The following is a 230,686-nucleotide window of genomic DNA, read 5'->3' on the forward strand; positions in this document are numbered from 1 at the left end:
GCGTTGGTGTAGCCCACCAGTGAGACGGTCATCTGATCATCCCGTGCGGAGACCATGCGTGCCCGGCGTTTTTCGACGACTTTCAGCTTGCGCTTCAATTCCGAAACCCGTTTGTCGATCAACCGGCGGTCGGTTTCGAGTTGCTGTTCACCCGGCCCCTTGCTACCAATCCCCCCTTCGATCCGCGACAAGTGAGTCCACATCCGCTTCAGTCGGGTCCGCTGATACAGCAATTGCGCCAACTCGACTTGCAGTTTGGCTTCGTAGGTCCGCGCGTGCGTATTGAAGATGTCGAGAATCAGTTCGCTACGATCCACGATGACCACATCAAGCGCGGATTCCAGATTGCGTCCCTGCGCCGGGGTGAGATTGTTGTCGAAGATCACCAACTCGGCATCTTGCATTTTGACGAGCATTTCCAGCTCCTCAACTTTGCCTTTGCCGAGATAGGTCTTCAGGTCGGGACGCTTGCGATGCTGCGTCAGCGTGCCCACGACCTCGACACCTGCGGTTTTCACCAACCCCTTCAGCTCGTCCAGTGGATGAAGTTCGCTCGCTTCTTGCTCGGGAAGCACCACGGCGACCAGCACCGCTCGCCGTTGCTGGACGCTCAATTCCTCGCGTTTAGGATCTGCCAAGTGAAGTTGCCGCCTTTCAATTTGAAATACGTGGTCAAGATTCGTCGCTGACGAGAATCCATTTCAAAACCTGATTGCATTTGTTTCGCAAATTGGCACTCCCGTGACAGCGGGACGCGTCAGAAGGTTTCGAATTGTCTTGCAGTGGTATTTTAGGTCGCCGCCTGTGTGCAATCAAGAAGGGAATCTTCTCTTCACTGTCAGGACACCTGCTGCGCGAAGTGGTTCGCCGCGCAGAATCAAGCGGTGACTGAGAGAAAATTCGGCGAGGGCAGCCAGAATTGCAGGCCAATCGGAGAGTGAGTGGCCACAAAGAAAGGCGAGAGGCCGAAAGGAGGCGGGGGGTCCTTTCGGCCTGTGGGGGACGTGATCGGGGGGTGTGATGTGGGGTGTGATAAGCCCGACTCCTCGGGCTGGTGTGACAATAATTTGCCGATTTTTCATTTTCCGAGCTGAGCTGTTACGGTTTTTAAACGACATTGTTCGCCGGGGCGGACAAACGTCGGTGATCAAGGGATGATCGGGCCTAGCGTAACGGCCTGCACTCGTTAACTCTCTCCACCGCTCAAAATGATAGAAACCAGCTTATAGACTCTGTGTGAACACTTGAGAGTGTTTCCCGTCGTGTTCTGAAGGGGACTAATGCAGTTGCCGTGCCGGTTTGCCGAGAACATTCCTGGCAGCTGCGTTTGAGATATTTGGAGATCGGACCAGGACAGCACTTACGTCAATTCATTTTTTTTGAATCGCTTTCTCAAGTTGTGTTGCCAGCGACAATCCATGTAAGAATTTCACCGCGATGGTAAATTTCTCCCTGCCCGATGATGACTCTCTGGGGTGAAAATCGGGAACTTGGGTGGTGCGAAGGCATCGAACGGGAAATAATAGAAGTGAGGCCTGTTCAGAGGGCATAATGGACGTTGTAAATTGAGAGGGGCGTGAGATGTCACAAGCTTTTGAGACCGGCGCGGATGCGACTGCCGAATTGCGCGCGCGGATCGAGGAGCTTGAAAAAGAGACCGCGCAACTCAAGCAAAGTCGCGATGCTATCGCTGAACGAGAACAGCGATATGAATCGATCGTCAACAACCAAACCGAGATCATTTGCCGCATCGACGAGTCGTTGTCACTGACATTCGTCAATCGCATGTTCTGCGAATACTTCAACGAATCCGAGGAACAGTTGCTGGGCCGCGACTATGTGGTGTTTCTCGAGCCGGCGCTGCGGGACAGGGCCCGCGCTAAGATGAAATCCTTGTTCCAGAAACCGGAAGTCACGTCGCACGTTTGCGAGGTTGTGCGGACGGAGGGGCAATCGGGATGGCAGCACGGCTTTGTGACACCCGTCATGAATGCCGACGATTCGGTGTACGAACTGCAAGTCGTCGCCCGGGTCCGTTCCAGCCGCGAACAGGCCGAATACGAGATAAAAAATACGGAGATCGTCAACGGCCAACTGGCCAAGATCATGAAGGATGGACTGATCGTCGTCGATCCTCAAGGAATTGTCCGTTCGGTGAATGAGCAGCTCTGCCAAATCGGCGGCACTAAGATGGACGAAGTGATTGGCCGGTCGATGTGGGATATTGTGGGAGCGGAAAACCATGAGATTCTTGCCGAACAGTTCGCCAAACGTAGCATCGGCGGAGCCTCCCAATATGAGATGACCTGGACCAGCGGGACAGGCCGGCATGTCTCGGCAATCTTTTCCCCCACGCCGCTGTTTGACGCACAAGGCAGGTTCGACGGTTCGCTGTCGGTGGTGACCGACATCACTGCACGGCGGGAAACGGAAATTCAGCTTCGCGAAAGCGAAAGGTTGTTGGCCGCTTCGCAAAAGATCGCCCGTGTGGGAAGTTTTGAATGGAAACGGGGTGAAAAAACCGTAACCTGGTCGGCAGAGCTGTATCGCATGCATGGTCGGTCACCGGAAACATTCGTGCCGACCAAGGAATCGTTTCTAGAAACCGTGCATCCCGATGACCGTGTTGCCGTACGAGATCGACTGCGACAAATTTTCCGAGGGGTGCCTAGTACTCCGCACGAATATCGGATCATTCGCGCCGACGGTGAAGTGCGGTGGTTGGAATCGACCCGCTGGCTGCTCAAGGACGACAAAGGCAAGGCGCGGGGCATGATCGGCACGTCACGCGACATCACTTCGCAAAAACGCGCGAAGATGATTCTGGAGGAACGGGAATCGATCCTTCGCAGCTTCTATGAGAGCGGATTGATGTTGATGGGAGTCGTCGAGTTGGACGGCGACGACATTCGTTGGATCTCCGAAAACGAGGCCACGGCCCAGCACCTGGGAACTACTCCCGAGGCAATGAGAAACAAAACCGCTCGCGAAATTGGCATCAGTCCGGCCGAGAGCGCGCTGTGGGTCTCCAAGTATCAAGAAGCAGAGCAGACCGGCGAGACAGTCCGTTTCGAATATATGCGGCCGGATGACCCCAGCCAGCGTTGGTTGTCGGGAACGGTCAAAATGATCGGTAAGTCGCCGGAAAAACGGCCCCGGTTTTCTTACATTTATGATGACATCACAGACCGCAAACGGGTCGAAGCCAAAATCCAAGCCGCGCACGACGCGCTAGAACAACGCGTGCAAGAACGGACGGCCGAACTGGTCGACGCGAACCGGCAGTTACGTTTTCACGCTCAATTGCTCGATAGCGTACGCGAGTCGGTCGTAGCAACCGATCTGGACGGCCGGATTGTCTATTGGGGCAAGGGAGCGGAAAACCTTTACGGTTATCAATCCGATGAAGTGGTGGGCAAGCCGATTACGCAAGTTGCCCGATCGGATGGTTCGCAAGGGGAACTTCGGCGAATGGCGCAGGTTCGCGAAATGGGATCCTGGCATGGCGAGTTTCGCCAGCATCGTACCGACGACACCAAGTTCTGGGCCGAAACGGTGATTTCCCTCGTCAATGACCCCAACGGGAACCCGACTGGTTTTATTGCCATCGATCGCGACATCACGGTGCGGCGCCGCGCTGAAGAACGAACGCGGCAACTGCACGCCGATTTGGCGCATGTGCTTCGGCTGGGGACGATGGGCGAGATGGCTTCAGGTCTGGCACACGAAATCAATCAACCGCTGGGGACGATTGCCAACAACGCGCATGCGGTCGCCCGCAGTCTACGCAACGGAACGCTGCCCAACGACGAAGTGTTGGAGATCATCGAGGAGATTGCCGCCGAAGCCATGCGTGCCGGAGAGATCCTGCACAGTCTGCACCGGTTTGCCTCTAAAGCCGAACCCAATCGGACAGCCGTCGACCTGCGCGACCTCGTCCACGAAGTCACCCGCTTGTTCGATTCCGACATCCGGCGGCATGGAATTGTCTTACGGCTCGATTTGGAAGAGAATTTGCCGGAAGTGTATGTCGAACGCATTCAGATTCAGCAGGTCGTCGTCAACTTGGTTCGCAACGCCTTTGATGCGTTGTTGGAAGATCGCCGCAGTGAACGGGAAGTGATCGTGCGTGCCCGTGCGGTGGAAACCGGTGTTCTTGTGAGCATCGCTGACAACGGCAAGAATTTGTCTCCCGACCTATACGCGAAGATCTTTTCGCCTTATTTTACAACCAAAAAAAACGGCATGGGGATGGGATTGAGTATTTGTCGTTCGATCGTCGGTTCACACGGCAGCCAATTACGCGCGTCGCCCAATGTGGATTGCGGTCTGACATTTACATTCACCCTGCCTTACAACGCCACAGAATCGGCTCCGGACAAATCGGGGGTATAGCATGTCGACCAAATTCAATCCGGCATGTTGTTCACTTCCAATCGAGGAAATATCTTGAATACTACCAGCATCAAGCCGACCGTGTTTGTCGTCGATGACGAACCAGGCATGCGCAAATCGCTGGACCGACTCCTGCGGTCCGCCGGTCTTCAGGCAGAATGTTTCGGCAACGCAGAAACGTTCTTACGCGAATACGACCCCGGCCGTCCAGGTTGCTTGATTCTCGATGTCTGCATGGATCACATGACGGGACTGGAACTGCAGAAAGAACTCAACGCGCGGCGTATCTTGCTGCCGACCATCGTAATTTCTGGATACGCCGATGTTCCCAATGTGGTCAAGGCGGTCAAAGGGGGCGCGGTCGATTTCCTGGAAAAGCCGTTCAACGACGAGTTGTTGCTGGAACGCGTGCAACAAGCAATTCGGCTGGATCAGCGGCAACGCATGGAGGCAGTCCGCGCGTCAGCGACCGAAGCACGGTTGCGATCGTTGACGCCGCGAGAAACTCAGGTGATGGAGCTACTCGTCGCTGGCCGCCGCACAAAACAAATCGCGTACGACCTCAACATCAGCCCCAAAACGGCCGACATTCACCGCGCGCATGTGCTGGAAAAAATGAAGGTCGATACTGTCGTCGATCTCGTGCGACTGGTGCACGATCTACCCGATTGATACGCAACCGCCGCATCAGCCCACCACGCGTTGAAACCGTTCGACTGCCTGTTCGATGTTTTCGCGGCTGTTAAACGCGCTGAGGCGGAAGTAGCCTTCGCCGGCGGCACCAAATCCGCTGCCGGGCGTGCCAACCAGATGTCCTTTGGACAGCAGTTGGTCGAAGAAGTCCCAGCTTCCCGCCCCGCCGGGAGTCTTCAGCCAGACGTAAGGCGCATTCACCCCACCGTACACCGTGATCCCCGCGGACTCCAGACCTTCACGAATCAACCCAGCATTGGTGAGGTAAAACTGAATCAGCTCATTGATCTGTTGTTGGCCTTCCGGCGTAAAGACCGCTTCGGCCGCGCGCTGAATCGGATAGGAAACCCCGTTGAACTTGGTGCAGTGTCGGCGATTCCACAACGGATGAATCGGCTGGTCTTCGCCGGTGGATGTTTTTCCGGTCAGTTCCTTGGGAATGACCGTGTACGCACAGCGCGTCCCCGTAAATCCGGCGTTCTTACTGAAGCTACGAAACTCGATGGCCACGTCGCGAGCCCCTTCGATCTCATAGATCGAATGCGGAATCTCCGGATCGGTGATGTAGGCTTCGTAGGCAGCATCAAAAAAGATGATCGCATCGTGCGCGCGGGCATAATCGACCCATTGCTTGAGCGTCTCTCGCGAAGCGACCGTCCCTGTGGGATTGTTGGGATAACACAGGTAGATCAAATCCACCGGCTCATCCGGTAGACTCGGCACGAAATCGTTCTCCGCGGTAACGGGCACGTACACCAATCCCTCATAACGGCCATCCTTGCCAGCGGCGCCGGTCCGCCCCGCCATCACATTGGTGTCGACATACACCGGATAGACCGGATCCATCACGGCGACGGTGTTGTCCGCGCCAAAGATGTCCAGGATATTTCCGGTATCACATTTAGAACCGTCGGAAATGAAGACTTCATCAGCGGCGATTTCCACACCGCGCGGTTTGAATGCGTGTTCAACGATCGCCGTGCGGAGGAACTCATAACCCTGCTCCGGCCCATACCCGCGGAACGAATCCCGCACCGACATATCATCGACCGCCTTATGCATCGCCGCCACACATGCCGCCGGCAGCGGTTCGGTCACATCACCAATGCCCAGACGAATCACATTGGCATCGGGATTCTCCTGCGTGAATGCCGAGACGCGACGTCCAATTTCAGGAAAGAGGTATCCAGCAGCGAGCTTGGAATAATTTTCGTTAATCGTAGCCATGGAATCTGATGTTTCAATATGAGTCGAATAGTGGATGTTATAAATAAAAACGTGACCGGAAGGGCGAGGCTCCAACCAAGCCGTGCCGAATAGAAAGTTGCATCGCGACGCATCCTACAGGTCTTTGCCCATCAACTGTGCGACTTCGTAGACGTCCTTGTCGCCGCGACCCGAGAGGCAGACGACGACAACGTCATCCGGCTTGCGCGCACCGGCTGTTTTGATGACCTGCGCGATGGCATGCGAGCTTTCCAGCGCCGGGAGAATGCCCTCCAAGCGGGCCAACGTGCCGAAGGCGTCCAGAGCTTCATCGTCACTGACAGGGCCGTATTGTACGCGCCCTGTGTCTTTCCAATAACTATGCTCGGGACCGACGCCGGGATAATCCAGTCCGGCGGAAATGGAATGCACGTCGTCGGTTTGTCCATCCGCATCTTGCAACACATAGCTGTAACTGCCGTGCAACACCCCTTTTTCACCGTAGCTGAGTGTCGAGGCATGATCGCCGGGATTGGGTCCGCGACCTCCCGGTTCCACGCCGGTGAGTTTTACGTCACGATCTTCTACAAACGGATAAAACATGCCCGCCGAGTTGGAACCGCCTCCCACGCAGGCGATCACCTCATCAGGCAGTCGGCCGATTTGTTCGAGGCATTGCTGTTTGGTTTCGCGACCAATGACCGATTGAAAATCGCGGACCATGCGGGGAAACGGGTGCGGACCGACAACCGAACCTAAGATGTAATGCGTGTCCGCCACACTAGCCATCCAGTCCCGCATCGCTTCGTTAATGGCATCGCGGAGTGTGCGCGATCCGCTGCACACCGGACGGACCTCGGTCCCCATCGTTTGCATATTGAACACGTTCAATTTTTGTCGCCGCACATCCTCCTCGCCCATGTAGACCACGCAAGGCAGACCGAACAGCGCACACGCTGTGGCGGTGGCGACACCATGTTGGCCGGCGCCGGTTTCGGCAATCACCCGCGTCTTGCCCATCCGCTTTGTGAGCAACACCTGGCCGAGCGTATTGTTGATTTTGTGAGCACCGGTGTGATTCAAATCCTCGCGTTTGAGGAAAATCCGCGCGCCGCCGCAATGCTCGGTCAACCGCCGAGCAAAATACAGCGGATTGGGCCGTCCGACGAAGTGCCGCAACAGGTCATCCAATTCGGCCTTGAAGGACGCATCACTGATGGCCGATTCGTATTCCTGTTCGAGCTGCTCCAGAGCCTGCATCAACGTTTCTGGGACAAATCGCCGGCCAAATTCGCCAAATCGCCCCTGGGCATCGGGAACATTAGCGGTGGCAGGTGTTGACGTGGTCATTGAATTGCTTTCGAGAGTTCGTCACAACGGGGAGAGCGGGATCGTAACGCCGCTCGTACATGTGATCGTAGAAGATGACTCCAATTTAGCAAACCGGTTCGCCAACTGCCAGATTGCCGATCGCAATCATTGGACCATGCGACTCTTTGGAAAAATCAACAGTCAAGGCATTTGAGGAAATCCACAGCTTTCTCGAAGTCACGAACTCAGAACGGTCGCCACGTGTCATAAATCAGAGAACCACCCAGATAGTTCCCGCCACTGCTGGCTGGTTTGGCTGGCCATTGATTGATAAAATTTCGCCTGTTGGCCGTAATGCTCACGCAAGAACCGGCCCATTTCCGGCGTCCCAACACAACGACGCCCAATTCCGCACCCGTAGCTCAGCTGGATAGAGCGACGGTTTCCTAAACCGTAGGCCGTGGGTTCGAGTCCCGCCGGGTGTACTTTGTTGATCGGGGCAGGCTTTGCGCTGTCGATCAACTCTAGCAAAGGGCGGTTTCTGGGTGCGTTGGTGGTGCGGCCGCTTGCTTTGCGGCTGCTTGTGGAATCGCTGGGGCATTTTCTTGTCTCGTCTGATGAGTTGACCAGCGTTCTTATCCCAAATCATAACCGCTCACCGCGCGTATGGTCCGGGTTATTTTGCCTGGATAAACCTTAACGCTTCTGTCGATACTACCGAGGGACTTACGGCAGTAGTTGCCGGGGTCATTGCGCTAATGCTTGAACGACGGTTGGCGGTTGCTCAAACGTGCAGATTGAACGCACCGCGCTGGTCATGGCGATTCGAGATTGCAGGGTTGCCAACGAATTTATCAGGGTGGCGGGTGATATGAGCACGCAGCACAAGCCGAAAAAGATGCCGCGGAATCGTCACCCGGACCTTCCCTCGCTGACTACTGATAAAGTTCAGAAATCGGGCAAGCGCGTCCACGTCGGCCGGACCTTGCGATTGGCGTTGCTCTGCCTGTGCTGCGGTTGTACTCCCTTGGGAGAATACATCAGCAATGGTTTTGAGGTGGGACCGGACTACAAGCGGCCGCCGGCACCGGTTGCCACGCATTGGATCGACGCCCATGATGAGCGCGTCAGCAGCGACGCCACAGACGATAGCGCCTGGTGGACAGTGTTCAACGATCCGGTCCTCAATGGGCTGATCCAGACCGCTTACGAGCAGAACTTGACCGTCCGCGAGGCGGGTTTTCGAGTGCTTCGTTCACGGGCTCGCCTGGGAATCGCGATCGGGGAATTCTTCCCGCAAACGCAGGTGATGGAGGGGAGCTATCAACGCGAGGGGGTCAGCCTGGGTGTCGCTAACCGCTTCGCAACACCCGAGCGTTGGTTCAGCCAATGGAATTACGGTTTCGGGTTGGCGTGGGAACTCGATTTCTGGGGCCGTTTTCGCCGAGCGATCGAAGCCTCTGAAAGTGTGCTCGATGCCTCCGTGGAACATTACGATGCGGCAATCGTGACCTTAGTCGGCGATGTGGCAACCAGCTACGTGCAGATTCGCACGATTCAAGAACAAATCGCCCTGGCTGAGCAATCATTGAAATTGCAAAAACAGAGTTTGGAAATCGCCACCGCCAAATACGAAGGGGGCGAGACGACCGAAGTTGACGTCTATCAGGGGCAAAGCGACGTCTCAAGCACCGAAGCATTAATCGAACAGTTGCAGATCGACCTGCGTCAAGCGACCAACCAGTTGTGTATACTGATGGGCATGCCGCCGACCGATCTCTCTGAGATGCTGGGTGAAGGTCCCATCCCAACCGCGCCCGAACAAGTCGTGGTGGGAATCCCCGCCGACTTGATCCATCGTCGCCCGGACGTCCGTCGTGCCGAGCGATTGACAGCGGCACAATCCGAAGAGATCGGGATTGCCGAAACCGACTTCTATCCGCAAATCAGCCTCAACGGCACATTGGGCTGGTCCGCAGAGCATGTCGGGGATGCCTTGGACCGCGAGGCGTTTTTAGGATCGATCGGACCATCGTTCCAATGGGCCATCCTTAATTATGGTCGCATCGCAAACAATGTCCGCGTCCAAGATGCCCGCTTCCAGGAATTGATTGCCAACTACCAAAATACGGTTCTCAATGCCGGTGTCGAAGTCGAGAATGGTCTGGTTTCGTTTCTCCGCTCAAAGAATCAGGCCGAAGATGCGGCTCGGGCCGTCAGAGCCGAAACCGCCGCCTTTCATGAAGCATTCGCACAGTACAAAGGTGGCTTAACGGATTATAACCGCGTCGTTGTAATCCAAGAGAGACTGGTCACTCGGCAACAATCGTTGGCCGATGCGCAAGGCGCAATCGCTCAGGGCCTGATCCAGGTTTATCGTTCGCTGGGTGGGGGATGGCAGATTCGATTGCAATCGGAAGCTGAGTTTATGATGCCGATTGAAACGGCCGTCCCGGCAGTCCCCCCTGCCCCAGCCCCCGTCGACGATGACGTAACAGGGGACGAACTCCCGTCACTTGAAGAACCTGGACTGGTTGTGATTCCGCAAAGTGAATAACCCTCCGCTCTGCTTAGAACCAGTTTCAAAACCCGGTTGCGCTTGTTCCAGACGCTTACATTTTAGTGTCGGTGAGATGCGTCAGAGGGTTTTGAAACTACTGATAGGAGTCGTCCCATGGGACGTTGGATCCGGATATCCTCGGTGACCCTCAGCTTGATGCTGATCGCCACGGCGTGCGCTGACGCCGGTCGTTGGTTTCACTTCGACATCAGCCATGCGTCGCGCCGACCCACCTGCCAACCTTGCCAGAGCGCGATGGGCGGCTGTTGTGACGACTATTGCTCCAAGCCACTCCCCTGCATTTCGCCAAATTGCCGCGGTTGTGTCGACGACTATTGCGGCAAGCCGCTGCCTTGTATCTCCTGCACCAGACCGGGCTGCGTGGACGACTACTGCCCCAAACCTTGCCCACGATTCATACGTCCCTTGTGTCTGCCGTGGTATCAATGCGGTCCGGGGGAGCGTTGTTATGGCGGTCAAGGCATCGTGCCCGGTTGTGACGCGAACTCGCTTAAGTGACTGAATCCGACGCGGGAGGCGGACTGTCCGGTTGAGCATCGTTCTCGGCGGATTTCGTGGGCGGCGGGGATTTTCGTTCGGCAAACCAACTGATGACGTAATAAAACACCGGCGTTAAAAAGACACCGAAGAACGTCACGCCGATCATGCCGCTGAAGACCGCCGTCCCCAGGGACCGCCGCATTTCCCACCCGGCACCCGTCGCGATCATCAAAGGCAGCACGCCGAACACGAAGGCGAACGACGTCATCAGAATCGGACGCAGTCGCAATTTGCAGGCTAGCAATGTCGCTTCACGTCGACCGAGTCCTTCGGCGCGTTGATCGACGGCGTACTCCACGATCAGAATCGCATTCTTAGCGGCCATCGCAATTAAGACGATGAAACCGATCTGGGCAAAAATGTCGACCGGTTTGTGCGCAATCCACACTAATCCAGCCACCGAACTGAGCAAGCACATCGGCACGACAAGCACGATCCCCACCGGCAACGACCAACTTTCATAAAGTGCCACCAGCACCAAAAACACCAACACCAGCGAGAGCGCAAAGATCAGGCTTCCAGTATTCGAAGCGGTGACGGATTGGTAGGCGATTCCCGTCCATGCATAGCCAAAGCCTCCCGGCAAATTGTCGGGCGCGCAAATTTGCTCCATCTTGGCCATCGCTTGGCCGGCGCTCTCACCAGGTCCGGGTCCGAAAATTAAGGAGGACGAATTGACGTCGTTATAGCGCATCACGAACGTCGGCCCATTGACATAGTGGACGTTGATCAATGCGCCCAACGGAACCATGTCCCCTTGCGAATTGCGGACCTGTAGCAGTTTGAGGTTCTCAGGATTCGTGCGAAACTTTCCCTCAGCTTCGACATTCACCTGCCAAATGCGGCCGAAGCGGTTGAATTGGTTGACGTACATCGAGCCCATGTTGGCGCTGAGCGTCTCATTCACATCTTGCAGTTTCACGCCCATTTGCATGACGGCTTCGCGGTCGATGTCGACAGCCAATTGCGGGGAGTCGGCTTTAAACGTCGAGAGCATCATGCCGATTTCGGGCTGCGCATGGGCTTGTGAGACGATCGATTCGGTGACATCTTGCAGCTCCTGCAAACCTTGTCCCGTCCGGTCTTCAATTTGAATCTGCAGCCCGCCCGCTCCGCCCAATCCCGGGACCGGCGGAGCGCCCAGAACCCTTGCCTGACAATTGATGACCTCTTTGTGATACCGCTCGTTCAAGGCCTTAATGATTCCCATGGCCTGCGTGTCGGGCGTGGTGCGATCTTTGAACTCGTCGAGAATCACAAAAATGGTGCCCCAGTTCGAGGCATCGCACGCCAGGACGACGGAAAATCCCGAGACTGACATCGCTGATTCGACGCCAGGAGTGTCCAGCGCAATTTCTTCCAGCTTTTTCATCGCGGCTTCTGTCCGCTGCACCGAAGCCGAATCGGGCAGCACGACATTCACCAGCACGTATCCTTGATCCTGCGCCGGGATAAAGCCTTTCGGAGCGGTCTTCAGCCCATAACCGGTCAGCCCCAACAACCCCGCATAGATGATGAGCACGATGATGCACAGCCGCAACGACAATCCCACGAGACGCGTGTAGCCATTCGTGAATAGGTCAAAGACTTTATTAAACGCCCCAAAAATGACCGCCAAAATGCGATTCAACAATGGGCCGATCAACCAGCCGACCACGGCTCCGGGTAAAAACAGAGCGGCGGACACTGCCCAGCGCATGTATTCGTCGTCGGTCGGCGGCACGAAATCAGCAGCCCAGTTTTGCAGGAGATAGTAACTCAACACGCCGAACAAGACAGCAATGCCGGCGCGCGGCAAGGCTTCTCGTTCGACTGCGTTTTCCCCACCATGCGGTTTGATCCAAGCGACAGCGCGAGCCGGAGCCATCGTGAGCGCGTTGGTCGCCGAGAAGAGCGCAGCGGTAGCGATTGTCAACGCGAATTGCCGATAAAACTCGCCGACGAGTCCGGGGACAAAGGCGGTCGGAATGAAAACCGAGGCCAAGACCAAACTGATGCCGAACACTGGGCCGGTGATTTCAGCCATCGCCTTCAGCGTCGCTTCCCGCGCCGGCAGACCTTCTCCCATCCACCGTTCGATATTTTCGACGACGACAATCGAGTCGTCCACCACAATCCCCACGGCCAACACCAACCCGAACAGCGAGAGATTGTTCAACGAGAAGCCAAGCATTTTCATGACCATGAAGGTGCCGATCAACGCGACAACAATATCGATCATCGGCAGCAGCATGGCCCGCCAATCTTGCAGAAACACCAAGATCACCACGATCACCAGCCCGGCAGCGATATAAATCGTGTTGATCACGTCATTGACCGAATCACGAATAAAGGGGGTCGTGTCATAGGCGATGACGTAATCGACGCCTTGTGGGAATTGCGCCTTCAATTCCTCCATCTTGGCTTTGACGGCATCGCCGGTGGCCAATGCGTTGGCTGTGGGAGTCGTGTAGACCCCCAAGGCGACCGACGGGTACTGCACCAGTTTTTCATCTTTCCGAACGGTCAGCGTGCAACTGAGGTCCGAATTTTGTGAACCCAATTCCACGCGGGCGACATCCCTCAAATAGACCAACTTTCCGCCGGTGCCGACTTTGACGACGATCTTTTCAAACTGCTCCACGGTGCTCAAGCGGCCCACAGTGTTGAGCACCAATTGAAATTCCTGCCCGGGCGGAACCGGTTCCTGGCCGATATTTCCCGCCGCAACATCGACGTTTTGTTGGCGGATTGCATCGACCACATCGCCGGCAGTCATATCGAGTGCGGCAAGTTTTTGCGGTTCGAGCCAGGCCCGCATGCTATAGGAGCGTTCCCCCAAAAACTTCGCCATCCCGACACCCGGCACGCGGGAGATCGGGTCAAAGACATTGATCTGCGCGTAGTTGCTGAGATAGAGCGAATCGTAGCGGTCGTCCGGTGAAATCAGATTGATCGCCAATAGCATATTGGCCGATTTCAACTTGACGCTCACCCCCTGCTCTTGCACGCTGACCGGCAGTTGCGCCAGCGCCAACTGGACGCGCGTCTGCACCAGCATCAGCGCCGTATTGACGTCGGTTCCGACCTCGAAGCTGACAATCAGGTTGTATTGTCCGTTGTTGGTGGAGGTGGAGGACATATAGATCATGCCTTCCACGCCGTTCACCTGCGCTTCGATCGGTTCGGCGACCGAATCGGCAACGGTCTGCGCATTTCCGCCGGGATAAACCGCTATCACCTGAATGGTGGGAGGCACAATCGGCGGGTACTGCGCCGTGGGCAATGTCTGATAGCAGACCCCACCGGCAATCACGATGATAATCGAGAGCACCCAGGCGAAGTTGGGACGATCAATAAAAAAACGGGACATATTTATTTAAACCCCGGCAAAGCGGCAGGGACGCAGTTTGTGGAGATTCGAGTGCCGGCGGCACGTTTGCGTGGTTCTGTTGTAGGCGTCCCCGTTCTTTGTACGCGGGCACGAACGCCGCTAAAACCCGCTATTGCTCAAATTGCATTCGATTGCCGTTGGCCGTTATTTGTCGCTCGACTGTGTCTTCGCCGCTTGGGGAACCGATTGGGGAGTGCGTAAGAGGGTCAACATATCGACGGTTTGTGGATCCACTTTGATACCCGGCTTGGCGCGGAGCAAACCTTCGACAATGACTTGATCCGTGGGTTTGAGAACCTCCACTTGCTTCTGGACGACTTGACCATCAGGACCAGTATCGGAGACGGTCCGATAAGGTTTGATCGCCCGCAATCCGTTGTGCATTTGCCCAACATCAACAATGCGGTATTCCACTTCCTGCTTTTCATTCACCACGAGCACGTAGCGTTGCCCCTGATTCGTGCCGATGGCCGCATCGGTCACAAGCAACGCTTCATGAGGCGGCGACGTAGGAATGCGGATCCGTGTGAACAACCCGGAAACGAGTCGCTCATCCTCATTCTTAAAAACGGCGCGTAACTGAATCGATCCGGTACTGGCGTCGAGTTGATTGCCGATAAAATCGACGAAGCCATCGAGTGAAAATTCGGTATCTGCCCCGACGGCCATCTGCACGGGAATTTTTCCGGAGCGGGCTGATTTCAGTTTGCCATCGGTAACCAACTGCTCGTAGCGTTCCGCCGTGTTTTGATCGACGTTGAAATAGGCCCAAATCGGCTTGACCGAAACCACGTTGACCAACGTAGTGACGTTTTCCGTGACCAGATTCCCCTCGTCAACCATGTGCCGCCCCAACCGCCCATCAATGGGAGAGGTGACCTTGCACCAATCAAAATAGAGTTGTGCCAAGGCAAGATTGGCTTTGGATTTGTCGACCGACGCTTGCGATTCATCACGAGCGCCGAGCCGGCGGGTCAGTTCCTGTTCGCTGATCGCCCCTTTATTTTTCTTTTGGACGGACAGACCAATGTCGTATTCCGCCTGACTTTCAATCAGGCTGGCCTTGGAAAACTCTAGGCTGGCTTTCGCTTGTGCGAGCTGTGCCGCATAGGTCCGGTCGTCGATCTCAAACAGGACGTCCCCCTTTTTAACGACGTCGCCATCCTTGAAATTGATCTTTGTCAGATAACCGGAAACGCGGGGATTGATGTCGACCGACTGCACGGCTGCCGTGCGCGCGGTGAATATCTCGTAGTCGGTCACTTGTCGCTCAAGTGGCGAGCTCACCCGCACCACAGGCGGCGCTGCAGGTTTAACCTCAGGCTTTGTTGGAGAACATCCACCCAGCGCAAGAAAAAGAGACAGGGGTACATGCAAGCGTAGTTGACGACCGGTCCCCAGTAGTCTCATCGCATCGCCTTTTCGAGCCAAAAAGAATCCAGACGTTTCGCAGTTTGAGATCACCCCACAATTGGTTGGTGATAGTAAAAGACGTTGTAACAAACTTATTCTACTCACGCGACAATTGCTGCTGAGATTTTTGTGAATAAACCCTGGAACAGACGACGGGTTGCCACTTTCGATAGTTGTAGGCTGCGAATGCGAGCATGCCGCTGCAGCAGAGCGCCCGAATAAGCTTAGTATTCCTTCTATTTTGACTCGCGGACACATGATGCTTTCAGGTTGTCGCGTTGAACCAAGTCTGTCGACCAGACTCGTTTTATGTACGAGCTTTGTTCGTTGAAATAGGCAGAACGACTTAGTGTACAAACCCATTGACACACATATCCCGCCAGCAATTTGGTTTTGACACTCCCGCAGGACTTCTCTATATTTGCTTGCAGAAGCAGTTTCGTTTTCCGTCCGGGAAACGGTTGGAAAAATGAAAATACGTGAGGATTAGGTTTCGATGCTAGGCAGTGCGGGAAACACGACTCGGCTACCATTGCCGCGGTTTCTGACCGTCTGGGTCTGTCTGGGCGTATTCACATTTTTGCCTTTTTCGCAGCTATTCACCGTTCCGTTTTTCCAGCTATTTTCGGCGACAAACGCGGAATCGGCTGAAAGGGAATGCCCCTGTCAAAGCGATGGGGAAGCGGCTGCTGAAGAATTGCTCGCTTATTCTGCAACAAGGCGCCGCGCAGACAACCGCTACTGTCATGCCGTCGGTCGCCCGCCTCAGACCTCAAAACGGCTCTGCTTGGCGGCCTCACATGCAGGACGACGTCCAGGAATTAATGGCCATCAGCTTTCCAATGGCTGTAGTGCGCCGTTACGGATTTAGGCAGCGCGCTTACAACACGCACAACGTTGATGTCTTCTTGCGCGCCAACCGACTCGACAATACAGCCTCCAGTGATTCGCTCAGCACGGCAAAAATTGTGTTGTAATCCCAGCAAAAATTGCACCTGCGCTTCGCGGCTTGCAATATGAGCCAAACTCATCAGACGCTAACATCAACCCTGGACCGTCACCATTTCGTCCCGACCCGTGGACGAAATTCGGCTGCCTGGAATGGGTTCTTGATAGGCTTATCGATGATTGCCGCATTCTTCACCGAGATTCTTGGAACATACGACTCATGACGGAACAACTCTCTAAAAAATCCGGAACGCTTGTGAACGACCTCACCGCGAGTGTGGTCGTGTTTATCGTCGCCTTACCATTGTGCCTGGGAATCGCGCTGGCCTCCGAGGCTCCGCTTTTTTCCGGCGTTCTCTCCGGAATCATCGGCGGAATCGTCGTTGGTTTTCTGAGTCGCTCGCATACCAGCGTCAGCGGTCCCGCAGCCGGCCTGACGGCAATTGTCGCAGCCCAAATCGCAGTGCTGGGATCCTTCGAAGCATTCCTGTTGGCTGTGATGATTGCCGGAGCGATGCAAGTTGCGGCCGGTCTGGCGCGCGCTGGCTCCATTGCCATGTTTGTACCAAACAGCGTGATTAAAGGCCTGCTCACAGCCATCGGCATCATCTTGATCCTCAAACAGTTTCCACACGTCTTGGGCCACGACGATGATGTCGAAGGAGAAATGTCCTTCACACAACCGGACCAAGAGAATACGTTTACCGAGCTGTTGTCGGTGTTCCAAGGCCAGTGGCATCTTGGTGCGGCATCGATCGGGATACTCTCCGTCGCCATATTGGTTGCCTGGAGCCGGATCAAATTCCTCAAAAACTCGCCCGTGCCGGCCCCGTTGATCGTCGTGCTGGTCGGTCTTGGACTCGGACAACTGTTCCGGGGTTGGGGAGCAGGTTGGCTGATTGGCAGTACGCATCTGGTACAGGTCCCCGTGGCTGAAAGCTTGAGCGAATTTAGTAGCTTCCTGACACATCCAGATTTCTCTGCCTGGTCAAATCCGCAGATCTATATCGCGGCGGTGACTATCGCGATCGTCGCCTCGCTGGAAACCGTCCTCAATCTCGAAGCCACCGATCGTCTCGATCCCCAACAGAGACAATCCCCGCCCAGTCGAGAATTGATCGCCCAAGGTGTGGGCAATATGACGACCGGCTTGATCGGGGGAATTCCCATGACCTCGGTCATCGTCCGCAGCTCGGTGAATATCAACTCCGGTGGAAAAACCAAACTCTCGGCGATTATCCACGGCTGTCTGCTGCTGGCTAGTGTGAGTCTGGCGCCTCAGGTCTTGAACCAAATTCCACTGTCTTGCCTGGCGGCCATCCTACTCGTGACAGGTTTCAAATTGGCAAGCCCGGAGCTATTCCGGCAAATGTACAAGGAAGGCAAATATCAGTTCACGCCGTTTTTAATTACAGTGCTGGCCATCGTATTCACAGACTTGCTCGTGGGAATTCTCATCGGCTTAGGAGTCAGCCTGAGTTTCATCCTCTACAGCAACGTCAAACGTCCCTTGCGCCGCGTTGTTGAAAATCATGTCGGCGGCGAGGTGCTGCGGATTGAGCTCTCAAATCAAGTCAGTTTCTTAAACCGGGCCTCACTGGTTCAGGCGCTCGACGGAATTCCGCAAGGAGGCAGCGTACTGATCGATGCCCGCAATTCGAGTTACATCGATCCGGATGTATTGGGATTGCTGCACGATTTTAAAAATACGTCCGCACCTGCGCGAGGGATCAGTGTCAGCCTGTTAGGATTTCGGAATCGATACTTTCTCGAGGATGAGATTCAATACATTGACTACTCCACGCACGAACTCCAGGAACGCCTGACCGCCGATCAGGTCTTGGAAATGCTGATTGCCGGGAACGAGCGGTTCCGGTCCGGAAACACCTTAACGCGGCATACGATTCGCCAGATCAATGCAACGGCGACCGCTCAGCACCCATTGGCGGTCGTCGTGAGTTGCATGGATTCTCGTGCACCGGTGGAGATGATTTTCGACGTTGGCGTGGGTGATGTGTTTGTCGTGCGCGTGGCCGGCAACGTCATCAGCCCCGAAGTCTTGGCGAGCATTGAATACGGGTGTGTCATCGCGCGTGCTCCGTTGGTGTTAGTGATGGGCCACACCAACTGCGGCGCGGTTACTGCGACGGTGGATGCCATCTGCGGCCTCTCATTCAATGACGCTGGCTGTAGTCATCTCAAGTATATTGTCGACGAGGTATCGCCTTCCATCGACGGCCTGTCCCACTTCAATGCCGAACAAGCGTCCGAAGAAGACAAGATCGCGTTCGTCAATCAAGTCAGTGAGCGGAATGTGCAACACTCGGTAGATGCGATCTTACAGCGTAGTCCGGCCATCAGCGAACAAGTCCGCAACGGTCAGGCAGCAGTGGTCGGTGCAATGTACGATGTCAACACCGGCCAACTGCACTGCCAAGACGTTAACGAAACGGCCAAGGCATAACTGCTGATTGGTGAAACACAACGTCCAGGGCACCCTCGTTGATGCGCGAGACGAGGGTTGCCTGCCTGGAGGTTGACCGGGTAAGATCGGCGTCGAAATACGTCGTTCCCTCTATCTATTGGCCGCCAGAAAGTCATCCCCGTGGGCATTCCGATCTTGATCGCCGGAGGTGGATTGATCACGCTGGGGCTGATATTGATCCGTCACCATGGCGTGGTGTGGATCCGCCAGCAATCAGAACCGAACATTTCGGATAAGGATTTGGAGTTTTTTCGCAGGCAACATCGCCGACGCATACAAACTTCAGGGATTTTGACGTTAATTGGGCTGGTCATGCTGGTCGGCGACATTGTGGTCGCTAATCGAAAAGATCTCCTCACATTCGTGATTTGGCTCACCCTCCTCTTGCTGTTGGTTATTTGGGTCCTGTTATTGGCTATGGGAGATTGGTGGGCCATTCGCACGCACACTCAATCTGCCCTCGCCGAGGTACAAGTCCAGCAACTGGCCCTGGAACGCAAGGCGGAGCATTTGCGCAAGGAGTTTCGCGGCGAAGAGAACGGGCACAGCGACTCGACTGGCTGACGGTGGCGAAATCGGGAGCTAATCACGGTTTGGGGGTATTCTGCCGTGCATTTGGGGGTTCTGCCGTGCAATGGATAAGCGCGCGAGAATCGCATAGAATGCCGATTCGGCTCTCTCACCCGCGCATTTTCTTTCGCACCACCCGGTCGGTTATTTTGTCCATGGAATACGTACGACGGTTTGACAATCTCCTCAAGGCCTTTGACCTCAAGTCGACAGGAAAATGGTTCTTTCTCTCGGGTTTGATTGGCATTGTCGCCGGTTTGGGAGCGATTGCCTTTCAGTTCCTCAGCCAGTTGGTGCTCTCCCTGGCGCTCAACGGCGTTGCCGGATACATGCCGTTAGAACCGGTCGGTGAGTACACTTTTTTGCCACATACCCACACGGAGTTTTCACCTTGGCATCTGCTACTGGTAATGGCTGGAGGGGGACTTGTCTCCGGTTGGCTGGTCTTCAAATTTGCTCCAGAGGCTGCCGGCCACGGGACCGATGGGGTCATTGAGGCGTTCCACGAAAAACGAGGGGTTATTCGAACCCGCGTCCCTTTCATCAAAACCGTCGCATCAGCCGTCACGTTGGGGACCGGTGGATCAGGCGGTCGAGAAGGGCCGATTGCCCAAATCGGTGCAGGCTTTGGATCGTATTTGGCCACGCGGTTAAAACTTTCTGATCGTGACCGGCGAATCATGGTAGCGGCGGGCATGGGAGCCGGCGTCGGTGCGATCTTTCGCGCTCCGTTGGCCGGCGCTTTGTTCGCTGGAGAAATCCTCTATAAAGATGCCGAAATCGAATCGGACGTTATCGTTCCGGCGGCCATCTCTTCCATCATCGGCTACAGCGTCTACAGCCTGTCGCTGCCGCCTGATTATCGCTTCACGCCGTTATTTGGACGAGACTTACAGTTTGAAGTTGGTTCCACGCTGGAACTCATTCCCTATGCGCTGTTGGCGATCATTCTGTCCTTTGTCGCGGTTTTATATATCAAGGTGTTTTACGGCACCCATAAAATTTTCGATCGCCTTCCAATCCCAGTCATGCTGCGCCCTGCGCTGGGAGCTTTGCTGGCCGGCCTGATCGGATTAGGAATCTTCTACGGATTCGACGGCGATGTGCGGGCGCTCGCCGTGCTCTCCACAGGTTACGGTGCGATTCAACACGCGGTTGCGTCCCAGACGACAATGGCCATCCCACTCCTATTAGCAATTGCCTTCGGGAAAATCGTGACCACCTCCTGCACGATCAGTTCCGGTGGATCGGGGGGTGTCTTTGGTCCCTCGATGGTCATCGGCGGCTCGATTGGATCGGCAGTCGGACAATTCTTTCATGAATACTCACCCGACATTGTTCACCACCCGCAGGCGTATACGATCGTCGGCATGGCCGGGTTCTTTGCCGGAGCTGCGCATGCGCCGATCTCCACAATCATTATGGTCTCGGAGATGACCGGCAATTATCAATTGCTGTTGCCGGCCATGTGGGTCTCTACGCTCTGCTTTCTGTTTTGCCGCCGCTGGACCTTGTATCAAAAACAGGCCCCCAGCCGGATGGAATCCCCCGCGCACCGCGGCGATTTTATTGTCGACGTGCTCGAAGGCATTCACGTCAGTGATGTGTTTGTCCCAGGTCGCCCGGTGACCTGTGTCCCTGAATCGATGACCCTCGACCAAATCGTGCACCTGTTGGCTGAAACGCACGAATCGTATTTTCCCGTCGTCAATGAGCAAGACCGGGTCGTAGGTATCTTCTCCGCCCGCGATGTGCGGACGTATCTCTACGACGAGACCATCTGGAACCTGGCAATCGCCGAGGACATCATGACGACCAAAATCGTCAGCGTGAAACCGAACGACGATCTGAACACCGCCTTGCAGCGATTTACTTCGGTAAATCTCGACGAACTCCCGGTCTTCGACGCCGAAGAGCCGGGTAAACTGCTGGGGATGTTGCGCCGCAAGGAAACCATCGCGTTCTATAACCGGCAGTTGCTCCGAAGAAAACAAGGGGAAGTGGCTTAAAATCGCTGTGCCCCACCTTACGTAAGTCTTTCACAGTAGGAGCGAAACCATGGCCCACAATTCCCTCAACCGTCGCCGTTTCCTGCAACATACCTCCGCCTGGGCGGGCATCGCCGTCTGGACGGGGCTGGCCGGCCGCGCATCAGGTTTTGAAAGCGCAAACGCGCGTCCGCGAATCGCCGCTGTCGGCACCGGGAGCCGTTGGGACCATCGCGCGACCGGATTGGACGGCACGTACGGTTCGGGCAAACAGTTCCCCAAGTATGGCGACATTGTCGCCGTCTGCGATGCCGACACCGACCGCCGCGAACGCGCAGCAGGTCTCGTTAAGGAGTGGAACGGAGCCGCGCCGGATGTCGTCGCCGATTACCGGGCGATTATTGATCGCGACGATATCGACATTGTCCATATCTCCACGCCCGACCACTGGCATGCAAAAATCGCTATCGAAGCGATGCTCTCCGGCAAGGACGTCTATTGCGAAAAGCCGATGACACTGACCATCGACGAAGGCCGGCAAATGTGCGACGTCTGCCGCCGCACGGGCCAAATTGTGCAAGTCGGCACACAACAACGCAGCGACGAAAAGTTCCTCAAAGCCATCGCCATCATTCGTGATGGACGGATCGGAGAACTCAAACAGGTCACCTGCAGCATCGGCGGCGGCCCCACGAGCCCAGAAATTCCCGCAGTCGATGCACCAAAACAGCTCGACTGGAATCAATGGCTCGGCCCCGCTCCTGAGGTCGCCTACCGTAGCTTAGCCGGTCCCAATGGCGAAACCCAAAGCTGGTCGCGGTCCCATTACGAATTTCGTTGGTGGTACGAGTACTCCGGCGGCAAGCTGACCGACTGGGGCGCGCACCACGTCGACATCGCCACCTGGGCCATGGACAAAACCAAGACGGGTCCCATCTCCATTGATCCGGTGATGGTCAAACATCCCGTGCCGTTCAAGGATGGATATCCGACCGCCGACAATCAGTACAACACCGCCACGGAGTTTTTGATCAAAGCCGCTTACGCCGACGGCATGGAGTTGACCATCCGGCACGATTTGGACAACGGCATCTTATTCGAAGGAACCGAAGGCCGTATTTTCATCAATCGCGGCCGACTGGCCGGCAAACCGGTCGAAGACCTCGCCACCAACCCACTGCCCGAAGGGGCACTGGAACAGGTCTACAAAGGCCGCCCGCTGACCGACCACTTCCGCAACTTCTTCGAAGCAGTCGCCGATCGTAAACAACCCGTCTCCGACGTCTTCAGCCATCACCGCGGCCTAACAACCTGCCATCTCGCGGGAATCGCCGCCCGACTGGGACGCAAAATCCAATGGGACCCGCGAGCCGAAAAAGTCCTCAACGACAAACAAGCACAAAGTTTCGTCAGCCGCGACAAACGCCCCGGCTTTGAGATTGAAACATAGCAGCCACGGCCGACGCTGGGTCAGTCCCGTTCACGGGACTTGTCACGCGGATGCGTGTCATAGCCCCGTCGTTTACGACGGGGTGTAGGTTCATGACGCCCACGAATTTGACCCCCGTTTTACGGGGGTTCTCGCCGTCAAGGCTTTAGCCATCACTCGCCAGGCTCAAGCCGACCAACGAGAAGCCTCGTAAACAAGGCTCAAGCTCCAAACAAATTTCCCCCTACGACCCCGCCGTAAACGACGGGGCTAATACCGCTACGCGGGGCGCCCGGTGAACCGGGCTTTGCGCTTCCCGCAGTGCCATTGCAATCATCGAGTCTGTGGTGTGCAAATTAGCCGTCGAGTTATGCGAGAGTCTCCCAACTGAGATGCACGCGGGTCTCCCGCCGAGTTGCACTCGGGTCTCCCGATTGAGTTGCACTCGGGTCTCCCGATTGAGTTGTGCGCGGGTCTCCCGACCCCGCACTTGGCCTGACCGCAGGTCTCCCACCGCAGGCTCAAAGAGTTACAGACCAGTCGCGCTCGCCCCCCCCGGCAGAGCCAAAGCTTGAGAACCGTAAAGTCATTCGTCATCCCCCTCAACAACCGCAGCCGGCGGTTTTTCGCCGAACATCTCGAACAAAAATCGCGACGGTAATGTCGTCCGGGGTTTGCCCCATTTGGTGCGGCGGGCGGCGCGGCTGAGGGTGAGGTGATCGCAGGCGCGGGTGATGCCCACGTATGCCAAACGCCGCTCTTCTTCGATGTTGGCTTCGGTCCCCTCCACCGACCGTTTGTGCGGTAAAATCCCTTCTTCTAATCCGACCAGATACACGCGGGGAAACTCCAATCCCTTGGCACTGTGCAACGTCATCAGCTTGACGGCGTCTTTGGAAACTTGCGACTCTTTGTCACTCTCCACATCGCGGCCATTGAGCGCTGTCTCTTCCAGAAACTCCTGCAGCGAGGGCTTGTCCGCTTGTCCTTCATACTGCTCGACTGCTTCGACCAACTCCTCAAGCATGGCCATCCGCATCGAGCGTTGCGTCGGTTCTTTATACAGCCGTTCGATTTCGCGTTCGTAGTCGATATCATCGATCAGTTGCCGCACGCATTCTCCCAGACCGTGCGAGTTGGACTGGAAGCGGCGACGGTTGCGATCCATCAATCCTCGAAACGCATCAATGGCCTGCGCCGCCTTGTGCGGTAACTCTCCCGCTGAATCGGCGGCGGGAAGCACATCCCACAGGCTACTGCCTGCCTTCACGGCGCGGGCGACTAATTTTTCGACGGTCCCGGCGCCGATGCCCCGCGTCGGTGTGTTGATGATCCGCCGCAATGAAATTTCGTCGGTCGGTTGCGAAAGGACTTTTAAGTAGGACAACAAATCACGAATCTCGCGACGATCAAAAAACGATTGCGTCCCCAACAGCAAATAAGGCATTTGTCGTCGTCGCAATTCTGTTTCGAACAGTCGCGGTTGTTCGTTGGTGCGGAACAGGATCGCAAAGTCCCCTGCCGGGACGTTCATCTCGTTGATGATGTATTGAATCTCCTGGACCGTCTGTTCAGCTTCACCCACCTCGGAATCATATTTTTGAAATCGCACCGGATGCGGCGATTGCTTGTGTGCCACGAGCGTTTTTTTGTGTCGTCCGCGATTGTGCTGAACCAACTCATTGGCCAGCGCGATGATCTTGTCCGTACAACGATAGTTGTCTTCCAGCCGAATCACCTTGGCGCCGGGAAACGTGTGGTGAAAACCGAGGATATGTTTGACCTCGGCTCCCCGCCAACCATAAATGGATTGATCGTCGTCCCCCACCACGCACAGATTGCGATGTTCGCGGACCAGTGCTTCGACCAAATCGAATTGGATGCCGTTCGTGTCTTGATACTCGTCGATCTGCACATGCGTAAACCGCTCGCGCTGCCGCTTTAAGGTCTCCGGGTGTTCGCGAAACAGTTGACGCGTTAACAGCAGCAGGTCATCGAAATCCACCCCGCCGGCGGCGCGGAGATTTTGCTGATAGCGGCGAAAAGCCATCGCTGCCAAGAATTCCTTGTCGTTTTCCGCAACCTCGCCGGCATCATCGGCGGCCACCCCGGCCGATTTCCATTGGCTGATTTGTGATATCAAATCGCCCGGTTTGAGCGCTTGATCGCCCACGCGAATATGCCGCAGCGCCGAACGCGCCGCCGATTCCTGATCGCTGCGATCAAAAATGGTAAACGTCTTGGGATAGCCCAGCGCTTCAATTTCTTCGCGGAGTATCCGTACGCACAGCGAGTGAAATGTGGAGATCACCGGTTTCTGCCGGACCTTGCCGCCCAGCAAAATTTTGGTCCGCGCCAGCATTTCCCGCGCGGCTTTGTTGGTGAACGTCACCGAAAGAATTTGTTTGGGCGGCGTCCCTTTACGAATCAACTGCACCATGCGGTGCGTGATGACGCGGGTTTTTCCGGTTCCGGCGCCGGCCAGCACAAGGAGCGGACCAGAAAGCGTGGTCACTGCTTCCCGCTGGGCGGGATTCAAGTTCGCGAGAGAATGCATAAGAAGACAGGGGGGAGAGACAATCCGTTGACGTTGGGAAGTTCCAGTCGGCGACTTTATTGGTTTGGGGGCGCCGGCACCACAATCAAGACTCAGCCGGCGTTACTCGTATTCGTACTCCCATTCCCCATCGTCGTCATCTTCATACTCGTACTCATATTCGTCGTCATCGCCTACCGCTTCGTCATCGACGTATTCATACTCGGACTCGGGTTCCAAGCGTTCCTGGGCTCCGCGCAGTCGGTGCAACATCGCTCCCACCGAATCCCAACGATCTTCCGGTTTTGCCGCGAGTCCCGTCATGATTGTCGAGGCCACTTGGTCGTCGATGTCGGGCACCAGTTCACGGATGTCGATCGGTGCTTGATTGATGTGCTGCACAATCATATCCAGCGTCAATGTCGGATCCACACCATGCGGCAACTGTTTGGTATACATTTCATAGCAGGTCACGGCATACGAATAGACATCGATCCGCTGGTCAGTCGGCATCCGCTTGATCAATTCCGGCGCCATATAACTAGCGGTACCGGTGCGATTGCCGGGAGCGCGAAATGGCGGTGTGTTGGGAACCACCAGGCCAAAGTCGATCAGTTTGATGGAATTCTGCCGGTCGACCAGTATGTTGCGGGGACACAAATCGCGGTGGATCCAACCTTGTTTGTGAAAATAGTCCAACCCTTCCCCGATTTGAACGATGAATGTCAAACGGTGCGATTGCATCAATTCGTTCTGCAGAGCAACAGGCAACGTCAGGCTCACACCGTTGACGTATTCCATCACCAAATACTGTTCGTTGTTGGTGGTGATGCCGTGCTCTAAAGTGCGAACGATGTGCGGGTGTCGCAATTTCATAGCGACTTCCCCTTCGCAGGGCTTGGCCAACCCTTCAAACCGCGCTTCGAGTCGCGCCGTTTTTTCTAAGTCCAAGATTTTCAACGCCACCACGCGGCCGCTCAATTTGTCCTTAGCCCGCCAAACTTCCGACATGCTCCCTTGTCCCAGCTTACGCTCCTTGATGAAGCGTGCGTCAATATTGACCTTCTTCAATCGCGCCCGTTTGATTAGCGGAACAAGGATTTTTTTGATGAGCAGCATGTTGCGTGGCTCGTTTCAACAAAGGCAACGACCGGGGATGTTTGCAAAGCCGTGATGTGTGGAATCCGGACTCTCCAGTATACCGCTGCCTAGAGGGCGCGGCTACCTCGGATCGTGAGACTTAGAAACGACACCCAGGACCAGGAAAGCAATACGCCCCTCAAGCCTGATGCCGCAAAGCCGCCAGCCTCATTTCCCGCAATAGTCAATGACGCGGGTGATTTCACTGCGCAAATCCGCACGGGCCACGATACGGTCAACAAAACCATGTTCCAACATGAACTCGCTGGTTTGAAATCCCGGGGGCAGCGGGACTTTGACAGTGGCCTCCACGACCCGGGGCCCGGCGAAACCGATCAATGCTTTTGGTTCGGCAAAATTGACATCCCCCAACGATGCGAAACTGGCCGCCACGCCCCCCATCGTGGGATTGGTCATCACCGAAATAAACAGTCCCCCCGCTTCGTGAAATCGCGCCAACGCAGCTGAGACTTTGCCCATTTGCATCAACGATAAGATTCCCTCATGCATCCGCGCGCCGCCGCCAGAGCCGCTGACAATGACCAGTGACAGTTCACGCTCGGTCGCCAGTTCGATGGTCCGGGTCAATTTCTCACCAACCACAGAGCCCATGCTTCCCATGATGAACGCCGAATCGGTGATACCCAACGCCAGCGGTCGGCCACGCATGTAACCCCGCCCGACAACACAGGCTTCCGATAAGCCGGTCCGGGCTTGCTCGGCCTTTAGTCGTTCCGCATACGGTTTGCGGTCCGCAAAACCCAGCGGGTCCATGGGTCGCAATTCCGCGAACCATTCTTCAAAGCTGCCTTCGTCCAACAGTTGACGAATCCGCTCTGCGGTCGGCACGTAAAAATGATAGTCGCATTCCGGGCAGACGCCCATCCGGCTATCGACCGTTTTGCGATACACGGTGGCGCTGCAACCTTCGCATTGCAACCACAGCCCTTCGGGCACTCCCCGCTTTGGGCGGTGGGAATGTCCGTTCCGGCCGGTTTCATCCGGTTCGGGGACGGAACTCATCGGTTTGCGTTTCCTAGCTGCGACGATGTTTGTTTGATCGTCGTTCATGTGATCCATGCTCTATTCAAAACGGACAATTCCGCCCCTCTATGAATACTTAACAGAGGGCTGGTCCAACTATCAATTGCTTGTCTTCGCACGCGCAGGCTTGGCCGGTGTTCCTTGGCCATTCTCGAGCGGTGCTTCCGATTTTCCGTTTGTCTCCAAAATCTCCCAATGGCAATCATCCCGACAACTGTCACTGGGCTCGACAGTATGAAGTTTGCCTCCGCACACATGCCAGCGAATCATCGATGCCAACGGTTCCGGGGCAATGATAGCAAAATTGACGTCGCGCTTCAGAATCTTGTCAATCGCCTTACCCACGCGGACCATGGCATCGGTAAACTCCTCGCCCTCGGGCGGACAGATCGTCTCGGGGGATTCCTGCCATTGCTTAAAGACTTTGGGATGCTTGCGGCGAATATCGTCGACGACCATGCCCTGCCACAAGCCTTGATTCAAATTCGCGAGGCTGTCCAGTTCCTTAACCGGCACACCCAAATCTGCGCTGAGGCTCTCGGCCGTTTCGCGCGCAGGTTCACACGGCGCAGAATAAATCCGCTTTAGCGGGATATCGCGCAAGTCCTCGGCAAGCCGGCTCACTTGAACTTGCCCTTGTTGATTGAGGGGAATATTCAAGGTGCCTTGAATACGGTTTTGCTGGTCGAAATCAGTACAGCCGGGACGAATCAGCACGGCTTGGGATTTTGACATGGAACGAACGTTTCACTCCTCAAAGGGACGCTGATGCGGCTTGTGACGCAGCATCAAAAAGTTGAGTCGCGGCTTCGCGATAATCACTGGCATCAAAAATCGAACTTCCTGCAACAAAGAGTTTGGCCCCCGCCTGGGCGGTCGATCCAATCGTATCCGGGCCAATTCCTCCATCCACCGACAACAACGTCTCGGTAGAAATCATCGATGACAGTTCCCGCAATTTGTCCAGTGCCGACGGCATGAATTTCTGGCCGCCAAACCCCGGTTCCACGCTCATCACCAGCACCAAGTCACAGGACTCCAGAGCGGGTGCGATTTTTTCAACAGGCGTACCCGGATTCAGCGCCAAACCGGCAGCGACGCCCGCATCCCGAATCCGCTGCAACAACGCAACCGGTTCCGGAACCGCTTCAATATGAATCGTGATGGAGTCGCAACCGGCAGCAATATAGTCATCCAAATACCGCTCCGGGTCGGAAATCATTAAATGGGCATCGAATGGCAACTCAGTCAATTCGCGCAGCCGCTTTATGACCATCGGGCCATAAGACAGGTTGGGAACGAAATGCCCATCCATTACATCCAAATGCAACAATGGGACATTCGCCGACTCCAACAGCTCCACCTCGCGGTGCAGGTTGCCAAAGTCACATTTCAACATCGACGGCGCAATCAGCGGGGCGCTTTTGAGCAAGTTGAGAAAGGTAGTTCTGCGAGTCATATCAATCAATTATTCGATCAATCCGTGGGATCATCAAGCTCTGCGTCAAGCAATCGGGTCAGAGCGAATTCTGGGGCAATTACGCGGTCGGGCACAGACGGTGCAAACCGGTCCTCATCAACAGGAGGTTTCGAGTTGGATGCGACTCAAGTCATTGGCCGCCGCATGGACACCCAGAAGTTCCCGTTTTGTCGGCATCTTCTCGCAACGTGTCTACGGCGTGACGGATAGTGTCTCTCCTAGCCAGAAACTTGAAATCCAGGAGAGAGTCTGCCTCCAGATATGTAATGAAAATGCTGTCGCGATTTTCCGCCACTTGAACGCGGACCAACCGCACCGACCAGCAGGACTTCAGAATCGGGTATTCTGACTGTTGTTACGCCTGACGTCCAGCGAAATCGCCAATCCGCACCCGCCGACCAACGAAAAACCCGCGTAACCGACTCATATAAAAAGACTTGCGACACGAAGGAGTTTTGCATCTCATCCTCCGTGCCGCAAGAAATTCGGCGAAACCCGCGGCAAATCGCAGCCGCGGACGTTTCGACTACAGTTTCGCAATCTTGGCAATCAGGTCCGAAGTCCGGCAAGAGTAGCCAGTCTCGTTGTCGTACCAGGACAGCACCTTGACCATGTTTCCGCCCAATTCGGTCGTCCAGCTTGCATCAAAAATGCTGCTGTGACGGTTGCCGACGATGTCGCTGGAGACGATGGGATCGGTGTTGTATTCCATGATCCCTTTCAGCGGGCCTTCGGCAGCAGCTTTCATGGCCGCGTTGATGTCCTCTTTAGAGGCTTTTTTGTCCAACGTGGCAACCAAGTCGGTCACACTTCCGGCCGGCACAGGCACCCGCAGGCTCAGGCCGGTCAATTTGCCCTTCATCGCCGGCAGCACAATGCCGACTGCTTTGGCGGCACCGGTGGTCGTGGGAATGATATTGATCGCCGCCGCACGTGCCCGCAACGGGTCGGCGTGCAACTGATCCGAAACGCGTTGGTCGTTGGTATAAGCGTGCACGGTCGTCATCAGACCTTCGGAAACGCCGAAGTTTTCGTGCAGCACCTTGACCATCGGGGCCAAGCAGTTCGTCGTGCAACTGGCGTTCGAGACGCAGTCATGTTCCGACGAAAGTTGATCGTCGTTCACACCAAGCACGCAGGTCAAATCCGGCGCGTCTTTGCACGGCGCGGAAATGATCACCTTGCGGGCACCAGCTTCCAGATGGCTATCGAAACCTGGTTTTTCAGCCGTTTGGCGATTGGTGAAAAATCCGGTCGATTCCAAGGCGACTTCGACACCTTCTTTTTTCCACGGCAAATTCCGCGGATCCCGTTCGCTGCAAATCAGCACTTTGTTGCCGTTGACGATCAGCGACTGCCCGTCGCACTCAACCGTGCCGGGGAATCGGCCTTGCACGCTGTCGTATTTCAGCAACCAGGCCAATTTTTGCGGATCGCCCAGATCGTTGATCGCGACGACATCGAATTCCTCGGGCCGTGAAGCCAACTCACGAAACACAATCCGCCCGATCCGACCAAAACCGTTAATTCCAACTTTTACTGCAGCCACGACGGCCTCTCTTTCTGATAGAACTCTATTTCCGTTAAATTGCTGAAACCAACCGGCGCGTCATGCGCGAATTTGCGATGTCTCACCGATGCCGCAGCGGTCAGTCCGCCCGGCGACGAGCCTCGCTGAGGGTCCCGGCCATTCTCATGGACCAGTACCCGCACAGCTGAGTCTCAGCGTAAAAAATTCAAGACACTTCCATTTCATTATTCTCCCCCATCCCAGAGGGAGATTTTGCGCGCTCGCCCCCTTGCACGCTTTGCACAAGGACCGAGAAGTCATCATTGGGGAAGATCGCTGGCCGTCCGGCCCTCGTCTTATTCCGAGAATCGCGGGCGCTTTTCATTGATCCGCGACTTCACCGCAGTCACGGCGTTTCCGAATTGTCGCACACCCAGGGCGATCATCACCGCAGCTGTGCAAAATCGGTGCCCGTAATCCGCCGTCTCAGGGTTCCGGCGGCAGGGTGAGATTATACTGGTGCCGGAAATCATCGACAAGGAAGCGGCGTGACTGGCCGGCGATATCCCGCGACTCGCATGCAACGACCCGAAACCGCGGTACGTAACCCCTTACCAGAATAACCGTTACGTCTCTCCCGGCCCGTTAAGCCTGGGCTCTTTTCGCGCACAAAATGCCTCTGAACGCCCTCGACACCAGACTCGACAGCGATCTTTGGCAATGGCGGCGATTGATCCACCACCACGTCTATGCCATGACTTTGGTGTCTACTTGTTTAGCAATTGCCTCTTTGGAGTTGCCAAAACGGTTTCGTGATCGCGTAGGAGAACACAGCTACCGTTCATTTCCCGGCCCCGTTTGCCGCAGCTGTGGGCACGTCTTCCGGGGCCTCGCCGGTTGTTACCGGGATCTGCACGGCTGGGGCGCGGTTGCCTGCTTCATCAACCAAACTCGCTTTGGGATTCTGGCCAAAAGCGTAGATCAGCCGCGCCGGCAATCGCACGACGCGCTCGGGGATGAGCGTGACGGTCGTCTTACCCGGCGTCGCCATCGTGCAACGCACCGTCCCCTCTTCGTCGATCAACGCAAAGTCCGCTGCGTCGCAACCGGCCAGTTCTTCCACCTCGGCGAAGTGCGCCACAATCGATTTGCGATCCTCGGCGATAACCGCAGCATCCAAGACGGGACCGGGCCAGGCGATGTCGGTTTTTCCAAAGCGGTGACGCAACAGCGCGCGGCCGATCTCGCCGCCCAGTTCGCGATAACCGGCATTGTCCAAATGCACCGTATCTTTGAGCGTACGGCCCAGCGCGGGAACGAGTATCGCCCGCGGGTCGTCGGCCACGTATTGCCGCTGCGCTTCACGGAGCGTCATAAATCCGCTGTTTCCCGGTTTCGTCGCGGGACCAAGTTGCACGACGACGACCAGCATTTCCGGATTGTCCGCCGCTTTTCTTACGCGGGCAAAGTGTTCCTGCAATTCCTTCACATACTGGGCCCCCGAGGTTCCGGGAGCGGAATTGTTTTCGCCCTGGTACCACAGAAACACGCCCGCCCCTTGGCCGGCGCGTTTGATGCAGGGCATCAAGCCGACATACCCTGGCTTGCCGGGATGCCAAAACGAAATCGGTTTGCCGCCATTGGCGTATCCCAACATCGTAATGTCCCCCGCAAGCGGCGCGACCGCCTGTGCGGTGGCGACCCACGGTCCCGTTCCAGTCGTTCCCATACCGGGCAACGGATCTTGGGCGACGACAAATTCGCCAGTCTTGGGGTCAAACATGGTCACCCGCTCATCCGGGGCCGGTCCGGGAAGTTTCGCGCGTCCACAGGCATTCGACTGGCCTGAGAGGATCCACAGCTGCGGGTTATCGTCCGCATTGGCTTTTACTGAAATCAAAACGGATGTCAAACAAAGAAGATAGCGCAGTCGATGCACGATTTGCTCCAGGAATGTTATTCACGAAAAGGATGGACTACCGTTCGCCGCCGGGGACCCACAGGACGTCATTGTTGCCGGCGTCATTGCAGTACCGGGCCCAAACAAACAGCAAGTCGGAGAGCCGATTGAGGTAGGCGAGCGAATGCTCGTTGATCGTCTCGGCTGCGGCCAAATGACAGACACCGATTTCGACGCGGCGACAAACAGCGCGGGCATTATGCAAATGCGCCGCCGCTGGGGATCCGCCGGGGAGAACAAAACTGGTCAGTGGCTCTAGCGATTCGTTGGATTCGTCGATCCAGGTTTCCAACCGCGCCACCTGTTCAGACGTCACACGCAGCGGGGGATGTTCGGGAGGCGTATCGGTTTCGGGCACACACAAATCGGCACCGAGATCGAACAGGTCGTTTTGAATGGTCGCGATCCGCGGCGTGATTGCTGCGGGGAGTTCGACGTTGGCAGCGGTCACTCCCAGCAGCGTGTTGAGTTCATCGACGCCGCCATAGGCGGCAATCCGCGCATCGGTTTTGGGGACTCGGCGTCCATCCCCCAGTCCCGTTTCGCCTCCGTCGCCGCTGCGGGTGTAAATGCGATTGAGAAAAACCATGCGTTGTACTACTAACGTTTAAAACCTATGCGACAGTTGCTGGATCTGAGTTGACCTAAAAAAGTTAAACCACGAAAGAAGCGAAAAACACGAAATCAAGAGCAGCCAGTGCGACATTCAGTATTTCGTCATTCCGGATCGGGGTGCTACTGGCGGCACGTCCGCCAGTGCGTACGAGGACCGACCTTCCTGGACAGGGAAAACCCAACCTGATACGGCACTGGCGGGCAAGCCGCCAGTGGCACCCTCGTTCTTTAATTTGGTGATGCAGCCGGTTGCTTTTCGTGTCTTTCGTCTTTTTCGTGGTTCAATTTTTCCGTGGAAGGCGGTTCGAGGGTGCGTTGAAACGATTACTCTTCAGTTGGGTCCTTGTCGGTCTTTGGCTCTGCCGATCCCATGCCGGCGACTTTGCGGAACTCGGGGACTTCGTGGAGTGTTTTTAAGTCGGGATCTTCGCGCATCCAGCCGAGGTCTCCGAATCCTTGTTTGACGGACTTCTTCAAGTCGGCGATGGCTTTGCCGGTGTATTCTTTGATTTTCGCCTTGCGCTCGTCGGTCGATTCCTGCGCCTTGAGATGTTCGGCAGCCCGCGAGTAAACGCAGGCGGCGTTGTAGGAGAAGATGGCTTCGTCCTCGTAACGGGCGCGGTTTTCTTCGAGCCGTTTGACCGCTGCTGCCGTATCGTCGCCGTCCATCACCATCACTACACAGGCGCCGGTCAGCGCTTGAGAATTCCAGCGGTCCAACTCCAAGGCTTTATCAAAATCAGGCCGCGCCTCGGCGAATTTTTCTCGGCGGATATTTAAGTTGCCGCGAAAAATGTAACCGTCGGGCATTTTGGGATCGGCTTTAATGGCTTCGACGAATTGAGCCAGCGCTTCGTCGAGTTTATTCGCCTTTTCCAATTCGTGTCCCTGTCTGAGGAATTGATAGGCGGAGGAGCGTTCATAAATCTGTTGCAAAGCGTTGCGAGCGTAACGGCGTTTTTGCGGATCGCCCTCATCGCGCGCCTCTTCCAGCGCCGTACGTGCCTGCGGTGTGGCCAGTTGTGCCAGGACATTGCAAACCGCGCTCAACGTGCTGCTGTTGCTCGTTTTTTTCAAGGCGTCCGTCAATACATCGACCGATTCAGGACTCCCATCCTGCTGCAAGACCTGTGCCGCGGCTTGCGCCACGGATTGGTTTTCATTGATCAACGACGCGGTGGCAAGTTTACGAAATTCCGGTGCATGTAACGTCAGCAACGCTTTGAGGACCTCGCCCTTTTCGTGCGATTTCATTCCCTCGAAGTGTTCAACAAAAAACGTGGCAACATCCTTATCGCCAATCATCGTCAACGTACGAATCATGGCTTGTTTGTTGGACTGCTTAGAGAAATGCTTAAGCAGCAATGGAGCGGCCCGTTTGTCTTTCACGCGATTTAATAAATTGAGCGTGACGTTCAAGGTACTGGGATCGATTGACTCTTCTTCCAGGAGTTGCAGGGCGTATTCGATTGCAATCTGTTCGCTATCATGATCAGTCCGCGCGGCCAGAATGGTGTAGGCTTTACTCCGCAGCGCCATGTCGCCGGCGGAGAGCGCGTCCTTGAGGACCTCCAGCAACTTGGGGTGTCCCACCTGTGTTAGCGCTTGCAGCGCCTCTTGGTTCAAACCCTCGCGGGGGTCCTTAACGAATTCATAGATCGCTTCGGACCAAATCGGCCGCGGATGTGCTGCCAAGATCCTCACGATGTTCTTTTGCGATGCGGGAGGCTCGTTTTTCAGAATCGCCAGCAGTGCGTCATGCGCGGCGGAATAGCGAGATCCAGCCAAGGACTCGATCGCGGTGCTGGCCAACGGTTCGTTGTTCTTTTTCACATAGAACACCAATTTCTCCACAGCTGCCGGATCCCCGAAATGCCCCAGCGCCGTCAGTGCTGCGCGTTGCAATTGCGGGACTGACGAGTCGGCATACTCCAGGATGATCGGCAGTTTATCTTCGCCCAACCGACCGCCGCCGCTGGCCAGTGCGGCGACTCGCGAGAGCAGATGGCCTTGTTCAATGTTTGTCAAAATCTCATCACGCGGCAAGGATTGATAAGCCGATGCCAGCGCCGCCTGCACCGCTTCGTCGGCTGTTTTATGCACGCGACGCGTAGTCCCACGGCCTGACCGATACCGCGAACTGTGCGAGTTATTACTCTGAGGCAGGTCGCTGAGATGGAATTCGCGCATGGTGGCGGGAATGGGCGGGAATTGTTCGCTGGTTGCGCCGTTGACGCCCAACGAACTCGCGTTTTGAATAATCCAAGACATCAACTGCTGATCGGGCTGCGCCGCCCCTTCGGACCACCGCAAGACGACCCGCACCACCTGTTGTGTCGCCAGCTGATCCAGGTCATCCATCATGCTGCCGATGTTGATCGTATTCAGCTTGCCGTTGATCGTGGCCAATCCCAACGACCCCCGCGGACCGATCCGCTCGATTTCCATTCCCAACGCCTCTTTCTGCGAAGCGTTGACGTCGAATTCGACCGCCTTATCGTTGATTTGCACTTTGAGTGTCATGTCGGGGACATGCGTGCCGTCGTCCAATTTATCGAAGACCACCCATGTGCTTTGCATCCCCCCGGGGGAGAGTTTCAACTGTTTCGACGGTTGCATGTTGCGCAACTGCTGGTACTGATTGTCGATCTGTACCGATTGATTGAACAGCTGTTTGGGAATTTCCTCCAGCTTGATCGAGGTGCCGTCCGCCACCAGTTCGATTTGTTCGCGTTGGATCTCGATCGCCTCGGGCGTGAGATTGACGAGATTCAGCTTGGCGACAAAAAACCGCGCGTGTCGACTATTGGCACTGCGGTTGTAGTACCGCCCCAAATAGCAGGACTCCAACATCATCACGACGCGCTGTTGGCTTTTATCTTCTGGAATCCTGGGACGCTGATTTTTTTTCAGCGTGTCCAATTCCTGTTCGAGCTTGAGCAACCGCTGGCGAAGTTCGTTGAGCAGCGGCGCATCGGCCGTCGGCTGGCTCTCTTGTGCCATCGCCACGGTGGAAACACAGATCACGCACAGCGAGCAAAGCAATAGTCCGGCGAGCAGGCGGCCGTCGATCCTCTTCATGACCCAGGGTCCTTGTAACAGGTCCTAGTGGAAATCGTATGAGCAGCTTTTGGGTGGGAGATGCGACTGTGTTTGTCGCACCCCCCTGGAGACATTCACTATCGTGACCGTTCTTGTGAGGAATGACTACCCCGAAATCCCCCACGGGTTGCGCTACTTAGGCGTACACGCGTCCCAATTCGATATTGATCCACGTCTGAATCTTTTCACCGGGCGGCAAGACCAACCAACCGGTGTCATGTCCCGCTTCTTCGAGATTGACCGCGTCGGTGACACAGGTATACGGTTCGAGACAAACACTGCGGCCGGTGGGGGGTGTATAGACGACCAGTTCGCGAAAAATCGAATCGGTTTTTTGTGAGATCTGTAATCCCGCTTTTTCGTCCATAGCCAACGTTTCAATGTGACCGTTTTGCGGCTCAACACCGGTCAGTACGTCGTCCAAGGGGCGATCTCCCAAGCGACGTCCTTCGCGCAGGTCGACATGCTCATCGACGGGGACTTTTTTCCCCGTGGGCAGACAGTTGATCAATTCCCACGACTCGGCCGCGGGTGCCTGGACGAGGCAATCGGTCGCTCCGCTGTCACCGGCCAGTGGCATGCGAAAATAGGCGTGCGTGCCGAATCCCCAGGGCAGCGGATCCTGACTGGGGTTGGTAATCGTGATTTGGCAACCCAACGTCGATCCGGCAACTTCGTAGCGGAGTTCCAAAATGAAATCGGTCGGCCAATGTGGTAGGCGGTCCGGCGCATCGACGCTCAGTTGGAATTCGCCGACGACGAAATTCGTGCCCGACGATGTGACTCGCCACGGACGGTCCAATACGAAACCATGGATCGCATTCCCATCGCCATCGAGTTCGGTGAGTTGAAAATCCTGATCGTTCCAACGATAGCGGCCTTCACGGATTCGATTGGGAAACGGGAACAGAATGGGAATCCCGTTCCCACTGGCCCGCCCGCCGCCGGCAGAAAAATCGGGTTCCGCGTCGAGCACTTCAATCAGTTCGCCGTCGACCGGAGCCTGGAAGGAATAACAATTGAAACCGAACTCAGCCAGAATCTTGGCTTCTGCGCCGGAGTTTGGATCACGAATCACAATGGGTTCCATGGGCCACTTTCGTCAGTTGATAGCAGTTGTCTGAATACGGCAGCGGGGTTCGGCGGAGTTCAAGCCAGTGCACAAATCACTGAGTCGCCGCCCATCCCACCACACGTAAGAGGTCCCGGCACTCATGCCGGTAGTATTGAAAAAAATATTAAGTTGTGTTCGGTTACGTGAGCACGAATCCTCGGGGGCTTCGTTGAGGGAACAGCCATCGGCCACATGACCGACAGGCGGCGATCCCGCTAATTCAATTCGGGGTTTCCGTTGCTGGCGGGGACTACACCCGATTGACGACCGGCAATCTCAACCAATTTTTCCCAGAGTTCATACGGATCGTCTTGCAACACATGCTCGGCTGTGGCTGGTACGGTCAACCAATCGCCGCGCGCCAATTCCCCCTGTAGTTGATAGGGCGCCCACCCCGCGCACCCGCGAAAAATCCGAAACTTGATGTCCTTGTCGCCATCGGCGATCCGCTGCACCACATCCTGAAAAGCATTGGCCGTACTGCCCACATACAATCCGGGGAGCAACGGTTGCTCATTGAATTCCACGTCTCCCGCATTGTGCAAAATAAACAGCGCCGATGGCTCGACCGGCCCGCCGGTGTAGACTAAGTCCTTAATGCCCGGCAGGTCGAAATGGTCCGTTAACGCCTCCTGCACGGAGGTTTTTGACGGTTGATTTAAAATCAGCCCCATCGACCCGTTTTCGCCATCCTCGACCATCAACACGACCGATTTGAAAAAATGCGGGTCCCGCAGTCCCTTCACAGCCATCAGAAAATGCGCGCGTAGCGATTTGGGCATGATGCTCCTGACTGAGTGAAGATGAGGAAAGTTGGATGGGACCACTCAATTATAACCACGAATTCCCGCAAAATGTAAGCGCCGGGCAACCAAAGTTTTGCCCGGCCGGCCTTTCTCACCGACTGGTCACCTCGAGGATGTCCGACAAGTCACTTGAGGTCGCTGGACATAAGTGCAGGAAGTGCCGCTATCCCGGCTCTTCAGCCGGTTTCCAGTCGCCCCAATGCTCCAAATAGTGCGCATAAGCGGGGCTGTCGGCCGATCGTTCGCCCAGCCATTGCTTTGTCGCCGCCACGATCTCCTGTTCTCGGTCCAATTTGAGTGCCCCGGTCATCACTTGGCTGCGCAAAAACACGAAATAGGTGTCCAACACGTCGCAGCGGCAGTAATCATTGATTTCGTCGGCACGACCCGCTTCGTACATGTCCTGAACTTGCGATCCGTCGATGCCGGTTTTTCCCGGTTTGCCAATCAAGTTGGCCAACAAATTCAGTCCGCCGGTCATCCGCCCCGCACCGAAATTCGTGAAAAAGTCCATCAAATCGAAGTGGGACTCGAGATTGTAGCGATTTCGTGACTGTTCGAAGGAACGGTCATGGATGTTGTACCAGGTTGGCAGACTGATCCCGTAGCGATAGGCGGCCAATTCCATCACCGGCATGTCATAGCCGCGACCATTGAAGGTGACAAATGTGGGACGTCCGTAATGCGACCAACCGTCCCAGAACAATTTGGTGATCACGTGCGGACGATAGGCGGGAGCGTCCAGCACAACCAAATCGATCAATTCAAAATCGCCGCTGATTTTTCCGACGGCCACCGAGATCGGCAGCATGAAAGTCGGCGGAATAAAATCTTTGCCGTCGCCCCGCTGTTCGATCAATTCATCCCGATACGCCCGCACCGCTTCGGCCGGGGTGTAGTCTTTACCCGGATACCGCACCTTCGCAATCAAATCGCCATCAGCGATAGCTTCGACGTCGAAGACCAAATACTGGACCTGCTGCCCCATTTGTGCCGCTCGTAAATTTGCCATGTTGGTTTTTCCTCCTCGCGAGGAATAATACCCAGTTGCCGCACGAATGGCACGGGTCGGTTGAGAATTGCCGGAGAGCAGATGCATATTCTGAACCGGCGATGGGTGACCAGAACGTCCTTGCCAAATCACCGACAGGCTCCCACCAACCGATCGCCTTCAGTCCCGTTTACGGGACTTTCCCCGTTGAAAGCGGGTATTAGGCCCAGCGTTTACGGGGGTTCTCGCTGAAACGGCTTGAGCCATCACAGCAAACGATTCGACGGCAATGCTCCGTCTTTGCAATCGGTCACCCAGTTCGGCTACGATGAGAGCAGGCTGGTGCAACGTGCCAGCGACGTTTCTTAATGCCGCAAGTACCGAATCACCATGACCGATGCTGCCACCACCAATTCGTCGACTCCCACGGACTTGCGCGGGGGGGAAGAACAAGCCCTTGAGCAATTGGCCGGCGCCTATGGACGGATGCGGACCGAGATTGGCAAGGTGATCATCGGCCAGGAACAGACGGTCGAAGAAATCTTGATCGCCATGTTCTGCCAAGGGCATTGTCTGCTGGTCGGCGTGCCGGGATTGGCGAAGACGTTGCTGGTCAGCACGATTGCCGAAATTCTCGAGCTGACCTACCACCGCATTCAGTTCACGCCCGACTTAATGCCCTCGGACATCACCGGCACCGATATTCTACAAGAAGACCCGCAAACCGGTCACAATTCGTTCCAGTTTTTAGAAGGTCCGATTTTCGCCAACATGCTGTTGGCCGACGAGATCAACCGGACACCACCCAAAACGCAAGCCGCGTTGTTGGAAGCGATGCAGGAACGGCACGTGACAGCCGGTTCGCACACCTATCCCCTTCCGCATCCATTTTTTGTGTTGGCCACGCAAAACCCGATCGAGCAAGAAGGGACCTATCCGCTGCCCGAAGCGCAGCTCGATCGTTTTATGTTCAACATCGTCGTCAACTATCCCTCGGCCGACGAGGAATTGTTGATCCTCAAACAAACCACCGGCGCCGAGACACCAAAACTGTCCCAAGCCCTCAGCGGCGAACAGATTTTGGAACTGCAGTCGCTGGTCCGTCAGGTGCCGGTGGCGGAGCACGTGTTTGTCTATGCTCGCAATTTGGTTCGGGCCACGCGGCCTGATGAAACCGAAGCCCCAGCGTTCATCAAGGAATACGCCTCATGGGGCGCCGGTCCCCGCGCGGGGCAATATTTGATTTTGGGAGGCAAGGCCCGCGCGTTGTTAGCAGGCCGCTTTCACGTCACCACCGAAGACATCCGCGCCATCGCCCATCCCGTCCTACGGCATCGCCTGCTGACGAATTTCCACGCCGACACCGAAGGGATCACCGTCGACGACATCATCGACATGCTGCTCAAAGAGATCCGCCCCCCGCAGGAAACCCGTGCTGAACAGTTGTTGCGGTAGATCGCAAACTTCACTCAGTCCAGTATTAAACAAGTTCGGAAAGATCCAACTGCTCTTGTGCCGCCCACTGGCGGAGAATCTGCATTGCGTCGGGCGTCGGATCGGTATTTCGCTTCCCCTGGGCCTGCCACACAAGTTTGGAACGTGGTCTAACTTCAATGGTTAGGACGCGACGCCGAACGTCCCCGCGACGGACTCTCATCGACCAAATCGATGTTTTTCGACGGGAGCACGCCTTGATGTATGTTGCCACACAATGCCGCATATTTTCCCCATCGATATACAAGTCGCGGTCCGTAAGCAACTCGCGAATAGTCCAGATGGCATCATTTTGAATGCAATGAAAGTCGCCAATATTTGTCGGCTCCCAGAACTTTTTTGCACCAGGTAACAGCAACTGGAGTTGGACTTCATCACGCCAGTTTGCCATGTGTCTCCGTAATGACATCAAGGAGCGTCCGCGCAAAGAAAAGTCGGGTTGCAACGGCGCCGGGCCCCCTCCGTGCCCCCAGATCAATTCGGCCGGTCGAAACCGCTGCTCAAAAATGAACCTGATGATGCTTTGGATTTCGTCTCGACAAATGGGCATATTGCGCACCAAAAACCGCAATACGGACTCCCAGTAAGCATCATCAACCGTTGGTGCGCGAAGTAACGTATCCTTGGCAATCAAGCAGGCCAATCGGTCATCACCTCCCAGCGCGCGGACTTGCGACCAACGTAATGCCGCGAATGGCGACAGGCCGTCTGGAGCTTCCGCAAACCACCGCGCGACCGGTTTAGTCAACGGAAACTCAAACGGCAATTGAAAACTACGAATGCCGGCGCCGCGTGCGAGATGCAGGTACAGTTCCCGGGGCCAGCTCTCCTCGCCATCGGCCCACCACACGTTGGTCAGAAACGACGGGACCGGATATCGATCAAACAGGTGGTGCACCAACGACGACAACTGTTCGTGCGCACTTCCGCAGGGCGGACGCCACTGTTCAGGCGACCGCTCCCATTGATCGGCATGCCAATCGTCGCTATGCAATGCGATCCGCGCGCAGGCAGTGACAACGCGCGCGGCTTGCTCACCAGACGAGGAGCCCCATACAGAAGCGGGACGCAAAAGATCGCTCGAACGGCGCACAGCGTCAATGATCTGCCAATAGCTTCGCGCATGACGAGGGCTGCAGTCGGCCGATTTGCGGATCAGGCGATCCAGCCAAACCTTCGAACTCCGACGGCCATGATGAATACACATAACGTGGGCCTGAGTTGAAACATGGAGAGGCAACGTGGCCGCGCAGACCATCCGCGCAGCAATCGTCGGCAACCGTTTTCAACCGTTGCCGGCTCTTCACGTACTGTGTGAGCGTGTCATGGCCTTGGTTCTATTCTGTTCTGAGTCGCGAAAGAGATGCGGGCCGCTTCAGCGCCGGCATCGGAAAAGACATCGCCGAGTGAGACACCATTTTTGTGATTGGGTTCGCCGATTGGGCGGCGCGGAACTCTGTGCTACCGCCACGAATCAGTTGGCAGTACGATAGATGCCGATTCGATCGCAACCGAGAAAGGACGACACAGCATGAGAAGACTCTCAACACTTGCCGTAACATGCCTGTTCTTGGCCATTCCGTTTTTCACCCACGCTATGCCCGTACAAGCAGCAGACGATTCCGCACCACTGCCATTCACCGCCGGCACCGCCAAGGCAGTGATTACACCCGATGAACCGTTAACCTTGGTGATGGGGGGCAAGCCGAGTGGGAAGGATCATGACATCTATGCGCGGGTCTTGGTGTTGAACGATGGGCGGCAGCGGTTGGTGATTGTGACGTATGATCTGAATTGCTTGGACGTGGCGACACCCATCTTGCGCAAGCGCTGTCGCGATGAATTGGGGATTGATGCGGCGCATTTGATTTTGTTGGCGACCCACAATCATGCAGCACCGATTCAAATCGTGCCGGAGAATTTTGAATACGGCCGCACGTTGGCGGATAAAATCTACGGATTGATCGAAACTGCGATTGCCGGGGAGCAAGGTCCGGCGCAAGTCTCCGTCGGTTCCGGACCGGGACACTTTGTGCAGAGTGTCGGCCACGCGCCGACGGACTACGAGATTCAACTTCTCAAGGTCACCGTCGACGACAAACCGGTCGCGCTGTTGTTCAACCACCCGACGCATCCGCTGCAGTCGTCGCAGACACGGATCGATGTGGGGCATCCCGGCTATGCCGTCGACGATGTGGAGCAAGCGTTCCCCGGCGCGCTGGCGATGTATGCCGATGCCTGTGGCGGAAATCAGTTTCCTGATCGGGGCGTGATCATGTTCGGGACGAAAGAACAGGTCCGCGCATTGGGAGGAGAGTTGGCGGCAGCGGTGCTCAAGATCGCGCGGGGTAAGATGCGCGACGTGACTGGCAAAATCCAGGCCAAACTGGAAGTCATCTCGCTGCCGTTGGCCGACCCCATCCCCTTAGACGAAGCACGAAAACTGGCCGAGGGGGTGCCCATGAATATCGGCTACGTGCCCTACCCCCATCCTGATCGCGGGACAAATTGGATCCGTGCGTTGATGAAACATTACGACGAAAACATCCCCTTCCCCAAACGGACCACCGACCGAGTTTGCACCGACGATGCGTTTTTGGTTCGCGAATACGAAACACCGCGTGATTTTCCCTGCAAGTACGAAGAAGTCATCGTTGCCCGCATCGGACCAATGGCGTTTGTGGCGATGCAGGGGGAGGTCTGCGCGCCGATCGGTATGCGGATCAAAGACCAACTGCGCCGCGTCGGTTTGCCGATGATGGTCTTCGCCTATATGGGGGAACATAATCTGTACATCCCCACCCGCGAATTGGTGCGGCTCGATGCGTATCAAGCGAAAGTCATCCGCACCCAATACGCCTCACCCGTCGGCTGGGCGCCGGAGGTCGAGGATGAAATGGTTCGCGGCGTACTGAAACTCGTCCGTTCGATGTTTGAGGATGTCCCCGCAACGAAGACGCTGGGCCTGGACGAGATGCGGTGACGACCAACTACAGGATCCATCTTGACCGGTGAGTCATTCGCTGTTAAAGACGCGCTCGCTTCTCTCTCGTTCCCCTGACTGTCCGTCCATTCATCTCGCAACCTCGAGGTGCTGTTATGCCGTGCGCTCGTCTTGAAACGCTATTGCGGCGTGGATTGTTGGGGCTCCTCGCAGCGATGCTGTTGTTCCCGGTCACCGGATGCGCGTCATTGCTTTCTGAGATCATGGTCAGCGCGCCGAATCGGTTCAATCCGTTTGGCTCGAAAAACATGCTTTCGCCTCCCGAACGGAAACTCCTGGGAGTCGATCAACAGTTTCGCGTCGAGGTCGGGCCGCCGGATGCCAAGCTTGCTGTTTCGGTGATCGAGCCCGAGAACTTTGCCGAGCCGCGGGGGACAATTCTTGTGCTGCACGGCATTTGGAATCGCAGCATTTGGATGCTGGGCACGGCGCAGATGTTCGCTGATGAAGGTTACCGCGCGGTGCTGGTCGATTTGCGAGGGCACGGAGCGTCGACCGGGAAATGGTTGACCTATGGACCCCGTGAATCGCGCGACATCTCGCAAGTGATCGATGCGTTGCAAGAGCGTGAATTGGTGGCTGGCCGATTGGGTGTGTATGGTATTTCTTATGGAGCAACAACTTCGATCCATGTGGCCGGCGGCGATCCGCGGATTTCTGCCGTGGTGGCCGTTGCGCCGTTTAGCAAAATGCGCGACGAAGTCCCCGACTATTCGCGGACCATCCTGCCGGGCATCGAGGACTGGGTCTCGGACGATACCTTTGAAGAAGCGGTCGATGCAGCCGGCGACCAAGGAGGTTTCGACCCTGACATGTCCGACGCTCTGGAAGCGATTCGCAAGACCGATGCCCCGGTGCTGATCATGCATGGGCAGGACGATTGGTTGGTTCCGCCGTATCACTCGATGCGGCTATACGAAGCGGGACGGGATCATGCCGAATTGGTGCTCATGCCTCGCTTGGGACACATCTCCATCTGGTTTGATGCCGAGGGCGAAGTGGCCGCCAAGGCAAAGAATTGGTTCGAGCGGCATCTGGCAAGCGGACCAAAATCCGCCGCGCCATAAGTGTCGTTGGTGCGATCCGATCCGGTCAAAATCATCGGTCGTCGCGGCTGTGACGACTGGTTGCGTTACAACGCATAATTGGCCGCATAGTCGGCACGTTTCGTTTTGGCAACGTTGAATTCCCGCAACTTGCACGAGATGCCCACGCAAAATTTGACTCCGAGGCATGTGGGGTCTAGTTTTTGGTGCCCTTCACTCGAGTAACGTTCATGAGCGAAAATAGGGCTTGAACTGCTACTCGGGAGGGATCGCGCCTCCCACGTCGTGATTGTACTTTCAACTTGGCCTTCCCCCCGAGCCCTGAAGTAGGGCGCCTGGATTGAGACTTCAGACAGCATGACCGACAGCTCCGACAAATTGACACCTGCCCAGTTCCTCTCGCAACTGAAACGGGACACCTCCTCCGCTGACGATTCCGTCGCAGCAGATTATGGGGGCATTCCGAATTTTGACGACCTCGACTTTTCCGACCTCGAGCAAACCAATGCGACAGAGCAGGACGATTCCGAAGGCGACGAAGGACAAGATTCAGCGGAACAAAACGACGCCGAGGAATCGCCGCGCGACCACCAACAACTCAACGAACTGTTCGAGCGGGTGCATACCCTGCTGGGTACGGAAAATCAACAGGAAGGCGACGTCTGGTCGCCGCCCGAACCGGAAACCATCGAGGATACCGGGCTGGGTTTCGAAGAGATCGAACGGTTGGTTCTGAAATACCTGATGGCCCGCGGTGCCGCTGCTGGACGAGCGGTGGCCACGCACATCTGCATACCGTTTCAGATCATCGATCCACTGTTGAAAAGTCTCAAAGCCGATAAGCTTGTGATTTTCAAGAACTCGGCCACGATGGGGGACTACGAATATACGCTCACCGACCTGGGACGCGAACGCGCGCGGCGGTATAGCGAAGAATGCACCTATTTTGGCTCCGCCATGGTGCCGCTGCAGGACTACCTGATTGCGATGGAAGTCCAAAGCATCGCCAAGCAGGAGGCGACCGAAGAAAACCTGAAGGAAGCATTTTCGGATCTGATCATCGAACAAGCGATGCTCGACCAACTCGGACCGGCGATTAACTCGGGACGCGGGATGTTTCTGTTTGGATATCCTGGTAACGGAAAGACCAGTATCGCCGAACGGGTCACCGGTTGTTTTGGGTCCACGATTTGGATTCCCCGAACACTGGGAATCGATGGCGATATCATCCGACTGTACGACCCGGCCATCCACGAAAAAGTCGACGACGATAACAAATCGGAGGGGATCCTCTCCATGAGCTCCTACGACCGCCGTTGGGTACAAATCGTGCGTCCCACGGTCGTCGTCGGTGGTGAATTGACGATGGAAGAGTTGGAAGTCCGGCAGAATCCCGCCAACAAGTTGTGCGAAGCCCCGCTCCAACTGAAAAGCAACTGCGGTACGCTGGTCATCGACGACTTCGGACGGCAACGGATGTCGACCGATGAGTTGCTCAACCGCTGGATCGTCCCGTTGGAAAAACGCTACGACTTTTTGAATCTCCCTTCCGGTAAGAAGATCCAAGTCCCGTTTGACCAGTTGATTATTTTCTCCACAAACCTGGAACCCAAGGACCTGGTGGACGAAGCGTTTCTGCGGCGGATTCCCTATAAGATCGAAGCCACAAACCCCAGCGCAGACATGTTCCATCAACTGTTTGAATTGATGGCACCAATGCAAGGATTTCAATACGACAAAGGGGTCGTGGATTACTTAATTCAAACGCATTACGTCGAAACTGAACGCGAAATGCGGGCTTGCCATCCTCGCGACTTGTTGCTGCAGATCCGCAACTTTTGTACTTATAAAGGGTTGCCCAAGAAAATGACCGCCGAAGCGATCGACATTGCGTGTTCTAATTATTTCACCGTGATGTAATCGGCGATCCGTCATGTCGCCTGCACTGCCGAACCGCCTGATTGATTCTCCGCCTCCAATAGCGGATAGTAACATCCCGTCCGGACGAAGAATGGCGATCCTGAGGTTGTTCCTCTCTGGTACAAGACAAAGCATGACGGCCGGCATCCGTATTGGGGGACGAACTGTCGCACAACGATGTGCCGCATCGATGATCTTCCGTCCCGGCTCACTGGAGGGCCATTTTGTTCGAAGCCCGTCCCATCCGTTTTCTGCGTAATCTGGGACGCAGTCGTGAAATCGCAACCGTGCTCTTAAACCACGGTTTTGCCGATGTCGTGGAACGACTACGGCTAATGCGGTACTTCCAATGGTGGCGGCGGGTTGTGTTTCGTCGCCGGCAACCGGTCGAACCCCCGGCCACACGCGCGCAACGCATTCGCCGCGCGCTGGAGGAGTTGGGACCGACGTTCATCAAGTTCGGACAAGTCGGTAGCACCCGGCCCGACCTGCTCCCAGCCGATGTGATCGCTGAATTAACCAAACTGCAAGAACGGGTCCCCACCTTTTCGCCGGAACGAGCCATCAAGCAGTTCGCCGACGATATCGGCTGCCCGGTCGATGTGGCCTTCGACGAGTTTCAACGGACGCCGCTCGCTTCAGGGTCGCTGGGACAAGTCCATCTTGCCAAATTAAAAAACGGCAAACCGGTTGCAGTGAAGATTCGCCGTCCGGGAGTGGTCGACGAAATCGAACGTGATCTGTCGCTGTTGCTGGAATTGGCGGCGCTGGCTGAAAAATACCTACCGGAATTCGAAGTCTTCGACCCGACCGGTTTGGTGAACCAATTTGCCCGCACCATTCGCCGCGAAGTTAACTTCATGCGCGAAGCGCGGACCTTGGATGAATTTCGCCGCTTGTTTCGCAACGACGCCACGCTGTTCGTGCCGAGCGTCCATTGGGACTACACCACCGAGAGCGTGCTCACAATGGACTTCGTCGACGGCTTGCCGGTCAGCGCGCATGAGAAAATGCTGGCGCGGGGTATCTCACCCGTCGACATCGCAGCCAATGGCGCGCGGATCTTTATGAAACAGGTCTTTGAATTAGGCCTGTTTCACGGCGATCCGCATCCGGGAAACATTCGTGTCATGCCCGATGGTGTGATCTGCCTGTTGGATTACGGCATGACCGGGCGGTTGGACGACGAAAAACGAGAACAACTGTTGGATCTGATGGTGGCCGTTGCCCGACAAGATGTCGCAGGAGTGGTCAAAATGGTGCTCAATATCGGAGTACCCTTCCGCGAGATCGACCATCCGCTTTTGCAAAGCGACGTCCGCGATTTTGTTGAGACCTATTATGGGATCGATTTAGAACGCATCAATGTGGGCAACATGCTCACCGATTTTGTCAACGTGCTGGCCATTCATGGAATCCGCTTTCCGGCGGACATGATGTTGTTGATCCGTGCGATGGTCACCTTAGAAGGAGTCGGCCGCGATTTGGATTCGCACTTCAATATGGCCGAGCATCTCGCCCCGTATGTGCAACGACTTGTCCGCGAACGCTATAACCCGCGGAACATGATTGCCCGCTTTATCGACGACACACAAGCAATGGGCAGCGTGCTGTATGACTTGCCCGTGAATCTCGGCCGGACATTGGAAAAAATCAGCCGTGATGACCTGCGCGTCAAAGTCGAATTCCAAGACCTGGACCGGCTCACCACCGAGGTCGATCGTAGCAGCAACCGTGTTGTCATCGGCATGGTGCTGGCTGCATTGATCGTAGCCTCCTCGCTCATCATCCGCACCGGCTCGGACCACTTTTGGATCAGCGTGCCGGTCTACCTGCTCTCCAGCTTCTTGGGGCTATGGCTCATCTACGGCATCTTCCGCAGCGGCTCGCTCTAGTTGGATGGGTCAATCAAACGGCGTACCCCCCGGCAGAGCCGGGGGCTGGAAGCGGGCATGGCAACCACAATCTCCCAGCCCCCGGCTCTGCCGGGGGGTATTTTTTACCACCCCGCTTCTCTCCGGCTCCAACGGTGGTAACGTTTAGTCGGGTCACGCTAGGCCTGCGGGCTTGTATTGATGAAATGGTCCCGTGAAAAGCTTTTCTGAATCTCTCGCTAGTTCCCATGAGGTAGTTTTGAGAGACAGGGGCACGGTTGCCGATTAGGTAACTCTAGCTGCTTGTGTCATCCTCGATACGGGTTGCACAACACTCCGAGGCGCGTTTTGCCGCGTCGGGACTTGAGTGGCAACATCTTTTGCCGACTGGTCATGCAACCCGTTTCCTCTTTTCATTATTCGCACTAGGGCCGAGAACTGATGACATTACGTTCCACACCCTCGCGACGGATCGCCAATGTCTATGGGGCACCGGAAAAGCCTCTTGTTGCTCATGCCAAGCTTGCCGTCTCCAGCGACTTAAGCGAATTGGCCCGCGTGCGGGAATTCGTACGGCACGTGTGCCGGGAGTTGGATGGCCACGCCTTGGATGAGCCCAGCACCACTGCGGTGCAATTGGCAGCCACCGAAGCAGCCAGCAACATCATGCGGCATGCCTATCGCGGCGAAACCGGACGCAGGATCGATGTCAGCGGAGAGGTCCTGGACGACCGGGTTCGTATCGCATTCGCACACGATGGAGACCTCTTCGAGCCTGAAGAGACCGCCGAGGTTGCTGAACCCGATGTCGACGCCACCACGCGGGGCGGACTGGGGATGTACATCATGCAGGAGTTTCTCGACGAAGTTGTGCATGCCGAAGACGCTGCGCAACGTTCGTCTACCACGTTAATCAAAAATCGACAGCGCTGAAACGCAACGGAGCCTGAATCGGATGGAAACTATGCGGGATAAGAGAATCGACGTGGCCGTCTTGACTGTCAATCAAGATTACATGGATGCCAGCAACGCAGCTGCGGTGAAGCAGGACATTCTTCGGCAACTCGATGGACGGACGCAGGCGATTTTGGATCTGAGCCGCGTTGCGTTTGTTGATAGTGCGGGATTGAGTGGACTACTCGCCTGCCTGCAACAAGTCGCTCAAGCCGGCGGGGATTTGAAGTTGTGCGGCATCACCGACGAAGTCCGCGTGTTGTTCGATCTGATCAAGATGCAACGGCTGTTCGAGATTTTCGACAGTACCGAACAAGCCGTGCTGGCCTGCGAGGGGTAAACCCAACGGCGGCCCCCCGGCGCAACCGGGGGGGGGTGATAGAAGAACGTGGCTCGCTATCCCCGCGACAACCAATCACGCACCCGTGTAAAGGGGACGTCCCACAGCCCCGTGTAATTGGTGTTCGCTTCTTTGACGGTTTGGAATTCGATCTGCGGATATTCCGCCGTCAGCGCGCCGACCTCTTCCGGTTGATTGCTAAAGACCGGTGAGCGCGTGATCGACTCGGTTCCCACCAGCAGCAAGACCGGACAGCCGACCTGCGGCAGATGCTTGACGATGTCGTAGGAATCTTCCGGCCCGTATTTCTCCAGGAAATTACGTGCCGTGATCAGCATGGGCAGCGGAAGTGTGATCGACATCAACCGGTCGGGCATGCCGTCATCGACAAACGCACGGGCTGCCTCAAAATCGTTGCGGAATTTTTCCGCTTGCGGATGCGCCATATACGCCGCATGCTGAAACCGCGGCGCGGAGAGCGTGACCACATGGCTCACCGCCGGATGAGTCGCTTGGGCCATTGTATAAATCGCCTTCACGCCCCCCATGCTATGCCCCACCAGCGCAACCCGCCGGTAACCTCGCCTGAGCAGTTCGTTAATCCCCGCATGCAGATCGCTGCGGCAATCCGCAATCGATTCAAAGGCAGCTCCGCCGCGCAGCGCCCCGAAGGGGCCCGGATTCGAACAAATCGCATCATGCCCCCGCGTATTCATCCGCAATGCCGGCACCCCCGCCTGAACAGCTTGCTCGGCAAATGATTCCAGCACACCTGGCGCATAAAAATTGCTGCCCGTTCCGTGCAAGAGCAGAAACGCATCAACGGGAAGTGAAGACTCGACCCCGGCTTCGGGCAGCGCCAGGGCGCCGTCGAGGTAGATTTCATCATTTGTGGTTACGCGGACAAGTTCCAACGGCATTGCAGCAGGGCTTTCTCTCGATCTGTCCTTGGGGTATTGAAGAGGACATCATAGACAGTTCATCATCAACGGACTACCACCGCTAATTCGGCAACGACCGTGGCACCATTCGAGGTTTCGTTTCGCACAGCTTAATCTACGGTTTTACTTACGATCCTGCGGCCAATCCAAATGCCGGTGCAGGAACTCAAACGTCCCTACACCGTTGATCGAATGCGGGCCTTTGAAGTATTCGATTTCGGTTTTCTCGGGAATATCCAACTCCGCATAGTGCCGCCGGACTTTGGCGTATTCCCAGGCGACCCATTCGTCCGGGGCGACGCCGTCGTAATGGCCCCGTTCGACCATAAACGGACGCGGCGCCATGAGACTGGCCAGTTCGGCATAGTTAGCGACGTGCCCCATGTTCCATTCAAACATCTCGTACTCGCCGGTGAACATGTAACTGTAGCGGTCCGAGACGCTGGTGTTTTTCAAAATCCATTCGTCGTAGTCCGCTGAGCAGATCGACAATGCATAACCCGGCAGCAGCGGCGGAACACGAACGGCAGTTTTACCGCCGTACGAAAGTCCATAAAACCCAATCCGCTGCGGGTCGACGTTCGGCAATCCGGCCAGAAACTCCAGTGTCCGTTCGTGCTGCCGTAGGATGTAACTGAACAGCGAGCGTTTCACCGGATTCGACTTGCGCTGCAGTACGCGAAATCGGTCCTTGCCGCGATAGGGATTCTGCGGCGAGTACGTGATGAAACCACGGTTGGCCAGTTCATGGGCATAAGCGCTGTAATATTGAAATCCGCGGCCTTCCTGGGTGATCGTGTCCATCGGCACGCCTTCGAGGCCATGTTGGCAAACCACAACCGGCCGTTTGTCTCCCTCCTTGAGATTTTTGGGCAGCAGCAAAATCCCTGCAGCGATCACATCGGGATAGACATCCAGCACGACTTCGTAACCGGTGTATCCGGGGGTATCGAAAATTTGTCGCGTTCGGGGATGAAGCGGCATCTCGGGCGGTGGGATTTTTCCGATCAACTCATCCCAGACATACTGCCGGTAAAATTCGGCGGTCTTTTCCCAACTGTCGACAGAGCTGCGATCGGCTTTCGACCAGAACTTGTCACGGACGCCGGAACTACGGCGCGATAACTCCTGGGTGAACTCCACGAGCTGCGCGACTTGGCGCTGCTGGCGGGTTTGTGGATCAAACAACCGCCGTCGATCCGCTGTTGCCGGTGCGGCGGGCGGATTGAGTTTTTCAATCGACAAGCCTTTCAAAAACGGACCCAGCGCCGCGGGGGTCCCCGAGGGTCCATCCCCTTCACGGCTGCTGGTGAAGAAGAACTTGTCGGTCGCGTTTAGCTTGTTGTAGTGCACGGCGGCGCGGTCGACCTCTTTGCGGACATGCCCGAGCGTACAAATTTCAATCGCCCCCGGCGCTGCTCCGCCGCTACGGCCTGCGGTCGGCTGGGGTGGTCCGGCCACTTCAGGAACGGCCGCCGCTTCGATCGTCAGGGAACGCGGCGCAATCAACCCGGCCAACTCCGCATCGCCGAATTCACTCAACTGGCTCCACACGTTGCGGTAGATCGGTTCCTGCCACACCTCTTCACGAGCTTCGAAATATCCGCTCACCAACACCGCATCGATCCGCGTATCAGCGGCGCCGCTATGCAGTGCCAGCAAACCCCCTTCGCCGACCCCCAATACCCCGATCGGCAAATCGACGTTTTCCATTTCATTCATCCGCTCAAATTGATCGACGGCCGCCATGACTTTTTGGACTTCATAACCGATCACATGCCGTCCCATTTCGAACGCCTGGCGGTAGATCCATTCGCGGTGTGTTTGATTCGTCATGCGGATGTCGGGATTGCCGGAAAACGTATTCGCGCGGCTGATCAGCGTGGGGATCAACACCTGGCAACCGCTGGCGACCAATTGCAGCGGCGAACGTGCGGGAACGTCGACTCCCTCTTCCAGACCGATAAACATTTCCGGCGTCCAATCGGCATCGGGCAGTGCGATCACACGGGCTAGCGGTTTCGATTTCGGTTGCAGGAGCAAGCCTTCGCCATAAACTCCCCGCAGCGCCGGCCAGCGGACGGCGAGAATTTGATACGTATCGGTTTCGGCCACAACCGCCGCATCGGTCGTACTGGCGATCAATTCAATCCCTTGCGGTTGCGGTCGTTCATCGACGGCACCGATGATCGTGCGAAACCCGGCCCGATTATCGGCGACACTTTTGAGATACGCCGCTTCACTACTGTAATCACGGTTCCAATGGGCCGCCCGCTTCGCAACAGAATCGGCCAGTTCGCGCAGAGCAAATCGATCAATCCCATCGACCATCACTTCGTCCAATGGCTCAGTGATCGTCAACGGTTCCGTCCCAGGTAAGGCCTGAGCAGCAGCTGTCGTCGTAATTCCAACGACAACCAGCCAAGAACAGACAACGGCAAATAGGCGAAGCGGCATGGTCAGATACCTCGGTAGGAACCCGTTATCAAACCGCATCAAAGCGGTGGTTTCGGGCGGAGATTGTAGGAAGGAGATCCGTACCTGCGAAATTTGTAACTGTTTGTACAAAACCCCGCGACGGCACTTCCCACTGTACCTGACCCATGCGGCAAGTTCAAAACCACTGGGGCTGCGACCAGGTCAAAAGGCCGAGGAATTGCCCCCACCTGGGCGGAAGCGTATGATACGTGAGCGCCTGTGCGCTCAAGTTCCAGGAACTGGTGTCCCGAAAATCGTCTGATCTATGCCAGACTCACCGCTGCCCAATGATTCGTCAGAACGACCTGAGCCTAATATTGGGCCGACGCGCGCGTTGCCAAATGTCAGCGGCACTGGAATCTTTCCGCAAAATGGCGGGGCGGGCGGCCAATTCCAGGACCTGACTGAGCAGACGCTGGGAGAGTTTCGCGTCCTACGGCGGATCGGCCGCGGCGGCATGGCAGAGGTCTATCTGGCCCAACAGACCTCGCTGAATCGGAACGTCGCCTTAAAAGTCCTGCGGCCCGATTTGGTCTCCGACGAAACGCACGTCAAGCGATTTCGCACCGAAGCCCTGGCCGTAGCTGGTCTGAACCATCCCAATATCATTCAAGTCTTCTCTGTGGGTACAGAAAACGGCTTTGAGTATATCGCGCAGGAATACGTCCAAGGTTACAACTTGCGGCAATATCTGGTCCGCAAGGGGCCGCCCGACCTTCCGATGGCGCTGCACATCATGAAACAGGTCGCGTCGGCGCTTTCGGCGGCGGCTCAAGCGGGTATCGTGCATCGCGACATCAAACCCGAAAATATCATGGTGACCCCTAAAGGACGGGTCAAAGTCGCCGACTTTGGACTGGCGCAATTGACGCTGCAAGGCGAACGGGTGAACCTGACGCAAGTCGGCATCACCATGGGGACGCCGCTGTACATGAGTCCCGAACAGGTCAACGGCAGCAACGTCGGCCACCAAAGCGATCTCTATTCCTTTGGCGTGACCGCCTATCACATGTTGGCCGGTTCGCCGCCGTTTCGCGGAGAAACCGCCGTGAGCGTGGCGGTGCAACACATCAAAGGCGAGGCCACACCATTGGAGCAATCGCGGCCGGACTTGCCTATTTTACTGTGCCGCATCGTTCACAAATTGATGGCCAAGGAACTGACAGACCGGTATCGCACGGCTGATGCGGTGCTCAAAGATCTCAAACGCGTGGTGGAGGAACAGGACAACGAACATCCACTGCGGGGCGAGGCGGCGATGCCCACCGTCGAAGCCGGTCCGCAACCCTCTTCGACGCTCTCCACCATCTCGCTCCCGGTCCAATCAATCGTCCGACTCCCCGACCGTCCGCTGCTCAACCAACTAAAACCTCTGCTCTACGCAGCAGCAGCGCTGTTTCTGCTCGGTTTCGGCGCAGGCTGGTTGGCCCTGCCGGCTGATCCGCTGAAGACCTACGAATTGATCCCAGATCCTGACGTGCGTCGCCTCGACACCGTCCAGGAGCAGGTTTTCTATGCCCTCAAGTTGGGTAAGTCGGAACCTGCCTGGAAAGCAGTGATCGAAAACTTCCCGGACGAGCTGTACTATCACGATGTCGCCAACCGGCGCTTGGCGCTGCTCTATCTTGATGAAGCAAAGTACTCCGAAGCGGAAGCGATCTTTAAGGACTTCATTGAAGCCCCAGCCTCTGAACCGGAAAAACAAGCGTTCGGCTATGCCGGCAAGGTGCTGTTGTTCAACGAACAGGGCCAATTCGAGGAATCGCTACAAGAATTCCTCAAGAACCTAGCTCCGTCCGAATCAAAGTCGATGGTCGATGATCTGGACGACGGCGAGATGCGGAAGAGGCTTCGAGCGGCGGTCAATCTCAACTTGTCCAAGTTGAACAAACCTCCTGAGGACAAGTTGAAACCATTTTTGAACGACGCGCCCGAAGGACCGGATGAGGGAGCACCCGCCCCGTAAGGCAGTTCGGGCAACTTGGGCAGTCGCTACCGATTAATCCGCCTGCAGGGTGTCGTCCTAAAAAAAGGAATGCACCGGCGCACTTTCTGCCAAGGTCTAACGATTGTCTGGACGATGATGGTTGTGCGGCCGATGACTGATCGAGCCGCTGCGATGACAACCTGAGAATGCGGACCCGATTGAAACCAGCTACGGTGCCCGGCCGAAACTACGCCCGGGATGCAAACACCCGCCGCAACGCATTCCAAGCCCCCGTCGACCGTCGTAGACGATTAAAGGAGTATCTACTCGATGAAGATCAACGTAAGCAAATTCGTGGCCCTCACGGCCTGTTTGGCATTGTTCTGTGCGATCGGACAAAAGCCGCTCGCAGCCGCCGATACTCCCGCCAGCGGACAGCTCACGCAAGAGTCCTTGGGAAATCTGCTCAAAGCACTCGGACTAAAACCGAAGACCCTCGAAACACGCTACGACTTCAAATTCCAAGCCAATCACGAAGAAGCATGGGTCCTCTCCATGTCTGCTGTGCTCAGCAATGACGGTGAGACGGTCTGGATCATGGCTTGGCTCGACGAACTGCCCAGCTCACCCCGCGAAATTCCCCGTGTCGCCTTGCTGCGATTGCTGCACGACAACGACAAAATGGGCGGCGGAAAATTCTTCTCCTTCATCCCCGGCAACCGACGCTTCGTGTTGCAACGCGTGGTGGCCAACCGCAACATGTCCACCAAAAAGTTCCGCGGTCTGCTGACCGACTTGGGCAAGACGGTCGCCGAAACGCACGGCCACTGGAACGTTGCTTCCTGGACCGATGCCCCCGAACCCTCCGCTCCGGCCGCCAAGCAAGCCGCTGCGTCCACGACGGACAACAAGCCCGCCAAAGCGACGCCCGCATCTGGAACCCGGAGACGGACTGCGACCAAACGCCCCACCACCAAAAAGTAATGGTGGTCGCGGCCGGTTCTCGAAATTTGCAGATCAGTCTCTGCAGGACACATCAGTGAGTTCTGAAACGACTGAAGACCCACGTTGAAAAACGTCTAAAAAACCAACCGTCGAAAATCGCGATTGACCCAGCCGGTTTTCGACGTTCTAAAGCGGCAGCTAAACTCGTGATGCTTCTTGTCCGTGCAATGGCATGATCAGCCAATTGTGATGAGAAGGCAACCGAGTTTGGCTGCCGCTCATATATTCTTTGGCCACACAAACGGGTGGCCGCGATGGCGAAGCAATCGGGGCGGGCACAGCCCGCAAGAAGCCGCAATTTCCGCGTCCGAAAACAACGGGCACGCTCTTGGGAACCATCGGTCGCTCAAAAAGAATTGACCATACCACTGCAATTGTCATGCTCGGAGGCAGGTATGAAACAATCCTACTATGTTGATGTTCTTGTCATTCGCCCAAATCAAGGCGACCATGAGATCTTGATGGCCCGTCGCTCTGAAGACAAATACATGGGGGGGCACCTGGCAACTGATTTCAGGTGGGTTGGAGCCAGACGAAACGGCTTGGCAGGCCGCCCTGCGAGAACTTCGAGAGGAAACCGCATTGGTGCCGGCTGAGTTTTATCGGTTGAGCACACTCACCAGTTTCTATCGGCCCGACAACGATACCCTTTACACGGCTCCTATGTTCTGTGCCCTCGTAACCAAAGACGATACAGTCACCATCAATGCAGAGCACACGGCGTTTGAATGGGTGAATGTGAACGACGCAAATGCCAAGCTAATGTGGCCCAGCGATCGAGAGGGACTTGCCGAAGTACAGAGTGTGATTCTGGGTGACGGTTTGGCAAAAGAATATATGCGCATTCCACTCTGACCGGCAACACGGAAAGTTTCCGACGTTTGGCTGCCGCCCACAAAGTCTTTGGCCGTACAAATGGGTGGCCGCGATTGCAACGCAATCGGGGCGGGTGAGGAGTTTTGTTCCTTTACGCATTGCCTACGGCCAAGTTCCCAGCGATGATGGCTCTTTATGCGTGCCACGGATGCCGACAATTCTCCGAGCACTCGTCAGTAAGTCAAACGCGAGGGGTATCTGATGTTCATCCAACCGTTTCGTCGCTTAGCTGTATTGTTGTTGGTCAATCTGTGTGCAATTCCGGTGCTTTCCGTAGGTTGCCAGAATGGGGAACCACAAAACCAGAAATCAACAGAACCGATTGATGTCGAACTTGAATACGCATTCGCTGAGCTGGGCCGAAGATCGACGCCTGAGGCCTACCGCAACACGGCGTTTGAGAGGATTCAAGCAAGCGCGCCGCTAGAGAATCCAAATGTTTGGTGCCCGATCCTCATGAACAGTAGCGCCGGGCCGGAGGAGCGGTGTGCTTATGTCTGTGAATTCTTCCGTCGTCATGTCCGAAAAGGAACCAGGATTACAACAATTCAAGGAATGGACGCTTTGAAGATTGCTTCGCGAGACGAAGTCCTGTGGCATGATGTCACAAATGCGTCGAACCTTGGACCAGGAATCGACCGTGAACGCGCTGAACTCGTATTGAAGTTTCAGGCTGATTTCATGAGACCGCTTGAGTGTGCTATTTTCCTTGAATTCCGTCAAGCCAAATTATTCGGCAAGCCTGTTGTTCACACACCACGCACGAGAACAGCCCCTTGAGAGACAAAGTGTTAGGAGGTGAGTACTCAACCGTTTTTCTTTGCCCACATCGGCAAACTGATCCCGCCATCGACTTTCATGAAGCTTCCCGTCATGTAATCCGCATCGTCACTCAACATGAACAGGATCGCACGGGCGACCTCGTCTGCTGTCCCCAAACGGCCCCAGGGTAATTCGGCCGCATGTCGCGCCAGCGCCGCTTCGGAGAGAAACTTCCGCTCCCCCGGTGTATCAATCCAACCAGGATGAATGCCGTTTACGCGAATTCGCTCGGACGTCAATTCCGTCGCGGCTGTGCGGATCATCTGATCCACCGCCGCCTTGGCCATGTTGTAGGCCATCGACCCGGGATGCGGCATGAACGCCCGCGGGGAACTGACAATCACAATCGATCCCCCCTGCCCTTGCGCAACCATCTGCGCCGCAGCCGCTCGCAAACCGTGAAACGCGCCCCACATAGTCACATCAATCGTCCGTTGAAACCCCTCCATCTCCGCAACCAACATCCGCTGCCGATCACTGTAACAGGCACAAGCAACAAAGTGATCCAGTCGGCCAAACGTCTCGACCGTCCGCTGCACGATTTCCTCCACCGCCGCTTTGTCGCTAACATCTGCTTCTAAGAGCAATGCCCGCCGGCCCAACGATTCAATTTCGGCCGCCACATCGGTGGCTTCTTGTCGTTGGATATCATCGGTCGCCCAATAGTTGATGGCTACGTCCGCGCCGCTTTGCGCAAGTTGGATCGCTGTCGCGCGGCCGATGCCCCGTGAGGCCCCGGTGAGCAATACGCTGCGTCCTGCAAATTGCATGGTCATACCACGGCCAATCGCGCCCAGCGCGTATGGGTGATGCCGCCCGCTGTACACCAGTACCACGTCAGCAGCGTGTCGTCCGCCAAACGGATGCCTCCCGGTTTGCCAAAGCCGATCAACATGTGCTCTGCCAGAAAGCTTTCGTGCTCCGTCGTCCCCAAGGTTGCTTCGACGCCGGCATCAAATAGAACCGTTCCATGATCGACGTCGAAATTCGTCAGGTCCTCACTCACAGCGATCCGCACCCCCTGCGGATCGTGGCGATAATTGTAAATCGCCGCCACCCGGCCATCGGCCAGCGCGATGGGGCAACAGACTTGTCCTCGCAGATTTGTGGCCACCGGAGCGGACCAGGTGCGGCCTTCGTCTGCGGACATTACCCAATGATTGGCGATGTCTTCGGAGGTCCCATATCGATGCGTCCACAACATCACATAGATCCGCCCATCCGGCAACCGCGTGTTCATCTGGTCCCAAAACAGCAACGCTCCGGTCGGATCGTCGGCGAAGGGGGTGAACTCACCCCAGGTTTTTCCGCCATCGGCCGAAAAGACCGCTGCCGCCTTTTGGTCCGGTATTCCCTCGTAACCCTCGGGCTTCCATGTTTCCAGCGGATACATCCACCGCGTGGCCGACAACTGTTGCATTTGCCCAGCGCCGTTCCAGGTGTATTTCTCCGGCGGCAAATCGACGGGGACCACCTGTGGAGCGGACCATGTCGCGCCACGATCCTCGGACCAATACAACAACATCTCCGGCCGCTGTAGTGCTTCGGTATGAGCGTCGAACAGGGCGGAGTCGGTATTCTCAAACCGCGTCGCCGTCAGCACCAGTCGTCCGTCGGGCACCTCGTAAATATACGGCCCGCGATACGCCCAGCCGTCATCGGGCGGACCGCCATGAATGCTGCCTTGATTCTGCCACGTCTGCCCATCGTCGTCCGTGGTGAGGACCTCAATGTCATTATCGGCCGATGCCAACTCCTGCCCGATGTGCTGACAGGCAATCAGCGAACCATCGCTCAATTGTGAGATGGAGGGCATATACGCCCCACGTCCCGGTTCGCGCGACAGGAGACCTTGGTCGATGATGCGGAGCATGGGGGTTTCTTTAGGGAATCAAGGAATCTCATTCAGTTCCGACACACGTGCAGTTGTCCGAACGTAATCAAGAAGCGCCGTAAAATAAAGCGACTGTGGTTCATCGCTCAATCGTGCAGGTGCTCGTTTTTGAAAAAACGCACCAGTCCGAGAATAATACTTGACATGAAAACTATTGCCACGTAAGATAACACGCGAAAGAGAAAATCATGGCTAGCAAACTCCAAAACGAAATCAAAAAACGAAAACCGTTCGACCGGTTAGAAGAGGAAGCGACGCTCAATTGCCTCCGCACCGTGGATTACATGCAAAGCCGAACGGCGAAACTGTTCCGCCGGTTTGGACTGACCTCGTCGCAATATAACGTATTGCGAATCCTGCGGGGAGAAGCCAAGCCGCTGCCATCGTTGGAAATTGCCAGCCGCATGATTCAACAGGTCCCGGCCATCACCGGTTTGATTGACCGACTGGAAAAAGCGGAGCACGTCAAACGGCACCGTTGCGAAAAAGACCGTCGAGTCGTCTATGTGGAAATCACCGATACGGGGTTGGCCGTCCTGAATAAAATTGATGAACCGTTGGTCGAACTGCAAACACAGTTTTTCGCACATATGCCGCGAAAAGATCTGCGGGAATTGATCCGCTTGTTGGAACAGGTCCGTAGCGGCGCGGTGGAGGATTGATGCGTTTTTTTGACCATATAGTTGACCAGTCAACTATTCTCACGGAAACCATTTAGAGCGACTGTCATGATCAAAATCCGAAAAGCAGATGAGCGTGGATTCGCCGACCATGGCTGGCTAAAGGCACGCCATACTTTTTCTTTTGCAGGCTACCGTGATTCGCAGCACATGGGCTTTCGTTCCTTGCGAGTGATGAACGAAGACCGCGTCCAACCCGGTCGCGGCTTCGGCACGCATCCCCATCAGGATATGGAAATCGTGACTTACGTCCTCGAAGGAGCTATCGAACACAAGGACAACATGGGAAACGGCGAAATCTTGTGGCCCGGCGAATTCCAACACATGTCCGCCGGCACCGGCATCACGCATAGTGAGTTCAATCCCAGCAGCGATAAACCATTGCACCTGTACCAAATTTGGCTGAAGCCTCGCGAAAAGGGGATTACGCCCAGTTATGACCAAAAACGGTTTGATGATGCGGGGATGACGAATCGGCTGCGACTCGTCGCTTCGCCGGACGGCGCGGATGGTTCACTGGTGATCCAACAAGACACGCAGATTTTCTTATCCAAACTGACTGAGTCGCAACACCTGACACACAACATCGCCTCAGAGCGCTATGCCTGGTTGCAAGTGCTGCGGGGAAGCGTGACGCTCAACGGACTCGACCTACAAACTGGCGACGGCGCCGCGGTGAGCGAAGAGCAACAACTAGAAATCATCGCCGCCACCGCTGCGGAAATCATGTTGTTTGATTTGAATTAAAACGTCACAACGTAGGTCAGGCAGCCGCCTGACACGAACCACACCGGACGCTTAACGCCGTCAGGCAGCTGCCTGACCTTCTATGAAAGTTCGTTGCTTGTCAAGTGGCGATGCTGTGATGACGTGCGTCCCCATTCTTCTATCCGAGCAAGGGAATTCTCCCAGCCCAAGTGGGTGGCTTCGAGGTGATGTGACAGCCCCATCTACAGGACGAGCGTAGCGACACGGCGGCCGCCGGCCCAGGTCAGGCTCGAGCAAGTCAGCATCAGCACGGGTTAGCAATCATCATCAACAATCGTCACTTGCATTCACTTTTTCATTATACGTTCGATGAGCCTCGTTCGTCTCGCCGTCGTCTCGGCCTGCACAACCAGGAGGTCGAGAGGACGGCGTGGCGGGCGTGGCGACCCTCGTTTGTTGAGCTGGAGTTGAGGTCTGGACATGGCGAACGCTTTCTTAAACGGAAATGGTTTTCATTTGATGGTACAACCAACGCATCCAACGGTTGCCGATCGCCGCCGCCACCACGCTGCCCGGCTTGCCGCGTCGACGCAAACGCGTGTTCATCTTCGACAGACGCAGGTCGTAACGGCCCAGGCGATGGGCGGTCTCGATGATCACACGCCGCAATTCCGGATTCCCCGCCTTGATCAAACCGGCGTCCGCCTGGCGGTTTCCGCTGGAGGCATTTCGCGGAGTCATGCCGCAAAAACGAGCCAACTGTTTCCCCGTACGAAAGCGGTCGAACCGGCCGATTTCCGCACGCAACGTCACAGCCGTCACCAAGCCCACACCTTTGATCTCCAACAGTTTTTGGACGATCGCATCATCGCAGGTCGCCGCGCAGAGACGTGCTTCGGCTGCGCGGATCTCCCGTTCCAATCGCTGCAGCGCCTCTAGATGCTGGTCCATCACCCACCGCATCTGAGGCGAGATTTCGTCTAGCCCGGCCAGCCAGTGCTGCCACGCTTTGGTCCAGCGGCGTTGCTCTGCGACGATACGTTCCTCGCGAAGCAGAGCCGTGATCCGCAACTTGACGTTTCGCCGCGCGGCGGCCAACTGTTGACGATACCGCACCAGCCTCCGCAGATCCCGCAACGACTCCGGTGGCATCCAGACCCGCGGAAGGTACCCCACACGTTCCAGGTCTGCCAACAAACGCGCGTCGCTGAAATCGGTTTTGTCGGGGCTTTGTTTGAGTTTGGCGACGTAGCCGGCATGGGCCAGATCGACGGACCAACCCGTGTGGCGGACCAATTCTTCAGCAAAGTTGGCTGCTCCGGTACAAGCTTCGAGGGCGACGAAGACCCGTGCGGATTTGGGAACCACCCCGCGCACCAGTAAGGCGACATGCTCCGCACTGTTCGGCGATTTGAGGTTAGCCAACACATTGCCCTCGCGATCCAACACGCAGACCTGAATGAACGACTGGTGGTAGTCGAGTCCGACAAAAAACGATAAACTGGACATGCTCGTTGCTCCTGATAGGACCAAATTGTTGCGTGAAATCAAACTTGGTTGTATCACAGCAACGAGCTTTCATCCCCATCTACTCTTTGGGTCCCAAAGTTAAAGTGGCCCTCCCGACTAACACCCCCCCATTCGGAGCAATTGCGATGCTAGGTCTCGTCAACGTTCTCGGCCGCGTGATGTTGTGCACGATCTTTTTGATGAGTGCGGTGGGGAACAAGATCCCCAAATTCAGCGGCGTCGTGAAATATATGGAAAGCGCCGGAGTCCCCGCGCCGCAAATCATGTTGGTCGGCGCCATCGTGTTTTTGATCGCCGGCAGCCTGTCGGTGATCCTCGGCTACAAGGCCCGTATCGGTGCCAGCCTGCTGTTGGTGTTTTTGATTCTGGCGACCTATTACTTCCACGACTTCTGGAATATCGAGGACGTTCAACAAAAACAAACGCAGATGATTGCGTTCATGAAGAACCTATCCATGATGGGCGCGATGCTGATGATCATAGCCAACGGCACCGGCGCCATAAGCCTCGACAAAAAATCACTCGCCGTCCAACCCGAAGCAAGTAAAACCGAATCCGCGTAGAAGTAGGGTGCGTCACGACGCACCTTTCCCGCATAGGGCACAACGCTATCCAACGTTTTAGCCGCAGTTTACCGGTTACGCTCCCAACCGGAAAAACGCATGCGATGTCGCAAATGATAGGAGAATCATTCGTCCTACATAGAAAGGTGCGTCGAGACGCACCCTACAAATGAAAGACCGCGCGCAGAGACGCCAAGTCGCAGAGAGGTGTTTTGCAAGCAGCAGTCGTTGTGTCACATTGATGGGTGACGTGCGACTTGGTTGGAATCGAGTACGACTGATTGATTGTCGCGAGTTCTAGCAGTTTGTTTTCTTACTTCTTGGCGGCTCCGCGTCTTTGCGCGAGTCCTTTTTTCAGATGCTCATCTCTCGTCCTACATAGAAAGGTGCGTCGAGACGCACCCTACGGTGGGACATCGTATTCGCACGCCTACAGCAAGCCATAGGTCCGTAAAGTCTCGGCCAATGCCTGTTCTTGCGCTGCGTCGAGCGGGGTCATCGGCAACCGTAATTCGCCGTTGTCGCGGCCGAGGATTTTCATGGCCGCTTTGATCGGAATTGGGTTGGTCGCCATTGAGAGCAATTCGCGGCAGAGCGAAAACAGCTTATAATGCTGCGCGCGGGCCGCGGGCAGGTCGCCCTTTTCAAATGCCGTTAGCATGGCTTTGACGTCTTGGGGAACAATGTTCCCCACCACCGACACCACACCGCGTCCGCCTAGCGCCATGAGCGGCAGCGTGAGGCTGTCGTCGCCCGAAAGCACCGTCAGGTTGGATTCGGCGATGATCTGCGAAGCCTGATCCATCGAACCGGTCGACTCCTTGACCGCCACAATGTTGGGGATCTCCGCCAAGCGGACAATCGTTTCCGCTTCGATATTCTTTGCCGTGCGGCCGGGAATATTGTAGACCACGAGCGGAATATCGACCGCTTCGGCGATGGCCTGATAATGCAAGAAAAACCCCTCTTGCGTCGGCTTGTTGTAATAGGGTGCGACCAATAGCGCGGCATCGGCGCCGGCGTTTTTGGCAAAGCGGGTGAGACGGATCGCTTCAGCTGTGCTGTTCGAACCGGTTCCCGCCATGACTTTGATCCGACCGGCGGCATGGTCGCAGACGGTTGAGATGACCTGTTCGTGCTCTTCATGCGACAGCGTGGGGCTTTCGCCCGTGGTGCCGACCGGGCTGACGCAATCGGCCCCCTGCTCGATTTGGAAGTCCACCAGTTTACGCAGGGCAGCCTCGTCTACGGCTCCATCGCGAAATGGCGTGACTAACGCCACCGTCAAACCTGCAAATTGCTCACCCTTGGTCGTCATGCGTCCTCTCCTCATCGGCCAGCGGTGATACCGCGCCGTGTTTTTCACTCCGTCAACTTCACCGGCATGCGTGCATCCACGCAGGGGCGAATTCTTACTTGGATCGCAGCAGACCCAATTGGTTCACACAAAATATCAACAATTCTCGCTGCTGACCATCAATCGCCCGACAATTCCGCCATTCCTGCTGCAGCCGGGGCCACATATTACCGGGTCGTGCGTAACATTTCATCTCATTTTCCGCTTGGGAGGCTATGCAGGCAGGGAACAAACCTTCTCCCCGTGCCCAACCACACAAAAAACCAAACACACAAACACAAGGAAACGGTGCAACCATGAAAACTTTGAACAACAAACTTGGCGGAAAAACAGTTGCCACAACAGTCGCCCTGATCATGATGCTGGCGGCCACACAGACAGCTTTCGCCGATGCCAAAGTCTATCAGCGAACACTCAAGTCAACGACATGGATCATTGCCAAAGCGGAGAATGGTTATTCCACCGGCTCAGGCGTGCTGGTTGATGCGGAAAAGAAGTGGGTCGTTACCAATTTTCATGTGGTCGGCGCCTCGAAGGAAGTTTTGATCTTCTTTCCACAATTCCAGGACGACCAATTGATCGCCGAGCGGCAACACTACATCGACGGAGCCGACACGTTCGGAATCCGGGCCCGGGTGGTGATGGTCGATAAAAAACGGGATTTGGCGGTCGTGGAACTCAATTCGATTCCAGAAAACACCCCCGCTATCGAAATCGCCGAAACCTCGATCGGACCGGGGGAAATGGTGCATTCCATCGGAAACCCGACCGCTGGCGGCGTGCTGTGGACATACACTTCCGGTTCGGTCCGTTCGGTCTATCGCAAGCAATTTCGCACACAGGCCGGCGAACATGACATGCGGGTCGTGGAAACGACATCCCCGATTAACCCCGGCGACAGCGGCGGACCGGTGGTCAATGCTGCAGGCGAATTGGTGGCGATTTCACAATCTTTAGACCCCAAGGCTCGTTTGATGAGCTACTGCGTCGAGATTACCGAAGCGAAGGCATTCGTCGCCGAGGTCATTGATTACACCACAGTTGTGGTTCCTGATGTCTTGGCGAAATCAGGTCTGACGATCGTCCCGCAAGGGAAAACAGCCTTTTCTGCGGATTTGCAGGCCGATGGCGGTGAAACCCAACGTGTCTTTATCTCCGCCAAACTGGAGAGCTTCGGTAAAGCGGAAACCCGAAAGGTTTGGTCCCTGGCAACGGTTTCGCCACAGGCACCGACCTTAGAATTGCTCACGACGTTGATGGAGCAAAGTGCCCGCACAAAGTTAGGTGCCTGGGTGATTGAGAAGAACGAAGCGGGGCAATACCTCGTGATCTTCTGTGCCAAAGTCGATGCGGGATCTTCGCCCGAATCCTTGCGAAACTCAGTGGAATTTGTCTCCAAGGTGGCCGCTTCGATGAAACAACAAATCACCGCCAACGTGACGGTCAGTCAAACCAAGTCCTCCTCCAGCGACTGGCTGGGAAGCCGGTAGGCAGGCAGCGGCCACACGATCAACCAGAGCGGATAGCAACACATACAGGCGGTTGAAGCGACACCAGCAGGTCGTTTCAACCGCCTGTTTTCGTCTTTGCAGCAGGTGATCCTGAGCGGGCAATCGTGCGGGGATTTCGAGCTGTTCAAGCAGGATGGCCGGAGCGAATCAGCGGCTTTCCCAGAAATTGGCCAGAAATGCTGTAACAGATGGGCGTTGCTTTCGCTTGGACCTGTAGAGGGATGAATCAAACAACTCAACTATCACTACGGAAAACCAATCGAGGAGATTTTTTGATGACGAAGTTAACCAAAGTTTCAGCTTTCGCAGTTCTGTTGGCAGCCTTCCTGTTTGTTGCCGAACCCAGCATCGCGGAAGCGGGACGTGGCGGCGGTGGCGGACATCGTGGCGGCGGTGGGCACCGTGGTGGCGGCGGGCATCGTGGCGGTGGGCACCGTGGCGGCGGGCATCGCGGTGGTGGGCATCACGGCGGACATCGCGGTGGACACCGTGGACATCACCGTGGTGGGCATCACGGACACCACGGGCACCACGGCCATCATGGTCATCACGGCCACCACGGTGGACACTGGGGCGGACACCACGGCGGGCACTGGGGTGGACACCACGGCGGCCACTGGGGCCACGGTCACTGGGGTCACCACCGTCCCTACTACGGCCGTTACTGGCGATAGGGCTGAGACAATCGCAGAAAAACGAAACGCGACCGGGCGAACCACATTGGGAGCCGCCGGTCGCGTTTCTTCTTGCGCTGCAAGGACTTATGCCAATCCACAAAAATTGTTGTAACAAAAGCGGCCGTTGTTCGCTTGGCCCTTTATACGAGAGACAAACACACAACACTCTCCCACAACCAATAGAACACGACCAAGGAATTAAAACGATGAAGACTTTCCAAAAAACACTGATTGTTGCCAGCTTGGCACTCACAATGACCTTTGCCTCAAGCCTCGAAGATGCCCAAGCCCGCGGTCGTAGCGGTGGCGGATCTCGTGGTGGAAGTCGCGGCGGCTTCAGCCGTGGCGGCGGGAGTCGCGGTGGATCGAGCCGAGGTGGTTTCAGCCGCGGCGGATCGAGCCGAGGTGGCAGTCGGGGCGGTTTCAACCGTGGTGGATCAAGCCGGGGTGGATCGAGCCGGGGTGGTTTCAATCGCGGTGGCAGCCGGGGTGGATTGAACAGCCGAGGACCAAGCCAAGGTGGCCGTCACAACGGCGGAATCCAGAACGGTGGACGGCACAAAGGGGGCTCGCACATCGGCGGAAACAAAAACGGGGGACGGCACAACAAAGGTGGATTGAAAAAGGGTGGACGTCATATCGGCGGACGTCACAGCGGTGGGCACCACAAGGGGGGACACCACAAAGGCCATTGGAAACACGGTAAACATCACCACAAACATGGTAAAGGGTTTGGAAAATGGCATGGTGGGCACTTTGGACATCGCCGCGGACACCGTCACCATCACCACGGGTGGGGTTTCGGTCACAGACGTCACCGTCGCTACTTTGGTTGGGGATTCGGTCTCTACACCAGCTTTGTGAATGTGGGACCGACCTACACGTACTGCAATCCCTACTGTGTGGCGAATGTCACTTCGGTGTACGACTACAACCAGCCGCTCGAAGTGGCTGGCGAGGATCCGCAACTTTCGGACGTCGCCTCGAACTACTTTGCGGAAGCTCGTGAGGCGTTCTACGCCGGCGACTTGAAAACAGCGATGGACAAAATTGAGTTGGCGATCAAAGAGATGCCCAGCAATTCGGACCTGCATCAGTTTCGTTCGCTGGTACTTTTCTCGATGAAGCAATACGGACAAGCAGCTGCCTCGGCTCATGTGGCTTTGACAGCTGGACCGGGTTGGAACTGGGACACGCTCAAAAGCTTGTACCCTTCAGCGGACATTTATACGGCACGACTGAGAGCCTTGGAGGAAACTCGCGACCAAAACAAACAAGACCCGGCGATTCGATTTCTGTTGGCCTATCACTACCTGATGCTCAACCACATCGAATCGGCAGCGAAGGAATTGACGCAAGTCGTCGCACTGGAACCGCGTGACGAGTTGGCAGCCAAGATGCTGGGAACGATCACCGGACAAGAAGTTGAAACCCAGCAACCGGCTCAGTACCAACAACCGGCTGAGCAGTCGCAAACCAGCGTCGAAACCAACTCTTCCGGTTTGGGAGCGTTGAGCAATGCCGGCAACTCGGGTCCGGCTTCGACCGAGCCAGTGCAACAACCGCAAGAAGCGAAGTTGCCTGAGCCGGCCAAAATCGTGGGTGAGTTCCGGGCCAGTCCGGCTGAAGGCATTGAGTTTCAGTTTGTTCTCAACGCCGACAAGACCTTTGTGTGGACTTTTCAGTCCAAAGACGAGACGAGCAGTTTTGAAGGGACGTACACGGTTTCGGGCAACGAATTGACGCTGGTCCGCAAGAAGGACGGCGACAAGTTGGTCGGAATCATGACTCCCACCGAGAAGGGTTTTGACTTCAAGATTCAGGGTGGCGATCCCCAAGATCCCGGCCTGAAGTTCACGAAATAACCCGCTACCCCGGTCGCCCGCGTCATCCTGGGCCTGATTACTTTCCCCTGGCAACCCGTCAGGCTTGGGAAGGTCACCGCGTGGCGATCGGGAATCTGTGCGACGGCCCTCCCGAGCCGTCGGCTGTGAGAGAGCCACCCGTGCCGTTTATTTGGCACGGGTGGTTTTTTGCGCTGGGGGGGATGTAATCCTGGTCCAGAGACCTGGAATAGTTTCGCATTAGGCAGATTCGGTACGAAAAAGGATTGCGCGCAAAGACGCGGAGCCGCGAAGAAGTAAAGAAAAGAAGAAAGAGAGAAGCTTGCAGCTGCACTCCTTAGAACCGGTTTTACTAACCAATCAGAGATCGTTGGAATTCGTCCAAATCAGAAGCGAATAGAACAACCTATCCCGTCCTGCATTGCTGGACATGCCACCTGGATCTACCGCACCGACGAACAATCGATGTCAGCCTCAGGGTGGCTGGGGACGAGCATTCGCTCGCTCCCAGGTTGTTTGACATTCCCACGCCCTCACGCACTGGGGGCGGACTTCGTCCGTCCCCAGCCACCCTTCGAACGCAAAGGACTATTGGCAAAGTCGGTAGTTTGAATCGCGCTTATTTGCCATGCGGCCTGAAAGCAGTAGACTCTCCCGCGTTTTCACAAACGCGGGGCAGCAACCCTCTCTTTTTTTCTTCTTCGCGGCTCCGCGTCTCTGCGCGCGGTCTTTTTTTCAGACCTTCATTATTTGCACAACAAGATCAAACCGTCGTGCGCAATTCGTGGAAATTCAACCGCGGGTTGTATCTGTCGATCAGACAGCTTTGCCACGCCAGCATTTCGGCCGGGGCGGTTTCGGTGCGGAAGGTTTGAATCTTCAGCGTGTCGGAAAAATTGGTCCAATTCGCGTGCGCGTTTGCGTCGCCGAATTGAGCGGTCAATCGTGTGTGCAGATTCAAAGCTTCGCCGACGTACAACTTGTGCTTGGCCTTGCCGGTAATCACATAGACGCCCGGCTGCTGGGGAACATCAGTGGCGATGTAGTCTTCGACCGATTGCATTTTGCTCATGCGCGGCGGATCCAAAACCGAGCCGCGGCTGCGGGCCAATTTGGCCTGCTTGCGAAGTTTCAACGCTGCCCAACGATACTGCAGCGGCGAAAAACCAGGAGCGAACCGCCCGGCAATCGCATCGAACTGCGCCGCCAATTCGGGATCGCACAGAATCTCATCCAAACTCCCTGCCCGTTGTTCGTCCAACATCATTTGCAGCGCGATTTCGCTGGCGAACAGATACGCATCGCAATCCGCCCAGGAAAGCGACGTTTCTCGCGTCGTTTCAATGTGCGACAAATGTCCCGACTTACGCAGGCGAAACAGCAGACGATTCCAATGTCGCGGATCGCCCATCAGTCCCAATCGGCGACAGGCATCAATGAACGATTCATTGAGCTGCGGATCGGCAATCAGACGATCGGCCGAGTAACCTGCGTGCGTCAAACGATACGCTTCGCTGACCCCCAACTCCGTGAGTTGTTTCTGGACTTCACTATAACGTTGTTCGGTGGCGCTGCGCGGCTTCGCGGACTTGTCTTTTTTGCCGCGTTTTTTCGTCGCCGGAGCACTAGCGAGCGGTTCTTCGGCCCCATCAAGGCGATCACCGACACGAATTCCCTCCAACCGGCTCATCCCGTGCTTGACGTATTCCGGGGAGAGCTCGAATCCCAAATACTGGCGGCCCAATTTTTTGGCAACGGCCAATGTCGTTGCACTGCCAGAGAAGGGATCGACGACGAGGTCGTTTTCATGCGAGCAGGCACGAATGATGCGGCCCAGGAGTTGTTCGGGCATCTGGCAGCCATGAAATCCGGCGCGTTCCTTGAACGTGCCGGCGACGCGGGGGAAGTACCAGGTGTCCTCGTCCGATTTGAAGCGGTCCGCCAAGTCTTGCGGGCGGAGCGTCCAGGTGTTGTCGTCGTCCGCAGGTGATTCAATCGCAGGCAGCGTCCAATTCTCATCGTCGGGGGACAACTCACCGATCGCGTCTGCTGGACGGATGATCCAAGTGTCGTCCGGCAACCGACCACGGGGATTGGCGCGTTTGTCGTTGTAGACCAACTGCCGGGCGGAGGGGATGCGGTTGTCGAGGTCGTCGTCGCGAAACGTGAAATTCTCGGGGTCTTTCACAAAGTGAAACAGATGCGCATGCGAGCGGCTGAATTTTTTGGTGCAGTTCACGCCGAACGTGTAGTACCAAATCACCCAACTGCGGCAATGGAAACCGATTTTCTGCGAGGCAATTTTCAACTCCGCTGCATATTCATCGCCAATCGCTATCCAAAACGTACCGTCCGGTTTCAGTGCGCGGTGGGCAGCAGCAATCCATTCCCCCGACCAGTCCAGATATTGCTCTGCGGCAACGGAGTCCTGATAGACGTCATAATCGTACCCGATGTTAAACGGAGGATCGGCAAAAATCAGATCCACGCTCCCGGCTTTAAGAGCATTCATGCCGGCAACGCAATCTCCCTGGCGGATGGTGTTCAAGCGATCGTCCATGGCGTGCGATTCCGTCGTGCGTCGGGGGTGAAGAATAGACCGTGTTAGCTTATCGAATTTCACGGCAATGCGCAAGCCTGTCGCACCTCATTTGTTCATCGTGCACGGTAGGCAGTATAGAAGTGGCCGGTAGCCAGTGGTCAGTGGCCAGTGAGTGGGTCGGAGCGCGGGATTACTTGGATGGGCCAACCCTACAGTCTAAGGCCTCAAGCCTACGGTCTGGCGGCATGCAATGCCGCAATAGCGGGGGGAAAAATAACGCTAAGTTGCATCCGAGCATCAAAATCGCATGGAATTTGTTGCCGCCTTGCAACTTGTGACCTATGTTTTTGTACCCCCTCGACAACAAGACTCCCGGCTGATTTCTTTTCGGCACATGGACGTGCCGAGGAATTCAGCGGCGAAGCAGGAAGGCTTCGCGGGCATTTGACCGCGATGTTCCTGACAACCCGTACATTCCACACGAGACCCGCCACGACTGAGTAGACAATTTGATACTTGGGTCACGTGTACCATCCGCCCTGAGCGGGGACCGCTTTCGGTCCTAGGTGCCAGTAATACCGAAACCTGCCGACAAAGATGAATCTCCTTTTCAACGAGAGTACGACATGACGACGGGCGCATCATCCATGACACAGGGATCACTGTTGGTGGTCGATCACGACCGCGATCTGGTCGAAGCCTTAGCCGACTATTTGCGCGGCCTGGGGCACCGTATCGAAACCGCTGACAGCTGCCGCGACGCCATTGGGCGCATGGCCGAATTCCCCTTTGAATTGGTCATCAGCGAAGCCAATCTTCCTGACCAGGACGGATTTTACCTGCTGGAATGGGTTGGCGAAAACTGTCCGGATACGTCGGTGATTCTCACCACCGAATTTGGCACGATCGAAAACGCGGTCGAAGCCATTCGCGCCGGTGCTTTCGATTATCTGACCAAGCCTATGATCGACGAAGAACTCAAATTCGCCGTCGAACGCGCACTCGGCCAACGTAAAATCTTGGCGGAAAATAAAAACCTCAAAGCACAACTCGATCAACGGTTCGGTCTGGGCAGCATCATCGGCCAAGACTACAAGATGCTGAAAATGTTCGACCTGTTGGAAAGCGTGGCTGACACGCGGACCACGGTGTTGATTCTGGGCGAGAGCGGAACCGGTAAAACAATGACCGCCCGCGCGATTCATCAACTCAGCTCTCGCGCCGACAAACCGTTTGTCGAAGTCGCCTGCGGAGCATTGCCCGATTCGTTGTTGGAAAGCGAATTGTTTGGGCACAAAGCCGGATCTTTCACCGGAGCGACCCACGACAAAATTGGCAAGTTCCTCCAAGCCGATGGCGGCACGATTTTCTTAGACGAAATTGCCACCGCCTCCCCCAGCCTGCAAGTCAAATTGCTACGCGTGCTGCAAGACCGAGAATTTGAACCGGTCGGCGGCTCAGAAACACACAAAGTCGACGTCCGCTTGGTCTTGGCAACGCATGCCAACTTAGAAGAAATGGTCGCCAACGGCGAGTTTCGCCAAGATTTGTACTACCGCATCAACGTGATCACGCTGACACAACCCGCGCTGCGAGAACGCATCGGCGACATCCCCGCGCTGGTCGATCACTTCTTGCTTGAGTTCAACGAACAAACCGGCAAACAGGTCGAACGCTTCAGCGAAGACGCGCTGAATGTCCTGCAACAATACGATTGGCCGGGTAACGTCCGCGAGTTGATCAACGTGATCGAACGGGCGGTCGTGTTGGCCAAAGGTTCGGTGGTGAACGTCGAAGACCTGCCGGAAACCATCAGCCAAGCGTCGCGGATTCCCGGCAGCCTACAAGCCCGAATCTCCGCCGCAAACCTGAAGTCCGCCCTAGCGGCCCCGGAACGCGAGATCATCATCGAAGCCCTGGAGCGTAACGGCTGGAATCGTCAAAACACCGCCAAACTGTTGGGCATCAATCGCACGACACTCTACAAGAAGATGAAAAAGTACGGCATCGAATTCGAAACTCAGATGCTGAGCCCCTAGACCCATTTTCAAAACCCGGTTGCGCCTGTCCAGGAATTAATAATACAAGCTTTTGCGTGACGCGTCAGAGGGTTTTGAAACGACTTGTAAACAACTCTCTCTCCCCTGTTCGAAGTTCCCCACTTCGGAAAGACTGTTGATAGGCACCGAAAAGGCCGGTCTGTCGCCCCCTTGCGACAGCCCGGCCTTTCTGCTGCGCTGATGGATAGGAGGGAATTCAGGGCGGTGAGCTGCAGTTGGACTTGAAATGTGTCGCATGAAATCAGTCCTGCACTGCGATGCTTTTTGCCGCGTTCCTGAATGCCTACAGGTTATATACCATTTACCGCATTTTTCGGGCGGTGCGAAACAGCACAAGACTGAACAACAGGAATACAAACCCAATAAACAAAGCAACTATTCCGGAACTAGGTTCGTTCAACATCGCAAATGAACCTACGACGACAAAGGGTAATGCGACCACCACCAAAAAGACTGACGTCCACAAATATATTTTGTAATTAGCCGAATAGGCTGTGACCGATTTTTGGGCGATAAAATCCCACCTCGCTACGTCTTCTTCGCAGCGATTGCGACATGCAAGCAGGTTGCCCACTTCGGCATAACAATCGACACATAAACCGCGATGACAACTCTGGCAAACGCCGACGGCATCGGCATCGCGGTGATTGAAGCACTTCATGTTGAGCGAACGCTCCTCTTTATCGAAGACAAGAGTGGTCGGGGAAGCGGTAATTGCCATCCATAGAACTGGGCAGTTTTTTTGCGTGATATACAGGAATGGTTTCACGTCAAGGTAGTGGGCGAGCGGCGTGTTTGCCAGTTAGCTGGTTTATTTGCCACGCAGTTCCAAAGGTCGTGGAGATTAGTCAACTCGAAATGCATAAGTTTGCTTCGTGCGTTACCACCAGATACAAATCCTAAGGAGGCACCATGGCGATTCACGAAGAAGATCCTAATTTCCTGGCCGGTTTCTTGCGGATTTGGATTGCATTTTCTGTTACGTCTTTCGTTACCGCCATCGGCTTTAGCTTGTTTTTTCATGACAACCTATTGCGGAGTGACGACCCCTATCTCGCGGGAGCGCTGGCCGGGGGTTTCGGAGCATTCTTTACCTTTTGCGCGGTTATAGCCGCTGCTTACGACAAATCCGCCTGGAAACGTCGCCTAGCATTTCTTGCCTCCGTGGGAATCTCTGTCGTGTTGTTGCTTCTGTGGGATTGGATGATTGAGGGATCAGAAGGACACGGCATGCCGACTTTCTTCGCCATCCTTGCTCTCGGGAGCGGGATTCTGGCATTCCCACTGTTACGATTGGATCTGACGTTGCGGACGGTCATTTTGACGTCCGTGCCAGGGTTCCTAGTGGGTGCCGGATATTGCTGCGCCGCCAATTGGATGGCGATGCGCTGATCGCCGAGAGAAACGCTTCTGATGTGGCGGCATATGGCCTTCGGCCAACCGATGTTTATGGTAGCATGTTCACGGTAAGCCGTAGGGCAGGCTCCCGCCTGCCGACATTGCGCGAGAATCCAACCAGCAAATCGGAGCCAACACCATGCGGATTGCTATCGGGGGTGTCCTGCACGAGACGAGTACCTGTGTCGACACGAAGACGACGCTACAGGACTTCGAGCATGACCGCGGGATCATTCGCGGCGACGATGTGCTCTCGCGGTTTCGTGGGACGAATGTCTGTACGGGGGGCTTTATTGAGGGGGCGGAGACATTCGGGTTCGAAGCGGTGCCGCTATTACGGGCGTCGGCGTTTCCCGGTGGTCTGATTGACCGCGGGGACTACGATGCGCTCAAAGCGGAGTTCCTCCAGCGATTAACAACGGCCGAGGCTGAAGGCGGGCCGGTGGATGGTGTGTTGTTGGACCTGCATGGGGCGATGGTGGTCGAAGGGATCGACGATGGCGATGGCGATTTTATCGCAGCGGTCCGCACCGCGATCGGACCGGACCGGCCGATTATTGTCACACAGGATTTGCATGGTAATCACACCAAGTTCCGCGTCGCTCAAGCGGATGCCTTGATCGGCTTTGACACGTTTCCACACATCGACATGGCCGAGCGGGGCGTTGAAGCAGCCGAGATGATGGTTCGCACGGTTCGTGGAGAGATCCATCCTGTTACAGCGATTTATCAATTACCGATGTTTTGGGCAACGCGCTGTCAGGTGACTGCTCATCCGCCGATGGACGAAGTCATTCGTTTGATGCACGACATGGAACAACGGCCGGGGATTTTGAGCATCACGATCGCGACCGGGTTTCCCTGGGCCGACGTTCCGGAGGTTGGTGGGTCGGTGATGGTGGTAGCCGACGGCGATGTTGATTTGGCGCAACGCACTGCCGATGAATTCGGAAACTGGATTTGGGAACGCCGCCAACGTTGGTATTCCGCCCCGGTAACGATCAAGGAAGCTTTGGCGGCCGGTGAAGCAGCAGGGCGTTATCCGATTATCGTAGCCGACCATGCGGACAATACCGGCGGCGGTTCGCCCGGGGACTCGACGGAAGTCCTGCGGACATTTTTGGAACAGGGTTTAGAGGACGCGTTGGTGCTCTACATGGTCGACCCCGATGTGGCCGCCCAGGCGCATGCGGCTGGTGTCGGCGCAAGTATCCCGGTGTCCTTAGGAGGCAAGTCGAGTCCGGTGCAAGGAGCACCGATTGAGGCAACTGCGGAAGTGGTCGCAATCTCCGACGGCCAGTTCGCTTATGACGGGCCGATGTTCGCCGGGCTGACCGGCAGCATGGGAACGTCAGCTTGGTTGAAAATCGACGGCGTGTCGATCGTGGTCGTTTGTGCCCGCGAACAACCCTTCGATCCGGCGTTTGCCCGCAGCCTGGGAATCGACTGCGCAGCGATGAAATACATCTCAGTCAAATCCGCAGCCCATTTCCGCGCCGCCTTCGAACCATTTGCCGGCTCGATTTACAACGTCGACGCCGCCGGAATCCACACCCACAACTTTCGCGACTTACCATTCAAAAAACGAACCCGCCCCGTCTTTCCAGTAGAGATACCACCAGACAATTAAGATCGCCTCCGCCACTGTTGTAGGGTGCGTCGCGACGCACCTTTCTCGCATAGGACGAGAGATGACCCTTTAGAAAAAGACTCGCGCAGAGACGCAAAGCCGCAAAGAAAAAAGAAGAGAAGAAAAGAACATTTTGTTAAAAACGTACTTTCGTAAAAACCTGTCACAACAGAATCCACCCCAGCCGCACGACCAAGCCAGTTTCTACGATAGCGTACGGTCACAAAACAACGCTTTGCGGCTCCGCGCCTCTGCGTGAGGTCTTTCGCTGCGTGCGTCATACGTGATGAGTTTGGGCAATGAGGCGCATTTTGTGGTGCGAAAACCCTCACCCCGGCCCTCTCCCAGGGGGAGAGGGAGACATTTTGATGGGCTGCTACGTTGGCAAAATTGGGATGTCCATTCGATAAGAACTACCCACGGACCGGCCGATGACGTATAATCGGGGTAGCTGTGGACCCGCTCCCAGCGCCCCCCACTCCGGAATCCCTCCTAACTGTTTTTTCCCGCCTGAAGTGAACAATGCGAAGACTCTCTTACGCGATATTGATCTGTCTGTGCGGACCGCTCGCCAGCTTTGCAGAGGAACCATCGACCAAGATCACTGCTGAGCAGGAAAAGTTCTTCGAAACGAAGATCCGCCCCGTGCTCGTGCAGTCGTGCTACGAATGCCATTCGGCCAAAAAACAGCAGTTCGGGTTGCGCGTCGACAGTCGGAAATTTTTGGTCGACGGAGGCGACGGCGGTTCCGCACTCACACCGGGTAAGGTGGACGAAAGCCGGTTGTGGGAAGTGCTGCAACATGATCCCGACGACACACAGATGCCTCCCGACAGCAAACTGCCCGACGACGTGTTGGCCAATATCAAAGCCTGGATTGAGATGGGCGCCCCGTGGCCGGCCTCGGATATTCCGGCTGAAGCCGCTGATGATGTGCATTCCAATTGGCGCGACCATTGGGCATACCAGCCGATCAAGCGCCCGGCGATTCCTAGTCCTGAAAACGATGCCTGGAGCCTGACCGAAATCGATCGGTTTATCGCCGCCAAACTCGCCGCGGCCGGACTCGCGCCCTCACCGCCGGCCGACAAAGAGTCGCAACTGCGTCGATTAAAATATGACCTGCTCGGCCTGCCCGCTGAATATGAAGAGGTCCAGCGGTTCGTGAATAATAATTCACCCACGGCCTACGACGAATTGGTCGACGAATATCTGGCGTTGCCGCAATTCGGCGAACGTTGGGCGCGGCATTGGATGGATGTTTCGCGATATGCGGACACGAAGGGCTACCTCTTTCGAGAAGATCGCAACTACCCGGATGCTTGGCGGTATCGCGAATGGGTGATCGGGGCGCTCAACCAAGATTTGCCTTACAACGAATTTGTGATCAAGCAAATCGCCGCCGATCATGTCTCGGACGACCCGGCCGATTTGCATGCGATGGGATTTTTGACGTTGGGTCGGCGGTTCTTGAACAACCGTCACGACATTATCGACGACCGTATTGATGTCGTCACACGCGGGTTGATGGGACTGACCGTGACCTGTGCCCGGTGCCACGACCACAAGTTCGACCCGATTCCAGCGGCGGATTATTATTCGCTCTACGGCGTATTCAACAGTTGCGATGAACCGAAGAATGAACCCTCCACATTGCGGTTGGTCGATAAAGAAAAACCGGCCGACCCTGTGATTTTTCTCCGCGGCAAACCCGGGAACAACGGCCCCAAGGTTCCGCGGCAGTTCTTGCAAGTCGTGCACCGCGAAGAACGACAACCGTTTCAAAAGGGAAGCGGACGCTTGGAAATGGCGCAGGCGATCGTCGCGGCCGACAATCCGCTCACCGCTCGCGTCTGGGTCAATCGCGTCTGGGGGCATTTGATCGGCAACGCACTGGTCCGTACACCAAGTGATTTCGGCGTCCGCGCTGATCCGCCGACGCACCCAGAATTGCTGGATTATTTGGCCGGCACGCTGATCGACAACGGTTGGTCGACGAAACAACTGATTCGTGCGATTGTCAAATCGCAGGCGTATCGCCAACAGAGCGATGCCACGCTTGAGATCATCGCGAATGATCCGGAAAACGAATTGTTGACACACATGAACCGCCGCCGCCGCGATTTTGAGGGGCTACGCGACGCGGTGTTGGCTGCTTCGGGCGAATTGGACCCCACCGTCGGCGGTCAGTCGGTCAAAATCACCGAACAACCCTTTCCCAAACGGCGGACGGTGTATGCCTTTGTCGATCGCCAAAATCTGCCGGGACTGTTCCGCGCGTTCGACTTCGCTAGTCCCGATACACATTCCCCCAAACGCTACGAAACCGATGTTCCACAACAAGCACTGTTTCTGATGAACAGCCCGTTTTTATTGGAACAAGCAACGCAGTTGGTGGAATCGATCGCCCTCGACGATCCGGCGGAGAAGGTACGGCGGATTTATCAACAAGTCCTGGCGCGACAACCAACGGACAGCGAAATCGAATTGGCCGTGCGTTACGTCACCGGTGCGGTAGCGGATACTGATCCTGTGGAACCCAATCCATGGAGTTATGGCTACGGCGACCTTGATCCCGAAGCGGGGAAACTGCAGGCGTTCACCCCCCTGCCCCACTTCACCGGTAAGGCGTGGCAGGGAGGCGCGAAGCTGCCTGATGACACGTTGAGCTGGACGATGCTCAATCCCAAGGGAGGGCACCCGGGCAAAAATTTGCAGCAGGTGACCGTGCGGCGGTGGACTGCCCCAACCGATGGTCGTATTTCCGTTCGCGGGAAACTGAAACATTCCAAAAAAGAGGGAGACGGCGTGCGGGGCCGCATCTTGGTCGCCGGCGTGCAACAAGGCGAAGCCTGGCACGTTCACAACGCCGAACAGAAAACACCACTGAAGGACATCCCCGTCAAAGCGGGCGAGACGGTCGAATTTGTGACCGACTTGTGGGAAACGTTGAGTCACGATGGTTTTGAGTGGCCGGTCACGATCACGCTGCAATCGATGACGGATGACTCTACAGTCAAATTTAGTGCGGAGGCGCAATTTGCCGGTCCGCCTCCCAGTCCGCTCACCGCATGGGCGCAATTCGCGCAAATTTTATTGCTTTCCAACGAGTTCCAATTCGTGGATTGAACATGACTATCGATCAAGCACACAGTCCTGAACCTGTCGTCGACCGCCGTGACATGCTCCGCCGTTGCGGCATGGGAATGGGCGGGTTGATGTTTTCGCAATTGCTGGCCGAAAGCGGTTCGGTGGAGAAAACGCTCCAGGCGGCAACGTCCAATCCGCTCTCGCCCAAAATGCCGCAGTTTCCCGCTCGCGCGAAACATGTGATTCACCTGTTCATGAATGGCGGCCCCAGCCACGTCGATACATTCGACCCCAAGCCGAAGCTCGACGAATTTCATGGCAAAAAGTTGCCCATCGAAAACCTGCGGACCGAACGCCCCACCGGTGCCGCCTTTAAGTCGCCCTTCAAATTTAAGCAATACGGCGAAAGCGGCATCCCGGTCAGCGAACTGTTCAAACACACCGCCCAGTCGATCGACGAAATCGCCGTCATCCGCTCGATGCATGCCGACGCGCCCAATCATGAACCGTCGCTGCTACTGATGAACTGCGGCGAAGCACGGCAAATCCGCCCCAGCATGGGATCCTGGTTGACCTACGGCATGGGGACGGACAACCAAAACCTGCCCGCATTTGTTGTGATGTGCCCCGGCGGATATCCGATTCAGGAATCCCAAAACTGGCAAGCCGGTTTTTTGCCGGGGATTTATCAAGGGACATACATCGACACCAAACACAAAGAGATCAACAAGTTGATCGCCAACGTCGAAAACAAGCGGCTGGGGAAATCGCAGCAACGCAAACAACTCGATCTGCTGCAGCAGATGAACGAAAAACATCTGCAGGAGCGAGGCCACGATCCCAAGTTGGAGGCACGGATCCAGGCGTACGAACTCGCCTACCGCATGCAAATCGAAGCCGCCGATGTCTTCGACGTCAGCAGCGAACCAAAACATATTCTCGACATGTACGGACCCGGTGTTCAAGCGCGTCAAATTTTGATCGCCCGCCGCTTAGTCGAACGGGGTGTGCGGTTCGTGCAGGTCTGGCACGGCGCCGGCCAACCGTGGGACAACCATGACGATATTGAAGTCAACCACCGTCGCCTCGCCGGTCAATGCGATCAAGCCATCGGCGCACTGCTTAAGGATTTGAAACAGCGGGGACTGCTGGAAGAGACGCTCGTCATCTGGGGCGGAGAATTTGGCCGCACACCGGTCGTCGAATTGCCCAAGAAAGGTTCCAACGCCGGCAAGATCAACGGCCGCGACCACAACCACTGGGGCTTTACAACCTGGATGGCAGGTGGCGGGGTCCGTGGTGGTTACGTGCACGGCGCGACGGACGAATTCGGCTTCCGCGCCGTCGAGAAAAAAGTCCACGTCCACGACCTACATGCCACAATCATGAAGCTGATGGGCTTCGATCACGAAACGTTCACCTACCGCTACGCCGGCCGCGATTTCCGCTTTACCGACGTACATGGCCGCGTCGTGAACGAACTGATCGCCTAACGGAGCAATTCGTTCTGTCACTCATCCAGTGCACGGTATTCGAACAGGCATCAAGAATACCGAAGCATGCGCCGCCCGTACGATTCCACACAAAAAGTACAAGTCGCCGAGGGCGGACTCGAACTCCCACGCCCTTTGCGGCCTCGGGATTTTATGGATCGAGCGGTCGTGCAATACTACCCGTGCAAAACGGCTTTTTGAGATCCAAGTTAACCCATGATTACCCAATTACGTGGGACGCGGGACTATTTCGGCTTGGTCAATACGACGAACCAATTCTTGGAGCTGTCTGCGACCAAGGCGAGGCGATAACCATCGGCGCGGGACTTGGCAATTTTTTTGTCCAAGAATTTGGGCGAGCCGACGTACCAACGTTCTTTATGTGAATTGCGTCGAGAGAAGATGACCAGCCACCGTTTGCCATCTCGGGCGACGCTGGTGATCCCTCGGTCTTGCTTCCACTTTCTGCGAATACCGTCTTTGACTTTATCCCATTCATCGTAGCTCACATAGGACTGCCCACGCAGACCTGAATTCTTTGTAAACAACAAAACCCAACGCGATTCCCCATGTGCGGCGGCGGTCACTTGATATTTCTGCTTCCATCGTTTTTTTATTTCCGCATAGACCTCTTTGCGGGTTTTGTGAGTTGTGAGTACTTGCTTTCGCAATGAATTGCGTTTTTCGAAAATACCAACCCATTCGTGATCGTTGTGAGCGATGTGTCGCAGTTCCCAATTCGAATCGGCATATGTCGCCATGAGTTTTTCGAGTTCCTCGACATGCTTCACGACCTTGCCGTCTTGTAGCTCATGCACAGATTGCGGTGATAAAAGCGCATGCCACTGGCCCCGATTCCCTGCGACACCGGCGATGTTATAACCGTCACTCCACCGCTCCGCCACCCGATTCTCTACGTCAGAGAAATCCTCTGAGAGCAGCAACTCGCCAGGAGTTTCGGGCAGACTTTGTGGAGTCGGGCGGTTCGTTAATGGGATTTCAACTCGCCCCAAGCGCTTGACTTCCAGCGACATCACATCGCCCTTTTTTGCGTTACGGACAATCTCTCGAACGACGTCACGATTCGTCACCCGGCGGGCATTGATCGTGGTGACAACATCGAAGGACTTTAATCCCGCAGCTGCAGCAGGGCTATTTGACTCTACATAACCAACCATCACACCGGATCGCTGGGGAACTTGCAGGGATTCCGCCAAGATCTGGTCGATCGCGTGCGTGGTAATGCCGAGGTAAGGGGTGAGGTGGTCTGCAGAAGGCATCTGTGTGGGTGGCACGATGACGGGGATTGTCCGCTCTCCTTGGGGCGTGAAATCACCTGTGCTGATGGTTGCGACGTCCCCCTCATTCACCTCACCGGTTTTTGTTTGATAGGCTTGGATGCCCTGCTGGTTGACATCCCGCAGATCGATACGATAGTCCCCGGTACCGGTTGCCGTCAGTTTGAGCTTGAGTTCATTCGGCGCGACGCCGTCGGGGAGACGAATGACCAGCCGCTGGGGGGCCACGTGCCCCTCCTTGCCCGCTGCGGGACTCGGATAGGCTTTGAGCATATTTTCGGGCACATACATGCAACCGGGAATTTCGTTGATGAGACCGGGTCGTTGGTCACCAAAGAACCAGGCCGCTGGATCGCCTGCCGGTTTTTCGGTCATGCCGAACCGCCGGCCATCGGGCAGTTCGACGAGTAAGGCAATCGGCGAATGGATGTCAATCTGTACCTCAGGTTGTTCCGACAGCACGAGGCGTCCATCCTTCAACCGTGTTCCGTCGCCGTCAGATTCCCAATAACTCATATACGGTTTGTGCCAATGCGAATGGCCAATTTTGCCTTCGCCGATGTTGAACCGACTGGTGATATTGTGTTTTTCGGCGTCGAATCGAGCCTTACCGCGATAGACCACATATCGACCATGCCAACATTTGTACCAAGCATCGGGATCGCGAAACGGTTCGGGGGTTGGATCGGTATAGTCGAACAACCCCCAATAATTCCAATGTCCGTCGTACCAGACGTCGTTCGAAGCATCTTGCCAAGCCGGCCGAACCAAGACGATGAAGGTCAGCACGTTCACGTCGCGACAAGGAAATCCCAATGAACGGACGAGCGACCCCAACAACATCGCATGTTCTTGACAGACGAACGTCGTTCCCACATCAGGATCGGTCATCTTATAATTAGGCAGGGGAGCCCCAAATCCGTATTCCCGCCGCCATATCGACTCGGCATTACCCGTCGGCGTCCACATGTCGGCAGGCGCCCCTTTGGGCATTAAGGCATCTGTCACGAATTCCGCGATATTCTCCACAACTTTCGCCGGCGTTTCCGGGAATTCAGGATTACCCGGCGGAGGACCGTTTCGCGTCCAGGTATTCCCATATCGAGCAGCCCGTATCGCCAGAGCGCGGATCGACTGATTGCCGACCTGTGAGATGCGAATGTCGCCTTTCATGTAGTATTCGCGGCGGGCTTCATCGACCTGGGGCATGCCGACGACCGGCCGAAAGTCAGGATATGTGATTCGGGCGATCGCTCCCGGCTTTCCATTGTCCGATGCGATGTGAATGGATTCTTTTGCGTCGTAGAGTTTTTCTTGACGGCCCTTTGTCTCTTTTTTACCGATGACTTGAACGTCCAGTGCCTGCTTCAGCGCGACGGACAGTTCCTTTGCCGGTTTTTCGTCCAAAGACGGTGCTCGTAGTAGGTTCAGATACATCCAGGTCTTGCGATCCAAATGCCACTGCTTCTTGACATCGGCATCTTTCTTACGTGCAACCATGTCAGCTGAGCGAACAGGAATCACAAATGTCTGTTTAGTTTTAGGTCGTAATGCAACGCGAAAATTGCGCTGAGTCGTGACGGCATCACCATCCGCTGGAAAGTAAAACGCTGGATCATCCGGCTTGCCGAACTCTCCCTCGACGGTCACGTGCAACGTACAATCCTCGTACGTCCGACCTCCTTGATTGGAAACTGTGATTATCAACTCGGCTCGGTCGGACATCGTGAACTGTTGATCTTCGTCCCGAAGCGTAATGTCCAATTGAATCGGACTTTTACCGACCAACTCCTCAAGCTTCTTAAAAGCTAGTCGTGCAAGCCGCGTCGATTCTTTCGTAGTAAAAGCAATCTGATCAAATTCCTCACCGACAAACGAGGGATTACGGTGCGTGACGCGCGTATGCAGTCGATAACGACCTAGAACGATGTGTGTCTCGGACGTTACGTCGATTTTATTGGAATAGATCGGCAACCACGTGAATGACAAATCTCCGGCATCAAGCTTTCGCAGGACACCCTTTTCGCGTTTCGCGTAGAGTTCGTAGTCTTGCTTGGCGCGGGTCAGGCACGCCTTGGCCGTATCGTGAATCGCCAAAGTAATGCTCACACTGTAGTCGTGGTCTGATTTCCGCTTTTTAAAGTAACTGCCCGGAGAGACCCAAATGGCGCGGGCCTCCTTCCGCTTCATATTGACCGAATAGATACTGAATTTGACTTGAGCCATCTCGGTTGCAGGGAGCGGCGTTGCCGGCTTTTTAATGTCTCCTTTGATCTCTTTGAGCGGAATGGCCGTGCGAACGAATTGCGCGACATCGATCGCTTCTTCTGGAGTTTGCTGACCGAGCGCAGTATTCATTCCAGCAACGGTAGCCAAAAGCAAAACCACTGCGAACACGATCGAATTGCCCTTGTACCGTTTTCGCTCATTGTTCTGAGCTTGAAAACATGCGAATCGCTGTGCAGCTATTACCGCGGTCATGATTTGTTCCTATCGAATTCGAATCCCACCACCCAATCCAGGGAACGGAACTTCGACGATTTTCTAATCGGCAAATACCTTACAAAAATCATTTTCATGACTCCGGACAACTCTTGTCAACAACGATCATGCGAACTTCCCCCGCTTGAGTTAGTGCGCCGCTCAAGTGAGCCCCACAGGAGAACTGTTCCGTTCTTCATGCTGAGCGGGAGCTGCCTTCGTAGAAGTTGGGACTTAAGTCCGGCCCGTAGGAATACGGTATGAGGGACAGCGCCTCAGGGGTGTCAAAGAGCGGATCCCGAAGCATGAATGGGTTTGATGATGAAGTTAGCAGGATACGGCTGCGCGATATCAGTGTGAGTCGGCAAGGTGGCACTTGGACGCATGAATTAAATTGTGACCACCGTGACTGCAGAGTTCTAAATATCAGACAAATCGCATAGGCAAAAACCGTCAATGAGAAACAATCGCTCGCTGACCCCCTAACAGCCCGTTGAATTACTCCGCGTCCGCGACTGTCACGATTGGTTTTGGGCTCACGCGGCCTGGGCTTGGTTGATGTGATGTTTGCGAAATATGGCGCGCAGTTGTCTAGCACACGACCCCAGACACGCGAATCGGCGGATTACGCCGCAAGATTGCACAAAAACTCCCGCGCACAACGACCCGAATTGTCGCACTTTTCCCGTTCCCAACAGCTTGCGCAGCACCAGGCCTAAATTGTGCGCTGTTGCCGTCATCAGGTGCCGTTTTCTGACTTCGTCGATCCCGCGAAGCCAACTGCGACGGCCGCCGCCCGTCTCGCACACGTGTGCGAAACTGCGCTCCACCACTTCGCTGCGACGACGCTGCAACCGCTTGCCGTACGCGCGCTGCATGCGGCGGTGGTTGTTCGTCACGGCTTGCTGTTGTGCATCGGGCCGGTCGAGCCAACTCCATTCGTACTTCCTTTCCGGTTCGGGGATATACGTCTTCATGCCGCCGCACCCCCAACCCAATGTCGCACAACGCGCCAACGTTTCAACTGCGTGATAACCTTTGTCGGCCACCACCTTTTTAATGTCCCGTGTCCAACCGCTCGCCCGATCCAAATACTTTTGCGCCTGCTCAAGACTCGGAATCAGCGTGGCGGTGTCCCCTTCGTTCGCGTGATAAATTTCCGCGTCGAGAATCGCTTCGGTGTCGAGGTCGACGACGTGTTCGGCCTTGTAGGCCAGATGCGTGCGACCGTCTTTCATCTTGGCGATGCGAGCATCGGGGTCGGACGGCGACTCCCACTCGTCGTTGGAAACTTTCTTCTTTCCCTCTTTGCTGCGCTGTTTGTCGTAGCGAATGAGCTCGGCCTTGGTTTTGATTTCGATGCCGTCCTCGGCCGCCAGTCGCTTGATGTACTCTTCCCAATCCTCGCCGTTGTCTTTGCGGACGATCGATTTCATCGCCGCGTTGGCTTCAAGCAGTGTCGCATCCACGCCGACTGTCGTCCCGTCGACGAGCTTGTTTGCGATCAACAACTGCAGCACGCAGACGTGCACGTCGTGAAAGACTTCCAGCGGCAAGCGGGTGCGGATGCGGCTCAGGCTCGAATGATCGGGCGTCGCTTCGTGCTGCCGGTAGCCCAGAAATCGCCGGATCGACAGGCTGTCTGCGCACCGCCAAGCGATGCCGCGTTGCGAATCGATGCCCTCGAAATAGCCCACGTACATCATGCGAAAAAACACGCCCGGCGGAATCGACGGCCGACCGCCGCCTGCGTAAAAAGGTTCGCACAACTCTTCGACAAAGTCATCGAAGTCAGCCTCGGCCAGGATCGCATTAAGCTTTTCATAAAACAGATGCTGCGGCCCGCTCGACAAGTCGGTCGCCGCCACCCAAAACTCCCCCTGCCGTTCCGACCGCCGCTTCCCCAACGCCATTTTGGAATCCTCCGTACGATGATCATATTCAGGTGGAGATTGTAATCGATGTGTCAAACGGGGGTTTTTCAACGGGCTGCTAAGCTGGCATTTCCCAGTGGCAATCTATCGCACCCTCATCGGTGGAGAGTTAAGCCGATGATACACGGCTGGTATCTCTTCCTCCACAAGTTTCTTTCTATTCAGACAGTTTCGCCTCGATTTGCAGTGGCCCCACAGGCTGAGGAAACAAACTGCCCCCGGTCACATTGCCCTGGAGCAATCAGCGTCCCATGCGAAACAACTCTGGGTTGTCAGACTGGATGCGAGCATGAACTCGCTAATATAGCGAGATCCTGTGACGAATAGGCCGGCTGAAGAGAAAAAGACCATGACCCGCACCGGGATCACGCTGGTGTCTTGTCGCCGAATTCTTGTTCTCGGAAACGAATGCGGGGAAGTTGCAAGGTATATCTGGCCACCGGAAGCGCATTGAGACGGGCGAGAATGACGCTAAGTAGTGGATTGGCACGCTGTTGGACGGTATCATCGAATCGATCTGCCTCTTGTGCGTTCGGTTCAGATTCCTTCTACAAAAATTCCAATTGGGAATATAAACATGAGTTCCGACTTAAATTGGTTTGAGCGAAGGGGCGTACTAGTCGCACTCCTTCTGCCGATTGCCGTAGTCTTCTTCACATTCACCGAGTTGCGATACCTTACCTTCGGCGAGACAGTACAAGGGTCGATCGTTTCCGTTGATGCCATTGAAGGAGAGCGCGGCAAAGACATGACTGTGATCGCCCACGACTTAAGAGTGGAGTATGTCGACCCGACTGACAATCAGTCTGCAACCGTTGTCGCAAGAATGGGCAGCATGTGGCAACCGGAGGGAGACACGATCAGCATCCAGTACATTCCCGGTCATACAGAATCCGGCCGGCTCGCCAGCGATCAGCATCCCTGGATAGCCGTCTCGATTCTGATTGCGGCTGTGCTTCTGACGCTCTTTGTCATCAAGGCCGTCCGCGATATGAATCGTCCAATCAGACGCTGACGGTGGCGCGGGTTAACAGAGTACATTTCTGGTACCGGAGTGTTACTCCTAGGCAATCGATAATTGCTGCCAGACCAAGCACTGTTGGGCCAGAATTCCTACACGTTGTTTCAAACCAACGTTTTACGGCAAACAGACGCCGTCAGATTCAGCGTTCATTTCACCGGCTTCGCTATTGAGTGTGCTCGTGAGCGAGGCCCCATTCCAGTGCATGGGTGTGTGCGTCTCGCATTTCGGGGTGATCAGACCAATGGGCGAAGAGCGGGCGCAGCTGTGGATACTCCAGTGCGTGTTCCAAAAAACCAGTTTCAATACAGAGTCGAATTGATTTGTCGCCGTCGAGAAACGCGCGGTCGATCCGTTTGATTAGGTCCGCAATCATTGTTTCTCCCTGTGGGTGATCAAACCAACCCACCAGGATCCCCAGTAGATTACGGGCGGCTTCATAGGAACTCAGAGCATTCGAATTGAAATCGGCGTTTTCATGCGGTTCAGTGATGCTGCGGATGAGAAAGTCGAAGACGAAGGGTGCTGTGAACCAGACTTCCATCTCTGGTTGAATGCGTTTCCATAACTGCGACAAGCAATAGTATGCGTCGGCGTTCTCTTCTCGATCGTCACTCGACATCAAGCTTTCAACGAGGCGTGCCGGGATCTTCGTGTTGGCTTCGAGCATTTCTCGAAGCTGGTCTCGATTGGAAAATTCCTCAGCATCCATTATCGGGGCTCACTCGTTCTTGACATTGTTGATGCTAACTCAGTCCGCATACAGCGGCGCTCGCCCCCATCGTAGTCCGGTGGGGTAAGGACTACTAGGCGGTTTCCGTGGTGACCACCGCTCAACCCGCGGAACTGAATCAAATCCCCCCCGTTACGCGTTCACATCGTAAAACGACCACATTGTCAAAACGTTGCCGACGAGGTTTATGAAACTCGCCGACTTTCAAAGGATTTGCGAAACAGTGACGATTCCAGAACCAGTCGCCTGTTGTTACGCTGTCCATTCATACAGGAAGCCGACGCCGTTTAGCAGAGTACATTTCTGATCCCGGAGTGTTACTCTTAAGCGCGATAATTGCTGACTGACTAAGCTCTATTGGGCCAGATTTCCTAGGCGTTTTCTAATACAATACGATTGACTTTTTCGAGAATCTCAGCTGCAGAACTCCTGGGAGGATAGAGATGGGAGACACGACTTTTGAGGTTTCGCCCGAGGTAAGACCGACAAAGAAGCTCGAAACCGTAGACTATGTCGGCGCGTTGAGAATCGCATTGCGTAGGCCAATCGAGGCAAGCTGGCTCCCGAGAAATCCGTTAGTAGCTTGTGACAACGACCATGCGCTGCTTTCAGCCATTCGGATTGCCTTCTACAACCATATGCCGCTGCGACTCTCGCCAGACGCCATCTGGATAACGATAGCACGCGGTTTCGCATTGCATGTGAATGAGCATGCCGAAGAACTCCGGCACCGTTTCGTCAGTCACAAAGGCAAAGAAAAACTTGTGGTGAATCGCATGGATTTCGCCCCAGGTGAGGACAATCCCTGGCCCGAAGTTTTTGAGGAGTTCAGCATTCAGTTGGCAGACCGCACGGGAGACCTAGCTTCGTTAGTACAAGCTGACTTCAGCACCACCGGTCCTGTCGAGCGAGCGATATCGCACTTGATGGCCATGGACGCGTTTAAGTCCTACTTTGAATTCGAGATGTTCGCAGGGTGTGGTATACCCAATGTCACGCTCACAGGAACATTAGAAGATTGGCAAGACCTCCGTGCACGGACACGGCGATTTAAAGACTACGGACTTAAAGAATGGATTGAAGCTTTGGACCCCATATTGGAGCAATTTGAATCTGCCAAGAGCGGAAATCCTGAAGCCGATTTCTGGAAATCCATGTTCAGATTCAACAGCAGTTCAGGGGCTGATGTAATGACCGGATGGGCAAACGTATTGTTTCCCTACTTTCAAGACAGCGATGAAAGCCTTTACCGGAATCCTTATCTTGATGATTGGCGGCAACGGCTGGAAATCGATGACAAACAGACTTGGCGTGAACGCGGGGATGACCCCCAAGGCATCGGGTTAGCGTCTATTCCTTCTTGTTTCACTAACGTCGCATTGAAAGTTCATTGGGGGGATGTCGAGACAGAGATGCGATTGGTTGGAGGATTGCTTGGCGTTAGTCAAAACGAAGAGACACAGGAGGTAGAACCCGAATGTGGATGGGTCGTCATTTATGACGAACCAGTCGACCCTCTGTCAAAATACTACAAGCGGCTCGATGACCTAAAGAATCTCTGATAATCTGCAGAGAGTTCCGGTGAGGGCGGAAACGCATTGAGGTCCCAACAGGCTGTTGCTAACTAACTCAGGCCCTATCGGCCACGGGTTTGAATGGCCGTTGGCTACGCCGCATCGGCGTGAAACTTCGACGCAGTTTCCACCCAGCTTTCGCGAAGAGGACCGCTATATCAGAGCCTGTTGAGATTCGGTCCCGAGCTGTGTCATAAATGGACCGCATTGTCAAAACGTTGCCAACGAGGTTTTAAAGACTCGCCGACTTTCAAAGGATTTGCGAAACAGTGAGGATTCCCGAACTAGTCGCCTATTGTTACGCTGTCCATTCATACAGGAAGCCGACGGACGGGATGATTTATTGAATCTTTCGTAGATCACGCGACCGTTGACATCTTCCCGATCGCGGGTATCGACAGTCGCTGCTTGAGGATTCGTCGGCATCAATCTGTGAATTGGCCTCTAAGAATGGAAGACGTTGAAGAAAATGATCAGAACCAGTTGTGTGCTCGTCTTTCATATGGTCGCTCTGCTAGCTGCGCCTGCGATGGCCAGCGATGCCGTCCAACTGGCCGCCGACGGCAAGTCGCATTTTCCAGTCGTTGTATCGGAAAGCGCCTCGGATCGTCTCCAGCTAGCGGCAAAGACACTTGCTGATTATCTGGGGCGGATCAGCCGTTCGGGCTTTGAAGTGACCACGGGCGATGGCACGCACGGAATTGCCGTCGGCACTGCGCGAAGTTTTCCCTCGCTCAAGTTGTTGTCCGATTTTGATTCGACTGATATCAACCGCCGCGAAGAGTATCTATTACGATCGCACTCCGATGGAATTTGGTTGATCGGTGCGACGGAACTCGCCGTGGAACATGCGATATGGGACTTGCTTTATCGCCTGGGACATCGCCAATTCTTTCCCGGGGAGATTTGGGAGGTCGTGCCCACGGTTCCGAATCTGAACATCGAAGTGGACACCTTCCAGCGGCCCGATTACCTCTCGCGACGAATCTGGTACGGCTATGGTATGTGGGATTACAACTCTGAGCCATACAAGCAATGGTGCGCGCGGAATCGTTGTGTTCCAGGGATTCACCTCAACACGGGCCACGCATATGACCGCGTCGTTAAAGACGCACGAAAAGAGTTTGATCGGCATCCCGAATATTGGCCATTGCTGGATGGCGACCGGAAGCCGGTCAAGAACCCAAAACCTTGTCTCGGAAATCCAGCGGTACGCTCCTTGTTTGTGCAGTATGCTCTGCAGCGACTTGAGAAAGACCCGAACCTCGACAGCATCTCGATGGATCCCAGCGATGGTGGCGGTTGGTGCGAATGTGAGAAGTGTACCCAACTCGGCTCGGTGAGCGATCAGGCGACGACCTTGGCGAACGAAGTCGCGTCCGCTGTGAGCAAACAATTCCCAGGCAAACTCGTAGGAATATACGCCTACAACTATCACTCACCCCCGCCGAGCGTGTTGGTCAACTCCAATGTCGTCGTCAGCGTGGCGACTGCATTTATCAAAGGGGGGCAGTCGCTGGACGAGATCATCACCGGCTGGTCGGCACAGGGGGCGACTCTCGGAATCCGTGAATACTACAGCGTGAATGTCTGGGACCGCGATCAACCTGGACACGCTCGAGGCAGCAAACTCGACTATCTTCGCCGCACGATTCCTGATTTTCACGCCAGTGGGGCACGGTTCATGTCGGCCGAATCGAGCGATAACTGGGGTCCGAATGGCCTCGGCTATTATCTCGCATCGCGCATGTTGTGGGACGTCGATGAAGCCAAACAAGTCGATGACTTGACCGAAGACTTCCTCACCAACTGCTTTGGCCCCGCAAAAGAACCGATGCGCGAGTTCTATCAGCAGCTCGATGGATCAAAGCCGCATTTGGCGTTCGACGATCAACTCGGAAGAATGTTCCGCGCACTCGACTCGGCAAAGCAACTACTGGCCAGCGACAAAACTGCCGCTTCCGACGAATCATCAGAACGCATTAAAGCACGATTGAACGACTTGATCCTGTATGCCCGCTATGTCGACCTCTTTGACCGCTACCAGCATGCCGAGGGCTCAGCACGGCAGGCGGCGTTCGAAGCCATGATTCGCCACACGTACCGCATGCGGCAAACCATGCTCGTCCACGCCAAAGCGCTGTATCGCGACGTCGTCGCCCGCGATAAGAAGGTCTCGATTCCTGTTGATGCCACGTGGTCGGTGGCTGAATCAAAGAATCCTTGGAAAACGAGTACACCTTTCAGTGCAGAGGAACTGAATAGCTTTCTGCGCGAAGGAATTGAACAGCATCAACTGCTAAGTTTGGACTTCGAGCCGATCGCCTACAGCGAAGAGCTTGTCCCGGGAACGTCCTTGAAGCTGACATCAGCCGCTCCCGGTGTGGCTACGCGCGGCCGCGGCAACCGGACTTTTTACACTTATATTGAGAAAGCGCCGGCGAAGTTGTCGCTGAAGATTACCGGTGGATTGATCGCCCATTACCGCGATCGCGGAAACGTGCGGATCGAACTCTCGAAAATCGGCGGTGAAAGCCAAACTGGCGAACGCGAAACACTGGTTGCCAGCGATAACAGCGTGCCGCCCGACGGCAAGGCACGTTGGGTCACTCTCTCCGTCACGACAACCGGCCTGCACAAGCTCAACATCTCCGATGGCGGCGACATGACCAGCGTGGAATGGCCCGCCGATCTGCCGGTCAGTTACAAGTCAAGCATCGATGAGCCGATCAAGACCAGTGGCCGTTGGTCGCTCTATTTCTATGTGCCGCGCGGCACCACGGTCGTCGGTCTGTATGGCGGCGGATCACCCGGCACCATTCTCGATCCTACCGGCAAGAAGTTTTTTTCGTTCGACGACCACAAGGCCGGCTATTACAGCATCCCAGTCGCCGCCGGCACCGACGGCAAACTGTGGAAGGTGCATCAAGCAGCCGGTGCCGTCAGACTGCTGACCGTCCCCCCCTATCTGGCCCGTTCAGCCAGCGAATTGCTGCTGCCTCGTGAAGTTGTTCAGCGTGATTCCCAGTAATCTCTGCTGGATGCAGTCGCGGCAGCATGCCGGTGTGGGTGGGGTTCGAGTGAACTTCATGCCGCCGTCTCGAATTAATCCAGACTCACAGGCTGAGTGTGCGAAGCTTTGAGCGGTTGTTTGACTTGTCGTTCATCGCTTGAGTTCTAGAGTTCCTAAGTAACTCCCGGCGTTGGATCGGGCAAACTATAAACTCTGTTGGAGAGAATGATCATGGCGAATCAGACAGACACACGGACATGGCCTGAGTTGGCGACTGGTTTATATGACAATTTGACGGGTCGCGATGCGGAAATCAGTTATGAGTTCGACAACTTCGAGGTGAACATCCCAAGTTCGACGGCCCCTGACTCAGAACACGCACTCTGGAAAATGAACGGCACCCTCCGTATTTCAACGCGTCAAGGTGAGTCGCCGGAGGCTTAATCGTGACGGACTTATCGCAATGCCAGCTTCATGGCTTCTTACAATGCGAGCTTGACGGCAGCGGTTTTTCAATGTCCTTCACGGGACGTTCGATCGTTGTCAATGTTTCCCACATGGCGACCGGGTTGAAGCTCTTGCAACTCGGTTTGCCTCCGGGATCCTATCTAAGATCAATTCGCAGGCTCCAGAAGCTGCTAGATTCCACGTGCATGAATTTGGAGTTCCGTCTTCGCGAAAAGCCAATGGGGACAGTCGGACACAATCAGCGGACTGCATGGGGGAAATTGTTCGGCCTACCCGCGTTGAGCTTAAGCCTGGTAGCGATTGCCGCTGCATGTGTCCGGGAATCGCGACAGGAAATCCATTCAACTAAACCGTAAGCATTTCGCTGACTGCACACTGTGCGGTGATTAAACCCTGCATGGTCACACGACACGGATCGCAAAGTTGTCAGCATCTAAGAATAGGGAGAGTATTCATGTTTGGATTATTCGCAAACAAGAAAAGCAAACTTGAAGCCAAGTACGCCCAGTTGCTCGAGGAGGCGCATCGCCTATCGCACTCAAGCCGCATTCAAAGTGATCTCAAGACGGCCGAAGCAGAAGAGGTTTTGAAGGCGATCAAGGAGTTAGAGGAAGGCCAAGCCAAATAATTTCGCTCATTTCGCCCCACTTAAATTCTTGAGTGAGGCGGATATCCCGAGCGACCTCATTGCAACCACTTGCCGGCCAGGTAGCCCAGATAGCTGACTGACGTCGCTAAGACCCCACCCCAGATCACATCCACAACAGTCACAATCCACGGCCAATTTTTAACTGTCGCTAGATTGGTTAGATCGTAAGTTGCGTACGTGATTACACCGTACAAGCAACCTAACGCGAGCACCTTTTTCGTGGAGCCGGCATCTAGGCTGGGGACGATGACGAAAACCAACATCCCAAAAATAAACAAGAGATAGAAGACGATAGCGGCCGGCCAATTGGGATCGTCCTTGAGCAGGAACCCCAAGTGCTTCTGGTAAAACCCACGCGCAACCAAGACCAACCAGACCATGTCGATCGCGAAAAAGCACAGGAGCGTGCAGCAGTACAACTTGAGATAATACATGAGCAATTCTTCCTCAAGTTTCAGCAAAGTTTCGTGGACTTTGAACAGGTTGCATCAGTAGCTCGGCCAGACATCTTCTTCGAGAACTGCGAATTCAAAGCAGTCTGTCGCGAATCAAATCAAGTGCCATAAAAAGTCTGCTCGCCTTAGAGGCAGTCCGAGCAGCGTCGGCCCTACGCTCCATTCTCAACCGCCGCCGAGCTTCCTCGAATTGTTCGGGCGTCGGGATGTAGCCAGTCAGTCGTTTAGGGTGTGCTTCATTGCACATGTCGATGTTTAACTTCCATCCCATGGCTGCAAACCTTTCTTCGCTTCTTGACGGTTCTCGGGATTGCCAGTCGAGCAGTTCAACCTCATCGCCAGGCAAACATGATTTCCCGCAAGCAGGGTAGAGCTAAGTCACGTTACTGCAACCGAATCAAAATCTCATTGCGCCGCAATGGTCCCGGAGTCCATGGGGGATCATATCCCGCAAGCTCCGGCTCGCCACCTGCGACGAAGCCGCGGTTGTCCATCCACTGTTGCAGATCCTTTGTCGCCTTTGCGATCGTTTCACTATTCATTTGACCGGCAAATCGAACGACAGCAAATTTTCCGCCAGCGCGTTTTTCAATCGCGACCCCATCATCAGTGGGTTCTGGCACGCGTTCTCCACTGACGTCCTTCGGCAGCACGAATCCCATTTGCCCCAGGTTTTCGTCGCTTTGTGGTTCCATGAATACGGGCGTTGTCATTGCGACTTTTTGTTCATTGTCGTTGGCACCGCTAATGTACTGAAACAGTCGCATGAAACTACCATCGTCCCCTTTCGGTTCAACTTTCCTATTGGTTGTTGCCAGCATCAAGTCTGGATAGCTGCGTGTTTCGAATGAACCGTCGGCTTCAATCACGGTGTATTCCGCTGTCTCATAAGCGCTTCTGGCCGTCAGCCGCCAACCAAAATAGGCGATCGCGACCAAGAACGTGGTGAGGCAGGCATAGATGATTTTTTTCCAAGACATCGTTTTGACTTTTCTTCTTCTGAACTTTGAACTCGAACCATCTAAGAAAACTGCTGGGCAACATAACACTCAAAAAGCCAGCCCCCATTCTCAATCGAGTGGAGGCTGGCTACGTACGTTCAAGGATTCTGCTTATCGAACTTGGCTGTAGACATCATCCAGAGCACGACGCATGGTCCAGGCCTGGGTCTGGGAACAGTTCGTCCGTTCTGCCATACTGACCGCAGTCTCCAGCCTGTGTGCGGACGAAGCACACATCCCGTGATTTTCCATCGCTAGGATTTGCTTAGCTGTCTTCATGTAAACTTGTGCGCATTCGCTCGCATGTCCGGAGTTGTAAAGCGGCGCACCCTGGCCAATGGCCCGCTCGATCATCTTTCGAGGATGCACGGCCGACTGCTTAGCGGGAGGCAGCAGCACTGAGTCGATCACATGAATCACCCCATTACTGGCATCGATGTCAGTCGCGATCAGCTTTGCTTCATTCACCATAGCTGCTTGACCATGCATCGCGATTGAAAGCGCGTCGCCTTGAAGCGTGTTCGCTTTGCCGGCGGCAAGCGCGTCTGCGGAATAGACCCGACCCTTTACCACGTGATACTTTAAGATGGCAGCCAACTTGGCTTTGTTTTCAGGTTTCAACAAACTCTCGACGGTTCCGGCGGGGAGCTTGGCGAAGGCTTCGTCCGTAGGAGCGAACACGGTCAATGGTCCCGCACTCGAAAGAGCTTCGACAAGTCCAGCAGCCTTGGCCGCCGCGACCAGCGTACTGAAGTTGCCGGCCTTGACTGCGGTAGTCGGAATGTCGTCCGTCGCTGGCAGAATGACCTGATCGATGACGTGAATGATGCCGTTGCTGCAACGGATGTCTGTCTTCACGACGTTTGCATCATCAACCTTTACGTTGCCATCGGCCACAGCGATGTCGACCTGCTGACCGTTCAACGTCTTCGCACCTTTGAGTTCGACAACTTTCGCCGCGGGGACAATTCCCTTGGTCACGTGGTAGGTCAAAATGCTGACCAGCTGATCTTTGTTCTCAGGCTTCAGTAGTGTTTCGACCGTTCCCTTGGGCAACTTCGAGAAGGCCTCATCGGTCGGGGCGAAAACTGTGAACGGCCCCTCAGATTTTAACGCCTCGACCAAATCAGCCGCTTGGAGGGCCGCAGCAAGCGTCTTGAATGATCCCGCTCCCACCGCTGTATCCACAATATCCTTTTCCTGCCCCACCGCAGGGCTGCAGATAACGGTGACTGCGAACAGAGCCGACGCCAACATCGTGGTTCTTTTCAACATGCGACTAATCCCCTAACTTCTTTTTGTTTCTGGAGTTAAATACCGTAAACTGAGGGTCGATTGACTGAAACCTGTCATGAACACTGGCCAAATTCGTTCAAAACGTTCAGTGAATTGAAGACGTACGCTCCAACATGGCAATCCCCCAAAGGGCCAAATAGTTGAAATCGCTTTAAGAAGTCGGCGCGTCTACCGCCAAGTCAGTCGCGGAGTTGCCGTCGCAGATACCAACGCGTGGCGAATTTTCGATAGGCAAACATCAAATACAGATTCGGACGAGCGAACAAAATCCGCGTGACGATTCCCCAAAATCCCGATCGATGCTCGTATTCGATGTGCTCATTGATTGCCGTGACGTCATCTGTCACACGCGTGAAGGAGTGCGTATGACGCCATTGCGCAGCGGGCCCTTCCTCCTGTACGTCTGTAAAACCGTGCTCCGAAACGTCATAGTGCACAGCCTTCCAGCGCAGAGGGAGCGGCCCCACCCAGAGCGTAAATTTTGAAACCGATCCTTCCGCCAACGGTTCGATTTTGTGTAGTTGAACAATCGTGGGGGGAGGAGTCAGACGCTTAAGCGCCCGGGTATCGGAATGAAATTGCCGCACGGCTATCAGCGGTGCCTGGACCTGGAAATTAAAATCGAACACTGGCATCGAATATCTATCTACCCTCGAATTGGTGGGTGTGCGGACTCGCTGAGGCGCAGGGTGTTGTAGTCAGATTCGCATATTCGCAAAACAAAATCGAACCACACAGGCGGACCGCATTGGCGATTTTGACCTGGGACAGAATTCGATTTTGCCAAATCGGACCATGCATCCAGTCGGTGCGTAGCGTATACCGATGGGAGGCTTGAGTGCGACCATCGACTCGAAAACCGTCGCTAGCCGGATTGTTTCCCCCAAGGAAACGGCCGCCTATTCCGTGCCCATTTACGAATGTGGAGTGTCCGCCTGGAAACACTATGCGGGCAGAGTCCACTTGGGCCGACGTGCTTTCGCTCAGTGACTGGACGAGCGTGCTGCATCAGTACAGCCGGGGCAGACCGAATAGAGAAGACAGGGAGCCGTTTCATTTTCTAACAAATTGAGCCGGGCAGCCATTATCTCAAGTTCGACCCAATCCGTCTGTTCGACAAGACATTTCTTGCAACAGCTACACATCGTCAGTTCGTCCGCTGTTCGCTTCGTACTGGGCTCGAGTAGCGTAAATCTTGGTTGCAATTCAACTCGCAGCAGCACACTTCGATAATGCAATGTCCCTTCCGGTTCGCATGAAATCGTCAGTTGCATTTGACGTTTCAGGTTCGGCGAGTCACACCGAATGGGAATGACCGACGATTGGCCCGTTAAGCGGATTCGCCGATGAATCTCTTGGTACAAACTTTGCGTCGTCGCATCCGCAATGAACTCCCAGAGGCTGCGCCCTTGGACAGACTTCTCGGTTAACTCCGCGGCACCGTTCTCCCGTGCGAACGCTAACCAAGCAGCGTCAACCCACACCAAGTCATCGCAAGCATCGACGCGATAGCAATAAGTCGGAAAGCCTGGATTAATCATCATTGTGTACATGCCTGAATATCAAGCGGTCGTGACACGCTTCTTCAAATTGTACCCTTCGCAATCTCCATGTGCGAGACTTTTATCAAATCGTCTCACAGCACAGCGCCGCAGCGGCAAATGGCAATCGCCGCCAACCAGTCCCTCAGACCCAAAGTGCATGAATGTGAGGTTTTGTTGTGGTCCGAAGATCGGTCCTGCCTACAAAACTAATTGAGTTCCAGACACGCACTTCATGGACTCAGTTGGGCAAGCACGTATGCCTAGCCCCTTTCTAATTCGACACGCACCGGTCTACGAGGAATACACAATGTCACGGAAACAACTAGCGAAATGGCTTTACGTAGTCGCCGCTGGAGCTTCCTTTTTACTCTCCGTTTCCCTCTGGTTTAGCGGCAGTAAAGAACAGGGCGCCTTTGTAGGTTTATGGGTCCCTTCGATCCTCTCGTTTGGCACACTGATGATGGGAGGCCGCCATGAGTGAAACAGCATTATTTATCTTGGGCTTCTTAGTTTTTGGGACCTCAATTGCCGCCACGATGATCTTGACGATCGGCGACTAGTTGACACCTGCTGAAGTGAAAGCTTGAGGTTGCACGGCATAAGCTCGATGCCCAACGACCATCTTCGCCTCAAGACGGCCGGCAAGCCAGGACTGACAACTCTCTCACTTTTGCATTTTGTGTGGTTCAGTCGGCCGGCAGACTGCTGCGTCGCACTGGTGGATCGGTGTCCTAATCCAATCAGCGGCTCGTCGGAAAGTCGTCGGTGATACCGACGCTGAGACCAGCCAGCCGGCGGAAGAGAGTTGAGCATGGCCGGGGCAAGTCAGCGGAGGTTGGTGCTGCTTGGTAACGCAAAAAGGCCACCGAAACGATGGGGACCGTCTGCAGCCTATTTTACGCGCTTCTCTAAAATCGCCGCGGGGGGAACTCGGCCCGGCGCACGCCAAGTTTTTGGCTAGGGCGTTGATTGGGAGCGACCATGAGTTTTTGAGGGGACCGACGTCTCAATTTCTCCGGCTCCATTGCGCGGTTGTGGTGAGTTGTAGCTGACATCGCGAATTCAAAACAAGTGGTGTCGATGTGCAGGATGGAGCATGCTCGAGGTGCGAACCTACGATAAACTCGGCGACAACATACAATGACCTACGCTTGTCCATGAACCAATTGCCTCAACCTGTCGTTCGCATACAATGGCAGATATACTGGCAAATAGCGAGTTCTCACCACTTCCCGAATGACCGGATACGAGCGTTGACAAACGGCGATGTAACCCAAGTCCTGGAGGCGATAAGTCGCGGAGAAAGGCTCGCATCGGAGCAGTTGTTGCCGTTGGTTTACGACCAACTCCGTAAACTGGCGAGCCAGAAAATGTCGCAGGAAGCGGTCGGCCATACCTTGCAGCCCACTGCCTTGGTACACGAAGCCTATTTGCGATTGGTCGCGGACGTGTCCGATTCCAATTGGGAGAATCGTGGACATTTTTATGCGGCGGCAGCCGAAGCCATGCGTCGAATTCTAATCGAGGCCGCCCGCCGCAAATCCAGCCTCAAACAAGGTGGCGACCGGCAGCGGATTGAACTTCCTGAGGAAATCGCGGACGTCAATTTTGCCGATTCCGACGCAATAATTGCCCTTGATGGATCTTTGGAGAAACTGCAGCAGAAGGATCCAGAGTCGTTCAAATTGGTAATGTTGCGATATTTCGGCGGGCTGACCGTGGATGAATCGGCGGCAGCCATGGGCATTTCTCCCCGCACGGCCAAACGTAACTGGAGTTTCGCACGAGCGTGGCTGCAACGTGAAATCAATCGGCAATCAGAGTAAGGCGACGAAAAACTCAATTTTCGTGGCCTCTTTTTAGCCGGGATTTCGCATAGTCTTTAGAGGGCACCCGTTGTGACGGACTTGGATTCCGTCTGTTGGAGGCCGACACTCAACCCGCATCGTGTAAGCATGAACGAATGTGCGCTAGATTCGCCCTTCCGTGAAACTCATATAAGAAAGGGCGTTTATATAGTTACAGTGAGCTGTGAGCGCCAGCAGAGGATTCCAGCAGATGCCCGCCGACCTTGAAAAATCGATCTTTCTCTCCGCGTTGGATTACGATTCCGTGACGGATCGCGATCTGTATTTGTCCGAGGCGTGTGGAGAGAACCAACCGCTGCGTGAAGCAGTCAATGAATTGCTTGTGGCCTATGATCAAACGGACAATGTGCTGGACATCGAAGCCGGTTCGCAGCGTTTGCTACAGGAACAGTTCAAAGGCGCCGTTGAGGCCGTAGATCTATCGAGCGCGACGTATGTCCCATCCCAAAACTCGAATGAAAAACCCGATTGTTCGGGTGAAATCATTGGTAATTACCGATTGATGGAGAAAATCGGCGAAGGAGGATTTGGGCAGGTATACGTCGCCGATCAACGCAAACCGGTGCGACGCCACGTGGCGCTCAAATTGCTCAAGCCGGGGATGGATTCCCGAGAAGTGATCGCCCGCTTCGAAGCCGAGCGACAAGCGCTGGCGATGATGGACCACCACAACATTGCCCAGGTGTTTGATGCCGGCACAACAGAATTCGGCCGGCCCTACTTTGTGATGGAGTTGGTGCGGGGAGTGCCGATCACCGATTTCTGCTCACTGAAGCAGTGCTCCATCCACCAGCGACTGGAACTGTTCATCAACGTTTGCCAAGCTGTGCAACACGCGCACCAGAAGGGGGTGATTCACCGCGATCTGAAGCCGTCCAATGTCCTGGTGACGCAACATGATGCCGGTCCCATGGTGAAGGTCATCGACTTCGGCGTCGCGAAAGCGCTCAACGAACCGATGACCGATAAAACCATCTACACGCGTTTCGCTCAAATGATCGGCACGCCGATGTATATGAGCCCCGAACAGGCGGAGATGAACGCGGTGGACGTCGACACCCGCAGCGACATTTACTCGTTGGGTGTGCTGTTGTACGAATTGCTCACCGAGACGACGCCGTTTGATCAGCAAAGACTGAGTACGGCATCGTTTGATGAAATGCGGCGCATGATTCGCGAGGAGGAACCTGCCCGTCCAAGTGCGCGATTGACCACTCTTTCGCGGCAGACGACAGCTGCATCGTCGGTCCGGCAATCCCGCGCACCGGCCGTAGCCAGCGAGTTGTCGGGTGACCTGGATTGGGTGGTGATGAAGGCGCTCGAAAAGGATCGGCAGCGGCGGTATGAGACCGCAGCAGATCTGGCCCGCGATGTGCAACGCTACCTCGACGAACAACCGGTGATCGCCCGCCCGCCCTCGACTTGGTATCGATTTGCAAAATTCACGCGACGCAACAAGGTGGTCTTTACGGCGGCCACATTGATCGTGCTCGCGTTGGTCCTCGGCACAGTCGTCAGCACATGGCAGGCGGTTCGATTCAAACAAGCCAAAACAGAGGCCGATGACTTGCGGCGCGAAGCTGTTGAATTCGGCGAGCGGTTGAAAGAAGCCAACGTGCTCCTGGATGGTGCACGGGCAAATGCCGACGAACAACGTTGGACCGAAGCATTTCAGCAATATACGAAAGCCACACAGTTGCAGCCGGATCACTACTTGGTGTGGGCTGGTCGCGGATCGTTGTATGCCCGGCTGGGCGCTTGGCGAGCAGCGGCCGGCGATTACGCGAAAGCACTCGAACTGGGTGCCCCGGCCTCCAATCCCTCCTGGTGGGGCGTGCCGCAACTCCTGCTGTATGCGAATGACGAAACATCTTACGAAAAGATCTGCGCCGCCATGTCCCAGCAATTGGCCGAGACCGCTGATGGTTCACAGGTCTACTTCGCCGTCCGCAGCCTCTGCCTAAAGCCGCAATCTGTCGAGACGTCGAGAGCCCTGGCACATCGGATGGATGAGTTGCTCATGTCGCAACAGGAACCTGGACATCGATTCTTTGACCATCGCGGGCGGGACCGAAAGTTTCGCGGGAGCCCGCCGCCGAGAAATCTCCAGCCAAAAATGCCGTTCGGCCTCAGCGGTAATCCTGGTCCACGGGGTAGAATGCACAAACTCATCCAGTACTATACCGCTGGTTTAGCCCACTACCGAGCCGGCAATCTGGAGCGTGCCCGCAAATTATTGAACAAAGCCATCGATCGTGAAGAGGGGTTTGGTGGCCACAAGATCGTTTACCCCGTCCTGGCACTGGTCTATCACGAACTGGGGCGAACAGACGAAGCAAACCAAGCCCTTGAAACGGCGCAGGAGTCGCTCAATCAATGGATCACCGAATTGAACGACGAATCCGGTCTGCGGGGACCGATACCGTGGTTCGCTGTGCTGGAATGCTACATTTTTTTCAACGAAGCAACGCTGAAATTACAGCACTTGCAATTGCCACCAGATGACCGTCTGGCTGCGCGCGAAAGCCAAGCGATGCAGTTGCTCACCACCGAATAATTCTTTGTCACGGCGATATTGCGGCGGCACGTTAGCGACACTCCGCTTTGCATGCGCGCCCCTGCTCTATTAGCGCACAATCTCCAAGATCCGCAAAGATTCTTGGCCCCATTGCCGCGCGGATATCGCATAGAGAGATAGCGGCTTTGACAAGCTGGCGGCCATCCGGTTTTGAACATGAAAGCCCTCGGGATCCAATGTAAGCATCATTCACGATTCATCTGGAACGTCTGTTCACCTGGATCGCGCAGCACGAACAGTTTTGCCGACTGAAAGCCAACGACAACGAATTCGTCGATGCCCCGGATGCCGAGATTGGCTAGGTTGTCGCATTCCTGAATGGTCGTCCGGTCGCAGCGGATAAGAAGGCGGCTATCGACCCGGCACTGTCTCGAAACTGAAAGACGACGAAGGATGTTGTCGCCATTTAATCGAAACAAAAAAGAGGACCTTTCCAATGTCTCATGATTTTTCCAGAGAATGGCGCTGCCACTTCCAAGACGGCCGCTCTGTATGCCTGTCGTGAAAACTACTGGGCTGCAATCCCTGTCGACAGAATCAACGGCTCAGGCGCGTCGACCATTCTCTGATCCGCTCACGGCACTCCTGCGCGTCATTGAAGTGCAGTGTTCGTCATTGAAGCTGCTATCACTCACCGCTGATGAGGCCGCTCACCATGCGCTGTGCGGGCCAGCGTTCTATTGGGTGTTGAGCGAGCCCTCGCCGGTATCTGTCAGCGTAGCCGATACCTCGGCGATTGTTGAGCAAGGCGATCTATTCATCGTCACGGCATCCGGCCCCTATCCGTTGGCATTTCACCAACCGCCGACGCCTGGTCATCTTCAACCAACATCGCAATGGATTGCCGCGGAGCTGACGTTTGGGAGAAATGATGTCGAGTCGCTCGTCAGTCTATTGCCCCCACTTCTGAAAGTGCCGTCAGCGATGCAACACCCGGCATTAAAGAATGTGTTGACGCTGTTAAGACACGAGGCCGATGTCGAACAGGCGGGATATGGAGCCATTGCTGATGCGATGGTGCAAACTGTTTTCGCGCTCGCTCTACGACACGAGCAGGGAATCAACGGCGACGCATGTGAAACGTTGTTCCAGACTCCCGTAGAAATCGGAATTGTGAGCACGCTGCTGATGATGCGCAACCATCTCGATTCGCAGTGGACCGTCGATCAGCTTGCCGATTTGGCCGGTATGTCCCGTTCACGCTACGCTGTGCGGTTTACCGAATTCGTTCGGCAGACCCCAATGCGGTACCTTTTTGAATCACGCATGTCCCGCGCCGGTGATCTTCTGCAACAAGACCATTACGGGCTGAAAGAAATCGCTCGGTTGATCGGTTACAAATCAACCTCGGCCTTCAGTACCGCCTTTAAGAAGTGGTCCGGAAAGTCGCCTCAGGAGTACCGCAAGCAGGTCTGAAAAGATAAAATTTCACGCTGTCGTATCGAAACCGACAAGCAAAGACAGCACGGACTCAGCCAGTTTGGACGATTCTGGATCTTGTTGGCCCGCCAGCAAGGATTCGAGGAGTACGGAGAGATCTTGCGTGGAGTCATCGAGCGAAGCGGGCGGAGGAGGACCAGGAGGCGCCCCGGATCCGCGTCGTCCCAGAATCTCTTCGGCGTCAAGACCATGCTCTGCGAATACAGAATTCACCATGTCACGCATTTCGTCCGGAGCCGGCGGAAAGGAACCGGACGACGCGGAGGATTCGAAGGCCGTTTGCAAGTCGGTTTTAATGGCGTCAATCGTTTCCTGGTCTATGCCCGCAGAGTTCAGCACATTGTCAATCCGCTGCTCAAAATGTGCGCCGCGTTGTTTTTCTGTTTCCGCCACTGAACTTGGTGCAATACCGCGTTGCTGCTGAATACTCGCGAAAGTTTGGTTTGATGCGATTGAACCGATTTGAGACATATCCATTTCCCCTCTGACACGAGCGTTATCGTTTTTACTCGTCTCCAATTCTACGTATACAATTCACTGTTCCCAAATTGTGGTAGCACTATCTATATCGGAACGGTGTCCAGTGGAAGTCCATGCTCGCGACGACGCAATTCGTTTGCCATCGTCCCGGCACATTCAGCGACGGTCCGCGTACTTCCTTGTTTGACAATCAAGCCCCGCGGCGATGGGACGAACCTTAGAACTGAACACCGTTCTCAGTTCTGAGCGAAGAGCTCAGGGCTTCCGTCGCGAAGAGGCATTGCAACTGACCGCTATCGTGCCCAAAACACTCAAAAGTATTCGTCATCATCTCGATCGCGAACCTGCCTGTTGACACAATGCCGTGCTTCCAAGTATTCAGCTTTTCCAATCAAGCGCATCGTAACGACCGTTACCCGGCGATCGATCATGCTTGAAACTTCGACTCAACTCACCTCTCCCCTCTCTTTCCGCAATTCTCACAGGCCGGCTACACCGACCAGGGCGTCTTATCGCCGTTGAGCGTCGTTGTATGCCGTCAGGTCTGACGTTATGCACAGCATACACTTAAGGAACGATTCCATGGCGCCCATAAAACGGATTGATCAAATCAAACGCCGAGACAACAGCACCAACCTGCGGTTGATTCGCACATGCGGGTTGCTGGGATTGTTTGCTGTGCCATTCCTTCTCCTGCACACCTTTGCGATGATCGCGCAGGCTGAAGATGACTTCCAGGGAGTGACCGGTCGATTGCGGCATATCGCATTTCCGACCTTCGGACGCGATGAATCGCTCTCCAGCTTAGAAGTCATGCCCTACATGATCTCCGAAGACTATATGTTTTTTGGCGATGCACGATTCAACATGGACAACGATACCCGCTTCACCGGCAACGGCGGGATTGGCTATCGCGAATGGATCCCGGCATGGAACCGCCTGCTGGGCGCAAGCGTCTGGTATGACTACGACGATTCGTCCGGTTCATCTTTTCAAGGAACCGGGCTCTCATTGGAATCGTACGGTAGTATCTGGGACTTCCGCAGCAACATCTATATTCCTGTTGGCGACACGACCCAAAACAGCGTGAACGGCTTGTCGAACTTTCGCTTTGTTGGAAACGAAATCGTTTTTGATCGCTTGCGAATCATTGCCGACGCTCAGCCAGGATTTGATATGGAACTCGGAGGGTTGGTTCCGTCGCAGTTCGCATCGGATCATAACCTACGCGTGTTCGGGGGTTTTTATCAGTTCTTCGGCAACCAAACGCCCGACATCACCGGCTTTAAAACTCGTATCCAAGGCAACATTACTGAAACGATTACCACGCAGGTCGAACTGACCGACGACGATACATTCGGCACCAATGTCACACTCGCCGTATCCATTGGTTTGGGCGGGCCCGCACATGGTGTTGATGATTCTGATGGTAAGTTGCAACAGATGTCTCGTTACGTAAACCGCAACTACAACATCATCGTCAGCAAACAACAGGACAATCTCTATAACATTCCGGTAATCAATCCCAGCAACGGCACGCCATATATCATTCGACACGTTGAAACGTCCGCCACAGGATCCGGTTCCGGAACGCTGGACGATCCGTACCAGTCAATCTCCGCAGCCCAAGCCGTCGACGGCGACGTGATCTATGTGCATTCGGGGAGTGTGATTGAATCTGCCGTCGTGCTGAACCCCGACGACCGCGTGTTAGGGGAAGGGGTCGAACATTACTTGGCAACGGAAAACTACGGTGATGTCATGCTTCCCTCAGCCACAGCGGGAACCACAGTTCCGGTGCTTCGTGGCATTTCGGGCAATGCGGTGACCTTGGCCTCACGTTCCGAATTCTCCGGTTTTGCAATCGAAGAGACTACAGGACATGGCATCCTGGGCGACGACATCGACGGAGCGACTGTGCGCAATGTCAGCATTCGATCCGCCACCGGCGACGGTGTCTTCTTGGCCGATGCGACCAGGACCGTATTGTTTGAGAACATGGACTTCTCTGAAATAAATGGAGCGGCATTCCACCTGAACAACGGCTCAGCCGACGTGGTCGTCGATGGCACAATCACCAACTCCGCCGGTCGGTCGGTCTTGATCGAAAACAACAACGGCACCATCGATTTGGAAGAGACTGACATTGTCGACAACGGAGGATCCGGGATTCTCGTCAGAAATAATGACGGCGACATCATCTTCGGCGATATCGATGTGCGCAACAGTTTGGCCAGCGGAATTGAGATTCAAGGGGGCGAGGGGACATTGGAATTTGTCGGAGAGACTCAAGTTGTCAACTCCGCCGCAGCGGGAATCAATGTCAATGGTTTGCAAGGAACGGCAACATTCACCGATGCCTACATCAAAAACCTCAACGGCTCCCAAGGCGTACACATTCAGGACGTAACGGGGACCACGTCGTTTACCAATCTGGATGTCATCACCCGTGACGGCACCGGTTTGTTTGCCCTGGACGGTGGTGACGTGCAGATTTTGGATGGCACAATCGCGGCAGAAGATGCCTCCGCCGTTTCGCTGGAAGATTCACGCATGGACATCGTTCTCACGCGCGTCGACAGCTCCAACACCAGTGCCGGTATCCGTATCCAGGATAGTTCGGGAACCTTTCTGGTCACGGGTGATGGTACGGACGGAAGCGGAGGTTTGATCACGGGAACCGACACGGGTCTGTTCTTGGATGGGGCCGGGTCGGTGGGTATGCAGTCGGTGATCTTCGATGAGAACACCGTCGGTATCCAAGCATCAGAGACGAGTCACCTCATCGTACGAACCAGTGAGATCACCGACTCCGACGACGAGGGGATCTTCCTTCAGAACGTCCAAGAATTCGAATTAAGCAATTCCATTCTCGCCAGAAACGACGGAATCAGTCTCCGCAGTCAGTTTGATGAGGCGGGAAGCTACAACTACGCCATCATCGAAAACTCGATTGATGACATTAAAACGACCGCCGTCAAATTCTCGAACCTCGCGTCCGCCGATCCCGGGACGCTCTCGTTAAGCTTTGATTCCAATGCTGTTGGCGCGGCTGCCGATGGCACTCAAGCGGTCGACATCGATTGGAATGGCACCCTCAATGCATCATTCCTAGCGAATGCGATTGGTGGAGGCGGAGACGGTAACCATGGAATTGACATCAACACTACGTCGACATCCAATCTCGCCCAAGTCACAATCCGGCAGAACGTATTTGGATTTGACGGCGAAAACTCCACGGGTCTTCAACTGACAACTAGCGGGCAATTGCAGACAGACATCGGCGAGAACACGATTGTCTTCAATGCTGCTGATGGAATCGGAGTCGATTTCAATATTGGCCAATCGTCGGACATCAATATTTTTGACAACGTGATCGTGGATAATGTCTCAAGCGGCACGGGGCTGTTGTTCTCCTCGATCAATGGCACATCCGATGTGACGATCAACAACAATAGCATCCAACTGCTCAGCGGCGATGGATTTGTGGACCAAGGAATTATCTTCTCCACAGTCACCGGCGATGTCGAACTCCACGGGACGGAAAACAACATCATTACCGGCGCAACAACCCCGTTCTCAGCCGTCGGCACCACCGGCCAAATCTTCGTCAACGGCGTCAGGGTTCCTTGATCGGCGGTTACAGAAGATTGCAGGAAAGGAAATCCCACCTACTACACCTGCCGAAGTTCTGCGAGCAAAGCGTCCGTGTGTTCATCATCGAGCAAAAACAAATCTTCCGTGCGTTGGAAGCTTGAGGCGGCACGTTCAAAGACAGGAGCAAAATCGACAGACTTTCCAAGATCGGATTGAAGCCGCTCGATGACTCCGCGTCGATGAACTTAGGAGTCCCCAGGACTTCGCATCCAGACCATCGAATTCAAGCGATGAAATCGCCCCCCTGCCGCCGCAGGCGGAACGGGAGGATTCAAGAATCTTTTTGGAGTCTTTGGAAGCTTTTTCGTACGTGACGGATGACGGTGTTGCGACGTGAGGTGTGACCGTGTGGCTGACAGCTTTGTCCCATCACGCAAAACGTAGCAGACCGGTGTCGCTCACAGTTGGGCACGATACGCTCAAGTGTGTCCCTGATTGGATACGCATCCGGGAGCACGCCGGTGTGGGAGATGTGACCTTCAAGCATGCAAGGTCCACCGCCGGTTCAGAACTGGCTGCTGAGCATCCTCTTCCGGTCGTCCAAGGCTGGCTAGGGCACTCAAACCCGAACACGACTTCCCAGTACTATGTCAACTCCCAAGATGCGGTACGGGCAGCGGCGGCTCGCCGGAAAGTGATCGGTGATACCAACGGTGATACCAGCCAGTTGGTGGAACAGGGTTGAGAATGGTCGGTGCTGGTCAGTGGAGTTTTGGTGCTGCGTGGAAATGCGAAGAGGCCACAAAAACGGCGGGAACCGTTTGCGCAGCCTCTTTTGCGGATTTCTATAAGAATAGCCGAGGGGGGACTCGAACCCCCACGCCCTTTACGGACTCGGGATTTTAAGTCCCGTGCGTCTGCCAATTCCGCCACTCGGCCGTGGCAATTTGCTAGCTCCCGACGATGATGGACAGGGCAACACATTGACTCTGCTTCGCCTGTCCTCATCGCTGAAAACTGCCAGTTGCTGATTGTAACCAAACCGCTGCAGAGTTTGAACCGATAAATTGGGTCTCCATATGCCCCTGCTGCAACGTTCTGGGCTCGGGCTGTTTTCGATCCATGCGCCGCCGGTACGCTGGCCAAAGCCTGCAACAGCGGAGTAGCATCCACGGTTAGCAGGCCGGGCGACTATAATCTTCAAACGGCAATCGACGGTGAATATTGTGACCGCGCCGAGGGACCTCAAATATCACCGTACTAATTTTCAAACATTGGTTTTGGCACATTCAGCTCATGAAAACGTCGTTCGATTGGGATTGCACAGTTGAAAACGAAGATGGCGACCAACTCTTCGAATCATCGAGTCCTTGTGATGCATTACAGTTTGCCTGCAAATTAGATGTTGGCACCCTCGAGGCGGTTGGCAAGACCCGTGACAACATCTCATTGAAATTTGACGGCCAATCGTCGCTCATTTTGTATACGACTCCCCAACAGAGACTGCTGCGGCCGCAGTTTCCTTTGAGCGAAGTGTCCGGTGACGGCGTGGAAGACCTGTTCTGCGACTGTTGTGGCATCCAAATCGATGGCGACTATTCCAAATGCACCGACCGCGAAACCGGTTTTGCACTTTGCGAATCCATTCTGGCAGGACGTTTCCCCGAGTCCGACGAAGTCCGCTGGGTACTCTTATTTAACTACGGGCCGCTCGAAACGGAATCATACTTTCAACGGCTTCGACGAATCCTCAGGTTGGGGTAAACCGAAGGGTCGCTGCCAAGCCAGGACACGCAAGTGGATCTGACGTGCAGGGACCCTCAACAACGGCGTTCCCGTGCTCACGCCATCAACGGCCCGCGTCCGGCGGCTCGGCGGGCGTCGGCGACTTGGCCGGCGTGAAAACTGGAGTGAATCGTCATCCCCCCGAAGCACGCTCCCACCGTTCCGAAAAACGGTCCGAATTCTTCTGGGGCGTGACTCGGTTTGTCGAGGTCCGCTTCAGTCAGCGTGTCGAGATGCGCCAGCGTCGCGGCGCGGATCGTTTCGAATTTGGCCATCAATTCGTCCATCGTCGGATATTGGTCTGCATCAGGCGTGGGAGTGGTGCCCATTGCGAATAATTCCTGCAACTCCGGAAAACGATTGGGCTGCCCCAAAATAAAGCCGTCCAGCAAATCGCTTTCGGCGCAGGTGATATGCCCCAGAACCCAGAGCGGATGATTCCCGCCCGCAGAGGTCGGCTGCGTGAGCGGCGCATCGCTCATATCGCTAATCAATCCCATCGCCCAATTCTTGCTGTTTTCCAACGACATCTTGATGAACTCGATCGCGGTCATGGTCTCTCTCCTTGGTCTTTGAAAAAATTGCGAAGTCACTGAGTCGCACTTGACGTGACGTGACTTATTTGTCACGTTACATTAAGTTCACATGTTAGCTGCTTTGTAGAATACGTCAAGTCAAAATCATACCTGCAACTTTCAGCAAGCTGCGAGAGCGGAGATTTGATTTTCTCCTCAGAATGGCCACGCTCATGAAACCCACACCTGTGAAATTGATGCTCGGAACGATCGGCTATCTGTGCATCACCTTTCCGCTGGCCTATGTCTGGCATCTTGTCGCTTTCCAGGCGACTTACGAACGGCTCCATTATTTCTCGCGCTCCGAACCGATCATCGCGTTTGGCTTTGCCGCGATTTTGTTGCAGGGAATTTTGCTGTCTTGGATCTATCCGCAACTTTGTCGCGGTACCTCATTTTTCGGGGGTGTCCTCAAGTTTGCCGCCATCATGGGGGGCTACCATTGGTCCATGCACGTCCTGGCAGCCGCCGCAAAACAAAATATTCAGCCGCTGGGAACATGGTTTCTCATCGAATCGACTTACCTGGCGATTCAATTTTTCCTGGGCAGTTTGTGGCTGGGATGGATCTATCGCACCAAAGCAGTCGAACTCGCAACCGGCGAACAAATGTGAATTCACAATTTCTGGAACGACTTGGTAATAACTAGAACCAGTTTCAAAACCCGGTTGCGCCTGTTCATGCATCCATAATACAAGTGATTGCGTGATGCGTCAGAGGGTTTTGAAACGACTTGTAGAAAGACAATCGGAGAAAACCATGCCTGAAACGCAAGATCTCTCAGTCGATGTGATTCAAACCGTCGACATCCACGCCGCGATCGGCGACTCCTACCAAGCATTGATCCGTCGACTGACCGATGAAAACTCAACGCCCGACAACAAACCGTTGCCGATGGTGCTCGAACAATGGCCGGGGGGCCGCTGGTTTCGCGACTTGGGGAACGGCCAAGGGCACCTGTGGGGCTTTGTGCAGGTCATCAAGCCACCAACACTGATCGAAATCCACGGCCCGATGTTCATGTCCTATCCAGTCGCCGGGCACATCCAATTTCGACTGACACAAATTTCCGGCGGCACCGAATTGTACTTGCGGCATCGCGCATTGGGGCAGGTGGAAGAAGAACATCGCCAAGGCGTGACGCATGGCTGGGAGTATTTTGCCAACACTGTCAAACAACTTGCGGAGTGAAATGATTTCTGATGGCGAAGAACCTGGACCATATTTGGAAAGCCCTGTCGGATCCCACGCGGCGGGAAATCCTTGACTTGCTGCGAGACGGCCCTCGACAAACCACGGAAATCGTGGAAAAGTTTCCGCAGTTGTCACGCTTCGGAGTGATGAAGCATCTCGACACGCTGCGTGAAGCGGGGTTGGTGCATACACGCAGCGAAGGCCGCCTTCGCATCAATTCGCTCAACGTGACCCCCATTCGGCAAATCACAGAACGCTGGATCAGCAAGTACGAGGCATACTGGACCAACACGCTGTTGCGCGTTAAGGAGTCCGCCGAAGCCAGCGAATCGGAGAACTCGGAATCATCCACCAAACGGGCTTAAACCCAGATGACGACACCTGCAACCGTCCCGCTGGCCTCACGCATTAAAAAAACGGTCGTCTGCCGAATTTTGTTTCGGCGGACGACCGTTGGAATTGCTATCGCGGATTTCCCGCAGCGACGTTTTGCGTCAGGCATCAATTGCCCGAATTGACAACGCCGGCCAGTTGGGCTTTGCGGATGATGGAACTTCGTTCTTTCACATACTCCTCATGCCCGGGTTGCCGACGGATGGCTTCGTCGATGTCGGCCAGTGCCCCTTCGAACCACTTGATGTCCTTGTTCATCGTGCCAAGGTCTTTTTTGACCGTTGCACGGAGTGCCAGGAAGTAAGCGGCGTTTTTGCCTTCGAAGGCGACCTTCACGACGTCTTTGTCCTCGAGAACCGTGATCGCTTGCTTGAGGACTTCGGTATTTTCGCGGAAGCGAGCGACGTTGATGCTCTGCCGTGCGAAGTCCAATAAAATCGGCAACGCACGAATGTTGAAGCTCTTCAAATGCAACTCATTCGCCTTGGAGTAGTAACTGAGACTGGCTTCGTAGCAAGCTGCCTGATCCTCACGGGTGAGTTTAACGCGGGTCACATAATCGTCGACCATTTTGGCACGCGTGAGATAAATCTCCCAGTACCATGGAGCCGTTTCTTCCGCTTTGGACATCGCGTCAAAGCATTCAGAGAATTCTCCCTGTTTGTGATGGGCTCGTGCCTGGTTCATGAGATCGATCGCGGTCTGCAGTTTTGCCACCTGCGGATTTTGATTCTCGATGAAAATCGGCTCAGGCATTTCGGCCGGAGAGTTGTTGATTTTGTCGGCTAACTGAAAATGTCCCAGCATGTCCCACAGGGCATCCACACGGATTCCATAGGCGACCTTGGTGCCATCCTTGAGGTTCGTCACAGCATGATTGACGACCACCACGCGGCCATTGTCCAGAAAGATCGGGGAACCGCTGAAACCGGGATAGTTGGGACCGGAGTAGACCACGCGACGTCGGTTTTCCACACGTTGGTCTTCGGGGTGTCCATTCAGTTTTTCCAGACGGCTGACCGTTCCCGTGACGAACGTGGCTTGAGCGAACTGCCCACTGGCCGCTTGCGTGTTGTAGGCCGGATAGCCATACATTCCAATTTCAGCACCGACGATGGACTTGGCTTGTTCCGGATCGGCCAAGACGACTTCGGCCGGTAGATCCGGACCAATTTTTTCCAATTGCAAAATCGCCAAGTCGGTTCCGCGGGGATCCACCGATCCCACCTTCGGGTCTTGCGATTTCATGACGGTCTGATTGTCTTCACGCATCGTCCGCAACGTATCGGGATGGAACCAGCGCCGCGTCACTTTGTATTCGGTGCGGGTTTCGTTCAACACCACGGTTTCGGCAATATCCGCGACATGCGCGTTGGTAGCCAACAGTCGGTGCTTTTTAGAAATCACGAAAGCGGTACCGTGCGATTTGTTTTTGCTGTCTTTGACCAACAACACCGCTCGCTTGTAGCGATCCACCGCTGCTTGGAAACCTTTGGTTGCGGGCAATTCCGGTGTGGTGATTTTTTTAGCGGTGACGGTCTTCTTCATCGGAGGCGTTTGGGGATCGGCCTTGACCGGCGCCTCGTCCTTGGCCTCCGACTTGCGGAAGCGGACTTTCATCTCGGTCGAGAGTTTGGCGGTTTTGTCTTTCGAGGTGATCTTGCCGATCAGCAAGCCTTCGTCGTTGGAGGCAATTTTGCCCTCGGCAATGATAGCTGTCCCTAAACCTTGGGGAAGTTCGACATAGACCTCGAATGTGGCTCCCTTTTTGAGAGCGGCTGATTCGTCGCTGGTGAGCACCAATGACGATCCGCGTACGGCTAAGATCGCGCCTTCTGCCAGATAGGGCGACTCGGCCGGTTTTTCTGTTTCCGCCGGTTTCGCTACTTCGACAGGTTCGGCCACTTCAGCCGCGTCAGTTGCCGGTGCGGCTTGAGCGGCCCCGGCTTCGGTATCAGTCGCTGCCGCGGACGGGGTGTCGTCTGCGACTCCTTGTTGCGGGACATGCGCCAGCAAGAGCGACGCGAACCAAGCGAATATCAGCAGGCTGCATTTTCGATGCATAATCATCCCCTGTTTGGAAGTTGAGATGGCCCAATTGTAGTCAACAGATCGTTTCGCTGTCGGCCCGCACTCGCAATGATACACACTTTTAAGATGGAAAGTCGCCAAAAAAACCGGACATGAGAATCAAGTCGAATAGGATATTTTTTGCGAGTTTTTTGAATGACCGGATAGCGAACCGTAAGCAGCCACCATCTCCAGCCGCCTGGAGACGTGCAAACGACGTACCAGTTGGACCAACCGAACCGGCAATTTTTTGTGCAAAGCATTACAGACAATAAGCTTGCGTTATCAAGTGCTCACTGACTGTGCCCCCAAGCCCCTGCCTGCGTCTCTCAAAAGCTAGGCAGCAAGCGGTGCAAATGCGGCAGTTGCCCCAGTCGCCTCGCTTTTCGGTGAATGGCATTACGTAGACCCATTTCGCTCCTCAGCACACGAATGGCTGCGTTTTTCTCCAGGTCGATCCAGCATTTCCCCTCCCGAATTCTGTGAAAACCGCATTTTTTATGCCCTGCGGTGGCGCGTTGGAGCGAGAACTCGGCATTTCAGTGTAGAGCGGTAACAAATCGCTCACAGCAACGCTAAGCAACTTATCAAAACAAACTACTCCCCCACACACACCGCACACTGAACCTAAGGAACTTAGTTATGGCTCTCTCCCCCAACCGCAACATGAAATTTGAAGCTCTCGAAGATCGCCGCGTGATGACCGCCAATGTCGACATCGACTTGGACGACGGCATCCTCACAATCGAAGGGACTGACGAAAACGACATCGTCGAAATCACCTACGAATACGACGACGGCCAGATCGATGAAGTGGTGGTCACCGTCTACGACGAAGATGGCGACGTGATCAAGGATCGCGACTACAACGTCGAGGACGTCAACTGGATTGTGGCCAACCTGGGTGCCGGCAACGACGGAATCGTCAACAACACCGACATCAACATGAATGCCAACGGTGGAGCGGGGAACGACACACTCGTCGGTGGAACGCAAGCGGACAACCTGTTCGGCGGCGACGGCAACGACATCTTAAGCGGCAACGACGGAAACGATTACTTAAACGGCCAGGCGGGCAACGACACGATTTATGGAGGGAACGGCAACGACCAACTCTATGGCGAAGCCGGTAATGACCTGCTCTTCGGCCAGGACGGAAACGACAATCTCCGCGGGGGTGACGGCTTCGACATGATGTACGGCGAAGCGGGCAATGATACCCTCCGCGGCGACGACGGGAACGACTTCCTCAATGGAGGAGCGGGCAATGACTACATGTACGGCAATGACGGGAACGACCGGATGTATGGCGGAGACGGCAACGATCGCATGTACGGCGGTATCGGCGGCGACTTGATGTATGGTCAGGATGGATTCGATTCGCTGTACGGCGAAGCGGGCAGCGATTCATTGTACGGCGGCGATGACAACGACCGGCTCGACGGTGGAGCAGACCGCGACTTCATGTATGGCGATGCCGGCAACGACGTGTTGCTAGGCGGAACCGGCAACGACTACATGCGTGGCGGAGACGGCAACGATTCCATCTGGGGTCAAGACGGGGCCGACAGCATCTACGGTGACAACGGGAACGACCAACTGGTCGGCAATGCAGGCGACGATTACATGCGGGGCGGCAACGGGAACGACCGTATGTGGGGCAGTAACGGTAACGATCGCATCTACGGGGATGCCGGGAATGATTACCTCTACGGAGGGAACGACAACGACTACATCAATGGCGGACTCGGAGCCGATCGCCTATACGGCCAAAACGGCAACGACACGTTGGATGGCGGTTACGACGCGAGCAACTACGACTGGCTGTACGGCGGAGCGGGTGCGGACAATCTGCGTCAAAACCTGAAGCGGATTAATCCCAACGCCTACTACTACATCTCGACGGCCTACTTGATGGACTACGCATCGGGTGAAGACACGATTTCCTATAGCTACTTCGGCTAGGAATCAAAAACGTGGGGTAGGGCGATGCCTCGTCGCGGAGAAATCCGCGGCGGGGCTTTTTATTTGTCGTAGCGCAGCAAGTGCTTTGCTCTCCTGATTTTGTACAATGCCGGTTTCAGCTATAGTGGACTCGCGCCGCCACCTGTTGAGTTTAGTGAGTACAAATCATCCACCGAAGTTACGACACGATGAAAATCTACCACAACCCCCGCTGTTCCAAGAGCCGACAAACCCTGCAGTTGATCCGCGAGGCGGGCATCGAGCCGGATGTTGTCGAATACCTCAAAACGCCTCCGACTGCAGACGAGTTAGACGCGATCTTGAAGAAACTAAAGATTGAGCCGAGCGCATTGTTTCGCACAGGCGAGGCCGTTTATAAGGAGCTTGGCTTGAAGGGGTGCGAATTGACGCGCGAGGAAGCCATTGCGCTGCTGGTCGAGCATCCTCAACTGATCGAACGTCCCATCGTCGTCAAAGGCCGCCAAGCCATCTTGGGCCGTCCGCCGGAAAACGTGCAGGCGTTGTTGCCGAAGTGAGCCGTTATTTTTTCTTCGGCGGCAGGCGAATCCGCAGCGAGCGGATTTGGATGTCCTTGGGCCCGTAGCGCGTATCATAGGTGCCGAGAATAATTTGGCCCCGTTGATAATTGGGCAGCGGCATGTCGCGGATCACAGCAGTTCGATTCCCGATTTTCAGATTCAACTTTTTGTTCTCGACGCTCATCCAAAACGGCTGTTCTCCCTTCCAGCGATACTTGTGTAACTCCTCGCCACTATCGAGTGCGTCGCGATCTTCGAATTCCGTGGCAAACCAAGGACTGCCGCTTTGTTTAAAGGTGATGTTATACAGTCCGTATCCGTTGCCGTCTTTCCAACCCAACAGCCAAAACCAACCGCCTACGCCTTCGGCGTTGATCCGTCCTTCCAGTTCAAAATCCTCGGCCTCGGCCAATGTCAGTGCCGCATTCGCACCCGCAGTGCGTTTGATCAGTCCTTGTTGAATCCCCCATTGACCGTCGGTTTGAAATTTGCCGAGTTGGTACGGATCGCCCGGGCGAGGACCGACAAACTCCAACGTATCGTTGGCCAGCACCGGGAATTTATCGAGCGGGATGACTGTCTTGCGCTTCGTCGGTTGGCCGGAAAAAAGGATCTGCCAGTTTCGCTCAGGAACCAGCGGAGTTTTCTTTGGCCCCGCCTTACCCTGGGCAAACACGGGACCAGCTGTCCCGTTCAGCAGGAACAGGGTTAAGGCGACAATGGTCACAAAGCCGACCATGTTGCTGGAATGCCAAACAGTGCAGTGCGAATAGCGAGCAGCCATATCGTGCCACCGATCAAAGAGACGACGAACCTCGATCCACGCGACACGCCGCAGAAATGCTCGTGACACGACATCTCTACCATCATGCACCAGATTGCTGTGCTATGCAAATAATGGCAGCATCGGGTGGCCGGTGTAGACGAATTGCGGGCGGCCGGAGCGGTCGGGCACCATGAGTTCTTCGGGGATACCGAGTGCATGATAAATTGTCGCCGCGAAATCCAGCGGTGAGACCGGATTGTCTTTCGGAGCGGCCGCTTGAGCGTCGCTTCTGCCATAAACTTGACCGCCGCGAATCCCGCCACCGGCCAACAGTCCGTTGTAGCACCGCGGCCAATGGTTCCGCCCCGCATTGTTGGAATCGATTTTCGGATTGCGACCGAACTCACCGACCCAAGCCACGATGGTCTCATCCAACAGGCCTCGTTCCTCCAGATCAACCAGCAGTGTGGACAAGGCTTGATCCGCAGGTGGGACGAGATCGTTTTTCATGCGATTGAAATTGTTGCCGTGCGTATCCCAGAAATTTCGGCCGTCGTTGTGCCAATTGATCGAGACAAACGGCACGCCACGCTCCACGAGTCGCCGCGCCATCAGCACGCATTGTCCATGCAGGTTGCGTCCGTAACGATCGCGGACCGCGTCTGGCTCCCCATTCAAGTCAAACGCCTGCCGCGTGCGGTCTGAGCCCAATAACTGAAACGCTTGCTGTTGTTGCCCGGCGACATCCACGACTTGTGCGGAGCGGTCCAGCGCCGCCCGCTGGGCATCGATGTTGCCCAACAATGCGCGGCGATCCCGCAGACGGTCGACCGACATCCCGTCGATCAATCGCAGCGCGGGGACATTCCAATCCGGTTTGCTCGGGTCGCCCGTTACCAAAAAGGGATCGAACTTGTGACCCAACCAACCACCATGTTGTCCCGGCGCGCGGCCGCCCGGGGCTGCGGGGTGGAGTGCCAACCAGGGCATCGTCACAAACGAGGGCAGCGTGGCCGGCATGGGCCGCAGTCGCGACATCATGCTTCCCATGTGCGGCGTGTCTTTTTCGCTGGGGGGAGCCGCGTCGCTGTTGATCACCGGTGCCCAATGCCCCGTGAGCGTCGCATGTCCACTGGAAAGATGCGCCGGATCGGTATGATTCAATGAACGGACGACCGCCACTTTGTCCATTTGCTGCGAAAGGTTTTGGAACAGTTCGCAGATTTGCACACCGGGAGCAGCGGTGTCGATCGGATTGAATTCCCCGCGTACTTCGGACGGTGCATGCGGTTTGGGATCAAAGGTTTCTAGTTGACTGGGGCCGCCCCACATGAAAAGAAAAATACATGCCTTGGCCGATCCAAAACCGACCGGTCCCGAACCGGCCTCTGCCGCCCGCGCGCTGCCGGGAAGACCTGCGCCCAGCAAGCTCAACGCACCGGCTTGCAACAGATCACGACGATTCAGTCGTGACGAGGTGCGGAATTCGTGGCAACTTGGGCGGGACATTCTGCAGGCTCTTTTTTGACAGGCAGTGTTCAACACGTAAAGATTCGTTTATATTTTCATTTTCGGCCGGATCTATGTCAAGCTGGAAGTGGAATCGCCCTCAAAAGCTTGAATCCGCTATAATAATTGTTGATCGGCAAGGATGGATCGATCAAGACGGTGATGAAATCAGCACGGCCTTCTAAAAACGTATTGTCACACGTCAAGAATTGACACGGCGAGAATCTCTCACGAAATTGTCAGAAATTCGTGCGGGGCTGATGAGGCTCGAATCGACAATCGCAATACGATTCTTATAGCAGGCACAGGCATCGTTGCGAATTTGACCTGATTGATCGGGTGAAATCGCTGTTTCAAGGACGAGGAGAGTTTCTGCAAATGAGTCTTCCTATGCAATCGATGTGGCGCAGCCGACGCGCAGCGTGGACAGTGCTGATGCTGATGCTGGGGAGTTTGCTCCCGTGCACCGTTGGTCTAGCCCAGCAATTCATTCCGGGCGGACCCGTTCAAGCGATGGCGCCCGCTGACGCCTTTCCGCAACACTCGAAACTCGGGCGACAATTGCTGATGGCGCAGGAGGAACTGGCGGCGAAGAATTATCGCGTCGGCTTACGTCGCCTGGGGCTGATCGTGGGCAGCGAACCGGTCCGCGGCACTCCTGACAACCAGCCGCTCAGCGAGGATCATTTCTATTCTGCAACGCCCGACGATCTTGCTACGTTTGGAAGCCTCAAAGCAGCCGCGCGTGAAATCATTGCCGCGCTTCCCGCCGACGGACTCGAAGTCTACGAGGATCTGTATGGCCGCATGGCACAGGCGGAATTGCAGGCGGCCAGCGCAGCGGGTGATTTCGAAAAAATGGCAGAAATCGCGCGGCGGTATTTTCATACCGCGGCCGGTTACGAAGCGGCTTATCAAGTCGCCGCACATCACATGGATCACGGACGCCCCATGGCAGCCGTGCGGATTTTTGGAGAATTGCTCAAACAGCCCCGCGCCACCCAGCGCTGGGAACCGATGTTATCAACCAAGGCGGCCATATGCTGGGCGCGGGCGGGGCGGGCCTCCGAAGCGGCGGATATTTTGGCGGCGTTAAAACAGCAGCAACCAGCGGATCACATTCTGCTGGGGGGCGCTCGGAAACCCTTGTTTCCCGATCCAGCAGCCGAGGCGGGGAGTCTCCCCGAAATTTATGGTCCCGCCCAATCAACAGGTCGGCGGAATGACGACTTAAGAATGCTGGGAGGCAATCCAACTCGAAATCAGTTCCAGGCTGAAAGCTTTCCGTTTCTGCGGCCCACATGGCGATCGGCCGTGTCAGATAACACTGGCGTCCTCGAGGTTCTGAACCATTGGAAACGCGCGCTGGCCGAGGCGGAGGATCTAAGCATTCCCGCCATCCGTCCGCTACAGGTCGATGATCTATTGCTTGTTAAAATCCTCGGCGACGAAGCGAATCCGACCGGATCGAAAATCCGTGCCTACGATGTCCAGAGCGGTGCTGTTCGTTGGGAGACGGCGGCCGATGCCACCTACGATCCCATGCCACCGAGTCCGACCTACAATGGCGGTCCCTCGCCCGGTGTTGAAAAAATCAAACGAAATACTGTTGCCGAGCAACGCGCTTGGCATGATCACACTTTTGCTGATCTGGCCAGCGACGGCGAGTCAGTCTATAGCGTCGAAGAATTAGACGTCTTTCGGACCTCCAACGGCATGATCACCGCGCCGCTGAGGGTTTATAACTTACTGTGCGCCTATGACCTGCAAACCGGAAAAGCTCTCTGGGAAGTCGGCGGCGGTCCGGGAGAGATTGCGCTTCCGTTGGCTGGGACATTTTTCCTCGGCCCCCCCCTGCCCTTGGATGGACGTTTGTACGTGATCGCCGAACAGGATCGTCACATCCGGATGCTGGTGCTCAACCCGCAAAACGGTGAACTGTTGTGGTCGCAAAGTCTCTTCGTGGTCAATGCCGGTCGGCAATCCTTGGTGCTGGATGTCTGGAGGCGAGTGGCCGGTCTGAGTCCGGCATACTCTGAAGGTTTGATCATTTGTCCCACGGGAGTGGGAGGCGTTGTTGCGTTTGACGTGGAAAGCCGCGAACTTCAATGGCATTTCACCTACGAAAATGCTTCCGGCCCGGCCCGGACAACACGGCGGTTTGCCGCGTCCCCTTCATCGCACCGCATGATGCCCGGCCAAGAAGGTCAACGCTGGTTAAATACCACACCGTTGATCGCCGAAGGGCGCGTGCTGATCGCACCGCAAGATGCGCGGCAATTGTACTGCATCGATGTCCTCACCGGCGAACTCTTGTGGCGCAAACAGCAAGTCGATCGGCTGCAAATCGTGGGGGTTCACGATGGAAACGTCGTTGTGTTGGGCAAACACGAACTTGAACTGTTTCAGCTCGAAACAGGCGAACCAGTTTTTAAAGCGCCGATTCCCATCCCCTCCCCCAGTGGACGTGCGGTGCTTTGCGGTGAGAACGTTCTGGTGCCGTTGAGTAGCGGCGAACTGGTCGTGATTGATCTAGCGTCGGGATCGATCGTGAACCGTGCAGCAACACCTGACGGTACGGTCCCCGGGAACCTGCTCTGTTTGCCTGATGCGGTTGTTTCGCAGGGGCTCACGGAGATGGCGGTTTATGAAGATTTCAGCCGCGCTAAACAACGCATCGCCGCACGCCTTCAGGAAAACCCTGCTGACCTGCAAGCGTTGCTGGCCAGCGCAGAAATCGCACAACAAGAAGGCGATTTGGCGGGGGCGATCACCGGTTTTCGTCAGGTCGCAGCAGCCACCAACAACCTAGCTGCCCAAACCCAGTTGCTCGACTTGTTGCTGCAAGGATTACAGACCGATTTTGCCACCTATCAAAATCAAACAGCGGAAATCAGGAACTTATTACAAGTCGTTCAGCCCGAAGCTGCCAACAGTTCGGAGAACGCCACTGATAGTGTTGTCGGTGCTCTCGATCCTATTCAGCAAGATGCGGCGTTACTGACCCAGCCGGATCGGCGGGGACTCTTCCTGCGCAGCCTGGGAGAAGGGTTTGCCGCTCAAGGAAATCCAGCCGCCGCGTTGGAGGCTTATTTGGAGTATTCCTCCACGGGACGCGGGGATTGGTTCGACGAGGTGCGGCCCGGTTGGGGGATTCGTCGGGACCAATGGTTCGCGGCACGGCTGTCGGAACTGTTGCACGGTGCGTCGGCCGAGCAAAAAGCCATCCTGGACCAACAGGCAGAGCAGGAATTCTCCACTGCAATCAATCCCATTCAGTCGGAACAGTTGCGTCGTTTTGTTGTTCGCTATGGCAACCATCCGTTGGTCAGCAAAGCCCTGCGCGCGATGGTCGACGCCACCGCCGATGGGATACACCCGTTAGAATCCGAATTCGCTTTATTGCGCTTGCGCCGCAGCACCGATGAGCAGACCGTGGCGTTTGCGACCGCGAAATTGGCCGCCTTGTCGATCGATTTTGGCCGGTACTCCGATGCAGCCGGCTACCTGCAAGAATTGCGGTCACTCTGGGCCGAGACGCCCATCTTGGATAAGAAAACAGGCAATGAACTGGTCGAATCCTGGTCCACCGATCCACTGGTCGCCGAACGACTGTCCGACAAATCCCCTTGGCTGATGGGCCGCGTTGATGTGGTCGATGAGAAAAAAATTCAACAGTCGCGCTCCATCGCGCAGCCGGTCAATGTGTTGGAAGTCCGCGAACGGCACAGTCCGCCGCTCGCGCTGCAATGGTCCATGACAAACGGATCGACCACCGCGACCTTGACCGCCCGAGACGGCAACACAACACCGGTCTGGAATGTCGATGTTCCCACCGGCGACGGAGGCCGAATCAATTTCAACAGTTACGCGCGCGCCTGCGGCGACTTGATAGTGTTGATGTCGGGCAACGAAATTCTCGCTGTGGATGCCCTCGGCTGGCAAAGCGGCACGGGAGTGGATGATGCTCAAGTCTCCACCGGACAGGTGCTGTGGCGCAAATACTTAAGGGGGCCGTATCCTCGTCGCGGCGTCGCTAGGCGTAGCAACAATTCTTGGGGCTTTGATCCACGGGGCCGCCAACTGGGCGTACTGGGTCCGGTGACAACTGAAGGCGTGTTCTACCGATCGGGTCGATCCATTTTTGCTGTGGCCACCATGACCGGAGAAACGTTGTGGCAACGGGGAGGCGTGGATCGTAATAGCAGGTTGTTTGCCGATGAAGACCGATTGATGGTCGTCTCGGGAGACGGGAAAACGGTCAAGTATTTCCGAATGACAGACGGAGCTGAATTGGGAACTCGCGACTATATTCCCGGAAAGCAACTGATTGCCGCCGTCGACGGAAACGTATTGAGTTTGGCATTTGCCAACGATCAATTGGTCATTCAGCAACAACACCTTTGGTCAGGCGACATGCTATGGAAACGGGAATTTCACCAACGCAGCCACTTCACGCGTGTGGGACACGACGAAATTGCGGTGTTTTCACCCGAAGGGCGACTGACGGTGTTGAACATCACGGACGGGACGACAGTCTTTGAAACCGATTTGGAGTATCCGCCAGAAACCAAATCGATTGCGGTATTTCCAGCCGACGACATCTATACGGTGATTGTCAATCATCCTGTGCCGGGGCGCAGGGGTCGCACCGCGGTTCCCGGCAATTCTCGACAATTGCAGGTCAATGGAACAGTGCATGGCATCGAACGTCGTACAGGAGAGCTGCTTTGGTCGGAAACAGTTGTCGGCCAAGCATTTGATCGGCGGCACCCCAGCGACATTCCGTTACTGTTCTTTGCCAATCGCGTCGTTTCCCGCGTCCGCACCGGCCGCTTCTCCTTTGCCGTACTCTGTCTGGATAAGCGGACCGGCAAACCGGTCTACAAGATCAATTCCCGCAGTGGACAGGTCTTGAATTACGAGGCAGATCCAGAAGCGCAAACCGTCACGTTGGACCTCGGCCGGTCCCTGCTCCGCTTTACGTTTACCGACGAACCGATCACTCCGCAACAGGGCGATCCTGCGGCAGAACCGTCAGAGTGACACTCGACATTGCCCAAACGTCAATGTTGACTCTGCCCGGTAATTTGCAGAATCGCTCCGGTTTCGCCGGTTTCTAGTAGAACCTCGTCCACGGTTTGTTTAACGTGTTCTTGGAACTCCGTGCGCCTGCGCGGACTCAATTCACATTTAATTTCCCTTAGGATGACTCTCAAGGAGTTTGATCACATGGCGGAGGCAACGACTACAGTGCAACAGGATGACATTATCGCGCGGCTGAAATTGAGCGGGGCATGGTTTGCAGCTGCAGCCGAGTTGGAATTTGAAGGTCTCATCAGCAAAGTCGCTGCCGACGAAGGAGTGGCAGTCAGCGATGATGAATTGCAAAGCGAATTCGACGCGTTTCGCGCTGATTTGGACCTGTTCAAGGCCGAAGAAACCAACGCTTGGCTGGCCGATTCCGGTATCACCGTCGAGCAGGTTGAAGCGATGCTTGAATCCAATATCTTGCAGGCCAAATTGGCGGACAAACTGATCGACGACGCACAGATCGATGCGCACTACAACCAAAACCCAGCCGCGTTCGACTATGCAGAAATCAGCCAACTGGTCGTCGACAACTCCGGTGCCGCTGGAGAATTGGCGCTGAGCATTCGCGAAGAAGGTGAAGATTTCGCCGCCTTGGCTGCTGAGCACTCGCTGGATGATTCGACCAGTTCCGATGGGGGCTACTTGGGACTGATTTCTCGTGAAGAAGCGGGCGGACTGCCGGGCGACATCGCCGATCGGATTTTTGCTGCTTCTGAGTCCGAAGTGATTGGTCCCTTCGAAGTGCCGGGCGGCGGTCATCTGATCATCCGTGTCGAAGAAGTCGGCAAACACGAATTAGACGATGACCTGCGGGCTGTCTTGCGGGGCCAGTTGTTCGATGCACACATGGCCCAATTGGCTGACAATTAAAAAAGAAGGGGCACCAATCGCTGACGGCCTGCGGCCAAGTGTCTTCAATTAGACTCCAAGTGGAGATCAAAACGACAACACCAACCGAGTCCAAGGCGAAGAGTTTGCTGGCGAGTTTGGGCATTTCCCAATGAGAGCCTTACAAATCACCGTGATAAAAAAGTTTCTTAAACCGTTACTATGAATGAGCTTGCGAGAAATACACACATACGGCTGTGTCCGGTTTTTCTCGATAAGCGTGATCCGATTACCTGACTGGCACGATTCCTGCGATTGTAGTTTATCAGTCAAGTCAAAACGGATCATGTGATCCACCAACGGAGAAACAAGAAAAGACACTCTTTATTGTTGGAGAAGCAAAATGTCATGCGTCAAGATTGAGGATCTGTCCGTCGAGCGAACTTTGGAAGAGAGTGAAACCAACGACATTGTCGGTGCCGGTGGATTCGCCGTGCACACCGGTCCTTACGGCGGGGGTGTACGTTGGAACGGCGGTAGCATCTATTGGGGTAACGGCGGACGATACCGTCGTCCTTGGGGTGGACACCGCGGTGGACATCGGGGTGGTTACTGGGGCGGGCCTCATCGTGGCGGACACGGTGGCAGACACGGCGGCCGACACGGTGGTGGACATCACCATGGCAGACGTCGTCCTTAATCGACATCCGGCAACAGACAGGACAAGGCGTGCCGAATCCTACGATTCGGTGACGCCCTCCTGAAGCCGCTTGTCATTTTGCTTCATGATCGCAGAGCGGTTACTGATTCCACGAAACGTTTTACAAAAAACCACAACACGTACTTGGGGAGAAACAACTGATGTCACGCGTCAAAATTGAAGACTTGTCCGTCGAGCGTACTTTGGAAGAGAGTGAAACCAGCGACATCGTCGGTGCCGGTGGATTCGCCGTGCACACCGGCCCCTACGGCGGGGGCGTGCATTGGAATGGTGGAAGCGTCCATTGGGGTGGCGGCGGATATTATCGCCGACCCTGGGGTGGACATCATGGCGGACATTGGGGTGGCCATCACGGCGGCCATCACGGCGGACACTGGGGCGGTCATCGTGGTGGACACCGAGGCGGTCACTGGGGTGGACATCGCGGTGGACATCGCGGAGGTCACGGTGGTGGACATCATCACCATGGTGGAGGGCGTCGTCGACCCTAAACCGTAATTTCAGGTTTCAATCAGAATTGGGCGTGCCGAGGTTTCATAACCTAGGGGCGCCCTTTTTTACCCCTTGAGCGAATTTGCTTCTCCGCTTGAGAACTTTTGGGAAACGATATTTAAGATCGTTTTGACAATTCACGACAGACGTTTTTTTTCGGGAGAAAGAATTATGTCACGCGTAAAAATCGAAGACTTGTCCGTCGAACGCACTATGGACGAAGGCGAAACCAACGACATTGTCGGTGCTGGGCATCACGGTCATGGACATCATCATCATGGTGGCCATCGTCGGCGCGGTGGTTGGGGCCCCCGTGGTGGATATTATCGTCGTCCGCGATATCACGATACCAGCCACTTTCACTATCAGCCGGGTGGTTATGTGCCGCACGGCAACCACTACCACTATGTGCCGGGTCATTACCGCCTGCATCGCCAGGGGCATTGGCACTACTAGGCCGTCCACAGAATTGCGGCCAAAGGCTAATTAATAATGAGTTCATGAGCAGCCGCCGGTTCGCGCCGCGCGGCTTTCTTCGTATCCGTAATTTGCCGGAAGCCAAGCCTATCACGGCCCGCTGGGGCATGAGAAACTGTACCGTTCAGGCGAACCTTACCAAATCCGCAGCCGGACGGGACTGCCTGATTGCTGCAATCTGACGCTCTACCGGCGGCTTGCTCACTTTTTTGGCAACTGTTTGAAGATGTCTCAAAACTGAGTCGATAATTGAGATGGAACAATTTTCGTTGTCTTCGCGTCCGCAGGTGGTCGGGAGCGTTTAAGGCTCTATCTTCCCTCGGGCCGCATCTAAGAGGTCCTTGAAATGCTAAGATCTGTTTTTTGCTCCGTAGGGCTGTTTGTCCTGCTCTGGGGGGCCGCGTTTCTGATGATTGACAAAGTGACGCTGAATATGGAGGAAGCCCCCGGTGCTCGGAGCGGATTCCGCGGTATGTTCAGCAGTGTGGGTATCAAACAAAAGCGAGAGTTCGACCCGCCGGAATGGGCCGCATTCAGTTTGATGTCGGTGGGAACCGTCACAATGCTGTACTCCGTGGCCTTGCCGAAAAAACCTGGTTAATAGCCCGCTAAAAAAAGGGTGCCACTGGCGGCTCGTCCGCCAGTGCAAACCGCGTGACCATCAAGTACACCGCTGGACCAGCCAGCTGTAACACCCACGATCGGGTGCCCATGACTTGATGACCGGCTATTCAGCTTCACGTGCAGCTCAGTGAGACAGAAGAGAAACCGGCGACGACGAGGAAACTCGCGCCCGCCGGTTTTTCTATTGCTACTCGTGTTGTGAATCCGGACCAGCGTATTTGTTGCCGCGCCAATCCCATTGGCCAGTCGGATACACTTTGGTAAAGGAGTCTGAACCGTCGTGGTAATAGACTTCGAACGTCTCCCGATCGTCAGCGACCCAGTAGCCATGTGAAATCAGGGCGTCTCGATTCGCGCGCCCATGAGCAGGCAAGTCGCTTGGAAACGGCGGTCCCTCCTCCGCAAGTGCCGAATACGTTTGGGTCAGGTATTGCTTGGTCGCATTCATGCGGTATGCAGTCCCGATGAATGGAATCGGCGCTACGAATAAGGCGGCGATCACGAGGGCGACAAGGTAATTGCGGACTGCAACTTGCCGCATAATTCCGGCAATGGCGCCTCCGAAACAAGCAACCGTGAACACGAAACCGCAGATTGCGAGATTAGCGAGAGCGTAACCTTTGTCGTGAACAGTAGCGAAAGTGTGCCGCCAGGCCAAAATTGCAAATGTCGCCGTTGCAACACCCAGGATCATGCTGCCGATGATGTGTCGACGCATAGCTTTATTTCTCGCCAAATACTGGAAGAGGATTGTCCTTGTTCACCGGGCCTCCTCAAGCGATATTATTATCCCTGCCCAGTAGATGCCTTTGCCACTAGTGGTCTCCCCCTGCGGATGTTAGCATAAATGAGCACCGGCAAATTTGAAAATAGCCGGTGGTTCTCTAAACATCGTAGCGATATTTTCGCCCCTCGTCCGACGCACAGCAATGATATTCATTCTCGACAACTACGATTCGTTTACCTACAACCTCGTCCAACGGTTGGGGGAAATCGACGCGACGCTCGATATTCATGTCGCTCGCAACGATAAGACCTCCATCAAGGAAATCGAAGCGTTGCGGCCGGAGCGGATTATTATTTCGCCTGGTCCTTGCACGCCGCACGAGGCGGGACTGTCCAAGGAAGTGGTCGAACATTTCGCACCGCACCTGCCGTTGCTGGGGGTCTGCTTGGGGCATCAGTGCATTTGCGAAGTCTTTGGTTGGCAGGTCGTCCGTGCGGAACGTTTGATGCACGGCAAGGTCTCGCAGATTCATCACGATGGCGAAGGGGTCTTTGCCGGTTTGAACAATCCCTTTGAGGCGACGCGCTATCACAGTCTGATTGGCGATCCGACGGATGCTCCTGAGGATATTGTCGTGACTGCCTGGACTGAGGATGAGGATTTCCCTCGCGAAATCATGGGGGTGCGGCATCGGGACTATCCGCTGCACGGCGTGCAATTTCATCCGGAGAGTTTTTTGACTTTTGAGGGGTCGCAACTGTTGCGGAACTTCTTAGACATTCCCAGTAAAAAACAGTGACGACGATGTTCACCGTGGAACAGGCGCTGGACGCCATCATCGCCGAAGTTGCCGCCCCTGTCGCGGCGCGCGTACCGCTCGGCGAATCACTGGGCTTGGTGTTGGCTGAGGATATCGACAGCGACGTCGATACACCGCCGTTTGATAAAGCACTGATGGACGGTTACGCCGTGCGTGCGGCGGATGTGACATCGGGTCGCGCGGAGCTACGATTTTTGGAAGAGGTCATGGCGGGGCAAGTCCCCACACGGGCCGTTGAGCCGGGATGGGCGACGCGGATCATGACCGGTGCTCCTCTTCCTGCCGGGGCCGATGCGGTTGTGCGTGTCGAAGACACACAATTCCGCGACTCCAAAGAACCAGCTGTAGTCGCAATCGACGGTGCTCCCGTGACGGTCGGGCAAAGTATCATGCGACAAGGCACGTCGACACAGCGAGGCCAGCGCGTGCTGAATTCCGGCACGCCATTGCGCCCGCAGGAGATCGGCACGTTGGCGGAATCGGGTCGCGATCAGGTGGCGGTCTATCATCGTCCCCGCGTGGCAATTTTGGCAACGGGGGATGAATTGGTTCCGGTGAATGAAATTCCGCAACCGGGACAGATTCGCAATTCCAATGAGTCGATGTTGGCGGCGCAAATACAACGTGCGGGGGGTGAACCGGTCCCGCTAGGAATTGCCCGCGATGAGCGCGCCAATCTGCGGGAGCGGATCGAAGCGGGTCTCGCCTGCGATCTGCTGCTGCTTTCGGGCGGCGTTTCGGCTGGAAAATTGGACTTGGTTCCTTCGGAGCTACAAGCTGCCGGGGTGCGACAGGTGTTTCACAAGGTGCGTGTCAAACCGGGAAAACCGCTCTGGTTCGGCGTGAGCGAGCGATCCAAAAAAGATGCAAACCCTATCCATAAAGGATGTTATGTGTTCGGGTTGCCTGGAAACCCGGTCAGTAGTATGGTTTGCTGCGAAATTTTCGTACGGACGGCACTGCGCCGGTTGTTGGGGATTGAACCACAGCGACCGTTGGCTGTGTCGGCACGGTTGGAACATGAGTATCGCCACCAGGGAAATCGTCCGACGTATCATCCGGCTCAAATGGAATCGAGCCTGACGGGGCGCACGGTTTCGATTGTCTCCTGGCAGGGTTCGTCCGACTTGCGGGCGACCACGGCGGCGAATGGTATGGTCTGTTTCCCCGCCGGAGAAGCTGTGTACTCCGCGGGGACGGTCATGGACGTCTATCCTTGGTAAGGCGAGTCGTCTATTATTCCCGGCCACATGGCATTTGAGGGCCATCGTCAAACGATATGCTCCTCTGAAAAAATTGAACCTCCAAGGATGGGAACTCGCGCATGTCGCCCGAAATCATGACGTTGCCGCAATCGAAATCACGTCTTCCGAATACTCCAGCGGCGAACACAGCGGATCCGTCGACCCGTGCGTTCATCGAAGCGGCACGGGCACAACCGGCCCCGATGCGTGCGGCGCTGGCCGCCGGCGGTTTGACCAGTTTGTTGGCCTGGGCCAGTTTTACACCGCTGAATATCAGCCCTTTGGGCTGGGTCTGTTTGGTCCCATTCATTCTGCTGGCCCGCATTGAGCGGCCCACGCGATTGATGTATCTGGCGACCTACCTCACCGGTTTAGCATTTTGGCTGCCGACGCTGCAGTGGATGCGGTTGGGGCATGTGACGATGTATACCGCTTGGTTGGCGCTGGCCGTGTATATGGCGGCCTATTTTCCGGTTTGCCTGGGTTTAACGCGGGTGGCCGTGCATCGGTTTCGCATTCCCTTGGCCATCGCCTTTCCTGTGGTCTGGGTCGGACTGGAATTGGTCCGCGGGCATTTGCTGACCGGTTTTGGTTGGTACTATTTAGGACATTCGCAGTACCGTTGGTTGGAGTTGATTCAAATCAGCGACGTCGTCGGCGCTTACGGCGTGAGCTTTGTGATGGCAATGATGTCGGCTTGTGTGGCGTTGATCATTCCGCCGCGGTGGTTGGCCAAGTTGCAATTGCTGCCGCCCAACGACGCCAGTCCCACACCACAAACGATATTAACGATCCGGGCGCGGGGCATTGTGCTGTGTCTTTCTGTATTTGTGGCGGTGGTTGGTTATGGGTATTGGCGACGCAGCGCTGCCGATTTCGACCGGCATCCCGCACCAAAAATTGCCGCCGTGCAGACCAATGCCACGTCGGAAGTGAAACACAATCCGAAACAAGTGGAAACGATCTACAATTCGCTGCGGAAATTGACCGGTTCGGCTGTGTTGGAAAAACCGGACCTGATCGTTTGGCCGGAGACGATGTTCCGTTGGCCGCTGTTCGAAGTAGCAAGCAACGTGTCGCCGGCGGATTTGGAAAAGAGTCTTCCCAAGCAGGATTTGGAATTTTTGCGCGGCCTGGAAGTCAAGCAAAACCTTCATAAACTGAGCCAAATGGCCGATGCCGCAATGGTCATCGGATTGGAAACGGTGGCAGTCGATCAACATGGCATGCACACCTACAATTCCGCCGCTTTCGTGAGTCCCGACCGGGGACTTGCCGGCCGGTACGACAAATTGCATCGCGTTCCTTTCGGCGAGTATCTGCCGTTCCAAGAATCCATGCCTTGGCTGAAGAATTTTTCGCCCTATCCGCCTGATTTTGGGATCACGGCCGGAGCGAAGCCGCAATCGTTTGAGCACGATGGTATCCGCTATGCCCCGGTAATTTGCTTTGAGGACACGGTTCCACATGTGGTGCGTGATGTGCTGTTGGCTTCCGAGGAGACGGGCGTGACCGGCAAACCGGTCGATGTGTTGTTGAATCTGACCAATGACGGGTGGTTTCACGGGTCGAGCGAGCTGGATCAGCATCTGATTACGGCGGCATTTCGCTGTGTGGAGAATCGTACGCCGATGGTTCGGTCGGTGAATACTGGGATTTCGGCGATTATCGACGGCGACGGTGCGATTCGCTCGCGGGCGGTCAATCGCGAAACCGGTCGCGAAAAACAGGTGGAAGCAGTCCTGGTGGACTATGTGCCGTTGGACAGTCGCCGCAGTTTGTATTTAGCCAGCGGTGATTGGTTTGCCGGAAGTTGTGCATTTTGCTGCGGATTTCTGGGCATTGCGGGATTGCTGTCGCGGTGGATTCCCAAACGGGTCGGTGCTCGCCATAATGAGGGTTGATCGAGAAATCCCTACACTGCCATTAACCCCCGGTTCCACGTATGTTCGTCGACGAAGTGATCATCTATGCCAAAGCCGGAGACGGCGGCGACGGGTGTCCCAGCTTCCGTCGGGAATCGAAGGTGCCACGGGGAGGTCCGGATGGCGGCGATGGTGGTGATGGCGGGAGCGTTATCGTCCAGGCTGAGGAAAACGTCAACAGCCTCGCGAATATCGCCGGCCATCGGCATTGGAACGCCGAACGGGGCGGTCATGGCGAGGGGAAACTCCGCACGGGCCGCAAAGGCAAGGACGCGATCATTCTCGTGCCTCCCGGGACGCTGGTCCGCGACTTGGCGCGGGGACATCTGCTCCGCGACCTGAAAGAGGTGGGCGATTCGGTCATTATCGCCAAAGGAGGCCGAGGGGGACGGGGCAACAAGCATTTCGCCACGGCCGTACATCGTGCTCCACGCGAATTCGAACCGGGTACAGTGGGAGAAGAGCGCAAAGTCACGCTGGAGTTGAAGGTGATCGCCGATGTGGGTTTGATCGGCAAACCGAATGCCGGCAAATCAACGCTACTCAGCCGACTCTCCCGCGCGCATCCGGAAATCGCCAATTATCCCTTTACGACGAAATTCCCCAATCTGGGTCAGGTCCGCGTTGGTTTTGATCGGCAGTTTGTCGTGGCTGATATCCCGGGACTGATCGAAGGGGCGCATAGCGGCGTGGGCTTGGGGCACGAGTTCCTCAAGCATGTGGAACGCACAAAGATTCTGGTGCATTTGATCGAACCGGACCCGCAGGACCAAACGGATCCGTTCGACAACTACCGGCAGATCCACGATGAATTGCGTCTCTACGATGCGACGTTGATCGAACGCCCGGAAATTATCGTCGTCTCGAAGTGCGAACTGCCCGGCGCAGCGGAGTTGGCCGAATTGATGAGCGAAGAGCTTGGCAAACCGGTCCTGCAACTCTCGGCGGTGACCGGCAAGGGGTTGCCAGAGCTGATTCAAACCATTCTCGCAACCATGGACGCGAATGACGACAACGACGCCTTCTGAGCGTACCTGTCGGTGAATCCGATTGCGAAGGTTACGGTGTGGGCAGGGCCATGGGGATTGCGACGGTCGGGCTGTCGCAGACGGGGCAATGGTCGGTGGCGGGTTGGTCCCAGTAGCCGGTTCCCCGATACACGGCTGATACGCCGGTCAGGATGACGCAGACAGCGGCGATCTTGAGCAAGCGGGTCCGTGCGGCGACGCTGAGCGCGGTTGCACCGGCACCGGTCAGCACCATGATCGGTATCGTGCCGGCGCCAAAAACAGCCATCAGTGCCATTCCGCCGGACATGGTTCCCAAGCTGGCAGCGAGGGCCAGAAATGCGTAGACCAATCCGCACGGGAGGAAGCCGGTGAGCAAACCGGCGATGAAGACATTCCAAAGTCCGGGTGCCGTCAAGAATGATCCAAAGAATGAACGGGCCAAACAGGTCGCGCTCTTGGTGTGCGATTTTCTCCAGACCGGGAGCCAACCGGCGGAATGAAACCCTTGGACGACGAGCAACACGCCGGCCACGATTGAGAGTATCGCCTGCACATTCACCAATCCGCTGTCGGAGTGGTTCAACCGCACGCCGAGAAATCCGACCACCGCACCGGCGAATGTGTAGGTGAAAATTCGGCCCAGGCTATAAATCAACTGTCGGCCGAGATTGTTTCTCCAGCTTGTCGCTCCCATGCCAATCGACAGCGCAAACCCCCCGCACATGCCGACGCAGTGCGACGAGCCTAAGAATCCCGCCAGAAATATCAGCGGCCATTCCATCATCCGTAGGACTGCTCCCGTGTAATTTCTAGGCAGGCATTTCGCGACTGGAGTTGTGCCGACTCGAATTCTGGTTTCTGAATCATAACCCACGCGGCAAACACAAATCCGCCGACAATATGCAGCAGCACGATTAACAGGCCCACACCGACGATCGTCTGAATTCCATCATCCATGCGCTTCTTGGAACGAGAGAACTTGGTCGAGATCACGCCGCACACCCAACCCCAATGCATCATGACGTGCAATAAAATGCCAAGCCCCAAGGCGCACAAGATTCCGAATTGAATGCTCAACCAATGGCCATAGGTCGCTCCCCAGAGCAGCCAGCCGTTGGCGTTGGCCGGTGGAGGAAACACGAATTGGGTGATCGCAGAGACAGCGGCCAGGCAGAGGAACAGCACCATCAACAATGTGTCGAGCCAGAAGTTAAAAATCGTCTTGGACATGTGATTTGTGTATCAGTTGTTTTGAAAGTGATATTGGGTTCTCGCTGTGGAGGAACCGGTTTATACGGGCGTCATTGCCTTTTCGGGCATGGGACCGGTCGGCGTATCGTCGGCCAAAGCAGCGTCCTGAATTGCCCCATAAGCGACCTGTGATGATGAGTGATCACCGCCACTTGGGGATGCCGCGTAGTTGAGACGCAAGGAATTCGTAATCACGAAAAAACTACTCCCGGCCATTAACACGGCGGCCCAGGCGGGGTTTAAGAGGCCGCAGCAGGCCAGCCCGACTCCCACCGTATTGTACCCGACCGCCCAGGCGAGGTTCTGCCGGATGATGCGGACAGTTTGCCGCGACAGTTGTAGGATCCAAGGAATACTGGCCAAATCATCGCCCAGCAAGCAGACAGCGGCCGCCTCGCGCGACACATCAGCGCCGCAGCCCAAGGCAATGCCCACATCGGATGCGGCCAAGGCGGGTGCGTCGTTGATTCCATCGCCGACCATGGCGACCGGACCGATGTCTCGCTGGGCGGCGGTGATGGCGGCGACCTTGTCTTCCGGCAGGAGTTCGGCTTGTACGTTGAGCGACAGTTGTTGCGACAACGTTTGCCCACGCGCTGCGTGATCCCCGGTGAGCACGCCGACATCGAGTCCTTGACTGGCAAGTGCTGCAACCACTTGTCGAGCATTTAAGCGCAAGGATTCGTCGAAAAGAAACACGCCGCGAATCTCTCCCCCCCAACCGACGTAGGTCATCGGAGCATCGTTTTGATTCGTGTTGCGAATTTGCTCCTCCAGCGAGGCGCTCAGCGTCAGTCCCCGCTCAAGCAGGAAGCGCAAGCTGCCCAGATAGCAATCGCTGTCCGAGGCATCAATGCGGCCCACGACTCCGCGTCCGGCCAGGGATTGAATGCGATCCTGGGCATGCGGTGTGGAATTCACGTTGGCGAATTCAATGATTGCTGCGCTCAGCGCGTGTGTGGACGATGCGGCAAGAATGGCGGCGCGGTGCAGTATGAGTTCCCGGTCCCCTGCGTAAAGGAATTTTGAAACCGGCAGGCAACCGGTCGTCAAGGTGCCGGTCTTGTCGAAGCGAATCGCCCGCACGCCGGCGAGTTGTTCCATCGCCATTCCACTGCGAAACAACACATGCGCTCGCGCTGCTGTTCCCATGGCCGCCCAGACCGCCAACGGCGTCGCCAGGCCCAGCGCGCAAGGACAGGCGATCAAGACAACTGACAACCCCGCCAGCAAACCACGGTCCCAGGAATAACTGAGTCCGTGATAGAGACAGGCTGCCGTTGCCACGACGATCATCACCGGAAAAAACCAACCTGACAAGGTATCAGCCAAGCGTTGATACCGCCCTTTGCTGAGCCGGGCTTGGCGAACGAATTCAATCAGTCGGCTCAATGTGCCGACGCCCGCCGGCGATGTGACTGCGATCAAGACATCACCATCCAGGTTGAGCGTTCCTCCCAACACGGAGTCGCCAACCTGTTTTTCCACAGGGCGGACTTCACCGGTCAGCACCTGTTCGTCGACCGAAGTTTCATTTTGCAGAAGACGGCCATCCACGGGAAAACGCTCACCCGGCAGAACGCGCAGCGCGTCATTGATGGCGACTTCGGACACCGGGACGGTCCGCACTTCACCGTTGTGGATCAGACGCACGGTTTCGGGGATCAGTTTCTCCAGGGCGTCTAAAGCGGTGGTGGCTTTCAGACGTCCGGCCGCCTCCAGCCACCGTCCCAGGGTGACCATTACCAGCACCATGCAGCCGACTTCGAAATAGACGTGCCCTTCTCCGCGAAACACCGAAACGCCGGAATAAAGGTAAGCAGCCGCCACGCCTGTGACCAGTAGCAAATCGGTCGACAAGACACGGCGCTGTAGATTGTCGAGGGCGTTTTCTGCCAGCGGGATGCCCAGCAAGAAAAGCACCGGTAATGCGCAAATCAGACAGATGTAGCGGAACAGGTCGGCCAGTGATCCGGCCAATGGTTCGCTGGGATTGACATCGTAAACGTCGTAGGTCCACAGCGCCATGGTAAAGACCATCACGTTCATCGTGAAGAAGATGGCGACCCCCAGTCGGGTCAGCGTCCAGCGCACCGCTCCCTCGTCGTTGCGTTCCTGCGTGACTGCAGCGGCAAATCGACAGCCGAAACAACAATAGCGCGGCTCAGTGTCGTCCTCCTCCGGCCGGTGCGAGCCCCACCAAGGATCCGGAACGGGCAGTCCACAAAACTCGCAGGCGTTCCGAGGATCGGTCATGGCGGCGAGAGCACTTCCGTCTGCATGTTCGGCAGAAAATAGGTGACGGCGTAGTACACGATGAAACACCAAAACAGCACCCAAAGCAACCGCACATACCAGGGGATGGCATTGCCGGTGTAATGGTGATAGCGCTGTTCTTGTTCGACGGATTTATCGGGAAGTTCGACGGATTTATTGGGAAGGTCGGACATGCTCAACTTCCTAAGTCAGATTGTGATCCGGAGCATTTGCGATTGGGGTATGCTGCTGTTGTGCTTCGTCTAGGCGTTGTTCGGTCTGCAGCATCGTATACTTGGGGCGTTCGACGTCTGTAAACATCCCTTGCGCCATACCCCAGCACAGCAGACAGAAAAACCCCAACCCGGCCAGCAAGTAGTTCATGATCGGCGAAATCGCGAATACGCCGTCGGAACTGCTGCGGAACAAGGCAATGAATTCAATGAACTTGGTTCCAAAGCCCCACAAACTGGGGACGAGAATCACCACGGCCAGTATGCAGGTGATGATGAATTGTCGCCGGGAGTTCGTACCTGTTGATTTCATGATTCGTCCTCCTCTTCCTCTTCGACCACGATCTCCGGAGCCGGTTCGTATTGCTCATACATAGGATAGCTTTCCAGCCACGATCCGAGCCATTGGACGTAAGTGATGATGGCCAGACCACGACGGGTGGGACGATCGGGCGAGCCGTCGAAAAACCAGGGATATTCCGGCATCGGTGAATTTTCCGAAAGATCGCGCGGCCGAAAGAAATGTACCGCATGCCAATCGTTGGAGCGCCGGCCCCCTTCGCGGGACAAATCGGGACCGACACGCCGCGTGCCGAACATCACCGGCATCTGCAGCACGTTTTGATACTCTTCTTGTTTGGAAACCGGTCCCCAGCGTTCCTCTTCGTTCGAGACCGGACGGATAAACTGGCTGTGGCAGTGCCAACACCCTTCGCCAACATAGAGTTTGCGTCCCAGCAGCAGTGCCTCGGCGCACTTTTCGTTCAGCCAGGCGTCTTGATCCGCGATGTCTTTGGGCGGTTCCCCGTAAGCGGCCTTGAATGATTCGGGATACCGCGCGGCGAGATCTTCGAATTGGTACCGCAGGTTTCCATTCACCAATCCTTCGACCGGCGTCGGTTCTTCTTGGTACATCAACACCGGCACAACTGCGTTGGAGACAAACGCAATTCCGAAAAAGAAAAGGCCGGCAATGAGCAAAACGCCCGATTTGCTTTCAAACATTTCCTAGCTAGTCCTTCACACGGGAAGTCACACCACGGCCGTCATATAAAACCGGGATTTTGTTAGGGTCTGATTCCAACTATGCCGTTTGCGTCTTTGCAGACTGCAACGTTTTGCGGAGGTTATACAACAACACCAATTGACCGGCGAACATTCCTAAGCCGGCAAAGACACGCAACGTCCAAAATGGGAATGAAGCAGTAATAGAAGCATCCCACGGCTGTAACGACGCCCAAAAGTAACCTTGGAACAATCCCGCCAACGTCAGATCGCCAACCATGACCGTGAGGCTGACGGTAGAGAGCCAATAATGCCATTCGCACAGCTTGCGGCTATACCATTCCACACCCAACAGGCGGGGGAACAGATAGGTCATGATGCCGAACAACCACATACTGAAGACGCCGAACATCACCATATGGGCATGGCCCACGACCCAGTCGGTAAAGTGAATGACCTGTTGAAAGGTCAACGTGGTTTGCATCGAGCATTGCAAACAGGTCAAAAAGTAAAACACCATGCCGGTATAAAAATAGCGCACCGGAAGGTTCGTGACGACCATTCGTCCTGATCCTTTGAGCGTGCCGAAGAAGTTGATCACGACTGTGGTGACCACCAACTCAACGGCAACCGTCGACATGATTGCCCCATACTGCAGGAACATGGGGATTGGCGTATACAGAAAGTGGTGGATGCCGTTGAGCGGATAGAAAAATGCCAGCCCCCAGAATCCGACCAGTGACAGTCCGTGACTCCAGATCGGCTTTTGCAACAAAATCGGCACAAAATAGTACATCAACCCCCAACCCAAGGGAGTCACGAACAGTCCCACCAAGTCATGAATGAATAGGCCGCCCACCGCACCGGCGCTTGTGCCAGCGACGAAGTATTGGGGAACAAAGTTGCCCATCGCATAGGTCATGAATGTCCAGACAAATGCGGCCAAGAAGTACCACAAGGTGACATACATCGGCCCTTTGACCTGCAGAATGGGGGTCATGAAGTTAATCGCGACCAGCAACAGTCCCAGTTGTGCGGCCGGATCGATCCAGACCGGGGTTTCTCCCCATTCCAGCCCTTGTGCTTCGCCGAAAATAATCCCGACGGCTGTCGCGCCGACGACGAGTTGCCACGCGACAAAAATCGTGTAAGACAACCAGCGGCTTTGCACAGGTCGCAACGTCAACCGCGGCACAGACCAATGTAGCGCTCCTAAAAATGCGTTGGCCAAAAAACCGTAGGCGATGGCATTGGTATGCAGCATGCGCCACCGGCCGGGCGAGAGGAGCTCGATTCCGTTGAGGGGATTCCACTGCACCAATTGCAGCGCCATCAACAAACCGGCCAGCATGGCAGCTGTCATAAACGTGAGCGCCGCGTAGAAATACCAACAGACCAGTTGCGTTTCCACCAGGGGCCCGCTGAACTCGGCTTCCTCGTGTTTTACCACCTCACTCATGACTTCTCCGTCGGACGTTGATACGGAACGAACTGGCCCAGGGGATACAAGACCGCGATTGTTAGCCCAAACACAAGATGCGTGACCGCCGCCACCCACGGCGGAATCAATTCCACAATCCAATTCCCGCCGAATAGTGCCGGCTGTAGCCAGGACAAAATGGCGTAAAAATTAATCAACCAAACCACGATCGACAGGGCCGCCGCCACGCCGTATCGCATCAGGGTCGACGCATTTTGAGTGAGCCGGGTTAATGCAAGGTAAAACGGCACGCCTAACAACATCCCCGTTGCCAAATACAAGCAACAGCCAATGGTCAGAATCAAGCCGTTGCTGACCGTGTAGACCTTCTGAGTCTGGTCAGCTAGCAGTAACGCCTTTTCACCCAGCGGAAAGGTGAGATAGACGCAAATCAATTCCAGCGGACTTTTGCCAACCAACGGTGCACTGATCACATTGACCAACAAACTCGTGGCGGCTCCGAAGATCCCCAACATGAATCCGCTGGTCGCATAGTAGGCGGTGTAATAGCCCGTCGGCTGCCACGGAACAGTCGTGTGGGACTGTTCAATTTCCGATTCGAGTCTTTCAACCCGTTCTTTGAGCTGTTGTAGCTCGGCTTGTTTTTCGTGATCGTCCATGGACGTCATGGCCTCAAAGTTTGGTGACCGGCCGGGCCGGATTGTTCATTCCAGTGCAATCTGGTTTCAATCAGTGTTTGGCGTGTTCTATTCCTGCGATTGATCATCGGTTTGCGCGTCGTCTTCCTGTGTCCCTTGGGGATAAGGAGCAAACGTGAATTGGCCGACGGGGGGAACTTGTCCCGATCGCCGTTGTCCCGAGATTTGCAGCACATAGGCCACCAATTTCCAGACCAACTCGGGGTCCTCGCGTATCTTGGCCGATGTCCCAAACCCCGGCATCGGTGTGCCGTTGATGCCATTGAAGACCCGCCGGTAGACGTCCACCGGTTTCGATCCGCCGCGCAGCATGCCCGATGTCAAATCGGCCGCCCGGGCAGCGTGTCCCCACATATCTTTTAGCGGCGTTTCGACGTTGGCTGCCGTCTGGCCCCGGCCGTCGCTGCCGTGACAATTGGCACAGCCGACATCGGGACTGGTGAACAATTCCTTGCCGACAGCCACGTCCTCAGCGGTAAATTCGGGCAACGGCGTTAAGGGCATCACCTCGGTGAAATGTGCCATTTCCCAGCTCTCGTCGATATAATCCACCAATTCCTGGACGATCTCCGGATCGATTTCCGGCTCATCGGGGTCTGCTTCTTGTACCAGTTGCGATTCCAATTCGCCGCGCTTGGAAAGAGCGATCACATAGTCGACAACCGCTTCCAAGTCGGCTTTGGGGAGTCGCGCAAACGAGGGCATTGATGTTCCCGGAATGCCTCGTCGCAATGTATTCAGCAAGTCTTCGCGACGGGGCTTGGAACCGTAGGGGGTTGAAGTGAATTTGAAGATGCCTCGGCGGTAATCGCGCGGCAGGGGGTAAAGGTACTTTGCCTTGGGGCCGCGACCATCCCCACTGACGCCGTGACATTGCGAGCAGCGCTGCATATAAATTTCCATGCCGTGCTGCAACTGCTTTGTGTCAAACGACTCATCACCTAGCATTTTGGGGACTTGCGGCGTTCCACTGTGTGTCCGCAATGCACCCCGAATTTGGATGCGCAGCTTTGTATCGAGCTGACTTGTTTCATCGTTCAACTCAAAAACCGGCTCCGCTGCGCGCTCACAACCGCTGACCGCGACCAGCAGCGCAAGCAACGAACCGGCCAGCAGTGCGGACCGCGAATTGGGTCGAAAGTTGATACTCATCAGTGACATCCGGCAAAAGTAATCAAGGCGGGGCATGCGGGATCGAACCGGTTGCGAGACTCGGTTCCGGCAATCGGTTGGCAGGGAGTCCCTGTCCCTCTGCGAGGCATTTTGAGGGGTTGTCGCCATTCGCTGCTGCCGATTTCGATCAACCACGGTGCCTCCATTTCTATTCAGTCTGCTCATATGCGGACTCGTCGCAGGCCATAAAATTTAAAAACGAAAAAAGCCCCTGAGGTGCGCGTACGCTCCTCAGAGGCTGTCATAGCTCGTATTAGGTGGATGGTTCTGCCTTCGTGACAGAAACATCATCGCTGGATAAATTACCCTGCGGCCGCTGACGAAGTCAAGGGATAACCCACTCGCAAAATCGCGCCGGAAACACAGTGCCGAATCGGATTGGCGATTTCCGTGTCTCAGAGGCCCGCATAGGGTCCCCATGACTGAAACGACGTTAGGCCAACAAATCCTTGACGACGTGTGCCGGCAGAACGCCAGTCAATTTTTGGTTCAGTCCTTGGAATTTGTAGCTGAACTGTTCGTGATCAAAACCGAGCAGGTGCAAAACCGTGGCGTGGAAGTCACGGATGTGCAGTGGATCGCGGACGATGTTGTAGGAAAAATCGTCGGTTTCGCCGTAGACCGTCCCCGGCTTGGCGCCGCCTCCCGCCATCCACATGCTGAAACAGCGCGGATGGTGGTCGCGGCCGTAATTCGTTTTCGACAAGCTGCCTTGGGAGTAGATCGTGCGTCCGAATTCACCGCCCCAAATCACGAGCGTTTCATCCAGCATGCCGCGTTGTTCCAGGTCTTCCAGCAAGGCATAGCAAGGCTGATCGACATCCTTGCATTGGTCCGGCATCCGTCCGCCGACGTTGCTGTGGTGGTCCCAGTTGTTGTGGTAGACCTGAATAAAGCGGACGCCTCGTTCAGCCAGCCGGCGAGCCATCAAAGCGGTGTTGGCAAAGGATCCCGGTTTTTGGACATCCTCGCCGTATAGATCAAAAATGTGCTTGGGCTCGGAACTCATATCGGTCAGTTCCGGAACACTGGCTTGCATGCGAAAGGCCATTTCGTATTGCTGGATCCGCGTCTGGATTTCCGGATCGCCCAGTGCGCCGTAATTGATCTCGTTGAGACGATTCAGACCGTCAATCGATTTCTTGCGGAGTGCATCGGGAACGCCGGGAGGATTGTTAATGTAAAGAATCGGATCCCCCTTGCTGCGGAACGAGACCCCGGCGAATTGGCCCGGCAGGTACCCGCTGCTCCACAATCTTGAGGAGATCGCCTGTTCTTGCTCACGATTGCTGGGAACCGCCACCAGGACGACAAAGGAGGGCAGGTTTTCATTCATCGTCCCCAAGCCGTACGAGGCCCAAGAACCGAGACAGGGTCGCCCGGTCACTTGGTTGCCGGTTTGCATGGCGGCGATGGCTGGTTCGTGGTTGATGGCTTCGGTGTTCAAACTGCGCATCAAGCAGATGTCGTCCGCTTTTTTGGCCATCCACGGCAGAAGTTCGGTGTTCATCCACATCCCGCACTCACCGGCTTGGCTGAATTTGAACCGTGACGGGGCGATTGGGAAGCGCGCCTGCCCACTGGTCATCGTCGTCAGTCGCTGCCCTTTGCGAATGGAATCCGGCAGGTCTTTGTCGTACATCTCCTGCATAGCCGGCTTATAGTCGAACAGATCCATCTGCGCCGGTCCGCCGACCATGTGCAGATAAATCACGCGTTTGGCCTTGGGCGCGAAGTGCGGACCGACGGGCTGCGCGGCGGGAGAACCGATGGCCGATTGTCCGAGCATCGACATCAGAGCGGCGCCGCCGACGAGGTTCTTGCCACTTGTCAAAAACCGGCGGCGGGTGATTTCATCGATTGTATTCATGGTTTGACCTTTGCGATTGACGTCAATTTATTTGTTCAGCGCTTCGTCAAGATTTAGGATTTGATTGGCCAGCAATGTCCAGGCAGCAAGCTGAGCGGCATCCAATGTTTCATCAGCTTTTGACTCCCCGACGGCAATCAAGGCCTCTGCGTCTTTTGGATGCGATTGATAGTACGCCAGGAAGTCGTTGAGGTCCTTTTGCACAATGGACTGTTCTCGTCCGCGGACTGGACGACAGAGCACTTGTCGGAAGAGATGATCAATGGATTTCTGATTATCGCTATCTCCTGCTTTCAACGCGCCTTCAGCCAGACGACGTGCCGGCTCGACGAATTGTGGGTCGTTGAGTGTGACCAACGCTTGCAGCGGGGTGTTGGTCCGTTCGCGACTGACCGTGCAGAACTCACGACTCGGTGCATTAAACGCATCGAGGTTGGGTGGCGGAGCCATTCGTTTCCAAAAACTGTAAACCGTGCGACGATACAAGTCGTCCCCGTGGTCTTGTACATATTTGCGAGTATTGCTGCTCGGGAGACCCACGATGTCCCAAATGCCTTCCGGCTGGTACGGCTTGACGCCCGGACCGTACATTTTTCTCGAAAGCAGGCCGCTGGTGGCCAGGGCATAGTCGCGCACCATTTCGGCATCCATCCGAAAACGTGGACCGCGTGACAGCAGGGTGTTGTCACGATCGATTTCCAACTTAGCCGGTGTGGTCACAGCTGCCTGTCGATAGGTCGCGCTCATCAGTATCTGCTTGAAGAACTGTTTGACGTTCCAACCATTTTCGCGGAAGTCGACTGCCAGCCAATCCAGCAATTCCGGATGGCTGGGTGCAGCGCCCATCACTCCGAAGTCTTCCGGAGTGACGACAATGCCTTGCCCGAAGAGTTGCTGCCAGAATCGATTGACGGTCACGCGTGCTGTGAGTGGATTCGCCGGATCGATAATCCATTGCGCCAGACCCAGGCGATTGTTGGGAGCACCCTCGGGTTGCGGATGCAGTCCCGATGGTGTCGCTGCCACCACCTTTTCGCCTAGCTGGTCATATTCCCCCCGCATAAGCACGAAGCCGGTGGGTGGCGAATCCATTTTTTCGCGCTGAATATGCGTGACCGGACTGCGTGCGCTGATCGCTTCGCGTTCGCCTTCCAATCGAGAGACCGTTGCCATGAGCGCTGGATACTCGGAATCAGCGGTGATGAGATAATAGTCAAACAGCGCCTTCCGTTGTTCCGCAGTCCGCTCCTCTGCCGCTGTGGCGAGGATAGATTTGATTGCAGAAATCTCTGCGATTTTCTTCACATCCGCAGCGGGAAGTGCGCGATTGTAGATGCGGAAATCTTGAACCGTACCACCGTCAAACACGTTTGCGTCGCTTCGGCGACCGATGCGTAGAGGAGTCTCTGTGCGGAGGGTGGCGTCGGGCTTCAATGTGTTTTTATCGACCTTCAGCTTCTGCTCCACACCATCGACATAAATCTTGACGCCACCCGGTTTGGCGGTTCCATCGTAGGTCAGGACGACGTGCTGCCATTGCCCGGGCTTGACCACTTTTTCTTGCGTCACAACTTTGATCGCGTTCGCCGGCCATGCATCGACAAGGTGAACGGCTAAGGCGTTGCCGTTTAACCACAGGTCCCAACCACGGAACCCGCTTTTTTCATCCATGCGGGCAAAGATGCTGCTGGGTTGTCCTTTGTCACCCACCTTGATCCAGGCTCCGCAACTGAAGGGCTGGTCCTTTTCAAAATCGCCGAGTCCACCCAGATCGAAAGTCGCTTCGGGGGTCAGCACGGCAGCTGGGCCGAGTTTGCCGTCGGTGCTCCAAGTCACCTCACCGGTCGCCGGGAATTGATCGGGATTACCAGCAAGGTTTTTCGCCGCGTTACCCGTGCCTTCATTCAACGGAGCGTGCACGACAAGTCCGTCGGTGGAGATATCACTGCCTAACGATTCAGGAGTCGTCTTCGCCAACCAATTATCAAAGTCACCGGTCGCTGCTTGCTTGCGTGCATCGCGCTGTGCGGTGGCTGCGGCGATTTCTGCAGGAAGTGCCTGCCAGCGCGATTTGTCTTTTTCAGCAGGCACGATCAAGACCGGACCGCGTCCGTCTTTGACGTTTCCGTCTTTGGCCTGTTGCGTTGTGTTGCGAAAGTAGGCTGCGAGGGAGTAATAATCTTTGGCGGTGAAATCGTCGAACTTGTGATCGTGACATTGGCTGCAATTGGTGGTCAGTCCCAGATAGACCCATCCCAATGTCTGAACGCGATCGGCGGCATAGAGCGCCAGATTCTCCTCATCGATCGTCCCCCCTTCGTTGGTGGTCATATTGCACCGCTGAAAACCGGTGGCAATCAGTTGATCATCGGTTGGGTTTTCTAAGAGATCACCGGCAAGTTGCTCCACCGTGAATGCGTCAAAAGGTTGGTTGGCATTGAATGCCCGAATCACCCAATCTCGATACGGCCACATTTCACGATAATTGTCAAAATGTAATCCGTGCGTATCGCTGTAACGAGCCGCATCCAACCAGTAGCGGGCCCGGTGCTCGCCCCAAGCGGTCGACTTCATCAGCTTGTCGATCCAATCCGATAGGGCAGCATCTTGCCGCGCCTTGTAATCCTTCACAAATGCATCCGCATCTTTTGGCGCGGGAGGCAATCCGGTGATGTCCAGATGCAATCTGCGGAACAATGTATGAGGATCGGCCTCGGCCGCTGGAGTTAAGCCATTCTGTTCCAACTTGGCCAGCACGAATTGATCGATGGCATTCTTGGCCCAGCCTGCTTGCTTCACTGGCGGTGGCTGTTGACGTTCAGGAGCAATGAAAGACCAGTGCTGCTGGTACTCCGCCCCTTGCGCGATCCATTTTTTAAGGATTGTTTTCTGCGCAGCGGTCAGAGTTTTTTTGGACTCCAACGGAGGCATTACGAGGTCGGCGTCGTCGGTCAGGATACGGGCGATTAGCTCGCTTTTATCCGGCTCGCCGGCGGTGATCGCTCCCAGCTCGACGGCGACGTCGCGGTGGTCGAGGCGCAGGTCGGCTTTGCGGGAGGCGCTGTCCGCCCCGTGACAGGCAAAGCAGTTCTCGGCCAGGATTGGTCGAACGTCCCGATTGTACTCGATCGGTTCCGCAGCCCGGGCGGGCGCTGCGCATATAGAAAGAATTGACAGCAGCGCGGCAACCAATAGGGGCCATGCTCGATCAGTTTTTTCAGCAGTCTTCATTCCAAATCATCCTCGTTCGTCGACTAGTCATCGTGGCAGGCCACGACTCCAATACTTGACACCGCTGCGAATATGCCGCTCCATCGCTCGTGCAGACTGTTTGGCGTTGCCTGCAATGAGCGCGTCGACAATGGCCAGGTGTTCGCTGGCTTCTTCAGTGAATCGATAATAGTCGTTGATTGCAATGCGTTCGTCCCAAGCTGCGTCGCGAAATGCGCGAAACAACAGTTTGAGGCGGCTGATCTCCATCGCCAGAAATCGATTGCCGCATGATTCGGCGATTAAGTCATGCAGCGAGCTATCCAGAATACGCGCCTTCTCCACAAAGGAGCCGTTACGGCGTTTTACCTTTTCCATGCTCCGCAATGATTCGGCCAGTTCGTGCAAGCGGGTCAAATCGATCCGGCCACACGCATGTTGCGTTGCTTCGCATTCGAGTGCCCGTCGCACTTGGCAGACTTCTTCGACATCGGCAATTGATAACTGACGCACAACAGCGCCGCAATTAGGAGCGAAATCAATGATCCCGGTCCCCTCCAGCTGCACCAGCGCTTCACGAATCGGCGTCGAGCTGACCTGAAAACGTTGGGAGAGATCCTTGATGACCAAGTGCTGACCTGCTCGCAGCTTGCCCTGGAAAATCTCGCTAAGCAGCAACTCCGCCACCATTTTGCGCCGCTGCCCATGATCGCATTTCGTCTGGGGCCGGCAGGTTGCGGCGGGTACTCCCAGCATCCTCGTCATGGACTGGCTCCGATCAGCAAAAAAGGGGGGAATATCAAATATACGACGGAGCACTGCGGGTGCTCAAGCCTGGAGACCAGTAGTGCTGCTCGCGACCATAAGCGATCCCCAGGTGTCGTCTCCTATTGTCAACAACAAGACCAAGTCGCACAAGGCGATTATGCATAATCCTTTGATGATTGTCCATAATTAGCACGGGCTAGCTGGGGTGAGTCAACGCGATTCATGGGGGACAACAATTGCTACATGCGGTCTGTTTTATAAGGTTCTGCCGCGAAACATTTTTTTGACAGAAGCTGAATCTACCAGTAAGCTGAGCTTTGACTTATCGTTCAACGGCTTCAATCATATTCGTTGTCCCCCCATTTTTTTTCTCAACCGGCTTAAGGGATGCTGACCTAATGAATGCAAAAATCGCAGATCTCATGACAGAGAAAGTCATGTCGGCCACACCGCACCAGTCAGTCGCCCATGTGCGTGACGTGATGCAGTCGCACTCAGTGAATTGCATGCCGGTCGTTGACTCCGACGGTGCACCGGTAGGAATCGTGACCAGTACCGACGTCCTTCATGCCGAGAAAGATGGGACGCCAATCAGTCATATCATGACGGAGAAAATCTACAGCGTTCCGCAATATGGTGATGTCTCCCTCGCCGCCCGGATTATGGTCAATCACCGGATTCATCATGTGTTGGTGACGCATGAGGGACATTTGGTCGGCATCATCAGTTCGTTCGATTTACTCCGCCTTGTCGAGGATCATCGTTTTGTGATGAAGAACGCGCCTGACGTGTCGGCACGCGGCGGGAAACGCAAGAAATCTGAGTCCGTCTGATCTTGTACGTCCTGGGTGCTTAGCCGCGCATTCACGAATCGAACGAAGCGTTGTCGCGTCATGCGCAGAACGTTTGAAGAGACGTCGATCAAAATGTCAGGGCGCGACGAGTCGATTCGGACGGGACCAGATGACGCGGGCGACGAATAGCGCGCCGGTGGCGCCGCGCTTGTGGGCCATGGGACGTGCTTTGCCGAAAATCCCCTCGGACACGGTGACCCACGACTCTCCGGCGGTGATCGCGGCGGCTCCAAAGTTGCCAAGCGTTGCGCCCCGCTCGGGGACCAGAATCGTTTCTCCGGCGCGCTGCACCTGCAGCTTTTCAACGTCGACACGCCCGATAAACAGCGGAGCGCGATGTCGCATGATGTGGTCGTTGTTCGCGCCACGACGGGTGTAGACCAAAAACAATCCGTCGCTGTGCGCCAGCCAATGCTGTTGCGTGTTGTAACTGCCCAATTCGGTCCCATCGTCGAACGTCCAAGGCTTGAGTGGTTCGAAATGCAAACCGTCATCGCTCACCGTGACGTAGGCCTTGAGGTCATTGCGGACTGTGAGGTAATACCGATCACCGAATCGAATGAGCGATGGTTCGACAAGTCCGCGGACGACATCGAGGTTGAACTCCGTACCATGCTCCACATACACCAAGCGGTCACCCTCGACGCGGCAGCGGGCGACCATGACCGAGAAGGGAGACTTGCCGTCGGGACCGTAATAAAACGGCAGCAGCAGGCTGCCATCAGGTTCGACCAGCCATTGCGCGCAAGCGCAACGGGCAAAATTGAATTTCCGGTCCGCGGGCATTTCTAAAATCCGCCATTTCGTCCATTGGTTTTTATCGGGATCGAACAGCGAATAGGACGTTTGAGCGCTGCGGGTCTTGTCCTCAAGTTGTTCCCCCTTTTTGCTATAGCGAACCTGCGTGCCGATGGCGATCAACTTGCCGCTAGCGGCATGCCAACCCGGTGTGACATCGGCCACGGCCACCGCAACGCCGCTTGGTTCGCGTACCCAATCCAATTCGGGGATGGCGGTCGGACCGGTCCAGGACTTGCCCATGTTCTTTGTCTGCAAGATGCTGATACCGGAATAGAAATCCGAGACATGCAGATGCTTTTGCAGTGTGACGATGACTTTGGGCATGCCGTTGTCACCATAACCAGGGATCGCCGCAGCGCGGGGATGAAACCACAGGAACTTTCCGTCATCGTGTTCCAGGACTGTTTCGAGTTTGACCTGAAAGGTGAGCGGCACCTCGGTCTTGTCGTCTCCACGAGCGTTCACCGCTAGCAGAGAAAAAATCGTCATCGCGGCGAAACAGATTCTGCGCATGTCAAGTTCCTGCATCCGAAAGGGGAAGGGAATGGCGAGACCACCATTTTTGACAGGCTATCAAAAACGGCGCGCAGAGTACCAGTCAGTATGTCGCTGGAGGACCGGGCCGATTTACCACCGCGGTATCTCGTTCCAATCCAACTTCACATTGCCGGGCGAGGGAATCGGACGGAGAAACATTCCGCCGCTGTCGTAGGTGCCACGCCGAGTGAATCGGCACCATGTCAGCCGGACCAAGACGAATTGAGAACAACCGTTGGGAAGCTCAAAGCCAACTGCAACTTTCGTATGCGGCAGTGGTCCATCGTGGCTGAAGCCAACTCCGTGTGAGGAGATATCTCGTCCGGTCACCAGATACGCCTCGCCGGTTGGCTGTTCGGATTGCTCATCGATGTCGAATAGGGCAATCGATTTGTTGAACGGGACCCGGTGGTTGTTGCGACGTTCAATGGAGTCGATCGGATGCTGCCATTGGGTGAGAATGTCGCGCACCAGAAACTGCACTTCGTCCAATAGTTGTAGCGTCGATTGTCCGCAATCCAACTCGGCCACATCCATGGGCTCACGCATCTCATTGGATGGATCGATATCGGTCAGACTCGGATTGGCCATGCGAGTTCCTTGGGATATGGAGTATTGCTTGAGCTGCGTTCCCTGCCGGGCTGACAAGGTTTGTCAATAACTTCGCTTGAATGCAAGAAGTCGCAAGAGAAACCTAGCCCCTGCTTTCGGGCGGGGCAAATCGCCGGCGGGGCTGAGACTCCCAATCACGGGGAGCACGCCTCACCGCCGGTGATGCGTTGGGGAAACATCGCGCCCCTGCCGAACGAGCGTCTAAGGGATAATCCCTAGAGAAGTCTGGCGCGTCGAACAGCGGGGCGAAAAACGGCGATGCTGCAAAAGCGCATCATCAGCCGATCGACAGTGGCCAAAAATTTTTAAATGTTTTGCCAAATTGCAGCAGTCTCTTCGCTGCTTTGGTGGCAATCGAGGGCTATTTGCCCTTGGCCAACTCAGCGACAAACTGGTCATAACGCTGCTGGATTTCTTCGCGCGTGGGGGTTTCGCCGGTAATGACGTTGACACGGTAGCGGACCTGCAACGGTTGGTCCTCGGAGACTTTCGCCGTGAAAAACGCGCCGAAGCGGCCATAGGGGCGTTCGGAAAATCGCGATGGCTTGGGCATGCTGGGATCTTCGAAGTATTCAAAGGTGTAGCGACGACCATTCAACTCATAAGTCATGGCAAACCAACCGAGGTCGATATGTTTGTTTGGTTCGGTTTTGTCGTTAGCTTGGAAGGCTTCGGCTTGTTCGGGAAATCCGGCGGGACGAACGTAACGGGCCCCATCGGTTTCAGCAATCTCTTGCGCGGCGCGGATTTGAAACCCAGCATGTTGCCGGTCGCCGGTCAGCGTGATCGAGCCCCGTTTGCTGGTGAGTGTCGACTCAAAATCGATTTGGAACCCCTTGCCTTTCAGGTCCCCACTGAGGGGACGGAAAGTGAAATCGCGAGCTTCAATGATCACCGGTTTGCCTTCGCGGTCGATCCAATGGATTTCGGCAATCATGCGAGCTTGCTTCTCGTCCGCTGCAAGTTCTTGAAAGCCGATATGCCGTTGATGTTCGCCTTTCTTGCAATGCCAGAAATCGAGTTCCTGCCCTTCGAATTGCGTCTTGTTGAAACCAAAGAAAATCCCGCGGTGATGCGTGAATTTACCGTGCGGGCCTTTGGTGATGATGTCCTCGCTACCCGGTCCAAAAACGTGATGAAAGACCTTAAAGGTCTCGTGGGCCCGTTTTTCGGTCGAGGTGTCATAGGCATGCATATAACGCACAACCGGTTGGTCCCCATACTTGAGATCGGTCGTGCCGGCTTGTGGGTCGTCCTGCCAGGAGAAGGTCTTCGCCGACTTGTCCTCAGCAGCGGACAGCGTGGAGGCTACAAACAACAGGGCTACCGCTACGACACTACTCAACAGGGATTTAAAAGATCGCATGAACGTCATCCTATTCCGAAATCGCCAAACATTTGTCATGGTTATTGGTGTCCAGTCATTGTACGGAATGTCTGGGCAAATCGGAATGGTCTCGCGAGGACTCGACCAACACGTGGTTTCCGATTGTTGGCATCAACCAAATTTGATATGTTGGTACGTGCTGCGAAATCTCTTCGTCGTCGAAGGCCTTCGTCAAAGGATGCGATTGATATGCTCTCGATTTTGGGCAAACCACGAGCGGCGTGTGATGGACCGTCGCGACGACAATTATTGCAGGCCGGCGGCGCGGGCTTGCTCGGGTTGACGTTGCCGAAAATCCTGCAAGCCGAGACCGCTGAATCATCGCTGCCGCCGCGGGCGAAATCGGTCATCTTTCTGTTTCTGTTCGGCGGACCAAGCCAACTGGAAACGTTCGATCTCAAACCCGATGCGCCGGCCGACATTCGCGGGCCGTTTCAGCCGATCGCTTCGCGGACGCCGGGACTGCTGATTTCCGAACACCTGCCTAAGACCGCTGCCGTCACCGATAAGCTCTGCGTCCTCAAGACAATGACGCACCCGTACAACGATCACAGCGGGGCAGGACATTACATTCAAACCGGGCATCGTTGGCAGATCCCCATCGGCGGCGGTTTTACGACCACACCCAACGACTGGCCTTCGATGGGATCAGTCACTGAATACGTCTCGCAACGCACCGGCGCCGCCCGGGATTTGCCGAGTTATGTGGTACTGCCGAATTGGCTGGGCGGCCTGCAAGAAAAAGGACAGTATCGCCGGCCGGGAGAATACGGCGGCTGGCTGGGCCGTGGCTACGATCCGCTGACAACCAACATTCAAAAGAAAGACCTCAACGACAACCCCTACTGGCGGGATTGTAGCGACGAAGAATTGAAATACGACATCCAAGGACTCGTCAGCCCGGCGGCAATGACGATGGACCGTTTGAAATTGCGGCAATCACTGCTGTCACAATTCGACGGTTCGCAACGGGCGCTGGAAGCGTCGAAAACGCTCAACACCTATGATCGCTTTCAACAGCGCGCGCTCGATTTGGTGGCTTCGGAAAAAACGCGAACCGCTCTTGATATTCAACAAGAACCGGCGGCGCTGCGCGATCGTTACGGTCGGCATTTGTATGGGCAATCCTGTCTGATGGCGCGGCGGTTGGTCGAAGCAGGCGTGCGGTTTGTCACCGTGCATTACGACTGCGTCGACGGCTACAGCTGGGACTCGCATCGCAGCAGCCACCATTTGCAAAACCACTTAATCCCCACGTTCGACCAGGCCTTCGCCTCATTGCTGACCGACTTGGACGATCGCGGCCTGTTGGACGAAACGTTGGTCGTGGCAATGGGAGAAATGGGCCGCACGCCGAAGCCGAACAAGACGTGGGGTCGCGGACACTGGAGCACCTTGTTCCCCGCCGTCCTCGCCGGCGCAGGCATCCGCCCAGGCATCGTCTACGGCGAAACCGACAAGGACGCCGGCCACCCCGTCGACAAAGCAACCAGCCCCGAAGACCTAGCCAAGACGATCTACTACGCGCTGGGCATCGACCCAGAACTACGCATCAAAAACGCCGAAGGCCGCCCGACAGACATCGTCGACGGTGGTCGCCCGGTGTTGGACTTGTTTGGGTGAATCGCGATCGCTTCGGCACGCTGAACAATCCGGAGATCAGGCTCGTGAAACGACAACATAGCCAACGAATATTCCCGCTACTGCGAGGATTCAGCATCGCGGTCGTCTTGGTGTGCCTTTTGGGAGCCTTCATCGCCGGAATCATTGGCACCCTCTTGGCCCCCATGTTCTTCTTCTCCAACGACATCTGGCATACAGTATTCTATGTGTTGTTGTATTTCGGATCGCTCATCGTCTTGCAGACGGGTTTCTTATACATGATTCATCGCACCACGGGTCTCACCCGTCATGCAGATCACGATGCCCCGGAAGCACCGTGATAGCGATCCAGCCGACTCGACAGCCGATCCCCCCAAACCGACATCTTCGCCGTTGTAATGGGACGAAGACCTCACGCCAAGGCACCAAGCTCGAAAAGACAATGCCTTGGCGCTATCGGCGTTGGTTTGTTTGTGGGACGACTATGGCGCCATCATCTTGTTTCTACGGCACCGGGCCGCGTTGCGACAATGGACCACGTCGTCCGTGGCATTTAATGTATTGGTGTATTGGTGTGCATGTTATATAATTGCTTTGGCGTGGATTTCATGATGGCTTGAGGTGGTGAATGGGAAGACGGCGAAGATTTGAACGTCCAGCAGTATTAGTGTTGTTTGCAATTGTCGTCGTGACTCTAGTATTTTACGATTCGCGGCGGCAAAAGGCGACGACCGCTCTAAGCACTAAGATAGATCGTTTTGACAACGAAACGTGGATTATTAACGTTGGACTGTTTTATGAATCGTGGGGGAGTAGTATTGAAGACAGACAATTCGAGGAAAGTGACTTGTCTGAGTTGCAGCCATTAATAAACGATGTCCCAAGTTTTCGCTTTCTGGGTCTTGCGTCATTGTCTATGAGCGACAGCGCGTGCGAGGTTATTGCGAAAATGACGGCTCTGGAGCAAATCGATCTTTCGAACACTCAAATAACAAGCGCTGGTATTCAAGCATTAACCGTTTTGCCAAATCTGCAATACTTGAATATCGCACAAACGTCTGTGAATGACCTGGCTGTTGAATCGCTGATTTCGATGAGGTCACTTCGGACCATTGACTTGCAGGGTGCGCAATTGACAAAGGCAGGGATAATGCGACTAAATAAAAGTCGACCAGACATCAAAATTATTGACCGTTGACGTCCTGGCGAGCAGTGATGGAGTCGGGCGGCCCGCGAAGTGGGCGGCAACTAAGTCGCTGGCGAATTGTAGCACGTCGCTGCCTTGTAGGCGGCAGGTTTTCGGTGTTGGATTTGTTTGGGTGAACCAACAGCGTCCGCAGCATCCTCCCAAACCGACGGCTTCGCCGTCGTAACGGGGCGAAGATCTCACGCCAAGCCGCCAAGCTCGCAACGGTGCGTGAATCTACGAACCACCGACTTTCAACACCACGATGGCCTCTTCGCGTCTCCACAGCCAACTGCGGAAGGGGTAGCGTTTTATGATTGCGGCGTCTTGATTGGGTTTGGAGTTTTCATGCGGCTCAAAGGCAACGATGTATTCGGGGTCCGCTAACCAATAGAACGGAGCCGGCGGTTCATTTGGATCGGGTACGGAAACATCAAAGGTCCGGACCTTGCTATCCCATTTCGCGCGGAGTTGTTCGTCGCGATGAAACAACAGCCAGCCCGTGACTTCAAAACCGCCATCGATCGTTTTGGGCGAGACCCCCTGCTCTTCAATGAGCGCGGTCACCGCTTGCCAGCGGGCTCGATTCCAGGCCAAGTAGTCATGCGTTCCCGCAACGGACAGCACTCCGTATGCGCCTAAAAATATCGCCGCCAGCGAATACCGCAGCACGCTTGGAGAACGCGCTGGATTTAAGGCCAACTGAGCCGAGACGCTGAGAAGCAAGATCACCAACGGCATGAGCACCAGAACGTACCGGTCGAAAATCGCGATCACCGAGGTGGGTCCAGTGAGGATTCCTGCAGCGAGCAGCGAAAACAGGGCGATGCGGATGAGGTCGTCATTTCGCGGCAGGCGACGACGGAAGATTTCGAGAATGGTGATCGACAACAGCAGCACCACAAGAATCGCCCCGACTCCGGCGGCAACGGTGAGCGCGTCCCAAAACCAGGTTGGTGTCAGAGTTTCGGTCACCAAGAGACGTTCGTCGGTATTGCGCATGGTGAGCGGCCCCAGGCCGGCGTGATTCATAGTGTTGCCAAAAAACGGCATCTTCCGGCCGCGGTAAAAAAAGAGGGCCACGTAGGCGATCAGTGCGGACGATGCGGCGATAGCGACCATAATCTGTGTGCGAAATGCCAAACATTGTCGCCACGCTCGCGATGCCAAGACCGACAAAAATGGCAACGAGAACAGTCCGACGTACAGCGACATCAGGACCGTCATTATCACCGAGCGCAAAACGAACCGGCCCAGTCCATCATGCGCGAGCCGCGTTGCGATCAAGTCTTGTTTGGTGCCCTGGATCGCCGAACCGACACCGAAATACTGGATGCAAGTCGTGTATCCAACGAATACGGCGATGGAGATCACAGCCGGCAATGCGGCGCGTGCTGTCGATTTGACTGAGAACTTGTTGGTCAGCAGGACCGTGAGTAGATAGGCGAGCGGCAATGCGATTCCGAGTTGACGCACCAGGGTTGCTGCGCAACTGAGCAATGTGGCGATGAGCAGTGCCCTGCCGGAATCGAATTTCAAGGCTCTCACAAAAAACAAAGTCGACCAAATACTCAGCGCGAGGAACGGTACGTCCGTCATGAACGTGAAGGCATGCAGAAAGTAAAGCGGATTGACCAACAGCGTGAGACTTCCGACAAACGCGATGCCCCGGTTGACGCCACTTTGCCGCAACAGCGCGAATAATCCCAACACACCGGCCAGACCCGCGACGAGCGTCGAGATGCGGAGGGCTGTGAATGAAAAACCAAATGGCATGCAAAACAGTGCGCCATACAAAATTTGCGCAAACAATGTGGGCGCACCCCAGTCGTCGATGCGGAGCCGTTGCGTCTCTAACAGCGTTTGAACCGCGCGGCTATAAGACCAGTCGTCGTTTAAGGGAAAGTTCCCGATAGGCTGCACGAAGATGGCGAGCAGGCCCCAAATTACCGTCAATGCCAAGACCATCAAGCAGGAGGCCCGCGAATCACTAAAGCAATCCCGAACCTGTTTCAGAAGACGTGTCATGCGAGACCAATAGTCAATGGTTGTTTTCTAAGAGCATTTCTAAGCAGCAGCCCAGTAATTTGTTCTACTTGACGAATCAAACTGGGTGCCACTGGCTTCGCCAGTGCCATTTCAAATGAGTGTGATCTGTGCGAAACACTGGCAAAGCCAGTGGCACCCGCATTGTTTAGTTTTGATGATGCACGAGGGCGTTTCCCCAGCTGAACCGGCACGTGTACCACCCATGACAATCGAGACCAGCTTTGAAAAAATCGTGCTGGCGATCGTTTGGCAACGAACATGCAAATGAGCATCGTGAAGTGCCAACCGGAAATGAATTCGCCCACGGTAATCAGTCAGGAGAAGCCGGAATCATGGTATCATAAAGGCACGCCTCGCATGAGGCCAGCGGGCGATTGGCAAGGATGTGAACCTTCCGCTGGAATTTCCGTTGTCATTGGTAGATAGTGCAACTTCCCGCTCACCTGCGCCCGATTCCCCTTGGTGAACTCATGACTTTTCGAAACTTTGCCATCGCTTTTGGTTTTGTACTGCTGGCTGCGCTGGTGCTCGATCAAATGCCAGGAAAAAAACAGCCCGAACATGCAGGACATGCCAAACAAGACAAAGACGGCAAGATCCATCCCTTCGCTTCAGTCGGTTTGGACGAAAACCCACGAGACAAAATTGTAGAAGCGGCACTCGACAGCAAAATTGATCTGCAGTTGAAAAAGGTTCCACTCCCGGAAGCAATGGGCCGACTGGAGTCAATGCTCGGTATCGAAGTTGTCATTAGTGATATGAGCTTGCAAGACGAAGGGATCTCGCCCGAGGTGCCGTTGTCCGTCGATACGAAAGAGACTCCCGCCCGAATTCTACTGAAAGTCATGCTGGAACCGGTTTCGCTCGATTGGTACGTCGAGGATGGTTTCCTAAAAATTACGACGCTTCATATGTGCGAAGCGATCGGAAAAATCCGCGTGTACGATGTCGCCGACCTTGTGGGTGGGACCTCCCCCGATAAGAACCAGGCATTTGACTTCGAACCACTGGTGGAGTTGCTGACATATACGATTTCACCAGATATGTGGGAAGAAGTCGGCGGGCCGGGCACAATTTCAGAATTTGAGTCCGCCGGGACGGCCTTATTGGTGATTCGCAATTCACCGTTTGTACACTACGAAATCGAAGGACTTTTTAGCAAACTCCGACAAATGCGACATGAGGGAAATCCGTTTGTGTCGCGCATACGTCCTCGGGATTTGCTGGAAAACAAGCACATTCAAAACGCGGCCATAAGCGGCAAACTCCCGCGTTATCTGGACGACGATCCAAACCGCGATGCCGTCGTCACGGCGACGAATGAATTGGCGTTTGACATCTATCCACAACTGAATTCAGACGACAGCAGAAATCTCATCTTTTCGCCGTTGAGCGTCTCCACGGCTTTGTCGATGGCCTATGCCGGTGCCGACGGCGAAACTGCTGCGGAGTTGCGCCGCGTATTGCAGGTTTCCGGAAACGAACAAGCCTGGAACGATGGCTTGCGAGAACTACTCAGAGCGCTGCCAACCGAGCCGGGCCGCGAGATCGAGCTGCAATTGGCGAATCGATTGTTTATCCAACGTGACTATCCGCTGCAGCAACAGTTTCTAGACATTTCGCGCGAGACCTTCGGTGCGGAACCAATGAGCGTCGATTACCACAAACCGTCAGCCGCGCGGCGCACGATCAATGATTGGATTGCGAAGCAAACGCGAGAAATGATTCCTGCTGCCGTGCCGGCGGACTTGTTAACTCCTCAGACCCGCATCGTGGCGGCCAGTGCAATTTCTCTCATTGCCCCTTGGGAAATGCCGTTTGCATCCTTGAATACCAAACCGCAAAATTTTCACACAGCCACCCGCGATGTCGAAGTCGCAATGATGTCGGATGACCTCTACACGAAATATGCCGACATCGACAACATTCAGATTTTGGAATTGGACTACGCCGATCGCGCCTTATCGATGTTGTTGATTTTGGAAAAGCAGCCCACTGACGGAAAATGGTTATCCGCGTTGCAGCAGTCATTGTCGAGTAAAACTCTCAAGACGTGGGAAGCCGCCTTAAAGCAAGTGATGGTCCATGTGGAAATCCCCCGGTTTCGCTTCAAATCATTTCGCAATCTGAAAGCTCCCTTGGAGCATCTCGGGGTCCGGCAACTCTTTGAGAAAGCAGGGGCTAATCTTGCCCGTATGTCCTCGGAAAAACCACTTTGGATGGAATTCCTCTTGCATCAGGCGCAAATAGACGTCGATGAAGAGGGCACCAAAGCTGCAGCCGCCACAGTCTGGGGTGCATTTGGAGGTGCTGCAGAGACGCGTCCCGAATTTCGCGCCGACCATCCGTTCCTCTTCTTGATTCGCGACAACCGTAGCGGTGCGATATTGTTCTTGGGCCGCGTGATGAATCCCCGCGGCGCGGGTTAAATCAAGTGGGCCGGCATCCTGGCGTCGGAAGATTCAACGAAAACTCCGCCCGACAAAAACCAACAGCTGCATTTCGCGATCGCCGATCAATTCGTAAAATCATAATGACGGCCGGCGCGAGTCTGCCCCATACTTCTCAGTGAGCAAACCCCATGAAAACCACCACCCTCTGCGAACGCTGTGAAACTCCGCTCGAATCGGGCGATTTGCGGTGTTCGATTTGTGGGCAGGCGGCGCCGCTGCGTGAGGAGTTGCGGCGTGATGTGGCGGTGCAGATTCTCCGCTGTACCGGTTGCGGGGCGGCGGTGGCGTATGATCCGGCGCATCAAGCGCCCGCTTGCAGTTTCTGTGGCGCGGTGATGCAGGTGGAAACGCAGGACGATCCGCTGGAACAAAGCCAGGGATATCTCCCTTTTACTGTCGATCAGGATCAAGCGCGAAAATCCTTGCGGCACTGGCTGGGGACGCTGGGGTGGTTTCGTCCCGACTCGCTGAAATCGGCGGCCAAAATTGAACAATTGACTCCCATCTGGTGGGTCGGTTGGGTGTTCGATGCCGACGCACATGTCTGTTGGGCGGGTGACTCCAATGTCGATGCGGGCCGATCCGCCTGGGCGCCGCACTCTGGAGAGACGGCGATGAATTTCGACGACATCCTCGTCTCCGCCTCGCGGGGCCTGACCAAAGAAGAAGTCGATGCCGTCGCCCCGGGCTGCGACCTCAGTTCCGTTACCGATCAGCCGCAAGGCGCCGAAGGGGCGACGATTGAACAATTCGATCTGCAGCGTTCCCAAGCGCGGCAGCAAATCGTCTATACCATCCGCCAACTGGCCGATTCCCGTGCTGCCAACGAGCACATTCCCGGCACCAACAGCCGCAATGTGAAAGCTTCGGTGATCTTGCGCAAACTGGTCACGCGGCGGTATTCCTTTCCCGCCTACGTCCTAGCATATCGCTACCAAGATCGCTTGTACCGCGTCGTAATCTGCGGACAGGATGCACGACGGCTAATCGGTTCCGCTCCCTACTCGATCCCCAAGATCATCCTCGCCGCCACCGCTGCGGCAGCGGCGCTGCTGGTCGTAGCGGGTATTGTGATGAGCGCCCAATAAGCGGGACCGCAGGCCCTGCCCGTCCACGGTGTGTCATCGTGTTGACTTGAGTGTGTGTTCATTGTGATGGCGCATGGCGATCATTCCACCGCCGGGACCACTGCCCAAAAAGTGTCGCAACACACTTTTGAATAACGACTTATGTGCATTTACTCTATCGTGACGTGTGGTTTGGCATTGTATCTGCAATTGTAGGTTTCATCACGACAGACGGAACTGTCGCGAGTCGGTTGAGCAGGTTGGGGGCAGTCGCCAACGCAACATTCACAACACACCTGCTCGACACCGATCACACCGTTTGCCACAAATCATACAACGACAAATAAAGGAAGTCACAATGAATCGTTTTGCCATCGTCGCCGTTGCTGTTCTGGGAATTTCATTGTCGGCCGCCGGACAAGTTCGAGCGGATCACGACCATGACCACGAATTGCGTCCGGCAGAGACCTATCGCTTCGGTGCCTATTCCCACGTCGACCAATTGGCCAATCGCGTGATGCGGGATGCCAACGCGGTCTGCTGGGAAATGTATCGCAACTACAGCTACGAGCCGGGCTATCGCCAAGCATACCGCGAAGCGTACGAAATGTTGAAGACGGCCGAATACATTCACGAACTGGTCCACCACGGCGGACGTCGCAGCCGGGTGGCCCATGAAATCGAAGAACTCGACAAATTGTTCCACCAAATTGAACAAGGGACCAGCCAATGGCAACGTCCGCGTTACCGCGACTACCACGGCGGATTGGACGAAAAGTTGGAAGCCTTGGAAACCAATCTGCACAACTTGATGGACGACGCTGGTTACAAGCCGAAAAATACCTTGGCTCCGCGTCCGGAGAACTTACCGCAGGCTCAACCGGCTCCGCCGTCCAATACACGTTACCCTTCAATCAAGCGGCAACGCCATGACTATTTCGTGCCGCGCAGCAACAATCGTCAGCAATACACGGCCGACAACCGGTAAAGTCCAAGCTGAATAGAGTTAGTCCATTCACAACCGCCATCGAGTTTCTAACTCGGTGGCGGTTTTTTTCGTTGACAGCGTGAAATTCTCGCAAAAATCTTGATCCGGCGCTTGGTTTTGTTACGTTAAGCAACTTGCCACAACACCAGTTGCCGCAACAGGGGGCAACGGCAGCGTTTGACACCATTGATTGCGCATGGAGTGCTATGAAATTTGATATCAGCGGCAATCCGGACTACGGAGATCTCACCGTCGCCATGGAGCCGGGGGATGCGATCTGGGCTGAGAGTGGTGGGATGAACCGCATGAGTTCCCACCTTGCCATGAAAACGCACATGGTGGGAGGCTTGGCGCAATCAGTTGTCCGCAAGTTTCTTGGTGGCGAGTCGTTGTTTGTTGCGGAGTACACCGCCTCGCAGTTGGGATTCATTGGGATTTCACCCGCCACGCCCGGCAGCGTGTTGCACCGGGAAATGACCGGCGACAGTTTCATGCTCACCGCCGGCGCCTTTTTGGCCTGCACGCCCGGCATGGACTTAAGCCCGCGGTTCGGCGGAATGCGGTCGTTTTTCTCCGGGGAAGGGGTGGTACTGATCGAAGTCACCGGGACAGGCGATCTGTTTTACAACGCGTTCGGTGGCGTGGTGGAACGGGAAATCGACGGCGAACTGGTCGTCGACACTGGACACGTCGTCGCTTGGGAACCGTCGTTGGATTACACCATCTCCGGCATGGGGGGCATCAAACAAACCCTCTTTTCCGGTGAGGGGTTGGTCATGAAATTCACCGGCCGCGGCCGCTTGTATCTGCAAACGCGGCATCTCGGCGGACTTGCCGGTTGGTTGTCTCCCTACTGTGTGGGATAGCCCTGCTGTGGAAATTCTTCGCTCGTTACGACGCCCAAATGGGAAACCAGAATGAATATAGAAATCCTCGGCGAAGGCGCTTTTGGCTCGGCGCTGGTGCAACTCAGCCCTGGCGAAAAGTTTGCTTCCGAATCGGGCGCGCTGTACCGCGCCTCGCCGAATGTCGATATCGACGTCACGACCCGTAGCCGCTCAAAGGGGGGCTTTTTAGCCGGCGTCAAACGCTTGTTGGCGGGGGAGAATTTCTTTCTCTCGACCTACTCCACCACCGACGGACAAAGCGGCGAAGTGGGTTTGGCTCCCACGCATCAAGGCGAGGTACGGGTTATTGAAGCCGACGGACATACTCCTTGGATGTGTACCGGCGGCAGTTATCTGGGATCCAGTACCGGGATTGAACTCGATACACAATTCCAGGGCTTGAAAGGTTTCCTCGGCGGCGAAGCTCCTTGGTTCATTAAGGCTTCGGGAAGCGGTTCGTTGTTGGTGACCGCCTTTGGCCGCATTACGGAAATGACGGTCAACGAGCCACTGACCGTCGACACGGGACATGTGGTAGCATTTGAGGAGACGCTGCAATATACGATCACCAAAGTCGGCGGCTCGTGGATGCAGTCGTGGTTAGCGGGTGAAGGGTTCGTGATGAACTTCACCGGCCAAGGCCGCATTTTGACCCAATCGCACAACCCCACGGAATTCGGCCGGCGACTCGGTCCCAGACTCCCCGCCCGACAAGGATAAACCGAGTTCAAAGAGAGCCGGGACGCAAACCCCCAAACCGACGGCTTGCCGCCGTACACAGCAATCCACGCCAAAAGACACCGCCACCCGAACCACGCAATCACCAGCAGATTGAACCGCAACGAATTTTTCGCAGCTTTCAAAACTTTGCCACGCGAGTAACACAATGGACTATCATATCGAGTGCAACCCGACCTACAGCGCCGTGGAAATTGCCTTGCAGGCCGGCGAAAGTATTGTGAGCGAAGCGGGCGCTATGGCTTGGATGACCAGCAACATGCAGACCAAGACCTCCACGCGAGGCGGCGTGATGGCGGGACTGAAACGCGCGCTGCTCACCAAGGAGAGTTTTTTCCAAAACACCTACACCCCGCAAGGGGATTCCGGCTCGGTCACGTTCGCGCCCGGCTCATCGGGCGACATCGTCGCCATGGAGTTGAACAACGAAGAGCTGTTCTTGGAAAAAGGAGCCTACCTGGCATCCGGCGAAGATGTGAATTGCAATTCCAAATGGGACGGCCTCAAAGGCATCTTTAACCAGGGAATGTTCGTGCTCCGCGTCACCGGGACCGGTCCATTGTTTTTCCACAGCTACGGCCGCATCGAAGAGATTGATGTCGATGGCGAATATGTCACCGACAACGGCTATGCCGTCGCCTGGGAGCCGTCGCTGAGCTACACATTGACCCGCGCCAAAAAAATCCGCTCATTCTTGTTTGCCGATCAACTGCTGTTGAAGTTTTCCGGCCGCGGCCGGGTGTGGGTCCAATCCCGCAGCGCGCGGGTCCTGGCCAACTGGGCTCACCCCTTCCGCCCCGTTCAACGGGACAACGATTGACCGCGGCAGCCCGATAAAGGTTGGCAAAATGGGTGCAAACCTCCCATTTTATGGGAAATCTGCCATATTTCGTCCAAGCACCCCGCGCAGGTAATCGATATAGATTCCGCACCCTGGTCGACATCACCGGTCGCTGGTATTTCCCCTCGAATGCCGGGTTTCGGCGGCGCATTTTCTTGACAACCCTCCCGCTGCCGGTGTTCAATGGATCAAGAAACCTGTGTGCGCCCGAACTGCGCAATTGCTGATGCTTTGTACAGTGCAGCTGCAGCAGTCAGGTCCGTTTACCTGGAGAGGATGAAGTCTTGGCCAGCACGCGCAACGCAAATCGCAGACGCCGGATGCTTCTGCTTGCGCCGACTTCTGACGAGGAAGAGGCACGGCTGAGCGACGAAATTCCGGTCGACAGCGCAGCCAATAAAGCGGTCCACAAGTTTCGTGTGGCCTGCCAAGCGGCGGCGCCCATTCGCCTGCGCGTCACCGGTCCCGGTTTGGACGAACCGCTCGAATTCTCGTTTGCCTCACCATTTGTCATCATCGGTCGCAGTCGCCGCGCCGATTTGCGGCTCCAGCACCCCGATGTCAGCCTGCGGCATACGTATTTGCAGATGGTGCGAGGGCGGATGTATTGCGTGGATTTGGAAAGCCGGACCGGCATTTCGCACCAATCGGACCGCCGCCGTGGAGAATTGATCGACGAAGGAGAAGCGATCCACATCGGACCGTATCATGTCCATGTGATCAATTGGAGTTCCTGGGACGAGATCGAAACTTTCGACCCCTCGGCCGATGAATCCCATGAGAATGAATCTCATAATGAGGATTCTGCCGATAACGAATCTACAGACACGTTTGTCCGCGTGAATGTGGAAGTCCTCAACGGCAAAAAAAACGGACGTCGATTTCATGCCGTCGAAGAAGACATCACGTTGGTTGGTAATGCGCCGGGGTCCCATTTGCGACTCAAGGACTCGAGCATGTCCAAGACGCATTGTGCGCTGGTGCGGACAGCTGAGGCGCTGTGGTGCGTCGACCTGTTGGGTCGTGGCGGCACACGACTGAACGGCGCGGAAATACGGATTGGTCGACTGTACGACGGAGATCTGTTACATGTCGGCAGGGCCAAACTGAAGATACACTACAGCAATATGGAAAACCAACCACCCATCGAACCTTCCGAACCACCGCGCGCTGCAGCGGAGACCCCCAACGAATCGCAGCCTGCCGACGAGGGGACGATGCCGGCACCAGCTGCGAGTAGCCCACAGGTCGCTGATATGGCGGGAGAGCTGAGTCAGCTCATCGCCCAAAATCTCGCCAATATTACGCCCCCTGCGGGTGCACAGCCGCCCATCCCGTTTTCACCGCCACTACCTGCTACGGCGCCGAATCCGCAACTGCCGGCTGCTCAAACCGAAGGAGAACGGAACGTTTCGGAAGCCTTCGTTCTGTCGTTGGTCAACCAGTTTGGCCAAATGCAGCAGCAGATGTTTCAGCAGTCGCAGCAGTCGATGATGATGCTGGTCAACATGTTTAGCAGCTTGCACCAGAATCATATGGAATTGATTCGGGACGACCTGAATCGAATTCACCAGATTACCGACGAGTTGAAGGCGGTCCAAACGCAAATGGCGGACGGACAATCATCGGCGACGAACGTCACCTACACCCGCGATGCGCAACCGGCAGGCGACTCTCAAGAACATGTGCAGGATGCCGAAATCTCCGAACCGCGTCCGGCAACGCCCGAACCGCGAACGGCTCCACCGCCCTCCTCATCGGAATCACCTCAACCCGGTCCCGGCGAAACGCCGCCAACCGTCCCGAGCGACGCAGCCGACCGTCCCCGTTCGGATCGTTCTGGAGTTCGCGCTCATACGTTGCTGAGCGAACGGCTTGCGGAATTGGAGAACGAACGAAACAGCCGCTGGCAAAAGATCATGAAAACGATCACCGGCATGGGTGGTGCCTGATCGTTGAGCAGCCCTTCGACAAAGGGGGCCCACTGGCGGCTTGCCAGCCAGTGCATTTCACGCAACCGGCAACCGCACTGCTGGACAAGCCAGCAGTGGCACCCGGCATATGAGCGTTTCGGGACAATTGGCACCCGGCGCGATCACTTGAGTGTGCCTTGATAGCACTCGCCGAGGTGAATCATCAATTCCAAGGCCAGTAGGTCCGCACGCGCCATGACATGACGTGTACTGCGACTGCCGAGTCCGCGGACCAACTCTTCCACGCGTTCCAGATGCAATTCCAGCGCCTCGCGGGGGCTTAACCCGGCGACGGCCAGCAATTCTGCCAATTTGGCGATCTCTGCTCCGAGTCCACCGCATCCCATGATGACGTAGGTCCGCAACAGTTCTTGATAATAGTCGTTCAATTCCGCCGGCAATTGGTCAACGGCGGCGGAGCGGTTGCTGAGTCGTACGATGTCGGCCAAATCGCGGATGATTTGTCGCTGTTCGTTGAGCAGATGCCCCGCTTCGTTGCGTTCCCGCGTGAGTCGCCGGCGTTCGGACATCGCCATGCGGTGATTTTCCCGCATCACATCGACTCGCCGCACCGCGCGTTTGAGCATCGGGACAACCGCCATCGATTCTAGACCGTTGGGGGTGAGCAACAATTCGACCTGGAGCCGACAAACTTCGGTCCAGGTGGCATCGTCGGCGGTCGCGGCGACCACCACGACCGGATCATCACAACCGCTGGCGCGCACAGCACGCACCAAATGCAGTGAACTGGTCCCCTGCTCTTCGGGGCTATCCAAGAACATATGATTGATGAGCAGGCAGTCGAAGCTTTCCTTGCGCAGCAGCGCCAATGCTTCACTGGCTGTGGAAACCCATTTAAAAATCGGTTCCATGCAACCTTCAGCATCAAGCTGTAGCGTCAAGCTGACCCAAGAGGGTTCCAGCGCACCGATGCACAACAACCGCAGTCGTGGCGGCAGGCTGGTCTCGATTTGATCGTGAACCCGTATGCTTGTTTCCAAGCGAAACCCCTTCCCTGGCCGATCCGAGGAACGTCCCAGCGCCGATAAAAATGGCTCTTTATATTGTTCCTTCGTTTCCCTCAAAAATCCGCACGGCGGACGTCGCGAATCGCGGAGTTATAAGGGCAGTTCTGGGATGCTGTCAAGATGCGTCAGCGTGTGTGGATCGTTTTGAGATAGGATTGTGAAGATTCCCGTGCAACAGGTTTTGAGGAAATGGCGGGCCACTTAAGCATCATTCCTGGGGAGCAGAAACAACAGCGAGGCACCGGATAACAGAGGCGGAAGTCGTGGGACTTGAACCCACAAGTCGCTTGCAGCGACCACCTGTTTTCAAGACAGGCTCCTCATCCAGCCGGATGACTTCCGGTTTGCAGGCCTGCGAGATATTGCCATCAGCTATTTCAAATCACCACGGAGACACGGAGGACACCAAGGATTTGTTGATGCCAATTCCCAAACCGACGGCTTGCCGTCGTACACGACGATCCTGGCCGGACTCGCGACGCGTACTAAAAGAGCTTTGCAGGAGTAAACTAAAGAGTGCCCCGCGGGAGTCGAACCCGCCTGACCGGGGTGGAGGCCCGGTACCTTTGCCGCTCGGCCAGAGGCACATGTCGAAGCTGTGAAAAAACAACTGTGATGAGCGGAAGGAGAGGGAGTCGAACCCTCAAGGCCGTCAAGCTCGTCCCGGTTCGAGCGGGGTGCCATCGCCAATTGGCTTGCCCTTCCGTTTCGAGCGTCTGGCTTCTTGAAAACATTGTTAAATTGAGGTCGCTAGAGCTCGGACACAGGCCTGCAGTAACGCATCCTCGTTCCCGATTCTCGGGTAAGGACTTTAGACGCTGTTACGGCTCGAAAGGTTCGCCCAAATGCCTGCCGGGAAAAAGTATTTGCCCGAAAACCCCCGATTCAAAGTCAATACCCCTTGTTGTTTGTTTTCAATTTACCAATGGGAGTTATTGATTCATGCCTGATATTGCTGGATTGGCCGAGTCCGTTATTAATCTCGTAACAAGTCTCCTTCACTTGAGGTTGATCTCTAAAAATAAAGAGGACATAAAAGTGAAGGCCGAGTTGAAAAAAAACGATGAGCTACCTTTGGAGGTCTTACTTCGCGACGGCGTATATTACAAACTAGATGGCAATGGGCCGTATTGTACGGGTTGCTATGACGAAAAGCTTAAGCTCATTCGAGTGAACACACTTCCCGACCGTTTCCACCAACGATTCGCGAAGTACAAATGCCCGGTTTGCAAGGCGACGTATCGAGGAGAATGTTGATCGTGATATTCGAAACGAAATGAATTGCGGACTCGCCTTACCTCACCCGCGCGTCGTTCGTTGTGGAATAGGCTATGCAGGAACGTGGTGGACATGGACCGGGCTTAATACGCGAACACCCAAAACAGCGTTGGCACGTCTGCTTGGAAATCATTGTCCGAAGCAATGACCAACGTCTGTCGGCCATCGGCTAAGCGGGGGCCGTGGCTTAAGCCTTCGATTTTTTTGGGCATCGAAGATCCAGCCAGGCCGAATTGGGGATCAAGTAGATCGATAAAGACCGTTTTGGCTGCCGGTGTGATATTGCTGGGCAGTCCGTTCTTCGGGAGGGCTTTGCTGCCGTCGATGGCGGTTGCGTTTGCCAGATCGATTTGCATGATCCGTTTGAACTTCGCCTCGTCGCCGGTCTCTCCATCTCGTTCGATGACCAGGAACTGATGATCATTGAGAGCCAAGATTTCATTCAGGCCATGGTCCACATCGTCGAGTTGGTAGACGTATTCCCAGGTCTCGCCGGTCTGTGTGTCCAGCTTTAGGATGCGGCAATTTTGCCCGAACGGTTTTCCTTTTTTAGTACGGGATGCGTCTTGCAGGAGTGGGCCTTGAAAGATGCCGTAGGCAAATTGGCCGTCCGGCGTGAGGGCTAAACCTTCCAGCCCCCGGTTGGAGGACCGACCGGAGCGGTTGAGTTTGTTTTCAGCCGCCTTGGAGTCGCCCGGATGCAGCGCTGAGAAGTACTCCGGCAGCGGAAACCGGCGTTGTTCTTTGCCGGACAAGGAGAATTCGATGACGTGCGGACCGTACTCATCGGAGATCAATAGCGTGTTGTTCTTGGTGAGGCGAATGCCTTCCGGATCGAATCGGCCGGCCAGTTTGTCGGTGGGAGCATAGACGGTGGCATTGCCGGTCATGGGCCGACCGGAGGCATCGGACAGTAACGTTGTGGATACGATGGATATGTCCGCTGGTCGTGCGCCGTTCTCGTCGAAATCGATGTTCAACTCATGGAACCGGCATTGATATCCGGTGGCTCCGTCGTCGGGACCGCGATCGGCCAGGGCGAAAAAGCGGTTTTTGTCGCCTGCATATTCCAGTGCGGAGATGCCGCCGAATCGGTGATGCGGTGTGCCGTTGACGAGTGCTTCGGATTGTCCGGACTGGTCGGTTGCGGTGCCAGCGAGACGGCCGCGTCCGATCAATTTCACATCCGCCGCTGCCGCTTGGCACACAGCGAATCCGCAGAGACAAATGACAATCCACCCAGCGAAATTGAGACGCATGAAAACTCCAGAGTCGACATCAAGGGGAAGGGTTAGCAGCCCGCCCCAGTGAAGAGGCGAGCTGCTAATAATCGCGTAACAGCATTCAAGATTAGAATTCGCTGGAAACTTCTCCACCGGCACGCGTGCAGGCTCCGACAAACACAGCTGCATCTACGCTTTCGCTGATGAATCGGACCGAGCCGTCTGCCAGCCCAAATTGCGCGCCGCCCGTATGGAAGCTAAAGGCTTCGCTGACGTTGATGGCGTTGATCATCTTGGGGCCGTATTTATCCAGCCCGTCAGCTGTTGCCCCATTGATGCTGAATCCATCGTCGGGGTCCGCCCAGCCGATCCCGTCGGCAGCGACGAATCGCCCACCCAAATCGACGACTTTGTCGTCCGAATAGGCTGCGAAGTCATCGGCCGTCATCTTGCCGCTCGCAATATAAACATCGGGTTGACCGGCCGCTTCACCCACCATGATGGTGTTTGACGTACCGTCGATCACGTTGCGAATGGGATTGGACGGCCCTTTGGCCAAAACGCCCGCACGGGCATTGCTACCGGGGTCCGGGATGCCCAGGACATCGGTGTAAACTTTTTTCTTGATTTCGTTGATCGAACCAAAGTCGCCGGCAGCAGCACCCGTGACCCAGTGGGGATCGATGCGACTATCGGTCGGCGTCGAAGGACAAGTCATAATCGACAGCTGTGTGCCAATCGTGTCGCGGTTTGCCAATGCGCTCCAAGCGACGTTGTAATCGAATTGGTTGCCGAGATTCCCTTGATCGACGAAAGGGAGAATCATCGTGGTCCATGATCCGTAAGCACTTTCGTTGCTGGCATTGTCTTCGATGGCGACATCGGGATAGATGCGGCTGGGCGGGAAGGCTCCATGTGCACTCTCGTAGTTGTGCAGTGCCAATACCAATTGTTTCAACGCATTTTTGCATTGGGTCCGACGAGCTGCTTCGCGGGCCTGTTGCACGGCTGGCAACAGCAGTGAGATCAGAATGGCGATGATGGCAATCACGACCAACAATTCGATGAGCGTAAATCCGCGTCGCGAGCGTTTCGGTGACGGTTGAACGTCATTCATTTCAGTCATCCTTTTGGTTTTTCTGGTGTAGGGGGGAGTCATTTACCAATTAACAACAGGACATAGGTCTTTGTGACGACTTGGCCACAAATTCATTTCAGCGTGATTTCGTCTAGCTCGTTGACGCCTTCTTTGACCGTGATGGTAATGCCCGACGTCTCGGGGCGCGTCAACCTGCGCGGCATCTGTTCAGGGAGAAGGTCTTGCTCGTCTTCGTCTAGACCTTCTAGCGGGCCGAGCCAAGAAAATGCGACGTTGTACTCACCTGGTGGGGCGCCGTCGCCTTTGCGGTATGTCGTGAATTCGAAGGCACCATCTGGACCAACGATCGCACGCGGCGAGTAAAACGGTTTGCCATCGGCCGGAGGGGTCACAGGATGCAGGACCAAAGTGGCGTCCGGGATTTGCTGGCCGCTAAACGTAACGACGCCCGTCACCGGATAGACTTCAAGCTCACCTTCCATCCGGTCGCTCTTGCCGCAACCGACAATGGACAAAGCGGCACAAACGATCACGCCTAGAAATCCAACAGACATTCCGTTTTCTAAACGTGGCAAACATCGCAGTCGCATAGAGGTCCTCATTTTGCAACATGTCACAGAACGGTTAAGATTCTCATTTCGATGAACACGTTTGTACCGGGAAGTGTGAAGAAAAGATGAACAAGCTGTGCGGTTCGTATGAAGATACGAACCGGTTGAAAATGTCTTCTCTATTGCGGCCAATCGACTCACAAATGCCAGTTACCAAAGAAAGTTGACTTCATTTGCCGACTTGCCATGACTGTGATTGCGACTGTTAGACTCTGCTGATTCGATTGCTCCTTCTGACCTCAGGACGTTGCTAGCGTTCGTTTTTTTGACTCGGTTTGTGAACAACTCATGAAAATCACCGAAATCCGTGCCTGCCAACCAGCAACACCCGGTTCGCCCCCCGATTGGCGGACCAGCCTGGGTCAAATTTTGGTGGCTGTTGAAACCGATGCGGGGCTGATTGGATATGGCGTCGGCGGCGGGGGGGATCCATGTTGTGCGGACCGTCCTGCGCGATTTGTTGTTGGGCCGCGATCCGTCAGCCGTGGAGCGGATTTGGGAAGAGATGTATCGGGCGACATTGCCGTTTGGGCGGAAGGGGATTGCGCTGATGGCGCTGAGCGGGGTTGATTTGGCGCTGTGGGATTTGCGCGGCAAAGCGGCCAATGAACCGGTCGCGCGGTTGTTGGGCGGCGAGGTCGGCCACCCGATTCCGACATACGCCACGGTCTGGGGATCGATTGAACCGGCGATTACAACCGGGCATCGCGCGATCAAATTGCATCTGGAGAAGTACGACCCGCGAACCAACCTCGAAGCTCTCGTCGATTGCGTGGCCAATGCCCGTCAGCGGATGGGCGCCGCGGGAATGTTAATGGTCGACGCGTTTATGAAATGGGATATCGAAACCACACTCGCTGTGGCAGCGCGGCTTGTCGAACACAACATTGCCTGGTTGGAAGAACCGCTCCTGCCCGACGATCTCAAAGGTTATGCGGACTTGGCTGACCGCTGCCTGATCCCCATTGCCGGAGGCGAGCATGAGTTCACAGCCGCGGCCTTTGAGACGATTATCCAGCAACGCTTACACGCGGTTCTCCAGCCCGATGTCTGTTGGTGTGGCGGGCTGACCGAGTTGATCAAGATTTACCGGATGGCTGCTGCGGCAGGGCTGCGTGTCTGCCCGCATCGCGGAGCGGAAATCTGGTCGTTGCACGCCATCGCTGCTTTGGACCCGCAACCTTTGGCCGAATCGGGCCGAAGCTGGATGTCTTGGGTCGGCGGTCAGCCACCGATTGTTGACGGATGGATCCAACTGGGCGAGGCCCCGGGTTTGGGGGTCATTGTGGACGAAGAGACCTGCAATTAAGGGTTTCTCTGGGGGTAACTTTGCCATTTCGTCCTTGCAGGGAGACTAAAGAGCGGCGAAAATGGGGAGGCGATTTCTACCTGAGTCAGATTGTAAAACAATTGTAAGCAGGCGTTGCCACTCCAACGCGATCCGATGCGAAATCTGAAACTCAGGCCGAATCTTCGATAGGCGGGCTACTCGTGGGAATTCTTAATTTTGCTTCTTTGGTGCTGCTGACCATCGCTGGGATTCAAACAGCCTGGGCGTGGCGAAATCTGCGCGACTGGCGATTGGCGTTTGCTTGTTTGACCCTCCTCCTGGCAGGGGTCCCGGGGATTTTCGAATTTCTATTTGATGTGAATAAGAAACCACTGCGCGCGGACTTTTCATTTGACGAAGTCCAACTCTTCACGGTTGGAGTGTTAGCGGTCGTGGCGGCATCGTTTATTAAGCAAATCATCCATTCGCAACAAATGGCAGCGGTGGCACAGAGCGTTTCAGAGTTTCAACTCGCCTCGATATTAGAAAACGTGCCTGACGCCATTCTGACTGTCGACCGGGACGCGAAGGTGTTGTTTCTCAACCATTCGGACTCCCTGTATACGGTCGAAGATGTCGTCGGTCAAAGTGCATTGAGAATGCTGCCCGAAGAAGCGCACAGCAACATGCAATCCGCGCTGGCGGAAGTTATCCAAGAGGGTCGTTCGGTGGAGTTGGACGTGCCGATGATCGACCGCGATGGCAGCAAACGATGGTACACATGTCGCATGTTCCCTGCTGGAAGTGGCAGCCCACCTGACACAGCGACGGTGATCGCCACCAATATCACGCAGCGCAAACACGCCGAAAACGAATTGCGAAGGTCGCGCGATGAGTTGGAGCAGCGTGTGATGGAACGAACGCGAGAACTTGCGCTGGCCAATCAAGAACTCCGTTCCGAAATCATTGAACGCAAGCAAACAGAACGTCAGCTCTTTTCTCGGATTGAATTCGAGCGCATCATTTCAGGGTTATCATCGCGGTTTATTGATTTGGACCCCGGCCAAATCGACCCGGCGATCGAGGATGCTTTGAAAAAACTGGGGGAAGTCTCGGGAACCGATCACTGTTCGATCTGTCATCTAAACGACTCGCCGCCAATGGCATCGATGACGCACGAATGGTGTCGGGACGGCATTGATCCGGTCTCTGATCTTATCCAAGATTTGCCCATGGAGCAGCATCCTTGGTTGTGGCAAAAAATTCGCGAACTGGTCCCGGTGCACATCTCCAACCTCGACGAACTACCCCCCGAAGCTAAAACGCTCAAAGTGGCTTTGAAATCTCGAGAAATGCAATCCTTCGTGGTCGTGCCGTTGACTTCGGGCCATGTGCTGTGGGGATTTGTAAGCTTTGCTGTCAAAGGGCGGCAGGTTTCGTGGCATGACGATATGGTGGCGCTGTTGAAGATCGTCGGGGATATTTTCTTGTCGGCACTCGAGCGGCAACGGGCCAGCGAGGCGCTGCGTGCGACTGAAGCGCGGATAAATCGGCTGTTTCAAAGCAACATTATTGGCTCGACGTTCACCGACGTCGACGGTGTTCTGTATGACGCGAATGACGCATTTTTGAATATGACCGGTTATTCGCGTGAGGATCTTCCTTTGCGCTGGCGGGATTTGACTCCTCCAGAATGGGCTCACCTTGATGAGCAGGCTTTGCAGAGCATTAGAACCGAAGGGGTTGCCCCACCGCGCGAAAAAGAATATTTCCACCGGGACGGACACCGCGTGCCCATTTTGATGGGGACTGCACTCCTCGATAAAAACTCCGGCGAATGCATCGGCTTTGTGATCGACCTCACCGAACGCAAACAAGCAGCCGAACGCATTCGCGAACTGACGAGCCGTTTGGAGGGTGCTTCGCGGTTGAGCGTGATGGGAGAAATGACCGCAGGATTGGCGCACGAACTGCACCAACCGCTGGCTGTGATCGCCAACTATGCCAACGGCTGCATCCGCCGCCTCAGCAAGGAGACTCTCGACCGTCCGAAACTGATCGAGTCGATGCAGGAGGTTGTCGCTCAAAGCATTCGCGCTGGAGAAATCCTCCGCCGCACACGCGACTTTTTGCACCAGCGAGAGATCCAGTGGGAATCTGTCGACCTGAATTCCGTGATTCGCGATGCAGTGCACTTGGCGGAATTAGATTCGCGGCAAAAGGATGTTGAAATCAGATTGCACCTGGGGCAAAACCTACCCGACATTTTCGGCGATGCTGTGCAACTCACCCAAGCCATATTGAACCTGTTACTCAACGGCATTCAAGCGACTGCCGAAAATCCGTCCGGTCCAAAGATGATCAGTGTCGAATCCGACATCAATCAAGACAGTGCCGTGCAAATCACCATTGCAGACACAGGGCTGGGTATACCTACGGAACTTCGCGACTCCATTTTCGACCAATTCTTCACAACCAAATCCAACGGGTTGGGAATGGGGTTGGCGATTTGTAAATCGACGATCGAAAACCACGGCGGTAAAATCTGGATGAGACCAGGTGCCTTTGAAGGAACTGAATTTTTGCTGGTCCTCCCCAGGGCTCGTCGCGAGTTGAGGCCACCTGTCATACTAGCCAAACTAACCGAACAGCCAGCGGCCTCTGCGCCTCGCTGAGCCCTGCTTGCCGATCAGACGCACTACTTGTCCGCTGCTTCCGGCGCTTTCGGCGCCTTCTCATCGGCGAAAATCACGGGGACTCGGTTGATGGGTCGCACGGGATCGATGAACTGACGGGTGATTTGCGCCAGGTAAAACGCGACCAATTGACGCGACGACATATCAGGCGATTCGTCGAGGGCTTCTTGAAATTGTTCGCCCGCTGCTTCGCATTGTCCCGACTCCAATAATGCGAACGCTTTATTGAGATTATACGCGTCGAGTTGGGGCATTTGAGTGAACAGGTATTGATACGAACTACTGAGTAGAGACATCGGCCAGGGAACTTGTGCCTGCGGAATAAGCCGAGGCGGAAGCGATCCCAGCACTCCACGGAAACCGTTGGAGTCGATCTGTTGACTCTCAGCCGTCCAGAGTTCATTCGCCTTGTCGTATTCCGCATTTGCCAAATACGCGGCCGCCACCAATGATCGCCAGCCAGGTATTTGATTGGGTGATGAGTTGAGCTGATATTCCAGTTCAATCGCCGTTTCATAGGCATCTTCGATCCGTCCGACTTCGAGCAGCAGTGTCAGAAAATACATTTTCGCTTCTGGATGGCTGGCAACAAATTCCGGTGCCTTTTCGAGTTGCTGGAGTGCCGCTGCCGGACATCTGAAATTTTGTGCAGCGATTTTTGCCAACCGCAACGGATCGGCTTTGGCATCGGTCGCCTGTTTGAGGGCCGTCTCGAGTTGTTGAATGTGTTGCGTCATCTGTGTGCGAAGTTCGTCAATTTGCTTCAACTGCTGCGTTTCCGCCTCAGTTTTGGTCGGTTTTTCACTAAGAATCTTGTCCAGTGCTTCCAACTCGCGTAAAGCCAAATCGACGCGCGCAAAGCCGGGTGAGTTATAAAACTCAAACAACCGCGAATGAGCTGTCGCATTGGTGGGATCTGCGGCGAGCGCCATGTTGTAGGCCATCAAGGCTTGGAAAAACCGCATCCCTTGCCCGTGCCATTGTTGCACGCCGAGGATATTGCCTTGATTCCACGAGGCTAAAAACCGATAGGCATTCCCCAATTCGACATACCCGTCCGCCGAGGAGGGATCTACGTCGAGTCCTTGCAGCGCCTGACGAACTGCTAGCCAGGCGATTGCTGGATAGACCGCTTGATCAGCCAAAGGCATCTGTGCTGCGATTGCCGAAACATCCTGTAGGATGACGTTCAAATGCCGGGCGAGTTGAATCTGTTCGGGAATATGCAGCTTGGTTTTCCAAACCTTTTGTTCATAGACATTGGGAAGAGCGGGCCAGGCGGAGCGCGACTCGACAGTATCGGTGTCTTCGCGGAAGGCCCGCGAAACAAAATCATATCCGTGGTCTTTGATAAAATTCATCAACTCGGGATCCTGGGGATCCACGCGATGCACAACAGCTGCGCTTCCGCTCAGGCTCGTCAATTGCCAATCTCGCGTCGAAAACATAAAGGCGCGAAGCATTGGGTAATCAGGAAACGGCGCCATGGTCAGTCGCGGCATGGCGTGTGTAATCTCATATTTGTCAAAAATCGGCTTCCAATCCGTGGGGGTGACATCCAAGGTCTTGGCCTGTTCAGGACTCACCGCCAAGTGCTGAATCCGCAAGGAATTTCCGGTTCGCTTATGCAACGTCAGCAAATCTTGGTCGCCTTCTCCCAGATACAACCGCAACCGCATGTCCGTAAACGGTTTTTGGCCGGACCAGATCAGCATGTCCCCTTGCCGGGCGTTGGCGTTGAATACGCGATCCGAGTACGTTTCTTTGCATTGTTCTGCTAATGAGTTGAGCGACTGTTTGAACGATTCGTCAAAACCGAGACCAGTGGTGCCCCCGCCGGGAGGTCTGAGCCAACCTGTCCCTGCCATGAAGGCAAGCGCAGCAAAGGCTAAAACAGTCACGGCGCGCCCACCGCGGGAAAAAATCAATTCGCCGGGTTTGACTGAATAGGATTGCGAGAAATTGGCCTGGTACCAGCTCTGACCGTTGATGGCCAGCAGAATGGCAAACACCAATGCCGCTGCCGGCAATTGCTCGACACTGGCGACGGCAAAGGCTGCAAAGGCAAAGAAGATCAGCACGTGCCCCACTTCCAAACGGCGGAAATTTAAGTACATCACCAGAATAGCGGCGATACCTAATGCCACTGCCGCAATACCGGAATGCCCCAGATTATTCCAGACACCTTCGTCGAGCAGCGTGTAAAACCGAACCGTCGACGCATTGGGAGTCGACCCGGACAGAAATTCGCGAAACGCCGGATACTCTTTGCCATACAACTCCAACGGCCGCAGGTAAGTATGCCAACCAAAGGGATTGAGCAGCACGGCGAACAAGCTGCCTGCCACGGCCAATTGAAACGGCTTTCGCTGTGCGTCGGTCAAGGAGGGTCGGCCCCAGAGCACGCCCATAAAATCGCCCAGGCCGTACAAAACCAAGGCGGTCAATCCTAGAAACATCCGTGGATCGAAATTGGCCCAGAGAAAGAACAATGGAATCAGCGCGTATATTCGTCGCGGCGATGCGCCCGATTTCCAAGAGCTGATCACCCAGAACATCGACGCCAGTCCCAGCAATGTGATCAACATGGGTTGTGCTGTCAGTGAATTATGACAAGCCAATAGCGCCACAGCCGCGCAGATGCTCACGCCCCACGTGGAGGTTTTGCCCAACCCCAAGTTCACAACAAACCAAAACGTCACTGCTGCCAGCAGGGCTTTGAACAAGGTCAGCCCAATCGCACCTCCGACCGCGTAGACTCCTGCGAGCACCAGATCGAACAGCCACGACAAATTGATCCAGGGACGATCGGAAACCGTATAGGAAAAAACGTCATTTGCGGGAGGCCAGATGCCGTGCGTCGCCAGATATTCTCCGGTTTTGACGTGCACCAAGGTTGGGGATTCGGCAATGAAGGTGCAGCCCATCAAAAACGCCAACAGCACGACAGCCCAGCGGAGCATGAAGTCGCCCCGCGCTGCTTCGTCTTGCACGAGTTCAGGCGTTAACGGCTCATACTCGGGCATCCCCTCCGGGTCACCGGAGTCCTGATCACCGGAATCCTGATAATCGGAATTCTGATCAGTCGGTTCCTGATCACTGGGGACCGGGTCAGTCGGTACCGGGTCGCTGGAATCCAGGGATGCTTCCTGAGGATTTTCGCTGTCTGTATCATCAGACGCGTTATTCAATGGCTCATTGGGAGGTGACACCGGCCAGCCCTGTCATTATGAGAAGAGAAAAACCATCAACAATGACGGCATAATTCGCATTTCTGCGGGAATACCGCCCCATCTCACATCCAGCCTCGCGCAATGTTGGCCGATTGTTCCGCCTTTTCTACGCGAAATGCCCTGCATTCGTTGGATGGGCCACAAGTGGCTATTTCTGAACCGCTTCAGACGAGCGGCGTCCGTCGATACTACTCGATTTTGAGACCTAACGCAGCCAATATGTACGAAAACGGCGGAGCGCAATCGATAGTTACGCTCCGCCGTTCCGGTTATGCATTCACTTGTACAAGCGACTATTGATGCATGGCCGCTGCCAAAATCTTGGAAGTGCTTTCACGCATGATCCGCGGATCAACCATTTCGCCTGCCTGCAATGTGGCGCGAACTTGTTTGCCGGAGATGAAGACCGGCTTTTCTTCGCTATGGTTTTCCATCAGATCCACGCGGCCGAGCGACTCGTAGTAAGCGGCAAATCCGACGTTCACCGGCTTGATCTCCAAGGCTCCGTTCAGGTTATTGAAGATCTCCTGAGCATCGAAGTCACCCCAGATCGCCGTACCGTCCTGATAGGGGGCATCGGCATGTTTGCGGCCGATGACGATATTGGTGAATCCCAAGTTCTGGCGGTAGATAGCGTGCATGACCGCTTCTTTGGGGCCGCCGTAAAACATTTTGATGTCCAGTCCCAGCAGGATCACCCGGTCGGGAACGCTTTCCCCGCGGCTGCTCCACAATTCCGGGTCGCTATCACCGTCACCCATGGCACGGTCGGAAATCAACTTTTCGTAGGTCTGCATGCGAATTTCGGCGTTGACGTCATCCGACTTCGTTTCGCCGATCAACGGATTCAGGCAGGCGCCTGCATTTTTGCCGTCTTTGAGCAATTTTTCTAAGGCATAGACCAAGGCATATTCATGCGCCCGGTGCAGCGGATTACGCGTTTGGAAGGCGACAACGCTGTCCCAACCGGTTTCGGCCAGTTTTTTGCGAACTTCGCGCGGGGACAACACGTACTGCCCAAAGGCGGCGTTTTTCGGCTGCGGCAACACGCGGATCTCGCCGCCGATCAAATGGGTCTTGTCGGCATCCCCTTTGAGAACCATATCAGCCCCGGGATGATCGGTGCGCTCGGTCAGGTAGACGCTCTTGATATATCGCGGTTTGTCCCATTCGAAAACGTCCGTCACGTCGAGCGTGGCGACGATTTCTCCGTCTGGATTGGTCAATGCGACCTTTTGTCCCGCTGACAGGGAGACTGCCAATTCAGAGGTGACGGGCAGGGAAATCGGGATCGTCCAGGCGTATTTGGTCCCATTGACTTCGATAACCGACTCGTCCAGCACTCGGTTGTATGTGGCCGAATCCATGGGACCGGTCAACGGGCTGAGCGTTCCGTCTCCCAGACGGTAGACGGTCGACAGATCAGCAGCGGAAACTGGTACTTGCGGCAATTTGGCCGCTTCCGACCGAAAACTGTCGATGTCGTCTGCCGAAACGGTGCAGCAAACGGGTTCGGTCAGTCCACCATGCGGCGGGATTAAGTCTGCCATGTGCGTCCTCATTCAATTCCTGTTAGGGGCAAAGCCCAGAGTTTTACGTTTGTTTTACTGTTGTTTTTCATCTGATTTGCGACAATTCCGCACCATTGCAGCGGAAGGGCCATTGTCCGCGTTTTATGACCACTCGATTCAAAACCCTCACTGTTGCGTCCCACTGAGACGGATCTGCAAGTCTCCGGAACAAGCGCAACCTGGTTTTGAAACTGTTTCGACAAGTCGTTTCAAAACCCTCTAACGCGTCTCACTGACATTGATCTGAACGTTTCGAGAACAAGCGCAACCGGGTTTTGAAACTGGTTCTAGGGAGTCTGTTCGTTATCCAACACTTTTGATTCGGAAATTCGCCCACAATCTGCCCACGGGCGTCCAAAGCGATCCCAACCTATTTAATGCGGAGTTGCGTTGTCAAGCTTGGAATGGGGCTGCCTGTCACATCGTTGAAAAACGGGTGATTTCTCGGTCGGTTCCCTCGAATTCAATCCCGCAGCCCCGCCTCCCGCATCAGCTTGGCGGTTTGGGTATAGGCTTCTGTGACCCAGGCCTCGATCTCGTCGGGATTGGGTGCGTATTCCAACTCAATCGAAATGGCGCCGTCGATCCCCAATTGCTTGATTTCCTGCAGGTACGGCGGGAAATCCACCACGCCGCGTCCTGGTGGCAAGTCGCCGTGTACTTTGCCGTCGCAGTCCGAAATGTGCACATGCGTTGCCTTTCCGGCGAGCCGTTGCAACTGCTCGGGAGCGACGTGTGACAGGCATAAATGCGAGACGTCGATGTTGGCGGCAAAGGCGGGATGCCCGACGTCGTCAATGAAACGGACCATCGTGTCGACGTCGTTGACTAACGAGAGTTTGAACGGTTCTAGCTCCAAAGCAATTTTAATGCCCAGAGATTCCGCGTACTCGGCCAACAATCGGCAGTTTTTCACACCGGTGTCCCACTGCTCTTCAGGGGGAATCACTTCTTGATTCCAAATGTATTCGCCAATCACCAACAGCAAATTATCCGCTTCGAATTCGTAGACCAGATCCAAATGGGCTTTGACGCGTTCGAGGCTGAAGCGTTGCACGCTTTCGTTGAAATCAATCAGCCCGACAGCGACGCAGCACAACGATACGATCGGCAAGTCGAGCCGATCACATTCATCCTTGATTAACTTTCGCTCCCGGATATCGATGGACAATGGGTCAACTTGGATATCGATGGTATCGAACCCGATTTCCTTGGTTTTTTGGATTCCCCAGGTGGTTTCTCGGCCGGCTTGGGACCAGGCGGAGTTAATCAATCCCAGCTTCATGGTGTCGTTTCTCCCGCAAATTTCGTTCTACCTACAAGTCATTTGCCTGCAGTTTGTGTCTGGAAAAAGAATGTGTCGTCGGTTTCGTCGATATTGTTTGCTTGGTTGTGATCTTAGCAAACAACCTTTGCGATTGTCGTCCCGTCATTGTCAAATCGGTCATTGACAATGCTTAAGAGCGGCCTGTAGAATTTTATTATTAGTAATAATACTAATCCCTATTGCGATCAAAAGACATTTCCGTACTCGTCGTCTTTGGTCGCACCTTCCCCCGATTCATCCCCCCCCTCAGCTAGAGGAACCCTCGATGCAGGGACAATTATTGGGCTACCTCCTTGAGCAACGAATTGCCGGGAGACTGGCATTATCGCTGGTCGTCCTGCTCGTCGTGTCGAGTATTCCTTGCCGCGGCGCTGAATATGCAACTGAAGCGGAAATCAAAAAGGCCATCGAGAAAAGCAAGACTTTTCTGCTGCAAGATATCGAGAGAGGGACAAATCGAGCGTCAATCGGAGCAGTGGCGCTGCTGAAAGCAGGGGTCAAGCCGAGCGATAAACGTGTCAAGAAGGTGTTGGACGATTTAGCGAGCCGCTGCCAAGGGGACGAATTCAAACCCTACAGCAGGCATGCAGGCATCTATGAAGCCACCGTCTACATCATGGCGTTCGCCAATAGCGAACCTGATAAATACAAAGCGGAAATCCAGTTCCTGGTCGATTGGCTGATAAAATCGCAACGTGCGGACGGCGGTTGGGAATATCCGGATGAAAAAAATTCGGCAGATACCAGCCAATCGCAGTACGCACTGCTGGGCCTGTGGGAAGCTTCCATTCAAGGGGCTGAGATCGATCCAAGTGTATTTGATCGAGCCGTCCGTTGGCATTTGGCGACTCAAAGAAAAGATGGCGGTTTTACTTATGAGCCCGGCCAAGCGGGAACAACAAGCTCGACACACAGCATGACTGCCGCTGGAACCGGAAGCTTGCATATCTGCCGGATGTTTATGTTCCCTTCCACCAAAGATTCAGCTTCACCGTTTGCCGGTGACTCGAGTGCTCGAAAAAAGAAAGCCAGCGATCGGAAGAAGTTCGGTATTTTGGAAGATCCTGACCTCGTGGAGGCGGAATTAGAAAAATCGGCGACCAAAAGTGCGCCACGCAGAACCGTTGGCGGTGCTGCGCTGAATGCGAGTATCGGGAGGAGTCTGGGCTGGTTGAACCAAAACTTCGTCGTGAGAAACCCGACCGGTTGGCCGATGTACTATCTCTATAGCCTGGAACGGGCGATGGCGTTGGCGAATATCGAGGAACAACTGGGAAATCATGCCTGGTATCGCGAAGGAGCGACGCATCTCGTTCGATCGCAAAATGAGCGTGGGGATTGGCGAGGAAATGGCGGACCGGGGCCCAGTACAGCTTTCGGATTGATGTTTCTGACGCGGGCGACACACAAGACGCTCGGCCGTCGTCGTGTCCGTCGGAAAATCGGCGGGGGACTTCTCGCCGGTGGTCGCGGATTGCCGGATGATTTGAGCAGCACCTCAATCGAAGGCGGTACTGTCAAACAACGAAAAATGACCGGGCCGGTGGATGAACTGCTTGCCGTTTTAGAAGATCCCAAAAATGCCAATTTCTTCCAGGCCCAAGAGGCTTTGGTCGAAACCGTTATCTTGGGGGACCCCAAGGCCTTGGTGGGCAAAACCGACAAGTTGCTCAAATTGGCATCAACAAAAAATGACGAAGTCCGACGGACCGCAATGTGGGCTTTGGGCCGCAGTCAGGACATCACTGTCGTCCCGACTTTGATCCAAGCACTCAGTGACCCGAACCTGGACACCATGGTTGAAGCTCGCAATGCACTGCGATTCATTAGCAAGCGGATTGACGGTTTCGGACTACCGGCCCAGCCCAGTGACAAAGAACGTGAACGTGCCATCGCACGCTGGAAGAAGTGGTATCTGACCGTACGACCTTATGATGAACAGGACGACCTACTGACGGTGGAGCAGTAGCTGAGTTTCTTTTCGTCCTTGACCATTGCCGCTTGAATACTTCTCTCCCATTTCGATCCTTTATTGCAGATGTAACCCACCGCCGAGTCCAATTAGCTTTGCCGATTGACCGCCTTTAACCGGTATGTCATTGGCACACTTTCTCTCAAAGCAGCAACGCCCGCCGATGCCTTCAAAACGTGAAAAGTCAAAACCATCTCACACACCCGTGCTAGATGTCACCCGCTACGATAAAGTCGCAGCTTGGTTGATTGCGCTGGTCGTCGGGATATCGCTGGCAGCCTCATGGGAGGTGGCCTTGCATTTCATCAATCGCCCCGCGCAGGCCAGTGATGCGGTGGCCATGGAGTTTATTGAAGTGGCCGGCGGCAGTGAGGATGGGGCCATTGATGAGACGTTGCTGTTAGAGTCGCCCGCCGAAGAAACCGCCGATCCCTCATTGGCCGAAGTCGAATCGGAAGAGGTCGAGGTTCAAGAATTGTTAGACAACGTCATCGACCTGGCCGACCAAGCGGTGGAGCAGACCAATCGCCAACTCGAACTCGATGCGGTGAACGCCGGCAAGCCGGGCAGCGCTTCGGGAACCGGTCGCCGCGCTTTGGGCATTGGCGATGGCCAAGGAGGACTGCCCCGTGACCAACGCTGGTTTTTCCGCTACGACGATCAAATCACCCTTGATGAATACGCGCGACGACTCGACCACTTCGGTGTTGTGCTGGGGGTAATTCAAGGCAAGGAATTGGCCTATGTGTCAAATTTTTCCAAAGCGCGACCGGATGTGAAGCGGGTGAAATCCGGTGAAGGCGAGAAGCGGTTGTATTTGACATGGCAAGGGGGCGGACGCCGCGCGGCGGATGCCCAACTCTTTAAAAAAGCTGGAATCGACGTAACCGGTTTGAGCATTTTTCAATTCGTTCCGGGCAAGCTGGAAAATGAACTGGCCCAGTTGGAACGTGAGTATCAGAACCGTCCCGCTGAACAGATTCGCCGGACTTACTTCGTCATTAAAAAGGCGGGGACCGGCTACAATTTCGTCGTGACACGACAAATTCTCTTCCGTTGAACTTACGCTACTTAGAATTGGTTAACACGAATGGACTTTACGCAAATTCTCGACTGGGGCGGCAACTTCATCTACGCGATGTTGGCATTGGTCGCCCTGTACGGCGCCTTTACTGTCATCCTGTTGTTGCGCCGCATCCAAGAGAAACAATTTTCCAACGCTGCTGCCGACGAATTTCTGGAGCAGGTCCGAGAAAAACTGCAAACAAAAGATTTCGACGGTGTCGCCGAGTTGTGTGACTCGCCCGCTTATTGGAGCAAAGCTGTTCCGCAATTGGTGCTCTTTGCCCTGAATAAAAAAGAGCAGACGATGAGCCGCTTGCGTCGCGGATTGGCGGAAACGTTCGAGCGCGAAATTCTGGCCGACTTGGAATACCGCATGTCGTGGGTGGGCACGATCGTCAAAAGTGCTCCGATGTTGGGGTTGCTGGGAACGGTCATCGGTATGATCAGCGCGTTTCAACAATTGGATCTCGCGCAAAGCGCTGGGGGCGAAGGGGGCGAACAACTCGCCGGTGCCATCAGTGTGGCCTTGTTCACAACCGCGGCCGGTTTGGCGGTGGCCATTCCGCTGGTCCTTGCCGGGGCGTTGATCAATGTTCGCATTGGCCGCCTGCAAGATGGCGTCCAGCATTGGATCGGTGAATTTTTGGATGACTACGAGGTCGCCGTGGGCAGTGCGGGAGGGCGGGACAGTTGAGACGACGCCGAAACGCCCTTGCTGATGATGAGGGCGGACAATTCAAAACCAACAAACGTGAGCAAGAAGCGGATTTAGACATCACGCCGATGATCGACGTCACGTTTTTGCTGCTCATCTATTTCCTGGTCAAGTCCACGATGGACCCCTCCGAAGCATTGGATTTGCCCAAGGCCAAATACGGAGACGGTATCAACGGCAATCAAAGCACGGCCATCACAATCAAGGCGGGACGCAATGAAATCGCTTCGATCTTGTTAGACGATGGCCGCGAGGTGGATGTCGATGACGTGCGGAGGCATGTCGAAGAACAAGTTGCCGCCGGCGTGAACAAGGTGATGATTCAAGCGGAACGCGAAATCTCACACGGCGACGTACAAAATGTAGCCCGCGCGATTGCGGAGATCGAAGGTGTGGAGTTCTTCATCGCAGTCGAAGAAAAAGAACCGTGATGTGCCGCGCGATTGGCAAGAAGGCCGGCCTCAAGCTGGCCGATTGCTGTGAGTCGCTATTGCTATTTGAAACGATCCTCCCTCAGCAGGGTGTGGAATAACAAATTTTGGTGATCCGCTGTTTGACATCAGCGGCAAAAAATACGATGCCCATCAAATTCCGCTGTGCCCATTGCGGCAAAAAAATCAAAATCACCTCGCGAGCCGCCGGACGAAATGTCAATTGTCCGAAGTGCGGTGACACCGCCCGGGTTCCGTCGCCGAATTCTCTCAAGCGTGCCAGCAAGCCGTATCAGCCGCATCAGTATCTCGATACCGAAGCAGAGGTGGGAGATTTTCAGCTCCGCAAGCGTGCGACGTCCGAGGATGATTTGGACCTAACCCCGATGGTCGACGTGACGTTTCAGTTGCTGATTTTTTTCATTTTGACCGCGAGCATGAGTTTGCAAAAGGCAATTGCCGTTCCGCCCCCCGATCCGCAACGGGAAGGGGCGCAATCGACGCCGATTTCGCTGGAAGACCTGGAGGTCGATTCGATCATCGTGGAAATCCAAGCGGACAATACCATTATCGTCGACGACGAACCGTTGGCGGCCGACAGCAACCTTGCGGAAATGTTGCAACAATCCATGGACTCCTCGGGTCGCCACGAAATGGTGATCAATGCCCATGCAGATTCCTTTCATGAAACGACCGTAACCGTGTTTGATGCGGCAAACGAAGTCGGCATGCAAAAAATCCGCATGACGACAACCGGCGGCGAGGATGACGAATAGCCCCGGTCGACTATTGCTGCCGGCAGCGGTGGCGACGACTGATTTATTGACCTACTGGCGAATGTCCCGAATTTGATTTTTATGACGTGAAGATGACGTCATGAACCGGTTTTGACACCGCCTTCAGCATTTACCAAAAACGACCGAGCACGATATGCCCGCCCTCGAAATTCGACTTCCCTCCGGTCCGAATGACTTCGTTCAACTTTCTAAGGAAATTCCGATTTCGATCGGTAGTCATCCTTCGAATGATGTCTCCATCGACGACGCGAGCGTTGCGCCCATGCATTGCCGCGTGAGTTGGCAAAAATACTCCTACCGGGTCAATTCAGCGGCCGGGTCTGAGGTCTTGTTGAACGGAAAAGAAGTCGCCAAGGCGTCGCTAAAGGTTGGCGATGTAATTTCCATTGGCAAAGCGAAAATCACTGTGGTCGATGGAAATCGGGCTGGGCACGACGATCAGGCGCAGGCGGACATCAGCGAGTTTGAGTTAAAACCGTTGGACTCCGATGAGACGATTCGCGCCAATCGAGAAGCAGCATTGCACGAGCCGCTGCAGGAAGAACCAGTGGCCACTGAGAAGGCCCCGCCGGAAAACGATCCGCCTTCAAAAAATCGTCGCAAAAAGAAGCAACAACGCGTTCCCGCACCGTCCTCTGAGTCGGTGGCAGAATTGAGCATGGGCGACATTCTAGCCAGCGACGACGCATTGCCGACGACGGGATCGTCGAGTAAAGATTCCAAACGATCGCGGGCAGACAAGTCGTCGAAAAAAGATCGCGCGTCGGAGAAAACGAAGACGAAAACGTCATGGAACGGCGGGCGCGCCGTTCGCCCAGGTGAACGCAATATCCTGCAATCCCCGTTGGTACTGACATTGGGTGGCGGGGGATTGATCCTGCTGTTACTGGCGCTGACCTTCCGGTTTATGAACAACCGCCAAGAAGTGGATGGGCGATTTCAAGAAGCGGCGGTTGCGAAACAGGAAGGGAAATACGCTCAAGCGATTAAGGCATTTGAGCGGTTCCTGATCAATTATCCCCGCGATTCCTCCACCAACAACGCGCAGATTCAATTGGGCTTAACGCGGATCCAACAACACGTATCGGGTTCGACGCCGGCGTGGGAATTGGGATTGCAGTCGGTCCACGAGTACCGCCAAAAATCGAAGGACCTGCCGGAATTCAGCGAAGAGGCCAACGCGCAGGAGTTGGAGGGATACATCAAGAAAATTACGCTGGGGGCGGCAACCAGCGCGAAAAACAATCTCGATCCCGCGTTGTTGGAGATCTCCGCCGAGGCGGGGACATTGCTTAAGCGGATCGGTGTGGACAAGAAAGAGACGGAAGAACATCTCGCCCGCGTTGGACGTGTGGCGAAAGAGGCCAATGACGCGATCCTGAAACGAAACACCTTTGACGCTGCTGTCGCAAAAATCACAGAAGCATTGGCTGCATCGCAGGCGATTGCCGCTCTTGATGAGCGACGGGCTCTGCTGGCGCGGTATCCTGATTTTGCGTCCCATCGCGAAATCAAAAAGCTGATGGAACAGGCACTGGAACTCGAAAAATCCACGGTCACCCGCGAAGCTGAGTCGGTCGCCGCGACGACAACCGAACGAGAATCAGACGTCGCTTCGGTCTTGTCGTTGGTTCGTCATTCCCGCGCACAAAGTGGTAACAAATCCGAGAACTCGAGCGTGGTTGTCCTGTCGGAAAACTCATGTATGGCGGTCGACACCATCAACGGGACCCCGCTGTGGAGTCGCACGATCGGCTACGACACGCCGTTTTTTCCGCTCGAACAAACGGTTCCCGATCCGGCGCTGTTGATGTTTGATACGCGGAATAATGAGTTGCTGCTGGTCTCCAAAGCAGACGGGAAACTGATTTGGCGAAACGCTGTCTCCTCGCGTGCTTCGGGCAGTCCGGTCGTAAACGAAGGTCAAGTGTTTCTGCCCACGACCGACGGCGAACTGTGCCAATTCGATTTAGAAACCGGTGAACTGACTGCGAAGTTGAAATTCGCACAACCCATTTCGTCCGCTCCAGCGATTTCGGAGTCGGGAGAGTATCTGTTTGTCGCCGGGCACCAAGGAGTGATTTACATTCTCTCCCGCCGCCCGTTGGAGTGTATACAAGTCTTTGACAGCGGGCATGCTCCGGGAGTCATTGAAGCTCCATTGATGGCCATGGGGCCTTATCTGTTGGCGATCGAAAATAGTCAGGCGAACAACTGCAACTTCCGGCTTTATGATGTGACCGAGGCGGACAAAGGTCTGAATGAGGTCGCGTCCTATCAAGCTGTCAGCGAACTTTTGGGACATGTCAAAGACACACCCGTGTTGCGGGGAAATCGCATGTTTGTCCCCTCCAGCGGCGAACGTGTCACTGCGTTTACCGTTACAGAAGAAGATGGGCAAAAGCCGCTCTCCTATGTCGACAGTTCGCAGAACGAATCTCCGATTGGCTGCCCGATTTATTTGGCGGTCGGTCCCGATGACCAAATGTGGATGGCTGCACGCGATTTGCGGAAGTTTCAACTCACGCTGGACCATCTGGAAGAAGAGGTCAAGCAGCGGATGCGAGTGGGACTGTGTGCCCAACCGCTGCAGGTCGAAGGGAATTCGATTTTTGTTGCTGGACGGTTTCCGGCAAGCCGCGCGGTCTTCTTTCGCGGAGTCGATCGGCAAGCCATGTCGGGACAATGGTTGGTAGTTGTCGGGGCACCGATCTTGGCGACCGCTGCACCGAACCCGAGTGATAATTCAATCGTCTGCGTGACCGCTGCCGGCGATCTGTTTCTCGTAACAGCAAAACGAATTAGCGAAGGGGGCATCGACACGCGGCCGCTGGCGCAATTGAAGATTCAGGACGACCCCGAGGCCGCCTATCATGCGAAACGACTCGCCGATGGTCGAATGGTGGTTTATACCACCGGGGCCAAACCACATTTGTGGGTGGTCAATTCTGGCGGCGGTATTGATTCGGAGTTGGCGCTCAAAGAGCCGCTGCAAATCGCCCCCGTCGAATTCGGCAAATCTCTGGTCCTGCCGCTGCCTGGAAAATTGCAACTGCTGGGCCGTTCAGCATCGGGAGGACGCGTGCAGGACTTTGCATTGCCTGTCACGGGAAAGAAGCCCGATGCTTGGAAAGCTTTAGCACCACTGGCCGACGATCAAGTCATTGCATTGACATCGACTGGGATGCTCTCGCGATTGCAGTTGAGGGAACAAGACAATGTCTCATTTTTTGACGAAGTCACTTTGATCCATTTGGATCATGCCGTGGATGTTGGCATGGTCGTATCCGGTGATCGACTGCTCATCGCCGATGCCGAACCCTCGTTGAGTGTGCTCAACGGACGGTCCCTGGAAGTCGTCGCTAAGGCGGCGCTGCCACAACCGGCTCCGCTGGCTCCTTGGATGATCGAAGATCGTGTGTATATTCAATGCGGACGCGAACAACTGATTTGCTTTCAGTTAGGCGACACGCTGAACAAATTGTGGGAAGTTCCGCTTCCGCAAACCTCGCTGGCCGGTACCCCGCTCATGCAGGATGGAGAGTTATTGGCGGCACTGCAAAACGGTGAGATTCTGCGCATCAATCCTGACACAGGGGAAGTGCAACACCGATACAACGTGCAGCAGGCGATCGGCGACGGTCCGTATTTATTGGGCGATCAACTGGTCGTGATTTCGCCCGATGGCGGATTTATTGCCGTGCAAACTGAGAAACAAGGGGCGGGTCAATGAGTCTATTTACGACAGAGCAACTGATCGAACAGAGCCGCCGGTCTCGACAGCGATTTCGCGCGATTGTCGTCGTGATCTTCGCGGTCGGTTTCGTGTCAACATTGGCGATCACTGCGCAACAGACCGCCGCGCAAGAGTCAGCCGACAAGGCGGCTGCCGAGACCGAAACGCCGGACAATCCGGACGCTGAGAATCCGCCGGCAGAAGAGGAAAAAAAAGAAGAACCGCTGCCGATTTTGGAGGAAATGCAACCCCTCTCGGTCGAACAGCTGATGAAGGGTCCCGCAGAGGACTGGATAGTGCTCAATGCCAAGGATCAAGTCCTGGTGGTTCAACCGGTCGACCCGCGACCGAATACCTTGGAGTTCTTAGCGGACCGGCTGAAGTATCCCGATAAGTATGAACCAAAGAGTTTTGGCGTCGATGAAGAAGGCAAGCCGCTTGCGGGAGAGGCTCTGGAAAAAGCGAAGCGTGTCTGGCGTAAAACGTTGGTCTACCTCGAAGTGCATATGCCCTTTGACAAAAATGACATCAGCGAAGACGCGGACCGCAAATTTTTCATTCCCTTTCGCGTCATTAAGGAAATCATCTACTTCGAAGACTTGATGCTCAAGCAGATCGATACGTTTCTCGACGAAAAGAAAATCAGCGAAGCCTACGAGATGGTTGTCGTGTTGCGGAAGCGCAGTCCGAAATGGCCGGGACTGCAGTTTCGCGAAGAAGGGTTGCTGTTTGCTGAATCGGCCCGATTAGTCGACGAACAAAAATTTGAGCTGGCACTGGTCGATTTGGAACAGCTGCACGAACGCAATCCCAAATACCCTGGGCTGCCCGATGCCACTGCGAACGTTGCTGACATGCTGATCAAAGATGCTGAGGCAGTGGGGGACTTTCGCCGTGCACGGCATTTTTTAGAGCGCCTCAAAGCACGATTTCCCCAGCATCGAACCGTGACGCGCTGGACCGAGACGCTGACCGCCCGGACAGCGTCCTTGATGCAAGAAGCAAAAACGGCCGAATCGGCTGGCGACATCGAAAAAGCGTTGGCCGCGGCGGAAACCGCTGCATTGGTGTGGCCCAACACGCCTGGGTTACGGACCCTGTATGGCCGGTTAGCACGGCGGCATCAACGCTTGCGCGTCGGCGTGCTTTTACAGCCCCGTGATGTGCCAACTCCCCTCAATCGTACTGTCGCCGATGACCGCTTGCGCGAACTGACGCAGTCGACGCTGTTTGAACCGGACTACTTGGATGAACAAATTGTCCGTTACCGTAGCGGGTTTTTGAATGAATGGGAGCCGACGAATCTTGGACGCCGGATCCGTTTTCAACTGCGTCCCTATCGCCAATCATGGGAGTCGCAACCGGTGACGGTCGCCCTGCCGATGATCCGACAACTGTCAGACAAGATGCAGACCAACAGTCAGAATTTCGATGAGCGACTGTCGGACCGCATTTCCTCGGTAGCGCAAAAATCTCCATTCGAGTTCGACGTCGAATTCGAAAATGTCCCCCTGCGGCCCGAGCCATTGTTCTCCTATGCATTAAACGGCCCCGGCTCGTTTGAGTTGGCGAAACGGGACGAACGGTCGATCACTTATCGCCGCGCCATTCCCGAGCAGCCCGACGACAACCAGTATCACATCTCAGAGGTTGTTGAAGTTCAGTATGACACGCCGGAAAAAGCGATTCAGGGTTTGCTGCGGGGGCAAGTGGACATGCTGCCTCAAATTCCGCTGCGGGATGTGGATATTTTGAGTGAGCTCTCATCGTTTTTCGTTCAGAAATATCAATTGCCAAAAACGCATCTGGTCCAGTTCAACAACCAGAACAAGGCACTACGCAGCCGAGCGTTACGACGGGCGATGGCCGCCTGTCTCGACAACCAACGTTTGCTGGAGGAATTCGTCCTCAAATCTCCACCGAACGGGAAGGGACGTTTGACCTCCGCACCATTTCCCCAAACCAGTTATGCATATGACACAGCAGTGCTTCCGCAGGACTATGACATCGAATTGGCATTAGCATTGTCGATCGCCGCGCGGAAGGAATTGGGAGGGGCGTTGCCCAAACTCTCCCTACGAGCTCCGCCCGACCCGGAAAGCCGTATCATTGCCAAACAGTTGATCGCTGCTTGGGCCCGCATCGGCCTGGAAGTCACGTTGGTCGAAGATGATGGAACCGTTGGCGAGGATGACTGGGATTTGGCCTATCGTATTATCTCCATGCGCGAACCGGCCGTCGAATTGTGGCCGCTGCTCACCGGCAAGGAGACAGCTGAAATCGCGGACCTGAAATACTTACCCAACTGGTTGCGGCAAAAGCTTGTCGAACTAGATCGCGTGTCGGATTGGAGCCGCGCGGAGAATTTGTTGCACGGGCTGCATCGTGATATGGCGGCTGAAGCGCAAGTCATCCCGCTGTTTGAAGTCGATGAATACCTCATCGTCCGCAAGACTGTGCGGGGGGTGCCGGAGGCCCCAATTTCCACTTATGACGGAATCGAACAGTGGGTCGTTCAACCTTGGTACCCCAAGAAATAGCTATGATTCACCACGAACGAAAATACGATATGAAACAAGCGCCGATTATCAGTCGTCGACTCATCGCTGCAGTGCTCCTGGTTGGCCTATTCAGCGTTCCTGCATTCGGCGCGACCGACGAAGCGGAAGCGGAAGTGGAAGTGGAAATTCCCACGACGTTGCAGCCGTACAATGTTCGCGTGTTCGTGGCCATCGACGACAACGTCGAATTTCAACTCAATTTCCGCAAACGGATCTTGGCCGAGTTGCGCGACCGCTGCGACGGATATTGGGGCCGCATGTGCACCGTTTCGGTGGAGGAGTTTCCGCGTTTGTTTCCCGCCACGGCAACGACGCTGGACCGCTTGGCCATCACGCATGAATCGCCGGAGGTGGCAAATTGCGACAAAGCCTTTTTCTTGACCCTGCAGGCCGACGGCGGGGGATATCTCGTCGCTGGAAAATGCTGGGACGCAACCACGCGCGAAACGAGTGAGGTGATTTCCTCGCAGGTCTTCCGCCGCAGCGATATCGCGGACCGGTTGTTCGGCTTGTTGAGCGACCTGTTTGAGCCGATTGTGGAGATCGCTGATTTTGACGAGAAGCAGGTGACGCTGCAAATTCGCGCCGGTGAATTTTTGCCACCTGATCCCAGCCAAGCCCCGTTGAAAACGGGCCGCTTGTTGACGCCGTTTTATCGTTTCATCACCCGAGAAGGAGACGTGCGGAAGATTCAAGAAATTCCGTGGACCTATTTGGTTGTTACCGATGTGGATCGCGCAACGGCAAATTGCAGTATCGTCAGCGGACTCCGCGTGCCGCTCACGACGCGACGCCGCCGGTTGATTGAAGTGTTGGCGCAGGGCGTTCGCCCGAAATTTGATTCCACACGGTTGAAATTCGTTTCGCAGCAATTCACCGATCACCCGATGTTCGGCGTAACGGTCAGCATCGTTCCGGAGAAAAGCGAAACGACCGCTGCGGAATCCACCGAAGAATCGACCGGCGAGGAGCAAGCACAGGTAGCTAAACCTGAACCGGTGACGATGATGACCGACCGCGCCGGTACGGTGACCATTTCAGGCGATGGCTCGAACAAGCCAGTGATGTTGGCTGTGCACAGCGGCAAATCAGCGCTGGCCAGGGTCCCGCTCGTTCCCGGGTTGGAAGCCGAAGCGGAAATACAGCTTCCCGACGATAGCGTACGGCTGAACGTCGAAGGCCAATTGGCCGTGTTGGAAGCGGGAGTCATTGACGCGGTTGCCAAACGCGCTGTGCTTATGGCGCGGGCTCGATCGGCGATTAAGGCCAACGACTGGAAAAGCGTCGATGAATTCTTAGAGCGGATGGATAAAATTTCCGGGCCTTCGCGTATGCAAACCGAACTGACCATTATTCGGGAACGGGGTGTGAGTGCAGCGATGGCGCGAAAAGATGTTTCTGCAAAGCGGCGGATTGAACGCCTGTGCTCGAAAACCAGCGAACTGATTGAGACTTACCTCAGCCTGGACAAGATCAATCAGTTCCGCGAGGAAACCGCTGAGCTACGCAAAGCATTGGGCGCCAAGTGAATTGGTCGACAACAGGGGGGGCTTGCCGCTTGTTTTTTATAGCAGGGCATTGCCCCAACACCCGCCGGCGCCGCCTACCCAATACACACGACCGACAAATCGGCCCAGGTCCAACAAAACCTTCCAGGCTTCCGCGAATTTGCAACAAGCAAATACGTTGCATCGTGAATCGGTCGCAAATGCCGAGCGACCCGTCCAAACCATCGCGTTTTCGCATTGAAACAGCCCGCACTGACCCCCTGATCGCTCTCGTCACACGGACTTGCAGGGACGGCATTTGCGGCAAACTCCCCTGTAGATCCCCCGGTGTGGAATGTTCAAATTGGTTCCGACACACCCGCCTCGCAGGTGGTAGAATTCAAGCAACTCGACTCATGTCGCGCATGACTGCGCTTCATGATGTCTGAATGGAAATTTTTTTGTCGTTTTCATTAGATCTTCATTGGCTTGAACAACACGCAACTGCAACGGGCAGGTCGTCTCATGGCCGGACAAATTCAAATTTCGAAGCGGTGGATTATCACAGCGCTGTGGATCATGGTGGCTGCTGGGTGCGCTGCGCCCAGTCGCAATTCGTCCTTAACCACGATCGAGGACCGGACTGCTTACGCTCCGCAATTCCGCGGTTACAACGGCCCGGGTACCAGTGCCGTGCCACAGCAGACCCCGACCGTGCGCGTCGAAAAGCCAACGATGAGTGAACCACCACTGACCGAACCGACTTTGGATGGGACGGAATTTGAGGAATTCGCGGAGACCGAAGAGACCGAGGATGTGATCCTTCCTGAACCGGATCCACGGATTGCCCCTTACCGGGAGTACCCAAACGTGGAAGCCGGGCCGCTGCTGGCCCCGGCGCCGTTGATCACGCCGCCCACCGAGGGGAACGATACCGACAATGCTGCTCAGCCGGTTCGTTTGTTATTGGAGATTGTCCGACCGGAACGCGCGACGCTGGACGGCGACGTGCGGTTTGACGTGACCATCCGCAACGAGACGAACCGAGACGCCGAAGACATCGACGTGTATTGCACGTTTGAGCAAGGTCTGCAATTTCCCGGCAAAGAGGAAACCGAACTGCGGCGAAACATCGGCAGCATTGCGGCGGGCGAGTCACAGACGATGTCGCTGACGCTCATTGCAAAACAACTCGGACGGCACTGCGCACAGTTCACAATCAAATCAGGCGGGACAGAGGTGGTTTGGAAATCAGTTTGCACGGATGTCACCAAGCAAGCGATGTCGCTGGAGATCATCGGCCCGGACCGCCGCAATGTGGGCAGTCGCGCGGAGCATACGATGACGATTGTCAACGTCAGCGATACCGTGCTGCACGGAGTTCAAGCGGAGCTGACATTTGATGATGCGTTGGTTCCCAAGGAAGCGACCGAAGGGGCCGTGGAGGGTGAGGACAGCTTGTCGTGGAATCTGGGTGACCTGCAACCGGGCGAAGTTCTACAACTGCAAGTGGAGTTTGAATGCGAACGCGCCGCCGAGGTGGCCAAGTTTGATGTCAAATTGACCGCAGCGGGTGGCAGCACACTTCGCCGCGAAACCGGCCTGCAAATTGTCCCGGGGCGGGGCTTGTTGGACTTGAGAATTCAAGATCAAGCCGAACCGATCGCCGTTGACGATGAGGTTGTCTATCTCGTCACCGTACAAAACCGTGGTTTCCAGGACGTCCGCAACGTTCAAGTCGGACTGACGCCACCGACCGGCATCAAAATCCTCGACGTAAGCATCAAGCTCAACGACGAACCGCTCGAGTTGCCCCACAAAGTGCAGCGGGGGACTTGGGATTACGAAACCATGCGACAGCTCCCCGCCGACAGCACGCTGCAATTTCAGATTCGCGCACAAGGCGTCCGCGCCGGAAACCACAAATTCGTTGCAGCGGTCAAAAGCGACCTCGACAGCAAGCCGCACACCATCGAAGAATGGACCACCATCAACGCCCAATAAGCGGTGGGGCTGCTTGGTGCGAGCTTCCGCTCGAAATGCGGCACAGCCGCTTGGTTCGAGCTTCCGCTCGAAGTGGGTTGGGCCGCTCCCGGTGGTCGCTACGACGAACTGCCCGTCCGAAAAAAGGGTGCCACTGGCGGCTTGTCCGCCAGTGCAATTCGCGTGACCGACAGCAACACTGCTGGACTAATTAGCAGTCGCCACCGGCGGCGGGGCTACTCCCGGTGGTCGCTGCGTTTGATCCTCGGGGTGCGTTTTGTTGGTCTATGTGAATGACAAGCAGAATGCCAATCCGGCGAGTCCGACGGCTGCCCAATCGCGGGCTGTCCAACGCTCGCTGTGCGAGTGAACCCTGAGGAACTTGAGCAGCGCTCCGGTCGGACAACCGTAGCGGCAGTATGCCATCGGTACGAACAGCGACGCGATCAAGCCGACCACTGCCACACTGATCGTGGCCAAACCGGCGACGCGGAAGACCCAGGCGTCAAACGGCTCGATGTCGACCAGACTCACCGACAACACTAGCATTCCCACGATCACGCACCACGCCAATAACAATGCCGGTAAAACCAACAACGCTCGTGCCAGCCGTTTGGGAATCCGCAATTGCCATGACAACCGTCGCTTGAGTAAATCCTGTGCAGCGCCGTGCGGGCAAATATGACTGCAATACAGATTGCGCCGCGTGGTCATCGGCAATAACAGCGCTGCAGCGGTCAAGATCACCAACCCGGATGCCGACCGCCAAGCGATCCCGTTCTGCGCCCAGCCCACGAGCATGGCCATCGAGACCAAATTGCCGGCGATCAGTCCCAGATAGCCGATCAACACGCACTGAAAAATGACGCGCAGGGTCCGCTGCGATCGCAATCGCGTCATGCCGATCACCACCGCCGCCACAATCACCGCCGCCGTACCGTAGTCGTGTGGGGCAATGTTCCAGGTTGATTGCCGCTGCTGTGCCGCCTCTTGAGCTAACTTTTCTTGCTGGGCCGCTTGCACCAATCCAGCGGCAACCGCCATGCTGGTCATTGTGGCGCCGGAGACCCCTTCGACGTTCGCCTCTTGCAAATCTAAAGTCGCCAATCGATCCAGATTCAGATCGTTAAACAACGACAGGAAGTATTCGTCCTCGCGGACATAGGTCACGTACGGCTCGTTGTCGTAACTGTTGCCTAAGGCGATTCCGATGACGCGCCCGTGAGGATCGAACGCGATTCGCGTTTCGGTGGGGCCTTGATAGCCTACGATATTATCGGCGGCCGGTGAGGTGCGCAGTAATGTCCCCAGCGGTTGTTCGTCGGCAGCTTGCACATGCCAGAGCGCCGGCGAAGATTCGTCTTTTTTGAGGGCGGTTGCTGTTGGAAACAACTGTTGTGCATCGGCCAAGGTCAGCGGTTGCGGAAAACGTAAAGACTCGGCGGCACCACCCAACCGGTGCATCACCGCTTCAGTAATCGCCAAGCTCGTTAGCGTCGCTCCCGAAACCGCATCGACATCGCCCGTCGCCTCGCCGCGCGGGCGGCCTACGAAGGAAGCAAAAAACGCCGCGTCTTTGCGAATCTGACGTACATGATCACGCGTATCATCGCTGGAAAGAATCTCGATACCCAGCAGTTGGTCGTTGGTATCGATCGCGATCAGGACATTCGTCGGTCCAGAAAATCCGATGATGTGGTCGCTGGTCGGTGAGGTCTGAAGTAGCGTCCCCAGTTGTTCGCCCGCGGCATCACGAACGATGTTCTCCGCCGATTCGCTTTCAATGGACGCCACAGTCGGGAAAAAATGCCGTATTTGTTCCAGGCTGAGTGGTTGTTGAGGCTGCGCTTGTTGGGCGGAAGTGAATCGTTCATGCTGCCGGTGGATCATCACCACAATGGCGGCGAACAGCGCAACCCGGACCGCGTGGATCAACCATCGCCGCCAACTGCGCGGCTTGCCTGCGGTACCCATCAATCCTTCCGCACAATTTGAACAGCATCCGCATGCACGCAACCGCCGGCCCCCTCGGTGGTGATCTCCACGAAGTTCTTTTCGCCTTTGGTGAAGTCAAACGTGCCGAGTGAAATGAACCCCTCTTTCAGCGGTGGTTTTTGTTTCATATTCACGCGCACTGTCCGGCCTTTTTCGCCTGTCGAAATCGTGACCGGCACCTGATTGCCGCGGTTTTCGTGCGGCTGATAAGCAATCCGGACCTCATAAGTTCCGCTTTTTGCAATCGGCAGGTCAAAACGGATGCTGGCGTCTTTGAAGGCGTAAAGGTAATTCCAGCCCACGTACCCGGGCAGGCCCTCGCCGACGGTCCAACTTCCAGTTTGCTCGGCTTGCTTATCGTCGACCACAATCCCTTCGAGTTTCGAGGGATCTAAACCGGTCATGGGGCCGAACGGGCCGGCGAGCGATAGGGCGTCTTCGGGGATAACGATCTCGTCCTTGACCGTCGCGCGGCGTGCTTTGCCGGGCAATTTCAGTAAGTCGACCATGGCATCCCAGTGCTCTTTGTAGACCTGTCGCGGCGTACAATCATTCAGAACGCACAGGCTGGCGGCGCGGCCAATAACTTCGCCCATCATGCCGCAGGTCTTCATCACCCGTGTCGTCCCCAGTGCTTGGTGCGTAACGCTGATGCAGCGGCCCGCCATGAACAGGTTGTCGATGTTGCGCGAATAGAAACAACGGTAAGGCACCGGATAGCCGTATCCTCGATCAATCCGCCGGTCATGCACGGCGACGGAAATGAAGGGATTGTCCGCGAATTTTTCCGCGTATTGTTTCTTGGGATAGTGCAGATCAATCGACCAAGTACTCGGCACGCAGCCGTCTGTGAATTGCCGCTTGTCAACGATATCCTCTTGCGTGAGTACCACGTCTCCCATCAGCCGTCGCGATTCGCGCGGGCCGCCGATGTAGGCGATCCAGGTTAAAAACGCCGTGGTATGTTTGTCGGCGCCGTCGCGGTTTTTCATTGCATTAAACGCGCCGTACACCGCCCGCAAATTCCAATCGCGAATCGCCTCTGCTCCCCCGATTGCATCTTTATCGAACCCGCTTTCCCAAAACCATTGCCCGTGATGGTCGCGGGGATAGGGGAAATCCTTCATCTCCAAGTCCAAAGCCCAGGGCGTTTGCGGAAATGCGACGGGTTTCTCCCCTTCGCCCCAAGCCCACATGTTGCTCATCCCCATGCGGCCATTGGGGGTCATCTCCCAGTCCGCCCCGGCCAGATACCCAATCGTGCCGTGGCCGGTCCCGTCGACATAGAGCTGGCCGCGAAAACGTTTCTGAGCGCCGCTGCGTGTGTCGAACGCATCGACCGCTGTGATCTTTTTGCCTTCGGTTTTTACATCGAATGCATGGTGGTTGAGAAACAATTCGATATTTGGTTCCGCTCGAATGATGCGTTCTTTTTTCGCGTCTTCAAATTCCTCATAGGTGCCGGGGGATTTTTTGGCTTTGTCGGCAAACTCTTCCACAATTTCGCCAATCCGCGGATAACGTCCGCGGCGTATCAGTCCCTGCGACCAGACACGGACTTCGCTGGAACCGTTCCCACCCAGCACCGGACGGTTTTGGATCAGGGCGACCTTGCATCCCATACGAGCAGCAGAGATCGCTGCTCCCATGCCGGAGTAGCCGCCGCCGATCACCACCAGGTCATAGCCGCCCTTTTCGATCGGGCCTTCGGGGATCCCCAGCAATTGACAGCGCCACTTTGGCAAGATTTTGGATTCATTGGGCGGCGGTTCGTCCCCTTTTGTAAACAGAATGGCATCGCAACGTCCGTCGAAACCGGTCAAGTCGTGCAGTGCCAACGTGGTCTTTTTGTTTTTGATTTGAACCTTGCCGCCATCCTGCCAAGACCACTCCGCCCCTTCGGTACCGAACGTTTCCGGAAGCGGTTGACCGTCGATGAGCAATTGAAACCGCCCCGGTTTTCCCGGTGCTTTCCAGCGGGCGACCCAGTCCATGGTCCGCACGAATACGCGATACTCGCCGGTTTCGGGGAATTCGACCTCGGTCACCGCATCGTCGACTGGGCGCCCCAGTCCGTGCGCTAATAGATACGGAGAGCCCATGTTTTCGATGAATTGCGTATCAAGCTTCCACCCGCCGTGCGACGGAAAGCTTTCCGCTTCGACGAGGACTTGTTGGGCTGCAATGGGTTGAGCTGTCCAAACAAGAATCAGCAGGGCCAGGATTCGAGCATTCAAGGGAACTATCTCCACTGATTTGGCCGGCAGGGGCAAATAACGTTAGGTTTCATCATAACCGCTCCCCAACCACGAAAAAACCCGCTGCCCGATTTGCTGCCTCGTCATACAGCCACAGCCGTAGGGCGGGCTCCCGCCTGCCGCCCGCGCGTTACCCGCCCATGTTCTGCAGTCGAGATAAAATCGTCGTCATGCGGGCCAATACGCGCTCCCGGTCATCGACCGGACGCCCTTCCATGGCGACCCATTGCACCCAGGTCATTCCGCTGAGCAGCACGCCGCTACGATCAAAGAGCTCCACCGCCGCTCGCTCATCGATCGATAACCGGCAGACCGATTGATAGGCGGTCAATGCCGTCTCCCAGCCGCGACGATCATCGCCGACGAAACTTCCCACCAGTCGCGCGATATCCCCCGCGACCGTTTCGCTGCGACAGGCGCTGGGATCAATGATGCCGGTCACTTCGTCACCGACGAATAAAATGTGGTCATGCCACACATCCCGCAGGCAAGGTTGCAAACGAAATCGAAGACTCGCAGCCATGCGGAGTTCATCAGCAACACGCGGCGCTATGCTCTTGAACGCGGAGATCAAATTCAGTGCCACGTCGCAGAACTCCGGCCAGGTGTGTCCCTCAACGGACCGGGCAGCCATATCGAGACGTTGTGAGTTCCATTTGAAAACCAGTCGCAACCGCTCGCCAATTCCAGGAGATGCGGCGGAATCATGTGAGGCAAACCACTGCCGGTGGTTTTCGCTGGGACGAAATGTTGCTGCGGCACGATGCCAAGCGGCCAGAGCGCGCAGGGCGGCGGACAATTTGGCCTCGGATGGCTGGGTCTGGTAGTTGGCCGCTCCCGGCATCCAGGGTTCCAATTGCCAATAGTGATTGATGGCTTCGACCAATGTCGTCCCGCTTCCGGCCGTTACCGGGGGAGCGATCAAGGCAAAGTTTTGATCGCGCATGTGATGTAATAGTTGATGCAAGCCAAGGAGACGGTCGCTGTGTAGACCCTCTGCGGGCCATTGGCGCACGGCGAACTCTCCCGCAGTCGTGGTCGCTTTCCAAACGCGAGCGCCGCTAAACCCGGCTTGGTTGATCGGCACGCACTGCGTGGGATGATACTGCGACGAATAATTGGCCAGCACCCAGCGGAGCACGCTCTGTTGCTTGTCGTCTTGCATTTCGATTAACTCAATCGCTTCTGAACGACATTGCTCAATTCTGCTGTGACCTCTCCAATCACACTGGGCCAATCCCCCCAATCGCGTTGGCGGAAGAGCCGCATTGAGGGATACCACGGAGAGTCGCTACGCTCCAGTTGCCAACGCCAATCCGGGGTGTGCGATAACAGCGTCCAGACATCGGCGCCAAGGGCACCGGCCAAATGGGCGACGGCCGTGTCGACGGTGATCACCAGATCCAATCGATTGATCAATGCCGCCGTTTGCGAAAAATCGGTCAAGCCGCTTCCGGCGTCGAGGACGCGCTCGCGCCAATCCACAGCGGCCAGTTGCTGCAAGCCGGCTGCTCCCACTTGCAGGCTGATAAATTGTGTCCCGTCGGTCTCGATCAGGGGACCCATTTCCGACAATGGGCAAGACCGGACCAAATCGCGAGGTTGTGCCGGATTGCCCTGCCAGACAAGACCCACGCTTAACTGGGTGGCATCGATGATGTCGTCGAATTGTGATTCCACTTGGTCGACGCTTAAGTAGGGAACGGCTGCGGGCAATGTGTCGCCGGTGACTCCCAAGACTCCTGGAAGACTCAGTAAAGAAATGTGCGCATCGGTCATTGGCACAAAATCACCTTCGACGATGACCTCCGCGACTCCAGCCGTGCCCCGCAACAAATCGCCGAGGCCGCGTTGACAATGCAGGATAATTCGTGCGCCGCTGGCCGCCTGTGCCGGTGCGAGGAATCTTGCGAATTGTAGCGTGTCGCCGAAACCTTCATCGGCATGCACCAGCAACGATTTTCCGGCCAACGATTCCCCACGCCAGCGCGGTTGCAAAAATGTCTGAGGTGGAGCCGGCATGATGGCTTCGCGAGATTCAAATCCTTCCCAACCTGCTGCCAAGTCACCCGCCAACATCTGAGTCGTTGCCAGGTTGAACCACGCCATGGGAAAATCGGGTTGTATTTTAAGCGCGCGATCAAACGCTGCGCAGGCCGCATTCAATTGATGCGAGGAGCGGAGGGCATTCCCTAGATTGTTGTGTCCCTCGGCATAATCAGGACGCAGCACAACGGCCTTTTGAGCCGCAGCGACGGCGTCCCTCAGTCGTCCGAGTCGCTCGTAGACGTAGGACAGGTTACTGTGGATTTCAGCGTAATCGGGTTGGAGGCGGACGACCTCTTCAAATGCCAGAGCTGCCTCAGCGGATTTCTCTTGTTGCGTCAGGGCGAAACCGAGTCGCACGCGGGACTCAATATCTTCAGGGGCCAACGCTAGGTGTTGGACGAAGCATTCTTCCGCCAGGGGCCATTGTTGCTGCTCTTCATAAATCTGCCCCAGATTGAAATACGCCTCGGCATAATTCGCGTCCTGTTTGAGCGCGCGATTCAGACAACCGATTGCCTGCTCGAATTGGCCTTGCGCCTTGTAGGCAATCCCCAGATTGTTATGGGCAGCGGCGACGTGGGGTTGAGCGGCGCAGACCTGGGACAGCAATTCCACAGCCGCGACGAACTCTCCCTGCTGCAATTGCAACGTGCCGAGCAAGTACATCGCATCCAGGTGGTGCGGCACGTCCGCTAACACGCGGCGGTAAACCGGTTCGGCGGCGGAAAGGTCCCCTGCTTGATGCAGGGCGACTGCTGCGGTGAATTGTGTTTGTGGGTCAGGCATGGTGTGTTTCCGGTATGGTCTGCTTGAGATCATAAGCTATGATGGCAGCGAAGCAACAGACGCAAAGATCCACACGCTTAATACGGATGGACGCCTGGACGTTATATCTTGGAAGAGAATGATTTCCTCAACCACCATCGATGCCTCCCATGCTCGCAAAACTTAAACAGGCAGCGCTGTTCATCAAACGCCGCCCCAAACGCGCGGTTGTGGTTTTGATGCTTGTGGGTTTTGTTGTGTTGAATCTGTTGGCATATATCCACGCGCATGCGATGACACATTTTGTCGAGGGGGGAGAACGAACCCCGGCGCCGGAGAGTCTGTCCTGGACACAAAAAGTCGCTGTGCTCGCCACGGGAGTCCGCTTGGCACGCCCAGCCAATCACAGTACGCCGAACGATTTTGAACTACAATTCACACAGCACTCCTTCGAAACTTCCGACGGAACAAACCTCAGCGGTTGGCACATCGCCGCCGACGATTCTCGCGGTGTCTGTTTGTTCTTCCACGGCTACGGAGCGGCAAAATCCAGTCTCCTTCCCGAAGCGGGACAGTTTCAGCGTTGGGGGTACGATGCGTTTCTCGTCGATTTTCGCGGCAGCGGCGATTCCGCGGGGGACGTGACTACGATCGGATATCTGGAGGCCGACGACGTTGCCTCGGCAGTCGAATATGTACGAGCAAATTTTGCCGACAAGCCGCTTTGGCTGTACGGTCGTTCGATGGGTAGCGCCGCTATTTTGCGTGCGATAGCCGAATACGACTTAAAACCGTCAGGCGTGATCCTCGAATGCCCCTTCGACCGATTGTTGTCGACAGCACAAAACCGTTTCGCTGCTATGGGATTACCAGGATTTCCCGCTGCCCAGTTGTTGGTGTTCTGGGGTGGAGCGCAGCACGGATACTCGGGATTCGAACACAACCCTGTGGACTACGCCGCCAATGTGCGTTGCCCGGTGTTGGTACTGGGCGGCGAAGCCGATCCACGCGTCACGCAACCGCAATTGCGCGCGGTTTTTGACAAGCTGGCAGGCCCCAAACAGATCCATATTTTCGAGGAGGTCGGACATGCCGCCTATTTGCCGGCAGCGCCGCACACGTGGGAGGCCACGGTCCGGTCATTCCTCGAAGCACCGCAATAACCGACAGCGGTTATTTCTGCTTCTTCGGTTTGAAGTATTTGATCGAACCTTTCACTACCGTGGCCCGTGTTGCCAAGCGCACGAGTAATGACAGGAGATAGTTCTTTCGACCGGAAACATAATATTGCCGTCGTTTATCCAAACCGGTCAGGCCGGCGCGGACGACCGCGTCGGCGGTTTGCGAGGGGTGCTTTTCCAACCAATGCGGCACGCCGGAAACATTGAAAAAGTTTGTCGCTGTGGTTCCCGGACACAACGCCATGACAATCACACCCCGTTGGTGCGTCTCGGCCCACAGCGATTCTGAAAAATGCAGCACGTACGCCTTCGAGGCGGAATAGACACCGTTATAGGCCACCGGTTGAAAGGCAGCGACGGAGGCGACGTTGATCACACCACCCGCTTTGCGGGACAGCATTTCCGGAAGCACCAGGTAGGTCAGTTCGGTCAGTGCAGCGATATTGACCTGAATCAATTCCATCATCCGCGACACATCTGTCTGCTCGATGGCGCCCGCAAAGCCGATGCCGGCGTTGTTGACGAGCAGTTCCACTTCGATGCCCCGCTGTTTGATCTCATCATAAATTCGCAGCGGCTCCGTTGGGTTGGCCAAATCGGCCGTGATGACCTCCGTCTTGGTGCCGTGCGCTGTGTACAGTTCCTCCGCCAGTTGTTTTAACTCATCCTCCCGACGGGCGGTCAGGACCAGATGCATCCCCCGTCCGGCAAGTTGCCGTGCGAACTCCGCGCCAATACCCGATGAGGCTCCGGTAACGACTCCCCAACGCTCCGCATATGTGACCGTCAAAATTACGCTCTCCCTGGCATCCGTATGCTCAGTGTCCGCAGCAAGGTTTGGATTTTCGCAGTTCGCAAAATAGTTGTTAAAATAGGACTTCGCTCCGTCCGACAATCTGCCGGACGGTCTACTATGAACAAAATCGTAGCAAAACAAAACCATTCTGGCGATGGAGCAATACCCAATGCCGCAAACTCCGATGAGCCGCGAAGAGGTCCGGGACGTTGATCGCCGTGCGATTTCCGAATATGGCATGCCGGGCGTCGTGCTGATGGAAAACGCTGGGCGCGGTGCAGCGGAGCTGTTGATTGAGCTTGGCATCGCCGGGCGAGTGATCATCTGTGCCGGAAAAGGGAACAACGGCGGCGATGGTTATGTCATCGCGCGGCATCTACAAAATCGTGGTTTCGAGGCGGAAGTCTGGTTGTTTTGCGATCCGACCGAACTTTCCGGCGATGCGGCGATCAACTACCGCATCTTGCAGGCTGCCGGCTGGGCGGGACGTGTGATTAACGACGATGCGGACTTCGCGGCGCTGTTTGCGGAACTACAACCGGATGATTGGATCGTCGATGCCTTGCTGGGAACCGGGACTCGCGGCGCATTGCGTCCGCCGTTTCCCAAAATCATTGCAGCGATCAACCAATCCGCCGCCAAGGTCTTTGCTATCGATCTGCCCTCGGGCATGGATTGTGATACCGGCAAGCCGTTGGGGACGTGTGTGCGTGCCGAACAGACTGCCACGTTTGTCGCCCCGAAATTGGGATTTGACCAACCAGGCGCCGACGCTTGGACCGGAACGGTGCATGTGATTGATATCGGTGTCCCACGCGATTTGATTCAACCAACGTGATCCAACCGACTTGACTCACCCAAGTCTCACTCAGCACCGCGAATCGGTACCGGCCGGCGTTCGCCATCGATGAGTTGCACGGCGACATACGTCACATCCGCCTCGGTCAGCATCAATGCTTCGCCGTCGCGTTCCGATTCGACGGTCACGTGCACGGTGATTGACGTCCGGCCGAAGCGTTCGACGTGTGAGTAAAAACTCACGACGTCACCGACATAGACCGGGTGGTGAAACTCGACACGATTCATAGCCACTGTCACCAGCGCGCAATCGGGGAATCCCTCTTTGCGAATCGAATAGCGCGCACCGATCGCACCCGACTGGTCGATGTGACTCAAAATCACTCCGCCAAAGATCGTCCCGTGCGGATTCGTATCACGGGGCATCATCGTGATCTTGGTGGCCAGATAACGGCCCTGTTTGTCGACGGTCATTGGGGGGACGGCCTTAATGGTGACGATGTATTTGTTGAACCGCAGAGTCAGCCGGCAAACGGCCATGATGGTTATTCTAGCCGACTTTTACGCGCACGTCGTCCGATTGCCATGGAATGCGAGCTCAGGCGGGGCGATTCATTGTTATTGACAATATTGCCGCGGTGCGTAGACTCAGTGACATAGGTAGGACGCACGTCGCTGGCATACCGTGGTCCGTTTGTACAAGGGCCTTTTTCGCCGCAGGTACGTGCAGCAGTTTCCCTCAGACGTTTTGATCACATTGGCGTTTTTTGGTGAGGAGACACGCATGGCCGAAGACACATGGGAAATTTATAAAGACAACTCCGGCGAATGGCGCTGGCGACGAGTGGCTCCCAATGGAAATATTGTCGGCGCTTCGACGCAGGGCTATGTGAATCGGTCCGACTGCGAAGACAACGCACGCCGCAACGGCTGGCCCGGCTAGTTGCGTTCGCTGCGCAATCACCCCGCCTGCCGCACGAGAATTTCGCCGCGACCACCTTCGAGAAAATCGCCGCGGTACCGGGCGTAGTGGGACGTGAGGCACTCAGCGGGAACTCGAAAACCGGCCGTTTGTAGATGTCGCAGATAGTGCTGCAAAAACAACGGGTCGTATGTCGAAGACCGTTTGAATGTCGGCAACATTCGTGGAGCCGCATCGGCGGCGAAATAGCCGATCGTGCCGCGCCGCATTCCCGCTCCAGGACGAATCCCTGTTTCGCCAAACAGGAAAATGGATCCGGCAATCATATTAAAACCGGGCGCATCGCCGGAGCGACCGCCGATGGCGATCAATCCGCGGCGCATGGTATGACCGATTTCGTTGCCGGCTTTGCCGTCGATGAGTATCTCCCCTCCGGTCATGCCCCGCCGCCCGCCACGATAGACCGCTCCAATCAAATGCCCGGCATCACCGCGAACGTGAATTCGTCCGCCATGCATCTCCGCCCCGACCCAATCGGTGGCGTCTCCTTCACACAGGATTTCGCCGCCGGTCATTTCGGCTCCCAAATGCATCCCCGCGTTCCCGCGAATCGTCATCCGGCCGGTCGTCATGCCGGTGCCGATCAACTTGACCTTGCCGCAATCGCCCTCCCAAATCATCTCGCTGTCATCGCTGCACGAACCGGATACGTCGAAAAATTCGCCGAGCGTCAATTGCTTGTTGCCGTACTGCACCGGCGTCGCCCGGATTTGATCGACCGACTGTTCTCGAGCGGTCTCGATGCGGACGTGATCGACTTCAACAGGGATGGACGTGCGATTGTGCAGCGAAAGAACCAGGGGCATGGCGGGTGGGGCGATGATGTTGGGGGTGGGGAATTCTGATGGGTTACCAAACTCCGGTTTGGGAACCTAACTAGCGCGAAGATCGGCTTCGCTTTGCATGGCTCGAATTACGTCTCAATTTCGGGTGACTCTTCGAAGCAGAGCTTCGAGAAATTGGGTTCCCAAACAGAGTTTGGGAACCAGTCGTGCGCTAGTTGCGATTGAGTGTTGTTTAAAAACGGTGGCCTTCTTGTGGGCCGTGCTCGGTCCGGGTCAGGATTTCTGGGCCTTCCTCGGTCATGAGGATTGTGTGCTCAAACTGTGCGGAAAGTTTGCCGTCTCTGGTGCGAACGGTCCAGCCGTCTGATTTGTCCAACACGGTCTCCACCCGGCCTTGATTGATCATCGGTTCGATGGTGAAGCAGACGCCCGGCCGCAAGATTTGGAATCGCGCTCCCGGGGTCGGGTAGTGCGGAACGCCGGGGTCCTGATGAAATCCCTGGCCGATGCCATGTCCTTGGTAGTCGCGCACAATCGAATAACCGTGCGGTCGCACAGCTTTGGCAATCGCGCGGCCGATTTCAATCACTTTGCTGCCCGGTTGCAGGACATTGATGGCCGCATACAGACTATCGAAGGTGACCTGCACCAGATTTCGCGTTTCGTCCGAAACGTTGCCAATCAAGATGGTTTCCGATTGGTCGCCGTACCAGCCGTCGACGATGGTTGTCAGATCGACGTTGACGATATCCCCTTCGGTCAACACAGTGTCATCCGGGATGCCGTGACAGATGACTTCATTGATACTGGTGCAAATCGTCTTGGGAAACCCGTGATATCCCAAACAGGCAGGCGTGTGCCCATGGTCGCGGGTGTACTCTGCGACCAGCTGGTCAATGGCACCGGTTGTGACTCCCGGTAAGACCTGCGGGCGAATAAAATCCATTAACTGGGCATTGAATCGCGACGCCCGACGCATCGATTCGCGTTGTTCTTCATTCAGTAACGGTATATTCCGCTTTTGCATGTTATTGCCTGTTATTGCTGTTTTTCGAGCGATTTGGGAAACGTAAATCCCACATCTGTTCCCACGCGGCGAACTCCCGCCATCACACGGTCCTGGACGCTGCCGGTAAATGGCCCGGGAAGTGGACCATACAACATCGCTCCGCCCGCTTCATAGCCTCCTTCGGCAAGCACCCGCGCTGAGGGGAGATATCCGAAGACATCATTACTATAGCCTGCGACCCACACAAACGGCACCGAGCGAAACGTGGATTTTACCAACCGCGAGTAATCAACGACGACTTCCCCCCCGATGGCTACCATGACCAGCGTCTCACCAAACCGAATTGCCTGGATCGGACAGGGGTAGGTCAGCGAGATCGGCTCGTTGCGGTCCAGTTTTTCGAGTAGATAACGCGCTTTGCGCTGTCGGTAAACATTTTTCGATTCTATGTCCGCTTCCAAAGCTGCGCGGGGCGGGAGGGGCTCGAATTCCAATTCGACTTCAGTAAACGCCGAATCGATCGCTGGCGGGAGCGGCTGTTGCGGCTCGTGGATGGCCTGTTTCACGGCATCGGCCAATTCCCGGCCATGTTGTCGCGCGAGTTCGATTTTTCCACGGGGATAAGGATTCTGATCGCCGCCGGTCCCTTCCACAAATAACGCGGTCACGCCGGGAAAGTCTTTTTCAATATCGCTCTGAGCAAATCCGGCGTAGTCGCCGTTGAATTCCATGATCCCGGTCGAGGTGTTGTGACAGGCATAGCCAAACAGAATCGCCCGTCGCTCACCAGCGGACGAAAATACCTGGAGCACTGGGACGTCGTGATCGGTCGGGCCCTCGTCGTACTGGCGGTTGACGAAACCTTTGTCGGTCGGAAAGCGGCGGTTCTTGGCGAAGTCGGCGGTGGATTTGGCATAGGAGAGCGTAGCGGGCTGTAAATCGTCTAAGGCAGCGCCGATCAATTCCACCAGCGCCGTTTCTAATTTTTCTGTATAAACGCCGATTTGTTCCGCTTGTGCTTCGGCCATGCCATAAAAGTAATCCCGCTCCGGCCGCAACTCCGGTCCGCAATGCGTGTGCGACGCATTGAATAACAACGATTTACGGGGCAGTTTGTATTTCTCTTTCACCCGCCGCGAAACATTCACCGCCAAGGTGCGGGGAATCCCGATCAAATCAGTGGTGACAAATACCATGCGATTGTCGCCCGCCTCGAGCACCAGCGCCTTGGCGTACAATTCCGCCAACGTCCCCTCGGCCGGTTTCTTGCGCGAGGCGTAACCCGCCATCCACATCGGCGCGCCGGGCGTAATCGACACCCGCGCCACCCCAGCCTGCCATTGCTCCTCAGCAAAAATTGGTGAGGTGACGAGCAGCAGCAGTGAAGCGATAATCAGTGATCGAAACACGAGTGAAACTTTCCTTGAAAATACACATTTCTCACGCCAAGGCGCAAAGTCCGCTAAGAAGATTGTCGTGTGATGACTCTTCTTGCCTTTGCGATCTTTGCGCCTTGGCGTGAGGTTTTCTTTCTGTCGATATCAGCTGCAAAAACGAGGGCAAGCCGACGGGTTCTTATTGTTCCGGCAACACATCCGGCGGCTGGCTGGTCAATTGGACCAACGCTTCGCGGACGCGGATGATTTGTTCCGGTGTTACGGTTAGGTAACGATGCAATCCCTCGGGATCAAACTCGAACTGTGTGAGTTTGCGGTCATCGACGGTGGAGGTACCTGGATCGGACAGACCGAAGTACCCATGATCGGGACGGACCGCATACAGCACGCTGGTTAAATCCCACGTCGGCCGCTCGTGTGGTTTTTTGTCCCAGGCCAAATAGGATTCGTGGACGGGGTGGTGCTTGACGTAACCGAAGTCTTTTTCAACGCTCTGCCATGGATACCGTATATTCAGGCCGATTTCGTAACCGCTGATCACGACCGGCGTTGGCCAATCGGTCAAGAGTTTTTTCGACGACGCCAAGTCCTGGACGACGTTGAATTCCGGTTTGTTTTTGGCTGGGCCAAAGTTGCCCGCCATGATGGAGAGCAGTTTGACTTTCTTTGCCACCAAATCGCGTCCGTTGAGTGGTGAAATCTTATCCGGCGGTGAGTTCAACAAACGGGCGAGATTGGTCATGTAGCCGACCTGCGCGATCACCACCGAATGGTCCGGCTGCGCGACAAGCGTTTTTCGCAGCACTTCGGTCGCCTCGGGGGCATCGTTGCCCGAGAGTAATGTGTGAGGATACCGCTGTTTATCGCCATTTTTTGTATTCGTCAGACTGCCGGTGAAGCGGCTTTCTTGCGGCCGCACCCCTTTTTTGACGACACCCACGGGGATATCCGGTCGACCGTAGAAAGTATTGATCGCATCGGCGGCCGGTCCGCTCAACTCGTTGTCTTTGACAATCGTCACCGCCAGCAACTCGCATTCCCCGCGCGATTGCAGCGCGTGAATCGTCGCCAGAGCCATCGCATCGTCGATGTCATCGCCCAAGTCGGTATCAAAAATCAACTTCACCGGCTCTTTGGCTGTAGCGGCTTGCGACATAAAAGGCAGGACTAAACAGGGAATCAGAAGCAACAGGGTGCGACGGCAATTCAAGCGGTGCAAACTTCCCAACAACATGGCAAAACGACCTCCGGTTGTATGATCAATTGAGGAACTCAACCGCTGCCTTATACCACGAGCGGTTGCGCATTGCGAATCCGGGGCAGCAGCGGCTGATCATCATGCTACACTGTTGAGCACCACAATCTCAACAACGCAGTCGAATCTTAATCGCTGACCTGCCGAGGGTACCGCCATGCCACGACAAATACCGATCCTGGTCACTTTCCTGTTCGCTGCTGTGGGTTGTGACGCCCAGCAACAGGCGCCGTCGCGAGCGGCTTCCACCGCTGTCGCGCCGCACGGAATCACTGCCACATTTTCGATTGTGGCGGTCGATCCCGAAACCGGAATCTGCGGCGCAGCTGTGGCGAGCAAGTATCCGGCGGTGGGCAAAGTCGTTCCGTATGTCCGTCCCGGTGTGGGAGCGTTTTGCACGCAACACTGGCACGAACCGGCTTGGGGCGAACGGGCGTTGGATTTATTGGAAGCGGGCCAAGCCCCGGAGGAGGTCTTGGCCACACTCTTGAAAGACGATCCGCGGCGAGAACAACGGCAGTTGGCGATCATCGACATTCAAGGCCGCGCCGCCAATCGCAATCCGTCAGCCGCCAGTCAGCCAAGCCTGTACTGGGGCGGCATGACCGGACGATACTATGCCTGCCAAGGCAACACGCTGGCCGGTCGAGAAGTCGTGGTGGCTATGGCGAAAGCGTATGAGGAGACCGAAGGGAGTTTAACCGACCGTTTGATGGCGGCGCTCGTTGCGGCCGATTGTGCCGGCGGCGACCACCGCGGTCGGCTGGCAGCGGGGATTCGCGTGGCGAAAAAGGACCATGCTGGGTATTGGTTCGAGCTATACGTCGACGAAAGTGACGACGCCGTGGCCGAGTTGGCTAAAAAGTATCAGGAGACCACACACGCAGCCAAAGGGAGATGGCCCGGCGCCGCCCCCTGCCCCAAACGCTTCAAAAACACCCGCCCCCCGACAGCAGACTAATACCTGAGGGTAAAACACGAATGTCGGGTGCGTCGCGACGCACTTTTCTGCATAGGACGATTGATTCGCCACAAAAGAATACCTCACGCAAAGGCGCCAAGCCTGCAAAGGAAGCAGAAAAGGGAAGCCAATCTGCCTTGCCACTCTTCAAAAATTGGCACACGTTCCCGGCGAATCGTTTCCTTCTTGTGACGATTCTCAGTATGCTCATAGTTGGCGGGATTGATGTACCGCTCTGGGGAGTTTCGTAATTTGAAAATCGCTCAACTTTTTTCGAAAGCGGAGGTGCATTGTGAGCACGGCGGTTGATCAACAGCAATTGTCCGACTGGACTGACGCGTTCGCCCGAGACGGCCACATTTGCCTGCCGCAATTCCTCGCTGGCGATGCGATGGAAGAATTGCAGGACAATCTTGCTCGCTATATCCGTGACGTCGTGCCTGGGTTGCCGGCGACGCATGCGTTTTATGAGAATCGCGAAGATCCGACGACGCTCAAACAAATGCAATACATGCAAGACGAAGACTCGTTCTTCGCCGAATTGATCCGCCGCGACTGTTTTGTGGACGTCGCGAAATCGTTTCTGGGCGAGGGTGTGGTCACGCAAGGCGCGGAGTATTTCAACAAACCCGCCGGCCTGGGCAAAGCGACGCCGCCGCATCAGGACGGCTACTACTTTTGCTTGGTTCCCAACAAAGCGGTGACGTTTTGGATTGCGTTAGACAACATCGACGAAGAGAACGGTTGTCTGCGTTACGTGACCGGCTCACACAACGGCGGCGTCCGTCCGCACGGTGCGTCTCAGATCTTGGGATTCTCGCAAGGCGTGCAAGACTGGGGACCGGCCGACGCAGCCCGCGAGACGAAGTACATCCTGCAACCGGGCGATGTGCTGGTCCATCATTCGCTGACCATACACCGCGCCGACGCCAACACCAGCAACCGCTCGCGCCGCGCCATGGGCTTGGTCTATTTCGCTGAGAGCGCCCAAGTGGATCCGACCTTGCAGCAGAATTACAAGGACTCGTTGACGAACCAACATGCGGGAATGGGGATCGCAACGACATAGCGAGGTTTGGTGATGTAAGAGTTCGCCACAGATGAAACACGGATTCAACACAGATCAAAACAAGAAAGACCTCGTTCCCAAACTCTGTTTGGGAACGCGATTCTCGAAGCTCTGCTTCGCGAATAGATTGTTCTAATCTTACGGTTGCCAACGGTCACATGATTTCGCGTGCGAAGCAGAGCTTCGCTAAAGTGCGTTCCCAAACAGAGTTTGGGAACGAGGTGGTATTTAAATCTTTTTTAATCTGTGTTCGATCCGTGTTTATCCGTGGCTAAGAATTTTTCACTTAGAACGTTTGAATTTATTTCGTAGTTACCAGTTTTAGGATCAACCATGCCCCTGCCCTCCTCTCGAGTTTCGCGTCGCCAATTTCTTGCCGGTTCGATGGCGGCTGGGGCGGCGGTGATGTGTGGGGGATTATCGGGGGCGGCTGCGCCGGTCGGGCGGGGGATTCCTGCTGCAAAGCGGCGCGAATTGGCGGCCGATGAAAGTAAGGCGTTGATTACGATCACGCTCGATTTGGAAATGAGCCGGCATTATCCCAAGCGGGGGATGATGGAATGGGACTTTCAAAAAGGGAATCTGGATGATGCCACCAAAGCCTATTCCGTGGCTGCCGCCGAAAAAGCCGCAGCCAAAGGGGGCTTTATCCATTTTTTCTGTGTGGGCCGGGTACTGGAACACAAAAGCGTGGATTGGCTCAATACGTTGATCCAAGGCGGGCATCCGATCGGCAATCACACCTACGATCATGTCTATGTGTTGGCCTCGACACCGGAGGAAGCGCAGTTTCGGTTTCGCCGCTCCCCATGGCTGGCGCAAGGCAAAACCACAGCGGAGCTGATTGAAGAAAACATCCGCATCACCACCGTCGCCATGCAGGACCGGTTGAAGATCGATCCGGACGGTTTTCGCACGCCGGGCGGGTTTCAGACCGCGCTCGATGGTCGCGCCGATATTCAGCAGATGTTGCTCGACCAAGGTTTTTCGTGGGTCAGTTGCAAGTATCCGGCGCATGAGGCCGGTGAGGAACATCAGGAACCGACAGCGGCGGTTTATGAGAGCATTGTGGCTGCCCAGGCGGCGGCGCAACCTTATGTTTATCCCAGCGGTCTGGTGGAAGTTCCGATGAGTCCCATCAGCGACGTGAATGCGTTTCGCACGAAATTCTGGAAGCTGGAATATTTCAAAAAAGCGATCCGTCAGGGCGTGGAGTGGGCAATCGAGAATCGGGCATGTTATGATTTTCTAGCACATCCCAGTTGTTTAGTCGTTGAAGATCCCCAGGCGGAAACCATTCAAATGATTTGCGACATTGTGAACGACGCGGGTGACAAAGCCGTCATCGTCGATTGCGACACTATTGCCGAGCGCGCGCGGCTGCGGCACAAACCGAGCGCGGAGAACAAATAGATGAACCAGCCGATCACGTTGCAAACCCATACCATTGTGGGAACGGAGACCGACGCCGAAGGGGAGACCATCGAGCGCCCCGGTCCGCACCTGCTGATTACCGGCGGGGTCCATGGCGACGAATACGAACCGATGGTGGCCATCCGCCGTCTGATGGAAGAGTTTGATCCCGCAACGCTCAAAGGACGCGTGACCTTGGTCCCGCTGGTGAATGAGCCGGCATTTGCCTGCCGCTCGCGAACGGCGGAGGATGGTCTGGATTTGGCCCGCGTCTGTCCGGGAAATCCGGAAGGCTCTGAAACCGAGCGGATTGCCGTGGCGCTGAGCGAATTGATTCGCAGTGCGGATTTTTATATCGATCTGCATACCGGCGGCGTGCGGTATGAAATACTCTCTCTCGTTGGGTATGGATTGCATGAGGATGAAACGGTCCTCAATCACCAGCGAGAAATGGCGCGGGCATTTAACATGCCGATCATTTGGGGCACCAGCGCTCGCCATGAAGGCCGCTCGCTTTCGGTGGCCCGTGACGCCGGCATTCCCGCGCTTTACACCGAATTCACCGGCGGCGCGAAGTGTTCCGAAGGCGGGGTGCAGATGTTACGCGACGGGTGTTTGAACGTGGCCCGCTACTTGGGCATGCTGGAACGGACGATTCCCGACTCGCTCGTTGAATACATTGTCGAAGATGACCGCGACGATAGCGGACACCTGCAAACACAAATGCCCGCACCGGCCGATGGATTTTTTGAAACCCGCGTGCGACTGGGCGACTTCGTTGAGAAGAATCAAATCATCGGCAAGGTGTTCGATCCCTTGGGACAACGGGGCATTAACGTGGCCGCTCCCCATGACGGCATGGTGTTGATGCTGCAAACCTTTCCCGCAGCCACCGCCGGCGAATCGCTCGGCGCGATCCTCCCGATCAGCGGTCCGGGCGAGGTCTTTTATGAGCATGAGGGAGCGTAATACCGTTTCATACGACAGCTATACATACAGTATTAGGTCGTCCCCATAGGGGGTGCCACGGGCGGCTTGCCCGCCAGTGCGCGCGTAAAGCGACATCCCTGGACAGGGAAAACACAGCCTGACACGCCACTGGCGGACAAGCCGCCAGTGGCACCCGCGCGATGTTCGTTTTCTTGCGCGTTGTCGCCTGAAGCGGCGGGTTTCCCTTTCCTCTGTCGCCCAACTGGCCTACGATCGCTCCTGAAACTAGCCGCGATAGATCTATCGAGAGGAATCGCTCATGGAAGCATTGATTGGTTTGGCATGCATGCTGCCGTTTATTCTGCTGTCGATCGCCGGTACAGTGTTTTGGATTTGGATGTTGGTCGATTGCCTGACCAAAGAACCCTCCGAGGGTAATGACAAAATCATTTGGGTCTTGGTGATCGTGTTTTTGCAAATCATCGGCGCTGCTGTGTATTACTTTGTGCGCCGCCCGGAGCGAATTAGTCAGACTGGGCAATGACGCACAGGACCGCGGCCGGCCCCTGCTAGATAGACTCACCCTGCACTTGAACTGAGGAAGTATTAGAGATGCGTCACGCGCTGCTTGTGATCGGGATGATTGTTTTCGCTCACAGCCACCTGCCGGCCGAGGAACCCGCCGCTAAGCCTAAGACGAAACGGTTGTATCTGGATGAGTTCCGGCCCAAAAGCCAACTCAAGGCGCCGCAGCATATTCTGAAGCGGGCCAAGTTTCCCTGCGTGAATGTGCATACGCATCCCGGGAAGTTGAGTGAAAAAGAACTCGACGAAATGGTGGCAGCCATGGACGCATCAAACATCGCCGTCAGCGTCAGCTTGGATGGCAAGATGGGTTCGAAACTTTCGGAGCAGTTGGAGCTCTACCGGCGGCGGCATCCGGGACGATTTGTGATCTTTGTGCGGATGGACTATCGCGGCGACGGTGAGGAAGACAAACCCGAAACTTGGGCCGTCAACCAACCGGGATTCGGATTGCGGATGGCTGACGGTTTGTCGGATGCGGTCAAACGAGGGGCGTCGGGACTGAAACTGACAAAAATGTTGGGGCTGTATCTGCGCGGGCCTGACGGAAAACTGTTGAAGGTTGACGATCCGCGGTTTGATCCTGTTTGGCAACGGGCAGGCGAACTGGGTGTGCCGGTCCTGTGGCACGCGTCGGATCCAATCGCCTTTTTTCAGAAAACTGACGAATACAACGAACGCTGGGAAGAATTGTATCGGCATCCCGAGTGGAGTTTTTACGGCGAGGAGTTTCCCGCCCATCAGGATGTGATCGATGCCCGCAACCGCGTCATCGCACGGCATCCCCAGACGACTTTCATCTGCGCTCACATGGCCGATATCCCCGAGGATTTGGCAAAGCTGGGAACGTATCTGGATCGGTATCCCAACATGATGGTCGAGATCGCTGCCCGCGTCGCTGAATTGGGCCGGCAACCTTATACGGCGCGCAAGTTTTTCCTAAAATACTCCGACCGCATCCTCTTCGGCACCGACGGCGTCCCTCCCGTTTCAGAGTTGATTCCGCATTGGCGGTTTCTGGAAACTTGGGACGAAGACTTTCCCTACGAAGACAACCCGTTTCCCCCGCAAGGCTTTTGGAACATCTACGGCCTGGGCCTGCCGGATGACGTGTTACGCAAGGTGTATTACGAAAACGCCCTGCGGATCATTCCAGGGCTGAAGGTGCCGGGGGTGGAAAAGTGATTCACCACGGAGAGAGGCTGTCGGCTTTAGACCTTAGGCTGTAGAGTTGTGATGTCGAGGCTTTTCCTAAGGTCTATAGCCTAGAGTCTAAAGCCCATTGATCCGTGGTGAATTAACACCAACAGAAATCACACACAAATACTTCAAACAGAAAGCTAACCATGATTCACGTACTTGCCACCATTGAAGTCGTTGACGGAAAACGGGATGAGTTTTTGAAGCACTTTAATGAACTCGTGCCCCAAGTGCTCGCCGAAGAGGGGTGTATTGCCTATGGGCCGGCCGTTGATTTGCAGACGAATCTTCCGGTCCAACCGCCCGTGCGACCGAATATTGTGACGGTCATCGAACAATGGGACGACTTGTCCGCACTGGAAGCGCACTTGATGGCGCCGCACATGGTTGCTTTTCGCGACGTGGTCAAGGATCTGGTGATCGAGACGATCGTCGGTGTGCTGGAACCGGCATAATTGACCACACAGATGACCACCGCTCGTTACCAGAGCGGATCTTTTGGAGCCGAACGCACGCGGCGAATGTGCGCTTCGGCGGCCGGCATGGCGTCGAGTTCTGAATAAAAGATCGCCGTCGGATCAATCCCCCGCGCATCGAGTCGGCCGATCCGCTCCGCCACACGCGGTTGCCGCGCGATCATCGGCAGCACCGCTAACCAGACGAACAGCAACAGCCCGCTGACGAGAATCAGCGCCAGCCAGTTGCGTTTCGAGGATGCATTGCTTGGTGGGGGAGTCACTGGATTTTATCTGCTAGATTTAAGTGAGTGCAGCGGCCCGCTCGAAATGTTAATCCGTCTTGGCGCGGGTCCAGACCGTTAATCCTCGCAGATCCTTCATTGACGTTCTAGGGAACAAACTAATTCCCAGCGCGACTGTGACGAACACGACGTTCACAATGATCCCCACCCAGTATTCGTGGATGTCCATCTGCAGAAAATCAGGCAATTGGCCGGAGATGTTGAGTGCAAGATAGACATTCAGCAGAATGCCCGGAACGAGGGCGGCGACCACGCAGCGATAGTCGACGCGCGTGGTAAAGAAGCCCAACATGAACAGCCCCACGAGACAGCCCCCGAAGACGGACGAGACGATCCAGGTCAAGGTATTGATGTTCTTAAACGGAATTTCAATCAGCGCAATCGCCCCGCCGATCATAACCATGGCGGCAAACAGAGCGATGATTCGCGCCGCCACCAAGTAATATTTGTCGCTACGGCCCGGGCGCACGAACGGTTTAAGGATGTCGACCACCGTCACCGTGGCAATGGAGTTGATGCTCGAATCGAGCGACGACATGGCAGCTGCTAAAACCCCGGCGATCACCAAGCCGCCAAGCCCGGCGGGAATTTGGGTTAATATAAAATGGGGAAACACCGCATCGACCTGCGACTGTTGCAGTGCGACCACTTGAGGATCGGGAAAGGCTTGGTAAAACGCATACAGGCACGTACCCACGAAAAAGAACAGAATCCATGTCGGGAGGGCCATCACCGAAAACAGGATCGTCGCCTTGCGGGCTTCCCGCATTGATTTTGCCGCGGCGTAGCGCTGCACGACCGTTTGGTCACAGCAGTAGGTGGTCAGCCATTCGAGGATGCCCAGCAAGATCACGATCGTGAGTGTTTTCCGGGACAGGACTTCGGAAATCCGCGCGCGTAGGTTTTGTTGTGTGTCGGTTACAGGATTCGGTTCCGGTGTCGATTCCGGTGCTGGGCCGTCGATACCCATATCGAATTTGTGATCGGCGCGACCGACTGCGATCACTTCGGCGAATCCGCCGGGAAGTTGCCAGACGACGTAACCGATCGACATCATTCCGGCCAGCAACAGCACGATGGTTTGCACCACGTCGGTCCAGATCACCGCTTCGATGCCGCCGGCGATGGTGTAAAAGGCGATGAAAATACCGGTGCAGAGGATCACGCTCCACAGCGGCGCCCCGGTCAGCAGCGCGACCGGCAGCGAGACAAGAAATAGAATCCGCGCGAGTCGAATCAGTTGAATGATCAAAAAACTGGACACGCCGTACAAGCGAGCGATCGCTCCGAATCGCATTTCCAGATATTGAAACGCCGAGATCATATCATCGCGGCGGAGCAGCGGGACGAAATAGATGACGGCAATGACCGCCACGAATGGGAGCGTCAGGTTTTGGACCAGATTTCGCCAATCGGCCGAAAAGGCGTCGGCGGGAAAGGCCAGAAACGTGACCGAGCTGATCGTTGTGCCGACCATCGATAACCCGATGACCCAGCCGCGAAACGAACGGTTGCCGACGAAGTATTCCGCCGTCGTGGTATTGCGGCGGGCAAAGTACAGCCCCATGCCGGCCATGGCCAATAGATACGCCAAGATGGCGACCACATCCAACGTCCGCAAAGGTGTTGCAGTCATCACATCTCGGCTTTCAGGGCCACAAGTTGCCCAACCCGCTTGCGCATTTGTGCGTCATTGCGAATTCCCACACAACGACATGCTCAGCCGAGTTATGCAACTTGCATTGATTTGGAAACAGCGCGGGCTGCGAAACAGTTCGCCGTTTCGTATGGAGTCAACGTCAAATAGTATGCGGTGTCGCATACGTGTGACGCAAGCGGGTTTCTTGACTCCCCTCGTTGGGCCAAGACTGGCGTTTGCGATTCGGGACGTGTAGGATGGCGAATTCACGCGCCACAATCCAATTCCCGCACATCCTGACCGCGACCGACGACCACTCGATGGGTCGCTTTGAGCGACCAATAATCGTCGAGTGTCTCACCCGCGTCACCGGTACTGATTCCTGCAAGAGAACCGACCGATGCCACAACTTTTTCTACCTGTCTTCGCCGAGTTACCCGCCGCTGATATCGCCGTGCTGGTGGTTTACATCATTGGGATCGTGGCGTTTGGCTGCGGATTCATTCGCAAAAGTGGCAGCACCAGCGAATTCATGGCGGCCGGCGGATCACTGCCTGGCTGGGCGGTGGGTCTGTCAATTTTCGGCACCTATCTCAGCAGCAATACGTTTTTGGGCGTACCGGGAATAGCGTACGGGTCAAACTGGAATGGTTGGGTGTTCAGTTTGTCGTTGCCGTTTGCCGCGGTGATCGCCGTCAAATACTTCGTACCGTTTTATCGCCGCAGCGGCGAGATTTCGGCCTATCAACATTTCGAGAAACGTTTCGGTGGTTGGGCGCGGACGTACTGCGTTACGTTTTATTTGCTCACGCAATTTGCGCGCGTCGGGTCGGTGATGTTCGGCGTTGCTTTGGGTTTGCGGGCGCTGACCGGCTGGGATATGCAGGCTATCATCATCGGCACAGGATTTCTGGTCACACTCTACACGCTTTTAGGCGGTATCGAAGCGGTGATCTGGACCGACGTGGCGCAAAGTATCGTTCTCTCCATCGGTGCGGTGATTGTGGCGGGCTTGATTCTGTTCGATCTCCCCGAAGGTCCTGGACAAGTCTTCACGATCGCTGCGGAACACGAAAAATTCAGTTTGGGAAGTTTTGAAACTGAGTTTGCGACGTCGACGTTCTGGGTGATGTTGCTCTACGGCGTGTTCATTAACTTAAACAACTTCGGCATCGATCAAAACTTTGTGCAGCGCTATCACACTGCGAAATCGGAAAAAGAGGCTGCCCGTTCTGTGTGGATGGGGGCCATCGCCTATGTCCCGATTTCCCTGCTCTTCTTTTTTATTGGCTCATCGTTGTTTTCATACTACGAAACGCAGCCGGAAATGAAGGAAGAAGTACAGATCGAAGTCGCCCCGGAAAACTTGAAAAAGCAAGCCAACAAGCTGAAATTTCAGGCACAGGACCTCGCCTACGAGGAATCACGCATTGCCTCCCTCAAAGTCCAGGATTCGAAAAAATACGAGGAAGCCAGCGAGAAACACATTGCCAACGAAAAGAAATTCCAGGTGAACAAAACCCAGTACGAGGCTAACAAAGCCGCGCTGGAAGACTGGACAACCTCTGTCCAACAAATCCAAGACGATATGCGGGGCAAAAATCCTGATTTGACTGATGAAGAATTTGAGGAAAAGTTCTTGACCTCAATTCCCAATCCTCCTGAATGGGTGACAAAACTGAAGGCGAGTGAAATCGGTGACAAAGTCTTCCCACACTTTATTGTCGCAAAACTCCCTGTGGGCATGGCGGGCTTGTTGCTTGCCGCCATATTTGCAGCGGCGATGAGCAGTGTCGACACCAGCCTGAACAGTTCCGCAACGGTAATTCTGACCGACATTTACAAACGCTATATCAACCCTGATGTCGATGAGAAAGGGCAGATGCGCGTGCTTTACGGATCAACGTTGTTTGTCGGCGCCGTGGGAACTGGTATCGGCGTCGCACTCATCGGTACCGAGAGCATCCTTAAAGCGTGGTGGACACTATCGGGTATCTTTGCCGGTGGGATGCTTGGTTTATTTTTGCTCAGCCTAATTGCCCGAAACGCCACCAAGCCCGCCGCAGCGACAGGTGTCGTCATCGGATTACTCGTGATAATGTGGATGACATTCAGTGATGTCAAATTCCTTCGGGAAACGCTCGGCATTCCATACTCGCTGCCGGAAGGTCTCCGCAGCCCGTTTCATGGCCATATGACAATCGTCGTCGGCACACTGACCATCTTCTTGGTGGGATTGATCATCAGCCAATTCGTCGGCGGTAAAACGGACGACGCCGCGTCCAACGCGAAGACCTAACGTGAACTGTGCAACGCGCCGACTCTCCAGCGAAGGCGGGGAGTGACGTCCGGTCAACGATACCCCACCGCGTCAATCCACGCCCAACATCCGCGCCGCATTGTTCCAAAAAATGTCCTCAACGGCGCTGTCGCTGAGCCGTTCGCTCCAACAGGCCCATTTGATCGAACGCAGGTGCTCAAGCCCAATGAGCACCGGTTCGATCTTGTTGTGCTTTTCACCCCAGACCGGCGTCTCTTCGTACAGCCAGACAAACGAATCGGCCGCCCCCAGGCTTCGACCGCGGAGGTGGCTGACCGGCACGTCTGAGCCGTACATCAATCGTTCATGCCCCAGAATGCGAATGATCGCTTGATGCGCAATCGGTTCGCAGTTCGCGCTGGTGTCGAAATACAAATTGTCCAACCCTTTGAGATGCGGCAGCCCTTCGAGATTGTGCGCCGGCTGAAATCCCCGCGCCGAATGCGCCAAGATCAACCGCATGCCGGGATAGGTCTCGCAGTAATGGCGAATCCAATGAATATTCTGCGGGTCCGCCACCGCTCGCGAACGGACCATGTGCAGCGTGATCACCAGTTCCTCTTCGTGGGCAATCTTGACGAGTGGCTCGGGGAGAAAGTCGGGAATCTGCGCGTCCCACGTTGGCTGTGTGGCAGCGGTGATGTGATAGCACTTCAACCCATGCAGCCCTAACCTCCGGACTTCTTCGCGGACCCATTCGGGATCGTCATCAGCTGCAATAAAAAACTCACCGCGACATCGCGGATCGTGCACCACTTCTTGAGCGACCCAGGCGCTGGCGTCGGGAAATCGGTCCCGATGCTGCATGCTAAAAATCGGCAAGAACAGCGCCGCCAAATCGGCGCCGGGATGCAGGTCGGACATCAATTCCCGGTACTCGGCATACCCCACCGTATCGTAACCCGCAGGTGTCAACGACGGTGCGAATTCGGATTTGCCCAGATGGCAATGCGCATCGTAAATGCGATCCGGCAAAAACGACGCCAATTCGCGTTCGTAGAATTCCCTGTCGCAAGGCCGCAGCAATGTCGATCCACTGGAGTTTGTCATCGTGTCGCTTCTGCGCTTTCTAAGTTGATTGTCTGTAAGAAAAACAAATACCCCGAAGGGGTTGAACATCATAGCCCAGGGTAAGCGGCGAAGCCGCGCCACCCTGGGTGAGCCATCAAAACAAAAACCAAACCCTGAAAGGGTTTCTCAAGGCAAACGGGGGCAATACTCCAATTGTCGGTTAATTGAGAAACCCCTTCAGGGTTTGCTCCGGATGCCTCAAACCTTACCTGGGGTGCGCTCACGTTGTTCGCGACCCCAGGCTACGATGAGTCACGCCTTCGGCGAAAATAATATTCCCTATTCCGTTAGACCTTCAAAAAACAAACGACTTCGTCCTCTAACATCCAAGCATCCTCGTGCGAGTCATTTCGTAAACGCGGCGTAAATCGCCCAGCCTCCAGAGGCGGTGAAAAACAATAGGATCAACCACAACAGACCAGTCGTCAACGGACGGTTACGATGCTCCTTTCCAATCAAACGGGCGGAACCGTTGAGTACCAATAACACCACTGCCAGCATGGGCAGGAAGGCGGCGCCGACAATGGCGTATAGTTTTTGCATCTCCTTAAAACCGTACCACAGGCCGATCATGGGAATCGTGGCGATCAAGACCAATGCCCATTGATAGACCCGTGCAGTGGTCTCGACCGGTTGCCGTTCGCGTTCCCCATATTTTTCGTGCATCATGCCGGCGTAGTCGGCGAACAGATAAGGTATGCTTTGCCAGACGCCGAGCAGGCTGCTGGTCACGGCTCCCCAGGCTCCAATAAGAAACGCCCAGCGGCCCACTGTTCCCAGCCGGCCTTGTAGTTGATCGGCCAACGTCACGATCAATCCAGCACCGCCGCCGGTTACTTCAATCGTGCTCCCGATAATCACCATGCCGATCCCGAAGAGGGCCGTCATCGTATATCCCACGGCGAGATCGATGCGGCAGGTCTTTAGATATTCAATTCCCCGACGATCTTCCTCGCGAATCCAATAGCCGTAACAGAGCACTGTGACGGTTCCCCCCACGCCCCCCATCAAGGCAATCGTCCAGCTCAAGCCGCCGTCATAGAGATGAGGTATCGTTGGCCAAACCAATCCGCGCCCGACGGCCCACCACTCAGTCGTCAACAGGGTGGCCGTCACGAGCACCGTGACAAACATCACAGCGATACAAACACTCATCACTTTTTCAAACAGTCGATAGCCACCGAGGCGGATTAGGATCACGCCAACGAGGCTATGCAGAATTCCATAGACGATTTTGCCCTTGGCTGCTGCTGTCAAACCGCCGGTCGTCGTGTCAGAGTCGGCGAACAAGGGCCAAATTGCGTTGGCGGTTACGCCGGTGGCGCTCATCAGGGCGGCTCCGACGAGAAAACTCCAAATCGCCAAATAAACAATGAACACGGCTTGAACCGTCCGGCCGAAATTAGCGACGCAACCTTCGAGCAAGGTCGTCTCGGTGGCCAGTTGCCAGCGGGCGAGTCCTTCGTTGAGGATGTATTTCAACAGCGCGCCGACAATCACCGCCCAGAGAATGGCGACGCCGAGGTGACTGCCTGTAAAGGCACCGGTCGCCAGATCCCCGGCGCCGACACCCGTAGCGGCGACGAGAATTCCGGGGCCGATGAGCTTCAGCCAATGTTTTTTGGGGGCGGGTTGATTCACAGCAAATTCCAACGGGGCGGAAAGGGCTTGAGCCTAATCGGTGATGTTTCATGGGGCAATGCCAACCGGTCGGGCAATACCCCCCGGCGGAGCCGGGGGCTGAGGGACGGTGCATGGCCGGTTTTTCTCCCAGCCCCCGGCTCCGCTGGGGGGTCGTTGCGGTCAAGCGCTGTTGCCCAGGGGCTACCGGGCATGTTAGACTCATATCAACATTTGTTGATCCTCACGCCCCACACATGCGACGCCAACCGATGATCCCACCCGCCCCCTCCTTGCTGAAACATCCCACTGTCAATCGACGAGAGATGTTGCGCGCCGGGGGGATTGGACTGATGGGACTATCGATGTCCGATGTGACCGCCCTGCGTGCCCAAGCGGCACACACCGGCGCGCCGCAACCGCCGGTGAAATCGGTCATTTATATTTTTCTCTCCGGGGGATTGTCGCAGCACGAAAGCTTCGACATGAAACCCGAGGCAGCCGATTCGATCCGGGGTGAGTTTCGCCCCATCGACACGGCCACCCCGGGCATTCAAATCAGCGAACATCTGCCGATGCTCGCACAGCGGAGCCGGCATTGGGCATTGGTCCGCTCGTTGACGCATGGTCACAATGAGCATTCCAACGGGCATCACATCATGCTCACCGGCCGCAGCGAAATGCCGCGAGGGTTCAATCCCTCCAAGCCGATGCCGACCGACGACCCCACATTTGCCTCAATCGTCAGTGCCACCGTCCAAGGCAAAAACCATCTTCCGTCGGCGGCTGTGATTCCCGAAACGTTCATCCACGCCAGCGGCCGCGTCATTCCGGGACAGTTCGCCGGAATCATGGGTCCGCAACGCGATCCTTGGGTCATCGATGCCGCTGCAAAATGTAAAAAGTGCGGCGCCTGCCCGAATTGTTTTGACCATCAACAGCGCGATTGGGAGCACACGGGCGATCCCGTTTTCGAGTCACCCAACCTCCGCCTGCCCGACCAGTTGACATCACAGCGACTCGGACGCCGGTTAGATTTGATGCAAATTGTCGAAGATGGCCAACGACATCTTGATCGCGCCGCCGATGTCGCCGCCATGGATCGCAATCGCCAAACGGCGATTTCGTTATTGACCTCCGGCAAAGTCCGCAAAGCCTTTGACGTGCATGCGGAACCGGACGAAGTGCAAGAAGCTTATGGCAAAAACCGTTTCGGTTGGTCACTGCTCATGGCCCGCAGCTTGATCGAAGTGGGTGTGGGCATGGTGCAGGTGAATCTGGGCCGCAATGAATCCTGGGATACACACGGCAACATTTTTCCGCACCTTAAGAATCATCTCTTCCCCCCCACCGACCGCGCCGTCTCGGCGTTGATTGACGATTTGGAACAGCGGGGGTTATTGGATTCGACGTTGATCGTGATGGCGGGAGAATTTGGCCGGACCCCGAAAATTTCGCGACTGGCTCGTTTCTACAAATACCCCGGCCGCGACCATTGGGGAGCCGTGCAATCGGTCTTCTTTGCCGGCGGCGGCGTCCGCGGCGGGACGGTGATCGGTTCGACCGATAAAATCGGCGGCTATCCGCAGGACCTGCCCCAACGGCCGGAAAACATGGCGGCAACGATTTATGATGCTCTGGGGATTCATCGTGAAGCGGCTTGGTATAGCTCACTCAATCGCCCCCATTTTGTGTACCACGGCGATCCGATCGCCGGTTTGATCGGCTAATGTTACGGCCAGTCTACGCTTGGCTGCGACGCATTGTCTGGATGAATTCCCCACAGTCGTGAGATGGAATGCTATGACCCTCAATTTCGATCCATATCGATTGCGCAGCGGTCTTGTTTCGCTGCTTGCCGTCTGGTTTCTAGTAGGAACCGCCTGCGCAGCTGAATCCGACGCCGAAAAACCACGGCAGCAGCGATTTATTTATAACTCCGACGCCAACCACATTTACCACTATAAGCCGGCGCCGATGAACGTGGCGGACCTGCAGGGGTATGTGGACGAAGTTGTGGGGACAGGGGTGACGACGTTTTTTGCCTCGCCCAACTGGGGCATGCCGATGGCCTATCCCAGCGAAGTCACAGAGATCATTGGCGCGCAGCTTGCCCCGGAAAAGCTGGCCGAGATGCGGAAGGCCAGCGTGACGAAAGGGAGCTCTGCGGAACGGGCACTGGCAAATTTTTACGGGTTCATCGATGCCGGCCATGACCCGTTTCGAATAATGATCGACCGCGCCCGCGAAAAGAAGCTCGAGGTTTTCATCTCCTACCGGCCGAATGAAATCCACGATGTGCAAAACCCCGACAGTTTTATCGTCACCGATTTCTGGCGCGATCATCCTGAGTGGCGCGTCGGAAAGATCGGGGATGAAATCAGCCCGCTATTTGCGGAAATCATCGGCGGCAGTAAAGAGCACCGCGTGCATCCGATCGTGGCCTCCTGGTTTCCCGGAGCACTGAATTTCGCCATTCCCGAAGTCCGTGCGCAACGGTTGGAGGAACTTCGCGAGTGTTGTGAGCGGTACCCGATCGATGGATTGGATATCGATTTCCAACGGTTCCCGATCTATTTTCCACAAGACGCCGGTGCAGAAAATGTGGAGACCATGACCGCTTGGATGCGAGAAGTCCGCGCCATGACCCGCGAGGTGGGTGAGAAACGAGGCCGGCCGTTGCTGCTTTCCGCACGTATCATGGCCCGCCCCCAACAAAACTTGGCCATCGGCCTCGACCCGGTCACTTGGGCCAAAGAGGGGCTGATTGACTTTGTCGAAGTCTCGCACTATTTGCGGAACGATTTCCCGCTGCCGATCCAGGAATACCGCAAACTCATGCCGGCGGAGCTGCCGATCTATGCCTCGGTTGAAGTGGAAAAGGAGAGCGACCGATATCGCCGCATCGCCCGCCAGTTGTATGACGACGGCGTCGATGGATTGATGATGTTCAACTACTTCACCCGCCGCGAAGGGGGCGTGGAACCTAATTTCACGCTGTTTAATGAACTCAGCGACCCGGCATTGCTCAAGCCGGTTGCTCCTTAATTGCCCTCGTTGACCGCAACCCCTCCATCGTGCTTGCCGTTTGCGGACGATCCCGGCAGAATGAGACATTGAGAATGATGTTGCGTCTTGTTCAGTCGACCCGGAGCAAACCCCCATGGCAACCAATGCCGTCTTAATATCATTGTGTTCGTTCGCAGTGCTGATTTTGGCCTATTTTACTTACGGCCGATTTTTGGCGCGGCGCATTTTTCGTTTGGATCCCAACCGCCCCACGCCGGCGCATACCAAACAGGATGGCGTCGACTATGTTCCGACAAAAATCCCCGTCTTATTCGGGCATCATTTTGCCTCGATCGCTGGTCTCGGTCCGATTTTGGGGCCGGCGATTGCCGTGATTTGGGGATGGGGGCCGGCGGTGTTGTGGGTCGTCTGCGGCTGCATCTTCATGGGAGCCGTGCATGACTTGGGCGCACTGACTGTTAGCCTGCGCTATCAAGGGCGTTCCATCGGCGATGTCTGCAGCGACTTGATTGGTCACCGGGCGCGGTTTTTGTTTTTGCTGATCATCTTTTTTCTGATGTCGTTGGCGATGGGGGCATTCGTCAACGCCATCTCGGCGCTGTTTGTTAAATTCCACCCCGGTGCGATCATTCCTTCGTTTGGATTGATGTTGGTGGCAATGTGTATCGGCATTGCCGTGTATCGCTTGCGTGTGGGGCTTGGCCCCGCGACGGTTGTGGGGCTGATTGCTTTTGGCGGATTGATTTATTGGGGCGTGCAACAACCGTTGCCCACGTATCAGTGGTTCGCCTCAGACGTCACGCAGCAGTTGCTTACCGAGAGTCGTAACGCGGGAGCCGATGTCGACCATGGTTCCATTGCTGCGGCTCAAGTCTTGCAAGAGAGCGGTCATGAATCCGCCGCCGCTGATCTGACAGCTGCTGCAACGACGGCCAGCCGCACGTGGATTTACGTGCTGCTGGGCTATGGATTCATCGCGTCGGTCCTGCCCGTGTGGTTGTTGCTCCAGCCGCGGGACTACATCAACAGCTTTCAACTTTATCTGGCGCTGGCGTTATTGGTGGCCGGCTTGTTGGTTGCCGCGGCGACGGGGTCGGATTTCAACGTGATTGATGCGGCCATGATTCGGGACGATCCGCAAATGGGAGCGCCGCCGATGGTGCCGTTTTTGTTTGTCACGATTGCCTGCGGAGCGGTGAGCGGGTTTCACAGTCTGGTTTCCAGCGGTACCACGGTGCGGCAATTGGATCGTGAAACCGATGCCTTGCCGATTGGTTTTGGCGCCATGCTCACCGAAGGGGCACTCGCGATATTGGTCATCATGGCCTGCGTTGCCGGATTGGGCAGCCAAGCTTGGGAAGCGGGTGGCGCGTATGCGAGTTGGGGCGGGATCGGCAAAGGAGGATTGGGCGTGCAGTTGGATGCCGTCATTCACGGCGGCGCCAATTTTCTAAGCGAAGTTGGCGTGAGCGAACGATTCGGACAAGCCTTCTTGGCAGTCACCATCGTGGCCTTTGCCATGACGACCTTAGATTCCGCCACGCGACTATTACGCTTCAACGTCGAGGAGATTTTCCGCTCGATCAAACTAGAACCGCTCGCCAACCGATATTTTGCCTCGTTGATCGCGGTGGGGGGCATTGCCCTGTTTGCGCAACCGCAAGGTGCGGCACTGTGGGTGTTGTTCGGCACCACGAATCAATTGCTTGCCGGTTTGACGTTGCTGACAGTGAGCCTGTTTCTCTTCAAACTGCGGCGACCGATTATCTATACGCTCATTCCGATGGGAATGATGTTGGTGATGACCGCCTGGGCCATGGCGATTCAACTCAAAGGGTTTTACAAAGACGAGCAGTGGCTGCTGTTTGGCGTTTCGGTGGTGGTTGTCTTGATGACGACTTGGCTGGTGATTGAAGCCATTTTGTCGTTCTGCCGGGGTCGTGGTGGGTTGAGTATCGCACATGATGATGAGGACCCACACGACGACCAGTCGGAAGTCGTATCCGCCACTCATCTGGGATAAGGTGGGTCCGACCAACTAGACGAAGTACGAGGAACCGGCCATGCCGTCGGAAACCAATTCAGTCCCCCAGGTCTCGATCATCCTCATTCGTGAGACCGCCGAACAGATGTCCGGTAGCGGATGTTGCGGGCGGGTCGCTGGAGATCCATGCCTGACTGGCAGCAGAGATGCCTTTCAGGAAGTCCGCCGTCAGCAAGAAGCATTCGGGATCTTGCATCGGGCCGTGGTGGAGTTTTTCGCAGAGCAGCAGCAGCGGGGAGAATTGACGATCGTCACGGTCGATCCCCGCAATCAGCCGTATCTGATACCCAAGTTGCTGAAGGATGTGTGGCGGTACCGTCCCGGTTGGGGTAAAGGCTTGTGTTCCACGCTGCAGTTTTTTTCGCTGCCGGCGGTGATCGTCAACGGCCGAATTCTCAGCCGTCGCGGGCGATTGCTGGATCCTGATGCTTTGTGCCATGCAGTCAATGAAATTCTGACGGTATCAAAGGCACAATCGCTACGTCAGGAATACTCCTAACATGTTGGCAGTCTGATGATTTGCGTGAATGCAAATTTTGCTGCGTGATTCCGCCAAGAATCCAGGCAGGCAATCGTCACAGATGGCATCAGCGTAATAGATTAACCGCAGATTTGCGTTAACGTTCGTTTTTGTCAAAGCAGACTCCTCTAGCGAGATAGCGGTGACGATTATTCAAGACGTCTCCTTAAACATTTCATTATGTCAGGGGTGCGCATCCAAAAAGTCGTGGACACTTAGTCGGCCGCTTCTTTCCTGCAAAAAGTTTGTCGGGGCTTGAATCGGTTTTCTGTCGTTGCCGATCGCAGCGAATTGCGACAATGCTCATCCGTGCGAGGTGGTATGAGGAAACGTTGGCGAAGGACACCTCAGCGGTGCGCGTTCGCTGCCGGAAGTCGCACGATGCCGAAAACGAACGCCCTGAGCGTTCGCCTTCGGCACAGCGCGGCGGCCAAAAATTTGTTGAGGCAGGGTTTCCAATGCCGGCTTCAAAACTCAGCGGCAGTTGTATTTGACACTTCATGGTAAGTGTGAACGCCGACTGTCGGCGGGCCTTGAAACCGGCGCGGAATTGTACATTCTACAAAATTTATCGAATTGCCTTGGCTGACGGATTTCTCGACGTATGTTTGCGTGTGGCGTTTTTGCCACGTGTATCGAACTGGGTGTTTGCGGTGAGTTCACCGCCGGTTGATTGTGGTACGTCGGCAACATTTGTCGTCATCAAGTGCCCAGCTGCCGCTGAAGTGAAAATCTATTTCTCGAACAGGATCCGCATAGGGTCTAAGGAGTAAGCCGATGCTTGTTTTGTCGAGACAACGCGACGAGAGCATCATCATCGGTGACAACATTGTGTTGACAGTCGTCGATATTCGCGGCGACAAAGTCCGTTTAGGCATTGATGCCCCCAAGGAAATCCCGGTTCATCGCCAGGAAGTCTACGAGGCCATCCAGCGCGAAAATCGCCGAGCTGCCGAACAGAGTTCCGATGATGGCGAAGCCGCGGCAAAGCCCGCGCCTTCAAAGAAGTAAGTCGAGGCCGTGGCTGCGATCAAAACGAATTCACAATCCTATGAATTCCGAATTCGCAACCAAAAAAAATCAAAACACAGATAAGTCTGCTAAATGCTGACAACACTGCGATTTGCATCACTGGTAACACGAAAACACGGATTGGGGATCGTACTGCTTAACGCATTACAAACACCGCAAGCGGAAAACTGTTACCAAAACTAC

174 protein-coding genes and 5 tRNA genes (1 of these 179 cut by a window edge) are annotated in these 230,686 nt (G+C 55.5%); 96 read left to right on the forward strand and 83 right to left on the reverse strand.

The genetic code is table 11. The features are described 5' to 3' along the window. On the reverse strand, positions 1-638 hold the 5' end (the start) of the coding sequence (gene hflX / locus Mal52_RS28125) for a GTPase HflX (protein WP_145380225.1). The gene continues 733 nt to the left of window position 1, outside the view; only the first 638 of its 1,371 coding nucleotides appear in the window; its start codon is at positions 636-638; its stop codon lies beyond the left edge, outside the window. A 943-nt stretch (positions 639-1,581) separates the two neighbouring features. Between hflX and Mal52_RS28130 the strand changes: the two genes are divergently transcribed. Further along, positions 1,582-4,395 carry a PAS domain-containing sensor histidine kinase gene (locus tag Mal52_RS28130; protein WP_145380226.1) on the forward strand — a complete coding sequence of 938 codons (2,814 nt, stop codon included), beginning with the start codon at positions 1,582-1,584 and terminating at the stop codon, positions 4,393-4,395. 54 nt (positions 4,396-4,449) lie between these two features. Next, complete coding sequence (locus tag Mal52_RS28135) at positions 4,450-5,067, forward strand: response regulator transcription factor (protein WP_197533545.1); 618 nt, start codon at positions 4,450-4,452, stop codon at positions 5,065-5,067. A gap of 15 nt (positions 5,068-5,082) precedes the next feature. Here Mal52_RS28135 and Mal52_RS28140 read toward each other — a convergent pair whose 3' ends face one another. Further along, a complete protein-coding gene (locus Mal52_RS28140) occupies positions 5,083-6,315 on the reverse strand; it encodes an LL-diaminopimelate aminotransferase (RefSeq protein ID WP_145380228.1) in 1,233 nt (410 codons plus the stop codon). 114 nt (positions 6,316-6,429) lie between these two features. Beyond that, positions 6,430-7,644: a tryptophan synthase subunit beta gene (trpB, locus tag Mal52_RS28145; RefSeq protein ID WP_145380229.1), complete on the reverse strand. Its 1,215-nt coding sequence runs from the start codon at positions 7,642-7,644 to the stop codon at positions 6,430-6,432. Positions 7,645-8,016: 372 nt separating this feature from the next. Between trpB and Mal52_RS28150 the strand changes: the two genes are divergently transcribed. The 3 genes from Mal52_RS28150 to Mal52_RS28160 all read left to right on the forward strand — a co-directional run bounded on the left by Mal52_RS28150 (position 8,017) and on the right by Mal52_RS28160 (position 10,684). Beyond that, a tRNA-Arg gene (locus tag Mal52_RS28150) sits at positions 8,017-8,090 on the forward strand. Between the two features lie 386 nt (positions 8,091-8,476). Then, positions 8,477-10,162 carry an efflux transporter outer membrane subunit gene (locus Mal52_RS28155; RefSeq protein WP_197534526.1) on the forward strand — a complete coding sequence of 562 codons (1,686 nt, stop codon included), beginning with the start codon at positions 8,477-8,479 and terminating at the stop codon, positions 10,160-10,162. Positions 10,163-10,279: 117 nt separating this feature from the next. Then, positions 10,280-10,684, forward strand: a complete 405-nt coding sequence (locus tag Mal52_RS28160) for a hypothetical protein (RefSeq protein WP_145380231.1) — start codon at positions 10,280-10,282, stop codon at positions 10,682-10,684. On the opposite strand, the gene Mal52_RS28165 is transcribed toward Mal52_RS28160, so the two are convergent. After that, the gene (locus tag Mal52_RS28165; protein ID WP_145380232.1) at positions 10,677-14,078 is read right to left on the reverse strand and encodes an efflux RND transporter permease subunit; all 3,402 of its coding nucleotides are present in this window, start codon (positions 14,076-14,078) and stop codon (positions 10,677-10,679) included. The genes Mal52_RS28160 and Mal52_RS28165 overlap by 8 nt on opposite strands. A 165-nt stretch (positions 14,079-14,243) precedes the next feature. Next, positions 14,244-15,386 carry an efflux RND transporter periplasmic adaptor subunit gene (locus Mal52_RS28170; protein WP_197534527.1) on the reverse strand — a complete coding sequence of 381 codons (1,143 nt, stop codon included), beginning with the start codon at positions 15,384-15,386 and terminating at the stop codon, positions 14,244-14,246. A 926-nt stretch (positions 15,387-16,312) separates the two neighbouring features. On the opposite strand from Mal52_RS28170, the gene Mal52_RS30035 reads away from it, so the two are divergent. The 5 genes from Mal52_RS30035 to Mal52_RS28190 all read left to right on the forward strand — a co-directional run bounded on the left by Mal52_RS30035 (position 16,313) and on the right by Mal52_RS28190 (position 22,953). Beyond that, entirely contained in the window at positions 16,313-16,489 is a 177-nt protein-coding gene (locus Mal52_RS30035; RefSeq protein WP_197534528.1) for a hypothetical protein, read from the forward strand. 191 nt (positions 16,490-16,680) lie between these two features. Beyond that, entirely contained in the window at positions 16,681-18,924 is a 2,244-nt protein-coding gene (locus Mal52_RS28175) for a bifunctional SulP family inorganic anion transporter/carbonic anhydrase (protein WP_145380234.1), read from the forward strand. Positions 18,925-19,065: 141 nt separating this feature from the next. After that, positions 19,066-19,509, forward strand: coding sequence for a hypothetical protein (locus Mal52_RS28180; RefSeq protein ID WP_145380235.1), 444 nt, complete (start codon positions 19,066-19,068; stop codon positions 19,507-19,509). Positions 19,510-19,670: 161 nt separating this feature from the next. Then, a complete protein-coding gene (locus Mal52_RS28185) occupies positions 19,671-21,524 on the forward strand; it encodes a chloride channel protein (RefSeq protein ID WP_145380236.1) in 1,854 nt (617 codons plus the stop codon). Between the two features lie 49 nt (positions 21,525-21,573). Then, a complete protein-coding gene (locus Mal52_RS28190; RefSeq protein WP_145380237.1) occupies positions 21,574-22,953 on the forward strand; it encodes a Gfo/Idh/MocA family protein in 1,380 nt (459 codons plus the stop codon). 565 nt (positions 22,954-23,518) lie between these two features. Here the strand turns inward: Mal52_RS28190 and Mal52_RS28195 are convergent. The 12 genes from Mal52_RS28195 to Mal52_RS28250 form a co-directional block, all read right to left on the reverse strand. Beyond that, positions 23,519-25,489 (reverse strand): ATP-dependent helicase, encoded by a 1,971-nt coding sequence (locus Mal52_RS28195; RefSeq protein ID WP_145380238.1) that lies wholly within the window; start codon positions 25,487-25,489, stop codon positions 23,519-23,521. Positions 25,490-25,591: 102 nt separating this feature from the next. Continuing rightward, a complete protein-coding gene (locus Mal52_RS28200; protein WP_145380239.1) occupies positions 25,592-26,587 on the reverse strand; it encodes a serine/threonine protein kinase in 996 nt (331 codons plus the stop codon). 189 nt (positions 26,588-26,776) lie between these two features. After that, on the reverse strand, positions 26,777-27,631 hold the full coding sequence (accD, locus tag Mal52_RS28205) for an acetyl-CoA carboxylase, carboxyltransferase subunit beta (RefSeq protein WP_145380814.1): 855 nt from the start codon (positions 27,629-27,631) through the stop codon (positions 26,777-26,779). Positions 27,632-27,751: 120 nt separating this feature from the next. Continuing rightward, positions 27,752-28,387: a histidine phosphatase family protein gene (locus Mal52_RS28210; protein WP_145380240.1), complete on the reverse strand. Its 636-nt coding sequence runs from the start codon at positions 28,385-28,387 to the stop codon at positions 27,752-27,754. Positions 28,388-28,406: 19 nt separating this feature from the next. Beyond that, positions 28,407-29,111, reverse strand: a complete 705-nt coding sequence (rpe, locus tag Mal52_RS28215; RefSeq protein WP_145380241.1) for a ribulose-phosphate 3-epimerase — start codon at positions 29,109-29,111, stop codon at positions 28,407-28,409. A 547-nt stretch (positions 29,112-29,658) separates the two neighbouring features. After that, the gene (gene gap, locus Mal52_RS28220) at positions 29,659-30,681 is read right to left on the reverse strand and encodes a type I glyceraldehyde-3-phosphate dehydrogenase (RefSeq protein WP_145380242.1); all 1,023 of its coding nucleotides are present in this window, start codon (positions 30,679-30,681) and stop codon (positions 29,659-29,661) included. Between the two features lie 802 nt (positions 30,682-31,483). Beyond that, complete coding sequence (locus tag Mal52_RS28225; protein WP_197534529.1) at positions 31,484-32,581, reverse strand: sialate O-acetylesterase; 1,098 nt, start codon at positions 32,579-32,581, stop codon at positions 31,484-31,486. Positions 32,582-32,618: 37 nt separating this feature from the next. After that, entirely contained in the window at positions 32,619-33,191 is a 573-nt protein-coding gene (locus Mal52_RS28230; RefSeq protein WP_145380244.1) for a cob(I)yrinic acid a,c-diamide adenosyltransferase, read from the reverse strand. 350 nt (positions 33,192-33,541) lie between these two features. Beyond that, positions 33,542-36,298, reverse strand: a complete 2,757-nt coding sequence (locus Mal52_RS28235; RefSeq protein ID WP_145380245.1) for a HEAT repeat domain-containing protein — start codon at positions 36,296-36,298, stop codon at positions 33,542-33,544. 157 nt (positions 36,299-36,455) lie between these two features. Then, entirely contained in the window at positions 36,456-37,409 is a 954-nt protein-coding gene (locus tag Mal52_RS28240; RefSeq protein WP_145380246.1) for an aldose 1-epimerase, read from the reverse strand. 239 nt (positions 37,410-37,648) lie between these two features. Next, the gene (locus Mal52_RS28245; protein WP_145380247.1) at positions 37,649-38,215 is read right to left on the reverse strand and encodes a YqgE/AlgH family protein; all 567 of its coding nucleotides are present in this window, start codon (positions 38,213-38,215) and stop codon (positions 37,649-37,651) included. 187 nt (positions 38,216-38,402) lie between these two features. Then, complete coding sequence (locus Mal52_RS28250) at positions 38,403-39,251, reverse strand: 3'-5' exonuclease (RefSeq protein WP_231962472.1); 849 nt, start codon at positions 39,249-39,251, stop codon at positions 38,403-38,405. Between the two features lie 369 nt (positions 39,252-39,620). Between Mal52_RS28250 and Mal52_RS28255 the strand changes: the two genes are divergently transcribed. Continuing rightward, complete coding sequence (locus Mal52_RS28255; protein WP_145380248.1) at positions 39,621-40,685, forward strand: AAA family ATPase; 1,065 nt, start codon at positions 39,621-39,623, stop codon at positions 40,683-40,685. A gap of 25 nt (positions 40,686-40,710) precedes the next feature. On the opposite strand, the gene Mal52_RS28260 is transcribed toward Mal52_RS28255, so the two are convergent. Continuing rightward, positions 40,711-41,931, reverse strand: coding sequence for a PcfJ domain-containing protein (locus Mal52_RS28260; RefSeq protein ID WP_197534530.1), 1,221 nt, complete (start codon positions 41,929-41,931; stop codon positions 40,711-40,713). A 324-nt stretch (positions 41,932-42,255) separates the two neighbouring features. Between Mal52_RS28260 and Mal52_RS28265 the strand changes: the two genes are divergently transcribed. The 6 genes from Mal52_RS28265 to Mal52_RS28290 all read left to right on the forward strand — a co-directional run bounded on the left by Mal52_RS28265 (position 42,256) and on the right by Mal52_RS28290 (position 49,862). Then, complete coding sequence (locus Mal52_RS28265) at positions 42,256-43,707, forward strand: hypothetical protein (protein WP_145380250.1); 1,452 nt, start codon at positions 42,256-42,258, stop codon at positions 43,705-43,707. A gap of 116 nt (positions 43,708-43,823) precedes the next feature. Next, a complete protein-coding gene (locus Mal52_RS28270; protein WP_145380251.1) occupies positions 43,824-44,795 on the forward strand; it encodes an alpha/beta hydrolase in 972 nt (323 codons plus the stop codon). 336 nt (positions 44,796-45,131) lie between these two features. Beyond that, positions 45,132-46,694, forward strand: a complete 1,563-nt coding sequence (locus Mal52_RS28275) for a P-loop NTPase family protein (RefSeq protein ID WP_145380252.1) — start codon at positions 45,132-45,134, stop codon at positions 46,692-46,694. 224 nt (positions 46,695-46,918) lie between these two features. Beyond that, positions 46,919-48,589, forward strand: a complete 1,671-nt coding sequence (locus tag Mal52_RS28280; protein ID WP_145380253.1) for an ABC1 kinase family protein — start codon at positions 46,919-46,921, stop codon at positions 48,587-48,589. A 420-nt stretch (positions 48,590-49,009) separates the two neighbouring features. Further along, the gene (locus Mal52_RS28285) at positions 49,010-49,501 is read left to right on the forward strand and encodes an ATP-binding protein (RefSeq protein WP_145380254.1); all 492 of its coding nucleotides are present in this window, start codon (positions 49,010-49,012) and stop codon (positions 49,499-49,501) included. 31 nt (positions 49,502-49,532) lie between these two features. Further along, on the forward strand, positions 49,533-49,862 hold the full coding sequence (locus tag Mal52_RS28290; RefSeq protein WP_197533556.1) for an STAS domain-containing protein: 330 nt from the start codon (positions 49,533-49,535) through the stop codon (positions 49,860-49,862). 56 nt (positions 49,863-49,918) lie between these two features. On the opposite strand, the gene Mal52_RS28295 is transcribed toward Mal52_RS28290, so the two are convergent. Together Mal52_RS28295 and Mal52_RS28300 are read right to left on the reverse strand one after the other, a co-directional pair. Continuing rightward, positions 49,919-50,782 carry an alpha/beta hydrolase gene (locus Mal52_RS28295; protein ID WP_145380256.1) on the reverse strand — a complete coding sequence of 288 codons (864 nt, stop codon included), beginning with the start codon at positions 50,780-50,782 and terminating at the stop codon, positions 49,919-49,921. Between the two features lie 144 nt (positions 50,783-50,926). Continuing rightward, positions 50,927-53,260, reverse strand: coding sequence for an alpha/beta hydrolase family protein (locus Mal52_RS28300; RefSeq protein WP_145380257.1), 2,334 nt, complete (start codon positions 53,258-53,260; stop codon positions 50,927-50,929). A gap of 286 nt (positions 53,261-53,546) precedes the next feature. Between Mal52_RS28300 and Mal52_RS28305 the strand changes: the two genes are divergently transcribed. The 4 genes from Mal52_RS28305 to Mal52_RS28320 all read left to right on the forward strand — a co-directional run bounded on the left by Mal52_RS28305 (position 53,547) and on the right by Mal52_RS28320 (position 57,869). Then, on the forward strand, positions 53,547-55,247 hold the full coding sequence (locus Mal52_RS28305) for a serine/threonine-protein kinase (RefSeq protein WP_145380258.1): 1,701 nt from the start codon (positions 53,547-53,549) through the stop codon (positions 55,245-55,247). 291 nt (positions 55,248-55,538) lie between these two features. Next, entirely contained in the window at positions 55,539-56,192 is a 654-nt protein-coding gene (locus Mal52_RS28310) for a type III secretion system chaperone (protein WP_145380259.1), read from the forward strand. Between the two features lie 495 nt (positions 56,193-56,687). Beyond that, complete coding sequence (locus Mal52_RS28315; protein ID WP_145380260.1) at positions 56,688-57,068, forward strand: NUDIX hydrolase; 381 nt, start codon at positions 56,688-56,690, stop codon at positions 57,066-57,068. Positions 57,069-57,290: 222 nt separating this feature from the next. Next, entirely contained in the window at positions 57,291-57,869 is a 579-nt protein-coding gene (locus tag Mal52_RS28320; protein WP_145380261.1) for a hypothetical protein, read from the forward strand. A gap of 26 nt (positions 57,870-57,895) precedes the next feature. Here the strand turns inward: Mal52_RS28320 and Mal52_RS28325 are convergent, their stop codons facing one another. Together Mal52_RS28325 and Mal52_RS28330 are read right to left on the reverse strand one after the other, a co-directional pair. Further along, the gene (locus tag Mal52_RS28325) at positions 57,896-58,687 is read right to left on the reverse strand and encodes an SDR family NAD(P)-dependent oxidoreductase (RefSeq protein WP_231962473.1); all 792 of its coding nucleotides are present in this window, start codon (positions 58,685-58,687) and stop codon (positions 57,896-57,898) included. Next, positions 58,684-59,784 carry a sialidase family protein gene (locus tag Mal52_RS28330; protein WP_145380262.1) on the reverse strand — a complete coding sequence of 367 codons (1,101 nt, stop codon included), beginning with the start codon at positions 59,782-59,784 and terminating at the stop codon, positions 58,684-58,686. Before Mal52_RS28330 ends, Mal52_RS28325 begins: the two co-directional genes overlap by 4 nt. A 209-nt stretch (positions 59,785-59,993) precedes the next feature. Between Mal52_RS28330 and Mal52_RS28335 the strand changes: the two genes are divergently transcribed. Together Mal52_RS28335 and Mal52_RS28340 are read left to right on the forward strand one after the other, a co-directional pair. Further along, positions 59,994-60,467 (forward strand): MarR family winged helix-turn-helix transcriptional regulator, encoded by a 474-nt coding sequence (locus tag Mal52_RS28335; RefSeq protein ID WP_145380263.1) that lies wholly within the window; start codon positions 59,994-59,996, stop codon positions 60,465-60,467. Positions 60,468-60,533: 66 nt separating this feature from the next. Next, positions 60,534-61,232: a pirin family protein gene (locus Mal52_RS28340; RefSeq protein WP_145380264.1), complete on the forward strand. Its 699-nt coding sequence runs from the start codon at positions 60,534-60,536 to the stop codon at positions 61,230-61,232. Between the two features lie 456 nt (positions 61,233-61,688). On the opposite strand, the gene Mal52_RS28345 is transcribed toward Mal52_RS28340, so the two are convergent. Further along, on the reverse strand, positions 61,689-62,702 hold the full coding sequence (locus tag Mal52_RS28345) for an IS110 family RNA-guided transposase (protein WP_145375389.1): 1,014 nt from the start codon (positions 62,700-62,702) through the stop codon (positions 61,689-61,691). A gap of 146 nt (positions 62,703-62,848) precedes the next feature. Here Mal52_RS28345 and Mal52_RS28350 point away from each other — a divergent pair, with 146 nt between their 5' ends. After that, positions 62,849-63,286 (forward strand): DoxX family protein, encoded by a 438-nt coding sequence (locus Mal52_RS28350; RefSeq protein WP_145380265.1) that lies wholly within the window; start codon positions 62,849-62,851, stop codon positions 63,284-63,286. A 430-nt stretch (positions 63,287-63,716) separates the two neighbouring features. Here Mal52_RS28350 and dapA read toward each other — a convergent pair whose 3' ends face one another. Beyond that, the gene (dapA, locus tag Mal52_RS28355) at positions 63,717-64,604 is read right to left on the reverse strand and encodes a 4-hydroxy-tetrahydrodipicolinate synthase (RefSeq protein ID WP_145380266.1); all 888 of its coding nucleotides are present in this window, start codon (positions 64,602-64,604) and stop codon (positions 63,717-63,719) included. Positions 64,605-64,939: 335 nt separating this feature from the next. On the opposite strand from dapA, the gene Mal52_RS28360 reads away from it, so the two are divergent. From Mal52_RS28360 to Mal52_RS28375, 3 genes are all read left to right on the forward strand, one after another. Beyond that, positions 64,940-66,133 carry a S1C family serine protease gene (locus Mal52_RS28360; protein WP_145428887.1) on the forward strand — a complete coding sequence of 398 codons (1,194 nt, stop codon included), beginning with the start codon at positions 64,940-64,942 and terminating at the stop codon, positions 66,131-66,133. Positions 66,134-66,429: 296 nt separating this feature from the next. Beyond that, on the forward strand, positions 66,430-66,828 hold the full coding sequence (locus Mal52_RS30040) for a hypothetical protein (RefSeq protein WP_197534532.1): 399 nt from the start codon (positions 66,430-66,432) through the stop codon (positions 66,826-66,828). A gap of 209 nt (positions 66,829-67,037) precedes the next feature. Then, the gene (locus Mal52_RS28375) at positions 67,038-68,696 is read left to right on the forward strand and encodes a tetratricopeptide repeat protein (RefSeq protein ID WP_145380268.1); all 1,659 of its coding nucleotides are present in this window, start codon (positions 67,038-67,040) and stop codon (positions 68,694-68,696) included. Between the two features lie 742 nt (positions 68,697-69,438). On the opposite strand, the gene Mal52_RS28380 is transcribed toward Mal52_RS28375, so the two are convergent. Further along, on the reverse strand, positions 69,439-71,235 hold the full coding sequence (locus Mal52_RS28380) for a DNA methyltransferase (protein WP_145380269.1): 1,797 nt from the start codon (positions 71,233-71,235) through the stop codon (positions 69,439-69,441). 608 nt (positions 71,236-71,843) lie between these two features. On the opposite strand from Mal52_RS28380, the gene Mal52_RS28385 reads away from it, so the two are divergent. Further along, positions 71,844-73,256 (forward strand): sigma-54-dependent transcriptional regulator, encoded by a 1,413-nt coding sequence (locus Mal52_RS28385; RefSeq protein ID WP_197534533.1) that lies wholly within the window; start codon positions 71,844-71,846, stop codon positions 73,254-73,256. Between the two features lie 322 nt (positions 73,257-73,578). On the opposite strand, the gene Mal52_RS28390 is transcribed toward Mal52_RS28385, so the two are convergent. Then, positions 73,579-74,046: a DUF2180 family protein gene (locus Mal52_RS28390; protein WP_231962474.1), complete on the reverse strand. Its 468-nt coding sequence runs from the start codon at positions 74,044-74,046 to the stop codon at positions 73,579-73,581. A gap of 143 nt (positions 74,047-74,189) precedes the next feature. On the opposite strand from Mal52_RS28390, the gene Mal52_RS28395 reads away from it, so the two are divergent. The 4 genes from Mal52_RS28395 to Mal52_RS28410 all read left to right on the forward strand — a co-directional run bounded on the left by Mal52_RS28395 (position 74,190) and on the right by Mal52_RS28410 (position 80,888). Then, positions 74,190-74,669 carry a hypothetical protein gene (locus Mal52_RS28395; protein WP_145380271.1) on the forward strand — a complete coding sequence of 160 codons (480 nt, stop codon included), beginning with the start codon at positions 74,190-74,192 and terminating at the stop codon, positions 74,667-74,669. A gap of 145 nt (positions 74,670-74,814) precedes the next feature. Beyond that, positions 74,815-76,305 carry a M81 family metallopeptidase gene (locus tag Mal52_RS28400; protein ID WP_145380272.1) on the forward strand — a complete coding sequence of 497 codons (1,491 nt, stop codon included), beginning with the start codon at positions 74,815-74,817 and terminating at the stop codon, positions 76,303-76,305. 522 nt (positions 76,306-76,827) lie between these two features. Then, the gene (locus tag Mal52_RS28405) at positions 76,828-79,434 is read left to right on the forward strand and encodes a PSD1 and planctomycete cytochrome C domain-containing protein (RefSeq protein ID WP_145380273.1); all 2,607 of its coding nucleotides are present in this window, start codon (positions 76,828-76,830) and stop codon (positions 79,432-79,434) included. Positions 79,435-79,436: 2 nt separating this feature from the next. Then, positions 79,437-80,888 (forward strand): DUF1501 domain-containing protein, encoded by a 1,452-nt coding sequence (locus Mal52_RS28410; protein WP_145380274.1) that lies wholly within the window; start codon positions 79,437-79,439, stop codon positions 80,886-80,888. Between the two features lie 245 nt (positions 80,889-81,133). On the opposite strand, the gene Mal52_RS28415 is transcribed toward Mal52_RS28410, so the two are convergent. Beyond that, entirely contained in the window at positions 81,134-84,667 is a 3,534-nt protein-coding gene (locus Mal52_RS28415) for a S1C family serine protease (RefSeq protein ID WP_145380275.1), read from the reverse strand. A gap of 536 nt (positions 84,668-85,203) precedes the next feature. Next, on the reverse strand, positions 85,204-86,580 hold the full coding sequence (locus Mal52_RS28420; RefSeq protein ID WP_197534285.1) for a transposase: 1,377 nt from the start codon (positions 86,578-86,580) through the stop codon (positions 85,204-85,206). Positions 86,581-87,178: 598 nt separating this feature from the next. Between Mal52_RS28420 and Mal52_RS28425 the strand changes: the two genes are divergently transcribed. Next, positions 87,179-87,616 (forward strand): hypothetical protein, encoded by a 438-nt coding sequence (locus tag Mal52_RS28425; RefSeq protein ID WP_145380276.1) that lies wholly within the window; start codon positions 87,179-87,181, stop codon positions 87,614-87,616. Between the two features lie 172 nt (positions 87,617-87,788). Here the strand turns inward: Mal52_RS28425 and Mal52_RS28430 are convergent, their stop codons facing one another. Then, entirely contained in the window at positions 87,789-88,334 is a 546-nt protein-coding gene (locus tag Mal52_RS28430; protein WP_145380277.1) for a hypothetical protein, read from the reverse strand. 464 nt (positions 88,335-88,798) lie between these two features. Here Mal52_RS28430 and Mal52_RS28435 point away from each other — a divergent pair, with 464 nt between their 5' ends. From Mal52_RS28435 to Mal52_RS28450, 4 genes are all read left to right on the forward strand, one after another. Next, positions 88,799-89,917 carry a DUF4419 domain-containing protein gene (locus Mal52_RS28435; RefSeq protein ID WP_145380278.1) on the forward strand — a complete coding sequence of 373 codons (1,119 nt, stop codon included), beginning with the start codon at positions 88,799-88,801 and terminating at the stop codon, positions 89,915-89,917. Between the two features lie 481 nt (positions 89,918-90,398). After that, on the forward strand, positions 90,399-92,960 hold the full coding sequence (locus Mal52_RS28440; RefSeq protein ID WP_145380279.1) for a DUF4838 domain-containing protein: 2,562 nt from the start codon (positions 90,399-90,401) through the stop codon (positions 92,958-92,960). 213 nt (positions 92,961-93,173) lie between these two features. Continuing rightward, positions 93,174-93,386 carry a hypothetical protein gene (locus Mal52_RS28445; RefSeq protein ID WP_145380280.1) on the forward strand — a complete coding sequence of 71 codons (213 nt, stop codon included), beginning with the start codon at positions 93,174-93,176 and terminating at the stop codon, positions 93,384-93,386. A gap of 478 nt (positions 93,387-93,864) precedes the next feature. Next, complete coding sequence (locus Mal52_RS28450; RefSeq protein ID WP_145380281.1) at positions 93,865-94,038, forward strand: Lacal_2735 family protein; 174 nt, start codon at positions 93,865-93,867, stop codon at positions 94,036-94,038. Between the two features lie 56 nt (positions 94,039-94,094). Here Mal52_RS28450 and Mal52_RS28455 read toward each other — a convergent pair whose 3' ends face one another. The 5 genes from Mal52_RS28455 to Mal52_RS28475 all read right to left on the reverse strand — a co-directional run bounded on the left by Mal52_RS28455 (position 94,095) and on the right by Mal52_RS28475 (position 98,355). Further along, positions 94,095-94,493 (reverse strand): DUF2177 family protein, encoded by a 399-nt coding sequence (locus Mal52_RS28455; RefSeq protein WP_145380282.1) that lies wholly within the window; start codon positions 94,491-94,493, stop codon positions 94,095-94,097. Between the two features lie 404 nt (positions 94,494-94,897). Further along, a complete protein-coding gene (locus Mal52_RS28460) occupies positions 94,898-95,494 on the reverse strand; it encodes an SOUL family heme-binding protein (protein WP_145380283.1) in 597 nt (198 codons plus the stop codon). 132 nt (positions 95,495-95,626) lie between these two features. Then, positions 95,627-96,790 carry a fasciclin domain-containing protein gene (locus Mal52_RS28465; RefSeq protein ID WP_145380284.1) on the reverse strand — a complete coding sequence of 388 codons (1,164 nt, stop codon included), beginning with the start codon at positions 96,788-96,790 and terminating at the stop codon, positions 95,627-95,629. A 200-nt stretch (positions 96,791-96,990) separates the two neighbouring features. After that, positions 96,991-97,446: an SRPBCC family protein gene (locus tag Mal52_RS28470; protein WP_145380285.1), complete on the reverse strand. Its 456-nt coding sequence runs from the start codon at positions 97,444-97,446 to the stop codon at positions 96,991-96,993. A gap of 348 nt (positions 97,447-97,794) precedes the next feature. Further along, positions 97,795-98,355: a hypothetical protein gene (locus Mal52_RS28475; protein WP_145380286.1), complete on the reverse strand. Its 561-nt coding sequence runs from the start codon at positions 98,353-98,355 to the stop codon at positions 97,795-97,797. 1,253 nt (positions 98,356-99,608) lie between these two features. On the opposite strand from Mal52_RS28475, the gene Mal52_RS28480 reads away from it, so the two are divergent. Both Mal52_RS28480 and Mal52_RS28485 read left to right on the forward strand, forming a co-directional pair. Further along, on the forward strand, positions 99,609-100,181 hold the full coding sequence (locus Mal52_RS28480; RefSeq protein WP_231962475.1) for an ECF-type sigma factor: 573 nt from the start codon (positions 99,609-99,611) through the stop codon (positions 100,179-100,181). 232 nt (positions 100,182-100,413) lie between these two features. Then, entirely contained in the window at positions 100,414-102,780 is a 2,367-nt protein-coding gene (locus tag Mal52_RS28485) for a serine/threonine-protein kinase (RefSeq protein WP_145380288.1), read from the forward strand. Between the two features lie 69 nt (positions 102,781-102,849). Here the strand turns inward: Mal52_RS28485 and Mal52_RS30045 are convergent, their stop codons facing one another. Next, positions 102,850-102,990, reverse strand: coding sequence for a hypothetical protein (locus tag Mal52_RS30045; RefSeq protein ID WP_197534534.1), 141 nt, complete (start codon positions 102,988-102,990; stop codon positions 102,850-102,852). Then, the gene (locus Mal52_RS28490; protein WP_145380289.1) at positions 102,987-103,220 is read right to left on the reverse strand and encodes a hypothetical protein; all 234 of its coding nucleotides are present in this window, start codon (positions 103,218-103,220) and stop codon (positions 102,987-102,989) included. Before Mal52_RS28490 ends, Mal52_RS30045 begins: the two co-directional genes overlap by 4 nt. Before the next feature lie 73 nt (positions 103,221-103,293). On the opposite strand from Mal52_RS28490, the gene Mal52_RS28495 reads away from it, so the two are divergent. Next, entirely contained in the window at positions 103,294-104,217 is a 924-nt protein-coding gene (locus Mal52_RS28495) for an AraC family transcriptional regulator (protein WP_197534535.1), read from the forward strand. A 12-nt stretch (positions 104,218-104,229) separates the two neighbouring features. Here the strand turns inward: Mal52_RS28495 and Mal52_RS28500 are convergent, their stop codons facing one another. Continuing rightward, entirely contained in the window at positions 104,230-104,712 is a 483-nt protein-coding gene (locus Mal52_RS28500) for a hypothetical protein (RefSeq protein WP_145380291.1), read from the reverse strand. Positions 104,713-105,303: 591 nt separating this feature from the next. Here Mal52_RS28500 and Mal52_RS28505 point away from each other — a divergent pair. Beyond that, positions 105,304-108,354, forward strand: coding sequence for a right-handed parallel beta-helix repeat-containing protein (locus Mal52_RS28505; RefSeq protein WP_197534536.1), 3,051 nt, complete (start codon positions 105,304-105,306; stop codon positions 108,352-108,354). A 415-nt stretch (positions 108,355-108,769) separates the two neighbouring features. Further along, entirely contained in the window at positions 108,770-109,063 is a 294-nt protein-coding gene (locus Mal52_RS28510) for a tyrosine-type recombinase/integrase (RefSeq protein ID WP_197534537.1), read from the forward strand. A 109-nt stretch (positions 109,064-109,172) separates the two neighbouring features. Here the strand turns inward: Mal52_RS28510 and Mal52_RS28515 are convergent. Continuing rightward, a tRNA-Leu gene (locus tag Mal52_RS28515) sits at positions 109,173-109,257 on the reverse strand. Positions 109,258-109,614: 357 nt separating this feature from the next. On the opposite strand from Mal52_RS28515, the gene Mal52_RS28520 reads away from it, so the two are divergent. Further along, entirely contained in the window at positions 109,615-110,082 is a 468-nt protein-coding gene (locus Mal52_RS28520; protein WP_145380294.1) for a hypothetical protein, read from the forward strand. A gap of 77 nt (positions 110,083-110,159) precedes the next feature. Here Mal52_RS28520 and Mal52_RS28525 read toward each other — a convergent pair whose 3' ends face one another. Further along, the gene (locus Mal52_RS28525; protein ID WP_145380295.1) at positions 110,160-110,657 is read right to left on the reverse strand and encodes a DinB family protein; all 498 of its coding nucleotides are present in this window, start codon (positions 110,655-110,657) and stop codon (positions 110,160-110,162) included. 194 nt (positions 110,658-110,851) lie between these two features. On the opposite strand from Mal52_RS28525, the gene Mal52_RS28530 reads away from it, so the two are divergent. From Mal52_RS28530 to Mal52_RS28540, 3 genes are all read left to right on the forward strand, one after another. Continuing rightward, a complete protein-coding gene (locus tag Mal52_RS28530) occupies positions 110,852-111,292 on the forward strand; it encodes a hypothetical protein (RefSeq protein ID WP_145380296.1) in 441 nt (146 codons plus the stop codon). Positions 111,293-111,437: 145 nt separating this feature from the next. Then, positions 111,438-111,869 (forward strand): SRPBCC family protein, encoded by a 432-nt coding sequence (locus Mal52_RS28535; protein WP_145380297.1) that lies wholly within the window; start codon positions 111,438-111,440, stop codon positions 111,867-111,869. 11 nt (positions 111,870-111,880) lie between these two features. Beyond that, a complete protein-coding gene (locus tag Mal52_RS28540) occupies positions 111,881-112,237 on the forward strand; it encodes an ArsR/SmtB family transcription factor (RefSeq protein WP_145380298.1) in 357 nt (118 codons plus the stop codon). 136 nt (positions 112,238-112,373) lie between these two features. Here Mal52_RS28540 and Mal52_RS28545 read toward each other — a convergent pair whose 3' ends face one another. Then, positions 112,374-114,329: a S1 family peptidase gene (locus Mal52_RS28545; RefSeq protein ID WP_197534538.1), complete on the reverse strand. Its 1,956-nt coding sequence runs from the start codon at positions 114,327-114,329 to the stop codon at positions 112,374-112,376. 648 nt (positions 114,330-114,977) lie between these two features. Between Mal52_RS28545 and Mal52_RS28550 the strand changes: the two genes are divergently transcribed. Together Mal52_RS28550 and arsC are read left to right on the forward strand one after the other, a co-directional pair. Then, entirely contained in the window at positions 114,978-116,300 is a 1,323-nt protein-coding gene (locus Mal52_RS28550) for a calcium-binding protein (RefSeq protein ID WP_145380300.1), read from the forward strand. A 188-nt stretch (positions 116,301-116,488) separates the two neighbouring features. Next, the gene (gene arsC / locus Mal52_RS28555) at positions 116,489-116,836 is read left to right on the forward strand and encodes an arsenate reductase (glutaredoxin) (RefSeq protein ID WP_145380301.1); all 348 of its coding nucleotides are present in this window, start codon (positions 116,489-116,491) and stop codon (positions 116,834-116,836) included. 4 nt (positions 116,837-116,840) lie between these two features. Here arsC and Mal52_RS28560 read toward each other — a convergent pair whose 3' ends face one another. Both Mal52_RS28560 and Mal52_RS28565 read right to left on the reverse strand, forming a co-directional pair. Then, positions 116,841-117,623, reverse strand: coding sequence for a hypothetical protein (locus Mal52_RS28560; protein ID WP_145380302.1), 783 nt, complete (start codon positions 117,621-117,623; stop codon positions 116,841-116,843). Between the two features lie 102 nt (positions 117,624-117,725). Continuing rightward, a complete protein-coding gene (locus Mal52_RS28565) occupies positions 117,726-119,114 on the reverse strand; it encodes a DUF1501 domain-containing protein (protein WP_145380303.1) in 1,389 nt (462 codons plus the stop codon). A 378-nt stretch (positions 119,115-119,492) separates the two neighbouring features. Between Mal52_RS28565 and Mal52_RS28570 the strand changes: the two genes are divergently transcribed. The 6 genes from Mal52_RS28570 (at position 119,493) to Mal52_RS28595 (ending at position 127,327) form a co-directional block, all read left to right on the forward strand. After that, positions 119,493-124,160, forward strand: a complete 4,668-nt coding sequence (locus tag Mal52_RS28570; protein WP_145380304.1) for an outer membrane protein assembly factor BamB family protein — start codon at positions 119,493-119,495, stop codon at positions 124,158-124,160. A 186-nt stretch (positions 124,161-124,346) separates the two neighbouring features. After that, entirely contained in the window at positions 124,347-125,078 is a 732-nt protein-coding gene (locus Mal52_RS28575; RefSeq protein ID WP_197534539.1) for a peptidylprolyl isomerase, read from the forward strand. 361 nt (positions 125,079-125,439) lie between these two features. Beyond that, a complete protein-coding gene (locus Mal52_RS30050) occupies positions 125,440-125,736 on the forward strand; it encodes a hypothetical protein (protein ID WP_197534540.1) in 297 nt (98 codons plus the stop codon). A 161-nt stretch (positions 125,737-125,897) separates the two neighbouring features. Beyond that, positions 125,898-126,248, forward strand: a complete 351-nt coding sequence (locus Mal52_RS28585) for a hypothetical protein (RefSeq protein WP_145380306.1) — start codon at positions 125,898-125,900, stop codon at positions 126,246-126,248. Between the two features lie 172 nt (positions 126,249-126,420). Then, on the forward strand, positions 126,421-126,705 hold the full coding sequence (locus Mal52_RS28590) for a hypothetical protein (RefSeq protein WP_145380307.1): 285 nt from the start codon (positions 126,421-126,423) through the stop codon (positions 126,703-126,705). A gap of 367 nt (positions 126,706-127,072) precedes the next feature. After that, positions 127,073-127,327, forward strand: a complete 255-nt coding sequence (locus Mal52_RS28595) for a hypothetical protein (RefSeq protein ID WP_145380308.1) — start codon at positions 127,073-127,075, stop codon at positions 127,325-127,327. A gap of 210 nt (positions 127,328-127,537) precedes the next feature. Here the strand turns inward: Mal52_RS28595 and Mal52_RS28600 are convergent, their stop codons facing one another. Further along, positions 127,538-128,068, reverse strand: coding sequence for a hypothetical protein (locus tag Mal52_RS28600; RefSeq protein ID WP_145380309.1), 531 nt, complete (start codon positions 128,066-128,068; stop codon positions 127,538-127,540). A 211-nt stretch (positions 128,069-128,279) separates the two neighbouring features. Here Mal52_RS28600 and Mal52_RS28605 point away from each other — a divergent pair, with 211 nt between their 5' ends. The 4 genes from Mal52_RS28605 (at position 128,280) to obgE (ending at position 133,094) form a co-directional block, all read left to right on the forward strand. Beyond that, positions 128,280-128,876: an anthranilate synthase component II gene (locus Mal52_RS28605; RefSeq protein ID WP_145380310.1), complete on the forward strand. Its 597-nt coding sequence runs from the start codon at positions 128,280-128,282 to the stop codon at positions 128,874-128,876. Between the two features lie 5 nt (positions 128,877-128,881). Further along, positions 128,882-130,120, forward strand: coding sequence for a molybdopterin molybdotransferase MoeA (locus Mal52_RS28610; protein ID WP_145380311.1), 1,239 nt, complete (start codon positions 128,882-128,884; stop codon positions 130,118-130,120). A gap of 101 nt (positions 130,121-130,221) precedes the next feature. Beyond that, complete coding sequence (gene lnt / locus Mal52_RS28615) at positions 130,222-132,045, forward strand: apolipoprotein N-acyltransferase (RefSeq protein WP_145380312.1); 1,824 nt, start codon at positions 130,222-130,224, stop codon at positions 132,043-132,045. A gap of 41 nt (positions 132,046-132,086) precedes the next feature. Beyond that, positions 132,087-133,094, forward strand: a complete 1,008-nt coding sequence (gene obgE / locus Mal52_RS28620) for a GTPase ObgE (protein WP_145380313.1) — start codon at positions 132,087-132,089, stop codon at positions 133,092-133,094. Positions 133,095-133,125: 31 nt separating this feature from the next. On the opposite strand, the gene Mal52_RS28625 is transcribed toward obgE, so the two are convergent. The 12 genes from Mal52_RS28625 to Mal52_RS28680 form a co-directional block, all read right to left on the reverse strand. Continuing rightward, a complete protein-coding gene (locus Mal52_RS28625) occupies positions 133,126-133,860 on the reverse strand; it encodes a sulfite exporter TauE/SafE family protein (protein WP_145380314.1) in 735 nt (244 codons plus the stop codon). Continuing rightward, positions 133,857-134,306: a hypothetical protein gene (locus Mal52_RS28630; protein WP_145380315.1), complete on the reverse strand. Its 450-nt coding sequence runs from the start codon at positions 134,304-134,306 to the stop codon at positions 133,857-133,859. The genes Mal52_RS28625 and Mal52_RS28630 overlap by 4 nt, the downstream gene beginning before the upstream one ends. Before the next feature lie 60 nt (positions 134,307-134,366). After that, entirely contained in the window at positions 134,367-136,583 is a 2,217-nt protein-coding gene (locus Mal52_RS28635; RefSeq protein ID WP_145380316.1) for a heavy metal translocating P-type ATPase, read from the reverse strand. Continuing rightward, a complete protein-coding gene (locus Mal52_RS28640; RefSeq protein ID WP_145380317.1) occupies positions 136,580-136,777 on the reverse strand; it encodes a hypothetical protein in 198 nt (65 codons plus the stop codon). Before Mal52_RS28640 ends, Mal52_RS28635 begins: the two co-directional genes overlap by 4 nt. A 10-nt stretch (positions 136,778-136,787) precedes the next feature. Further along, complete coding sequence (locus Mal52_RS28645) at positions 136,788-137,129, reverse strand: hypothetical protein (RefSeq protein WP_145380318.1); 342 nt, start codon at positions 137,127-137,129, stop codon at positions 136,788-136,790. Next, entirely contained in the window at positions 137,126-137,821 is a 696-nt protein-coding gene (locus Mal52_RS28650; RefSeq protein ID WP_145380319.1) for a cbb3-type cytochrome c oxidase subunit II, read from the reverse strand. The genes Mal52_RS28645 and Mal52_RS28650 overlap by 4 nt, the downstream gene beginning before the upstream one ends. Before the next feature lie 79 nt (positions 137,822-137,900). Next, complete coding sequence (locus tag Mal52_RS28655) at positions 137,901-139,280, reverse strand: cbb3-type cytochrome c oxidase subunit I (RefSeq protein WP_145380320.1); 1,380 nt, start codon at positions 139,278-139,280, stop codon at positions 137,901-137,903. Continuing rightward, a complete protein-coding gene (locus Mal52_RS28660; RefSeq protein WP_145380321.1) occupies positions 139,277-139,921 on the reverse strand; it encodes a hypothetical protein in 645 nt (214 codons plus the stop codon). The genes Mal52_RS28655 and Mal52_RS28660 overlap by 4 nt, the downstream gene beginning before the upstream one ends. A gap of 87 nt (positions 139,922-140,008) precedes the next feature. After that, positions 140,009-141,112, reverse strand: a complete 1,104-nt coding sequence (locus tag Mal52_RS28665; RefSeq protein ID WP_197534541.1) for a c-type cytochrome — start codon at positions 141,110-141,112, stop codon at positions 140,009-140,011. A 454-nt stretch (positions 141,113-141,566) separates the two neighbouring features. Then, entirely contained in the window at positions 141,567-143,003 is a 1,437-nt protein-coding gene (locus tag Mal52_RS28670) for a DUF1501 domain-containing protein (protein ID WP_145380323.1), read from the reverse strand. 27 nt (positions 143,004-143,030) lie between these two features. Further along, entirely contained in the window at positions 143,031-146,234 is a 3,204-nt protein-coding gene (locus Mal52_RS28675) for a DUF1553 domain-containing protein (protein ID WP_145380324.1), read from the reverse strand. 27 nt (positions 146,235-146,261) lie between these two features. Continuing rightward, positions 146,262-146,978 (reverse strand): GntR family transcriptional regulator, encoded by a 717-nt coding sequence (locus Mal52_RS28680; RefSeq protein WP_197534542.1) that lies wholly within the window; start codon positions 146,976-146,978, stop codon positions 146,262-146,264. Between the two features lie 401 nt (positions 146,979-147,379). Between Mal52_RS28680 and Mal52_RS28685 the strand changes: the two genes are divergently transcribed. Further along, on the forward strand, positions 147,380-147,814 hold the full coding sequence (locus Mal52_RS28685; protein WP_145380325.1) for a CBS domain-containing protein: 435 nt from the start codon (positions 147,380-147,382) through the stop codon (positions 147,812-147,814). Between the two features lie 96 nt (positions 147,815-147,910). Here Mal52_RS28685 and Mal52_RS28690 read toward each other — a convergent pair whose 3' ends face one another. The 3 genes from Mal52_RS28690 to Mal52_RS28700 form a co-directional block, all read right to left on the reverse strand. Next, positions 147,911-149,149 carry a sialidase family protein gene (locus tag Mal52_RS28690; RefSeq protein ID WP_145380326.1) on the reverse strand — a complete coding sequence of 413 codons (1,239 nt, stop codon included), beginning with the start codon at positions 149,147-149,149 and terminating at the stop codon, positions 147,911-147,913. Between the two features lie 114 nt (positions 149,150-149,263). Further along, positions 149,264-149,764 carry a PilZ domain-containing protein gene (locus Mal52_RS28695; RefSeq protein WP_145380327.1) on the reverse strand — a complete coding sequence of 167 codons (501 nt, stop codon included), beginning with the start codon at positions 149,762-149,764 and terminating at the stop codon, positions 149,264-149,266. A 382-nt stretch (positions 149,765-150,146) separates the two neighbouring features. Continuing rightward, positions 150,147-151,151: a DUF6807 family protein gene (locus Mal52_RS28700; RefSeq protein WP_231962476.1), complete on the reverse strand. Its 1,005-nt coding sequence runs from the start codon at positions 151,149-151,151 to the stop codon at positions 150,147-150,149. A 210-nt stretch (positions 151,152-151,361) separates the two neighbouring features. Here Mal52_RS28700 and Mal52_RS28705 point away from each other — a divergent pair, with 210 nt between their 5' ends. The 3 genes from Mal52_RS28705 (at position 151,362) to Mal52_RS28715 (ending at position 153,972) form a co-directional block, all read left to right on the forward strand. Then, complete coding sequence (locus Mal52_RS28705; protein ID WP_145380328.1) at positions 151,362-152,795, forward strand: DUF1501 domain-containing protein; 1,434 nt, start codon at positions 151,362-151,364, stop codon at positions 152,793-152,795. A gap of 44 nt (positions 152,796-152,839) precedes the next feature. After that, on the forward strand, positions 152,840-153,115 hold the full coding sequence (locus Mal52_RS28710) for a hypothetical protein (protein WP_145380329.1): 276 nt from the start codon (positions 152,840-152,842) through the stop codon (positions 153,113-153,115). 287 nt (positions 153,116-153,402) lie between these two features. Next, complete coding sequence (locus Mal52_RS28715) at positions 153,403-153,972, forward strand: leucine-rich repeat domain-containing protein (protein ID WP_145380330.1); 570 nt, start codon at positions 153,403-153,405, stop codon at positions 153,970-153,972. A 225-nt stretch (positions 153,973-154,197) separates the two neighbouring features. Here the strand turns inward: Mal52_RS28715 and Mal52_RS28720 are convergent, their stop codons facing one another. Continuing rightward, complete coding sequence (locus Mal52_RS28720; protein ID WP_145380331.1) at positions 154,198-155,988, reverse strand: glycosyltransferase family 39 protein; 1,791 nt, start codon at positions 155,986-155,988, stop codon at positions 154,198-154,200. 491 nt (positions 155,989-156,479) lie between these two features. On the opposite strand from Mal52_RS28720, the gene Mal52_RS28725 reads away from it, so the two are divergent. From Mal52_RS28725 to Mal52_RS28755, 7 genes are all read left to right on the forward strand, one after another. Beyond that, positions 156,480-158,438 (forward strand): serpin family protein, encoded by a 1,959-nt coding sequence (locus tag Mal52_RS28725; RefSeq protein ID WP_145380332.1) that lies wholly within the window; start codon positions 156,480-156,482, stop codon positions 158,436-158,438. Positions 158,439-158,590: 152 nt separating this feature from the next. Continuing rightward, positions 158,591-159,550: a hypothetical protein gene (locus Mal52_RS28730; protein ID WP_145380333.1), complete on the forward strand. Its 960-nt coding sequence runs from the start codon at positions 158,591-158,593 to the stop codon at positions 159,548-159,550. Between the two features lie 337 nt (positions 159,551-159,887). Further along, positions 159,888-160,517: a hypothetical protein gene (locus Mal52_RS28735; RefSeq protein WP_145380334.1), complete on the forward strand. Its 630-nt coding sequence runs from the start codon at positions 159,888-159,890 to the stop codon at positions 160,515-160,517. Between the two features lie 206 nt (positions 160,518-160,723). Beyond that, a complete protein-coding gene (locus Mal52_RS28740; protein ID WP_145380335.1) occupies positions 160,724-161,383 on the forward strand; it encodes a TIGR00266 family protein in 660 nt (219 codons plus the stop codon). Between the two features lie 51 nt (positions 161,384-161,434). Continuing rightward, entirely contained in the window at positions 161,435-162,124 is a 690-nt protein-coding gene (locus tag Mal52_RS28745; RefSeq protein WP_145380336.1) for a TIGR00266 family protein, read from the forward strand. A gap of 166 nt (positions 162,125-162,290) precedes the next feature. Beyond that, the gene (locus Mal52_RS28750; protein WP_145380337.1) at positions 162,291-162,962 is read left to right on the forward strand and encodes a TIGR00266 family protein; all 672 of its coding nucleotides are present in this window, start codon (positions 162,291-162,293) and stop codon (positions 162,960-162,962) included. A gap of 341 nt (positions 162,963-163,303) precedes the next feature. Next, on the forward strand, positions 163,304-164,935 hold the full coding sequence (locus tag Mal52_RS28755; RefSeq protein WP_145380338.1) for an FHA domain-containing protein: 1,632 nt from the start codon (positions 163,304-163,306) through the stop codon (positions 164,933-164,935). Positions 164,936-165,078: 143 nt separating this feature from the next. Here Mal52_RS28755 and Mal52_RS28760 read toward each other — a convergent pair whose 3' ends face one another. From Mal52_RS28760 to Mal52_RS28780, 7 genes are all read right to left on the reverse strand, one after another. After that, a complete protein-coding gene (locus tag Mal52_RS28760; RefSeq protein ID WP_145380339.1) occupies positions 165,079-165,957 on the reverse strand; it encodes a hypothetical protein in 879 nt (292 codons plus the stop codon). Positions 165,958-166,239: 282 nt separating this feature from the next. Then, a tRNA-Ser gene (locus Mal52_RS30055) sits at positions 166,240-166,325 on the reverse strand. A 174-nt stretch (positions 166,326-166,499) separates the two neighbouring features. Then, positions 166,500-166,571 (reverse strand) — tRNA-Gly (locus Mal52_RS28765). A 33-nt stretch (positions 166,572-166,604) separates the two neighbouring features. Beyond that, positions 166,605-166,689, reverse strand: a tRNA-Ser gene (locus Mal52_RS30060). Positions 166,690-167,345: 656 nt separating this feature from the next. Then, entirely contained in the window at positions 167,346-168,521 is a 1,176-nt protein-coding gene (locus Mal52_RS28770; RefSeq protein WP_197534543.1) for an esterase-like activity of phytase family protein, read from the reverse strand. Positions 168,522-168,612: 91 nt separating this feature from the next. Further along, complete coding sequence (locus Mal52_RS28775; protein ID WP_145380341.1) at positions 168,613-169,602, reverse strand: DUF1559 domain-containing protein; 990 nt, start codon at positions 169,600-169,602, stop codon at positions 168,613-168,615. A 92-nt stretch (positions 169,603-169,694) separates the two neighbouring features. Then, complete coding sequence (locus tag Mal52_RS28780; protein ID WP_145380342.1) at positions 169,695-170,174, reverse strand: hypothetical protein; 480 nt, start codon at positions 170,172-170,174, stop codon at positions 169,695-169,697. 457 nt (positions 170,175-170,631) lie between these two features. Between Mal52_RS28780 and Mal52_RS28785 the strand changes: the two genes are divergently transcribed. Beyond that, positions 170,632-171,504, forward strand: coding sequence for a mandelate racemase/muconate lactonizing enzyme family protein (locus Mal52_RS28785; RefSeq protein WP_197534544.1), 873 nt, complete (start codon positions 170,632-170,634; stop codon positions 171,502-171,504). Positions 171,505-171,686: 182 nt separating this feature from the next. Continuing rightward, the gene (locus tag Mal52_RS28790) at positions 171,687-174,140 is read left to right on the forward strand and encodes a PAS domain S-box protein (RefSeq protein WP_145380344.1); all 2,454 of its coding nucleotides are present in this window, start codon (positions 171,687-171,689) and stop codon (positions 174,138-174,140) included. A gap of 23 nt (positions 174,141-174,163) precedes the next feature. On the opposite strand, the gene Mal52_RS28795 is transcribed toward Mal52_RS28790, so the two are convergent. From Mal52_RS28795 to Mal52_RS28805, 3 genes are all read right to left on the reverse strand, one after another. Continuing rightward, positions 174,164-177,373: a tetratricopeptide repeat protein gene (locus Mal52_RS28795; protein WP_145380345.1), complete on the reverse strand. Its 3,210-nt coding sequence runs from the start codon at positions 177,371-177,373 to the stop codon at positions 174,164-174,166. Positions 177,374-177,687: 314 nt separating this feature from the next. Continuing rightward, complete coding sequence (locus Mal52_RS28800) at positions 177,688-178,944, reverse strand: sulfate adenylyltransferase (RefSeq protein ID WP_145380346.1); 1,257 nt, start codon at positions 178,942-178,944, stop codon at positions 177,688-177,690. Positions 178,945-179,428: 484 nt separating this feature from the next. Next, positions 179,429-180,250, reverse strand: a complete 822-nt coding sequence (locus Mal52_RS28805; RefSeq protein WP_145380347.1) for a sugar phosphate isomerase/epimerase family protein — start codon at positions 180,248-180,250, stop codon at positions 179,429-179,431. A gap of 307 nt (positions 180,251-180,557) precedes the next feature. Here Mal52_RS28805 and Mal52_RS28810 point away from each other — a divergent pair, with 307 nt between their 5' ends. The 9 genes from Mal52_RS28810 (at position 180,558) to Mal52_RS28850 (ending at position 195,060) form a co-directional block, all read left to right on the forward strand. Then, positions 180,558-182,261, forward strand: a complete 1,704-nt coding sequence (locus Mal52_RS28810) for a HEAT repeat domain-containing protein (protein ID WP_145380348.1) — start codon at positions 180,558-180,560, stop codon at positions 182,259-182,261. A 166-nt stretch (positions 182,262-182,427) separates the two neighbouring features. Further along, entirely contained in the window at positions 182,428-183,324 is an 897-nt protein-coding gene (locus tag Mal52_RS28815) for a hypothetical protein (RefSeq protein ID WP_145380349.1), read from the forward strand. Positions 183,325-183,354: 30 nt separating this feature from the next. After that, positions 183,355-184,023, forward strand: a complete 669-nt coding sequence (locus Mal52_RS28820) for a MotA/TolQ/ExbB proton channel family protein (RefSeq protein ID WP_145380350.1) — start codon at positions 183,355-183,357, stop codon at positions 184,021-184,023. Beyond that, entirely contained in the window at positions 184,020-184,475 is a 456-nt protein-coding gene (locus Mal52_RS28825; RefSeq protein WP_145380351.1) for an ExbD/TolR family protein, read from the forward strand. Before Mal52_RS28820 ends, Mal52_RS28825 begins: the two co-directional genes overlap by 4 nt. Positions 184,476-184,621: 146 nt before the next feature. Further along, positions 184,622-185,251 (forward strand): biopolymer transporter ExbD, encoded by a 630-nt coding sequence (locus tag Mal52_RS28830; RefSeq protein ID WP_145380352.1) that lies wholly within the window; start codon positions 184,622-184,624, stop codon positions 185,249-185,251. Positions 185,252-185,405: 154 nt separating this feature from the next. After that, positions 185,406-189,005: an outer membrane protein assembly factor BamB family protein gene (locus tag Mal52_RS28835; protein WP_145380353.1), complete on the forward strand. Its 3,600-nt coding sequence runs from the start codon at positions 185,406-185,408 to the stop codon at positions 189,003-189,005. Then, the gene (locus Mal52_RS28840) at positions 189,002-191,548 is read left to right on the forward strand and encodes an ABC transporter substrate-binding protein (RefSeq protein ID WP_145380354.1); all 2,547 of its coding nucleotides are present in this window, start codon (positions 189,002-189,004) and stop codon (positions 191,546-191,548) included. Before Mal52_RS28835 ends, Mal52_RS28840 begins: the two co-directional genes overlap by 4 nt. A gap of 2 nt (positions 191,549-191,550) precedes the next feature. Beyond that, positions 191,551-193,098 carry a hypothetical protein gene (locus tag Mal52_RS28845; RefSeq protein WP_145380355.1) on the forward strand — a complete coding sequence of 516 codons (1,548 nt, stop codon included), beginning with the start codon at positions 191,551-191,553 and terminating at the stop codon, positions 193,096-193,098. A 483-nt stretch (positions 193,099-193,581) separates the two neighbouring features. Beyond that, positions 193,582-195,060, forward strand: a complete 1,479-nt coding sequence (locus Mal52_RS28850) for a COG1361 family protein (RefSeq protein ID WP_145380356.1) — start codon at positions 193,582-193,584, stop codon at positions 195,058-195,060. 264 nt (positions 195,061-195,324) lie between these two features. On the opposite strand, the gene Mal52_RS28855 is transcribed toward Mal52_RS28850, so the two are convergent. The 4 genes from Mal52_RS28855 to Mal52_RS28870 form a co-directional block, all read right to left on the reverse strand. Beyond that, entirely contained in the window at positions 195,325-197,013 is a 1,689-nt protein-coding gene (locus tag Mal52_RS28855) for an FMN-binding protein (protein WP_145380357.1), read from the reverse strand. Next, positions 197,013-199,271, reverse strand: coding sequence for an FAD-dependent oxidoreductase (locus Mal52_RS28860; RefSeq protein WP_231962477.1), 2,259 nt, complete (start codon positions 199,269-199,271; stop codon positions 197,013-197,015). Before Mal52_RS28860 ends, Mal52_RS28855 begins: the two co-directional genes overlap by 1 nt. Before the next feature lie 151 nt (positions 199,272-199,422). Continuing rightward, entirely contained in the window at positions 199,423-200,457 is a 1,035-nt protein-coding gene (locus tag Mal52_RS28865) for a phosphotransferase (protein WP_145380358.1), read from the reverse strand. A 5-nt stretch (positions 200,458-200,462) separates the two neighbouring features. Next, a complete protein-coding gene (locus Mal52_RS28870) occupies positions 200,463-202,127 on the reverse strand; it encodes a tetratricopeptide repeat protein (protein ID WP_197534545.1) in 1,665 nt (554 codons plus the stop codon). 149 nt (positions 202,128-202,276) lie between these two features. On the opposite strand from Mal52_RS28870, the gene Mal52_RS28875 reads away from it, so the two are divergent. Continuing rightward, complete coding sequence (locus tag Mal52_RS28875) at positions 202,277-203,269, forward strand: alpha/beta hydrolase (RefSeq protein WP_197534546.1); 993 nt, start codon at positions 202,277-202,279, stop codon at positions 203,267-203,269. Between the two features lie 10 nt (positions 203,270-203,279). Here Mal52_RS28875 and Mal52_RS28880 read toward each other — a convergent pair whose 3' ends face one another. Further along, positions 203,280-204,077: an SDR family NAD(P)-dependent oxidoreductase gene (locus Mal52_RS28880; RefSeq protein ID WP_231962478.1), complete on the reverse strand. Its 798-nt coding sequence runs from the start codon at positions 204,075-204,077 to the stop codon at positions 203,280-203,282. Positions 204,078-204,252: 175 nt separating this feature from the next. On the opposite strand from Mal52_RS28880, the gene Mal52_RS28885 reads away from it, so the two are divergent. Next, positions 204,253-204,921, forward strand: coding sequence for an NAD(P)H-hydrate epimerase (locus Mal52_RS28885; protein WP_145380362.1), 669 nt, complete (start codon positions 204,253-204,255; stop codon positions 204,919-204,921). 26 nt (positions 204,922-204,947) lie between these two features. Here Mal52_RS28885 and Mal52_RS28890 read toward each other — a convergent pair whose 3' ends face one another. Continuing rightward, a complete protein-coding gene (locus Mal52_RS28890; RefSeq protein ID WP_197533571.1) occupies positions 204,948-205,421 on the reverse strand; it encodes an acyl-CoA thioesterase in 474 nt (157 codons plus the stop codon). Positions 205,422-205,665: 244 nt separating this feature from the next. Here Mal52_RS28890 and Mal52_RS28895 point away from each other — a divergent pair, with 244 nt between their 5' ends. Then, on the forward strand, positions 205,666-205,824 hold the full coding sequence (locus tag Mal52_RS28895) for a YegP family protein (RefSeq protein WP_145380363.1): 159 nt from the start codon (positions 205,666-205,668) through the stop codon (positions 205,822-205,824). Positions 205,825-205,841: 17 nt separating this feature from the next. Here Mal52_RS28895 and Mal52_RS28900 read toward each other — a convergent pair whose 3' ends face one another. From Mal52_RS28900 to Mal52_RS28915, 4 genes are all read right to left on the reverse strand, one after another. Then, positions 205,842-206,669: a formylmethanofuran dehydrogenase subunit C gene (locus tag Mal52_RS28900; protein WP_145380364.1), complete on the reverse strand. Its 828-nt coding sequence runs from the start codon at positions 206,667-206,669 to the stop codon at positions 205,842-205,844. A gap of 211 nt (positions 206,670-206,880) precedes the next feature. Then, on the reverse strand, positions 206,881-207,675 hold the full coding sequence (map, locus tag Mal52_RS28905) for a type I methionyl aminopeptidase (RefSeq protein ID WP_145380365.1): 795 nt from the start codon (positions 207,673-207,675) through the stop codon (positions 206,881-206,883). An 11-nt stretch (positions 207,676-207,686) separates the two neighbouring features. Further along, positions 207,687-209,066, reverse strand: coding sequence for a neutral/alkaline non-lysosomal ceramidase N-terminal domain-containing protein (locus Mal52_RS28910; protein ID WP_145380366.1), 1,380 nt, complete (start codon positions 209,064-209,066; stop codon positions 207,687-207,689). A 166-nt stretch (positions 209,067-209,232) separates the two neighbouring features. Then, the gene (locus tag Mal52_RS28915) at positions 209,233-210,288 is read right to left on the reverse strand and encodes a nucleoside hydrolase (RefSeq protein WP_145380367.1); all 1,056 of its coding nucleotides are present in this window, start codon (positions 210,286-210,288) and stop codon (positions 209,233-209,235) included. Between the two features lie 178 nt (positions 210,289-210,466). On the opposite strand from Mal52_RS28915, the gene Mal52_RS28920 reads away from it, so the two are divergent. From Mal52_RS28920 to Mal52_RS28950, 7 genes are all read left to right on the forward strand, one after another. Next, complete coding sequence (locus Mal52_RS28920; protein WP_145380368.1) at positions 210,467-211,270, forward strand: DUF1028 domain-containing protein; 804 nt, start codon at positions 210,467-210,469, stop codon at positions 211,268-211,270. A 292-nt stretch (positions 211,271-211,562) separates the two neighbouring features. Next, positions 211,563-212,339 carry a phytanoyl-CoA dioxygenase family protein gene (locus Mal52_RS28925; RefSeq protein WP_197534547.1) on the forward strand — a complete coding sequence of 259 codons (777 nt, stop codon included), beginning with the start codon at positions 211,563-211,565 and terminating at the stop codon, positions 212,337-212,339. A gap of 333 nt (positions 212,340-212,672) precedes the next feature. Then, complete coding sequence (locus Mal52_RS28930) at positions 212,673-213,752, forward strand: polysaccharide deacetylase family protein (protein ID WP_145380370.1); 1,080 nt, start codon at positions 212,673-212,675, stop codon at positions 213,750-213,752. Next, positions 213,753-214,721, forward strand: coding sequence for a succinylglutamate desuccinylase/aspartoacylase family protein (locus Mal52_RS28935; protein WP_145380371.1), 969 nt, complete (start codon positions 213,753-213,755; stop codon positions 214,719-214,721). It begins immediately after the preceding gene. A 280-nt stretch (positions 214,722-215,001) separates the two neighbouring features. Further along, on the forward strand, positions 215,002-215,226 hold the full coding sequence (locus Mal52_RS28940) for a PLDc N-terminal domain-containing protein (RefSeq protein ID WP_145380372.1): 225 nt from the start codon (positions 215,002-215,004) through the stop codon (positions 215,224-215,226). A 68-nt stretch (positions 215,227-215,294) separates the two neighbouring features. Further along, positions 215,295-216,452, forward strand: coding sequence for an amidohydrolase family protein (locus tag Mal52_RS28945; protein WP_145380373.1), 1,158 nt, complete (start codon positions 215,295-215,297; stop codon positions 216,450-216,452). 161 nt (positions 216,453-216,613) lie between these two features. Next, positions 216,614-216,922, forward strand: a complete 309-nt coding sequence (locus Mal52_RS28950; protein ID WP_145380374.1) for a putative quinol monooxygenase — start codon at positions 216,614-216,616, stop codon at positions 216,920-216,922. A 26-nt stretch (positions 216,923-216,948) separates the two neighbouring features. Here Mal52_RS28950 and Mal52_RS28955 read toward each other — a convergent pair whose 3' ends face one another. Together Mal52_RS28955 and Mal52_RS28960 are read right to left on the reverse strand one after the other, a co-directional pair. After that, the gene (locus tag Mal52_RS28955) at positions 216,949-217,206 is read right to left on the reverse strand and encodes a hypothetical protein (protein WP_197533573.1); all 258 of its coding nucleotides are present in this window, start codon (positions 217,204-217,206) and stop codon (positions 216,949-216,951) included. 49 nt (positions 217,207-217,255) lie between these two features. Continuing rightward, a complete protein-coding gene (locus tag Mal52_RS28960; RefSeq protein WP_145380375.1) occupies positions 217,256-218,863 on the reverse strand; it encodes a sodium:solute symporter family protein in 1,608 nt (535 codons plus the stop codon). 403 nt (positions 218,864-219,266) lie between these two features. Here Mal52_RS28960 and Mal52_RS28965 point away from each other — a divergent pair, with 403 nt between their 5' ends. Then, entirely contained in the window at positions 219,267-221,165 is a 1,899-nt protein-coding gene (locus tag Mal52_RS28965; protein ID WP_145380376.1) for a sodium:solute symporter family protein, read from the forward strand. A 72-nt stretch (positions 221,166-221,237) separates the two neighbouring features. Here the strand turns inward: Mal52_RS28965 and Mal52_RS28970 are convergent, their stop codons facing one another. Beyond that, positions 221,238-222,236, reverse strand: coding sequence for an amidohydrolase family protein (locus Mal52_RS28970; RefSeq protein WP_197534548.1), 999 nt, complete (start codon positions 222,234-222,236; stop codon positions 221,238-221,240). 366 nt (positions 222,237-222,602) lie between these two features. Then, the gene (locus Mal52_RS28975) at positions 222,603-223,898 is read right to left on the reverse strand and encodes an Nramp family divalent metal transporter (protein ID WP_197534549.1); all 1,296 of its coding nucleotides are present in this window, start codon (positions 223,896-223,898) and stop codon (positions 222,603-222,605) included. Between the two features lie 236 nt (positions 223,899-224,134). On the opposite strand from Mal52_RS28975, the gene Mal52_RS28980 reads away from it, so the two are divergent. The 5 genes from Mal52_RS28980 to csrA all read left to right on the forward strand — a co-directional run bounded on the left by Mal52_RS28980 (position 224,135) and on the right by csrA (position 230,482). Then, positions 224,135-225,607 (forward strand): DUF1501 domain-containing protein, encoded by a 1,473-nt coding sequence (locus tag Mal52_RS28980; RefSeq protein ID WP_231962479.1) that lies wholly within the window; start codon positions 224,135-224,137, stop codon positions 225,605-225,607. 73 nt (positions 225,608-225,680) lie between these two features. Continuing rightward, positions 225,681-226,925 carry a glycoside hydrolase family protein gene (locus Mal52_RS28985; RefSeq protein ID WP_145380379.1) on the forward strand — a complete coding sequence of 415 codons (1,245 nt, stop codon included), beginning with the start codon at positions 225,681-225,683 and terminating at the stop codon, positions 226,923-226,925. A gap of 115 nt (positions 226,926-227,040) precedes the next feature. Then, the gene (locus Mal52_RS28990; RefSeq protein ID WP_145380380.1) at positions 227,041-228,930 is read left to right on the forward strand and encodes a carbon starvation CstA family protein; all 1,890 of its coding nucleotides are present in this window, start codon (positions 227,041-227,043) and stop codon (positions 228,928-228,930) included. Between the two features lie 40 nt (positions 228,931-228,970). Next, the gene (locus Mal52_RS28995; protein ID WP_145380381.1) at positions 228,971-229,450 is read left to right on the forward strand and encodes a hypothetical protein; all 480 of its coding nucleotides are present in this window, start codon (positions 228,971-228,973) and stop codon (positions 229,448-229,450) included. Positions 229,451-230,248: 798 nt separating this feature from the next. Next, a complete protein-coding gene (gene csrA, locus Mal52_RS29000) occupies positions 230,249-230,482 on the forward strand; it encodes a carbon storage regulator CsrA (RefSeq protein ID WP_145380382.1) in 234 nt (77 codons plus the stop codon). Positions 230,483-230,686: the final 204 nt, after the last annotated feature.

Origin of the sequence: Symmachiella dynata, assembly GCF_007747995.1 — a bacterium.
In the GTDB taxonomy this organism is placed as follows: domain Bacteria; phylum Planctomycetota; class Planctomycetia; order Planctomycetales; family Planctomycetaceae; genus Symmachiella; species Symmachiella dynata.

Bases quoted from the DNA above. Each gene is read 5' to 3' on its own strand.
- Mal52_RS28665 (WP_197534541.1), bottom strand. From the start codon at position 141,112: ATGAGTATCAACTTTCGACCCAATTCGCGGTCCGCACTGCTGGCCGGT.
- Mal52_RS28940 (WP_145380372.1), top strand. From the start codon at position 215,002: ATGGAAGCATTGATTGGTTTGGCATGCATGCTGCCGTTTATTCTGCTG.
- Mal52_RS28740 (WP_145380335.1), top strand. From the start codon at position 160,724: ATGAAATTTGATATCAGCGGCAATCCGGACTACGGAGATCTCACCGTC.
- Mal52_RS28995 (WP_145380381.1), top strand. From the start codon at position 228,971: ATGCCGTCGGAAACCAATTCAGTCCCCCAGGTCTCGATCATCCTCATT.
- Mal52_RS28405 (WP_145380273.1), top strand. From the start codon at position 76,828: ATGCGAAGACTCTCTTACGCGATATTGATCTGTCTGTGCGGACCGCTC.
- Mal52_RS28140 (WP_145380228.1), bottom strand. From the start codon at position 6,315: ATGGCTACGATTAACGAAAATTATTCCAAGCTCGCTGCTGGATACCTC.
- Mal52_RS28270 (WP_145380251.1), top strand. From the start codon at position 43,824: ATGCCGTGCGCTCGTCTTGAAACGCTATTGCGGCGTGGATTGTTGGGG.
- Mal52_RS28305 (WP_145380258.1), top strand. From the start codon at position 53,547: ATGCCAGACTCACCGCTGCCCAATGATTCGTCAGAACGACCTGAGCCT.
- Mal52_RS28845 (WP_145380355.1), top strand. From the start codon at position 191,551: ATGATTCACCACGAACGAAAATACGATATGAAACAAGCGCCGATTATC.
- Mal52_RS28875 (WP_197534546.1), top strand. From the start codon at position 202,277: ATGCTCGCAAAACTTAAACAGGCAGCGCTGTTCATCAAACGCCGCCCC.
- Mal52_RS28935 (WP_145380371.1), top strand. From the start codon at position 213,753: ATGAACCAGCCGATCACGTTGCAAACCCATACCATTGTGGGAACGGAG.
- Mal52_RS28670 (WP_145380323.1), bottom strand. From the start codon at position 143,003: ATGAATACAATCGATGAAATCACCCGCCGCCGGTTTTTGACAAGTGGC.
- Mal52_RS28835 (WP_145380353.1), top strand. From the start codon at position 185,406: ATGCCCGCCCTCGAAATTCGACTTCCCTCCGGTCCGAATGACTTCGTT.
- Mal52_RS28345 (WP_145375389.1), bottom strand. From the start codon at position 62,702: ATGTCCAGTTTATCGTTTTTTGTCGGACTCGACTACCACCAGTCGTTC.
- Mal52_RS28870 (WP_197534545.1), bottom strand. From the start codon at position 202,127: ATGCCTGACCCACAAACACAATTCACCGCAGCAGTCGCCCTGCATCAA.
- Mal52_RS28965 (WP_145380376.1), top strand. From the start codon at position 219,267: ATGCCACAACTTTTTCTACCTGTCTTCGCCGAGTTACCCGCCGCTGAT.
- Mal52_RS28525 (WP_145380295.1), bottom strand. From the start codon at position 110,657: ATGACCGCGATCGAGTTCATCAAGATGTCGTTGGAAAACAGCAAGAAT.
- Mal52_RS28495 (WP_197534535.1), top strand. From the start codon at position 103,294: ATGCCTGTCGTGAAAACTACTGGGCTGCAATCCCTGTCGACAGAATCA.
- Mal52_RS28420 (WP_197534285.1), bottom strand. From the start codon at position 86,580: ATGGCGTTGGGGAAGCGGCGGTCGGAACGGCAGGGGGAGTTTTGGGTG.
- Mal52_RS28275 (WP_145380252.1), top strand. From the start codon at position 45,132: ATGACCGACAGCTCCGACAAATTGACACCTGCCCAGTTCCTCTCGCAA.
- Mal52_RS28865 (WP_145380358.1), bottom strand. From the start codon at position 200,457: ATGCAAGACGACAAGCAACAGAGCGTGCTCCGCTGGGTGCTGGCCAAT.
- Mal52_RS28895 (WP_145380363.1), top strand. From the start codon at position 205,666: ATGGCCGAAGACACATGGGAAATTTATAAAGACAACTCCGGCGAATGG.
- Mal52_RS28605 (WP_145380310.1), top strand. From the start codon at position 128,280: ATGATATTCATTCTCGACAACTACGATTCGTTTACCTACAACCTCGTC.
- Mal52_RS28595 (WP_145380308.1), top strand. From the start codon at position 127,073: ATGCTAAGATCTGTTTTTTGCTCCGTAGGGCTGTTTGTCCTGCTCTGG.
- Mal52_RS28295 (WP_145380256.1), bottom strand. From the start codon at position 50,782: ATGCCGTTGGAACTTGTCCGCGTAACCACAAATGATGAAATCTACCTC.
- Mal52_RS28980 (WP_231962479.1), top strand. From the start codon at position 224,135: ATGCGACGCCAACCGATGATCCCACCCGCCCCCTCCTTGCTGAAACAT.
- Mal52_RS28830 (WP_145380352.1), top strand. From the start codon at position 184,622: ATGCCCATCAAATTCCGCTGTGCCCATTGCGGCAAAAAAATCAAAATC.
- Mal52_RS28385 (WP_197534533.1), top strand. From the start codon at position 71,844: ATGACGACGGGCGCATCATCCATGACACAGGGATCACTGTTGGTGGTC.
- Mal52_RS28445 (WP_145380280.1), top strand. From the start codon at position 93,174: ATGGCGAATCAGACAGACACACGGACATGGCCTGAGTTGGCGACTGGT.
- Mal52_RS28680 (WP_197534542.1), bottom strand. From the start codon at position 146,978: ATGACGAGGATGCTGGGAGTACCCGCCGCAACCTGCCGGCCCCAGACG.
- Mal52_RS28920 (WP_145380368.1), top strand. From the start codon at position 210,467: ATGCCACGACAAATACCGATCCTGGTCACTTTCCTGTTCGCTGCTGTG.
- Mal52_RS28155 (WP_197534526.1), top strand. From the start codon at position 8,477: ATGAGCACGCAGCACAAGCCGAAAAAGATGCCGCGGAATCGTCACCCG.
- Mal52_RS28330 (WP_145380262.1), bottom strand. From the start codon at position 59,784: ATGCTCCGCATCATCGACCAAGGTCTCCTGTCGCGCGAACCGGGACGT.
- Mal52_RS28640 (WP_145380317.1), bottom strand. From the start codon at position 136,777: ATGTCCGACCTTCCCAATAAATCCGTCGAACTTCCCGATAAATCCGTC.
- Mal52_RS28470 (WP_145380285.1), bottom strand. From the start codon at position 97,446: ATGCCAGTGTTCGATTTTAATTTCCAGGTCCAGGCACCGCTGATAGCC.
- Mal52_RS28590 (WP_145380307.1), top strand. From the start codon at position 126,421: ATGTCACGCGTAAAAATCGAAGACTTGTCCGTCGAACGCACTATGGAC.
- Mal52_RS28460 (WP_145380283.1), bottom strand. From the start codon at position 95,494: ATGTCTTGGAAAAAAATCATCTATGCCTGCCTCACCACGTTCTTGGTC.
- Mal52_RS28810 (WP_145380348.1), top strand. From the start codon at position 180,558: ATGCAGGGACAATTATTGGGCTACCTCCTTGAGCAACGAATTGCCGGG.
- Mal52_RS28750 (WP_145380337.1), top strand. From the start codon at position 162,291: ATGGACTATCATATCGAGTGCAACCCGACCTACAGCGCCGTGGAAATT.
- Mal52_RS28645 (WP_145380318.1), bottom strand. From the start codon at position 137,129: ATGAAATCAACAGGTACGAACTCCCGGCGACAATTCATCATCACCTGC.
- Mal52_RS28520 (WP_145380294.1), top strand. From the start codon at position 109,615: ATGAAAACGTCGTTCGATTGGGATTGCACAGTTGAAAACGAAGATGGC.
- Mal52_RS28735 (WP_145380334.1), top strand. From the start codon at position 159,888: ATGAATCGTTTTGCCATCGTCGCCGTTGCTGTTCTGGGAATTTCATTG.
- Mal52_RS28400 (WP_145380272.1), top strand. From the start codon at position 74,815: ATGCGGATTGCTATCGGGGGTGTCCTGCACGAGACGAGTACCTGTGTC.
- Mal52_RS28840 (WP_145380354.1), top strand. From the start codon at position 189,002: ATGAGTCTATTTACGACAGAGCAACTGATCGAACAGAGCCGCCGGTCT.
- lnt (WP_145380312.1), top strand. From the start codon at position 130,222: ATGTCGCCCGAAATCATGACGTTGCCGCAATCGAAATCACGTCTTCCG.
- map (WP_145380365.1), bottom strand. From the start codon at position 207,675: ATGCAAAAGCGGAATATACCGTTACTGAATGAAGAACAACGCGAATCG.
- Mal52_RS28440 (WP_145380279.1), top strand. From the start codon at position 90,399: ATGATCAGAACCAGTTGTGTGCTCGTCTTTCATATGGTCGCTCTGCTA.
- Mal52_RS30035 (WP_197534528.1), top strand. From the start codon at position 16,313: ATGCAGGACGACGTCCAGGAATTAATGGCCATCAGCTTTCCAATGGCT.
- Mal52_RS28655 (WP_145380320.1), bottom strand. From the start codon at position 139,280: ATGAGTGAGGTGGTAAAACACGAGGAAGCCGAGTTCAGCGGGCCCCTG.
- Mal52_RS28560 (WP_145380302.1), bottom strand. From the start codon at position 117,623: ATGGCTGCTCGCTATTCGCACTGCACTGTTTGGCATTCCAGCAACATG.
- Mal52_RS28410 (WP_145380274.1), top strand. From the start codon at position 79,437: ATGACTATCGATCAAGCACACAGTCCTGAACCTGTCGTCGACCGCCGT.
- Mal52_RS28425 (WP_145380276.1), top strand. From the start codon at position 87,179: ATGAGTTCCGACTTAAATTGGTTTGAGCGAAGGGGCGTACTAGTCGCA.
- Mal52_RS28285 (WP_145380254.1), top strand. From the start codon at position 49,010: ATGACATTACGTTCCACACCCTCGCGACGGATCGCCAATGTCTATGGG.
- Mal52_RS28805 (WP_145380347.1), bottom strand. From the start codon at position 180,250: ATGAAGCTGGGATTGATTAACTCCGCCTGGTCCCAAGCCGGCCGAGAA.
- Mal52_RS28780 (WP_145380342.1), bottom strand. From the start codon at position 170,174: ATGCGACTGCGATGTTTGCCACGTTTAGAAAACGGAATGTCTGTTGGA.
- Mal52_RS28700 (WP_231962476.1), bottom strand. From the start codon at position 151,151: ATGCGATCTTTTAAATCCCTGTTGAGTAGTGTCGTAGCGGTAGCCCTG.
- Mal52_RS28200 (WP_145380239.1), bottom strand. From the start codon at position 26,587: ATGCTGCTCATCAAAAAAATCCTTGTTCCGCTAATCAAACGGGCGCGA.
- Mal52_RS28130 (WP_145380226.1), top strand. From the start codon at position 1,582: ATGTCACAAGCTTTTGAGACCGGCGCGGATGCGACTGCCGAATTGCGC.
- Mal52_RS28930 (WP_145380370.1), top strand. From the start codon at position 212,673: ATGCCCCTGCCCTCCTCTCGAGTTTCGCGTCGCCAATTTCTTGCCGGT.
- Mal52_RS28610 (WP_145380311.1), top strand. From the start codon at position 128,882: ATGTTCACCGTGGAACAGGCGCTGGACGCCATCATCGCCGAAGTTGCC.
- Mal52_RS28720 (WP_145380331.1), bottom strand. From the start codon at position 155,988: ATGACACGTCTTCTGAAACAGGTTCGGGATTGCTTTAGTGATTCGCGG.
- Mal52_RS28230 (WP_145380244.1), bottom strand. From the start codon at position 33,191: ATGGTTTTTCTCAATCGCATTTACACCCGCAGCGGCGACGGAGGCGAA.
- Mal52_RS28475 (WP_145380286.1), bottom strand. From the start codon at position 98,355: ATGATGATTAATCCAGGCTTTCCGACTTATTGCTATCGCGTCGATGCT.
- csrA (WP_145380382.1), top strand. From the start codon at position 230,249: ATGCTTGTTTTGTCGAGACAACGCGACGAGAGCATCATCATCGGTGAC.
- Mal52_RS28545 (WP_197534538.1), bottom strand. From the start codon at position 114,329: ATGCATCGAAAATGCAGCCTGCTGATATTCGCTTGGTTCGCGTCGCTC.
- Mal52_RS28265 (WP_145380250.1), top strand. From the start codon at position 42,256: ATGAGAAGACTCTCAACACTTGCCGTAACATGCCTGTTCTTGGCCATT.
- Mal52_RS28570 (WP_145380304.1), top strand. From the start codon at position 119,493: ATGAGTCTTCCTATGCAATCGATGTGGCGCAGCCGACGCGCAGCGTGG.
- obgE (WP_145380313.1), top strand. From the start codon at position 132,087: ATGTTCGTCGACGAAGTGATCATCTATGCCAAAGCCGGAGACGGCGGC.
- Mal52_RS28210 (WP_145380240.1), bottom strand. From the start codon at position 28,387: ATGTCAAAATCCCAAGCCGTGCTGATTCGTCCCGGCTGTACTGATTTC.
- Mal52_RS28970 (WP_197534548.1), bottom strand. From the start codon at position 222,236: ATGACAAACTCCAGTGGATCGACATTGCTGCGGCCTTGCGACAGGGAA.
- Mal52_RS28800 (WP_145380346.1), bottom strand. From the start codon at position 178,944: ATGGCAGACTTAATCCCGCCGCATGGTGGACTGACCGAACCCGTTTGC.
- Mal52_RS28380 (WP_145380269.1), bottom strand. From the start codon at position 71,235: ATGGACGATCGCTTGAACACCATCCGCCAGGGAGATTGCGTTGCCGGC.
- Mal52_RS28175 (WP_145380234.1), top strand. From the start codon at position 16,681: ATGACGGAACAACTCTCTAAAAAATCCGGAACGCTTGTGAACGACCTC.
- Mal52_RS28300 (WP_145380257.1), bottom strand. From the start codon at position 53,260: ATGCCGCTTCGCCTATTTGCCGTTGTCTGTTCTTGGCTGGTTGTCGTT.
- Mal52_RS28755 (WP_145380338.1), top strand. From the start codon at position 163,304: ATGCTTCTGCTTGCGCCGACTTCTGACGAGGAAGAGGCACGGCTGAGC.
- Mal52_RS28255 (WP_145380248.1), top strand. From the start codon at position 39,621: ATGACCGATGCTGCCACCACCAATTCGTCGACTCCCACGGACTTGCGC.
- Mal52_RS28685 (WP_145380325.1), top strand. From the start codon at position 147,380: ATGAATGCAAAAATCGCAGATCTCATGACAGAGAAAGTCATGTCGGCC.
- Mal52_RS28240 (WP_145380246.1), bottom strand. From the start codon at position 37,409: ATGGAACCCATTGTGATTCGTGATCCAAACTCCGGCGCAGAAGCCAAG.
- Mal52_RS28540 (WP_145380298.1), top strand. From the start codon at position 111,881: ATGGCGAAGAACCTGGACCATATTTGGAAAGCCCTGTCGGATCCCACG.
- Mal52_RS28505 (WP_197534536.1), top strand. From the start codon at position 105,304: ATGGCGCCCATAAAACGGATTGATCAAATCAAACGCCGAGACAACAGC.
- Mal52_RS28885 (WP_145380362.1), top strand. From the start codon at position 204,253: ATGCCGCAAACTCCGATGAGCCGCGAAGAGGTCCGGGACGTTGATCGC.
- Mal52_RS28675 (WP_145380324.1), bottom strand. From the start codon at position 146,234: ATGAAGACTGCTGAAAAAACTGATCGAGCATGGCCCCTATTGGTTGCC.
- Mal52_RS28165 (WP_145380232.1), bottom strand. From the start codon at position 14,078: ATGTCCCGTTTTTTTATTGATCGTCCCAACTTCGCCTGGGTGCTCTCG.
- dapA (WP_145380266.1), bottom strand. From the start codon at position 64,604: ATGACGACCAAGGGTGAGCAATTTGCAGGTTTGACGGTGGCGTTAGTC.
- Mal52_RS28575 (WP_197534539.1), top strand. From the start codon at position 124,347: ATGGCGGAGGCAACGACTACAGTGCAACAGGATGACATTATCGCGCGG.
- Mal52_RS28435 (WP_145380278.1), top strand. From the start codon at position 88,799: ATGGGAGACACGACTTTTGAGGTTTCGCCCGAGGTAAGACCGACAAAG.
- Mal52_RS28730 (WP_145380333.1), top strand. From the start codon at position 158,591: ATGAAAACCACCACCCTCTGCGAACGCTGTGAAACTCCGCTCGAATCG.
- Mal52_RS28430 (WP_145380277.1), bottom strand. From the start codon at position 88,334: ATGGATGCTGAGGAATTTTCCAATCGAGACCAGCTTCGAGAAATGCTC.
- rpe (WP_145380241.1), bottom strand. From the start codon at position 29,111: ATGACTCGCAGAACTACCTTTCTCAACTTGCTCAAAAGCGCCCCGCTG.
- Mal52_RS28185 (WP_145380236.1), top strand. From the start codon at position 19,671: ATGGAATACGTACGACGGTTTGACAATCTCCTCAAGGCCTTTGACCTC.
- Mal52_RS28690 (WP_145380326.1), bottom strand. From the start codon at position 149,149: ATGCGCAGAATCTGTTTCGCCGCGATGACGATTTTTTCTCTGCTAGCG.
- Mal52_RS28360 (WP_145428887.1), top strand. From the start codon at position 64,940: ATGAAAACTTTGAACAACAAACTTGGCGGAAAAACAGTTGCCACAACA.
- Mal52_RS28695 (WP_145380327.1), bottom strand. From the start codon at position 149,764: ATGGCCAATCCGAGTCTGACCGATATCGATCCATCCAATGAGATGCGT.
- Mal52_RS28325 (WP_231962473.1), bottom strand. From the start codon at position 58,687: ATGACCATGCAATTTGCAGGACGCAGCGTATTGCTCACCGGGGCCTCA.
- Mal52_RS28485 (WP_145380288.1), top strand. From the start codon at position 100,414: ATGCCCGCCGACCTTGAAAAATCGATCTTTCTCTCCGCGTTGGATTAC.
- Mal52_RS28190 (WP_145380237.1), top strand. From the start codon at position 21,574: ATGGCCCACAATTCCCTCAACCGTCGCCGTTTCCTGCAACATACCTCC.
- Mal52_RS28625 (WP_145380314.1), bottom strand. From the start codon at position 133,860: ATGATGGAATGGCCGCTGATATTTCTGGCGGGATTCTTAGGCTCGTCG.
- Mal52_RS28415 (WP_145380275.1), bottom strand. From the start codon at position 84,667: ATGACCGCGGTAATAGCTGCACAGCGATTCGCATGTTTTCAAGCTCAG.
- Mal52_RS28565 (WP_145380303.1), bottom strand. From the start codon at position 119,114: ATGTCCCGCCCAAGTTGCCACGAATTCCGCACCTCGTCACGACTGAAT.
- Mal52_RS28960 (WP_145380375.1), bottom strand. From the start codon at position 218,863: ATGACTGCAACACCTTTGCGGACGTTGGATGTGGTCGCCATCTTGGCG.
- Mal52_RS30040 (WP_197534532.1), top strand. From the start codon at position 66,430: ATGACGAAGTTAACCAAAGTTTCAGCTTTCGCAGTTCTGTTGGCAGCC.
- Mal52_RS28260 (WP_197534530.1), bottom strand. From the start codon at position 41,931: ATGTGTATTCATCATGGCCGTCGGAGTTCGAAGGTTTGGCTGGATCGC.
- Mal52_RS28310 (WP_145380259.1), top strand. From the start codon at position 55,539: ATGAAGATCAACGTAAGCAAATTCGTGGCCCTCACGGCCTGTTTGGCA.
- Mal52_RS30050 (WP_197534540.1), top strand. From the start codon at position 125,440: ATGTCATGCGTCAAGATTGAGGATCTGTCCGTCGAGCGAACTTTGGAA.
- Mal52_RS28550 (WP_145380300.1), top strand. From the start codon at position 114,978: ATGGCTCTCTCCCCCAACCGCAACATGAAATTTGAAGCTCTCGAAGAT.
- Mal52_RS28250 (WP_231962472.1), bottom strand. From the start codon at position 39,251: ATGGCAAATTTACGAGCGGCACAAATGGGGCAGCAGGTCCAGTATTTG.
- Mal52_RS28850 (WP_145380356.1), top strand. From the start codon at position 193,582: ATGGCCGGACAAATTCAAATTTCGAAGCGGTGGATTATCACAGCGCTG.
- Mal52_RS28770 (WP_197534543.1), bottom strand. From the start codon at position 168,521: ATGCGTCTCAATTTCGCTGGGTGGATTGTCATTTGTCTCTGCGGATTC.
- Mal52_RS28855 (WP_145380357.1), bottom strand. From the start codon at position 197,013: ATGGGTACCGCAGGCAAGCCGCGCAGTTGGCGGCGATGGTTGATCCAC.
- Mal52_RS28660 (WP_145380321.1), bottom strand. From the start codon at position 139,921: ATGGACGATCACGAAAAACAAGCCGAGCTACAACAGCTCAAAGAACGG.
- Mal52_RS28465 (WP_145380284.1), bottom strand. From the start codon at position 96,790: ATGTTGAAAAGAACCACGATGTTGGCGTCGGCTCTGTTCGCAGTCACC.
- Mal52_RS28600 (WP_145380309.1), bottom strand. From the start codon at position 128,068: ATGCGTCGACACATCATCGGCAGCATGATCCTGGGTGTTGCAACGGCG.
- arsC (WP_145380301.1), top strand. From the start codon at position 116,489: ATGAAAATCTACCACAACCCCCGCTGTTCCAAGAGCCGACAAACCCTG.
- Mal52_RS28320 (WP_145380261.1), top strand. From the start codon at position 57,291: ATGTTCATCCAACCGTTTCGTCGCTTAGCTGTATTGTTGTTGGTCAAT.
- Mal52_RS28500 (WP_145380291.1), bottom strand. From the start codon at position 104,712: ATGTCTCAAATCGGTTCAATCGCATCAAACCAAACTTTCGCGAGTATT.
- Mal52_RS28915 (WP_145380367.1), bottom strand. From the start codon at position 210,288: ATGTTGTTGGGAAGTTTGCACCGCTTGAATTGCCGTCGCACCCTGTTG.
- Mal52_RS28340 (WP_145380264.1), top strand. From the start codon at position 60,534: ATGATCAAAATCCGAAAAGCAGATGAGCGTGGATTCGCCGACCATGGC.
- trpB (WP_145380229.1), bottom strand. From the start codon at position 7,644: ATGACCACGTCAACACCTGCCACCGCTAATGTTCCCGATGCCCAGGGG.
- Mal52_RS28535 (WP_145380297.1), top strand. From the start codon at position 111,438: ATGCCTGAAACGCAAGATCTCTCAGTCGATGTGATTCAAACCGTCGAC.
- Mal52_RS28745 (WP_145380336.1), top strand. From the start codon at position 161,435: ATGAATATAGAAATCCTCGGCGAAGGCGCTTTTGGCTCGGCGCTGGTG.
- Mal52_RS28635 (WP_145380316.1), bottom strand. From the start codon at position 136,583: ATGACCGATCCTCGGAACGCCTGCGAGTTTTGTGGACTGCCCGTTCCG.
- Mal52_RS28375 (WP_145380268.1), top strand. From the start codon at position 67,038: ATGAAGACTTTCCAAAAAACACTGATTGTTGCCAGCTTGGCACTCACA.
- Mal52_RS28775 (WP_145380341.1), bottom strand. From the start codon at position 169,602: ATGAATGACGTTCAACCGTCACCGAAACGCTCGCGACGCGGATTTACG.
- Mal52_RS28950 (WP_145380374.1), top strand. From the start codon at position 216,614: ATGATTCACGTACTTGCCACCATTGAAGTCGTTGACGGAAAACGGGAT.
- Mal52_RS28335 (WP_145380263.1), top strand. From the start codon at position 59,994: ATGGCTAGCAAACTCCAAAACGAAATCAAAAAACGAAAACCGTTCGAC.
- Mal52_RS28395 (WP_145380271.1), top strand. From the start codon at position 74,190: ATGGCGATTCACGAAGAAGATCCTAATTTCCTGGCCGGTTTCTTGCGG.
- Mal52_RS28585 (WP_145380306.1), top strand. From the start codon at position 125,898: ATGTCACGCGTCAAAATTGAAGACTTGTCCGTCGAGCGTACTTTGGAA.
- Mal52_RS28725 (WP_145380332.1), top strand. From the start codon at position 156,480: ATGACTTTTCGAAACTTTGCCATCGCTTTTGGTTTTGTACTGCTGGCT.
- Mal52_RS28245 (WP_145380247.1), bottom strand. From the start codon at position 38,215: ATGCCCAAATCGCTACGCGCGCATTTTCTGATGGCTGTGAAGGGACTG.
- Mal52_RS28290 (WP_197533556.1), top strand. From the start codon at position 49,533: ATGCGGGATAAGAGAATCGACGTGGCCGTCTTGACTGTCAATCAAGAT.
- Mal52_RS28705 (WP_145380328.1), top strand. From the start codon at position 151,362: ATGCTCTCGATTTTGGGCAAACCACGAGCGGCGTGTGATGGACCGTCG.
- Mal52_RS28715 (WP_145380330.1), top strand. From the start codon at position 153,403: ATGGGAAGACGGCGAAGATTTGAACGTCCAGCAGTATTAGTGTTGTTT.
- accD (WP_145380814.1), bottom strand. From the start codon at position 27,631: ATGAGTTCCGTCCCCGAACCGGATGAAACCGGCCGGAACGGACATTCC.
- Mal52_RS28235 (WP_145380245.1), bottom strand. From the start codon at position 36,298: ATGAAGAGGATCGACGGCCGCCTGCTCGCCGGACTATTGCTTTGCTCG.
- Mal52_RS28900 (WP_145380364.1), bottom strand. From the start codon at position 206,669: ATGCCCCTGGTTCTTTCGCTGCACAATCGCACGTCCATCCCTGTTGAA.
- Mal52_RS28990 (WP_145380380.1), top strand. From the start codon at position 227,041: ATGGCAACCAATGCCGTCTTAATATCATTGTGTTCGTTCGCAGTGCTG.
- Mal52_RS28160 (WP_145380231.1), top strand. From the start codon at position 10,280: ATGGGACGTTGGATCCGGATATCCTCGGTGACCCTCAGCTTGATGCTG.
- Mal52_RS28350 (WP_145380265.1), top strand. From the start codon at position 62,849: ATGCTAGGTCTCGTCAACGTTCTCGGCCGCGTGATGTTGTGCACGATC.
- Mal52_RS28650 (WP_145380319.1), bottom strand. From the start codon at position 137,821: ATGTTTGAAAGCAAATCGGGCGTTTTGCTCATTGCCGGCCTTTTCTTT.
- Mal52_RS28530 (WP_145380296.1), top strand. From the start codon at position 110,852: ATGAAACCCACACCTGTGAAATTGATGCTCGGAACGATCGGCTATCTG.
- Mal52_RS28455 (WP_145380282.1), bottom strand. From the start codon at position 94,493: ATGTATTATCTCAAGTTGTACTGCTGCACGCTCCTGTGCTTTTTCGCG.
- Mal52_RS28985 (WP_145380379.1), top strand. From the start codon at position 225,681: ATGACCCTCAATTTCGATCCATATCGATTGCGCAGCGGTCTTGTTTCG.
- Mal52_RS30045 (WP_197534534.1), bottom strand. From the start codon at position 102,990: ATGATGCTTACATTGGATCCCGAGGGCTTTCATGTTCAAAACCGGATG.
- Mal52_RS28815 (WP_145380349.1), top strand. From the start codon at position 182,428: ATGCCTTCAAAACGTGAAAAGTCAAAACCATCTCACACACCCGTGCTA.
- Mal52_RS28945 (WP_145380373.1), top strand. From the start codon at position 215,295: ATGCGTCACGCGCTGCTTGTGATCGGGATGATTGTTTTCGCTCACAGC.
- Mal52_RS28820 (WP_145380350.1), top strand. From the start codon at position 183,355: ATGGACTTTACGCAAATTCTCGACTGGGGCGGCAACTTCATCTACGCG.
- Mal52_RS28450 (WP_145380281.1), top strand. From the start codon at position 93,865: ATGTTTGGATTATTCGCAAACAAGAAAAGCAAACTTGAAGCCAAGTAC.
- Mal52_RS28630 (WP_145380315.1), bottom strand. From the start codon at position 134,306: ATGTCCAAGACGATTTTTAACTTCTGGCTCGACACATTGTTGATGGTG.
- Mal52_RS28195 (WP_145380238.1), bottom strand. From the start codon at position 25,489: ATGCATTCTCTCGCGAACTTGAATCCCGCCCAGCGGGAAGCAGTGACC.
- Mal52_RS28890 (WP_197533571.1), bottom strand. From the start codon at position 205,421: ATGGCCGTTTGCCGGCTGACTCTGCGGTTCAACAAATACATCGTCACC.